General features: G+C 37.3%; 212 protein-coding genes, 1 tRNA gene, 4 pseudogenes and 3 other annotated features (1 of these 220 cut by a window edge). Of the genes and pseudogenes, 52 read left to right on the top strand and 165 right to left on the bottom strand.

Annotation, left to right across the window (positions count from 1 at the left end; all coding sequences use genetic code 11):
- The 5 genes and pseudogenes from IGJ90_RS02530 to ptcA form a co-directional block, all read right to left on the bottom strand.
- Positions 1-1379, bottom strand: a pseudogene (locus IGJ90_RS02530) (amidase family protein); it reaches 207 nt to the left of the window's first position.
- Between the two features lie 196 nt (positions 1380-1575).
- Complete coding sequence (gene arcC / locus IGJ90_RS02525) at positions 1576-2505, bottom strand: carbamate kinase (protein WP_002366182.1); 930 nt, start codon at positions 2503-2505, stop codon at positions 1576-1578.
- A gap of 11 nt (positions 2506-2516) precedes the next feature.
- The gene (aguA, locus tag IGJ90_RS02520; RefSeq protein WP_002364800.1) at positions 2517-3614 is read right to left on the bottom strand and encodes an agmatine deiminase; all 1098 of its coding nucleotides are present in this window, start codon (positions 3612-3614) and stop codon (positions 2517-2519) included.
- Positions 3607-4983 (bottom strand): APC family permease, encoded by a 1377-nt coding sequence (locus IGJ90_RS02515; protein WP_002355588.1) that lies wholly within the window; start codon positions 4981-4983, stop codon positions 3607-3609. Before IGJ90_RS02515 ends, aguA begins: the two co-directional genes overlap by 8 nt.
- Before the next feature lie 66 nt (positions 4984-5049).
- A complete protein-coding gene (gene ptcA, locus IGJ90_RS02510; RefSeq protein WP_002355587.1) occupies positions 5050-6069 on the bottom strand; it encodes a putrescine carbamoyltransferase in 1020 nt (339 codons plus the stop codon).
- A gap of 398 nt (positions 6070-6467) precedes the next feature.
- Here ptcA and IGJ90_RS02505 point away from each other — a divergent pair, with 398 nt between their 5' ends.
- Positions 6468-7313 carry a helix-turn-helix domain-containing protein gene (locus IGJ90_RS02505; protein ID WP_002392183.1) on the top strand — a complete coding sequence of 282 codons (846 nt, stop codon included), beginning with the start codon at positions 6468-6470 and terminating at the stop codon, positions 7311-7313.
- Between the two features lie 42 nt (positions 7314-7355).
- Here IGJ90_RS02505 and IGJ90_RS02500 read toward each other — a convergent pair whose 3' ends face one another.
- From IGJ90_RS02500 to IGJ90_RS02465, 8 genes are all read right to left on the bottom strand, one after another.
- Positions 7356-7673 carry a thioredoxin family protein gene (locus IGJ90_RS02500; protein ID WP_002355583.1) on the bottom strand — a complete coding sequence of 106 codons (318 nt, stop codon included), beginning with the start codon at positions 7671-7673 and terminating at the stop codon, positions 7356-7358.
- 139 nt (positions 7674-7812) lie between these two features.
- Positions 7813-7941: a hypothetical protein gene (locus tag IGJ90_RS02495; protein ID WP_002355577.1), complete on the bottom strand. Its 129-nt coding sequence runs from the start codon at positions 7939-7941 to the stop codon at positions 7813-7815.
- Positions 7942-9315 carry a 23S rRNA (uracil(1939)-C(5))-methyltransferase RlmD gene (gene rlmD, locus IGJ90_RS02490; protein WP_002366181.1) on the bottom strand — a complete coding sequence of 458 codons (1374 nt, stop codon included), beginning with the start codon at positions 9313-9315 and terminating at the stop codon, positions 7942-7944. It lies immediately after the preceding gene.
- 199 nt (positions 9316-9514) lie between these two features.
- Positions 9515-10603 carry a diacylglycerol kinase gene (locus IGJ90_RS02485; RefSeq protein WP_002355572.1) on the bottom strand — a complete coding sequence of 363 codons (1089 nt, stop codon included), beginning with the start codon at positions 10601-10603 and terminating at the stop codon, positions 9515-9517.
- 18 nt (positions 10604-10621) lie between these two features.
- On the bottom strand, positions 10622-12052 hold the full coding sequence (gene gatB / locus IGJ90_RS02480; protein WP_002358703.1) for an Asp-tRNA(Asn)/Glu-tRNA(Gln) amidotransferase subunit GatB: 1431 nt from the start codon (positions 12050-12052) through the stop codon (positions 10622-10624).
- On the bottom strand, positions 12052-13521 hold the full coding sequence (gatA, locus tag IGJ90_RS02475; RefSeq protein ID WP_002361259.1) for an Asp-tRNA(Asn)/Glu-tRNA(Gln) amidotransferase subunit GatA: 1470 nt from the start codon (positions 13519-13521) through the stop codon (positions 12052-12054). Before gatA ends, gatB begins: the two co-directional genes overlap by 1 nt.
- Positions 13521-13826 carry an Asp-tRNA(Asn)/Glu-tRNA(Gln) amidotransferase subunit GatC gene (gene gatC / locus IGJ90_RS02470; RefSeq protein WP_002355569.1) on the bottom strand — a complete coding sequence of 102 codons (306 nt, stop codon included), beginning with the start codon at positions 13824-13826 and terminating at the stop codon, positions 13521-13523. The genes gatA and gatC overlap by 1 nt, the downstream gene beginning before the upstream one ends.
- A 317-nt stretch (positions 13827-14143) precedes the next feature.
- Positions 14144-14236 (bottom strand): putative holin-like toxin, encoded by a 93-nt coding sequence (locus IGJ90_RS02465; protein ID WP_306297391.1) that lies wholly within the window; start codon positions 14234-14236, stop codon positions 14144-14146.
- On the opposite strand from IGJ90_RS02465, the gene IGJ90_RS02460 reads away from it, so the two are divergent.
- A complete protein-coding gene (locus IGJ90_RS02460) occupies positions 14196-14411 on the top strand; it encodes a hypothetical protein (RefSeq protein WP_002399765.1) in 216 nt (71 codons plus the stop codon). The two genes, IGJ90_RS02465 and IGJ90_RS02460, sit on opposite strands and share 41 nt — an antisense overlap.
- On the opposite strand, the gene ligA is transcribed toward IGJ90_RS02460, so the two are convergent.
- Together ligA and pcrA are read right to left on the bottom strand one after the other, a co-directional pair.
- A complete protein-coding gene (gene ligA, locus IGJ90_RS02455) occupies positions 14408-16438 on the bottom strand; it encodes an NAD-dependent DNA ligase LigA (protein WP_002361258.1) in 2031 nt (676 codons plus the stop codon). The two genes, IGJ90_RS02460 and ligA, sit on opposite strands and share 4 nt — an antisense overlap.
- A gap of 125 nt (positions 16439-16563) precedes the next feature.
- On the bottom strand, positions 16564-18822 hold the full coding sequence (pcrA, locus tag IGJ90_RS02450) for a DNA helicase PcrA (RefSeq protein WP_002363179.1): 2259 nt from the start codon (positions 18820-18822) through the stop codon (positions 16564-16566).
- A gap of 164 nt (positions 18823-18986) precedes the next feature.
- Between pcrA and IGJ90_RS02445 the strand changes: the two genes are divergently transcribed.
- From IGJ90_RS02445 to IGJ90_RS02430, 4 genes are all read left to right on the top strand, one after another.
- Entirely contained in the window at positions 18987-20546 is a 1560-nt protein-coding gene (locus IGJ90_RS02445; RefSeq protein WP_002366177.1) for a ClC family H(+)/Cl(-) exchange transporter, read from the top strand.
- Positions 20547-20684: 138 nt separating this feature from the next.
- Complete coding sequence (locus tag IGJ90_RS02440) at positions 20685-21437, top strand: DeoR/GlpR family DNA-binding transcription regulator (protein WP_010706705.1); 753 nt, start codon at positions 20685-20687, stop codon at positions 21435-21437.
- Positions 21434-22351 (top strand): 1-phosphofructokinase, encoded by a 918-nt coding sequence (gene pfkB, locus IGJ90_RS02435; protein ID WP_002355559.1) that lies wholly within the window; start codon positions 21434-21436, stop codon positions 22349-22351. Before IGJ90_RS02440 ends, pfkB (IGJ90_RS02435) begins: the two co-directional genes overlap by 4 nt.
- Before the next feature lie 23 nt (positions 22352-22374).
- Positions 22375-24297 carry a PTS fructose transporter subunit IIABC gene (locus tag IGJ90_RS02430; protein ID WP_002366176.1) on the top strand — a complete coding sequence of 641 codons (1923 nt, stop codon included), beginning with the start codon at positions 22375-22377 and terminating at the stop codon, positions 24295-24297.
- A 46-nt stretch (positions 24298-24343) separates the two neighbouring features.
- Here the strand turns inward: IGJ90_RS02430 and IGJ90_RS02425 are convergent, their stop codons facing one another.
- Entirely contained in the window at positions 24344-25006 is a 663-nt protein-coding gene (locus tag IGJ90_RS02425; protein WP_438767513.1) for a hypothetical protein, read from the bottom strand.
- Positions 25007-25117: 111 nt separating this feature from the next.
- Entirely contained in the window at positions 25118-26401 is a 1284-nt protein-coding gene (gene tig, locus IGJ90_RS02420) for a trigger factor (protein ID WP_002355556.1), read from the bottom strand.
- A gap of 263 nt (positions 26402-26664) precedes the next feature.
- Between tig and IGJ90_RS02415 the strand changes: the two genes are divergently transcribed.
- Genes IGJ90_RS02415 through IGJ90_RS02405 form a run of 3 tightly spaced genes read left to right on the top strand, consistent with a single transcriptional unit; the run spans position 26665 to position 30947 of the window.
- On the top strand, positions 26665-29040 hold the full coding sequence (locus IGJ90_RS02415; protein WP_163326382.1) for a hypothetical protein: 2376 nt from the start codon (positions 26665-26667) through the stop codon (positions 29038-29040).
- Between the two features lie 54 nt (positions 29041-29094).
- Positions 29095-29832, top strand: a complete 738-nt coding sequence (locus IGJ90_RS02410) for a WxL domain-containing protein (RefSeq protein ID WP_025186546.1) — start codon at positions 29095-29097, stop codon at positions 29830-29832.
- A gap of 35 nt (positions 29833-29867) precedes the next feature.
- Complete coding sequence (locus tag IGJ90_RS02405; protein WP_025186545.1) at positions 29868-30947, top strand: DUF916 and DUF3324 domain-containing protein; 1080 nt, start codon at positions 29868-29870, stop codon at positions 30945-30947.
- A 44-nt stretch (positions 30948-30991) separates the two neighbouring features.
- Here the strand turns inward: IGJ90_RS02405 and ptsP are convergent, their stop codons facing one another.
- The 3 genes from ptsP to IGJ90_RS02390 all read right to left on the bottom strand — a co-directional run bounded on the left by ptsP (position 30992) and on the right by IGJ90_RS02390 (position 33347).
- Positions 30992-32719 carry a phosphoenolpyruvate--protein phosphotransferase gene (gene ptsP, locus IGJ90_RS02400; RefSeq protein ID WP_002361251.1) on the bottom strand — a complete coding sequence of 576 codons (1728 nt, stop codon included), beginning with the start codon at positions 32717-32719 and terminating at the stop codon, positions 30992-30994.
- Positions 32719-32985, bottom strand: a complete 267-nt coding sequence (locus IGJ90_RS02395; protein WP_002355551.1) for a phosphocarrier protein HPr — start codon at positions 32983-32985, stop codon at positions 32719-32721. Before IGJ90_RS02395 ends, ptsP begins: the two co-directional genes overlap by 1 nt.
- A 170-nt stretch (positions 32986-33155) precedes the next feature.
- Positions 33156-33347 (bottom strand): hypothetical protein, encoded by a 192-nt coding sequence (locus IGJ90_RS02390; RefSeq protein WP_002366170.1) that lies wholly within the window; start codon positions 33345-33347, stop codon positions 33156-33158.
- 301 nt (positions 33348-33648) lie between these two features.
- Here IGJ90_RS02390 and IGJ90_RS02385 point away from each other — a divergent pair, with 301 nt between their 5' ends.
- Complete coding sequence (locus tag IGJ90_RS02385) at positions 33649-35889, top strand: ATP-dependent Clp protease ATP-binding subunit (RefSeq protein ID WP_010816332.1); 2241 nt, start codon at positions 33649-33651, stop codon at positions 35887-35889.
- A gap of 194 nt (positions 35890-36083) precedes the next feature.
- Complete coding sequence (locus IGJ90_RS02380; RefSeq protein ID WP_002355547.1) at positions 36084-36398, top strand: DUF1827 family protein; 315 nt, start codon at positions 36084-36086, stop codon at positions 36396-36398.
- 42 nt (positions 36399-36440) lie between these two features.
- On the opposite strand, the gene IGJ90_RS02375 is transcribed toward IGJ90_RS02380, so the two are convergent.
- The 6 genes from IGJ90_RS02375 to IGJ90_RS02350 form a co-directional block, all read right to left on the bottom strand.
- On the bottom strand, positions 36441-37511 hold the full coding sequence (locus tag IGJ90_RS02375) for a hypothetical protein (protein ID WP_002366168.1): 1071 nt from the start codon (positions 37509-37511) through the stop codon (positions 36441-36443).
- A gap of 66 nt (positions 37512-37577) precedes the next feature.
- A complete protein-coding gene (locus IGJ90_RS02370; protein WP_002355545.1) occupies positions 37578-38225 on the bottom strand; it encodes a DUF421 domain-containing protein in 648 nt (215 codons plus the stop codon).
- A 15-nt stretch (positions 38226-38240) separates the two neighbouring features.
- Positions 38241-38684: a DUF3290 domain-containing protein gene (locus IGJ90_RS02365; RefSeq protein WP_002355544.1), complete on the bottom strand. Its 444-nt coding sequence runs from the start codon at positions 38682-38684 to the stop codon at positions 38241-38243.
- 174 nt (positions 38685-38858) lie between these two features.
- Positions 38859-40433, bottom strand: a complete 1575-nt coding sequence (locus IGJ90_RS02360) for a peptide chain release factor 3 (protein ID WP_002355543.1) — start codon at positions 40431-40433, stop codon at positions 38859-38861.
- Between the two features lie 173 nt (positions 40434-40606).
- Positions 40607-41986, bottom strand: a complete 1380-nt coding sequence (locus tag IGJ90_RS02355; protein WP_002363168.1) for a hemolysin family protein — start codon at positions 41984-41986, stop codon at positions 40607-40609.
- 174 nt (positions 41987-42160) lie between these two features.
- Positions 42161-43375, bottom strand: a complete 1215-nt coding sequence (locus tag IGJ90_RS02350) for an AI-2E family transporter (protein ID WP_002384914.1) — start codon at positions 43373-43375, stop codon at positions 42161-42163.
- A 75-nt stretch (positions 43376-43450) separates the two neighbouring features.
- Here IGJ90_RS02350 and IGJ90_RS02345 point away from each other — a divergent pair, with 75 nt between their 5' ends.
- Entirely contained in the window at positions 43451-43882 is a 432-nt protein-coding gene (locus tag IGJ90_RS02345; protein ID WP_002358682.1) for a GNAT family N-acetyltransferase, read from the top strand.
- A gap of 87 nt (positions 43883-43969) precedes the next feature.
- On the opposite strand, the gene bph is transcribed toward IGJ90_RS02345, so the two are convergent.
- The 5 genes from bph to pfkB (IGJ90_RS02320) form a co-directional block, all read right to left on the bottom strand.
- Positions 43970-44503: a biofilm phosphatase Bph gene (gene bph, locus IGJ90_RS02340; protein ID WP_002355538.1), complete on the bottom strand. Its 534-nt coding sequence runs from the start codon at positions 44501-44503 to the stop codon at positions 43970-43972.
- A gap of 188 nt (positions 44504-44691) precedes the next feature.
- Complete coding sequence (lacD, locus tag IGJ90_RS02335; RefSeq protein WP_002366166.1) at positions 44692-45669, bottom strand: tagatose-bisphosphate aldolase; 978 nt, start codon at positions 45667-45669, stop codon at positions 44692-44694.
- A complete protein-coding gene (locus tag IGJ90_RS02330; RefSeq protein WP_002358680.1) occupies positions 45666-46127 on the bottom strand; it encodes a fructose PTS transporter subunit IIA in 462 nt (153 codons plus the stop codon). The genes lacD and IGJ90_RS02330 overlap by 4 nt, the downstream gene beginning before the upstream one ends.
- A gap of 26 nt (positions 46128-46153) precedes the next feature.
- Positions 46154-47572: a PTS fructose transporter subunit IIC gene (locus tag IGJ90_RS02325; protein WP_002355535.1), complete on the bottom strand. Its 1419-nt coding sequence runs from the start codon at positions 47570-47572 to the stop codon at positions 46154-46156.
- Between the two features lie 4 nt (positions 47573-47576).
- On the bottom strand, positions 47577-48503 hold the full coding sequence (gene pfkB, locus IGJ90_RS02320) for a 1-phosphofructokinase (protein ID WP_002366165.1): 927 nt from the start codon (positions 48501-48503) through the stop codon (positions 47577-47579).
- Between the two features lie 178 nt (positions 48504-48681).
- Between pfkB (IGJ90_RS02320) and IGJ90_RS02315 the strand changes: the two genes are divergently transcribed.
- Positions 48682-49428: a MurR/RpiR family transcriptional regulator gene (locus tag IGJ90_RS02315; RefSeq protein ID WP_002363162.1), complete on the top strand. Its 747-nt coding sequence runs from the start codon at positions 48682-48684 to the stop codon at positions 49426-49428.
- Between the two features lie 192 nt (positions 49429-49620).
- On the opposite strand, the gene trmB is transcribed toward IGJ90_RS02315, so the two are convergent.
- From trmB to IGJ90_RS02295, 4 genes are all read right to left on the bottom strand, one after another.
- Complete coding sequence (trmB, locus tag IGJ90_RS02310) at positions 49621-50265, bottom strand: tRNA (guanosine(46)-N7)-methyltransferase TrmB (protein WP_002355532.1); 645 nt, start codon at positions 50263-50265, stop codon at positions 49621-49623.
- 72 nt (positions 50266-50337) lie between these two features.
- On the bottom strand, positions 50338-51117 hold the full coding sequence (locus tag IGJ90_RS02305; RefSeq protein WP_002355531.1) for a phosphotransferase family protein: 780 nt from the start codon (positions 51115-51117) through the stop codon (positions 50338-50340).
- Between the two features lie 128 nt (positions 51118-51245).
- Positions 51246-52457, bottom strand: a complete 1212-nt coding sequence (locus IGJ90_RS02300; RefSeq protein WP_438767508.1) for an ABC transporter permease — start codon at positions 52455-52457, stop codon at positions 51246-51248.
- Between the two features lies 1 nt (position 52458).
- Complete coding sequence (locus tag IGJ90_RS02295) at positions 52459-53196, bottom strand: ABC transporter ATP-binding protein (protein WP_002363160.1); 738 nt, start codon at positions 53194-53196, stop codon at positions 52459-52461.
- A 215-nt stretch (positions 53197-53411) separates the two neighbouring features.
- Here IGJ90_RS02295 and IGJ90_RS02290 point away from each other — a divergent pair, with 215 nt between their 5' ends.
- The 3 genes from IGJ90_RS02290 to IGJ90_RS02280 all read left to right on the top strand — a co-directional run bounded on the left by IGJ90_RS02290 (position 53412) and on the right by IGJ90_RS02280 (position 55374).
- Positions 53412-53837, top strand: a complete 426-nt coding sequence (locus IGJ90_RS02290) for an HIT family protein (RefSeq protein WP_438767506.1) — start codon at positions 53412-53414, stop codon at positions 53835-53837.
- Positions 53838-54182: a YtxH domain-containing protein gene (locus tag IGJ90_RS02285; protein WP_002355526.1), complete on the top strand. Its 345-nt coding sequence runs from the start codon at positions 53838-53840 to the stop codon at positions 54180-54182. It begins immediately after the preceding gene.
- Positions 54183-54345: 163 nt separating this feature from the next.
- A complete protein-coding gene (locus IGJ90_RS02280; protein ID WP_002355524.1) occupies positions 54346-55374 on the top strand; it encodes a peptidylprolyl isomerase in 1029 nt (342 codons plus the stop codon).
- Between the two features lie 39 nt (positions 55375-55413).
- Here IGJ90_RS02280 and IGJ90_RS02275 read toward each other — a convergent pair whose 3' ends face one another.
- The 5 genes from IGJ90_RS02275 to IGJ90_RS02255 all read right to left on the bottom strand — a co-directional run bounded on the left by IGJ90_RS02275 (position 55414) and on the right by IGJ90_RS02255 (position 63046).
- On the bottom strand, positions 55414-56358 hold the full coding sequence (locus tag IGJ90_RS02275; RefSeq protein ID WP_002366162.1) for a 3'-5' exoribonuclease YhaM family protein: 945 nt from the start codon (positions 56356-56358) through the stop codon (positions 55414-55416).
- Positions 56355-59066 (bottom strand): ATP-binding protein, encoded by a 2712-nt coding sequence (locus IGJ90_RS02270; RefSeq protein ID WP_002366161.1) that lies wholly within the window; start codon positions 59064-59066, stop codon positions 56355-56357. Before IGJ90_RS02270 ends, IGJ90_RS02275 begins: the two co-directional genes overlap by 4 nt.
- On the bottom strand, positions 59063-60298 hold the full coding sequence (locus IGJ90_RS02265; RefSeq protein WP_002355519.1) for a DNA repair exonuclease: 1236 nt from the start codon (positions 60296-60298) through the stop codon (positions 59063-59065). Before IGJ90_RS02265 ends, IGJ90_RS02270 begins: the two co-directional genes overlap by 4 nt.
- A 157-nt stretch (positions 60299-60455) precedes the next feature.
- A complete protein-coding gene (locus IGJ90_RS02260) occupies positions 60456-60797 on the bottom strand; it encodes a YlbF family regulator (protein ID WP_002355518.1) in 342 nt (113 codons plus the stop codon).
- 62 nt (positions 60798-60859) lie between these two features.
- Positions 60860-63046 carry a PBP1A family penicillin-binding protein gene (locus tag IGJ90_RS02255; protein ID WP_002366159.1) on the bottom strand — a complete coding sequence of 729 codons (2187 nt, stop codon included), beginning with the start codon at positions 63044-63046 and terminating at the stop codon, positions 60860-60862.
- A 342-nt stretch (positions 63047-63388) separates the two neighbouring features.
- Here IGJ90_RS02255 and IGJ90_RS02250 point away from each other — a divergent pair, with 342 nt between their 5' ends.
- Complete coding sequence (locus tag IGJ90_RS02250; protein WP_002366158.1) at positions 63389-64252, top strand: RluA family pseudouridine synthase; 864 nt, start codon at positions 63389-63391, stop codon at positions 64250-64252.
- A gap of 122 nt (positions 64253-64374) precedes the next feature.
- Here IGJ90_RS02250 and IGJ90_RS02245 read toward each other — a convergent pair whose 3' ends face one another.
- The 5 genes from IGJ90_RS02245 to IGJ90_RS02225 form a co-directional block, all read right to left on the bottom strand.
- On the bottom strand, positions 64375-64929 hold the full coding sequence (locus tag IGJ90_RS02245; protein ID WP_002366157.1) for a GNAT family N-acetyltransferase: 555 nt from the start codon (positions 64927-64929) through the stop codon (positions 64375-64377).
- 22 nt (positions 64930-64951) lie between these two features.
- Positions 64952-66460 carry a phosphoglucomutase gene (locus IGJ90_RS02240; protein ID WP_002366156.1) on the bottom strand — a complete coding sequence of 503 codons (1509 nt, stop codon included), beginning with the start codon at positions 66458-66460 and terminating at the stop codon, positions 64952-64954.
- Positions 66461-66493: 33 nt separating this feature from the next.
- On the bottom strand, positions 66494-66949 hold the full coding sequence (argR, locus tag IGJ90_RS02235; protein ID WP_002355509.1) for an arginine repressor: 456 nt from the start codon (positions 66947-66949) through the stop codon (positions 66494-66496).
- 141 nt (positions 66950-67090) lie between these two features.
- Positions 67091-68608: an ABC transporter permease/substrate-binding protein gene (locus IGJ90_RS02230; protein ID WP_002366154.1), complete on the bottom strand. Its 1518-nt coding sequence runs from the start codon at positions 68606-68608 to the stop codon at positions 67091-67093.
- On the bottom strand, positions 68609-69562 hold the full coding sequence (locus IGJ90_RS02225) for an ABC transporter ATP-binding protein (RefSeq protein WP_002366153.1): 954 nt from the start codon (positions 69560-69562) through the stop codon (positions 68609-68611).
- Positions 69563-69797: 235 nt separating this feature from the next.
- Here IGJ90_RS02225 and IGJ90_RS02220 point away from each other — a divergent pair, with 235 nt between their 5' ends.
- Positions 69798-70817: an acyltransferase family protein gene (locus IGJ90_RS02220; protein ID WP_163326381.1), complete on the top strand. Its 1020-nt coding sequence runs from the start codon at positions 69798-69800 to the stop codon at positions 70815-70817.
- Between the two features lie 182 nt (positions 70818-70999).
- On the opposite strand, the gene IGJ90_RS02215 is transcribed toward IGJ90_RS02220, so the two are convergent.
- The 4 genes from IGJ90_RS02215 to IGJ90_RS02200 form a co-directional block, all read right to left on the bottom strand.
- Positions 71000-71233: a hypothetical protein gene (locus IGJ90_RS02215; protein ID WP_002355504.1), complete on the bottom strand. Its 234-nt coding sequence runs from the start codon at positions 71231-71233 to the stop codon at positions 71000-71002.
- A 143-nt stretch (positions 71234-71376) separates the two neighbouring features.
- The gene (gene pepV / locus IGJ90_RS02210) at positions 71377-72792 is read right to left on the bottom strand and encodes a dipeptidase PepV (protein WP_002366150.1); all 1416 of its coding nucleotides are present in this window, start codon (positions 72790-72792) and stop codon (positions 71377-71379) included.
- A 133-nt stretch (positions 72793-72925) separates the two neighbouring features.
- Positions 72926-73660, bottom strand: a complete 735-nt coding sequence (locus IGJ90_RS02205; RefSeq protein WP_002366148.1) for a pseudouridine synthase — start codon at positions 73658-73660, stop codon at positions 72926-72928.
- Between the two features lie 108 nt (positions 73661-73768).
- A complete protein-coding gene (locus IGJ90_RS02200; RefSeq protein WP_002364837.1) occupies positions 73769-75418 on the bottom strand; it encodes a putative polysaccharide biosynthesis protein in 1650 nt (549 codons plus the stop codon).
- A 203-nt stretch (positions 75419-75621) separates the two neighbouring features.
- Between IGJ90_RS02200 and IGJ90_RS02195 the strand changes: the two genes are divergently transcribed.
- A complete protein-coding gene (locus IGJ90_RS02195; protein ID WP_002366147.1) occupies positions 75622-77148 on the top strand; it encodes a UDP-N-acetylmuramoyl-L-alanyl-D-glutamate--L-lysine ligase in 1527 nt (508 codons plus the stop codon).
- Between the two features lie 66 nt (positions 77149-77214).
- Here the strand turns inward: IGJ90_RS02195 and IGJ90_RS02190 are convergent, their stop codons facing one another.
- Positions 77215-77787, bottom strand: coding sequence for an alpha/beta hydrolase (locus tag IGJ90_RS02190; protein WP_002358653.1), 573 nt, complete (start codon positions 77785-77787; stop codon positions 77215-77217).
- A gap of 30 nt (positions 77788-77817) precedes the next feature.
- Between IGJ90_RS02190 and IGJ90_RS02185 the strand changes: the two genes are divergently transcribed.
- Positions 77818-78792 carry a ring-cleaving dioxygenase gene (locus tag IGJ90_RS02185; RefSeq protein WP_104659700.1) on the top strand — a complete coding sequence of 325 codons (975 nt, stop codon included), beginning with the start codon at positions 77818-77820 and terminating at the stop codon, positions 78790-78792.
- Between the two features lie 112 nt (positions 78793-78904).
- On the top strand, positions 78905-79078 hold the full coding sequence (locus IGJ90_RS02180; RefSeq protein ID WP_002355495.1) for a hypothetical protein: 174 nt from the start codon (positions 78905-78907) through the stop codon (positions 79076-79078).
- A gap of 75 nt (positions 79079-79153) precedes the next feature.
- On the opposite strand, the gene IGJ90_RS02175 is transcribed toward IGJ90_RS02180, so the two are convergent.
- The 3 genes from IGJ90_RS02175 to IGJ90_RS02165 all read right to left on the bottom strand — a co-directional run bounded on the left by IGJ90_RS02175 (position 79154) and on the right by IGJ90_RS02165 (position 81045).
- The gene (locus IGJ90_RS02175; RefSeq protein WP_002384891.1) at positions 79154-79624 is read right to left on the bottom strand and encodes a C-GCAxxG-C-C family protein; all 471 of its coding nucleotides are present in this window, start codon (positions 79622-79624) and stop codon (positions 79154-79156) included.
- Between the two features lie 52 nt (positions 79625-79676).
- A complete protein-coding gene (locus IGJ90_RS02170; protein ID WP_002361233.1) occupies positions 79677-80405 on the bottom strand; it encodes a YebC/PmpR family DNA-binding transcriptional regulator in 729 nt (242 codons plus the stop codon).
- Between the two features lie 130 nt (positions 80406-80535).
- The gene (locus IGJ90_RS02165) at positions 80536-81045 is read right to left on the bottom strand and encodes a VanZ family protein (RefSeq protein WP_002366143.1); all 510 of its coding nucleotides are present in this window, start codon (positions 81043-81045) and stop codon (positions 80536-80538) included.
- Positions 81046-81172: 127 nt separating this feature from the next.
- On the opposite strand from IGJ90_RS02165, the gene IGJ90_RS02160 reads away from it, so the two are divergent.
- Positions 81173-82999 carry a M3 family oligoendopeptidase gene (locus tag IGJ90_RS02160; RefSeq protein ID WP_002382957.1) on the top strand — a complete coding sequence of 609 codons (1827 nt, stop codon included), beginning with the start codon at positions 81173-81175 and terminating at the stop codon, positions 82997-82999.
- Between the two features lie 24 nt (positions 83000-83023).
- Here the strand turns inward: IGJ90_RS02160 and IGJ90_RS02155 are convergent, their stop codons facing one another.
- From IGJ90_RS02155 to IGJ90_RS02120, 8 genes are all read right to left on the bottom strand, one after another.
- Positions 83024-84364: an MATE family efflux transporter gene (locus tag IGJ90_RS02155; RefSeq protein WP_002367982.1), complete on the bottom strand. Its 1341-nt coding sequence runs from the start codon at positions 84362-84364 to the stop codon at positions 83024-83026.
- Positions 84365-84538: 174 nt separating this feature from the next.
- The gene (locus IGJ90_RS02150; protein ID WP_002361229.1) at positions 84539-85189 is read right to left on the bottom strand and encodes a uracil-DNA glycosylase; all 651 of its coding nucleotides are present in this window, start codon (positions 85187-85189) and stop codon (positions 84539-84541) included.
- A gap of 86 nt (positions 85190-85275) precedes the next feature.
- Positions 85276-86676 carry a M24 family metallopeptidase gene (locus IGJ90_RS02145; protein ID WP_438767500.1) on the bottom strand — a complete coding sequence of 467 codons (1401 nt, stop codon included), beginning with the start codon at positions 86674-86676 and terminating at the stop codon, positions 85276-85278.
- A 12-nt stretch (positions 86677-86688) separates the two neighbouring features.
- Complete coding sequence (locus tag IGJ90_RS02140; protein ID WP_438767498.1) at positions 86689-87450, bottom strand: DeoR/GlpR family DNA-binding transcription regulator; 762 nt, start codon at positions 87448-87450, stop codon at positions 86689-86691.
- 130 nt (positions 87451-87580) lie between these two features.
- The gene (locus IGJ90_RS02135; RefSeq protein ID WP_002358647.1) at positions 87581-88426 is read right to left on the bottom strand and encodes a VOC family protein; all 846 of its coding nucleotides are present in this window, start codon (positions 88424-88426) and stop codon (positions 87581-87583) included.
- A 42-nt stretch (positions 88427-88468) separates the two neighbouring features.
- Positions 88469-89065, bottom strand: a complete 597-nt coding sequence (locus IGJ90_RS02130) for a nitroreductase family protein (protein WP_002355475.1) — start codon at positions 89063-89065, stop codon at positions 88469-88471.
- Positions 89066-89235: 170 nt separating this feature from the next.
- Entirely contained in the window at positions 89236-90171 is a 936-nt protein-coding gene (locus tag IGJ90_RS02125) for a LacI family DNA-binding transcriptional regulator (protein ID WP_002366137.1), read from the bottom strand.
- A gap of 4 nt (positions 90172-90175) precedes the next feature.
- Entirely contained in the window at positions 90176-90460 is a 285-nt protein-coding gene (locus IGJ90_RS02120; protein ID WP_002366136.1) for a hypothetical protein, read from the bottom strand.
- Positions 90461-90574: 114 nt separating this feature from the next.
- Here IGJ90_RS02120 and IGJ90_RS02115 point away from each other — a divergent pair, with 114 nt between their 5' ends.
- Both IGJ90_RS02115 and IGJ90_RS02110 read left to right on the top strand, forming a co-directional pair.
- Entirely contained in the window at positions 90575-90910 is a 336-nt protein-coding gene (locus IGJ90_RS02115) for a hypothetical protein (protein WP_002355470.1), read from the top strand.
- A 182-nt stretch (positions 90911-91092) separates the two neighbouring features.
- Positions 91093-91947 (top strand): M48 family metallopeptidase, encoded by an 855-nt coding sequence (locus IGJ90_RS02110; protein WP_002392656.1) that lies wholly within the window; start codon positions 91093-91095, stop codon positions 91945-91947.
- Between the two features lie 70 nt (positions 91948-92017).
- Here the strand turns inward: IGJ90_RS02110 and IGJ90_RS02105 are convergent, their stop codons facing one another.
- A complete protein-coding gene (locus IGJ90_RS02105; protein ID WP_002389569.1) occupies positions 92018-93031 on the bottom strand; it encodes a lipoate--protein ligase in 1014 nt (337 codons plus the stop codon).
- A gap of 187 nt (positions 93032-93218) precedes the next feature.
- Positions 93219-93836 (bottom strand): nitroreductase family protein, encoded by a 618-nt coding sequence (locus IGJ90_RS02100; protein ID WP_002419964.1) that lies wholly within the window; start codon positions 93834-93836, stop codon positions 93219-93221.
- Positions 93837-93947: 111 nt separating this feature from the next.
- On the opposite strand from IGJ90_RS02100, the pseudogene IGJ90_RS02095 reads away from it, so the two are divergent.
- Positions 93948-94295: pseudogene (locus IGJ90_RS02095) on the top strand (winged helix-turn-helix transcriptional regulator).
- 13 nt (positions 94296-94308) lie between these two features.
- Here IGJ90_RS02095 and IGJ90_RS02090 read toward each other — a convergent pair.
- Together IGJ90_RS02090 and IGJ90_RS02085 are read right to left on the bottom strand one after the other, a co-directional pair.
- Positions 94309-95268, bottom strand: a complete 960-nt coding sequence (locus IGJ90_RS02090; RefSeq protein ID WP_192444983.1) for a GDP-mannose 4,6-dehydratase — start codon at positions 95266-95268, stop codon at positions 94309-94311.
- Between the two features lie 22 nt (positions 95269-95290).
- Positions 95291-96259: a TDT family transporter gene (locus IGJ90_RS02085; RefSeq protein WP_002355462.1), complete on the bottom strand. Its 969-nt coding sequence runs from the start codon at positions 96257-96259 to the stop codon at positions 95291-95293.
- 141 nt (positions 96260-96400) lie between these two features.
- On the opposite strand from IGJ90_RS02085, the gene IGJ90_RS02080 reads away from it, so the two are divergent.
- Positions 96401-97228 (top strand): LysR family transcriptional regulator, encoded by an 828-nt coding sequence (locus IGJ90_RS02080; RefSeq protein ID WP_002355461.1) that lies wholly within the window; start codon positions 96401-96403, stop codon positions 97226-97228.
- A 46-nt stretch (positions 97229-97274) separates the two neighbouring features.
- Here the strand turns inward: IGJ90_RS02080 and IGJ90_RS02075 are convergent, their stop codons facing one another.
- A complete protein-coding gene (locus tag IGJ90_RS02075; protein WP_002358638.1) occupies positions 97275-97685 on the bottom strand; it encodes a DUF4809 family protein in 411 nt (136 codons plus the stop codon).
- A 15-nt stretch (positions 97686-97700) separates the two neighbouring features.
- Positions 97701-98063 (bottom strand): DUF4809 family protein, encoded by a 363-nt coding sequence (locus IGJ90_RS02070; RefSeq protein WP_002363122.1) that lies wholly within the window; start codon positions 98061-98063, stop codon positions 97701-97703.
- Between the two features lie 167 nt (positions 98064-98230).
- Here IGJ90_RS02070 and IGJ90_RS02065 point away from each other — a divergent pair, with 167 nt between their 5' ends.
- From IGJ90_RS02065 to IGJ90_RS02055, 3 genes are all read left to right on the top strand, one after another.
- Positions 98231-99184 carry an L-lactate dehydrogenase gene (locus tag IGJ90_RS02065; RefSeq protein WP_002358635.1) on the top strand — a complete coding sequence of 318 codons (954 nt, stop codon included), beginning with the start codon at positions 98231-98233 and terminating at the stop codon, positions 99182-99184.
- A 131-nt stretch (positions 99185-99315) separates the two neighbouring features.
- Entirely contained in the window at positions 99316-99822 is a 507-nt protein-coding gene (locus IGJ90_RS02060) for a phosphatidylglycerophosphatase A family protein (protein WP_002363120.1), read from the top strand.
- A 139-nt stretch (positions 99823-99961) separates the two neighbouring features.
- Entirely contained in the window at positions 99962-100411 is a 450-nt protein-coding gene (locus IGJ90_RS02055) for a YehR family lipoprotein (RefSeq protein ID WP_002355456.1), read from the top strand.
- Between the two features lie 51 nt (positions 100412-100462).
- Here IGJ90_RS02055 and IGJ90_RS02050 read toward each other — a convergent pair whose 3' ends face one another.
- From IGJ90_RS02050 to IGJ90_RS01910, 29 genes are all read right to left on the bottom strand, one after another.
- Positions 100463-101380, bottom strand: coding sequence for a hypothetical protein (locus tag IGJ90_RS02050; RefSeq protein WP_002363119.1), 918 nt, complete (start codon positions 101378-101380; stop codon positions 100463-100465).
- Positions 101381-101735: 355 nt separating this feature from the next.
- Positions 101736-103142: a Na+/H+ antiporter NhaC gene (gene nhaC, locus IGJ90_RS02045; protein WP_002363118.1), complete on the bottom strand. Its 1407-nt coding sequence runs from the start codon at positions 103140-103142 to the stop codon at positions 101736-101738.
- 124 nt (positions 103143-103266) lie between these two features.
- The gene (tyrP, locus tag IGJ90_RS02040; protein ID WP_002355453.1) at positions 103267-104685 is read right to left on the bottom strand and encodes a tyrosine-tyramine antiporter; all 1419 of its coding nucleotides are present in this window, start codon (positions 104683-104685) and stop codon (positions 103267-103269) included.
- Between the two features lie 202 nt (positions 104686-104887).
- Positions 104888-106750, bottom strand: a complete 1863-nt coding sequence (gene tdc, locus IGJ90_RS02035; RefSeq protein ID WP_002355450.1) for a tyrosine decarboxylase — start codon at positions 106748-106750, stop codon at positions 104888-104890.
- Between the two features lie 298 nt (positions 106751-107048).
- On the bottom strand, positions 107049-108305 hold the full coding sequence (gene tyrS, locus IGJ90_RS02030; RefSeq protein ID WP_002355444.1) for a tyrosine--tRNA ligase: 1257 nt from the start codon (positions 108303-108305) through the stop codon (positions 107049-107051).
- A gap of 191 nt (positions 108306-108496) precedes the next feature.
- Positions 108497-108711 (bottom strand) — a binding site (T-box leader).
- 291 nt (positions 108712-109002) lie between these two features.
- A complete protein-coding gene (cls, locus tag IGJ90_RS02025) occupies positions 109003-110448 on the bottom strand; it encodes a cardiolipin synthase (RefSeq protein ID WP_002361214.1) in 1446 nt (481 codons plus the stop codon).
- 166 nt (positions 110449-110614) lie between these two features.
- Positions 110615-111097 carry a VOC family protein gene (locus tag IGJ90_RS02020; protein WP_438767495.1) on the bottom strand — a complete coding sequence of 161 codons (483 nt, stop codon included), beginning with the start codon at positions 111095-111097 and terminating at the stop codon, positions 110615-110617.
- Between the two features lie 22 nt (positions 111098-111119).
- Entirely contained in the window at positions 111120-111995 is an 876-nt protein-coding gene (locus tag IGJ90_RS02015) for an aldo/keto reductase (protein ID WP_438768303.1), read from the bottom strand.
- A gap of 499 nt (positions 111996-112494) precedes the next feature.
- Positions 112495-113103 (bottom strand): response regulator transcription factor, encoded by a 609-nt coding sequence (locus IGJ90_RS02010; RefSeq protein WP_002366128.1) that lies wholly within the window; start codon positions 113101-113103, stop codon positions 112495-112497.
- The gene (locus tag IGJ90_RS02005; RefSeq protein WP_080001630.1) at positions 113084-115063 is read right to left on the bottom strand and encodes a sensor histidine kinase; all 1980 of its coding nucleotides are present in this window, start codon (positions 115061-115063) and stop codon (positions 113084-113086) included. Before IGJ90_RS02005 ends, IGJ90_RS02010 begins: the two co-directional genes overlap by 20 nt.
- Before the next feature lie 1190 nt (positions 115064-116253).
- Positions 116254-116589 (bottom strand): aspartate 1-decarboxylase, encoded by a 336-nt coding sequence (gene panD, locus IGJ90_RS02000; protein WP_438767492.1) that lies wholly within the window; start codon positions 116587-116589, stop codon positions 116254-116256.
- A 23-nt stretch (positions 116590-116612) separates the two neighbouring features.
- Entirely contained in the window at positions 116613-117395 is a 783-nt protein-coding gene (locus IGJ90_RS01995; RefSeq protein WP_438767490.1) for a carboxyl transferase domain-containing protein, read from the bottom strand.
- Entirely contained in the window at positions 117388-118002 is a 615-nt protein-coding gene (locus IGJ90_RS01990) for an acetyl-CoA carboxylase carboxyltransferase subunit beta (protein WP_438767488.1), read from the bottom strand. The genes IGJ90_RS01995 and IGJ90_RS01990 overlap by 8 nt, the downstream gene beginning before the upstream one ends.
- A 2-nt stretch (positions 118003-118004) precedes the next feature.
- The gene (locus IGJ90_RS01985) at positions 118005-118235 is read right to left on the bottom strand and encodes a hypothetical protein (RefSeq protein WP_438767486.1); all 231 of its coding nucleotides are present in this window, start codon (positions 118233-118235) and stop codon (positions 118005-118007) included.
- 101 nt (positions 118236-118336) lie between these two features.
- Positions 118337-119842: a condensation domain-containing protein gene (locus IGJ90_RS01980; protein ID WP_438768301.1), complete on the bottom strand. Its 1506-nt coding sequence runs from the start codon at positions 119840-119842 to the stop codon at positions 118337-118339.
- A complete protein-coding gene (locus IGJ90_RS01975) occupies positions 119833-121449 on the bottom strand; it encodes an amino acid adenylation domain-containing protein (protein ID WP_438767484.1) in 1617 nt (538 codons plus the stop codon). The genes IGJ90_RS01980 and IGJ90_RS01975 overlap by 10 nt, the downstream gene beginning before the upstream one ends.
- Positions 121439-122635, bottom strand: a complete 1197-nt coding sequence (locus tag IGJ90_RS01970) for a beta-ketoacyl-[acyl-carrier-protein] synthase family protein (RefSeq protein WP_241408333.1) — start codon at positions 122633-122635, stop codon at positions 121439-121441. The genes IGJ90_RS01975 and IGJ90_RS01970 overlap by 11 nt, the downstream gene beginning before the upstream one ends.
- Before the next feature lie 20 nt (positions 122636-122655).
- The gene (gene fabZ / locus IGJ90_RS01965) at positions 122656-123123 is read right to left on the bottom strand and encodes a 3-hydroxyacyl-ACP dehydratase FabZ (protein WP_195805054.1); all 468 of its coding nucleotides are present in this window, start codon (positions 123121-123123) and stop codon (positions 122656-122658) included.
- Between the two features lie 5 nt (positions 123124-123128).
- Entirely contained in the window at positions 123129-123854 is a 726-nt protein-coding gene (locus IGJ90_RS01960) for a flavodoxin family protein (RefSeq protein ID WP_016615374.1), read from the bottom strand.
- Between the two features lie 8 nt (positions 123855-123862).
- The gene (locus IGJ90_RS01955) at positions 123863-124909 is read right to left on the bottom strand and encodes a hypothetical protein (protein WP_438767481.1); all 1047 of its coding nucleotides are present in this window, start codon (positions 124907-124909) and stop codon (positions 123863-123865) included.
- Positions 124910-124929: 20 nt separating this feature from the next.
- The gene (gene fabG / locus IGJ90_RS01950) at positions 124930-125670 is read right to left on the bottom strand and encodes a 3-oxoacyl-ACP reductase FabG (RefSeq protein ID WP_126268213.1); all 741 of its coding nucleotides are present in this window, start codon (positions 125668-125670) and stop codon (positions 124930-124932) included.
- Positions 125671-125680: 10 nt separating this feature from the next.
- Positions 125681-126643: a hypothetical protein gene (locus tag IGJ90_RS01945; RefSeq protein WP_142957245.1), complete on the bottom strand. Its 963-nt coding sequence runs from the start codon at positions 126641-126643 to the stop codon at positions 125681-125683.
- Between the two features lie 66 nt (positions 126644-126709).
- Complete coding sequence (locus tag IGJ90_RS01940; RefSeq protein ID WP_016615378.1) at positions 126710-127168, bottom strand: acyl-CoA thioesterase; 459 nt, start codon at positions 127166-127168, stop codon at positions 126710-126712.
- Between the two features lie 3 nt (positions 127169-127171).
- Positions 127172-127465, bottom strand: a complete 294-nt coding sequence (locus tag IGJ90_RS01935) for a hypothetical protein (protein ID WP_241408280.1) — start codon at positions 127463-127465, stop codon at positions 127172-127174.
- A gap of 380 nt (positions 127466-127845) precedes the next feature.
- Positions 127846-128025, bottom strand: a complete 180-nt coding sequence (locus IGJ90_RS01930; RefSeq protein ID WP_016615380.1) for a hypothetical protein — start codon at positions 128023-128025, stop codon at positions 127846-127848.
- A gap of 63 nt (positions 128026-128088) precedes the next feature.
- Positions 128089-128754 (bottom strand): ABC transporter ATP-binding protein, encoded by a 666-nt coding sequence (locus IGJ90_RS01925; protein WP_010775565.1) that lies wholly within the window; start codon positions 128752-128754, stop codon positions 128089-128091.
- 24 nt (positions 128755-128778) lie between these two features.
- Positions 128779-130686 (bottom strand): FtsX-like permease family protein, encoded by a 1908-nt coding sequence (locus tag IGJ90_RS01920; protein WP_438767478.1) that lies wholly within the window; start codon positions 130684-130686, stop codon positions 128779-128781.
- Positions 130687-130693: 7 nt separating this feature from the next.
- Positions 130694-131881 (bottom strand): hypothetical protein, encoded by a 1188-nt coding sequence (locus IGJ90_RS01915; RefSeq protein ID WP_438767476.1) that lies wholly within the window; start codon positions 131879-131881, stop codon positions 130694-130696.
- Complete coding sequence (locus IGJ90_RS01910; protein WP_232620656.1) at positions 131862-133244, bottom strand: radical SAM/SPASM domain-containing protein; 1383 nt, start codon at positions 133242-133244, stop codon at positions 131862-131864. Before IGJ90_RS01910 ends, IGJ90_RS01915 begins: the two co-directional genes overlap by 20 nt.
- A gap of 301 nt (positions 133245-133545) precedes the next feature.
- Between IGJ90_RS01910 and IGJ90_RS01905 the strand changes: the two genes are divergently transcribed.
- Entirely contained in the window at positions 133546-134304 is a 759-nt protein-coding gene (locus tag IGJ90_RS01905; protein ID WP_126268220.1) for a 4'-phosphopantetheinyl transferase family protein, read from the top strand.
- Between the two features lie 173 nt (positions 134305-134477).
- Here the strand turns inward: IGJ90_RS01905 and tnpA are convergent.
- From tnpA to IGJ90_RS01880, 5 genes and pseudogenes are all read right to left on the bottom strand, one after another.
- A pseudogene (tnpA, locus tag IGJ90_RS01900) lies at positions 134478-134798 on the bottom strand (IS200/IS605 family transposase); the annotation flags it as partial.
- A 925-nt stretch (positions 134799-135723) separates the two neighbouring features.
- Positions 135724-135797: transfer RNA gene (locus tag IGJ90_RS01895), tRNA-Lys, on the bottom strand.
- A gap of 81 nt (positions 135798-135878) precedes the next feature.
- Entirely contained in the window at positions 135879-136016 is a 138-nt protein-coding gene (locus IGJ90_RS01890; RefSeq protein ID WP_002355364.1) for a hypothetical protein, read from the bottom strand.
- A gap of 6 nt (positions 136017-136022) precedes the next feature.
- Positions 136023-138173, bottom strand: a complete 2151-nt coding sequence (feoB, locus tag IGJ90_RS01885; RefSeq protein ID WP_002355363.1) for a ferrous iron transport protein B — start codon at positions 138171-138173, stop codon at positions 136023-136025.
- On the bottom strand, positions 138170-138643 hold the full coding sequence (locus IGJ90_RS01880) for a ferrous iron transport protein A (RefSeq protein WP_438767474.1): 474 nt from the start codon (positions 138641-138643) through the stop codon (positions 138170-138172). The genes feoB and IGJ90_RS01880 overlap by 4 nt, the downstream gene beginning before the upstream one ends.
- 513 nt (positions 138644-139156) lie before the next feature.
- Here IGJ90_RS01880 and IGJ90_RS01875 point away from each other — a divergent pair.
- The 4 genes from IGJ90_RS01875 to nrdF all read left to right on the top strand — a co-directional run bounded on the left by IGJ90_RS01875 (position 139157) and on the right by nrdF (position 143067).
- Positions 139157-139381, top strand: coding sequence for a redoxin NrdH (locus tag IGJ90_RS01875; protein ID WP_002355360.1), 225 nt, complete (start codon positions 139157-139159; stop codon positions 139379-139381).
- A gap of 1 nt (position 139382) precedes the next feature.
- On the top strand, positions 139383-139760 hold the full coding sequence (nrdI, locus tag IGJ90_RS01870; RefSeq protein ID WP_002355359.1) for a class Ib ribonucleoside-diphosphate reductase assembly flavoprotein NrdI: 378 nt from the start codon (positions 139383-139385) through the stop codon (positions 139758-139760).
- Positions 139741-141900 (top strand): class 1b ribonucleoside-diphosphate reductase subunit alpha, encoded by a 2160-nt coding sequence (nrdE, locus tag IGJ90_RS01865; RefSeq protein WP_438767472.1) that lies wholly within the window; start codon positions 139741-139743, stop codon positions 141898-141900. Before nrdI ends, nrdE begins: the two co-directional genes overlap by 20 nt.
- A 201-nt stretch (positions 141901-142101) precedes the next feature.
- Positions 142102-143067 (top strand): class 1b ribonucleoside-diphosphate reductase subunit beta, encoded by a 966-nt coding sequence (gene nrdF / locus IGJ90_RS01860; protein ID WP_002355357.1) that lies wholly within the window; start codon positions 142102-142104, stop codon positions 143065-143067.
- 39 nt (positions 143068-143106) lie between these two features.
- Here the strand turns inward: nrdF and IGJ90_RS01855 are convergent, their stop codons facing one another.
- From IGJ90_RS01855 to IGJ90_RS01825, 7 genes are all read right to left on the bottom strand, one after another.
- On the bottom strand, positions 143107-144393 hold the full coding sequence (locus IGJ90_RS01855; protein ID WP_025186539.1) for a TPM domain-containing protein: 1287 nt from the start codon (positions 144391-144393) through the stop codon (positions 143107-143109).
- Between the two features lie 45 nt (positions 144394-144438).
- Positions 144439-145008 carry a LemA family protein gene (locus tag IGJ90_RS01850; protein ID WP_002386098.1) on the bottom strand — a complete coding sequence of 190 codons (570 nt, stop codon included), beginning with the start codon at positions 145006-145008 and terminating at the stop codon, positions 144439-144441.
- Between the two features lie 158 nt (positions 145009-145166).
- Positions 145167-145868, bottom strand: a complete 702-nt coding sequence (locus IGJ90_RS01845) for an MgtC/SapB family protein (protein WP_002355354.1) — start codon at positions 145866-145868, stop codon at positions 145167-145169.
- 95 nt (positions 145869-145963) lie between these two features.
- Positions 145964-146665, bottom strand: coding sequence for a glucosamine-6-phosphate deaminase (gene nagB / locus IGJ90_RS01840; protein ID WP_002355352.1), 702 nt, complete (start codon positions 146663-146665; stop codon positions 145964-145966).
- A gap of 130 nt (positions 146666-146795) precedes the next feature.
- A complete protein-coding gene (locus tag IGJ90_RS01835; protein WP_002390468.1) occupies positions 146796-148004 on the bottom strand; it encodes an LCP family glycopolymer transferase in 1209 nt (402 codons plus the stop codon).
- Positions 148005-148153: 149 nt separating this feature from the next.
- Entirely contained in the window at positions 148154-149137 is a 984-nt protein-coding gene (dapF, locus tag IGJ90_RS01830) for a diaminopimelate epimerase (protein WP_438767470.1), read from the bottom strand.
- A 147-nt stretch (positions 149138-149284) separates the two neighbouring features.
- Entirely contained in the window at positions 149285-149893 is a 609-nt protein-coding gene (locus IGJ90_RS01825; RefSeq protein ID WP_002361201.1) for a superoxide dismutase, read from the bottom strand.
- 193 nt (positions 149894-150086) lie between these two features.
- Between IGJ90_RS01825 and IGJ90_RS01820 the strand changes: the two genes are divergently transcribed.
- Positions 150087-150896, top strand: coding sequence for a DUF1189 domain-containing protein (locus IGJ90_RS01820; protein ID WP_002355344.1), 810 nt, complete (start codon positions 150087-150089; stop codon positions 150894-150896).
- A 178-nt stretch (positions 150897-151074) separates the two neighbouring features.
- On the opposite strand, the gene IGJ90_RS01815 is transcribed toward IGJ90_RS01820, so the two are convergent.
- The 7 genes from IGJ90_RS01815 to IGJ90_RS01785 are packed head-to-tail and all read right to left on the bottom strand — an operon-like array spanning position 151075 to position 156400.
- Positions 151075-151494 (bottom strand): PTS sugar transporter subunit IIA, encoded by a 420-nt coding sequence (locus IGJ90_RS01815; protein WP_002363016.1) that lies wholly within the window; start codon positions 151492-151494, stop codon positions 151075-151077.
- A gap of 9 nt (positions 151495-151503) precedes the next feature.
- A complete protein-coding gene (locus IGJ90_RS01810) occupies positions 151504-152493 on the bottom strand; it encodes a serine hydrolase domain-containing protein (RefSeq protein WP_438767468.1) in 990 nt (329 codons plus the stop codon).
- Between the two features lie 12 nt (positions 152494-152505).
- Positions 152506-153396: an N-acetylmuramic acid 6-phosphate etherase gene (gene murQ / locus IGJ90_RS01805; RefSeq protein ID WP_438767466.1), complete on the bottom strand. Its 891-nt coding sequence runs from the start codon at positions 153394-153396 to the stop codon at positions 152506-152508.
- 14 nt (positions 153397-153410) lie between these two features.
- Complete coding sequence (locus tag IGJ90_RS01800) at positions 153411-154262, bottom strand: MurR/RpiR family transcriptional regulator (protein WP_002355339.1); 852 nt, start codon at positions 154260-154262, stop codon at positions 153411-153413.
- Positions 154263-154278: 16 nt separating this feature from the next.
- Entirely contained in the window at positions 154279-154755 is a 477-nt protein-coding gene (locus tag IGJ90_RS01795) for a PTS system mannose/fructose/N-acetylgalactosamine-transporter subunit IIB (protein WP_002355337.1), read from the bottom strand.
- Positions 154756-154785: 30 nt separating this feature from the next.
- A complete protein-coding gene (locus tag IGJ90_RS01790) occupies positions 154786-155604 on the bottom strand; it encodes a PTS system mannose/fructose/sorbose family transporter subunit IID (RefSeq protein ID WP_002355336.1) in 819 nt (272 codons plus the stop codon).
- Positions 155597-156400 (bottom strand): PTS mannose/fructose/sorbose/N-acetylgalactosamine transporter subunit IIC, encoded by an 804-nt coding sequence (locus IGJ90_RS01785; RefSeq protein WP_002358431.1) that lies wholly within the window; start codon positions 156398-156400, stop codon positions 155597-155599. The genes IGJ90_RS01790 and IGJ90_RS01785 overlap by 8 nt, the downstream gene beginning before the upstream one ends.
- Positions 156401-156569: 169 nt before the next feature.
- Here IGJ90_RS01785 and IGJ90_RS01780 point away from each other — a divergent pair, with 169 nt between their 5' ends.
- Positions 156570-157340, top strand: a complete 771-nt coding sequence (locus tag IGJ90_RS01780; protein ID WP_225581367.1) for a sulfite exporter TauE/SafE family protein — start codon at positions 156570-156572, stop codon at positions 157338-157340.
- Positions 157341-157383: 43 nt separating this feature from the next.
- Here the strand turns inward: IGJ90_RS01780 and IGJ90_RS01775 are convergent, their stop codons facing one another.
- Positions 157384-157785 (bottom strand): organic hydroperoxide resistance protein, encoded by a 402-nt coding sequence (locus IGJ90_RS01775; RefSeq protein ID WP_002355332.1) that lies wholly within the window; start codon positions 157783-157785, stop codon positions 157384-157386.
- 220 nt (positions 157786-158005) lie between these two features.
- Here IGJ90_RS01775 and IGJ90_RS01770 point away from each other — a divergent pair, with 220 nt between their 5' ends.
- Together IGJ90_RS01770 and IGJ90_RS01765 are read left to right on the top strand one after the other, a co-directional pair.
- Positions 158006-159532 (top strand): AMP-binding protein, encoded by a 1527-nt coding sequence (locus IGJ90_RS01770; protein ID WP_002366111.1) that lies wholly within the window; start codon positions 158006-158008, stop codon positions 159530-159532.
- A 251-nt stretch (positions 159533-159783) separates the two neighbouring features.
- Positions 159784-160482 carry a glucosamine-6-phosphate deaminase gene (locus tag IGJ90_RS01765; RefSeq protein ID WP_002366110.1) on the top strand — a complete coding sequence of 233 codons (699 nt, stop codon included), beginning with the start codon at positions 159784-159786 and terminating at the stop codon, positions 160480-160482.
- Positions 160483-160538: 56 nt separating this feature from the next.
- Here the strand turns inward: IGJ90_RS01765 and menC are convergent, their stop codons facing one another.
- The 6 genes from menC to menB are packed head-to-tail and all read right to left on the bottom strand — an operon-like array spanning position 160539 to position 167883.
- A complete protein-coding gene (gene menC, locus IGJ90_RS01760; RefSeq protein WP_002366109.1) occupies positions 160539-161642 on the bottom strand; it encodes an o-succinylbenzoate synthase in 1104 nt (367 codons plus the stop codon).
- Positions 161643-162467, bottom strand: coding sequence for a 2-succinyl-6-hydroxy-2,4-cyclohexadiene-1-carboxylate synthase (menH, locus tag IGJ90_RS01755; protein WP_002366108.1), 825 nt, complete (start codon positions 162465-162467; stop codon positions 161643-161645). It lies immediately after the preceding gene.
- The gene (menD, locus tag IGJ90_RS01750; RefSeq protein ID WP_002366107.1) at positions 162455-164188 is read right to left on the bottom strand and encodes a 2-succinyl-5-enolpyruvyl-6-hydroxy-3-cyclohexene-1-carboxylic-acid synthase; all 1734 of its coding nucleotides are present in this window, start codon (positions 164186-164188) and stop codon (positions 162455-162457) included. Before menD ends, menH begins: the two co-directional genes overlap by 13 nt.
- On the bottom strand, positions 164188-165555 hold the full coding sequence (locus IGJ90_RS01745; RefSeq protein ID WP_438767462.1) for an isochorismate synthase: 1368 nt from the start codon (positions 165553-165555) through the stop codon (positions 164188-164190). The genes menD and IGJ90_RS01745 overlap by 1 nt, the downstream gene beginning before the upstream one ends.
- Positions 165552-167009, bottom strand: a complete 1458-nt coding sequence (locus tag IGJ90_RS01740) for an o-succinylbenzoate--CoA ligase (protein WP_438767460.1) — start codon at positions 167007-167009, stop codon at positions 165552-165554. Before IGJ90_RS01740 ends, IGJ90_RS01745 begins: the two co-directional genes overlap by 4 nt.
- Positions 167010-167013: 4 nt before the next feature.
- Positions 167014-167883, bottom strand: a complete 870-nt coding sequence (menB, locus tag IGJ90_RS01735) for a 1,4-dihydroxy-2-naphthoyl-CoA synthase (protein WP_002391106.1) — start codon at positions 167881-167883, stop codon at positions 167014-167016.
- A gap of 110 nt (positions 167884-167993) precedes the next feature.
- Here menB and IGJ90_RS01730 point away from each other — a divergent pair, with 110 nt between their 5' ends.
- A complete protein-coding gene (locus IGJ90_RS01730; protein ID WP_002355318.1) occupies positions 167994-168374 on the top strand; it encodes a PaaI family thioesterase in 381 nt (126 codons plus the stop codon).
- 67 nt (positions 168375-168441) lie between these two features.
- Here the strand turns inward: IGJ90_RS01730 and IGJ90_RS01725 are convergent, their stop codons facing one another.
- Positions 168442-169041 (bottom strand): LysM peptidoglycan-binding domain-containing protein, encoded by a 600-nt coding sequence (locus IGJ90_RS01725; protein WP_002355317.1) that lies wholly within the window; start codon positions 169039-169041, stop codon positions 168442-168444.
- A gap of 817 nt (positions 169042-169858) precedes the next feature.
- On the opposite strand from IGJ90_RS01725, the gene IGJ90_RS01720 reads away from it, so the two are divergent.
- Together IGJ90_RS01720 and IGJ90_RS01715 are read left to right on the top strand one after the other, a co-directional pair.
- Positions 169859-171340: a peptide MFS transporter gene (locus tag IGJ90_RS01720; RefSeq protein ID WP_002355315.1), complete on the top strand. Its 1482-nt coding sequence runs from the start codon at positions 169859-169861 to the stop codon at positions 171338-171340.
- A 106-nt stretch (positions 171341-171446) separates the two neighbouring features.
- The gene (locus IGJ90_RS01715) at positions 171447-171647 is read left to right on the top strand and encodes a hypothetical protein (protein WP_002355314.1); all 201 of its coding nucleotides are present in this window, start codon (positions 171447-171449) and stop codon (positions 171645-171647) included.
- Positions 171648-171730: 83 nt separating this feature from the next.
- Here IGJ90_RS01715 and IGJ90_RS01710 read toward each other — a convergent pair.
- The 6 genes and pseudogenes from IGJ90_RS01710 to rhaB all read right to left on the bottom strand — a co-directional run bounded on the left by IGJ90_RS01710 (position 171731) and on the right by rhaB (position 177677).
- A pseudogene (locus tag IGJ90_RS01710) lies at positions 171731-172567 on the bottom strand (sugar phosphate isomerase/epimerase family protein).
- Position 172568: 1 nt separating this feature from the next.
- On the bottom strand, positions 172569-173447 hold the full coding sequence (locus tag IGJ90_RS01705; protein WP_002358417.1) for an AraC family transcriptional regulator: 879 nt from the start codon (positions 173445-173447) through the stop codon (positions 172569-172571).
- Positions 173448-173698: 251 nt separating this feature from the next.
- Positions 173699-174010: an L-rhamnose mutarotase gene (rhaM, locus tag IGJ90_RS01700; RefSeq protein WP_002361185.1), complete on the bottom strand. Its 312-nt coding sequence runs from the start codon at positions 174008-174010 to the stop codon at positions 173699-173701.
- Positions 174007-174855: a rhamnulose-1-phosphate aldolase gene (gene rhaD / locus IGJ90_RS01695; RefSeq protein ID WP_002363003.1), complete on the bottom strand. Its 849-nt coding sequence runs from the start codon at positions 174853-174855 to the stop codon at positions 174007-174009. Before rhaD ends, rhaM begins: the two co-directional genes overlap by 4 nt.
- Positions 174856-174882: 27 nt before the next feature.
- A complete protein-coding gene (rhaA, locus tag IGJ90_RS01690) occupies positions 174883-176169 on the bottom strand; it encodes an L-rhamnose isomerase (protein ID WP_002389636.1) in 1287 nt (428 codons plus the stop codon).
- Positions 176166-177677, bottom strand: coding sequence for a rhamnulokinase (rhaB, locus tag IGJ90_RS01685; RefSeq protein WP_002381192.1), 1512 nt, complete (start codon positions 177675-177677; stop codon positions 176166-176168). The genes rhaA and rhaB overlap by 4 nt, the downstream gene beginning before the upstream one ends.
- 119 nt (positions 177678-177796) lie before the next feature.
- Between rhaB and IGJ90_RS01680 the strand changes: the two genes are divergently transcribed.
- Positions 177797-178669 (top strand): helix-turn-helix domain-containing protein, encoded by an 873-nt coding sequence (locus IGJ90_RS01680; RefSeq protein WP_002386087.1) that lies wholly within the window; start codon positions 177797-177799, stop codon positions 178667-178669.
- 147 nt (positions 178670-178816) lie between these two features.
- Here the strand turns inward: IGJ90_RS01680 and IGJ90_RS01675 are convergent, their stop codons facing one another.
- The 10 genes from IGJ90_RS01675 to IGJ90_RS01630 form a co-directional block, all read right to left on the bottom strand.
- Positions 178817-180112 carry a TRAP transporter large permease gene (locus tag IGJ90_RS01675; protein WP_002355306.1) on the bottom strand — a complete coding sequence of 432 codons (1296 nt, stop codon included), beginning with the start codon at positions 180110-180112 and terminating at the stop codon, positions 178817-178819.
- A 35-nt stretch (positions 180113-180147) separates the two neighbouring features.
- Positions 180148-180624 (bottom strand): TRAP transporter small permease, encoded by a 477-nt coding sequence (locus IGJ90_RS01670; protein ID WP_002355305.1) that lies wholly within the window; start codon positions 180622-180624, stop codon positions 180148-180150.
- Positions 180625-180638: 14 nt separating this feature from the next.
- A complete protein-coding gene (locus IGJ90_RS01665; RefSeq protein ID WP_002355304.1) occupies positions 180639-181646 on the bottom strand; it encodes a TRAP transporter substrate-binding protein in 1008 nt (335 codons plus the stop codon).
- A gap of 20 nt (positions 181647-181666) precedes the next feature.
- Positions 181667-182773, bottom strand: coding sequence for a beta-galactosidase BglB (bglB, locus tag IGJ90_RS01660; RefSeq protein WP_002385348.1), 1107 nt, complete (start codon positions 182771-182773; stop codon positions 181667-181669).
- A 229-nt stretch (positions 182774-183002) separates the two neighbouring features.
- Positions 183003-183791: a gluconate 5-dehydrogenase gene (locus tag IGJ90_RS01655; protein WP_002355302.1), complete on the bottom strand. Its 789-nt coding sequence runs from the start codon at positions 183789-183791 to the stop codon at positions 183003-183005.
- Positions 183792-183812: 21 nt separating this feature from the next.
- Complete coding sequence (gene kduI, locus IGJ90_RS01650; protein ID WP_010821372.1) at positions 183813-184652, bottom strand: 5-dehydro-4-deoxy-D-glucuronate isomerase; 840 nt, start codon at positions 184650-184652, stop codon at positions 183813-183815.
- 12 nt (positions 184653-184664) lie between these two features.
- Positions 184665-185672, bottom strand: coding sequence for a sugar kinase (locus IGJ90_RS01645; protein WP_104845969.1), 1008 nt, complete (start codon positions 185670-185672; stop codon positions 184665-184667).
- A gap of 4 nt (positions 185673-185676) precedes the next feature.
- Positions 185677-186324, bottom strand: coding sequence for a bifunctional 4-hydroxy-2-oxoglutarate aldolase/2-dehydro-3-deoxy-phosphogluconate aldolase (locus IGJ90_RS01640; protein ID WP_002364953.1), 648 nt, complete (start codon positions 186322-186324; stop codon positions 185677-185679).
- A 160-nt stretch (positions 186325-186484) separates the two neighbouring features.
- On the bottom strand, positions 186485-187237 hold the full coding sequence (locus tag IGJ90_RS01635) for an IclR family transcriptional regulator (protein ID WP_002355294.1): 753 nt from the start codon (positions 187235-187237) through the stop codon (positions 186485-186487).
- A gap of 130 nt (positions 187238-187367) precedes the next feature.
- Positions 187368-187835 (bottom strand): MerR family transcriptional regulator, encoded by a 468-nt coding sequence (locus IGJ90_RS01630; protein WP_002383688.1) that lies wholly within the window; start codon positions 187833-187835, stop codon positions 187368-187370.
- A 100-nt stretch (positions 187836-187935) separates the two neighbouring features.
- Between IGJ90_RS01630 and IGJ90_RS01625 the strand changes: the two genes are divergently transcribed.
- Both IGJ90_RS01625 and IGJ90_RS01620 read left to right on the top strand, forming a co-directional pair.
- Positions 187936-189453: an MDR family MFS transporter gene (locus tag IGJ90_RS01625; protein ID WP_002385351.1), complete on the top strand. Its 1518-nt coding sequence runs from the start codon at positions 187936-187938 to the stop codon at positions 189451-189453.
- The gene (locus IGJ90_RS01620; RefSeq protein ID WP_002385352.1) at positions 189453-190157 is read left to right on the top strand and encodes a DUF4811 domain-containing protein; all 705 of its coding nucleotides are present in this window, start codon (positions 189453-189455) and stop codon (positions 190155-190157) included. Before IGJ90_RS01625 ends, IGJ90_RS01620 begins: the two co-directional genes overlap by 1 nt.
- A gap of 54 nt (positions 190158-190211) precedes the next feature.
- Here the strand turns inward: IGJ90_RS01620 and IGJ90_RS01615 are convergent, their stop codons facing one another.
- The 3 genes from IGJ90_RS01615 to IGJ90_RS01605 are packed head-to-tail and all read right to left on the bottom strand — an operon-like array spanning position 190212 to position 193336.
- The gene (locus tag IGJ90_RS01615) at positions 190212-191441 is read right to left on the bottom strand and encodes an ABC transporter permease (protein ID WP_002355288.1); all 1230 of its coding nucleotides are present in this window, start codon (positions 191439-191441) and stop codon (positions 190212-190214) included.
- Positions 191438-192148: an ABC transporter ATP-binding protein gene (locus IGJ90_RS01610; protein ID WP_002383683.1), complete on the bottom strand. Its 711-nt coding sequence runs from the start codon at positions 192146-192148 to the stop codon at positions 191438-191440. The genes IGJ90_RS01615 and IGJ90_RS01610 overlap by 4 nt, the downstream gene beginning before the upstream one ends.
- A 9-nt stretch (positions 192149-192157) precedes the next feature.
- Positions 192158-193336 (bottom strand): efflux RND transporter periplasmic adaptor subunit, encoded by a 1179-nt coding sequence (locus IGJ90_RS01605; protein ID WP_002366099.1) that lies wholly within the window; start codon positions 193334-193336, stop codon positions 192158-192160.
- A 320-nt stretch (positions 193337-193656) separates the two neighbouring features.
- On the opposite strand from IGJ90_RS01605, the gene IGJ90_RS01600 reads away from it, so the two are divergent.
- Together IGJ90_RS01600 and IGJ90_RS01595 are read left to right on the top strand one after the other, a co-directional pair.
- Entirely contained in the window at positions 193657-194295 is a 639-nt protein-coding gene (locus tag IGJ90_RS01600) for an NAD(P)H-binding protein (protein ID WP_002366098.1), read from the top strand.
- 78 nt (positions 194296-194373) lie between these two features.
- Entirely contained in the window at positions 194374-195489 is a 1116-nt protein-coding gene (locus IGJ90_RS01595; RefSeq protein WP_002366097.1) for an NAD(P)/FAD-dependent oxidoreductase, read from the top strand.
- A 67-nt stretch (positions 195490-195556) separates the two neighbouring features.
- On the opposite strand, the gene IGJ90_RS01590 is transcribed toward IGJ90_RS01595, so the two are convergent.
- Genes IGJ90_RS01590 through IGJ90_RS01580 form a run of 3 tightly spaced genes read right to left on the bottom strand, consistent with a single transcriptional unit; the run spans position 195557 to position 198950 of the window.
- Complete coding sequence (locus tag IGJ90_RS01590) at positions 195557-196711, bottom strand: mannitol-1-phosphate 5-dehydrogenase (protein ID WP_002355280.1); 1155 nt, start codon at positions 196709-196711, stop codon at positions 195557-195559.
- Between the two features lie 14 nt (positions 196712-196725).
- Positions 196726-197163, bottom strand: a complete 438-nt coding sequence (locus IGJ90_RS01585; protein ID WP_002355279.1) for a PTS sugar transporter subunit IIA — start codon at positions 197161-197163, stop codon at positions 196726-196728.
- A 14-nt stretch (positions 197164-197177) separates the two neighbouring features.
- Positions 197178-198950 carry a PTS mannitol-specific transporter subunit IIBC gene (locus IGJ90_RS01580; protein WP_002380023.1) on the bottom strand — a complete coding sequence of 591 codons (1773 nt, stop codon included), beginning with the start codon at positions 198948-198950 and terminating at the stop codon, positions 197178-197180.
- A gap of 245 nt (positions 198951-199195) precedes the next feature.
- On the opposite strand from IGJ90_RS01580, the gene IGJ90_RS01575 reads away from it, so the two are divergent.
- Positions 199196-199291, top strand: coding sequence for a type I toxin-antitoxin system Fst family toxin (locus IGJ90_RS01575; protein WP_015543884.1), 96 nt, complete (start codon positions 199196-199198; stop codon positions 199289-199291).
- 256 nt (positions 199292-199547) lie between these two features.
- On the opposite strand, the gene IGJ90_RS01570 is transcribed toward IGJ90_RS01575, so the two are convergent.
- Genes IGJ90_RS01570 through IGJ90_RS01560 form a run of 3 tightly spaced genes read right to left on the bottom strand, consistent with a single transcriptional unit; the run spans position 199548 to position 203765 of the window.
- Positions 199548-199982 (bottom strand): PTS sugar transporter subunit IIA, encoded by a 435-nt coding sequence (locus IGJ90_RS01570; RefSeq protein WP_438767456.1) that lies wholly within the window; start codon positions 199980-199982, stop codon positions 199548-199550.
- A 10-nt stretch (positions 199983-199992) separates the two neighbouring features.
- Complete coding sequence (locus IGJ90_RS01565) at positions 199993-202026, bottom strand: BglG family transcription antiterminator (RefSeq protein ID WP_002366094.1); 2034 nt, start codon at positions 202024-202026, stop codon at positions 199993-199995.
- Positions 202017-203765, bottom strand: a complete 1749-nt coding sequence (locus tag IGJ90_RS01560; RefSeq protein WP_010818670.1) for a PTS transporter subunit EIIC — start codon at positions 203763-203765, stop codon at positions 202017-202019. The genes IGJ90_RS01565 and IGJ90_RS01560 overlap by 10 nt, the downstream gene beginning before the upstream one ends.
- 183 nt (positions 203766-203948) lie before the next feature.
- Between IGJ90_RS01560 and IGJ90_RS01555 the strand changes: the two genes are divergently transcribed.
- Entirely contained in the window at positions 203949-204782 is an 834-nt protein-coding gene (locus tag IGJ90_RS01555; RefSeq protein ID WP_002366092.1) for a Cof-type HAD-IIB family hydrolase, read from the top strand.
- A 42-nt stretch (positions 204783-204824) separates the two neighbouring features.
- On the opposite strand, the gene IGJ90_RS01550 is transcribed toward IGJ90_RS01555, so the two are convergent.
- The 6 genes from IGJ90_RS01550 to IGJ90_RS01525 all read right to left on the bottom strand — a co-directional run bounded on the left by IGJ90_RS01550 (position 204825) and on the right by IGJ90_RS01525 (position 210182).
- A complete protein-coding gene (locus IGJ90_RS01550) occupies positions 204825-205460 on the bottom strand; it encodes a nitroreductase family protein (protein ID WP_002358386.1) in 636 nt (211 codons plus the stop codon).
- Positions 205461-205464: 4 nt separating this feature from the next.
- Complete coding sequence (locus IGJ90_RS01545; RefSeq protein ID WP_002362972.1) at positions 205465-205899, bottom strand: MarR family winged helix-turn-helix transcriptional regulator; 435 nt, start codon at positions 205897-205899, stop codon at positions 205465-205467.
- Between the two features lie 151 nt (positions 205900-206050).
- Positions 206051-207496, bottom strand: coding sequence for a Na+/H+ antiporter NhaC (nhaC, locus tag IGJ90_RS01540; RefSeq protein ID WP_002383673.1), 1446 nt, complete (start codon positions 207494-207496; stop codon positions 206051-206053).
- 89 nt (positions 207497-207585) lie between these two features.
- Positions 207586-207761 (bottom strand) — a binding site (T-box leader).
- Between the two features lie 136 nt (positions 207762-207897).
- Positions 207898-208539: a pyroglutamyl-peptidase I gene (pcp, locus tag IGJ90_RS01535; protein WP_153854057.1), complete on the bottom strand. Its 642-nt coding sequence runs from the start codon at positions 208537-208539 to the stop codon at positions 207898-207900.
- A gap of 15 nt (positions 208540-208554) precedes the next feature.
- Positions 208555-209499 (bottom strand): DUF979 domain-containing protein, encoded by a 945-nt coding sequence (locus tag IGJ90_RS01530; RefSeq protein WP_002355267.1) that lies wholly within the window; start codon positions 209497-209499, stop codon positions 208555-208557.
- Positions 209496-210182 carry a DUF969 domain-containing protein gene (locus IGJ90_RS01525; protein ID WP_002355265.1) on the bottom strand — a complete coding sequence of 229 codons (687 nt, stop codon included), beginning with the start codon at positions 210180-210182 and terminating at the stop codon, positions 209496-209498. Before IGJ90_RS01525 ends, IGJ90_RS01530 begins: the two co-directional genes overlap by 4 nt.
- 192 nt (positions 210183-210374) lie before the next feature.
- Here IGJ90_RS01525 and IGJ90_RS01520 point away from each other — a divergent pair, with 192 nt between their 5' ends.
- Positions 210375-210890 (top strand): HdeD family acid-resistance protein, encoded by a 516-nt coding sequence (locus tag IGJ90_RS01520; protein ID WP_025186535.1) that lies wholly within the window; start codon positions 210375-210377, stop codon positions 210888-210890.
- A 15-nt stretch (positions 210891-210905) separates the two neighbouring features.
- Positions 210906-212090, top strand: a complete 1185-nt coding sequence (locus IGJ90_RS01515) for an AI-2E family transporter (RefSeq protein ID WP_002355262.1) — start codon at positions 210906-210908, stop codon at positions 212088-212090.
- A gap of 51 nt (positions 212091-212141) precedes the next feature.
- Here IGJ90_RS01515 and IGJ90_RS01510 read toward each other — a convergent pair whose 3' ends face one another.
- A complete protein-coding gene (locus IGJ90_RS01510; protein ID WP_002373195.1) occupies positions 212142-213269 on the bottom strand; it encodes a 5-methyltetrahydropteroyltriglutamate--homocysteine S-methyltransferase in 1128 nt (375 codons plus the stop codon).
- Between the two features lie 60 nt (positions 213270-213329).
- Positions 213330-213559, bottom strand: a binding site (T-box leader).
- A gap of 117 nt (positions 213560-213676) precedes the next feature.
- Positions 213677-215077: a PcsB-like coiled-coil domain-containing protein gene (locus tag IGJ90_RS01505; RefSeq protein ID WP_077932738.1), complete on the bottom strand. Its 1401-nt coding sequence runs from the start codon at positions 215075-215077 to the stop codon at positions 213677-213679.
- A 185-nt stretch (positions 215078-215262) separates the two neighbouring features.
- Between IGJ90_RS01505 and IGJ90_RS01500 the strand changes: the two genes are divergently transcribed.
- Positions 215263-215442 carry a hypothetical protein gene (locus tag IGJ90_RS01500; protein ID WP_002367870.1) on the top strand — a complete coding sequence of 60 codons (180 nt, stop codon included), beginning with the start codon at positions 215263-215265 and terminating at the stop codon, positions 215440-215442.
- Positions 215443-215503: 61 nt separating this feature from the next.
- Here IGJ90_RS01500 and IGJ90_RS01495 read toward each other — a convergent pair whose 3' ends face one another.
- A complete protein-coding gene (locus IGJ90_RS01495; RefSeq protein WP_438768299.1) occupies positions 215504-217639 on the bottom strand; it encodes a vWA domain-containing protein in 2136 nt (711 codons plus the stop codon).
- A gap of 74 nt (positions 217640-217713) precedes the next feature.
- Between IGJ90_RS01495 and IGJ90_RS01490 the strand changes: the two genes are divergently transcribed.
- Complete coding sequence (locus IGJ90_RS01490) at positions 217714-219225, top strand: helix-turn-helix domain-containing protein (RefSeq protein ID WP_002366084.1); 1512 nt, start codon at positions 217714-217716, stop codon at positions 219223-219225.
- A 139-nt stretch (positions 219226-219364) separates the two neighbouring features.
- On the opposite strand, the gene IGJ90_RS01485 is transcribed toward IGJ90_RS01490, so the two are convergent.
- The 8 genes from IGJ90_RS01485 to fdrA form a co-directional block, all read right to left on the bottom strand.
- Positions 219365-220588 carry an amidohydrolase family protein gene (locus IGJ90_RS01485; RefSeq protein ID WP_002389547.1) on the bottom strand — a complete coding sequence of 408 codons (1224 nt, stop codon included), beginning with the start codon at positions 220586-220588 and terminating at the stop codon, positions 219365-219367.
- Positions 220589-220612: 24 nt separating this feature from the next.
- Positions 220613-222034, bottom strand: a complete 1422-nt coding sequence (locus IGJ90_RS01480; protein WP_002383665.1) for a hypothetical protein — start codon at positions 222032-222034, stop codon at positions 220613-220615.
- Positions 222034-223095 (bottom strand): ureidoglycolate dehydrogenase, encoded by a 1062-nt coding sequence (gene allD / locus IGJ90_RS01475; protein ID WP_002413499.1) that lies wholly within the window; start codon positions 223093-223095, stop codon positions 222034-222036. Before allD ends, IGJ90_RS01480 begins: the two co-directional genes overlap by 1 nt.
- A gap of 89 nt (positions 223096-223184) precedes the next feature.
- The gene (locus IGJ90_RS01470; RefSeq protein WP_202562424.1) at positions 223185-224405 is read right to left on the bottom strand and encodes a dicarboxylate/amino acid:cation symporter; all 1221 of its coding nucleotides are present in this window, start codon (positions 224403-224405) and stop codon (positions 223185-223187) included.
- A gap of 6 nt (positions 224406-224411) precedes the next feature.
- Positions 224412-225350 carry a carbamate kinase gene (gene arcC, locus IGJ90_RS01465; protein ID WP_002355252.1) on the bottom strand — a complete coding sequence of 313 codons (939 nt, stop codon included), beginning with the start codon at positions 225348-225350 and terminating at the stop codon, positions 224412-224414.
- A gap of 134 nt (positions 225351-225484) precedes the next feature.
- Complete coding sequence (locus tag IGJ90_RS01460) at positions 225485-226738, bottom strand: MFS transporter (protein ID WP_438767451.1); 1254 nt, start codon at positions 226736-226738, stop codon at positions 225485-225487.
- Between the two features lie 9 nt (positions 226739-226747).
- The gene (locus IGJ90_RS01455) at positions 226748-227581 is read right to left on the bottom strand and encodes a DUF2877 domain-containing protein (protein ID WP_002355250.1); all 834 of its coding nucleotides are present in this window, start codon (positions 227579-227581) and stop codon (positions 226748-226750) included.
- The gene (fdrA, locus tag IGJ90_RS01450) at positions 227574-230585 is read right to left on the bottom strand and encodes a DUF1116 domain-containing protein (protein ID WP_002355249.1); all 3012 of its coding nucleotides are present in this window, start codon (positions 230583-230585) and stop codon (positions 227574-227576) included. Before fdrA ends, IGJ90_RS01455 begins: the two co-directional genes overlap by 8 nt.
- Positions 230586-230686: the final 101 nt, after the last annotated feature.

The raw sequence follows: 230686 nt of genomic DNA, 5'->3' as shown, positions 1-230686 counted from the left end.
GCACTTAAACCCGTACCTTCAGAATCAATAAAGGCATATCCGTCTAATTGTTGTTTTTTTAGCAACGCATCAAACGTTTGCTGTGCTTTTTTAATGGTTGTTTGAATGATTTCTTTATCTGGTTGTTTCTTTTTAACATCTGCTTCTAATAAATCTTGCCCATACTTGGCACGAACCTTTTTATCTTGTTGATTATACGCAATTAGTTCCTCCAGTGTTTTAAATGGTAAGTCATAACGTTTCGCAAATTCTTCCAATGCAAACTTAAATTCATTGGAAATAACTTTCCCGCCATCAATCCCTTCCATGTCTGGTGTTAACGGAATCACTTCTGCTCCAGCTTTTTGGAGGGCCTTTTTAGCAGCCGTAAATTCTTCTTCAGCACTTGGCATTTCTAGCAACCCAATGCGTTGACCTTGTAAGTTATTTTTAGTAAATTTCGTTGAATCAATCCTCGGAACCGTGTCTTTCTTAAACGCATTATAGCCTTGCGCAGCGTCAACGACACTTCGGGCAATCGGGCCAACTGTATCTAATGATGGTGCCAATGGTAAAACACCTTCGCCACTTACTGAACTGTGGGTCGGTTTAAAACCAACCACTGATTGATGAGAAGCGGGGGAAACAATCGATCCCATCGTCTCAGTGCCTAAAGAGAAGGCGCCGATATTCATCGTCACACTAGCCGCACTCCCAGAACTTGAACCTGAAGGTGTTATTTTGAGTGGCCCATAAGGATTAAGTGTTTGTCCATGTTTGGAACTATAGCCACTTGGTGCTTTTATTGACATATAATTCGCTAGTTCAGATAAGTTTACTTTTCCTAAAATCAAAGCTTGCGCCTCTGTTAACTTCTTAACTACTTCCGCATCTTCCTTAGGCTTGAACGTGCGTAAGGCATACGCTCCTGCACTCGAAATCATGTTGGTCGTATTTATATTTTCTTTCAAAGTCACAGGAATACCATACAAAGGCTTCTTCGGTGTTTGAGAGGCTTGCTGGTCAAATGCCTTTGCTTCCTTAATTGCTTGCGGATTGATTTCAGAGATGCTGTTCATGCCATTATCTATTTGATCGAACTGTAAAATACGGTCCAAATAAAACGCCGTAAGTTCTTCATAGGTCAATGTTCCTTCGGCAATCGCTTGCTGTAATTCAGTGATATTTTTTTCAATAATCAACGGTGCTTTGGTCCGAGCTTTTTGTACATCTGTTTCTTTTAATTGGTCTTCAATCGTTTTAACAATTCTCTCTTGATTGTACATTGCTGGGGTTTCTGCCTCAGGAGTGAACTTTTTGAGTATAAACCAATACGCTGCACCGCCTATTATGACTAACAAAACAGCAATTATTCCGATTACTTTTAAAAATTTAGACATTTTTATCCTCCTATACCATTTAAAGATTATCTTACTATGTTTATTTTTGCATGACAACTAACAGTTTTGTTCGTTAAAAAGACAAAATAGAGAGTAGGACATCCGTCAAAACGACCGATGTCCTACTCTCTAACGATTAAGATAGCCCGCTAAATGCGTTTGTTTTAGTCTTTTGTGAAAGTTAAATACTGAGAATTTATTGTGTAATTCGTGTACCACTTTCTCCTTTGATTGCTTCCGAAGCTAATTCTAAAAGCCCGATAATCGCCTGGCGGTTTGGTTTACTTTCTGCAAAACTGATGGCCGCTTCCACCTTAGGTAACATACTACCTGGCGCAAATTGATCTTCTTCTATATATTGTTGCATTGCCGTAACCGTAACATCGGTCAAAGCTTGTTGATTTGCTTGACCAAAGTTAACAAAAACATGTTCTACTGCAGTTAATACCACAAAAACATCTGCTTCAATGAGTTCAGCCATTTTAGCTGCCGCAAAGTCTTTATCAATGACTGCATCTACACCATGATAGACTGGACCATCATAGGCAATAGGAACCCCGCCACCACCACAAGCAATTACGATCTGTCCTGCATCAACAAGTGTTCGCAAGCTAACTTTTTCGTAAATATCAACTGGTTTTGGTGAAGGAACTACCCGTCGCCAGCCTCGACCCGCATCTTCTTGATAGACGTTCCCAGTTTCCGCCATCAATTGTTTGGCTGTTTCTTCGTCATAATAACCACCAATTGGTTTTGTTGGTTTTGTAAACGCTGGGTCTTTTGGATCCACCACGACTTGTGTAATTAACGTAACAACTGGTTGTTCCCCTAAATTTCTGGCTACTAGTTCTTCATCAATTGCTTGTTGTAAATGATAGCCAATATAGCCTTGGCTCATTGCTGTGCATTCAGGAAACGGCACGACATCTTCTGGAGATTGACTCGTTTCCTCAAAAGCTAAGCGAATTTTGCCAACTTGTGGCCCGTTGCCATGAGCAATCACCACTTGATGGCCTTGTTCAATTAAATCAACAATCGATTTTGCAGCGGTTTGTGCTTTTGCCAATTGTTCTTTCGAAGAATTTCCTAACGCATTTCCACCTAATGCAATCACTATTTTTGACATCTTTTTCCCTCCTAGCGCTTTGGTTCTTGTTGTGTGATACAGTGAATATTGCCGCCCCCATAAACAACTTCTACCGTATTAACGCCGACAATTTTTTTATCTGGGAACATCGTTTGAACTTGCTCTAAAGCCAAACGATCATTTTCATCACCATACTGTGGCACAATCACGCCATCATTTGTAATTAAAAAGTTCATATAGGATGCGATACAAATATCGCCATCTTCTCGTGGCATGGTTCCTTCCACGAAATCAATTTTGAAGGAGCCTTTAATGGTCACGTTTTTGACAGGACAGCATAATTTGTGGACTTTTAATTGGCGTCCTTTAGCATCAGTCATTTTAAGCAAACGTTGATATGCATCTTGTGCCGCTTCATAAAATGGGCTATTTTGATCTTCGGTGTAAATACAAGCCACTTCACCAGGTGCAATAAAACAAGCTACATCATCCACGTGACCATTAGTTTCTTCTGGGTCAATTCCATCACCTAGCCAAAGAACTTTTTCAACATTTAAATAGTCGCATAATTTTTGTTCGATTGCTTCTTTTGAAAGTTGTGGATTTCGACCTTCACTTAATAAGCACATTTCTGTAGTCAAGACTGTTCCTTGTCCATCTACGTGGAATGAACCGCCTTCTAAAACAAAATCATCTGTACGATAAGAATCTACATGCTCAATTTCACAAATTTTTTGTGCAACCAAATCGTCTTGGTCCCAAGGGAAATATAAACCATCTACTAATCCCCCCCAAGCATTGAATGTCCAATCCACACCACGGATTTCTCCATGGTCGTTAATGACAAATGATGGTCCACAATCACGGACCCAGGCATCATTGTTTGACATTTCGTAAACCGTAATTTCTGGCGGCAATTGGCGACGGCAATTTTGAAATTGTTGTTGAGAAACCACCACATTCATCGGTGTAAACTGACTAATTGCTTTGGCCACATTAGTAAACGCTTCTTGGACAGGTTTACCACCATCACGCCAATTATCCGGTCTTTCTGGCCAAATCATCCAAACTTTCTCTTGTGGTTCAAATTCTCCTGGCATTCTAAAGCCATCTTGTTTAGGGGTACTTCCTACAATTCGTTTAGCCATTTTCTTTCGTTCCCTTCTTAATTTTTTTCACGTAAATAATTACTTCACCAAACAGAATAAAAATGATTGCCCCAATTGTGATTGGTAATTTTTCATTTAATGCTGCGGGACTAAAATCTAAAGGCACTGCTGTGAAAATCAGTGAAATAATAATCATAATCATTGGCAAAACCACTAAAACTTTTAAAAATCCTGGTTTTCCGTTAACTTTAAACGGACGTGGTGTATCGGGATCAATTTTTCTAAGCTTATAAAAAGCTGGGAAAACTGGGATATACGATAACAAGAATAGGACGACATTCAAGGAGAAAAAGGCCCAGAATAAATCTTGATTAGGTAAAATTGGTGCTAATACAATGACCACCGATGCCACAATGCCATTCATCAAAGCAGCCCCAATTGGCATGTCATTTTTCTTGCTACGTTTTTCAAAAAATTTAGGCATGTCACCATTTTCAGCAGCATAACAAGCTGTATTATTGACTCCTAATGACCAAGAAATCATGTTGCCGAACAACGTAAGAAGGAATAGGAAAGCCATCAACATAATGAACCAACCTTCTGTCGAGCCTGTCAATAGTTTAAAGCTATCCATCATACCACTGCCGGTACTAATTTGATCGGTGGGAATCGCTACCCCAATTCCAAAGGCTGAAAAAATATAAATGGCCGCAATGACTAACCCCGCTGCTACAATAGCTTGTGGAATTTGCTTCTTAGGATTTTCCATATCATCTGCAAACGTACAGATGACTTCAAACCCTAACAAATTAAAAATGATTACAGAAATAAAAGATAAACTCCTTAAGTCAAACGTTGGTAGCATTGATTTCAAGGTAAATTCGTTGGCAACACCTTTCGTCAAGGCTACATACAATCCTAGCCCACCAATTAAGACTGCTAAAACCATCTTGATTACGGCAGCTCCATTTAGAATCCAGATACTGTCGCTGACTGGATAAAAACTAATCCAAACCACAATCCAAGTAAAAATTAATTCAACAATAATCATCATCGGTGTTGAAAACTTAATACCTGTAATTGTCGTTAATAGTTCTGGCGTCATAACGGCTAATGAAGCTAGCCACAATGGATAATTAATCCAATAATACCAAGAAACTCTGGCACCCCAACGATGACCATATGCTTTGGTCACCCAATCATAGATGCCCCCTTCACCAATATAAGTTGTTCCTAATTCTGATGAAATTAACCCATATGGCAATAGGAATGCAATTAATAAGAAAATCCACCAAAAAAACTGAGAATTACCAATTGCAGCAACAGGCGCCGCTGCTTCAGCAACGAAAACCACACAGATGACTGATAAAATGGCACTCGTTAAACTAAATTTCTTTTTCCCCTCCATGAAGACTCTTCCTCTCTTTATAAACTGTCCACTGATTCATTTTTTCAATCAGTGGACAGTTGGCCGTTAAATGCTTTGAGTGTCTAAGAAAACTTCTAGTTCTTTTTTCGCTTCTGCTTGTTTGATTAAATCATAAGGATTTTTTGCTTCATAATCATTCATAAGATATACTAATAAGCCACGAATAGATGTTAAACGGTTTTCTGCTTCATCGAAACAAATAGAATTTTTACCGTCAATTACTTCATCAGTTACTTCTTCCCCACGTGTTGCTGGTAAACAGTGCATGAATTTACAATTGGCACCTGCCCGATCCATCATTTCTTGATTCACTTGATATTTTGGATAGAAAACCTTCATACGTTCTTCTTCAGATAATTCCGCTTCGTACAAGCCATACCAAACATCCGTGTACAAGAAATCAGCGCCTTCAACAGAACTTGCATCATCTGTGACCAAAAAGCTACCGCCTGAAACTTCACAATTTTTTGCTAATTTCGCTTGATGCTCTTCATTTAATTGGAAGCCTTCTGGACCGAAGTGAACAAAATTCATGCCCATTTTTGTTGTGATTAATCCTAAAGAAAAACAAACTTGTGTCGCATCTCCGACAAAGACAACTTTACAATCTTCTAATTTTTTGCCTTCTGGTAAATGCTCAACCATGGTACACAAATCACCTAATTCTTGGGTTGGATGATTGTAATCAGACATACCGTTAATGACTGGGATGGTAGCACAATTAGCTAAATCAACAATACTATGGTGACGTTCCACACGAGCCATCAAAATATCTACTAAACGTGACAATACACGGCTGGTATCTTCAATCGTTTCATGTCCCCCTAATTGAATTTGACCAGGTGCTAAATATTCGCCATGTCCACCTAATTGTTCCATTGCAGTTTCAAAAGATACTCGTGTTCGAGTTGAAGATTGTTGGAAAATCATTCCTAAAGATTTGTTTTTTAACAGTTGCGGATAATACCCATTTTTAATCGCTTCTTTAATTTTTAATGATAAATCGACTAAGTAGTGCATTTCCTCTTTCGTATATGTTTCTGTTGTAACGTAATCTCTTTTCATGATGTGTTCCTCCTAAAAGTTGTTTTTGTTTACACATTGACTTTACCAAGTTTAGCGAAGAGTTTACTATCCGCCAAAAGTCAGAAAACGCTTTCTTTTTTGGCGTGATTTTTCATTAAAAAAAGTTTATTTATGGTTATAAACCGTTGGTACACCAGGGGTTTATAAAAGTTTAGGCGGATTTCTCTTTAATTTCTGACCAATCATAGATTTGAAAATGGTATAATTATTTTGAAAAATCATTCACTTAAAATAAAAGATGAAAGGGGTTTCCAATCGTGACATTTGTTTTTATTTATAACATCTTGTTGATTATTTTATATTCGTTTACTTCAACCTTTACCTTAAATCTTTACTTGAAAAATAAACAACCGATTTTTTTATTGCTTCTCTTTTTAATGGTTATTTTTATTTGTGACAATGTGATTGTTTATATGACTGAGTTCATTAATTCGTTTGCAACCGAATATAATCAGACCTTTATGACCGCACCTTTTTTAAAGACCATCATTTTTATTTGTTGTAATTTTGCCTATCTGGCTATTATCAATACTATTAGTGGTCGTCCTTTTAAAAATTATCAATTTGTCTGGTTATTTTTAATTGGTTTATGGATGCTAGCTATTCCATTTTCACAAAATTCCGCCTTAAAAGTTTGGTTGTACTATTTACCCAATCAGCTATTTTTAATTTACCTTGGATGCTATGCGCTCTATCAACTACGAATAGATCCTTTATCAGCCCTTGCGAAAAAATATCTTCGTTTTATTGGTTGGCTAAGCATTGGTTTCGGTGTGGCGATTCTTTTGGAAGATACCTTCGTTATTTTTAACATTGACCAATATTCTGATATTGTCTTTAAAATTAACAACCGAAACGTTTCTGAAGATATTTATACAATCATTCTCTCGATCGCCATTATCTACTTCTGTAATCGTGATTTTCCTCTGTCGGTTCTTGAAAAAGACGCTGCTAAATTGGAAGAAAATCAATCAGATGAACCCGTACTTTTGGCGCCTTTTTGTGATGCCTATCAATTAACGCAGCGAGAACGAGAAGTGCTTTCGTTACTTTTAGAGTGCAAAACAAATCAAGATATAGCCAACGAACTATTCCTATCAATCGGGACAGTAAAAACACATATCCACAATATTTTCGTTAAATTAGAAGTAAACAAAAGAGCAGAAGTTTTTGTCAGTTATCAACTTTTTTCTCAACAACAAACTGAACATTTAGCGAGATAATTAAAAAGGAAGCCTCTCCGTGATCGGTGGCTTCCTTTTTGATTAACTATTTTCTTGTACTTGTCGAACTCTCTTTTCAATTTCTTGAAAGTTAATAATTTTAGCTTGGCGATGAATTTCTTTTCCTTCATAGTATAAGATAATGGTCGGTGCAGAAAAAGCATTTAATTGTCCAATTATTTCTGGACTTTTATCAGCTTCTGCAATGTATGTAGGAAATTCATATTTTGTTGCAATTTTTTCGACAATCGGTTTATCAACTGTACAAACACTACAATTTTTTGCTGTCAAAAAGACGGCTTGTAGACGATTGTCTGTAATTTTTTCTTCTAATTCTTCTAATGTTGTTACATATTCCACTGAATAGCCCTCCTTGTCTTTTGTCTAAAATAACAGATTTACTAGCAAAATAACAACTTATTTGTTTGGCTAGGAATGCTTTAACAAAAAAGTTGTCGCCCATTTCATTAATGGGCGACAACTTTTTACTGATAACCGCTTATTTATTAAAAATTTTAGGCCCTTTGCGCATGTTTTTACGATCATTTTTGGGAGTTTCCATTTTTTTAGAACGGCCACCACCTTGTTTCTTTTTAATTAATTCTAACATTTTTTCTTTTTCATTCATTTAATCCACCGCCTTTGTTAATAACGTGACAGATTCAATGTGGGTCGTTTGTGGGAAATTATCCACTGGTTGAATTTCTTTTGCTTCATAGCCACCTTCTGTTAATAATGCAATGTCGCGAGCGAGTGTGGCTGGATTACAGCTGACATAAACAATTCGTTCAGGTTGCGTTTCAATTAATGTGTTTACTAATTGACCGTCTAACCCTTTCCGTGGTGGATCCACCACCACAACATCTGGTTGCAAGCCATTTTCAACTAATTTTGGCAATAATTCTTCCGCTAAACCAGCCGTGAAAGTGGCATTCTCAATGTTGTTTAATTTAGCATTATTTTCTGCATCTTTGACCGCTTCTTCAATCACTTCAATACCGTAAACTTGCTTTGCATCTTGGGCTAAAGTTAAGCCAATCGTTCCAATCCCGCAATAGGCATCCACCACAATTTCATTGCCTGTTAAAGCCGCATACTCTTTAACTTTTTGATACATCACTTCTGTTTGTTGTGGATTTACTTGATAAAATGAACGCGCGGAAATTTCAAATTTCAAATCAAAAATAGTATCTGTAATTTTTTCAGACCCATGTAATAAGATGGTTTCGTCGCCAAAAATGACATTGGTTCGTTTTGGATTTACATTTTGTACAATGCTGACTACTTCCGGAATAGCTTCCAAAATGTCTGGCACAATTTTACTAATTGGGAATAATTTCGGTGTTCTCGTAATTAGAACAACCATCATCTCCCCAGTATGGTAGCCACGACGAACGACAATATGGCGTAAGTTCCCTGTATTATCAGATTCGTTATAAGGTTTTACGCTATATTTACGCATAATGTCACGGATTTTAACAATTGCTGCATCAATTTCTGGGTCTTGAATATAAAAATGTTCCATTGGAATTAAATCATGGCTATTTTTCCGGAAAAAACCTGTTTGTAGTTGGTTGTCAATTTTACGCACGGGAATTTGTGCTTTGTTCCGGTAATGCCACGGATCGTTCATCCCAATTGTTGGTAAAACAGGGACTTCTGGCAATTTAGCGACACGTTGCATAACATTTTCGACTTGTTGCGTTTTAAATGATAGTTGGGCGCCGTACGCTAAATGTTGCAACGGACTAATCCCGACTTTTGTAAAGTTTTCATCTTTCACGGGAACACGCTGTTCACTGCTTTTTAGGACAGTCAATACTTTCCCATAACCAAAACTTTTGCCTGTTTTTAAGACTTTGATTTCAAGTTTTTCACCTGGTAAGGCATTTTCAATAAACAATGGATAATGGTCCACTTTTGCCACGCCTAAACCATCATGCGTCAAGTCAATGATTTCTACTTCAATGACGTCATTTTTCTTTACTGGATAATTTTTCATAAGTCGCTCCTTCTTTTTATACACTTCACTCATTCTAATGAAAATACCTAAGAAAAGCAACAACGAATTTTCATGGCGATTTAGCAATTCCGTTTGAACTTTTTAGGTAAATAAAAGAATGAGACCCTTTCCCTTAGTCAAAAAATAGCCAATGAAAGATCTTATCAACTAAATCTTTCATTAGCTATTCACGGACTACCTAGTGCTTTTCTTTTTCGGCAATCTTTCCATCGCCATCAATATCTTCGTCTGTTAGTCGTTCAACTTCTTTGACAAATTCTTTGCTAGCTTCGTTATATGCTTCTTCCTCTTCGTCTTCTGATTCTACGACAATCTCATCGCTACCAGTTAAGACAGAACCCATAATTGCATTGGACGGCAGTGCATCACCATTTGCAAAAATTTCAATGTGTTGATGCATATTTTTAAAGGTCATTGGAGCATCGCCTCCATATTCACCATCTAAATTAATCATCATTTTATTGTTCTTTTCTAACGTTTCTGCATGTAAATAGCTGGTCTTTGTATAGATTAGTCGATGATCTTCAACATGCTTTCCACCATTTAACATTAACGCAACTAAATGAAGAATCTCAAAAATATTGGCTGTTTTTACAATGATTAATGAAAACTTACCATCGTCTAATTTAGCATCTGGTACGATTTGCTCAAAACCACCCACCGAGTTAGTCAGCCCTAGGAAAAACATTGATGCATTGCCTTCGTACACACCTTCATCATACGTCATGCGCATTTTAATCGGCTTCACTCGCGGCAACATTTCGGCTCCTTTGGCTAAGTACGCTAAGTAACCAAAAATACTTTTCAACTCTGACGGAACTTCATAAGTCAGTTCCGTTAAATGACCACCCGCCGCAATATTGATAAAGTAATTTTTGCCGGCTTGACCAATATCCATTTTGACAGTTTGATTTTTTTTAATCACTTCTGCTGCCTTAACGATATTATCACGAGGAATCTTCAAGGCCCGTGCATAGTCATTCGTCGTTCCAGCAGGAATAATGGCCATTTTAGGGCGCCGCTTCAACGGAGCAATCCCATTCACGACTTCATTAATGGTCCCATCTCCACCTGCTGCTACTAGTAAATCAAATCCTGCACGCGCAGCACGATGTGCTTCATTGCGTGCTGAATTTTCTTCTGGTGTGGTCGCAAATGCACTGGCTTCATAACCACATTCTTCTAAAATAGATAAAATATCGGCTAAGTTCTTTTTGATTAACTCTTTTCCTGACGTTGGATTATAAATCACTCTAGCTTTTTTCATGGTTTGCCTGCTACTTTCTTATCGTTTTGAAAGCTCTTCTTGCAATAACTTGTTAACCACACCTGGGTTTGCTTGTCCACGAGTTGCTTTCATAATTTGTCCAACAAGGAAACCAACTGCACGGTCTTTTCCGTTTTTAAAGTCATCAATTGATTGTTGGTTGTTGTCTAAAACTTCGTTAATCATTGGTAATAATTGCGCTGGATCAGATAATTGAACAAGGCCTTTTGCTTCGACAACTTCTTTAGCATCTCCACCGTTTTCAATTAACTCTTTGAACACTTTCTTCGCAATTTTCGAGCTGATTGTGCCATCGTTAATCAAAGTAATCATACCCGCTAGATTTTCTGGTGTCAGTTTAGTATCGGCTAATTCAACTTTTTCACTGTTTAAGTAAGCAGAAACTTCGCCCATTAACCAGTTTGATGCTTGTTTCGCATCTGCACCGTTTGCTAGAGTTGCTTCAAAGAAATCTGACATTTCTTTCGTTAAAGTCAAGACCATTGCGTCGTATTCAGGTAACCCTAATTCACTGATATAACGGGCACGACGTGAGGCTGGCATTTCTGGCAAACTAGCGCGAACTTTTTCAATCCATTCATCATCAATTGAAAAACGAGGAACATCTGGCTCTGGGAAGTAACGGTAGTCACTTGAGCCTTCTTTAACACGCATAAGCAACGTTGTACTAGTTGCTTCATCAAAGCGGCGTGTTTCTTGTTGAATTTCGCCACCAGATAATAGGACTTTGGCCTGGCGTTTTTCTTCATAAGCTAAACCTTTTTTTACAAAGTTCATAGAGTTCAAGTTCTTTAATTCCGCTTTAGTACCAAATTCTTCTTGACCATACGGACGTAAAGAAATATTGGCATCACAACGCATAGAACCTTCTTCCATTTTCACATCAGAAACTTCTGTAAATTGGATAATTGAACGCAACGCTTCTAAATAAGCATACGCTTCTTCTGGTGAACGCATGTCTGCTTCAGAAACGATTTCAATTAAAGGCGTGCCTTGACGATTCAAGTCTACATAAGAATAGCCATCTGTGCCGTGAATATTTTTCCCAGCATCTTCTTCTAAATGCACACGTTCAATGCGAATTTTTTTCTTTTTGCCTTCGACTTCAATTTCAATCCAACCATCATGTCCGATTGGTTGATCAAATTGAGAAATTTGGTATGCTTTCGGGTTATCTGGGTAAAAATAGTTTTTACGGTCAAAATGTGTTTCTTTTGAAATTTCACAGTTCAAGGCAAGTGCTGCTTTCATGCCAAATTCTAAAGCACCTTTATTCATCACAGGTAAAACACCTGGGTAACTCCAGTCAACCACGTTTGTGTTGCTGTTTGGTTCTGCTCCGAAATGCGCTGGCGCAGAGGAGAAAATTTTAGAGTTGGTTTTCAATTCTACGTGGACTTCTAATCCAATGACAGTTTCAAAGTTCATTAATCGTTCCCCCCTAAAATGACTGGTTTTTTCGTATGGAAATCTGTCGCTTGTTCAAAAGCATAGGCTGCTTTATACATTGTATGTTCGTCAAAATGTTTTCCAATAATTTGTAAACCAACTGGCAATCCTTCTGAGAAGCCTGCTGGAATTGACATGCCTGGTAACCCAGCTAAGTTAACAGGAACAGTTAAAATATCATACATATACATCGTGATTGGGTCATTGATATTTTCACCCAAACCAAAAGCAACAGTTGGTGTTGATGGGCCAATGATTAAGTCATAATCCGCAAAGACATTCTCAAAATCTTGTTTGATTAGTGTACGGACTTGACCAGCCTTTTTAAAGTGCGCATCATAATAACCAGCACTTAAAGAGAAGGTTCCTAACATAATCCGACGTTTGACTTCAGTACCAAAGCCTTCGGAACGCGAATTAACATAGACGTCTTCTAGATTTTGGACATTTTCGGAACGGTAACCATAACGAATGCCATCAAAGCGTTGTAAGTTTGAACTTGCTTCTGAAGAGGCAATAATATAGTAAGCGGCAATCCCATATTTAGAATGTGGTAAGCTAACTTCTTCCACTGTTGCGCCTAAAGCTTTGAACGTTTCTGCTGCTTTTAATACCGCTTCACGAACATCAGGTTGTACCCCTTCACCTAAGTATTCTTTTGGTAAAGCAATTTTCATGCCTTTGATGTCGCCAGTTAAATCTGCCGTAAAATCAGGAACAGAAACGCCTGCAGAAGTGCCGTCTTTTTCGTCATAACCACTAATTGCATTTAAAGCTAAGGCATTGTCTTTAACATTTCGTGTCAATGGACCAATTTGGTCTAAACTTGAAGCAAAAGCAATCAAACCAAAACGAGACACACGTCCATAAGTTGGTTTCAAGCCCACAATACCGTTGAATGCGGCTGGTTGGCGGATACTACCTCCTGTATCGCTCCCTAAAGAAACTGGGACTTGTCCGGCTGCGACAGCAGAAGCTGAACCACCAGAAGAACCGCCAGGAACTTTGGTTTGATCCCAAGCATTTTTTGTTTTCTTGAAGTAAGACGTTTCCGTACTTCCGCCCATGGCAAATTCATCCATGTTCAATTTTCCGACAGGAATCATATCTGCTTGATAGACTTTATCCATCACGGTCGCATCATAAATTGGGTCAAAATTGTGTAACATTTTTGAGCCAGCTGTTGTTAAAATATCTTTTGTGACAATGTTGTCTTTAATCCCAATAGGAATCCCAGCTAATGGATTACTTTCAGTGATGCCTTTTAAGTCAATCGCTTTGGCTAATGCCATTGCTTTTTCTTCACTAACTGTGATAAAAGAACCTAGTTGTTCTTCTGTATCTTGAATACGATTTAATGTTTCTTCGGTTAAATCAACTGCAGTGATTTCTTTTGAGACCAATAAATCATGTAACTCTGTTAACGATTTGTCGTATAATTTTTCCATTAGGCTCCTGCCTCCCCGTTATCCATAATTGCAGGCACTTTAATGTAACCATTCTCTGATTCCGGAACATTCCGCATTAATTCTTTACGGTCCATTCCTGGTGTCGCTACGTCTTCACGCATGACATTGATTGATTCATTCACATTTGAAGTAAAAGGAACCCCGGTTGTATCTACTTCTTCTAGTAATTCCACCATATCAATAATTTTATCTAGTTGATTGGTAAAGTCCGCTAATTCTTCTTCGGAGAAAGATAATTTTGATAATTTAGCGACATGTTTGACTTGTTCTTCTGTAATTGCCATAGATACCCTTCTTTCTATCATTTACTGAAATTTTCATTTTCAGATTAATCAATTGGATTGTATTTCTTTAAACAGCTTAGCACAGCTGTTCACTCTGTTCCTATTCTACCATAAAATGGTCGGATATTTTAGATGAAACCTTGAATTTCATTGATAATTTGTCGCTCGCAAAAATGACGGAAACATGTTATTATGAAAATGAAAAGAGAGATATGCAGGAACATACCTCTCTAGTAGCCACTACTAGTTATAAGAACTAGCGGCTTACTGAGTTATTGGTTTTATTTCAAACGCTTAACCGTTCAGCTCCTCAAAGCTTATGAACGGTTATTTTTGTTGTCTAAGACAAGCGCTAAGATAACGAAGATAATGGTCACAACAAGTGTTGCAAAACCAATCATCAGTCCCAATGCTGCTTCAACGGACAAAAACATTGCTCCTTTCATTAAGATAAGAAGAATTGCGCATAAGCATCAACCTCCTTTCTCAACTCAGAAAGTCCTCGTTCATATAACTTTTATGACTAAAATAAGCATACCATCAAATTACTACATAAAATCTGACAACGTTAATTTTTCTTCTTAAAAATGACTTGCATCTAACGCATCGACCATTTCTTGTTCATTCCAAACGGTCACGCCTAAGCTTTCAGCTTTGGTTAATTTACTGCCTGCATCTTCGCCAGCAACCACAATGTCAGTTTTTTTCGAAACACTCCCTGTAACTTTTCCACCAAGATTTTCAATTTTTTCTTTGGCTTCTTCGCGAGTGTACTGCGCTAATTTTCCTGTTAAAACAACTGTTTTGTCTTTGAAAGGTGACTCCACTTCTGCTAATTGTTCTGTCCGGAGACCTTTATATGTCAAGTTCACTTGGGCTTTTTCCAGTTCAGCCATTAATTCATGAACTTCCTCATTTTCAAAATACGTCACAACGCTGTCTGCGATTGTTTCGCCAATTGAATCCAAAGCCACAATTTCTTCCGCGGTTGCACGACTTAAGGTTGGTAAATCACCAAAATGCTCCGCTAAAATTTTCGCCGCTTTCGCCCCCACATGGCGAATCCCTAAGCCAAAAATCAAACGTTCGACAGAGTTTTCTTTACTCCCTTGAATGGCAGTATAAATGTTGTTTGCTGATTTTTCTTTGATTTTATCCAAAGTCATTAATTGTTCTTCTGTTAAGAAATACAGATCCGCTACGTCTTTCACTAATCCTTTGTCATACATTTGTGCTAACACTCGTGGCCCCAAGCCATCAATGTTCATTGCGTTTCGTGAGACAAAGTGATTCAGCCCTTCTTTAATTTGCGCAGGGCATTTTGGATTAATACAACGTAACGCCACTTCCTCATCTAAATGCACCAACTCACTATGACAAATTGGACAATGTGTCGGCATTTCATAAGGCTGACTATCGGCTGCACGTTTTTCAACTAGCACTTGCGCTACTTCTGGGATAATATCGCCGGCTTTGTAAATAATAACATGATCATTTAAACGGATATCTTTCATTTGAATAAAATCTGCATTATGCAAACTTGCCCGACTAACCGTGGTTCCCGCGACTCGTACAGGAGCCATGACCGCAGTAGGAGTGACCACCCCCGTGCGCCCAATTGTCCATTCAATATCTTCCACTACTGTTTCTGCTTCTTCTGGTGGAAATTTGTAGGCAATCGCCCAGCGAGGTGCTTTGACAGTGAAACCTAATTCATCTTGCAACGCAAATTCGTTCACTTTAATCACAATTCCATCGATTTCGTATGGCAAAGTGCTCCGCTTTTCATGGTATTCTTCAATGTAGGCCCAAACTTCATCAATTGACTGACATAATTGCCGTTCGGGATTGGTTCTAAAACCAATTGCAGAAAGCTCTTCTAATGCCTCAAACTGCGTCTTCGCTTTCATTGGTCCAAAGTCAGCAACTGTGTATAAAAACGTATTTAAGTTCCGTTTAGCCACAATTTTTGTATCTAGTTGGCGCAAGCTTCCCGCCGCTGCATTCCGAGGATTGGCAAAAATATCTTGGCCATTTTCTTCACGTTCTTCATTCAATGCGACAAAGGATTGTTTAGGCATGTAGCACTCGCCACGAACTTCCACTGAAATGGGCTCCGTTAAACGCATCGGTACAGAGCGAACCGTTCGTAAGTTCTCTGTAATGTTTTCACCAACCGTTCCATCGCCTCGTGTTGCTCCGCGTACAAACACCCCGTTTTCATAACGTAATGAAATTGCTAACCCATCAATTTTCAACTCGCAACAGTAAGCAACGGGTTTACCAATCGCCTTACGAACACGTTCATCAAAAGCAAAAATGTCTTCCTTGCTAAACCCATCATTTAAACTATACATTGGAATGTCATGCGGAGCTTTTTCAAAACCAGATAAAACTTTGCCACCTACACGTTGTGTCGGCGAATCTGGCGTGATTAAATCAGGAAACTCCGTTTCAATATCGACTAACTCTTTATACAAACGATCGTAAACATAATCTTCTACGGATGGTTGATCTTTGACATAATATTCATGGGAATATTGATTGAGTTGTTTTCTTAATTCTTGCGCACGAGTTGTCGCCGCCGTTAATGTTAATGGTTGTTGTTCCATCGTAGAACTCCTCCTCATAAGCGTAATGCTCCTATCGTCTTTTTAACACATTTACACTAAGATAGAAAATAAAAAGAATTTAACTAATGATGATTTCTCATTAAATCGCTGACCTATTTTGCATGTTAAATTTTTTCAATTGGTGCAAATGCCGCTAACAACCGTTTAATGCCTTTTTCTGGGAAAGCAATGTCCAACTCTAAGTCTTTGGCCGAACCGCCTACACGAACGACTGTACCAACGCCCCATGCTTTATGTTGGACCTTATCACCTGCTTGCCAAGAAACTTTTTCGCCACCACTTGCCACTTTGTTGCTAACTGATTTTGTAGCTGGTTGTGTATAAGCTGGTTTACTTGCGCTGGGCTTAAATACTTTAGGATCAAAGGTGCGCGCTGGAGCTTTCTGTAAATTGGCTGCCGCCCCTTGTTTCATTAAACGCTCCGCCTCAATTTCTTCTAAAAAGCGACTTGGTCGATTATATTGCGTGCGACCATATAATGTTCTCGAATAAGCATTCGTTAAGAACAAGGCTTCTTCCGCTCGTGTGATACCAACATAAGCCAAGCGCCGTTCTTCTTCCAGTTCACTTTCTTCTAGCATGGCACGTGATAATGGGAAAACCCCTTCTTCTAAGCCCATTAAAAAGACCACTGGAAATTCCAGCCCTTTGGCCGCATGCAACGTCATTAAGGTTACCTGCGAAGAGCTCTCTTCTAAATTATCTAAATCAGAAACCAAGGCTAAATCTGTTAAGAAATCCGCCAATTTTGTTTCTTCGCCATTTGGATCGTCGTTGTTTTGCGCTTCAAAACGTTTATCAAATTCTTGTGTCACAGATAAAAATTCGTCCAAGTTTTCTAAGCGAGCTTGAGACTCTAAATTATTTTGCGCCATCAAAGCTTCCCGATAACCACTACGTTGTAAAGTTTCTTTCACCAATTCTGTAATCGTTAAATAGGGCACTGTTTTCGTTAAGTCTTGAATCATCATGCCAAAATTACCAAGCTCTTTACCCGCTTTTCCTGAAATATTTGCCAAATCAACATTTTGGGCAGCTTCCAGCAAAGCCCAACCATGCGTATCCGCAAATAGCCGTAATTTTTCAATTGAACTTTTACCGATTCCTCGTTTTGGTTCATTGACAATTCGTTCAAAACTAATCGAATCATCTGGATTGGCAATCAAACTTAAATAAGCCAAAATATCTTTAATTTCTTTACGGTCGTAGAATTTATGTCCGCCCACCATGGTATACGGAATATTAGATTTCAAGAGCATTTCTTCCACTACACGGGATTGAGCATTGGTCCGATATAATACTGCAAAATCACCATAAATTCGGTCATTTTCCCGCATTTCTTTTTGGATTTGGCTCACAATAAATTGTGTTTCATCCCGTTCTGTGTCCCCGCGATAATAGACAATTTTTTCACCGTCTATATTTTCTGTCCACAGTTCTTTCTCGCGGCGGTTACGGTTATTTTTGATGACATCATTCGCAGCCGCCAAAATGTTTTTGGTGGATCGATAATTTTGTTCTAGCAAAATTACACTGGCATCTGGATAATCTTTTTCAAAATCCAAGATATTTTGCATATCCGCCCCGCGCCAACCATAGATACTTTGGTCGGCATCACCTACGACACACAGATTTTTGAAACGTGCAGCCAATAAATTGACTAAGGTATATTGTGCATGATTGGTATCTTGGTATTCATCCACATGAATATAGTGAAATTTATTTTGGTAGAAAGCCAACGTATCTGGTTGTTCATTAAATAAACGAATCGTATTCATAATCAAATCATCAAAATCCATACATTGGTTTTTGCGTAATTCTTTTTGATAGGCTTCATAGCATTTTGCGACAATTTCTTCATATAAGGAACCTTGCATTTCAGCAACTTTTTCAGGCGTTTGTAATTCATTTTTGGCATTGCTAATCGTACCTAAAATTGAGCGAGGATCATATTTTTTTGAATCAATATTTAAGTCGTTTAAGATGCGTTTCATTAATGTTTTTTGTTCCGATGGGTCAATAATTGTAAAATTACGGTTGTAACCAATCTGATCCACATCACGACGTAAAATTCTTACACACATGGAGTGAAAAGTGGAGACCCATACATCTTCGCCACCCGTTTCCAGTAATTTATTTACACGCTCTTTCATTTCTTTAGCAGCTTTATTGGTAAACGTAATCGCCAAAATATTCCATGGATTTACTTCTTTTTCCTCAATTAGATAGGCAATTCGGTGTGTTAAAACCCGCGTTTTTCCACTACCAGCACCAGCCATGACTAACAGTGGTCCTTCTGTATGCAAAACGGCTTCTTCTTGTCGAGGATTCATTCCCTGAACCAAGGCATGTTTTTGTGTCATATTAAACGTCCTCTCTCTTTTTTCAATCTTATACAGTATACCAAAAATCCCTTTGAAGTTCTTTAGAAAAGAACAAAAAATCTTTTTCTTTTTATATGAAATTTTCTTGTAAATCAAGTCAAACCGCAGTACATTAGTAAGTAGTGATGGAGGCTAAAAATGAAATGAATAATGATGTACATGAAATTAAACAATTAGATGGTACCCGAATCGGCTTTATCCTTAAAGGCATCGTCGTCGGAATCCTGGTCGGCTTTGTTGTCAGCTTATTTCGCTTAGGCATTGAAAAAATTGGCGAACAAGTCGTTCATCTGTATCAAACGTTTCACGAAAAACCCTTTTGGATGATTCCTTGGTTCTTATTTTCTCTCGTGCTTGCTTATTTATTAGGACGACTGATTAAGAGCGAACCAGCAATTAAAGGCAGTGGCATTCCCCAAGTGGAAGGACAACTTCAAGGTCAATTAGAAATTCATTGGTTTCCAGTGCTTTGGAAAAAATTTATCGGTGGGATCTTAGCGATTAGTCCTGGGCTATTTTTGGGACGTGAAGGTCCTTCAATTCAACTAGGTGCAGTGGTTGGACAAGGCTATAGTCAATGGCGGCAAAGCACCAAGTCTGAAGAAAAAATTTTAATCAGTAGTGGTGCCAGTGCTGGTTTAGCCGCCGCTTTTAATGCACCAATCGCAGGACTTTTATTTGTTCTAGAAGAGGTTCACCATTCCTTTTCACCTTTAGTTTGGTTAACCTCTTTTTCTGCGGCCATTTCCGCTAACTTTGTTTCTTTGCATTTCTTCGGATTGCAACCAGTTCTTTATATTGGTCCGGTTAAATCTTTGCCTTTAGAGTACTATTGGACATTAGTCCTGCTGGGCGTTTTGCTAGGATTATTAGGTTGGATATATCAAAAAACATTGTTGTCCTTACCAAAAGTATATGGAAAAATCAAAGGCCTTTCTTCTAATTATTATGGTTTTATTCCTTTTATTTTGATTTTACCGATTGGTTATTTCTTTCCACATTTACTTGGCGGTGGGAATCAAATTGTTTTAGCTTTAGGCAATCAACCGGCCACGATTTGGGCTTTAGTCGGCTTATTGGTTTTACGTTTTGTTTTTTCAATGGTTTCTTACGGTTCGAATCTCCCTGGTGGTATTTTCTTGCCTATTCTAACTTTAGGTGCCATTATCGGAACATTGTATGGCAGTCTACTTGTCCAATACGTAGGGATGGATCCAATTTTTGTGAAAAACTTTTTAATTTTTGCCATGGCTGGTTATTTTACTGCGATTGGTAAAGCACCGTTAACAGCAATTATTTTAGTAACAGAAATGGTCGGCAATTTTTCTCATTTAATGTCTTTAGGGGTTGTCGCTTTAGTTAGTTATATTACCATCGATAGTCTTGGCGGCAAGCCAATTTATGAAAGCTTATTAGAACGTTTGGTTCCTTCTAAAGTAAGTAATATTCGTGGCCACAAAACGATTATTGAATTCCCTATCACTGCAGAAAGTTCCTTAGATGATACGATGGTACGTGATTTTGTCTGGCCTAAACAAATGTTGCTCACTTCCATTCGCCGTGGCGAATCGGAAATTTTAACACATGGTGATACTGTTATGCATGTTGGCGATGTGCTCATTATTTTGACCGATGAAAAACTCGCTTACCAAGTCAAAAAAGAGATTTATCAAAAAACTTTACCGAATGATTTAGTGAATTAAAGAAAGCCGCTGAACCTGAGTTCAGCAGCTTTCTTTTTTTCTTATGACTGTTTTTTATTTTTTTTGAATGTTTTTGACCGTTTTAGATTGATTAGCGTTTTCATTTGTGCTATTATATCCATGAAATGAGGGATGAAAATGCTTACGGAAGAACGACATCAAAAAATTTTACAATTGTTAGATCAAAAATCAGTCGTCAAATCGCAAGAACTTGCTAGCTTGTTCAATGCTTCAGAATCCACAATCCGCCGCGATTTACAAGAATTAGAAGACGCCAATTTGTTAGAACGCATTCACGGCGGCGCTAAGCGTATTCTTAATTTAGGCTTTGAACAAAACATGACGGAAAAATCAATCAAAAACACGCACGAAAAGCAAAAGATTGCTTCTTTAGCCGTTAGTTGTGTACAAGATGGCGATATGATCTATTTAGATGCTGGTTCAACCACGTTAGAAATGATCCCTTTTTTAGTTGGGAAACAAATCCATGTAGTGACGAATTCCGTGCATCACGCTGCAAAACTTAGCGATATGGAAATTCCCACTATTATGCTTGGTGGTACTTTGAAGCTCTCCACTAAAGCAATCATTGGTGCCACTAGTATGGAACAGCTACAACATTTTCGTTTTAACAAAGCTTTTTTAGGAACTAACGGCGCACATTTAGAGTTTGGTTTAACGACGCCTGATCCCGAAGAAGCAGCGCTAAAAGCCTTGGCTATTCATCAAGCAGAAACAGCCTATGTTTTACTGGATCATACAAAATTTAATGAAGTAACGTTTACCAAAGTGGAAGAATTAGAGTCAGTTACTTTACTAACTGACTACTGCCCTGCTGAATCGCTTCAAGGATTCCAGCAAAAAACTATTTTAATGGAGGCAAACAAATGATTTACACAGTGACTTTAAACCCTTCTATCGACTTTATCGTTCATGTCGATCATCTACAAATTGGTGATTTAAATCGGATGACGAATGATTTTAAATTACCTGGCGGCAAAGGAATCAACGTTTCACGTATTTTAAAACGTATGGAGACAGAATCCACTGCCTTAGGTTTTTTAGGTGGTTTTACAGGCTCATTCATTGCCGATTGGTTGAAAAAAGAAGAAATCCAAACGAATTTCACTCCCGTGTCTGCTGATACACGAATCAACATTAAATTGAAATCAGATACTGAAACAGAAATTAACGGCTTAGGACCTGCTCTAACAAACGAAGAAATTCAAGAACTAAAACAAGCAGTTAGTCGTGTTCAGGCTGGTGATATTGTTGTTCTTTCAGGAAGTACACCTGCTTCTCTACGCAAAGGATTTTACGAAGAATTAATCCAAATTGTGAAGGAAAAAGGCGCAGAATTTGTTATTGATACGACAGGTGAAGATTTAATGAACGCTTTGTCACAAAAGCCTTTATTGGTCAAGCCAAATAATCATGAGTTGGCAGAATTATATCATACAACCTTTACAAGTGTTGAAGATATTTTACCTTATGGACATCGGTTACTAGAAGAAGGAGCGCAACACGTAATTATCTCAATGGCTGGTGATGGTGCATTACTTTTCACAACAGAAGGTGTTTATCGTTCCAACGTTTTAGAACGTCCACTGAAAAATTCTGTCGGCGCTGGCGACTCAATGATTGCTGGTTTTATTGGCAACTTTTCAAAAACACAAGATCCTTTAGAGGCTTTCAAATGGGGTGTCGCTTGCGGTAGCGCGACCGCATTTTCTGATGATTTAGCCTCAGAAGATTTTATCCAAGAACTTATTCACGAAGTAACAATTGAAAAAATTTCAGAATAAATCCACTAAGGGAGGAAAATAGAGTGAACATTAATGATTTATTAATAAAAGATGTCATGATTATGGATTTACAAGCTACTGATAAAAAAGGCGCGATTGATGAAATGGTCCAAAAATTATACGATGGTGGCCGCATCTCTGACATTGACACTTACAAAGAAGGAATTTTAAAACGCGAAGCACAAACATCGACTGGTTTAGGCGACGGCATCGCTATGCCTCACGCAAAAAATAGTGCCGTAAAAGAACCGACAGTTCTTTTTGCTAAAAGTAAAAAAGGTGTTGATTATGAAGCACTAGATGGACAACCTACTTATCTATTCTTCATGATTGCTGCTCCAGAAGGCGCCAATGATACACATCTCCAAGCGCTTGCGGCCCTTTCTCGATTACTTATCGATCCAGAATTTGTTGGCAAATTGAAAGAAGCGGAAACTCCAGAAGCTGTACAAGCACTTTTCCAAGCAGCGGAAGATCAAAAAGAAGCGGAAGAAAAAGCAGAACAAGAACAAACAACGCCAGCACCAGAAAGCAATCGTAAATATATTATTGCTGTGACTGCTTGTCCTACAGGAATTGCTCATACTTACATGGCCGAAGATGCGCTGAAGAAAAAAGCAAAAGAAATGGGCGTAGACATTAAAGTAGAAACAAACGGTTCAGAAGGAATTAAAAATCGTTTAACTGCTGAAGATATTGCTCGTGCTGATGGCGTGATTGTCGCAGCCGATAAAAAAGTAGAAATGAATCGATTTGATGGTAAAAAATTAGTCAATCGTCCCGTCAGTGATGGAATTCGTAAAACCGAAGAACTAATTAACTTAGCCATTAGTGGTGAAGCTCCTACTTTCCATGGCAGTGACTCGGCTGCAAGCGACCAAGAGGATTCAGCGGAAGGTTCAATCGGTTCTCGTATCTATAAAGATTTAATGAATGGTGTTTCTCATATGTTACCTTTCGTTATTGGTGGCGGAATTGCCATTGCTCTTTCCTTTATGATTGATCAATTTATCGGGGTTCCTCAAGATCAATTAGCCAATTTAGGGAATTACAATGACGTAGCTAGCTGGTTTAACCAAATTGGTGGCGCAGCATTTGGCTTTATGTTACCTGTCTTAGCTGGTTTTATTGCTTCTAGTATCGGGGATCGTCCAGGCTTAGTTGCTGGTTTCGCGGCAGGTGCATTAGCAAACGCCGGAGGAGCTGGGTTCCTTGGGGCCCTAATCGGTGGTTTCTTAGCTGGTTATGTAGTGGTTCTTTTACGTAAAGTTTTCAAAGGCTTGCCAAAATCATTAGATGGAATTAAAACCATTTTATTCTATCCAGTTTTTGGTTTGATTATTACAGGCTTATTAATGTTAGTCATTAACATCCCAATGAAAGCAATTAATGATGCGTTAAATCATTTCCTACTTGGCTTAGATGGCACAAATGCTGCTTTACTTGGTGCCTTATTAGCTGGTATGATGGCCATCGACTTAGGTGGACCAGTTAACAAAGCTGCTTATGTTTTCGGTACAGCTACGCTAGCAAGTACTGTTGCAGAAGGTGGCAGCGTGGTCATGGCTTCTGTAATGGCTGGCGGAATGGTTCCTCCATTAGCAATTTTCGTAGCAACTCGTTTATTTAAAAATAAATTTACAAAAGATCAACAAGATGCCGGCTTAACCAATATTGTAATGGGACTTTCTTTTGTCACTGAAGGGGCAATTCCTTTTGCAGCAGCTGACCCATTACGTGTGATTCCAAGTTTCGTGGTAGGTTCTGCCTTTACTGGTGCGTTGGTTGGTGCGTTTGGTATCAAATTATTGGCACCACATGGAGGAATCTTCGTCGTCTTCCTATTAAGTAATCCATTACTATATCTATTGTTCATCTTAATTGGGGCGATTATTTCAGGAATTGTCTACGGACTTTTGAAAAAACCTGTCGAAGTACCTGCTTAAAAAAACAGCAAAAAAGCGATTCAACCATGGTTGAATCGCTTTTTTATTATTTTCTCTTTATCGCATAATTTTCTAAATACTCAGGATTTCCTTTGCTTCTGATATACGTATACACGCCCATCACAAAGGCCCCAAGGGTATTGGTAAATAAATCCCCCATCGTATCCATTAAAGCAGCACGCCCAATAAACGGTTGGCCGTTGGACATATTATAGCGTTGTAAATTCATGTTCCCTAATGAATCGCAGATAAATTCCCAAAATTCCCAGAAAACGCCACAAAGCACTGCAAATGCAAACCCAAATAATAAAAATAACCACGGGGAAACATCGGCGTACTTCGTTTTCTTCAATAGGAAACCAGCAATACCATAACCAACAGCAGTTAACAGCATCGGACTAACAAAGTGTAAAATTTTATCCCAGAACGAAATGATTGAAATCATATGCAACGAGGTTCCTAGGAATACTGAAATAAATAAGAAAAACCAGTAAAAATAAACGATGGTCGGTGGCATAATAATTTTTAAAAATTTATTGACAAGATCCGGTAAAAAGATCAGCCCAATTCCAAGTAAACATTCGATAACAAACGTCACACCTTGTTTTGTTGAATACTTGGCCGTAAAAAATTCCCAGAGATTGTACGTCAAGCATAAGATGCCAAACACCACTAATCCATATTTAATTTTCGAATAATTTTTATCCATTTTGACACACCCTTTCAAAAGTTATTTTATATGAAAAAAACTGTAGATGAAAGACACCTTCCATCTACAGTTTTAGAAAACTCTATCGAATGAAGAGCTTATTAAAAATGTTTATTTTTCAACAGCTGTTTCAGTAATTGTTTCAACAGCACGTTTCATACGAATATCGTGTTCTAACATGTCGTTGTTTAATACTTTACGTACTTGCGCTTCAGGCATGTTGTATTGTTCTGCTAAATCTTTCACTTCAGCATCGATGTCTTCTTGTGTTACTTCGATGTTTTCAGCTTTGGCAACTGCTTCAATCACTAAGTTTGTTTTTGTGCGTGTTTCTGCTTCGCCTTCAAATTGTTTGTGTAAATCTTCTTCTGTAGAACCAGTTAATTGGTAGTACATTTCAGGAGAAATTCCTTGGCGTTGCATGTTGTTTAAGAATTCATCCATTGAACGGTGAACTTCGTCGTGAACCATTACGTGTGGTAATTCAACGATTTCAGCATTTTCAACAGCTAAACGAATTGCTTCTTCGTCTTTTGCTTCTTCAGCTGCTGCTTCTTTTGCTTCTGTCAATTCTTTACGGAATTTTTCTTTTAATTCGTCTAATGATTCTACTGAATCGTCAACGTCTTTTGCAAATTCATCATCCAATTCTGGTAATTCTTTTGCTTTTACTTCATGAACAGTTACTTTGAAGACTGCTTCTTTACCAGCTAAATCTTCTGCTTGATAATCTTCAGGGAAAGTAACATTTACTTCTACTTCTTCGCCAGCTTTTTTGCCAACTAATTGGTCTTCAAAGCCTGGAATAAATGAATTAGAACCTAATTCTAATGAGTAATTTTCGCCTTTGCCGCCTTCAAATGCTTCGTCGCCTAAGAAGCCTTCAAAGTCGATAACTACAGTGTCGCCATTTTCAGCAGCGGCATCTTCTTTGATTACTAATTCAGCTTGAGATTCTTGTTCGCGTTTCAAACGTGCTTCCACGTCTTCATCTGTTACTTCACGGTCTTGTTTAGACACTGTTAAGTTTTTGTATTCGCCTAATTTTACTTCAGGTTTTACAGTTACTTCAGCAGTGATAACCCAGTCTTCCCCTTTATTCATGCTTTCAACATCAATTTTTGGTTGTGCTACTGGTTCAATTCCTGCTTCTAATACAGCCGCTTCATATGCTTCTGGTAAAACAGCGTTTAACGCATCTTCGTATAACGCTTCTTCTCCATACATACGGTTAAAAACAGTACGTGATACTTTTCCTTTACGGAAACCAGGTACGTTTAAGTTTTTTTTCACTTTATTGAACGCTTGCGTTAATCCTTTTTCGATTACTGCTTGTTCGATTGAAAAAGTTAATACACCATCATTAGTGCCTTTTTTTTCCCATTTCGCAGACATTTGTTTCCCTCCGAATAACATTTAATTTTATACATCAAACTTTATTTATGCATACCTTTAAATAGTACACTATCCCTAGGAAAATGTAAATATTTTAAGTGCTAAGAAGTGAAAGAAAGACTCGATTTTTAGCAAACTATCAGTTTTTTAATTTTTTCGGATTAAAAAAGCATAGAATTTCGAGAAATTTCCTTCTTAAAATACTAAAAGATTGTGAACAAAATATCTTGTTCACCATCGGATGTAATCGCTTTACTTTATGAATGGCCCATTATAGAATGTATGTACTCAATATTTACTCATTATATATTTCCGTCATTATACATATAATATCAAAAAAGGAGAGGATGGTTTTGAATAAGTTTGTCTGGGGAATCTTTTCTTGCATCATATCATGGCTTTTTTTATCGCTGACTCAACCTTTGATAGCTCATTCTGAAACACTGAACCCTACAACTCACGCCTCTACTTTTAGTGAAACATTTACTTCAGTTTCAACAGAACAACAAACAACTCAAGCAACCGATATCGTGGAACAAGAAACCGAGCAAACCCATGCTTCCTCTGAAAACGATGAACCTATGGCACCTACGCCAGCTAGTGTTTCTGTTGGTAATAGCACCTTAAAAAGTACCTTAAGCACGGGAACGTATAACCAAGATATTATCACACTTTCGTATGAATACAGTGTGACACTTATCGGCTTAGCAATTAATGATCGACCGATTATTGCTATTCAACTTCCTACAGAAATTTCAAGCCAGTTAGATAACGACACTCTAAAGCAACAAGATTTTCTGACTCTTTTAACAGGGACTGTCAGTTATCCAGGAACAGCCACTCAAGATATTCACAGTTCAACTAACGGCGTCAGCCTCTCTTATAGTAGCACTTATCATTCTGTTTATCTGACTTTTCCAAGTAGCACCTTGGTGTTACTTCCCGGAACCAAATGGTCTGCCGCCATTTCGTTTGATGTCGGCGCACTTTATAAACGAGGAATTTCAATCCCTCCTGCTCTTAACGGCAAAGACTATCCGATTCGAGGAACCTTTACAGATGTCGGCACTGGATTAGGCGCAATTAATATTATTATTGGGAATAATACAAAAACAGGCATAATTAGCAAAGCTCAACTTAGTTTAGGTAATTATCCCGTTCCTCAAGTCACACCAGCCAAACTAACTCAACCAAATCATCTGGACACTACTGTAACAGGGACCATTCAACAAGTACAAGACCCAAACTATAACTACTCTGTTCAATTAACCTTGAACCGCCATGATGGAACCACTACCCCCATAGTGGTGAAGGGAATTTCTGTTGATGCAGCCGGAAATTTCTCGACATCGTTAGCTTCACCATTAGAATATGGCGACACGCTCTCTACAATTGTCTTTGCTCGTTCCAAAACGTCAACCGACTATATTCAAAGCAGCCCCTCAGCTGACCAAAGTGTCAATTGGTCAATCCAACCAGTCACAAACGTAGTCGCCAATGCTGGCTCAACTCAACTTTCAGGTAAAGCTTCTCAAGCATCTAACGGAACCTATCAAGTTAAAGTACAAATAAATGGTGGTTCTATTTTCACAACGTCCTTAGATTCCAATGGCCATTTTCAATTTGCTAATTTACCCACTTTCCAAGGGGGAGAAACGGTCAGCTTGTGGGTCCAAGGTCTCAGCAATCGCACTGGCCTGCCTTTGCTAACCAGTTCTACTGTTTCTCAAACAGTTGCTTATCCTGAGCCTCAACTAACGGTCACGCAAACCATTGAGCGGAAAAATGTACAAGGGCTCTGGGAAGCTGCAAACTCTGTCGTAAGTGGTCAAATCATTCGTTTTACGTTAACCACACGTTTAACCAATCAACCAGCAACGTGGATGAATCAGCAATTACGAGCAACGGTGCCTAAAGGACTGTCCCAACTTTCAGCTGCTACATTAACAAAACAATCAGCAGCAGGTTTAAGTACGCCAATAGCTGGGCTTCAACTTTTAACTGATAGTTCCACTGGTTTGCCGTATTGGAGTTATCACAATTCGCTGCCAGCAGATAATTTTACGGAAGCCAATACACAATTCACCTTACAATATACAGCAACGGTTACAGAAGAATGGATAAACCAATTTCTTTTATTTTCTAGCACGGTTACTGGCAATGATGGTGGCGGAACGCCAATTACGCCAATCACTAAGGAACAGTCTTTACCTATCAAAAACGGTACCCTCCGTTTTGTGCAGATGCCAACTACAGTTTCCTTTAAAAATTTACCTTTTCCCAGCAAACGAACCATATACTCACCATCGACCATCAGCGCTCCTTTCCTCATTGCCGATGGTCGTGTTGCAAAAACCCCATGGCATTTGTTGGTAAGAGAGAGTCAGCCCATGCATTCAACTTCTACAAATAAAACGATCCAGCAAGCTTTCATTTATCGAAAAAATGGCAGTGATTTCCCTATCTCCTCTTTAGCAACCGAAGTTTATCAATACACCGCAACGGACGATAACAATGTAGAAATTCCTTGGAACCAACAAAATGGACTTTTTTTAAGCGTTGCTCCTGACCTTAACTTAACGGTCAAAGAATCTTACACTGCCGAATTACAATGGATTCTTTCTGATACACCCCTCTAATTAGGATTTAGCTTTTTTAAAAGTTAAAAATAAACAAGAAAGAAGGAATAAAAAATGAAAAAGATCGTGCGCATTTCAAGCATTTTGTTCGTTGCTACGCCTCTTATGCTTTTAAATAGTCCAAAAGTTGAAGCAGCTCAAGTCGCTTCTATTCAATCCAACGCTGATATTACGTTTGCTCTTGATAATACTTTCACGCCACCTGTCAATCCGACGAACCCTTCTCAGCCTGTGACACCTAATCCTGCTGATCCTCATCAACCTGGTACAGCCGGACCCCTTAGTATTGACTATGTTTCAAATATCCATTTTGGATCAAAACAAATTCAAGCCGGAACAGCAATCTATTCGGCACAACTGGACCAAGTACAAAATAGTACTGGCGATTTAATTAGCGTGCCAAACTATGTTCAAGTAACTGACAAACGTGGTCTAAATCTTGGCTGGAAATTATCAGTTAAACAGAGTGCGCAATTTGCTACAAGTGATTCAACACCCGCTGTTTTGGATAATGCATCCTTGACCTTTTTAGCAGCAACACCCAATTCAACACAGTTACTTTCTTTGGCGCCATTAACGGTCCCAGTAACCTTGGATCCAACTGGTGCCGCCACTTCTCCTGTGGCGACTGCCGCTCTTTCAACAGGAATGGGCACTTGGACATTAGCTTTTGGTAGCGGAGCGACCGCTGCTCAAGGCATTCAATTAACTGTTCCTGCGACAACGAAAAAAGTTGCAGCTAAACAATATAAAACAACGCTTACTTGGATTTTGGATGATACACCACTTTAAAAGAAAACAAACAAGGTATTGCATGAAACAACTTCATGCAATACCTTCTTATAAAAAATTGTCAAAAAGGAGTGCGCACTATGAATCAGCAGCTTTTTAAATGGCTTCATGCTGTTAGCGTCATCATTTTTTTATTTTTTATTGGCTCTTATTCTGTAGAAGCAAGCGAAATGACTTTTTCTGTAAAAGCCATTTTACCCGACAATCAACGAACCAAAGAGACAAGTTATTTTGATCTACGTGTCGCTCCAAACCAAACACAAAAGCTACAAATCGAACTAACGAATCAAACAGCCAACGACATTACCGTGCTAGCTTCAGCCAATGCAGCGATTACTAATGATAATGGCTTAGCAGATTATTCTCATGCTGAAACAAAAAAAGATCCGTCTGCACCTTTTACCTTTAATGAGATTGCGCAATTACCAAAAGAAATCTACCTACCTAAACACTCAACCAAGACTGTTGAATGCCAACTTACTTTACCGGAAAAACCATTTAATGGGTATGTTTTAGGAGGACTCTACTTTGAACAAAAGTCAGATGAACAACCTGCTCACTCAGAAAACGGTGTGGCCATCAATAATCGTTTTTCTTATGTAGTCGGCGTCTTACTTAGTGAAACAGATGAACCTGTCCAGCCAGAATTATCTTTAAATGAAGTAAAAACCGATCAAGCTAACGGTCGTAACCGCGTATTAATGAATCTCCAAAACAAACAAGCGGCTATGATTAAAAAATTACAAGTCGATGCCTCTTTATATTATGAAAAAGAAGCTAAACCTCGCTACGAAAATCACCAAGAGTCGTTAACAATGGCCCCTAATACAAATTTTAATTATCGGATTGACTTAAAGGAACAACCTTTTGTTCCTGGAAATTATACTGTAAAAATCAAAGCAAACGATGGCTATCAAGACTATTCGTGGGAAAAACACTTAGTCATCCAAGAAAAAGAAGCTAAAAAATACAATGCTACTGCCGTCAACCTCCCACCTGAAAAACACACCAATTTCCCTTGGAAACTGGTGAGTAGCATCACGCTGGTTTTTCTATTCATTTTGGGAAGCACGATTTATTATTTCAAGAAAAAAATACGTGAAGCGCAACAATAAAAAAGCACATCGACAATTGTCGATGTGCTTTCATAATCGCTTAATTATTTTGTATATTCTTCAACTAATGCAACGACTTCTTCCATCGTGTCGCATTCTTTTAATGCGCGGTCAGCAAGTTCAGCCATTTTAGTTGTGTCTAGACGTTTCATCAAGCTACGTGTTTTAAGGATAGATGTAGCACTCATTGAGAACTCATCTAAGCCCATACCCAATAGTAATGGAACAGCTGTTTGATCGCCCGCCATTTCACCACACATACCAGCCCATTTACCTTCAGCGTGTGCTGCATCAATTACATTTTTAATTAAACGTAAGATTGATGGGTTGTATGGTTGGTATAAGTAAGAAACGCGTTCGTTCATACGGTCTGCAGCCATTGTGTATTGGATTAAGTCGTTGGTTCCAACACTAAAGAAGTCTACTTCTTTGGCAAATTTATCAGCTAATACGGCAGCTGCTGGAATTTCAATCATAATACCTACTTGGATATCGTTTGAAACTTCAACACCTTCGTTGACTAATTTTTGTTTTTCGTCTTCAAAGATTGCTTTCGCTGCTCTAAATTCTTTCAAAGTAGCAACCATTGGGAACATGATACGTAAGTTACCATGAACAGACGCACGTAATAATGCACGCATTTGTGTACGGAACATGCCGTCACCTAGTTCTGATAAGCTAATACGTAATGCACGGTAACCTAAGAATGGGTTCATTTCGTGTGGTAATGTTAGGTAAGGAAGCTCTTTGTCCCCACCAATATCCATTGTACGAACCACAACTGGTTTTCCTTCCATTCCTTCAAGAACTGCTTTATACGCTTGGTATTGGTCCTCTTCAGTTGGAAAGTCAGATGAATCCATGTATAAGAATTCTGTACGATATAAACCAACAGCTTCGCCGCCGTTTTTGTGTACGCCTTCTAAATCTTTTGGTGTACCAATGTTTGCAGCTAACTCAACATGTTTGCCGTCAGCTGTCACTGTTTCTGCATTTTTTAGTTTATCCCATTCTGCTTTTTGATCTGCATAAGCTTTTGCTTCTGCTTCAAATTCAGATTTTTCAGCATCTGTTGGGTCAATAATAACATCCCCAATGATTCCGTTCACTGCTAAAATATCGCCTGCTTTTACTTTGTCAGTAATTTCTTTTGTACCAACGATTGCAGGGATTTCTAACGAACGAGCCATGATTGCTGAGTGAGAAGTACGTCCGCCGATGTCTGTAACAAAGGCTTTAACATACGTACGGTCTAATTGTGCAGTATCACTAGGTGTTAAGTCATGGGCAACCACGATTACTTCTTCGTTAATCATTGAAGGATTTGGAAGAGTCACACCTAATAAATGTGCTAAGATACGTTTGGCAACGTCACGAATATCTGCTGCACGCTCTTGCATGTAAGCATTATCGTCCATTGCTTCAAACATACCAATATACATATCCGTAACTTCTTTCAAGGCAGCTTCTGCATTGACTTTGTTGTCTTGGATATTTTGTTTGATTTGACCAACCATTTCTGGGTCAGATAAAACCATTAAATGAGCATCGAAAACTTGCGCTTCTGCTTCACCAAGGCTTTGAGCTGCTTTGTCGCGAATTGCTTGCAACTCTTCAGTAGATTTTGCTAAAGCATCGTCTAAGCGAGTTGCTTCTGCATCAGTATCTTCTACGGAAGTTTTGTTGAAAGACAAGTCAGGTTGAACTAGCAGGTAAGCTTTAGCAACAGCAACGCCATCACTTGCGGCAATCCCTTTTAGCATCTCAGACATTATTCAGCCAATCCTTCTTTTTGTAATGTTTCAACGATTGCTGCCATTCCTTCAGCTTCGTCAGCACCATCAACAGTGATTGTTACGTCAGAACCTTGACCAACGCCTAAAGACATAACGCCCATGATTGATTTTAAGTTAACAGATTTACCTTTGTATTCTAAGTTAATATCTGAGTTAAATTTGCTTGCAGTTTGTACTAATAAAGTAGCTGGACGTGCGTGAATTCCTGTTTCTGCTACAATGTGAAATTCTTTCTTTTCCATATAAATCGGTCTCCTTCGTAAATAAAAAATTTTTATGTTAGGGTTTTCCTTTCTTGATACGCTAAAATCAAACGTCTACTCGAAAAAAGACCCTTTCAGTTTCTAAGATTACCATTTTTTTCTATCTTACACAACACTTTTTGCTTAAATTTCGTGATGTTTTGCACTGACTATTCTTCCTCTTTTTGGTAACGATAAATGATTCGTCCATTTAACCCCGCTTCTCCAACAATTTCCGCGCGGTCAGGCAAAGAGATCCAAGCATCACGAAATTGGAAAAATTCATTTTGCTCCACGATTAATTCAGAGATTTCTCCAGCTTTTAATGAAGCAATTTTTTCTACAAAAGGATTTTCAGCCATTGATTTCACCACTCTTTCTCTTAAATATCAACTCTTATAGTTTACTTGAAAATGGCGCAATTGTCTGTAAAAAAATCGAATCTTTGCCTTTTTTTAAACAAGGTCTTTTACTTGATTCTCTTACAAAAAATGCTATAATAACCTCAAAGGTCAAAAATGGTCAAGTGGTTTTATAGACAGAATTTATTCCTGCTATCTAGTACTTGGCTGGTTTGAAGAAAAATGGTCTGTTTACTAGAAATAATAGAACAAACAACTATTTTTCTGGCCTCAGTTATTTTGAAAGGATGTGTTTCATTCAATGATTTGTCAAAATTGTCAACAAAATGAAGCAACAATTCATTTATATGCAAATGTGAATGGTCAAAGAAAACAACTGGACTATTGCCAAAGCTGCTATCAAAAATTAAAAAATCAAGCAAATAATTCCCCTCAAAATATGGGACAAGACCCTTTTGGCTTTGGGAGTTTAGACGATTTATATCGCTCTCTTTCTCGCCAAATGCAACAAGGTAATCCTTATGAACAACAAACACCACCCACTCAATTTGGTGATGGTGGTAATGGCGGTCAACCCCCTCGCGGAGGCGCTGGCGCTGGTCAAGGTTTACTAGGCGAGTATGGGATTAACATCACCGAAGCGGCACGCCAAGGAGATATCGATCCTGTGGTAGGACGTGACCAAGAAATTAAGCGTGTCATTGAAATCTTAAATCGCCGTACAAAAAACAACCCCGTTTTAATCGGTGAACCAGGTGTTGGTAAAACAGCCGTTGTCGAAGGTTTAGCCCAAAAAATTGTCGATGGCGATGTGCCCCAAAAATTATTGGACAAAGAAGTCATTCGTTTAGATGTGGTTTCACTTGTTCAAGGAACTGGTATTCGCGGACAATTTGAAGAACGGATGCAAAAATTGATTGAAGAAATCACTGAAGCTGAAAATGTCATTTTATTTATTGATGAAGTCCATGAAATTGTGGGTGCCGGTGCTGCTGGTGATGGCAATATGGATGCTGGCAATATTTTAAAACCAGCCTTAGCACGTGGTGAATTACAATTAGTCGGTGCCACAACTTTAAATGAGTACCGTATTATTGAAAAAGACGCTGCCTTAGAACGTCGGATGCAACCAGTCCAAGTAGATGAGCCAACCGTTGCCGAAACCATAACGATTTTACATGGTCTGCAAAAACGTTATGAAGATTATCATCATGTCAAATATACAGATGAAGCGATTAACGCAGCAGCAAACTTATCCAACCGTTACATTCAAGATCGCTTTTTACCAGATAAAGCGATTGACTTGTTAGATGAATCTGGTTCAAAAATGAATCTAACTATTCAACTCGTCGATCCAAAAACAATTGATAAAAAATTAGCAGAAGCGGAACAACAAAAACAACAAGCTTCCGCAGAAGAAGATTTTGAAAAAGCGGCTTATTATCGTGATCAAATCAATAAATTACAAGCAATGAAAGAAAAACAAATCAGCGATGAAGAAACACCCGTCATCACTGAAAAAGATATTGAAGCCATTGTGGAACAAAAAACTGGCATTCCTGTCGGTGACTTAAAAGAAAAAGAACAAACCCAATTGAAAAATTTAGCTGTTGACTTAAAAGCTCACGTTGTCGGACAAGATGATGCTGTCGATAAAGTAGCTAAAGCGATTCGTCGCAATCGTGTAGGCCTAGGCAAACAAAACCGTCCAATTGGTTCCTTCTTATTTGTAGGGCCAACAGGCGTTGGTAAAACAGAATTAGCAAAACAATTAGCCTTTGAGCTATTCGGTTCAGAAGATTCGATGGTTCGTTTTGATATGAGTGAGTATATGGAAAAACACAGTGTTTCTAAACTGATTGGTTCTCCTCCAGGCTATGTTGGGTATGACGAAGCTGGACAACTCACAGAAAAAGTCCGTCGTAATCCTTATAGTTTAATTTTATTGGATGAAATTGAAAAAGCGCATCCTGATGTTTTACACATGTTTTTACAAATTCTCGACGATGGCCGTTTAACAGATGCACAAGGTCGTACAGTCAGCTTTAAAGACACCATCATTATCATGACAAGTAATGCTGGAACAGGAGCTGTGGAAGCCAACGTTGGCTTTGGCGCTGCCCGTGAAGGTGTGACTAAATCTGTTTTAGGTCAATTGAACAACTTCTTCACCCCCGAATTCCTTAACCGTTTCGATGGTATTATCGAATTCAAAGCATTAAGCAAAGAAAACCTGATGAACATTGTCAGCTTGATGTTAGAAGAAGTAAATGGCTTATTAGCTAAACAAAAATTACACATTGAGGTTCCAACAGAAGTCAAAGAGAAACTCGTTGATTTAGGTTATGATCCTGCAATGGGCGCTCGTCCTTTACGCCGAACGATTCAAGAACAAATTGAAGACGGCATTGCTGAATACTATCTAGATCATCCTGAAAATCATCAATTAGTCGCAACGTTAGATAACGAAGGTAAAATTATCGTAACTGGCGCACAAGAAGTGACTAAAACAGAAACTTCAACATCTGACCAAGCAGAATAATCAAAAATCCACACGCATTAATAACAATGCGTGCGGATTTTTTTATGCTTTTCACTTTTTATTTTCATCAAAAAAAACTATAATAGAAGAAAGATATTCGTATACTTGTTCCTCATAGAAAAAATTCAATCTGGAACTCCTGTACATAATTGGAAACGCTCTTTTGCAGCACACAACTATAATGAGGTGATAAAATGAAATTAGTGAATGTGACCAATAGCTACAAACAATTAGTAAATAAACAATTGGAAAACACGGATGCTTACTTTGTAAAAGTCTACTCAGCAGGAAACACGACCGCTGTCTATTCAGAAGCAGCTCACCATGTGGAAGTTCTGATTATGAATAAAAATCGTCGCATTCGTCCGACAGAAGTAAAAGAAATTTTAGCAAAACTGTTAAAACGATTACCTAAAGAGGCTTATGACCCAGATGAAATTTCTATCATTGAGTTAAACCATGTGACCGAAGTGTCTGTTCCATTAAAAGTTTCCCTCATGGAAAACTAAAAAAAACTGCCGAAGTTTCCCCACTTTGGCAGTTTTTTTAATTTATTGTGACGTTATTTTTTTTACAAGCCTTTGATAATTTTCCGACCAGGCTTCCTCATTTGTCGGACTGACTAATTTATTTTCCTCGATTGCTTTTTTTCTTAAGTCATCCACTTCTTTTTTGAAATTTTCCCCCGATTTTTGAGCATAATCTTTAGAAAAATATTTTGATTGGCGAGAATAAGCCTTCAGTTTTGCGTCTTTAATCTCTTCTTCTGTATCTGCAAAATATTCATCATAACGAAGATCGGTTATTTTCCCTGAATCTTTTAACGTAATAACAGTTAAACGTCCAGAAAGCCCCTCCCCAAAATCTTCTGTTAGACTTGTATAATGTTCTTTTGAAGGTTCTTTGATTTCCTTGGCTAAAGCCCTAGCAGCAGGAAGATAGCCATTATTAGCGCTATTGGATTGCCCTTTGGCTGTCTGGAATGCGCCATCTAGACGATTTTCAGTAACCATTTGATTTTCTAGAAAAGTCATCGTATTAACAATGGTCACTAACGATTGATCAGTTCGGGCGTTGTTCGCTTGAAAATTTGCATAGCCGGATAAACGTTTTGTCACTCCTGCCCATTCTTCAGAATAATAGTTTTTAGGTCCACGTTCATCAAATTCCACTAACTGAATTTGTTGATCCTTAACAACGACATCAATTAAAGCCGTATAGCCGCCATCAAACACGACTTCATGATGATAATAATCCCCTTGAACTTCTCCGATTTCTGGACGACCTGACCAATACATCTTCTGGGCTTTTTCTTCTGGACTAATTCCTGATTGTCCATTATTAGCTTCTACTGTAGCGCCAGAAACAGCATCAACTTCAAAGGTATGTCCATTACGCTCATAACTCACTTTGGCAGCACTCTCCTTCGGTTGATCATTCGTGTTTGTCTGCTCCTCCTGCTTTACAGAAGTGGCATTAGTGGCTGCCGAGGCACCACTCGTTACTTGGACTGCTTCTGCTTCAGTACTTTCTTTCATTTTTTCAGTTCGTTGATCTGGTTGGCACCCCATTAAAATAATCATTGAACAAAATAACCCGACAACTATCTTTTTAGTTTTCATTTTTCCTCCTTTTAAAACTCATTGAATTACCATTTAATTTTAATATAAGTAGAATGAAAAGTATAGCTAAGAAATCGTTTTTTCTTCATACGGCGATAAACTTAACTGTCCAGATAAATACTCACCTAAATAGATTTCCTGTAATCTTTGGAATCCTTGTTCTTGGATTTGCGTTAATAGCCAGTGCTCATCTTTTTTGATTAACTCTAGGACATCCATGTTGGCTTGACCGTCCACAATAATCGGATAACGAATACTTTCATCGCCATATTCGACGATTGTTAATTGACCATTTTGTTCTAAAACCGCCCGTTTAACAAGCTGGACTTCATAAATACCATTTGCTCGTAATTTAAACATTAGATCATTTGCAGAAATACCATTTTTCAAACATTCCTTCACCACAACCTGTCCATCCTTGATTAAAGTAATGGGTTTACCATCCACAATTTGCTTCACATAGCGATTGTGTTCTTTTGCAAATTTTAAAATTAAGACTAATAATGTCCACAAAATTAACACTAATACAAATTGGAGCACCGTAATTGAATCATTATAAATAACACCACCAATAATGCCCCCCAATACATAGTTTTGCACTTGGTCCATAGCCGATGTGGGCGCCAAGTTGCCTTTTCCCATCAAATTAATTTGGACAATTAAACAAATAATACCTAAAGCAAATTTAATAATAATTGGACTATAAAACTGCATTAATTTTCCCTCACTTTACTTTATGATTTCAATCGTTGGTGTTAATAAATACGTTTCTTGTAACGTATAAGACTGCTGATCCGTACTTAAACTCATTTTATAAAACACTTCGTCAATTTTAACTATGGTTCCGTCAGCCAATTGTGTACCATTGACATAAACTTTTTCTGGAGAAACCTTTTTTTCCTGTGCCACTTGTTCGACAAAATGTACCATTTGTGAAGATTGTGAATGCTGATTTTGGTTCAGTTGATAATTGGAATATTGAACCCCTAAAACAAATAATAATGATAAAAAAATAATAATACTTAATTCACGATATTTCGTTTGAATTTGATGTCGCACATAAAAACTAAACACAATGACTAGCCCGATTAACAAAGCAAAAATAAAAAAATACTTTAAGTAATCATTTAAATTAGATTGGCTTTTTAAATACTCGATGCCATAAAAATTCATGTTCTTGTCCACTCCTTGATAGGTTCGTTATAGTAAGTATTCTATCTCAAAAAAAACAATCACGCCTGCTTTAATACCTTATAACAAGAAAAGCTCAGCGCAATCATCTTGAGAATGACTGCGCCGAGCTTCAATCTTCTAAAGATTCAGCTACTGATTGATTACAAATTAATTTTACATCAAACTTTTCAGTTCAACATCTGGATATTTATCAGCAAACCAGCGTTCCGCAAATTGGTTTTCAAATAAGAACAAAGGTTGATCGAAACGGTCCCGTGCCAAAATGTTTCGGCTAGAGCTCATGCGTTCATCTAAATCTTCTGGATTAATCCAGCGGGCAATTTTAGAACCCATAGGCGTCATTACTACTTCAGCATTGTATTCATTAGACATTCGGTATTGGAAAACTTCAAACTGCAATTGACCTACGGCGCCAATGATATATTCTTCTGTTAAATATGTTTTGTATAATTGAATGGCTCCTTCTTGAACCAGTTGGTAAATTCCTTTATGGAAAGATTTTTGTTTCATTACGTTTTTGGCAGTCACTTTCATGAATAATTCAGGGGTAAATGACGGCAACTCTTCATATTGAACATTCATTTTCCCTTCATACAAAGTATCGCCAATTTGGTAATTTCCTGTGTCATACACGCCGATAATATCGCCTGCAACAGCTTCTGTGACGTTTTCGCGGGCATCCGCCATAAATTGTGTCACGTTGCTTAATTTGACTTTTTTACCTGTTCTACCTAAGGTCACGTCCATGCCTCTTTCAAAAACACCTGAACAAATTCGAACAAAGGCAATTCGATCACGATGGGCTGGGTTCATATTCGCTTGAATTTTAAAGACAAAGCCTGAAAATTCTTTTTCATAAGGACTTACTTCGCCACCCTCTTCTGTTTTATGCGCATGTGGCGCAGGCGCAAATTGTAAGAAGGTTTCTAAAAATGTTTGAACCCCAAAGTTTGTCAAAGCAGAACCGAAGAAGACTGGCGTTTGATCACCACGAGCGATTTTTTCCTCGCTAAATTCATCGCCTGCTTCTACCAATAACTCAACATCTTCCAACACTTGTTGATAAACGCTGTTATTGTGCAATGGTAAATCGCTTGGGATATCGCCATCTTTTAAAGGAATAAAACGCTCCCCGCCATTATTTTCTGGACGATATAATTCCACACGTTCATTATAAATATCGTATAGACCTTCTAGGCCTTTTCCCATACCAATTGGCCAGTTCATTGGATAAGATTCAATATCCAATAGTTCTTCCAATTCTTCTAAAAGTTCCAATGGTTCCCGTCCATCACGGTCCAATTTGTTAATAAAAGTAAAAATTGGAATACCACGTTTTTTAACAACTTGGAAAAGTTTTTTCGTTTGTGCTTCAATCCCTTTGGCACTATCAATAACCATCACAGCACTATCCACGGCCATTAAGGTCCGATACGTATCCTCTGAGAAATCCTCATGCCCTGGGGTGTCCAAGATATTAATCCGTTTGTCTTGATAGTCAAATTGCATCACAGAACTCGTTACCGAAATTCCCCGTTGTTTTTCAATTTCCATCCAGTCAGATTTGGCAAAGTTCCCTGTTTTTTTCCCTTTGACGGTTCCAGCTTGGCGGATGGCGCCCCCAAATAATAGTAATTGTTCAGTAATCGTTGTTTTCCCAGCATCCGGATGGGAAATAATCGCAAACGTACGGCGACTATCGACTGCTTCTTTTTGATTGATCGTCATAAAAATCTCCTTATCACTTGTGATGTTTATTTATTTATTTTCTTCAGCATAATTTTTGATTAACCTTTGCTAGTATATCATGTCAAGCCTTGAGAATAAAGAGCTGCTGTTGGCTGTTTTTTAAAAGGAAAACCTGCGACATTAGTCAAAACGACTGATGTCACAGGTTATTTTTAACGTCTTGGTTCGTCATCTTCCATTTCTTTACGGAAAAAACGACGATTTTCTTCTGGTTCTTCATCGACAGTTTCTTCATCGTAGAAATGAACGCGTAAGACTAGCAAACGTGTGCCTTCCATTTCTTCAGCAGTTAACTTAATATTGCCCACTTCAAAAGAAGGTTTTTCCCCTTCATCAGGAATGGTTCCTAATGCTGTAATTAAGTAACCTGCCATTGTATCAACATCGCTCATGTGTAAATCTGTTTCAAATACTTCATTAAATTCGTCAATTAACATGCGTCCTTGAACCAAATATTCATTGTCAGCCACTTGTGTATATAAATTTTCTACTTCATCTGTTTCATCGTCAATTTCACCAACGATTTCTTCTAGTAAATCTTCTAGTGTTGCTAAACCGACAACACCGCCATATTCATCTAGTAAAATCGCCATTTGGTTTTGTGTTCGTTTTAACTCATAAAGTAAATCATCAATAAAAATGGTTTCTGGGACAAATAATGGTTCTTGGATAATCGCGCCTAATTCAATGTTTTCAAAGCCTAAATTACGTGCAGCTTTTAGTAACGTTTTGGTATGTAAAATACCAACAATTTTATCTTTGTCTTCACTATAAACAGGAATCCGAGAATAATTTTCTCCTAAAATTAAATTGATGTTTTCTTGGACATCATCTTGGATATCAACCATGAATGCGTCTGTCCGAGGAACCATTACTTCTCGTGCCACTTTTGTATCTAATGAAAAGACACCTTGTAGCATTTCTAGTTCTTCGTTTTCCAAAACACCTTCTGTTTCAAGCATGTAGCGCATTTCATCTCGTGTCATCTTCGAATCGGCATCATCGAAAGTCATTGGTGTGATTTTGGATAATAAATCGGTCGAAGCCGATAGCAACCAAACGAAGGGACGCGCGATAACTCCTAAAAAGCGGACCGCACCAGAAGTCAATTGAGCGACTTCTTCTGATTTATTCATAGCAATTCGTTTAGGGTATAATTCACCAAATACAATAGAAACGTACGTTAACAATGCTAAGATAATGATACTGGCAAGACTCTTAGCTGCGGCGCCGCCACCTAATACAGGGGCCAAACGACTAGATAAAGTCTCTGCTAATGAAGCACCAGATAGGATATTAACCAAAGTAATCCCTACTTGGATTGTGGATAAAAAGTTATTGGGGTCTTGCAATACCTTAAGCAATTTTTGAGCTTTTGCGTCGCCGTCTTCCGCTTTTTGTTCCACACGATTCTTGTTAACAGATACGACTGCAATTTCCGCCGCTGCCAAAAAGGCATTGATAAACGTCAACACGACTAATAATAGAAGTTGCGCAATTAGCGACTGACTCTCAGGGTCAGCATTATTCATAATGTTCTCTCTCTCCTTAATTGTTGATAATTCCGAGGCTGTACTTTCGTACTCTTTTAACGTTCTTCCTCTTTTTATGGTTAGGTTTAGAAACAGACACAATCAGTATTATGACAGGTTATTTTCTATCCTAATCCATAAAATCATAGCACGAAAGATTAGCGGATTCAATCATTAACCGTTATTTTCTTTCGTATTTGTTTCATTCCCTAAAAGAACAGCATTGGTAACTTTTTCACTACGACCCGCTTTGACCATATCAATAACATAGTAGATAATGGTCCGGCAGATTGCGTAAAATGGGACACCGAGGAAAATACCTAGCAAACCTGCTAAATTTCCTGCTACCAATAAAATTAAAATAATCGTTAATGGATGGATTTTTAGAGATTTTCCGATAACGTTTGGATAAATAATATTTCCGTCCAATTGTTGAACCACTAGCACCACTAAACAACATAAGGCTGCTTTGACGGGTTCATTAAAGATGGTCACTAAGACAGCGGGCGCTAATCCTAGATAAGGGCCTAAATAGGGAATTAAATTCGTAAAGCCGGCAATGACACCAAATAAAAAGGCATAACGAACGCCAAGCAATGAATACCCAATAATCGTAAATGTACCGACAAATAAACATTCAATCGCTTGTCCACTAATATAACTGGATAAGGTTTGGTTCAATTGTCCTAAAAGATCCACGATATCATCTTTTCTTTTCTCAGGTAAAAAGCGTTGAATCGCTGGTACTAGCTTATCTCCATCTTTTAACATATAAAATAAAATAAATGGCGCAGTGACCAAAACAATGGTGGTTGACGCCACCGTTGATACGATTGAACCTAAGCTACTTGATAAACTACTTAAAAATTGTTGGATAATATTTGCATAAGAAATATCCATTTTTTCAATATAGCTTGTTAAATCAATTTGTTTAAAAATAGGTAACTCCGCAATCTCATAAATCCAGGTCTCCACTTGTTTAAAGAAATCTGGCATACTTGATGCTAAACTAGCTAGCTGATCTGCCAACTTAGGGATAATTGTTAATAAGATCAGAACTAATGCGATGATTAGTAATAAAAATACCAGTAAGACGGCATAAATTCGTTTCATTTTCGTCTTCATTAGTAGATTGACCACAGGATTTAGTAAATAATACAAAAAGCCTGCTACTAAGACTGGGGCAAACAACGTTGAAAAGAATGTCCCAATCGGTGCAAATAAGAAATTAATTTTCGAAGCAATAAATAATAGCATGGCCACGACAAGTAATTCAACTGACCAGAAAAATAATTTCGATTCTTTAAATCGATTAATCACAGCGGCTCCTCCTTTATTTTTGTTCAATTGTTGCTGTTTTATTTTATCACACCTTCCCCCCTCAGTCATTGAGAATACTTCATTGCTAGAACTTTTTCGTGGTATAATAAAATAGAAACAGATTCTGAACTTGGGGGTTTTTCTATGCATGTAGCTCAAACAAAAGATACCATGAGTGATCTTTATTTAGATGCTGTCCGGCTTCGTCAACGCGTATTCGTAGCGGAACAAGGGGTACCAGAAGAGATGGAAATCGATGAATATGAAGCACGTTGTATTCACTTTGTTTTGTACACGGATCATGTAGCTGTCGCAACTTGTCGCTTGCTTCCACTAGAAAATGGCGTTATGAAATTACAACGAATGGCCGTTGAAAAAGCTTACCGTGGCGCCGACTATGGACGAGTGATTATGGAAGCGGCGGAAAATTTTGCCAAAGAACAAGGCTACCACAAGATTACTCTAGGAGCACAAGTCACCGCTGTAGGCTTCTATGAACGTTTAGGTTATCAAAAAACAGGCGCACCTTTTATGGATGCTGGCATTGAACACTACGAAATGAATAAAGAACTATAACACCAATTAAATCGGAAAATTTAGAGCTTGGAGCATTAGCCATTTTGGCTAATGCTCCAAGCTCCTTTTGTGGGCTGTTTACATCGGCTATTTTTTTGATAGCTGTTGATAACGTTGATACCAGATATCTACATACTCGGGCGAGAAGGGGCCTTTTTCGTTATTAATCCAATCCACTAAAGTCTTGACATTTTCTTTTAAAATGAAGTCAATATCTTCTGGATAATCCATTAGTTTGCTATGAAATTCATATTCATCAACGTCTAGTAAACGTTTTTCACCATCTGGAAAAACCTTGATATCTAAATCATAATCAATATACTTCAACGCTTCGTCATCTAAAACATATGGCGAAGCCAGATTGCAGTAATACGAAACCCCCTTTTCTCTAATCATTGCTATTATATTGAACCAATATTTCTTGTGAAAATAAACAATGGCTGGTTCACGAGTCACCCACCGACGTCCGTCGGATTCCGTTACTAACGTGTGATCGTTCACACCAATTAAAGAATACTCGCTCGTTTTTAGTACCATCGTATCACGCCACGTTCGATGTAAATGTCCGTCATGTTTATAACTCTGAATGGTTACAAACTCGCCTTCTTTAGGAATTCCCATAATACCCCAACTTTCCCCAAATAAAGTAAAGCACTGTTACTTTTTGGGTGTTCATACATCGATATCAAAATAATTATATCATATCTTTTGAGTTTGCGTACATTGAGTTCACTTAAAGAAGACGATTTCTGAAAAAATTTAATTCAGATGACCAATTAGTTCAAATTCAGTATATATTTTCAGCTTAATTACTGTATTTTTTCAAAGACTGATACTGCGCTCTCTCTTAAAACCTGATTCAATTCTTCAGCATTTGTTTTACCAGTTGTTTCAAGCCACGCAACGGCTGCTTCAGAACCTTGTTGAACAAATGGAAGCACGCCGTCTGCCCATGTTGCGCGACCACATAAGACTCCATTAAATGAGGAACCTGCTTTTTTTGCAAATTTCAATGTTTCCTGAAACATCGTAGCACTAACCCCTGCACTCAAGAAAATAAATGGAAGTTGTGTTGCTTCACTTTGCATGTTGAAAAAAGCCTGCGCTTCATCTTGGCTATAAAGACTTTCAGTGCCAAAACCTTCTACAAAATTCATATTCACAGGGACTTCTACTTTTAAAACATCAACATTATAGCGATCCTTTGAAAATTCTTTCATCGCTTCAATTACTTTGTGCGGTTTTACTTTAGCGTATTCTTTTGAAGCACTATCCGAATTGTTTGCATCATAAGAGACAATTTCTAAAAAGAATGGAATTTCTTCGGCTAAACACTCTGAACCAATCCGTTCTATATAAGCTTTCTTTCGTTCATTGATTGCTTCACTTTCGTCAACATCGTAATAAAGTAAAAATTTACACGCGTCTGCGCCCGCTTCTTTTAAACGCTTAACCGACCAAACATCAAGACTATCGGGTAACCGTCCTGGTGTCGAAGCATCGTAGCCCGTTTTTTCATACGCAAGTAACAAACCTGAAGTCTGTGCTCGATTTTCAGCAGCAGCTAGGCCATATTCTGGATCCAACAAAATTGCTGAAGTCTCTGGTGTTAAGCAACGAGATACTAATACTTTAAAGTCACTGATTTCTTGCGCAGTCACCTCTTTGTATTTTCCCATCATGCGTTTTAAGGCCCCACGTTGATCAATGGCTAGTGCTCCAATAATCCCTTGATCATCTACCAGATTTTCTAAATGTTTACGTTTTTGTTCACTAATTTTTTTCATTCTGTTCCCTCTCCTAATTGATTATTTAGTAACGTAGCAATTTCAGCTGGCGAACTTGCTTGTTTCAGTCCAGAAGTAACTTCTTCTCTTAATAGGAGGCGCGCAACGGAAGAGAGTAATTTCAAATGTGTCGTGCCAGCTTCGGCATCTGGAATAAACAGCGCAATCACAAACTCCGTTAATTGGTTGTCAAGGCTCTGCCACTCAACACCTTGGTCCAAGGTAACGATGATAATGGCCGCTTGTTGAATCGTTGCTGCTTTTGCATGAGGTATCGCAAATCCATTCATCATCCCTGTTGTTCCTTCTTGTTCTCGCTCGTTCAGTTTATCGAAAACTTCCTGTGCGTCCTGAGCAACTTCCAATTCTGTTGATTTTTTTGCTAAAAAGTGAAAAACATCCTCTTGCGTTTGTAACTGTTGATTTAAAAAAATATGATTTTCTTTAATAAAAGCCATTCCATCCACTCCTAATTCCTGTTATTTCATTTTTTTGATAACGATTGCTCTTGTTTGGCGATTCTACTTTTTTGTACAAAACCTAGCAATAAACCGCCTACCAATGAACCAGCTAAAATTGCCAAAACCCATTGAACAGCGTGAGTAACAACCGGTAAAACAAGAAATCCTCCATGAGGTGCTGGCACTTGTACCCCAAACATATACGTTAGGACTGCCGCAATTGAAGATCCGAGCATCATAATTGGTAAAACCTTTAATGGGTCTTTTGCCGCAAACGGAATAGCGCCTTCTGTAATATGTGTGGAGCCTAAAATAAAGTTCACTAGCCCCGCATTGCGTTCATTTGTGTCAAAGTATTTTCCAAAGAATAATGTAGCAAAGCCTGTAATTAAAGGTGGCGCTATGCAGGCAGCAGAAACTCCTGCCATAAAAGAAGTATTTCCTTGAGCTAAGAGTGCCGTCCCAGTAACATAGGCCGCTTTATTAACTGGACCTCCCATATCAAAGGCACACATACAACCCACAATTATTCCTAAAACCAACGGACTGGAGTTTTGGAAACTAGCTAAAAAGCTCATCATTCCTTCGTTAACAGCTTTCATCGGATCTGCTAGTAAAGACATAGTGATACCAATAACTGCAACGCCAATGACTGGATAAAGGAAAATTGCTTTTAAACCATCTAATGATTTAGGCAAACCTTTAAATACTCTCTGTAATAAAAGAATGAAATACCCAGCAAGGAAACCAGATAATATCCCTCCTAAAAAGCCAGTACCACCAGTGTTAGCAATCAAACCACCGACAAAGCCCACAACCAAACCAGGTCGTTTGGCAATCCCCTCTGCGATATACGCAGATAAGATTGGCACCATCATGCCCATTGAGGCATCACCAATACTTTTTAACATAGCAGCGGTAGCATTATACTGACTACTTTCTGGATCAAATGAATAAATGCCCCAAATAGCAAAAGAAAGAGCAATTAAAACGCCGCCTGCTACTACAAACGGCAACATGTGAGAGACGCCATTCATTAAGTTTTTATAAATACTATGTCCAACATTTCCTGAAGAAATTTGTGTTTCCTGTTCAAGTTCGTCCACTGCTTGGTTTTCGGCCGCAATCGATCCTTTTCCTGCGAGCGCTTCTTCAATTAAGCGATCTGCTTCTTTAATTCCCACACTGACAGGGACATCAATGATTCGTTTCCCAGCAAAACGTTCTGCTTGAACGTCTTTGTCGGCGGCAATAATGACTGCCTCCGCTCCTTGGATTTCTGCAGGTGTTAACTCGTTTTCTATACCAATCTGACCATGTGTTTCAACCTTAATCGTAATACCTTTACGTTTCGCAGCTTGTTCCAATGCCTCCTGTGCCATATACGTGTGCGCTATTCCCGTCGGACAACCTGTAGCAGCTATTAATTGATACGTAGCCATCTGTTTATTCCTCCTCTTGAATCTTTATTTGTTGCTCTAACTCCTGAACATCTGAAAAATCTGTCAATCCTTTGCGAAATGCTGTTGAACTACCTGCTGCAATACTTCTTTTTAAATTTTTTTCCAATGAAAGTCCTTGATGCCAGCCAGCTAAAAAGGTACCTAACATTGCATCCCCTGAACAAGCTGTATTCACAACCATTCCAGTTGGTGAATTACCTGAAAGAACCTTTTCATTGTTCATAAATAAAGCCCCTTCACTACCTAAAGAAAGTAAAATATTTTTGGCTCCCCGCTTCAGTAATTCTTGTCCGTAAAAAATGTAATCGTCCTTAGTCTGCACTTCTGTATGAAACCACTCTTGAAGTTCTTCTTCATTTGGTTTCAATAAAAATGGTTGATAAGGCAAACAATCTAAAATTTCTTCATAACTACTGTCTAAAATTAAGAACACCTGCTTTTCAAAACAAATTCGGCTAATTTCAATCAAAATACTTGGCGAAACCCCTTGTGGTAAACTTCCTGATACGCACAAATAATCCCCTTTACGTAACTCTGAAATTTTTTTCAAAAAACGTTGTACATGTTCTTCAGATAATTTTGGTCCTTTATTGACTAATTTGTATTCCTTTTGATCTTGGGTAACTTTTGTAAACACATTGATTCGCGTTGTGCCAGTGACTTCGATAAAATCAGTGGTTATCTCTTTTTCTTTTAAATAATCTTCGACATAGTTCCCAGTGAAACCAGCTTTGACTCCCAAAGCGGTATTATCAATCCCTAACATCTTTAAAATTAGGGAAACATTGACTCCTTTCCCGTTTGCTTGAATATCATCTTCCTTCGTGCGATTCACGACAAAAGGAACTAGCTCTTCTGTTTCGATAAATAAATCAATGGCTAAATTTAATGTACATGTATAAATGGTCACTGTAGTTCCTCCTTTCTCCTCTTTATTATGTCTCAAAATGCCATGTAAAGGTTTTCATTCTTTCGCAAAAATATAGAAAACATTTACAATTTCATAATTCCTCTAGCTTTTTTATTTTTTTTCATTAAAAATAGGCTTATAAATGTTTTTTTAGTGAAAGAAAGAAGGGCTGGCCATTATGGAACAAAAATTGAGTGAGTCAGAGCAATATCTCTGGCATTTTATCGAAACACATATTTTAGAAATCCCTGATTATTCCATTGTAAAATTAAGCGAACGAGCCAACGTATCAACTGCGACGATTGTAAGAACCATGAAAAAGAAAGGCTATGAAGGTTTCACATCCTTCAAGCATCACTTGAAAGATAAAGAAAACCAAAATATAAATTTTTCAGCATTAGAAAAAGTAGACCGAGGAATTCGGACAGCCATTTTAAAGAATGAAGAAGAAGTAACTCGTACGATTAACATGATTGAAATTGGTAATATCGAAGATGCGATCCAAAAAATCAAGGCTTCTCGACGGATTATTATCTTTGCTAGAGGTTTTTCAGAATTAATTGCTCAGGAAATGATGGTTAAGTTTCAATTGGCTGGCAAATACTGTGAGCTGCATACGGACCCAGAAATTATTAAAAATATTAGTAAAAAGTTATCAAAAAAAGATGTGGCTCTTTTTGTTTCTTTAAACGGAGAAACTCAAGAATTAGTTGTCGCTGGTAAAAACTGTTACGACTCAGAAATTGGGACTATCCTTTTAACTGCAAGCAAACACTCTAGTTTAATGAAATATATTGAAATTCCGTTCGTGGGCTTCAAATCAGAAGGCTCCTTTTTCCCCGATTATGAAGTGCGTTCACGGTTACCACTATCCATTCTGGCAAGAATTTTATTGGATGCCTATGCTCTAAGAACGACAACTTAGGCTTTCTTAAATAATAAAAAAAGCGTGGGACAAAAATCACTTTGGATTTTTGCTCCACGCTCAAAAACTGATAAACGGCGGGAACAGAACCAACTCCTTCGGAAATAAGCCGAAATTCTCCAAAAATTAAAGAGCAATTTTTGGAAATTTCTTCTTATTTCTCGGAGCTAAACGGTTCTGTCCCGACCTCTTTTATTTTGCAACAAAACGTGCTTCTACTCGATAAATTCGTTGACCACGACTAGAAAATTTTTCTTCGTATTCTGTCATAATGTTGCCTTCAAACTCGCTATTATGCAAATCTAGCCATACACGTTCAATAATCATGCCATATTTAGAAAAGCTACTTAATGAGTATTCGAAGAGCCCTTGATTATCCGTTTTAAAATGAATTTCTCCATTTGGTTTTAAAATAATTTCATCTGTCGCTAAAAAGTTTTTATACGTTAAACGACGTTTTTCATGTTTTTTCTTTGGCCAAGGATCTGAAAAATTTAAATAGATTAAATCTACTTCATTTTCAGCAAAATATTCTGTTAATGCTTCGCCGTCTACTCGCAATAACTGTAGATTAGGTAACGGCTCGGCCACTAGCTTATCTAATGCAATCGATAAAATACTTAATTGCATATCGATACCAATATAATTAATTTCAGGATGTGCTTTAGCCATTTCATAAATAAAACGACCTTTACCTGAACCAATTTCAATGTGGATGGGATGATTATTGCCAAAACGTTCTTGCCATTTCCCTTGCCATTTTTCAGGACCTTCTACCACATATTGTGGATATTTTGCCATATATTCTGCTGCTCCGGGTCTATTTCTTACACGCATATTTAAAATTCCTTTCTTTTAAAAACAGACTGGTGAAATTCGCCAGCCTGTGTGGATGTTAAATGAATTAGTTTAACTACTAAACATTCGTTTTAATTGTAAAATTTCTGCAGTCATTGCTCTTCTTTCGCCCTCTTGGTGATGACGAACAATCTCTTGTAAAAAGCTAAATAAACCATACCAATAAATTCGTTGAACTGTACTTTCATTAGGAATTAAACCATAAGATAGTAACCATTGATTCCAACCGGAACGAGGCACATAATGACTCAAAATCATTCCTAAATCTACCGCTGGGTCCGCGACCATCACAGAATCCCAATCTACTAAATAGAGATAATTATTCGAGACTAACCAATTCCGATGATTCACATCGCCGTGGACAGCCACATAGCTAGTTTCTGGATATTCTGGTAAATGATTATATAAATAAGTGATTACTTCTTTTAAATAACTGTTTCGTTTTAATTCTTTAGGTAGTTGACGCTTATACTCTTTCAACATTGTTAGCGGGGTACAAACTTCGCCACCAATTTTTTTCAACATGTCTTTCAGCAAATTAGAATGATGCAATTGGTATAACACGTCAATCACGTCATTGCGTTTGCCAATTTCGTCCGCATGTAATAAACGTCCTTCCAGCCATTCTTGGGCTGTTAGTACGTCGCCATTCGCTGTCCGCTTTGTCCAAATCATCTTCGGGGCTAACCCTTCTTTAGACAATGCTGCAAGAAGTGGAGAAGTGTTTCGTTTAATGAACACTTTCTCTGTTTCTTTTATTCCCATGTATGTTTGACCAGTTGCGCCCTTTATCGGCTGCAGACGCCAGTCTTTATCCAACTGAAATTCCATGGAAATTATCTCCTATCTCAACACAATTTTATTGCAATTTTTACAGCAATTACCATTTTAGTCGCCAAACCTTGCTTCGTCAAGCTTCTATGTGGTTCTTTTGTAAATTTTGCTGGGTTTTCTCATCTTTATAACTTATTCAAGCGCATTGGAACATACATTTTAGTGAAAATCACAACTTCTACAATTAAGGCACCCAGAATGAGCAAGCTATTTTGCAAATTGCCTAAACGAAGGCAGACAATCCCACCAAAAATAATGGCCGCAACAGACAATGCGCCGCCAATTAACCGGCGAATTGCTGCTTGTTTTTTTTCTATTGAAATTGGATATAGCTGTGTCATCACCATATAATCAAATTGCGTGTACATGGGAATCAACTGGAACCCGATTAAATAGACAAACAATAAAGCAACTACCAACGCAATCCAGAATTCTTGTAAAAAGAAGAGTAGCACGCCACCAACCAAAATCAAGCGAAACAATAGGCCACTATATTCGCTACCTCGTAAAAAGCTCCGAATGAATAAGTAAGCATACGTGTTCTCAGATGTTTTTTTGACTACTCCGAGGAGAGGATCTAAGTATTTACGACGTTTTACTGTACTACTCACTTCAGGAATATCTGTAAACAACTGAATGAATTTATAAATTCTATGCATTCTGTTTTGTTCTTTTTGGATCATTTTTTCCCAATCCAAGAAACTCTGTTTCATCTTATTTTGCCAAATACTCGATAAACAAACGGCCAGAATGATGCTACCAATCACACCAACCCAAGGCGTCCAGTAAATGGCTCCCGTCATAATCAAGAGACTACTGATCAACCAAACGAACCACCAACTACGGTAAGTGGTTGACGAAAGATGATAGAGCCCGTAGCTTTGTAAACTAAGATGTGTATAAATCATACAAACTAGCATGACCAAAAATAAAAAGAAGGTTTGAAACGACCAACCCGTTGTGACTACAATCAACGGCATCAATAGGCCACTTCCTAGAAAGCTGACCACAATCGGTAAAATTAAAGAGTAGCGCAGCGCCCGTTTCAGATAAGCAGCGAATTGTTTTTCTTTTGGTAATAAAAACACCTTGTCGGGCTCTTCTGTCAAAGTAGCCAACTTACCAACTTGAATGAGTAGCAGCCAGCCCAACAGAATTAACGGTCTGCCCCAAACAAAATCACGAGGTAATTCTTTTAACAACTGGGAATAGTACAGACCTAATCCGCCTAATAAAAACATACAGACTAAAACAAAATGATCATTTAAAATATAGCGCAAGTACTTGGACATTTTTTTAAAATGCCGTGACAAACGTTGACTAAAAAATTCGCCCATGTTACCCCACCTTTTCTTCCTTCGTCAAGGCAAGATAAATATCATCTAAAGAAGACTCTGGTAAATTAAATTCTGCACGTAATTCAGCCATTGTACCGTTTGCCCGTAATTTCCCTTCGTGTAGCACCACAAAGCGATCACAATATTTTTCAGCTGTTGCTAAAATATGCGTGGACATTAAAATCGCTGCCCCTTGCTTACGCATCGTATCCATTAATTCTAATAAAGCATGAATTGCTAAAGGATCTAAGCCTAGAAAAGGTTCATCAATAATATATAAACTCGGTTCAATTAAGAATGCACAAAGTACCATGACTTTTTGTTTCATGCCTTTTGAAAAATTAGCAGGAAACCATTCCAATTTATTGTCTAAACGGAACGTTTTTAGTAATGGTTCTGCTCGTTTGAACGCTTCTTCTAATGGAATATCATAAGCCAAGGCCGTTACTTCGATATGCTCTTTCAATGTTAATTCTTCATATAAAGAAGGTGTTTCCGGAATATACCCGATTTTTTTACGATATTCTTCAGGGGCTTGTTGCAATGTTTCCCCGTCAATCATAATTTTGCCTTTTTGCGGCGTAAGTAACCCAATAATATTTTTGATGGTGGTACTTTTCCCCGCACCATTCAAGCCAATTAAACCAACCATTTCACCAGACTTGACGTCAAAATTAATATCTTTTAAGACAGGAATATGGCCGTAACCTCCTGTTAAATGTTCAATTGTTAAGCTCATTTCTTTTGCCTCCAACCTTTTCTCTCTACCATTATTAAACCCTAAGCGAACCAAGAATTCAAAAATTACTCCCTTAATTAAATGGATTTTTTTCTTTCTCTTATTATACACGAAATGAAACGAACTTTTTAGCGAACTCACGTACTTTTTCATCCACAGAGAAATCAACTTGTGGTAAAGTAAAGGAAAGAACCTAGAGAAAAGAGGAATTTTTCATGAATGATTGTATTTTTTGTAAAATTATCAACGGCGAAAGCCCAAGTTATAAAGTCTATGAAGACGAGAAAGTCTACGCGTTTTTAGACATTACACAAGTGACCAAAGGGCATACCTTAATGATTCCAAAACAACATGTTGCTGATATTTTTGAATATAATGACGTTTTAGCAAGCGACGTCTTTGCTCGTATTCCTAAAGTAGCACGAGCATTAGAAAAAGCTTTTCCAGAAATGGAAGGATTAAACATTTTAAATAACAATAAGGAAGTGGCTTATCAATCCGTTTTCCATTCCCACGTTCATTTGATTCCCCGTTATTCAAAAGAAGATGATTTCTCTATTCATTTTGGCAACCATCAAGAGGACTATTCCGCCGAAGCGATGCAAGAAATTGCTGAGACCATTGCAAAGCAGGTGAACTAAATGAAAAAATTTATTAAAGGTCTCTTTTTTGGCGCAGCTGCTGGTACCATTGGCGGCTTGTTGGCTGCTCCAAGAAGCGGGAAAGAAACACGCCAACATTTAATCAATGAGCTAGAGGACTATCGTTCACTGAAAAATCAAGTCACGAATGACTGGGATCAGGTGCAACGAAATTTGGCAGTTGTCGAAGAAAACGTTCCACTGGCAACTGAATTTTCAAAAGACCTGCAACAAGAAATCACTGATTTCAAATTCCAAGCGGAACCTCGGATTGCTCAAATTAAAGAACAAATTGCTAAAATCACGGCTGAATTACCTGACACACAAACCAACAAGCAAAAGTAAAGTCTTTTATGTTAATTATTTCTTTTGTTATTAAAAAAATAAAAAGTGTGACGTAAATACGAATTTTGTTTGAAACTATGCCTGAGACTCTTTCTTTTTCAAAATAAGGTATGGTATAGTTATAACAGAAATAAAACTAAAAAAAACAGGAGTGCATAAGAGAATGAAGAAAAAACTAATCTTAGCTGCAGCGGGCGCAATGGCCGTTTTTAGTTTAGCAGCGTGTTCAAGCGGTTCAAAAGATATCGCAACAATGAAAGGTTCAACAATTACTGTTGATGATTTTTATAACCAAATTAAAGAACAAAGCACGAGCCAACAAGCGTTTAGCCAAATGGTTATTTATAAAGTTTTTGAAGAAAAATATGGCGACAAAGTAACTGACAAAGATATTCAAAAAAACTTTGACGAAGCCAAAGAACAAGTAGAAGCACAAGGTGGAAAGTTCTCTGATGCATTAAAACAAGCTGGTTTAACTGAAAAAACATTCAAGAAACAGTTAAAACAAAGAGCAGCCTATGATGCAGGTCTAAAAGCCCACTTAAAAATTACAGATGAAGACTTAAAAACAGCTTGGGCAAGTTTCCATCCAGAAGTAGAAGCACAAATTATCCAAGTTGCTTCAGAAGATGATGCCAAAGCTGTCAAGAAAGAAATCACTGACGGCGGCGATTTCACAAAAATTGCTAAAGAAAAATCAACAGATGCTGCTACGAAAAAAGATGGCGGTAAAATTAAATTTGATTCACAAGCAACAACTGTTCCTGCCGAAGTTAAAGAAGCTGCCTTCAAATTAAAAGATGGCGAAGTGTCAGAACCAATTGCTGCAACAAATATGCAAACCTACCAAACAACCTACTATGTAGTGAAAATGACGAAAAACAAAGCAAAAGGCAATGACATGAAACCTTATGAAAAAGAGATCAAGAAAATTGCTGAAGAAACAAAATTAGCCGATCAAACATTTGTTTCGAAAGTCATTAGTGACGAATTAAAAGCGGCCAATGTGAAAATTAAAGATGATGCCTTCAAGAACGCTTTAGCAGGCTACATGCAAACTGAATCTTCAAGCGCTTCTTCAGAGAAAAAAGAATCAAAATCAAGTGATTCTAAAACAAGCGATACCAAAACAAGCGACTCTGAAAAAGCAACAGATTCTTCAAGCAAAACAACAGAATCTTCTTCTAAATAAGCATAAAAAAGGGAGTGGTCGATTGACCACTCCCTTTTTTTATTTATCTTTTGGAACATAGAAACTGCGGTTATCTAAACCAAAGATTCGTTCCGTATACTCCCCAGGCTGTGTTTGACGAATTGCCCCTAGCATCATTTGAATGGACGCATCCATGGTATCAATTTGATGTAAGATTTCCGCTTCCATAATTCTTGGTCGCACAGGTGAGCCATATTCCAACAATCCATGGTGGGCTAAGACCATGTGCCGAAGAACGACAACGTCTTCTTCTCGATCATCAATTTTCAAAGCTAAACACGCCTTGGTAATTTCCTCATCCACCAAAACTAAATGACCAATTAAGTTCCCTGCCACCGTATATTCTGTCGTAATAGCACCAGATAGTTCTAAAACTTTTCCTAAGTCATGTAAAATAATCCCCGCGTATAATAGTGACGTGTTAATTTCAGGATATTCCTTAGCAATTGCTTTGCCTAGGCGCAACATTGAGACAGTGTGGTAAGCTAAGCCATTCGCAAAAGCATGATGGTTCCGTTTGGCTGCAGGAAATTCATAAAATTCTTGTTGGTATTTCGTCATGAGATAGCGCACAATACGATTCCAATGAGCATTGGTAATCTCAAAAATCATTTGATTGATTTCCTCGACCATCTCTTCTTTTTTCAAAGGCGCTCGTTCCATATATAAACTTGGCTGGCTTGGTTCCTCTGCTGTCGCTAAACGCATGTGTAAAATTTTTACTTGGGGTTTATTTTGATAAACTTCTCGTTTCCCATTCAGTAAAACAACGTTTCCCGCAGTAAACCGTGTAATTTCATCCTCAGAGGCGTCCCAATATTTTCCGTCAATCGTGCCAGATGTGTCTTGAAAGGTAAAGGCAATAAACTTTTTCCCATTTTTAGCTACACGCACATCGGCATTTTTAATTAGAACAAATGATTCAAAAAGTTCTTCTACTGTTAATTCACGTAATTTTTTCACTTGACGCTTCCTCCTTCTAACGCAATTACTCTTTGTTGTAAGTCCTGATAATAGCTTACCATTTCTTGGTCAGAAGAAAAACAAATGACTTGCTGTTTTTGACCAAACTTAGTAAATAATTCAGCTAATTGGGCTTTTCTTTGATGATCATAGTGTAACCAGCCATCATCAATGATAATTGGACAAATCAGTTGCTCGCCTTGGACTGCTAAAAAGGCAAAACGAACAGCCATCATCAATTGATCTTTAGTGCCAGTTGATAATTCATGTAAATAAAACATTTCTTGTTCTTTCGTCACCGCAACTAGTTGACCTTCGGCTACTTGGATTGATTGATAACGCTGGCTTGTTAAAAGTGCAAAGTAGCTTGATGCATACTGTAATAAGCTGGGCAATTGTTGTTCCGAAAGCTCTGTTAATAGGTCCATTAACAGTTGCCCCGCCAGTTGATACCCAGACCAACGTTGAGCTAATTCTTTGATTTCCGCTTTTAAAATTGCTTGGCGTTGATACAACTCATCTAAGGTACCATCCGTCATTAATTGTTGTTTTTCATAAATCAGCGCTTGATACTGTTCTTGTATTTTATCTAACTGGCTTTCTTCCAATGCTTGTTGCTGCGCCAGTTGTAAAGAACGGTCTTTTAACGTTGCTTCTGTTACCGCTTCTGGAAACAGATTGCCTAATTGTGTCGCTAATTCTTGCCCACGACCAACTTGGGCTTGCTGAGTGGTCAGCTGTTGAATCCTCATTGGAACATCAGCGATTGATAGAATCCGATAACGAATTAGTAAAGGCTGAATTCGTGTTAATGCTTCTTGCTGTTTAGTTTTCAACTCTCGTAACTGCTGTTTGAGATAGCCATCTGCCTGATACTCCTGAGCAAAGCGAACCTTCTCCATTTCTTCAGCAAACCCTTCTAAAAAGTGTAACTTTTCGGAAAGGCTCTTTCCTTGCAAGGGTAAATGCGTCATCAATGGGAAGCTTTGTTCTTCAAATACTTGGCGTTTTTGTTGATTTTCCTTCAATTGACTCATGAGTTCTTCATTTGTTTGAACAAGCAATAAATAGCGCGTAATCAATTCCCGCTGATTCATTAAAGTATCAATTTGATTCATTTTTCCTAATTGATGGAGTTGGGCTTGCTCCGCTACTGCTTGTTCAAGTTGTTCCACTTGCAGTTGTGCCTCACGTTCTTGATTCAGCGCCTGTTGGAACTGTTCATTTAAATAATCTAGTTGCGAAAGTTTCGTCTGCCATTCTTCTTTCACTTCATCAGAGGAAGCTTCTTTTCTATTGGCGTAGCTAAGCACTTCTTTCGCGATAAAACTAACTCCCACGAGAACTAGGCCCCATTTTAAAGGGCTTGGCAAAAAGAAACCGAGTAATGCAAGGATACTTCCTAGCAATAACCAAAGTGGTTGACTTGTTTTCTGCGCTTTTTGGGCACGCGTCGCTTCACCAAAAAATGCAGCATGCTCTTTTTCAAAATCCGTTAACTGGTCTTCCAGATTTTCAATTTGAGAAGCCAAGAATGCTTTCTGTTCTTGTCCTTTTTGAAGAGCTTGCGTATACGCAACTTGTTGTTGGCGCCACTTTTGAACGGTTTCGTTGTCATAAAAAAGCTGTGGTGGTCGTTCAGGCGACCATGACCATTCGTTCTCTAAAAGGACCATTTCTTGACGATTTTGCTCAAAGGTTTGGGACATCCATTCCGATTCCGTCATCAATTGTTGCATATCATAGCGTTGATTCAACAATTGTTGAATTAATGATTCTTGTTCTAGGTAAAAAGCATAGCCTTCTGGAACATCGAGCGCTTCTGACTGAAGAGATAACTCTTTGGTCAAACGTTGTCGTTCTTTGTCTAGGTACATATATTCTTGAAAGGTTTCTTCTAATTGAACTTGGTCTTCTTTTACTAAAACAACGTTCTCTGTTTCTTCAGGTAGCGACTGCCATTCTTCGTACAAGGGAAAGTGACGTTGCTGTTCCGCAACCTGTAACAAGTCCTGTTGCGTTTCTTTTAATTGCTGTTGCAGTGTCACTCGCTGTTGTTCTGTTTCGCGAATCGTTTCTTCTAATTGTTGAAAAGTTTGTTGCTGCGCTTCTTTCTCTTGAATTTGCTCTTTTAGTTCTTGATAAGCCGCCAACTTCTGATTGAGTAATGGCTGCTGTCCTTTACCTTTAAAGATTTTTTGTGCTTCTTTAAAGTACGCATTTCGGTAAGTCAAAAGTTGTTGACTACCAGAAACACCAATGGCTAACAAGGATGTTTGCAGTTCCTCTTCTGTCAACTTGTCACTCGTAATTAATTGTTCTTGTTGGAAAGTAAAAACCTCTTGAAATAACTTTTTCGTTAGCGGATGTAACATTTGCTGTAAGGTTTTTTCATCCCCCATTTGTTGTTGATAATAAATGATTGCTTGCCCTTTATTTTTTTCTTTAAAACGCTCGACTTGAACTTCTCCAAACACAGGATGTGCCAACCACAAACGACCACCATACGAGCCACCATTTTTAGGTGCGTAATCGCGTTTTCTTTTGCCCTTTGTGGGAAAACCAAACAGCATTGCTTGAATGAATTGATACAATGTGGACTTGCCAACTTCATTTGCGCCGTACAGCAATTGATTACCAGATTCAAATGTAATTTTCTGTTGTTGCCATTTTCCAAAGCCCACAATTTCTACTGCGAGTAATTTCATAGTGGGTCCTCCTGAATAGTAAAGTCTTCATTAATTTGCTCATGTGCTAGGCGCAAGCTCTCTAATCGCCACTGCTCATCCATTGAAAAAATTCCAGCAAATTCTGGATAACGTAACAATTCCTTGGTGGTATCTTCAAAAATAACTGGATCTAAGTATGTTTTTTCTAATGCCGTTAATAAGTTGGGACTAGCGGCTAAATAGATTGGTTCTTTCGTTGGTTCCTCTGCTTGCAATATTAGGCGATAAACAAAAAAATCACCTTGCGTTTTTTGTAAAAGCTGCTGCTGTAAGTAGCTTAATAGTTCACCATTGACAATGGCTTGCACCACGGTCACATCCAAATGTTGCGTTTCTTTCAGTGTCAACGCCATCAATTGCTGTTGCTGATGCGCATGCCACTTCGTCAGCAAACTGGTTTCAAGATAAGACAAAACGCTTTGGGTGTCACGGCATTGCGCCAGAGATACTTCTTCATTCGTCCAATCTATTTCTGCGACTTTTTCAAATTGAACAGTCGCTTGATTTTGGGAAAGTGTGACCACTGCAACCCCTTGTAAAGACTGTTCTTTTTTCGTATGACCTTGAGGTGTTCCAGGATAAACAATTAGCGGTTGTTCACTAACAATTTGCGGCTGATGAATATGGCCCAATGCCCAATAATTATAGCCAGTGGCTTTTAAATCCTTCCATGTAAACGGAGCATAATTTTGTTGCGCTTTCCGACTGGTGTCTCCATGATAAATCCCAATATGAATGTCAGATTCTGCTTGTTTGATAGGAAATTCTAGTGCTTTATTTTCATCAATCCAGGGATGCTCATAACTAAACCCCGAAACAGCCACTTGTTCGCCCGCTTTCGTTTCAAAATACAGTGTCTCAACCATTTCTTTTTCAAATAAAAAAACATTGTCTGGAAAAGAAAACCAATAGCGGTCTTTTTTATAGTAATCATGATTCCCAAATGTTAGAATCACAGGAATTTCTGCTTGTTTCAACTGTTCTAATGCGGCCATCAATTGGGCTTGCATTGAAATAGAGGTCTGACTTTGATGAAACGTATCTCCTGCAAAAATAACCAAGTCCACCGCTTCTCGAATGGCAACTGTTACGATATTCATTAACAATTGTTGATTAGCTTCTCTTAAGCGCTTCGCTAAGGCTGTCGGGATCCCAGTTAACCCTTCAAAAGACCGATCCATGTGTAAATCAGCTGTATGCAATAGTTTCATCGTTTCCCCTCCTTTTCTCCTCCCTTTATCATATCATTTTCTGCCAGCTTGGTCAGTAAAAACATACGAAAATTTGTTCGTTTTTTTATTTTCAGTAAAAAAGAAAAACTCTGACAAATTGTCTTATAGACAACTTGTCAGAGTTCAATTACGTAAATTAATCGTTATACATATCACGCACAGGAGTCATGATAATTCGGTTTAAATCATTGACAACTAAGCTAAACGCTTGTTCTTTTTGCATTAATTCGTTGATAACTGCTGTTTCTTGCACTTTCGTTGCAATGCTTTGTGCTTTTTCAGCATCTTCATCCGTGAATTCTTCACCGCGCATTTGTTTTTCTTGAAGTCCTTGTTGGAATCCTTGGAATTCTTTAAACAATGTGTAAGCTGCTTCGTCTGCTTTTACTTCTTCATACGCTGCTTGTAATGCTTTAAATTCGTCTAACTCACGTAGTTCACGTTCAATCTGATTGGCTGTATCATAAATGTTACTCAATGGAATCCCTCTTTTCTCAATAGTTTCATCTTTATTGTACCATTTCTCTTAGGTTTTCCCAACTAATTTCCTAATAAGCCTCCGAAAATTCCTTCAATCTTGTCTTTGACTTTTTTCGCGCCGTCTTTAATTTGTCCCCCAACTTCATTCAATGTATCTCCGAAATTGCTAGCGCCATCTTGAACAGAGTTTCCAAAGTCTTTCAAGTTATCCCGCCAATTAGAATTGGCACCACCGGTTAAACTATCGTTGCTATCAACAACTTTCCCACCTGTGGCATAAGCATCCGCGACAGGAAATTGTGCTTGTTTGACTTGTGGCAAGATGCCACTGGCTTGACTGTTGAACACCTGAGAGGCATATGTGGCGCTACTACCTTCCAAATAATGGGTTTTACTGGTTTCTTGGAAGCCTAACCAAGTAGCAATGACAACTTCTGGTGTATAACCAATCACCCACTGATCGTTCGTTTTACTACTATCGAAGTTGGTTTCTGTCGTACCTGTTTTACCAGCCATTACATAGCCTGCCGGTTGTGCGTTGACCCCGCTCCCAGAACTAAAGACCCCTAGTAACATACTTGTAATCCCATCTGCAACATCTTTGGTAATAACTTGCTCTTTCTTGACTTTCGTATTATCAACTACAATTGCGCCAGTTGAGTCGACGATTTTTGTAATTAAATGCGTTTCAGTTTTATAGCCTTCATTGGCAAAGGCACTATAAGCTCCCGCCATGGTTAGTGGCGAAACACCCGTTTGTAATCCTCCAAGTGCTAAACCATAGTACCGATCTTTTTCTGATAACGGAATGCCAAATTTCTCTGTTTTTTCATAGCCTTTATCTAAACCAATTTGATGTAATAACCACACCGCTGGTAAATTTAAGCTTTCTCCTAAGGCTTGATACATAGGAACTTCTCCACTGTACGTGCGGCTATAGTTTTGCGCTGGATAATAATCTTGTGGTTTATCTTCTAAAACAGAGTCTGGTTTATAGCCAGCCTCTAAAGCTGGTGTATAGACAGAAATTGGTTTTAAGGACGAGCCTGGTGAACGTTTTGTTTGCGTTGCAAAGTTAAAGCCTCGATAAACATGTTCCCCTCGACCGCCCACCAGTGCTTGCACGCCGCCGGTTTTCGGATCAATGGCTACAGAACCACTCTGAACCATGGCACCATCTTCTGCATTGGGTGGAAATAGTGCATCATTTTTATAAGTTGCATCCATCGCATCTTGATACCCCTGATTTAAAGAAGTGTAAATCTTGTAGCCTTTATTTAAAATATCTTCTTCTTTAAATTTATAACGATTGACCGCTTCATCAATTACCGCATCAAAATAATATGGATATTTGTAACTATTTTCGTCGCCAACATAGGTGTCATTTAATAGACTCGCTAAGTTAACACTCGCTTCTTGATTGGCTTCTTCTTGAGATAGTTTTTTATTGTCGACCATTAGTTGTAAAACGGTATTCCGTCGCGCTGTGGCATTGTCAATGTAATCAATTGGGTTATAAATTCCTGGCCCTTTTAACATGCCCGCTAGCGTTGCGGCTTCCCCCACTGTAACTTGGGACGCATCCACGCCAAAGTATTTACGAGCTGCATCTTGCACGCCCCAGACACCATTACCAAAATAAGAATTATTTAAATACATTGCCAAGATATCTTTTTTCGAATATTTCTTTTCGATTTCAATCGCTAAGAATAATTCTCTGGCTTTCCTATCTAACGTTTGTTCTTGCGTTAAGTAAGCATTTTTGGCTAATTGCTGCGTAATTGTACTTCCGCCACCACCGCCACCGATTTTCCCGAAGGTCAATTTTCCAACAACCGCACGGGCAATACCTTTGATGGAATACCCTTTATGTTGATAAAACCCGCGATCTTCAGTTGAAATAACCGCATCTTGAATATAAGGAGAAATATTATCCAGTTCCACAAAAGTCCCTTTTTGCCCGAATAATTTTCCGACTTCTTTTCCTGATTCATCATAAACGCGTGTTGATTCACTTAGCCCCGATTTTAGGGTCTCAACGTTTGCGGACTTGGCTAAGTAAAATAAATAAATACTGGCACCTAAAGCGACTACCAAACCAATTAACAAGAAAATTTTATTGATTTGATACTTTTTCCAAATCCGCTTTCTGGCTTGATGGAATTGTATTAAATAAGGCTTTATCCACGTCCAAAAATGACGTAATCCGACACCGACTTTACTAAAAAATTGTTTAAGATTGTCCATAGTACTCCCTCTGTTTACGTTTCTTGGCTAAGTCTACCATATTCTTGCAGGTACGACCTAGGTCTAAAGCATGAAAAATTCTTGAAAAACAATTTCAATGGTCTTTTCGCTGTAGCAAAGGAAATATGGCCTTCACTAGAGGTAAATAATTGCTTACGCTTAGAAACGAGTCTTTATTTAGCCTCTATTCTATCATGCTTTTCTTCGTTTTTTATGTAAATTTGTTTAAGAATCTCTCAAGGAACTGCCTTTCTAACAAATTTCAGCTTTTTTTCCGTTCTGACTTGACCTTTTGAGTAGCTTTGTTACACTAAATAGCGAATCAGTGAAAGGTGGGATTTGGTGGAATATTCAATGAGATTACCTGAAAATTTTTCAACAATGACTGTAAAAGAACTATTAGAAAATGAGTGGCTAGTCCCTCGAAAAGTGCGCCATTTTTTACGCACGCGAAAAAATGTCAAAATCAATGGAGAAACAGCTGCTTTTCATTTTCCAGTCCAAGCTGGCGATTGTGTCACCTTAACGTTTGAAGAAACCGATTATGTGCGTCCCACTATTCATTTGGGGGAAGCAACGCGTGTGACGGTTTTATATGAAGACGAACATTTAATGATTGTAAATAAACCTTATGGCATTAAAACCCATCCAAATCAGCCACAGGAAACAGACACCTTGTTAAATCATGTTGCTGCCTATTTAGCCGAGAAAAATCAGGTCCCTTATGTCGTTCATCGATTAGATAAAGAAACCAGTGGTGCGATTGTCTTTGCTAAAAATCCTTTTGTCTTACCTATTTTAGGGCGTTTATTAGAAACAAAACAAATTTACCGCCAATATCAAGCGATTGCGGCTGGTCACTTTAACCAAAAAGAACAGACAATCAATCAGCCGATTGGTCGTGATCGGCATGATCGCCGGAAGCGACGGATTGATCCTCAAAAAGGGGATTCAGCGATTACACATGTCCAGGTGGTCAAAGCTCTTTCTAATAATCAAACCGCAGTTACCTGTGTTTTAGAAACAGGTCGGACGCACCAAATTCGGGTCCATTTAGCTAGCGAAGGGCATCCAATTATTGGTGATCCGTTATACAACCCAAAATCGCAGGCAGCTCGTTTAATGCTCCATGCTTCACAACTTCATTTACTCCATCCGTTTACAAAAAAACAAATCGTTGTGACTGCAGCGCCTGGTCTATGGTAAAAAACAGAAGAAATCGGACGGTAACCGCCGATTTCTTCTGTTTTTTTATTTTACCGCACATTCACTGCTGAGAACGGCATATCTGCGTTTGCTCAGTGTCTTGGTGTTAAACAGTTCCTGAGCTAACTCTCAGCCTTAATCATTTGTAGCCACTCTTTTTGTAAAATTCCGTAATTGTAGATATCCAGCCATTGACCATCTTGAAATAACGCTTCTCTATCAATTCCTTCTTTTTTGAAGCCTACTTTTTCATAAAGATGAATCGCTTTTTGATTGTTACTATTGACAGCTAATCTGATTTTGTGCAAGCCCAATTCATAAAAAGCAAATTTACAAATTAAAGACACCGCCTCAAAGCCATATCCTTGACCACGTTGCTCTTTTTGTAAAATAGCAATCCCTAAATTGGCCCCTCTATTTTTCAACTGTACATCAGACAACGAAACCCAACCAATAAATTCCTCTGTCGTATTTTCTAAAATAGCAAATAGAAATCGATCATCTTCTCCTTTATTAATCGTGAAATCTTTCCATTCTTCAAGCCCCCACGGATGTAAAGCATCCCAGCTCAAATGCCGAAGCAATTCATTATCCCATTGCTGTTTTGCAATATGTTCGATATATTCTTCTCTAAAATGAGAAAAGCCAACGTGTTTTCCTTTTAAGACATTTTCCATAAGAACACCTTTAATTCCTAGATTATTTTTCTATTTGCTGACTATCTATTTCCTCGTATTTTTGTAAAAAAGTGGCAATTTTTTCGATGACACATGCATTTTTATCGCTTTGGTCATTCTCTACCTGAAGAACAAGCAACGGTTCATGCAGACTTAAGCGTAGCAAAAACCACCCACTGCCATATTGACCAGACACGTTTCCCCGAACACCTTCTTGGTTTTCACGGTCCACAGCAAAGTCTGCTTGATTTTCTACAAACAATTCAAAGTCTCGCAAGACTTGTTGCCCATAACAAGTAACATCCTCCGCAGTAATTTTGAAGCGAAATTCGTTGGTTTCTGCCGGTTGCTTCAATGTAGCAATCAGATCACCTAACGTTTGATTGTTTTGTTTCAATTCTGGTAACAACATTAAAATTTTCGCCACGACATATGCACCATCATCCAGATTGTAGTTTTCTTGAAACGCTGCATGACCACTGGTTTCAATGGCTAACGGTGTCTGAAAGCCCCCATGATTCAATTCAATCATTTTATTAATGACATTTCGGTAACCAGAAATATAACGAATCTGTTGGCCGCCTTTTTCTTCAATAAATGTTTTTAAATGACTTGAGGTTGGCGAATTTGTCACAATATAACTACCAGGCGCTTCTTTTAAAACGATTGCCGCTAAAACAGCAATTAAATTATTTCGGTTTAGTACCTCACCTGATTGGTCCACCACGGCCGAACGATCTACATCTGTATCAAAAATAATGCCCAAATCTGCTTGATTAGCTAAAACAGCCGTTTGAATACTTTTCATTGCTTCAGAATTATCTGGATTAGGTACATGATTAGGAAAATGCCCATCTGGTTCTAAAAACTGTGATCCCGTCGTATCAGCGCCCAAAACTTGAAGAACCTGCTCCGCAAAGAAGCCCCCAGCCCCATTACCCGCATCAACGATAATTCGAAAGCCCTGTAAAGGATTCTCTTCTAGCGAATGAATTCCTTGGCGGATTTTTTCCACCAAATGCTCCGCATAAATTGGCAGTAACTCTTGCTTCATCAGTGTGCCATTTTCATTGGCTGTCAGCGGATCAGTATGAGATAAAATATACCGAATATCTTCTTTTTCTGCTCCACCTTCTGCTGTGAAGAACTTCAAGCCATTAAAATAGTAAGGCAAATGGCTAGCTGTAATCATAATCGCTGCATCACATTGAAGCGTTGGAAATTGAGTAGCCATAAACATAGCAGGCGTCGTAGCTAAACCAACGTCAATCACCTGAATACCTAATGAAAGAAACGTATCTACTAATGCTTGCTTAATCGGCTCCGCCGTTAGACGACTATCATGTCCGATTGCAATTGTCAGGCGCTGTTGTGCCTTTCGTGGCAGCTGTTTTTTATCCTGTAACCAACGAACCACGCCCACCGCAATCTCGGCTACTGCTGTTGCGGTTAATGTTGCAGTTTGCTCTTCCGTATCCAAAGCAATTCCCCGAATATCCGAACCATTTTGTAGCGCTTTCAATTCTACCAAGAAAAAAACTCCCTTCTATTGATACTTTCAATTTTAAAAAATCATATTTTCGATGCGTTCGATAAAGTGTTCCGCATCCTCTTCTGAACGTGTAATCACAATAATCGTATCCGCACCAGCCACTGTACCCGCCACTTCCGGATAAGCTACTTCATCTAAAAAGTTACTCACCACATCGGCATTTCCCATCTCTGTATGCAAGATGACAATAAATTGTACTCGCTCCATTCGAACAACTGAATCTTTCACTGATTCTCGTAATTTCTCTTCACTGCTTGTGCCTTGTGCTTGAGAAAAAATTGCATATTTGACACGACCATCTGCACCATGTGTTTTAACAATACTCATTTCACGGATATCTCTTGAAACAGTCGCTTGAGTGGCTCGGACGCCAAGTTCTTCCAAACGAGTGATTAATTCATCTTGTGTTTCAATTTCTTGTTGCATAATTAATTGTTTAATCAAACGTTGACGTTCTGCTTTTTTCATATAGACCACTCCTCTCCATTCATTTCTTTTATTATATCCAAAAATGAGTAAAAATACAGGTACTTTTCACATTAAACTCTTTATTTATCTGAAAAAGACTGAATAAATGTTTATATACCAGTCTTTTTCAGTAAAAAATACTTATTTAAGAAGATTCTTTTCTTTTAAATAGTCTTTCGCCACTATGCTAGGATCTTGCCCCTCCACATTGACTTGATAATTCATTTCACTCATTTCTTCTTCGCTAATTTTTCCTGCCAATTTATTCAATATTTCTGCTAATTCTGGATATTTTTCCAACGTTGCTGTTTTAATAAGTGGTGCTCCTTGATAAGGCGGAAATAGTGCTTGATCATCTTCTAACGTTACTAAATCGTATTGTTTCAATTCACTATCCGTTGAATAGGCATCAATCACATTTACCTCACCATTATTAATCGCTTGATAGCGTAATGCCGGTTCCATCGATTGGACATTCAGATTTAAATGATATTTTTCTTGTAATCCCTTATAACCATCTTGCCGATCAATAAATTCTAACGTAAAACCTGCTTTCAACTGATTGCTAATTTTCTGTAAATCACTAATCGTTTTTAATTGATGCGCTTTTGCAAATGAGCGCTTAACTGCGACGGCATACGTATTTTCATAGCGCATCGGTTTCAGCAAAGTAAGGTTTTCTTGTTTTTTCAAGCCAGCGCGTGCCGCTTCATAGACTACTTGAGGTTGATTGTCTAGCTGAGGAGGATTTTTTAAAAAGGTTTCGATCACTGTTCCTGTAAATTCCGGATAAAGATCGATTTCATCTGATTTCAAGGCATTATATAAAAAAGTAGTCTTGCCAAAGTTTGGCTTTAACGTCACCTGAATGTCGCTATTTTCTTCAATTAAGGCTTTATACATATTAATAATAATATCTGGTTCCGCTCCTAATTTGCCAGCAATTGTCAGCTGTTTTTCCTTTGAAGAAGTTTGTTGATTCCAGAAAAATGAACCACCTAACAAAAGGCCTAAAATAGTACCGCCAATGATTAGTCGCCGCCCATTCGCTTTTTCCAACCAATGAATTCCATAATTAAATAAGACTGCTAGTGCAGCTGATGAAAGAGCTCCAATAAAAATCAACGATAAATTATTTCGATCAATTCCTAATAAAATGAAGGTCCCTAAACCACCTGCTCCAATTAACGCCGCCAACGTGGCCGTACCAATAATTAAAACGGTAGCCGTTCGAATCCCAGAAATAATAAATGGTAACGCCAGTTGTAACTCAAACTTAAACAATTTTTCTTTTTTACTCATACCAAATGCTTCTGCGGCTTCTTCTAACGAAGGATCAATTTCCGTCAAACCAGTATAGGTGTTTTGTAAAATTGGGAATAAGGCATAAATCACTAGCGCAACAATTGCCGGTGGTCGACCAATACCAATTAACGGAATCAATAAGCCTAGCAAAGCTAAAGAAGGGATTGTTTGGAAAATCCCAGTCACTTGTAACAGACTTTCCGCTAACTTGCGATGACTCGTTAAATAAATGGCTAAAGGAATTGCAATCAACGCAGCGAATAATAACGAAATAAAGGACAATTGCATATGCTCGATTAACGCTTGCAGATATTCTTCTTTTCGAGCGAAAAAAGTTTCAATCAGTGCTTGCATCTACTGTTCCTCGCTTTCCAACAGCTGTTCCATAAAACGAGTAATCGTTTTTGAGGTGATACACCCTAAAACTTGTTGTTTTTCTACTAAATTTGCTTTCTCTTGCGCATTAATGAGTTGGACAATCTCTTTTAAATTGGTTTCCATGAAAACAGTCGGCACTGGCTCAATCGTCTCATCTGCGGCTTCTAAAAATGCAGTCAAGTCAGCGCCACAATAGTTCGCTAGTTCTGGCGAAGATTGTTTAAAAAATTGACCGACAAAATTATTTTTCGGATGTTTTTGAATGGCTTCTGGCGTATCAACTTGAATAATTTTACCAGCGTCCATAATACAGATGCGCTCTCCTAACAGTAAAGCTTCAGTCATATCATGGGTCACAAAAACAATGGTACTCGCTAATTCCTGATGAAGTTCTTTCACCAAACGTTGAAGATGATGTCTTGAAATCGGATCTAGCGCGCTAAAAGGTTCATCCATTAAAATCACTTCTGGTTCGGCTGCAATGGCGCGTAAAATCCCGATACGTTGTTGTTCGCCTCCTGAAAGCGCTGCTGGCTTACGATGCAGATATTCCTCAGGATCCAGCTGAACTTTTTTCAATAGTTCAATGGTTCGCTCTCTGCGTTGCTCTTTGGGCCATTTTTTCATTTCAGGAATCAACTCAATATTTTCCGCCACGGTTAAGTTAGGAAATAAGGCAATTTGCTGAAGAACATAGCCAATTTTTAGTCGTAATTCACGTAAAGGATAATTGGTTACCGCTTGTTCATTGAGAGCCACTTCACCTGTCGTTGGCTCAATGAGCCGATTAATCATTTTCAAAGTCGTCGTTTTTCCACTACCACTCGGCCCTACTAATACAAAAAATTCGCCTTGTTGGATTGTTAAATTCACATCAGACAAAACGGCATTTTCTTGATATACTTTTGAAACATTTTGAAATTTTATCATTTATTTTCACCGCATCTTTCACTTCTTAATAAACAAAATCTTTGGAGGATCGTCACTCTTTCAGTATAATTTAAGACTAACATCCTGCCTAATTTTTTGTTTTAAGCGCAAGTATGTGGGGCTCATTTAACGGCTGCCGGTTCGTATCTACAATTATCTACTCAATGAATGGAAAAATTGTCCTCTTCTGCCTTAAACAAAAGTGAACTGTTTTCTACTAAAAGGAGTGATCGTTATGGAAAACGACAAGCGAATTTATAAATGGGACAACGTGAAACTTTTTTTAATTTTCTTAGTGATTTTTGGGCATATTTTAGATCGTGAAGCTTCTCCTTCACGACTCATGGAAACAATCAACTTTTGGATCTATTCATTCCATATGCCAGCCTTTATTTTTGTCTCTGGACTCTTTAGTAAACATGCAATTAAACAACGAAAATATCTACGCTTACTTTCCTTTGTTTGGCTTTATCTCTTAGCGAAGTTGTTGATTACGCTTGCTAATTTCGCCTTTGCAAATAAAATGAATTTTGATTTACTGAACGAAACAGGCGTTCCTTGGTACTTACTTTCCTTAGCAAGTTTCTACTTAATTACCATCTTTCTTCAGCGCGTTCAGCCGAAAATCATGTTGCCCATCATCATTGTTATCGGCTGCGCCTCAGGCTATTTGCCTGTGGAAGGTTTCTTGTCTTTAGGACGGACTCTGGGCTTCTTCCCTTTCTTCTATTGTGGCTACTTAATGGATATTCAAAAGCTACAAACCTTTTTAGATCATCACAAAGTCAAATGGGCAGCGATAGGCGTAATTTTAAGCTCCTTTTTATTTGTAAATAGTCAATGGTCATTGGCAACGAAATTTTGGGGCTTCTTAACTGGTTGGGCTTCCTACGCTGAAATTAGTCCGGCCTTTGAATACAGTAGTTTCATTCAGCTGTTCTTTTACGTTGCTGCAGCATTGGTGTCTCTTTCTTGGTTTGCATTATTGCCGAAACGAAAGTTACCTTTAAGCGCCCTCGGAAAAGATACCCTCTACCCTTATCTCTTGCATATGCCCTTAATTATTCTGTTGGAAAGTGGTTTGCAATTAGACACACTCTTTAAAGAATGGTTTACTTTCCGAATCCTGGCACTTTTCTTCTTAGCCCTCTTCATTTTAGCTATTACGAATATGCCTGTGGTGAAATGGGGAGCGGATTATCTTTTTAATCCAATTGCATATGTGTTGCCAAAACAATGGTTAAAAGTTAAATAAAAAAAGAAGAGCGTGGGACAAAAATCACTTTGGATTTTTGCTCCACGCTCAAAAACTGTTAAACGGCGAGAGTTGCAATGTTTCACTGTGAAGCATGAACAGATGAAATCATCGTACCTACTTGGTTCTTGGAGCTAAACACTTTTGTCTCAGCCTCCACTTTTATCTCAGATTTTTTCCAACTATTGAAACAATCCTTTAATTTTATCAAACAAACCATCGGTCGTTGTATCAGCTAACATCGCTGTAATTTTATGATAGTGTTCGCCTAATTCATCTTTATGTTCTTCAATGAATTGTTGCGCATGTTCCACGTTGCCTTCTCCAATTAAATCTTTTGCTTTTTGAACTAATTCTTCTACGTTCATCTTCACACGTCCTTTGATTAAATAGTTAACAATAAGTGTTTCACTCATTGCGTTTTCTCCTATTTATCGTATCGTGGGATCCTTTGATTTGCAAGAAATTTTCAGTAAATTGACGGTTCTGATTTTGGGTTTTTAAAAGGCAAAAATTGCAAAAAAAGCTGTTTTCGAAAATCGAAAACAGCTTTTTTACTTTACTTCGCTAAACGATAAATCGCATCTGCATAAATAGCAGCTGCTCGGAATAAGTCATCTAATTCCATAAATTCGTTGGCTTGGTGCATTGTGTCTGTGTAGCCAGGGAACATTGCGCCATAGGCAACACCACGTTTTAATAAGCGGCCATAAGTACCGCCACCAATGATTTGTTCTTGGCCTTTTTCGCCTGTATGGTCTTCGTAAACTTGTAGTAACGTTGCCACCAATGGATCATCAACTGGTACATAATGCGGTTCTTGGTTGCGATCTCCTTGTGTTGCAGTGACCGTTTCACCGACTGTTGCTTGAACTTTTGTTTGTAATTCTTCTGCTGAAGTTCCTTTTGGATAGCGGAAGTTTAATGTTACTAAGCTATTTTCAGGATTTTCTGGATCAAAGTTAACAATCCCAGCGTTCATTGTCAATTTACCCATTTTTTCGTCTTCAAAAGCCACGCCTAATTTTTCGCCATAAAAATCTTCATGGATAAATTCAGCAATGGTATTAATAAAGCTGTATGCGCCTTCTGCAAAGCTGTAATCATTTAAGAAAGTTGCCAAGAAAGTCGCTGCGTTAATTCCAGATTGTGGGCTAGCACCGTGAGCACCTTTACCAACTACATGGAAAGTCACTGTTTTATCTGAAAGTTCTGCGTTACCTGAAATTTTTGCTTCTTGTTTGATGAATGTTTCAAAGCTAGCAGCTAGTGAAGCCGCTTCGTCTGCTGAAGCAGCCGTTACAACAGCATCTGCTGTTCCCGGAACCATGTTTTCACGTAAGCCAGATTTGAAGCTTTCTAATTTATAATCAGCGCCGTTACCGCCTCGGAAAGTTAAACGAATAGTCACATTTCCTTTTTCCCCATTAATAATTGGGAACTCAGCATCTGGTGAGAAACCAAAGTCTGGCGCTTCTTCATGTTGGAAATAGTAATCCATATCGCCCCAGCCGCTTTCTTCGTCACTTCCTACTACGAAACGAATTTTTTTAGACACGGGTAAGCCTAATTCTTTGATAATTTTCATTGCGTAATAAGCAGCCATACTTGGGCCTTTATCATCGCTCGCGCCACGTGCATAAATTTTGCCATCTTTAATGACTGGTTCATAAGGATCTGTTTCCCAACCATCACCAGCAGGAACAACGTCCATATGACCAAAAATTCCTAATGTTTCGTCGCCTTCGCCATATTCAATATGTCCAGCGTAATTGTCGACATTTTTCACCGTAAAGCCATCACGTTCACCATACGCTAACATGTGTTTTAAGCCAGCAACTGGTCCAGGTCCAAAGGGCGCTTCAGGTGTTGCTTGTGCATCATCACGTTCACTGTTGATCCGTAATAAGTTTTGTAAATCTTCTAATAAGTCGTCTTTACGTGCTTCGACTTCTTTTGTCCAATCAATTGTCATTTGTTGTCACTCCTATTCATAAAGTTCTACATAGTCAATCATACCATTTTATGCAGAAAAAGAAAGAAACCCGACACTATTTTTCGAGAAAATTTTTATCTTTTCCGCAGAAAGGGCTGGGTTTTTGTTTATTTTAATTGAGGTATGATTGTTTAGGTTGTAGTTGTTGTAATTCGGCTTCTGTTAAGGGCCGATATTCCCCTAGTTCTAACGTTTCATCTAACCATAGTTCGCCCATTCGTAATCGTTTTAAATACGTCACAGGTTTGCCTACAGTGGCTAACATCCGTTTGACTTGATGGAATTTTCCCTCTTGAATCACTAAACGGACTACGGAAGTCCCTTCTTCCTCATTGATCGTCTCAATGACTAAGCGACTTGGTTTAACCATTTCTCCATCTTTCAAGGCAAATCCTTGCGCAAACAGTTGACAATCTTCCGCTGTCACAAGTCCCTCAACTTCAGCTAAATATTCTTTATCCACATGCTTTTTGGGTGATAATAATTGATGCGCTAACTGGCCATCATTTGTTAACAGAAGCAAACCTTCGGTATCTTTATCCAAGCGACCAACTGGGAACAAGTCGACACGGTAATCCTGATCAGTTAACAAGTCAATTACCGTTTCATCTCGCTGATCTTCTGTCGCAGAAATGACACCTTGTGGTTTATGCAACATGTAATAAAAGAATTTCTGATACGTAAGAATTTCTCCCATCAAGGCAATTTGATCTGTTTCTTCGTTTACTTGTGTTTTGGCTTCTTTTACGACGTCACCATTCACCGTAACGACTTTTTTCTTTAACAATTGTTTGATTTCTTTACGACTACCGATACCAACATCGGCTAAAAATTTATCTAAACGCATCGTCATTCCTCTTTCCTTTAAAAAAATAGCTTGGGACATAAATCGAATCGATCGATGTCTCAAGCCTTGTCTCTTAAGAGAATCTGCTGAAAGGAGTTCAATCAGCTATTATTTAATATTGAATTTTGCACGTAATTTTGCGGCATTTTTCCCTAATAAACGATCAGCTAAGCGAATCTTCAAGACCGAATAGCCATAAAAAGCGCCTCCTGCAGCAGCCACAATTACAACGATAATGAAGGCTTGGAAACGTCTAGTTGGATCTAAAAATAGATACAAGAACTGACGGAAAATCAAAGCGATAATCATCATGATGACTGTAATACAGAACATTAACAATGTTCGCCGTAAGGTTAATTTGTAATTAAAACGTGTCACTTGACGAATTCTTCTTAGAATCAATACGCAAGAAACCGTAAAGCCAATCATCGTTGCTAATAACGGACCGTAAACTTCAAATAAACGGATTGCGGGGAATTGCACGATTAATTTCACAGCTAAACCAATTCCTAAATAACGCATTGCGTCACGATTTTCATACATCCCCATCAACATATTTGACACTAACATATACAAGCCCAAGAATAAACTAGCGTAACAAGCTTGCACTAATAAAGAAGTGCCTAAAGCATCTGGCATGTAAAAAACAGTGTATAGTGGTTGCGCTAAAACAATCATACCGAACGTTGCTGGCAACATTACAAACACAAAAAGTTGTAAATTATTACTAATCAAACGCGCTAACTCACGGTGATTTTTTAAGGTGACCGCTTCTGTAATCAACGGTAATCCAGTAGCCGAAATCGAAGTCGCTAAAGCCACGACAATCATGGTTAATTTGTCCGGATTGGCATTAAAAATACCGAAAAGCTCTCGTAATTGGGTATCTGAATAATCCGTAAACAAACGCATAAAGTTTGAGAAAGTAAACTGATCGACAAGTTTAAAGACCGTCACCCCTGAGCCAACTACGATAAAAGGAATCGCCTCTTTAAAAGTTTCAATCAATAACTCTTTTGGAGCAATTTCATGTTCATTGGCGCTGTGTTCTTCTAAATAATCAAATAATGGTTTTTGTTTGTACATGTAATAACCTAAAACCGCAAAACTTGCGAGCATCCCAATAAATGCCGCAAAAGTGGCTTGAGTCACCGCTGTAACGTAATTACCTTCAAAGACTTTCATGATAATAAAAGCGGTTAATAACATGTAAAAAACTCGTGCTACTTGTTCAACAATTTGTGATAAAGCAAAGGGCATCATTTCTTGATTTCCTTGGAAATAACCGCGAATGACACTCATGCTTGGGAAAACTAAAACGGCTAAACTTAATGAACGCATCGTTGGAACTAATTCAGGTCCTCCGCCAGACAAAGCTGCTAATGCCGGAGATGCCAAATACATCACAATAGCAAAAACCACACCTAAGCCACCCATTAGTTGTAAGGCACGATAAAAAAGCTGTCGACTAATTTTATATTCGTTCAATGAATTATAATGCGAGGTCTGCTTGGCAATCGCACCTGGAATTCCGGCGGTAGAGATCATTAGGAATAAGGCATAAATCGTATACCCCATTGAAAACAAACTGTTCGCTTCGTTTCCGTGCTCGCCCATCCAAGCGTACCAGGGGATGATGTAAATCGCCCCTAACATGCGGGAGATAATATTACTAGCTGTCATCCAAGCTGAGCCTTTGACCATTTTTTCTTGGTTCGTCAGGATTGGTTGATCAACTGAATTTGGTTGATTGATCATTTTGTCCTCCAATATTCTTTGAGTATGCTTTCTTTATTTTAATTGTTCATCTTGGGATATGCAACGACTTTCTCGAAGAATTATCCTATTTTAACATTTCTCATGGATTTTCTCACGCTAACGAGATGTTTTTTTTAAAAGAAAAATAATGCTATAATGACATCAGTTTTGAAATTTCGTTGAAACGTTTGGAGGCAAAAAAAGTGACGATTTCATTATTCGCAATTCGCGATTGCTTAGAAAAAGAAGATTTATTAAAAGAATTTATTTCACCAGAAGGCTGGCACTTGACTCTTTCCGACACGTTAGGTCAACGAGAAGTAACGGCTCTTTCTTACGATTCGAGAGACGTAACAGCAGAAACACTCTTTTTTTGTAAAGGATTAAACTTTAAAGAAATCTATTTAGAAAATGCTGTAAAAGACGGCCTAGAAATCTATGTTTCTGAGGTGCCTTATGAGGTTCCGGCGCAACTAGGAATTATCGTAACTGACATTAAAAAAGCAATGGCTGTGTTAAGCATGGCTTTTTATGATTATCCACAAAATAAATTAAAACTGATTGGCTTTACTGGAACCAAAGGTAAAACAACAGCGGCTTATTTCACCAAATATATTTTAGATGTTGCTACACAACAAAAAACAGCCTTGCTTTCTACCATGAATTCGACATTAGATGGCAAAACATTCTTTAAATCTGCATTGACTACACCCGAATCTTTGGACTTGTATCGAATGATGGCAACCGCTGTTGCTAACGGGATGACTCATTTTATTATGGAAGTTTCTTCCCAAGCCTACAAAACTAATCGTGTCTACAAGCTGTTTTTTGATGTCGGCATTTTTTTAAACATTACCCCCGACCATATCAGTCCAATTGAACATCCAACCTTTGACGATTACTTTTATTGCAAACGTCAATTGATTACACATTCTAAAGTCATTGTGTTGAATCACGAAGCTGATTATTTTCCATTACTTAAAGAAACTGCACAACAGCAAAAAGTCCCAGCCATTGTCTATGGCAGTCAGCCGGCTCCAGAAGTAGACTATTCATTCGCTGTTTCTTCAGAGGATTCCTTACGTTTTATCGTTGAAAGTCCTGCAGATGCGTTAGGATTGGCCGGCTCTTATCACCTTCGTTTAGGTGGTGATTTTAACAAAGGTAATGCGTTAAGTGCGGCGATTGCCAGTGTCCTTGTGGGAGCTTCAAAAGAAGAGTGTCAACAAGGGATCGCAGCAACCACCGTCCCTGGCCGGATGGAATCTTTAACGAATACCAACGGTGCAACCGTCTATGTTGATTACGCTCATAACTATGACAGTTTGAAGAATCTTTTAACCTTTGTCCGTGAAGAACATCCTGACGGCCGCTTAATTGTTCTTGTTGGTAGCACGGGAGACAAAGCGATTTCTCGCCGCAAAGACTTTGGTAGGGTTCTTTCTGAATTGGCTGATGTTGCAGTCCTAACAACCGATGACCCAGCCAGTGAAGATCCAGCAAAAATTTGCCAAGAAATTCAAGCCCATATTACCAAAGAAATGCCTGTTTACACCGTTTTAGATCGTGGCGAAGCAATTGCTCACGCATTGTCTTTAAGCACAACGGCTGATGATGCGATTGTCTTAGCTGGTAAAGGCGCCGACCTTTATCAAAAAGTAAACGGCATAGATGAACCTTACGCAGGAGACTTTGCCCTTGCGGAAGCTTTCATTAATAAAAAGAACTAAATCATTTAAACACACATGAAAAAAACAAGCTGCAACCACTTATCAACAAAGGTTGCAGCTTGTTTTTTAAAGAACTTCTTTTATTTTCGTTACTTCTTCTTCCGATAAGCCATGACCGCCATCCACTAGTAAAAAGTCGACTGGGAAATGTTTCTTTAATTGATTAGCTAAAGAAAGAACTTGTCCCGGAATACTCAACTCATCCTGAGCCCCTGTTGTGACAATCACTTTTGTCGCAAACTCACCAGATACATATTGATAGCCTAAATTGCTTGGATGCAGTAAAATAACAGTGTTAGCAATAGTCGGGTTCTTTTCTAACAGGCCTAAAATAAAATTGGCACCGTTAGAGTACCCTATAAAAATAACTTCATCGTATAACTTTTGCGGTTGCCAAACTTCTTCTAGAAACGCAGTCACTCGCTCATCAAAGTTAGCACGAGGTAAGGCTCCATTAACTAATGGCGCAAAAAAGCGTCGCTGTTCGCCTACACCTTCTGTCCCTAAGTAACTTAGAACACTCGCTTCTGGATAAAGGGTTGCGATGGTCGTTAATAATTGATATTCATTGCCACCAGTACCATGGAAAGCGACAACTAATTGATTAGGTTTCGACCCTTTTTGAAAAAATTGTTTCATTTAATAAACCTCCAAGAAAGGAATTTTACTATGTATGCACAAATTCATCACATCTCTATTTTAAATCGATTGATAAAGCCTACATTTGACTTCTATCATAATACACTGGGATTAAAATTACTAATGAAAACGATCAACCAAGATGACCACACCATGTATCACTTGTTTTTCTCAGATAATGAGCAACGAACAGGTACCGAATTAACTTTTTTTGAATTGAATGATGGCCAAGATCAATCCTTTGGGACAAATACAATTGAACGAACTATTTTAAAAGTACCAACGCGCGCCTCTTTGGATTTTTGGGCAGAACGTCTTGAGCAAGCGGGTATCTGCCACTATGGTGTGGAAACATTTAACCAACACCCAATTTTGCGTTTTGAAGCGCCCGATAATACGCAAATGGCGCTTGTTCCGTTACGTGAATTTGAAAATGCGGAAGATTATTTTCCAGCTGAGCATGCTGAAATTCCAGTAGAACATGCAATTTTAGGCATTGATGCAATTCAATTACGCGTCCAATATGCCGCAGCTACCAAACAACCTTTAGTGGATTATTTACATTGGCATGAAAAAGAAACAGTACCTTTTTTTGAAACTGCACATGAAGTAACCGTTCTGGAAAATCATCATCCACAGTTTTATCAAGAGGTTCATATCATTGATGACCGTACCAATCCGCTTGCCATTGAAGGAATTGGTGGCGTTCATCACGTCGCCTTTGGGGTGGAAGATACGCAAGAATTAACGCAAGTTGATAGCCTGTTAGAGGAAAAGAATTTTACAAACTCAGGAATTAAAGACCGCGAATTTTTCAAATCATTGTATTTTAGAGAACCGAACCACTTGTTATTTGAAGTAGCCACACAAAAAGGCCTGCTAGATGCCGAAGCCTATGAAAATCAAAGCTCAAACTTTGATGAAATCCCCCTTTATTTGCCTCACTTTTTGGCAGATCAAAGAGAACGAATCGAAGTGATTTTAGCACAACAACGCCATGAGTAAACAAAAATAGCGGTTAGGACCGCTATTTTTGTTTTTTAATATCCTATTATTGCCCTTTTTTGAAAAAAAGGAGTACACTAATAGTAGATGAACTGCGCAAGGAGGTGAGTACATGTTATCTAAGGAAGAAGTTCTACACTTATTGAACGAAGCAAAAAAAGAAGTCGATCGTTTAGAAACAAACCGCCAAGAAGATTTAGGTAATTCAATCAACTATATTGAAAATGAATTACAGCTCCAACGTGTCTTATCTCAAGTGGAAGCTTATGAAAAAGTACTTGGTTAATTGATTACGCATTAAATGAGAGAGGAGCAACCAGATTCAGGTGAATGAATCTGGTTGCTCCTCTCTCATTTTTTACTAGACTAATTCGTAAGCAAGTTCTCGTGCAATAATTTTTGCGGTTGTTTCAGCGATTTCTCCAGTAAAGCCAATGCATTGTTCCATATGCTCAGGTGAACCCATCGTCATTTTACTTGTCAAAATACTGCAGCAAACCACTCGATGCTTTTGTCGAAAACTTTGATGCAATTCGTTGGCTAAAGCCATCGTTTTATTTACTTGTTCTCCTTTGGCTTCTGTCCGACCAAAAAAGTAGCCCAGACACATAACCCCGCCTGAAAGAGCACCACAAATACACTTCGCTCCTCCAACACCTACAGGAAACCCAGAAGCCATGGCCACAGCTTCAATGGGAATCTCCGCATCGAAGTGTTGCCGAATGGTCGCCACAATCGCTTCCGAGCAATAAAAATCACCGTTACGATAATAGGCTTCCGCTTCTTCCCTGATTGCTTGTAAACAAATTCTCTTTTTCAAAATGCCCTCCATTCTGTATCCGCTTTCATTTTATGAATAAAAGGACGCCAAGCATCCCTTTATTTTATAGATTTTCTGCAGAGGTAAATACTTCTGACACATCATCATCGTCTTCTAACTTGTCAACCAAGCGCTCTAATTGCGCTTTTTGTTCATCGTTCAAGGTTAGTAAGGTTTGCGGAACCATTGTTAATTCAGCTTGTGCTAATGAATAACCTGCTTGTTCTAAAGCATCGCGAACCGCTGTAAAATCTTCTGGTGCTGTGTAAATTTCAAATACTTCTGGTGATGTTTCTAAATCCTCGCCGCCTGCTTCCAAAACGACTTCTAGCATGTCGTCTTCCTCAATTGCATGATCTTCTCGCTTAATGACAATATAGCCTTTACGATCAAACATATAATTAACCGAACCCGTTTCACCTAAAGAGCCACCATTTCGAGTAAACGCGACGCGAACATTGGTGGCCGTTCGGTTGCGGTTATCTGTTAGTGCATGAACTAAAACTGCCACGCCACCTGGCCCGTATCCTTCATAAGTTACCTCGTCATAATGTTCCCCTTCACCAGCACTACTGGCTTTTTTTATGGCGCGAGCAATATTATCATTGGGCATATTGGCTGACTTAGCTTTATCGACTGCTAAACGTAAAGCAGGATTCATTGCGGGGTCAGGGCCACCTGCTTTTGCCGCCATATAGATTTCCCTTGAAACTTTTTGGAAAATTTTCCCACGTTTGGCATCTTGCGCATTTTTACGCCCTTGAATGTTGCTCCATTTGCTGTGTCCTGACATCCTTGATTCCTCCTGACTTTTCGTTACTATTCTCCTTTATTCTACTCTTCTTTTCAGTTAGGAACAAGCGCTACCAAAAAAAGACCCTCGCTTACCCACCGTTCTGACGAATAAACGAAGCTCTTCTAAATTAGCGTCTTCTTTTTTTATTTTTCTTCAAACCATGAACCACCAAACAAATAACGATGGCTGTCAAAGCACCCATGGCATCCAACATAACATCTTGAAAAAGAGGGGTCCTTCCGCCTGTGATCATTTGATGAAATTCATCTAAACCTGCATAGCCAGTAGCAGCTAGCCAGGAAACAACAGCTGTTAAAAACAGGCCTTTGATTCTTGGCACTAATCCAATGAACCAACTACCACCTAATAGAAAATACGTACCAAAATGGGCTCCCTTACGAATAAAAAATTCAACAAATTTACTATAACCACTAGCTTGAATGCTCACTTCACTGCCAGCATATTGAAAAGAAATATTTTTTAATTGTTCTTCAAAAGGATGACTGCTCAGAAGTTTATCTAAAAGACCAACTTGTGATTGCTGTTCATACGTCTGTGATGAACTGAAAAATAAAATGGCCATAATAACAAACGCAATGACTAAATATAAATTACTATCTTTCAAATAATTTTTCATATAATCCTCTTTTCTTGGTTTCAAGTTGCCCCGTGCCTGCCACGGAAAATTCTTTTTTATTATAGTCGGTTTCGAGGGAAAAAGAAACAACTTCTCTTAGGTCTTATGATATACTGAAAAGAAAAAAATGAAAGAAGGATTGGATATGACCTATTCTATTACATGGGATTTAGACAGTATTTTCCCCAATGGGAGCGAGTCCAAAGAACTTAGCCAACGAATGACTCAATTAACCGAACAAACAAAAGAGTATCATCAATTAATCACAGAATGGACACCAGAAAGTGCCCAAGGCAAAGAACAATTTGCTGAAATCTTAACGTTACAAGGGAAAATCTCAAATGGCTTTTCACAATGTAATAGTTTTTTAACTGCTTTAATATCTGCTAATACTAATGATACCAAGGCCAAAATTTTATCAGGCGATTTATACAATCTGTTGCCAGCGATTCAATTAGCTGAAACCATTTTTACTAAAAAAATCACCGAGATTTCAGCAGAACATTGGCAAGCCCTGTTAGCCGAAGAACCGTTTAAAACAATGGCTTTTCGCTTAAATGAATTACGCCGTGATGGAAAAAAACTGCTTTCCGAACAAGAAGAAAATATCATCAATACGCTTTCTCTAGATGGTTTAAATGCTTGGAGTACACATTACGATACGATTGTTGCTTCCATTGTGATTCCTTTTGAAGAAAAAGATGGCTCTGTGACAGAACTATCTGCAGGCCAAGCCTTTAACCGCATGATGGGAGATCCTGACAAAGAGGTTCGTCAACGTTTGTTTACAGCCTGGGAGAAAGCTTGGAGTAGCAAAGCTTCAATTTTAGCAGACACCCTAAATCACTTAGATGGGTTCCGTTTATCTGATTACAAATTGCATGGCACTACAGATTATTTAGAAAATCCCTTAAACTATAATCGAATGAGTCAAGAAACATTAACGGTTATGTGGGAAACCATCCAAAAAAATAAACAACCATTCGTCGACTTTCTAACGCGCAAAGCGCAATTATTCGGCAAAGAAAAAATGGATTGGCAAGACCAAGATGCACCAATTATTTTAGGTGATTTAGAAGAAAAAACGTATTCCTTTGATCAAGCCGCTGCCTTTATTTTAGAAAATTTCCGTAAATTCAGTCCGAAAATGGCTGATTTTGCCCAAATGGCTTTTGAAAAAAGTTGGATTGAAGCTGAAGATCGTCCAGGCAAACGTCCTGGGGGTTATTGTACAGAATTACCTGAAACACAAGAATCGCGGATTTTCATGACCTTTGGCAATTCAATCAACGAAGTAGCTACTTTAGCCCATGAATTAGGTCACGCTTTCCATAGTAGCGTGATGTGGGATTTACCTTCATTGAATCGAGAGTATGCCATGAACGTAGCAGAAACGGCTAGTACCTTTGCAGAATTGATTGTTGCTGACGCCACCTTAAAAGAGGCCAAATCAAACGTTGAAAAGATTAACCTTTTAGACACAAAAATGCAAAATGCCATTGCTATGTTTATGAACATTCATGCGCGTTTTATCTTTGAAAATAATTTTTATCAAGCGCGCCAAAAAGGTTTAGTAGCGGAAGAAGATATTACTGAATTAATGTTAGCGGCGCAAAAAGAAAGCTACAAAGATAGTCTTGGCAGTTATCATCCTCATTTCTGGGCGAGCAAATTGCACTTCTTTATTGATGATGTGCCTTTCTATAATTTCCCATATACTTTTGGCTATCTATTCAGCATGGGTATCTATGCGTATGCCAATCAACAAGGCAGCTCTTTTGAAGACCAATACATTGCGTTATTAAGAGACACTGCTTCGATGACAAGCGAAGAATTAGCGAAAAAACATTTAAATGTTGACTTAACAAAACCTGATTTCTGGCAAGCCGGCATTGATCAAGTCCTAAAAGATGTGGAACAATTCATGACTTTAACTGAAAACTATGTAAACTAAGCAAAAAGGAAGCAGTAACCAACATCAGGTTACTGCTTCTCTTTTTTTCAAATAGTTTCGATACGCAAGGTAGCCCACAAGCATTAGTCCAAACGTAACAAATTCAACTACTGGCATGGCTAACCAAACACCAGTTAATCCTAGTAATTTCACCAAAATAAATAAAACTGGCACAATTAAAAAGAACCCACGCAAAGAGGAAATCATTAGCGCCATTTTCGGTTTACGAACTGCCGAAAAGTAATAAATCCCCATAAAATTCAATCCTGTAAACAAGAAGGAAATCGCATATAAGCGGATGGCTGTCCTAGCAATTTGCGCCAACTGGTCGTTCCCTTCGCTATTAAAGACCTCAATAATTTGTCCCGTAAACACTTGACTGATTAAAAAGAACAGGAAGCCGGCGACCAAGTACGTAATAAAGCTAAGTTTAACAAATTTACGCAACACCTTCGTTTCCCCTAAACCATAGTATCGGCTGAGTAATGGTTGCGCCCCTTGCCCAATCCCTGTAAAAATGGCAATCACAATAATATTGAGATTGGCAACAATCGCATAAGCTGAAATCGCCACATGACCAACTAAGTTTAACAAAACAATATTAAATAAAAACATGACAAAGGCCGAAGAAAATTCATTTAAAAAGGAAGAAAAACCAATCGACATAATTTCTCGAACATCCTGAAATTTCACTTTAAACTTTTCAAAACGTAAAACTCGTTGCGGCGACCACTTATGCAACGTAATCAGGATTAAGCTTGTTAACGGTGACATCACCGTTGCAATGGCCGCACCTGCCATGCCCCACCCAAATTGATAAATAAAGACATAATCCAAAATAATGTTGACAATTCCCCCACTGACAAAAGCAATCGTTGCCAAACGAGGATTATGGTCATTTCTTAAAAAAGTAATCAGGCAATTGTTTAAAATAAATAATAATGAACAGCTAAGGTAAATCATATAATATTCCTTTGCCAAACCAAACAAGACACCGGTCCCCTGAAGTCCCCGAATAATTTGATCGGAAAAAATCAAGCTCGCTAAAGTAAAGAGACTCCCTATAACGAAAACTAACCCAATCGTTAAACTAAAATACTGATTGGCTTTTTTGATTTCTTTTTGCGCAACCGTGGTCGAAAACAACGTAGCGCCGCCAACGCCAAACATCCAACCTAATCCATTAATAATATTAACGAGTGGTAAGACAATGTTAAGCCCCGCCAATGCCTCGGTGCCGATCCCATTTGCAATGAAAAATGTGTCCGCCAAAATAAAAATTGATTGCGCCGCCATACTTAAAATTCCTAACAGAACATTTTTATAAAACAACGCAGTAAAATGGTTTTGCTGTGTTTGCTCCATACCCAAATCTCCTTCTAACAAAAAAAGGACTCATTCTTTTTGCTTCAAGGCTTACGCAAAAATCAGAATCCTTCAATTATTCAACCCAGCGATTAAATAATCTGTCTATTTATTGATACTTCTAGGGTAGCATTCTCTCTTCGAAAAAACAACCATCCTTTTATTTTTCTCATTTTAAACTTTCTTAAGCAGTTGCAGTTGTTTTTGAACCACTTGCCAATCTTCTTTCACGACTTCTTTTAAACGATAATTATAAAAGACAGCCGCTGGATGGAAGAGTGGAATGATTTGATAGGTTTTCTGCGTCCAATGATAGTTTTGTGATTGCTCATCAAATGTTTGAATGGGCGACTGAATGACCGTTCCGTGCACTGCAGTGATTGTTGGCTTTGGTCCTAAAAGTCGTTGCAACCCAATATTCCCCAGTGTCAAAATTAGTTCAGGTTGGCAAACAGCGATTTCCCAATCAAGCAAAGGCGCAAAAATTTTGATTTCTTCTTTGGTTGGCGTTCGATTAGGAAATTTGGTTACTCTTTCTCCCGTTTTTGCAATCTGCTTCGTTTTTACAGAAAAAGGTCGACTCCTAACCGCACTGGTGATATACACCGTTTCACGACTTAAGCCAACTTGTTGTAATTGTTCCATCAACAATTGACCTGAACGCCCTATAAATGGTACGTTTTCTTTAATTTCTTCTTTTCCAGGGGCTTCCCCAATCAGCATCACTTTTGGCTGTTGCGGGCCTTGTCCTTCTACAAAACCTTCTAATGGTAAGTCTTTCGCTTTAGCTAAAACTGCTTGTTTCAGATGTTCAGGATAGTGCATTTACCATCACGCCTCTCTTCTGGTGTTCTTCCTTTGCTATATTGATTATAAATAAGGCCCAAAAGAAACTCAAAAAAGGAGCCTATTCATTTAAGCGCTGGTTTTTCTACACACAAAGCTTTGTCTTTAGCTAGATAAAAAGGCCGTAAGTAACCAACTAAATTAGACATTGGTAAAACCTCCGATGGTAAGTCAATCTTTAATGTCTCCTTTAAATAGGCTTTGCGTGTCGCAATCCGTTGCCACATGTCTGGATAAGTTTGCTGAATCTCTTTTTGCAGTGTTTCATCAGCCAAAGCCACACATTCTTCTGCACTCACCCCTGTATAACCAGGTACAGAAGGAATAATATCCACTTGAAAGAGCATGCCACTTTCCAAACGAATGGCTGAATCTGGATAAATAGGCGACGACATCCATTCATCATCCGAAACTAAATGCCCAGGATTCAAATGCCAGTGATAGATTTCTTTTGGTAACTGTTCTTCAATCGCTTGGTACATTTCTCGCCCTAACAGTCCGATTCGAATGGTTTCAAGCCAGTGAACGACAGCTTGAAAATAGGGTTTTGCTACGCGTTCTAAATAATCACGTTGCGCTTCTGGCAATTGCTGCTCGTTTTCAATAACAAAACCTGTTCGGCTAGACAAGCCGCCTTTGTAACCTGTAGTTAATGATAAGGCATCACCTAACTGAATTTCTTTGGCAGTCGGATACATGTTTGCATATTCAAAACGTTGACCAGTTGCCGCAATGGTTACTACCGTCGGCGTTTGACCTTCATCATTTAACAAAGCCCCAATGTCCGTTTCACGCTGTCCTATTTCAATTGCATTTAAGGCCTTTAACATACTGCGAGAAGCCAAATTCGCCCCATATTCATAGTGCGCCAATTCGTTAGCATTATTTGTTGTGCGGGCCCCCTTTGCTCCAATCAATAAGTGGGTCCCATTTAGTAAACGAGCTTCTTTCGGCAGCGCTTTTTTCAGTGCTTCGACAATAAAATATGGCACATCAAACATAGTAGCAGGTTCTTGCTGTTGTGTTGTAAACATTTTCCAACCAACGATACCTATTTTTTGAGCAGTTTCATCGAGAAGCGTTTCAAAAATCTGCGACAACTTTTGTTCTCCAGCCATTGGTTGATTCGGTAGCGAAAAAGCTGGATAATGAATTAAATCGGCTGAGATGCGTGCATGTTGGCACAGTTTTAAATTTTCATTACCTAAAATAAGTGTCGCCATACCATCCTTATTTAACACAAGGAGTCCTTCTTCAAACCTTGGAATAAAGCCAGTTAAGTATTCAAAATTACTGCCATGCTCTTTGTCTGCATAGAAAACTAATTGATCGAATTTTTCTGTTTCCATTCGTTGTAATACTTTCTGCTTGCGCGCCATCATCGTTTCATTCGTCAAATACGTTGGAAAAACATTCTCAAAAACAGTAGGTTCAGCAATATGTGTATAATTAATTTTTCGCTTCATTATTATCCTCCATTATTCATCTGCGACAATCAACGTTACGTCTGCTTGCGCTAACTGCTCACAGAATTTTTCATCAGGTCGTGTATCTGTCACTAAACAATCAATTTCTGTTAATTCGCAAATTTTAAATAAACCCGTTTTGTTTAATTTCGTTTGGTCTGCTAAGGCAATGACTTGTTTGCCTTGTTGAATCATTCGCCGTTTGACTTGACCTTCTTCTTCTGTGTGAATAAATAATCCTTGTTCAGATAACGCAAACACACCTAATAATGTATAGTCGGGGACAAATTCCCCAACCTTAGCGACTGTTTCTGCCCCAAACAAAAAGAGTTGTTGTTTATGCAGTTGCCCAGGTAATACTGTAATTTTTGTTTGATCCATTTGCGCTAGAAGTAGCGCATGACTGAGAGAGTTCGTGATCGCGTGAATCGGACTATTTTCCATCGCTCGAATAGCTGCTTCCACCGTGGTTGATGAATCAAAAAAAATGGACGCTTGTTTGGGAATATTTGCCCAAACTTTTTGGGCAATCGCTTGTTTTTTCTCTGGATGCTTCATTATTCGTTGAGCATAATCATAAATAGTTGCTTCAGACTGCACTGAGATAGCGCCACCATGCGTTCTCTTTAAATGTCCTTCCTTTTCTAAACGAATTAAATCTCGTCGAATAGTATCTTTTGAAACGGAGACTTGCTCCGCTAAAGCTTCCATGGAAATACTTTTTTGTTCATTCACTATTTTTTGAATCTTGGCTAAACGTTCTTCAATCAACATGCTTCCTCACCTCTTCTAAGTAAAGATAGCATCTTTTGCATTATTTTGCAAATAAATGCAAAACAATGCAAAAAAAAGACAAAAAAACTAGTCCTTCATTTTCTAACGAAGGGCTAGTTTGAGAGTGGTTTTAATAGGTAAATTGAATAATCATGCCGCTAGGATCTTCTAACGCAAGTAAATGATCTTTGGCAATAAAATGTAACTTTGCTTCTTCCGCATTGGCTTGGACTATCTCTAAATCTGCCGCAGTTGGTAAACGGAAGGTGTAATTTTCTAAGCCAAATTGATTTTCTTGAATCGTTGGCAGCTGTTTGCCGCTCCATGTATTTGTCCCAATATGATGATGGTACTGACCCGCTGCAAAAAACTTCGCTTGTTGACCAAAGTTAGACTTTAAGCCAAACCCTAAGTTTTTATAGAACGTTTCAGTGGCATCTAAATCGGCCACTTTCAAATGAATGTGCCCAATTTTAGAACCTTCGGAAATTCCTAGCCAGTGACCGTCAGCTTCTGCAGCTAAACTATCACCGTCTAATTCTTCTGTCACACCGATAATTTCACCATTTGGACGAATATCCCAGACTTCTTCTGGTTTATCCCAATAAATTTCGATGCCATTATTTTCTGGATCACTTAAGTAAAGGGCTTCACTATAGCCATGATCTGCTGCGCCAATTTGCACATTTTCCTGCAAAAGCCACAGCAACATATTGCCTAAATCTTTGCGGGTTGGTAGCAGGAAAGCAATATGGTACAAGCCAGTGGTACCCTGATTTTCTTCCCCAGCTGTTAGTTCTTTTAAGACAAGAATTGCATCGTTGGTGCCTTGTGGCGCTAGCCAAGCACGTCCCTCTCCTTGTTTTAAAAGTTTTAAGCCAATTGTTTTCGTATAAAAGTTTACCATTTTATCTAAATCAGCCACTTTCAAAGTGACTTGTTGAATCCCAATATTACTTGGTAATGCTTGAACCATTTGCTTTCACTCCTCTCCTCTTCATTTTACTAAAGCAATGATTTAGTTGAATTCTTTAAAACGAGCACTATCTTCCATGTATTCTTTTTCGCCAGCTGGCGCTTCAATGGAACCAATGACCATTTGTGCACGTAAATTCCAGTTTGCAGGAATTGACCATTCTGCAGCAACCGCTTCGTCAATGACTGGGTTGTAGTGTTGTAAGTTTGCGCCGATATTTTCTTGCGCTAAGGCAGTCCAAACGTTCGCTTGTGTTAAACCAGTTGCTTGTTCAGACCAAACAGGGAAGTTATCCGCATATAATGGAAAGCTATCTTGTAAGTTTTTCACGATATCTGTATCTTCAAAGAATAAAATTGTGCCCGCACCAGCTGCAAAACCTTGTAATTTAGCTTGTGTGTTTGGAAATGCTTCTGCTGGAGTTAATGGTTTTAAGGCATCTTCAGTCATTGCCCATAATTTTTTGTGAGCATCGCCGAATAAGAACACAACACGTTGTGTTTGAGAGTTAAAAGCTGTTGGACTTTCTCTAACAACTTCTTTTACTAAAGCAGTTACTTCTTCTTTTGAAATTGGTAAGTTTTCTCCTAAAGCATAGATTGAACGACGGTTTTTCATCATTTCAGTAAATTTTGACATAATATGTTCATCCTTTCGAATTTCCTCAGTAAATTCATTTAATTTTGTTTACATGCTTACTATACTACCTTACTAAAAGTAAGTAAAGCTTTTTGTCTTACTTTTTGTAAGTTTTTTTATTTTTTAGTGAAAAACCTTATTCTACCAAAGAAAAAACAACCAGCTTTTTTCTAAGAAAAAGAAAAATCTGGTTGTCGATTAATAAATGTAGAAGTCAATTGAATCGTTTTCGGCCGTTTTTCTTGAAATAAATGTGTGGCTTTTTCCCCTAACTCCATTAATGGATGACAGATTGTTGAAAAATTTAAAATTTCACTTAATAAAGTTTGCTCCTGTCCCACTAAAAAGAGTGGTCTTTCAATAACGGCTTGAATCCCTGCGGCAATTTCATCACCGTTGGTCACAACCGCTTGGAGCGTTGAATCTTGCCCACAGTGACGTCCTACTTCACACCCATCTTCATAGGTTAAACAGTCCTTAAATAACCGATTTTCAGGAATCGCTCCATAAATTTCCTGATATGCGTCAACTAAATAGCGTGCGCTTGTACTTTTTTCTGGTGCACGGTTAATCGTAATTGCCACTTCACTACATCCTTGTTGTTTCAACGCTTGGAAGACCCGCCGATAAACGGTTAAACGATCGATATAGATACTAGCATAACTAGGGTCTTCTATTTTTTCACAAAAAACAACTTGCTCTTTATACGGAGCAAACACACTTAAAGGATTTGCCTTTGACAAAACAATCATGCCATCAAACGCACCCGTGGCCATTTTTTCCAAGTAACTTTTTTCAACTTCTTTATCATAATCCGTTGGTAATAAACTGACCATCATCCCTTGTTGAAATGCTTGGTGGATAATCCCACTTAAAATAGCATCAAAATAAGGTTGATTCGTGTAAGGAACCATGACACCTAATGTATTACTTTTCCCAAAGCTAAGATTTCTCGCTAATATATTGGGCTTATAGCCCAACTCATCGATAATTGCTTGGATTTTCAGTCGTTTTTCTTCAGAAACATACGGATGATGATTAATCACACGCGAAACAGTCGTAACTGAAGATCCTGAAAGGCGCGCAATTTCTCGAATTGTTGTCATACTTTCACCTCATTACTTTACAAAATTGAGTTAAATAAGGCACAATCCCTGTTCCGTAATCAACAAAACGATAAAAGGTCTCCTGCCAAGCAAAAGAAATTTCCTGAATATCCTCCTGCTGTGTCAAGTGCCACTCCGTTATCTGATGGTACGGAATTTCTTGATGCCAAATCTTATAGTATTTTTTGGGACTATTTAACTGCAGACTTTTGGCCGTCGTAGTCACCGAGACAAAATAGTAATCCATACCAAGTCTATCGCTTATCTCCACTATAACATTCATTTTCATGCCCTCCAATATTTTGATACACATAGCTTACCTTATGAAACGCGTACCAGAGCAAGAGGAAAAATAAAAAAAGTGAGGCCATGTTATACTAGATGTATCATATAAAAGCAAAGGATGAGTGCAATGGAAACTGTTACAGTAGCAACAAAAAGCGACTTACTAACAAATTTGAACAAGCAAACAGATGAAATCATTATCTCGGGGGCACTTGCACAAGAAATTTACCACTTAAAAAAACAACAATTAACCGAAACGGAAGAAATGGGCTTTTTAGTGGGCAGCCAAGGTGCTGGCTCATTTTTAACCTATTTAATCGAGAAGTTATCCTATATAAATTCGGAGCTATCGCCAGAAGAACAAAAAATTGAACATGCGATTTTGCGTTTGTATGTTATTAAAAAATTAACTCCAGAAACTACTTTATTACGTCTAAAACAGTTAGATTATTAAAATTTTATTTAATCAAGATAGACCAATTCCCCGCGTACAACGAGTCCCTTTCATTAATCACTTGATATAATTACCTTTATTCAAGTTCCCACCATTGTCATTATCGATTAACCAATGGTATATTAGAAGTAACAGATAAGTCATTTTATTTGAAAAAGTGTTTGGGAAATGTTTGGGGAGGAATGTTTATGTGTCAACCGCAGGAAAAAAAGAAAGAAATTTCTGTTGCTAAGTTACGTTATCGTTTTGAAGTACCAATGATTATCATTGGTTTTGTTTTATTGTTTTTAGCATTGGGGTTAGTTGCCTTATTGATATTGAGTGATTTGCCGATTCCTGACTGGTTATTAATTGTCTTAATTGCACCAATTGCGCCAGTCATTGCTTTTTTTACCATTCGTTATATGTACATGGATACTGCTTCTAACGGAGTGGAAATTACAGAAAATCAGTTACCAGAAATTTATTCCTTGTATATTGATTTGGCAAAAGAAATGGGCTTTGGCACTAAAAAATTAAGGATGCCACGTCTTTATTTAATCAACGGGAATGGTGTCTTAAACGCTTTTGCGGCAAAATGCTCTTTACACAGACGCTATGTTGTCATTCACAGTGATTTGTTGGATATCGCGTACAATACAGGCGATTTTTCGCTGATTCGCTTTATTTTGGCACACGAGCTAGGACACCATAAATGTGGGCACACTAATTTATGGCGACTAATGTTATCCATTATTTTGAAACCAGTTGCGTTAGATAAAAGTTTTACAAGAACGCAAGAATATACCGCTGATCGCGCAGGTTTATACTACGCCGAAGAAGGTGCTTTAAGTATGATTTATTTATTTTCAGGAAAATACATGGGCAGTCGTGTGGATTTAGAAGAATACTTTCACAGTATTGATTTACATGATGATACCATCTGGCTTAAATTGAGTAACTTCTTATCCGATCATCCTGTTGGCTTCCGTCGAATGCAAACATTGAAAAAAGCCAAAGATACTGGCAATTGGGACGTTCATGGGAAATTTTTCTAGCAAGAGCCAACCATCATTAAATAAACGTGCTGGGACAAAAGATTCTTTAACTTTTGTCCCAGCACGTTTATTAATCCACCAATAAATGAACAAATTCTTCTTTGGTGATATTTACAAAGTAGTCTTCAAAGTTAAACGCTGCTAATGCTTGCCAAATTGATGAATACTGATAGTCCACACCTAATAAAGCCGCAACGATTTCCGCTGTTTCTTTTTTGGCAAAGTAATCACCATAAATCGTTAACTCAATTATTTTACCTTTTTCAACAGTCAAACGTGCATCCACAATGCCGCCTTTAAACTTTTCTTCTTTTTTGATCGTAAATTTAGGCGCTTCACCAAAAATCCAAGCTTCATTGCCATACACTTCAGCGACCAATTTCCTAATTTCCTGTTGATCTGCTTTGGTTAGGACATATTCTTTCTCCGCAATTTCAGTTAGAGATTCGACATCAAAGAGCTCCATCAGTAAACGATTGCGAAATTCCTCAATGGTTAATTGTTGATATTTTTCGTCTAAGTACGGCCGTAAATTGGTTACGCGTCCCCGAACAGATTTTGTCCCTTTTGATTCAATTTTTTTCTTAGAAACAGTTAAGACACGTTGAACTTCTGCCAAATCAACATCATACATCAAGGTACCATGAGTATACATCTTCCCCTTTTTTGTATACATGGCATTGCCAGAAAATTTTTTCCCATCAATTAATAAATCATTGCGACCGCTAATCTCGGCCCCCGTTGCGCCCATTTTATGTAATGCTTCAATAATTGGTTTAGTGAACGCTTTAAAATCCCCAAAAGCTTGATGTCCTTCCTGAACAACAAAACTAAAGCTGACATTCCCAAGATCATCATAAACAGCACCACCGCCCGATAAACGGCGAGTAATAACGATTCCCTTCTCTCTAGCATAAGCTAAGTCAATTTCTTCATAAGCATTTTGATTTCGGCCTAAAATAACACAGGGTTCCTGAATATAGAACAACACTAAGGGCTCTTCAAAAGAGAGAGTGTTTAATAGATAATCTTCCGTTGCTAAATTTTCACGAATATCTCGTGACTGCATTATGACATAACGCATAAGGTCGCCCCACTTCTTTTTCTTCTAGTGTATCACTTTCTTTCAAAATTGGTTCACTAAACGTCTTCTCTGGCCATTCTCAAAAGCGGATGATCAACAAAAAAACGAACGTGGGACAACAATCACTTTGGATGTTTGTTCCACGCTCAAAATCTAATAAACAGCAATTACAGAACTGTTTAGCTTTTTAGTCTAACCAAGTTACTACTTCTGAAACATCTCGTCGGACTGTTTCAAAGCCGGGTGTTTGAGCTTTGCCAATCGGAATAATCAGTCCGTTCACTAAATGATCCTCAATATTAAATAACTTGCGAACCGCTTCTGTTTCAAAACCAGACATCGCCACAGTATCATAGCCTCGATCTTTTACAGAAAGCATCAGCTGCATCGCAACTAAGCCTTGGTCTAACATTAGCCACTCTCTTTTTTGTTCTTCGCTAACATCATAGTACCAAGAAACATTTTCATTAATTCCTTGACGAATTTCTTCCGTCATCGTTCCTTGTGCGACAGCTTTAGCACTGATTTCATCTGCATTGGCCACTGTATAAGCAGTCAAATCACCTAATAAAATAATCACCGCCGCTGCCCCTTTAACTGCTGGTTGTTGCATCGAAACTTCGTAAAGGGCTTCTTTTTGTTCTTTTTCTGTGACAATTAAAAAACGCCATGAATTTAAATTGGTACTATTTGGCGCGAACATCGCTTCCTCAATTATGGCCATTAATTCCTCTTTAGGAATCTCAACATCTGGCATAAAATCCCGAACTGAACGGCGGCTGCGAACAACATCTTGATACATCATATTTCTTCTTCCTTCCTCTTACCTTACTTGACATAGTTATTATTACTCACTATGATGGAGAAAAAAAGTACGCACTTTTTATTCACCTAGGAAGAAAAAAGTAACCATTACGTGTCACAAGGAGAAACTATGACAACTGATAAACAAACCAGTATCAACTTAGCCCTTTCCACCATTAACGGCAAATGGAAATTATCATTAATGGATGAATTATTCCAAGGAACCAAGCGCAACGGTGAATTGATGCGTGCGCTCGACGGAATCACTCAACGCGTCCTGACAGATCGCTTGAGAGAAATGGAAAAAGATGGCCTAGTCCATCGAGAATCCTTTAACGAACTGCCCCCGCGTGTGGAATATACGCTCACTTAGGAAGGATATGCTCTTTACGATGCCCTCTCTTCACTTTGCCATTGGGGCGAAACATTTGCACAAAAAAAGGCGAGACTTAACAAATAAGTCTCGTCTTTTTTTATCTATTTTGGGTATTATGGGTAAACTTAAGATATTTTTGAAGTCCTTCTTGAATTGAATAAACGGGTGAAAAACCTAAGCCTTTCAAAGCAGAACTATCTGAAAGAGAATATTTTATATCGCCATCTCGTTCCTTTTGATAAGAAACTGGCAAAGAAAGTCCCACTAATTGGTTCATTTCTTCAATTAATTGATTAAGGGAAATGGCAACTTCGGTACCCACATTATAAACATGTCCCAACGCTTCACTTTTGGTTGCTACTAAATTTAATGCAGTTAGGACATCATCAATGTAGATAAAGTCACGTGTTTGCTGACCATCTCCAAATATTGGAAATTGGCTCGCTTGCCCTTGCTCTAATTGGATATAACGATCCATCAAAATGGACAGGACACCAGAATAGGGTGAAGCAGGATTTTGATTGGGACCATAGACGTTAAAGAAGCGAACTGCGCTTGTAGGTACCCCATGTAAATGGTATTCATTGAGAACATAACGTTCAGCAGCAAACTTATCAATAGCATAGGGACTCAAAGGGCAAATCACCGAAGTTTCTCTTTTAGGCAACGTTGGCTCTGCACCGTAAACGGCTGCTGACGAAGCAAAAACAAAACGTTTGAGCTTTTTTTGATATTTTTTTATTGATTCCAGTATTTTCAATACACTTAAAAAATTGACCTCATGTGTCTCTAGAGGCTGTGCCACAGAACTTGCCACGCTTGCCACGGCCGCAAGATGAAAGATATACTCAAACGAATGCTTTGAAAGTACTTCGTCCAATAATTGCTGATCCGTCACACTTCCTTTAATAAAAACCAACTGCTCAGTTTGTTGCAAATTTGACACTCGCCCCATGGACAAATCATCAATCACAAAAACTTGATACTGTTGACTATAAAAATTAGCCAAATTAGAACCAATAAAGCCAGCTCCTCCAGTAATTAATAGTTTCTTCACCTCTTTGCTTCCTCTCTTTTTTTTAATTTAATTCCACTTTTTTCGTGTTATTTTCTCTTTGGAATAAAAAAATGCAATATCGAATGAACACATAACTTACAATAGCCACAGCTAATAACAGTTCAAAAGTAGACAAAATATTTAACAGACTCGTTAGGCCTACCTTTTCTGCAAATAAAGGTTTAACTTTGACTAATGCTGTCGCAGAAATCACTAATGGGAATGTAAAGGCAGCATAACTTGGATAGAATGTCACTTGCATAATTTTATATAGATTCACAACTACAATCCCATAAATACATTGAGACAAAATTAGCAAGAAAACAACTAATGGCATATACAAATGACCACCCATTGAAATATAGCCAGCTAAACATAACGAACCTGGCGCTGTCATAATCGTCAATAAAGGAATGGTCGATTCAGGCATTTCTTTCGACTTCGTAATTCTCTTGATTAAAATTGGTAACAAGAGTAAATAAAAGAACAACGCTACCCAAAAAACAATTTTTCCCAACTCATTGATAAACAATTGAGAAGTATTAGGAATAACGCCAATGCCGACAAACGTAATAAACCAGCTTGGATAAATATGTTCCAGTTCGATTTTTGTTGGAAAAATATGCACCGCTACAAAATAAATCATTAAAATAAAATGTAAAATCACTGCGCCAATCCACAACACGTTAATCCAAGCAGCATTGGTAAATATCCGATCTAAGAAAACACAGATAACCATTAAAGCCATTGTAAATGTTGGTGATACCGAAGCAATAATTGGATCATCTAAGGTGCTTAATGCATGTTTCATTGTAAAAATAATTTTTAAAATAACTAAAATCATTAAGAGACTGCCAAGTACACAATAAATGGTCCCAATTGTTGCATATCCCAAGGAATAAAGTAAATTCCCCAAAGAAACCATCCCTAAAATTAGTCCACAAATGGGAATCGGGACTTTCCGCAAGAATTTTTTCGCACTTTCTACCATTATGTAGTCACACTCCGTCTTTATTTATTATTATTGATATTAATCAAAAGTATGTTATTATACTAAATGAAATATTTATATTTGTAAAATAAATATTTGCAATACCAACTATTAAGATAGTAAATAGAAAGAGGCGATTTTATGTTCGAATGGATCAAAACATTTATTGCTGTGTATGAAACCAAAAATTTTAGTGCGGCGGCCAAACAATTGTATATTTCTCAGCCAACTGTTTCTTTGCAAATCAAGAAATTAGAGCAACACTTTTCGATCAAGCTGTTCTATCGTAATGGAAAACAATCGGTTATTCCTACCAAAGAAGCTGATTTTTTATATCCAAAAATGCTCTCGATTATTGAAAGCTTAACTACTTCTTTTGCGCAAGCTGCAGAAAAAGAGAATTTTAAAGAAGACTGCATTATAGCCTCTTCAAATACAGTTGCTATTTATTTATTGCCAGATATTATGGAGAGTTTGGTTACCGCTTTTCCACTCATCAACTTTTCAATTCAACTGATGAATTCAAACGAAGTCGTGGATATGGTTCAAAATAATCATGCCCACATTGGACTAATTGAAAAACCCATTGAAACCAAAAATCTACACAAAGAAATTGTTTATGAAGACCAACTAGTTCTAGCAGGAGATGCCGCTTCAAAATTTTGGCTCTTAAGAGAAAAGAACTCTGGCTTACGTTTTTTCAATGAGCTTTATCTCAACGAACACAGCATCAACTTACCAATTATCGAATTAAACAACAACGAAGTCCTGTTACAATTACTAAAAAATAACATTGGGCAATCAATTGTTTCTCGATTATCTATTTCCGATGAGATCCCCTGGCAACCAATTGATCAGTCCTTTGCTTCTCGAAAAATTTTCATTGTCCAGACCGATCACCATGCCAATACTTCCTTCTCTGAAGTTTATAACCGAATCGTTGAAAAAATTCGTGAACGACAAGCCTAAAAAACAGGAGAACGACTTAGCTTTCGCTAAATCGTTTTCCTGTTTTTTATTCATCAGTTTCCTCTACCAATTCAAATTCAAAAGGTTCTAACTCAAATAGTTGGTGTAAAATTTGCTGGGTTTCTTGGAACACTTGTTGTGGCTCTTTACACAAAAGAGTGCTTTGAATGGTCTGTTTTTTTGATTGAAAAAGAATTCTCGTTTCCTCTTCCTTGAATACAACTTGATGAGTTTCCCTTTCAAACACCGTATATTCTTCGAACATTTCCATAACTAATTTTTGACGAAACCCTTCTTTGAGTGCTAATAAAGTTACTAAATCTGCAACGGTTAGTGTTTCTAACGCAATTGTTTCATCTTCTACATGAACAAGATAATTCGTACACTTCACATTCGGACAGGCATTGCAGCCGCCATTAATCAAATCTGAGGTAGTTGTTATTTTCACCTGTTTCATCTTAATCCTTCTTTCCTACTTTTCGAGAAAAACACAAGGGGTCTCCTCAAAAATATTCAATAAAATATGATTAACTTCTTGAAAGACTTCTTCGTGATTCCGGCATTGTTTTTCCATTACTAAACGCAGATCATTCACAACAAAAGTCAACGTCGTCGCTTGTTGGGAAACATGTATACAACGGTTGCCTTTAACAAAACATTCTGTTTGTTCTTCAATGAATGGTTCTTTTTGATAGCCATATGCTGAAGCGACACATTCCAGGATTTCGTAGATTTCTATTTTTGGAAGTTCATAGCTACAGCTACCGATAACTAGTTGAAAACGGTTCGGCTGTTTTTCATTATTGCTTGCATAATACACTGTTGTCGTTGTCATTTTGCCTCCTTATCTCCTCTATTTTCCTACTCTTATCATAACAAAAAAAGCACGCTTTCCTTATTTAAATTGTTAATAAAGACTATTACAGATTGGTATAACCACACCTAAAAAGTTCGTGATATAATTCACTAAGAAAGAAATATTACAGAAAGAAGAGATGAACGATGAAAGTATTTAACAAAAAAGTCGCAATTATTGGTACTGGTTTTGTTGGCACAAGTATTGCCTATTCCATGATCAACCAAGGGATTGCGAATGAATTAATCTTAGTTGATATTGACAAAGCCAAATCTGAAGGCGAAGCAATTGACTTATTAGATGGTGTGTCTTGGGGTCAAGAAAATGTAAACGTCTGGGCTGGCGACTATCAAGACTGCCAAGATGCCGATATCGTCGTGATTACAGCTGGCGCTAATCAAAAACCTGGGCAAAGTCGTCTAGATTTGGTTTCAATCAATGCAGAAATTATGAAAACAATTGTTAACAATATCATGAAATCTGGTTTTGATGGAATTTTAGTGATTGCCTCAAATCCTGTCGATGTACTGACTTATGTGGCTTGGCAAGCTTCTGGTTTACCTGTTTCAAGAGTAATTGGAACTGGTACAACTTTGGACACAACTCGTTTCCGCAAAGAACTGTCTCAACGTTTAGCGATTGATCCACGCAATGTTCACGGCTATATTATTGGCGAACACGGGGATTCTGAAGTGGCTGTCTGGTCTCATACCATGATTGGTACCAAACCTATTTTAGAAATTGTGGATACGACAGAGCGCTTAACTAGTGACGATTTACCAATCATTTCTGATAAAGTGAAAAATACAGCTTATGAAATTATCGATCGCAAACAAGCGACCTATTATGGGATTGGTATGAGTACTGCACGCATTGTTAAAGCCATTTTAAATAATGAACAAGCTATTTTACCTGTCTCAGCTTACTTAGATGGGCAATATGGGCAACAAGATGTATTTACAGGGATTCCTGCAGTCGTTGGCAATCAAGGTGTGACTGACATTATTGAATTGAATCTGAATGCCGCTGAAAAAGAACTCTTCCAAAAATCAGTGACACAATTAAAACAAGTGATGGCATCGTTACAACCGAACGCTTAGTAATTTTTAACTAAAAATAACACTTCAACTAAATTATTCTCTACCAAAATAGATTCTAATTCCCCTTTATCGTTCTTTTTGGTACCATGAAAGAAGAACTTCAACTAAAGCAGAAATTAGGAGGACAAAAAATGGTAATCCAAGGAGATACGTTAGAAAATAGCGCACGTCGTTTATTGCAAGAACGTGGCGTAACAATGAATGATTTAGCTGAACTTGTGTTATTTTTACAAAAAGATTATATTGATAATTTAACATTAGATACTTGTTTAGAAAGTGTTGATGCCGTGTTAACAAAGCGTGAAGTACACAACGCGATTATTACAGGTGTCCAACTGGATATTCTGGCAGAAGAAAACAAGCTACTCTCACCGTTACAAGAAATTTTAACGGAAGATGAAGGGCTTTATGGCATTGATGAAATTATGGCGCTCTCCATTGTAAATGTTTATGGATCTATCGGTTTTACGAACTATGGGTATATCGACAAGGTAAAACCAGGCATTTTAAAAGAGTTAAATGCGCATGATGGCGAACATATCCACACATTCTTGGATGATATCGTGGGCGCAATTGCGGCTGCGGCTGCCAGTCGATTGGCTCACTCACAACCAGATTTAAGTGATATTACTAAATAAAAAAACTTGCCTCTTCATTTTTATGAGAAGAGGCAATTTTTTTATTTGCTGGACTTCTCACAAGCTTTCTACTTAACAGTAATTATTTGCCATGTTATGTTACAGTCAAGAATAAACAGCTAAAGGAGGTTATCTAGAAATGAAAAAGTTTTTACGCGTATTTTTAATTTTTATTGGGGTATTCTTTCTTGCAAGTTGCGGTTCAAAAATAGAGACAAAAACCTTTGTAGGTTCGCCACAAGATGGGATTGATTCCACCTTAACCTATACGTACCAAGGAGATAAAGTCTTAACGCAAACGGCTAAAAACATTGTTTCTTATGACAAATTGGGGATTACAAAAGAAGAGGCAAAAACAGCGTTGGAACCCGTTTCTAAACAATATGAGGACATCAAAGGGCTTGATTACAAACTGACCTATGAGGACAAACAAGCCATCGAAAAATTGACGATTAATTATGAAAAACTTGATTATGATAAAGCCAAAAAAGTGGATGGTATCCAGATTGATGGAGATTCTTCTAAGGGAATCAGCATGAAGAAAAGCCAAGAATTGGTGGAGTCACAAGGTTATACAGAACAAAAATAATAAAAGAAAGCGTGCGACAATGGGCATTGTCGCACGCTTTCTTTTTATTAATTACATTGATGTTGCCATCTTCACTGCTTGAATTGGGTCAAAATGATGGACAGAGTAAACGACTGTACCGGCTTGCCAAACTACTGAGTTTCGATTATAGTCAGTGGTTCCTGCCACGTTCAGTGTGATTTGACCAACGGTATTCGGTGCTGGTAATGTTTCTTGTTCCAAAATGTTGACAACATTTTTCGCTAAATCATCAGGCGATTCACCATTGATATTTGAGGCCCGTACGACTAAACTCCAATTGCCTTCTTGCCAAGATAAGTAACTAGAACCTGCCGCCCCTTGTTTATACCCAGTAATATTGTAACCTAAATCTACTGGCTGACCGCCATTGTCAATGATTTGGTTCACTGCATTTTTTGCTTCGGCATCAGAGCCATATGTTTTTTTCTCAAAAGAACTAATTGGCGTTAACTGATTGACACGTGCATCATTCACTGGAATCGCTTCTTTTTCTGCATAATATAAAACACGGAAATTGTTTTGATCCGCTTGTGATGTTGTCGCTGCAGTTAAAAAGTTATTCGTTTGACTCGTTAAAATTGCCTGCGGTAAGCCTTGACCAGGAAACATGTTTGCTAGCTGGTTAAGCACTTGGTTGGCTTGGTCATCTGGATTCGCATTTTTCGCTGATGATTGCTTCTCTGCTGAGCCATTATTTGCCGCTTCCTTCGTAGAAGAAGCTGTTGCTTTCGAATCAGCTGTCGTTGTTCCTGACGGTTTCGCATCACTAGATTTCGTTGCTGCTTTGCTACTTGATTCTTTTGTAGCAGATGCTTTTGTACTCTCGACTGTGGTACTTTCCGCAGCACTGGAACGACTATCCGTATTTTCTGTACTTTTTCCGCCGCCACATGCTGCTAAAGCAAGGGTTAAAAGAAAAGCACTAGAAATAAGCCCTATCTTTTTCATAAGAATTCCTCCTTGTTTTCCCTACCCTTATTGTACCTTAATCATTTGTATCCGTCACTTGTTTGTGTTTCGTTCTAGTTGGTTTAAATAACAGAAAGTGGACGGTAGGATTCGAACCTACACCTCAACATTGAGCAAGAATAAACTACTGTTAGTCTCTATGAGTTTAACACCACGTTCATCCACCTATTTGATTGATCCTTTGTATCATAACTTAGAATAATTAAATTGCCTTTAAGGAGCTTCAAAGATTATATGAAGAATTGTAAAAAATCTGTGACGAAAAAACGATTGAACCAATCAGTAGATACACTGAGGTTCAATCGTAACCAATTGTTTAATTATCTGAAAAAACTCACAATTCAACGTTAGTCCCTGGTGCTTTTTTGTTTTCCCCTTGTTGTTTTTTTAAGAATATCCCCAAAATGACAGTGATAATAGGACAAAGCAATGGGAAAAAGGCATATGGTAAGTATTCTAGTGCACCAACTTTTAACGTTCCCATAATGAAGGTACCACTAACTCCCCAAGGAATTAACGAGTTGACTGCCGCCCCAGCATCTGCCAAAGTACGAGTTAAATATTTTTTATCAATACCTAAACGAGTAAATGAGGATTTAAATGTTTCCCCTGGTAAAATAATTGACAAATATTGTTCGCCAACTAGTAAGTTAATTCCCACAGAACTTAAAGCAGTTAAAGCGATTAATTTAGCTGGATTATTCACATAGCCTTTAATTTTATCAATTAAAGTAGCCACGATGTTAAACTTAATCAACAAGCCGCCCAAACCTAATGCCAAAATAATCAACGCAGCAGAACCTAACATGCTTTCAATCCCACCACGAGATAAAAGTGTATCAATACTTTGGTCCCCTGTATCTGCCACATAACCACTCATTAAGATGGTAGAAACTTTCGCTAAACTTAGGTGATGATCATTTATAAAAGCTAAGATGACCGCCACTGTAGAGCCGACTAGTAACGTTGGAATAGCCGGTACCTTTTTCCAGGCGAATAAGAATAAAACCGCTACTGGCAACAATGTAATCGGTGAAATCCAGAATCCTTGATGTAACGTTTGGACCATTGCATCAACCGATTGTAAATCCGCCGAGCCAGATTGATGCCCCAAGAAGATATAGCCGACAATCGAAATAATAAACGCCGGAATAACAGTGTACATCATGTTTAGTATATGTTCAAAAAGGTTCACGCCACCAATTCCAGCAGCTAAGTTTGTTGTATCAGATAACGGTGAAATGTTGTTCCCCAAAAAGGCACCTGAAACAACTGCACCAGCTGTCATCGCATTGTCGAATCCAAGAATATGTCCAATACCTAGAAAGGCAATCCCCATAGTTGAAACAGTCGTAAAGGAGCTCCCTACCGTCACACCAACTAGTGCACAGACCACAAAAACGGTTGGTAAGAAGAACTTCACTGAGATAATTTTAAAACCATAGACCATAATTGTTGGAATCGTCCCAGACAAGATCCAAGTAGCAACTAAGACACCTATCAGCAAGAAAATAATAATCGGAATGATTCCTGGTTTGATCCCTTCCACAATGCCCTCGTGGATCTCATCCCAAGAAAATCCTTTCCATTTGCCATAAAGCAACAACAACATGAATACAAAAAGAATCGGTATGTGAGGGGTTAATTTTTGACCAATAATTAAGTACCCGAGAATCGCTAACAAGGCAATCAAAATGCCTAAACTTTCAGCGAACGAAACAGTGGGTTTCGTTGATTTCATATGAAAACCTCCTTTTATGGAAAGCGAAAACTGAAGCAATAATCGAACTTGCTTCAGTTTCCAAACGACAATTTACTATAGTCATCAGGTGAAGAGGCACTCAGCAAAATAATTGCTAGCCTTTTTATTCACCTAAATCTTCTTTTACTTCCGTTGCCCAACTTGCTTTTTTAAAGCGATTAATGATTAACGGAATCACAAACATAACAATAGTGATTAATGCAACTAAGACTGCATCAGTCACGGTTGTTGTACCTAATGTGGCGAAAATAACAATGATAACACTAAAAATTAACATTGCTGCCACTAAATAAGCTAAGCCATTACCTTTTTTACCAATTCGGTAAGGACGTAGTGTATCTGGTTGAGATTTACGTAATTTAATTAGGGAAATCGCAATCAATACATACACAATACTATAAATAATTGTTGTTGCATTTGTTAAAGTTAAGAATACAGCGTTGACATCATCCATTACCCCATAAAGTAAAGCGAATAATGAGATAACCACAGATTGTGTTAACACAACATTACGAGAAACGCCATATTTATTTTCGCGATGGAAACCAAATTTTGGTGGCAATAAGCCATCACGAGCAACTTGAATAATTGTTTTTGATGGTCCAGTAACCCAAGCAGATAATTGTAATAACACACCTAAGAAGACCATGAAACTAAAGATATTACCAATAATTGTTGGTAAACCTAAAACGTCACAATAAAGCAAAATTGGTTGTGTAATGTTAGACAATTCCATTTTGCCATTTGGAACAATATTAGCAACAAACATTGCATTAATAACGTTTAATAAAACTAAACCAATTAATGAAATGAAAACGCCTTTTGTATAATTTTTTGTTGCATCTTTCAAACGAGGAATATAAACAGAAGACATTTCAATCCCAACAAAGATAAACGCAATCCCTGCTAGATATTTAAATGTGTCCATATTTTCTAAGTTTGGTAAAACTTTTGACCAAGAGAAGGCACCTAAATAGCCGCCAGGTGTTAAGCCTACTTTAATCATTGAAAGAAGACCTAAAACAAACATAACTAATACTGGGATGTAAACACCTAGCCAAACACCAATATTTCCGCCAACTTTCGCCATGTCAAATTTCAAGTTCAAGATTGTAATAATCCAGTAAATCACTAAGATACAACCTAATACGAACCAATGATTTTCACCTAAATGAACATTACCAAATGTATTACCTAGCAAAGGGCCTAATGTAGAAGCAACCATTACCATTCCTGGGAACATTTGCACCCATAGTAACCAAGCGACAACAAAACCCCATTTGCTACCTAAGGCAGTTTTAACCCAAAGTTGAGGGCCACCTTCTTGAGGAAGCATCGTAGATAATTCACCAGATATCAATGCGATTGGACCAGCAAAGAATAAGACCGCGAAAATTGTGTAAGAAATTAATGTCCAACCAACAGCAGCAAGTGTTGGGATACTACGTACAGTTGCACACAATGCCATTGTTAAACCGATAAAAGTACCTAATTCAATTTTTTTAACTTGTTGTTTATCCAATTTTGTACACTCCTTATAAGATTTTGGATAAGGAGCATGAATGACTGTTATACGCTGAGTAAAACAGTCATTCGACTGCCTCTTACCCAGACAAAGAATTGGTTAAGAGGTTAGCCGTCTGGTTGATTTATCTATTGAATAAATCAACCAGACGAACGTTCCCTCGTTCGGTTACCATTTCTTTTTTCCGTTTAAGATTCAATTATTTTACGTCGTAAATTTGTTCTAATTTTTCTTGTAAAGCAGCTTGAATCTTAGGAGCGTAAACATCAAATTCTTCTTTATCGTTCATGTATGGAGTCATTACAGCAGCACGTAACACAGTTACTTTACCTGCACGGTTCCATTCTTCGTCACTAAATCCTAAGCTGTTTACAAATTTTAATGGGCTGTTGCCATAATCTGGAATAGCAAAGTCAGTATGTGAAGTAATGAATTCGTTGTTGTAAATATTTCCTTTAACGTATGATGCATAGTCATATACATCATGGTTTAATTTGTTCATTGCTACTAAATCATCGTTGCCTTTTTCTTTAAACACATAGTCAACCATGTTGAAGTCTGGATGAGTTAATGTGTGGACTTCGATTTCTTTGTCGCCAACTTTGAATGTTAAATCATTCAAGAAGTTATAGAAATGATGTGAGCCTTCAATTGAAGCACCAATTAATTTACCATAACCTGCAACGTTTAAAGGTAAAACGTGATGTGCAGCCCATACAGAAGCAGCTGTTGCACCAGCTTTTGAACCTTCAAGGATATAAGCACCTAGTAACGCAGGAATATCGGCACCTTTTTCAAATACGTAAGTTGCGAAGTAAGAAATAACGTCGCGCATACGGATATCTTGGATAACGATACCACCAGCTGAATAAGGGATATAACCCATTTTATGAGGGTCAATTGTTACTGATTCTGCTAATTCGATTGCTTTATATGCATCATACACTTCTCTTGAAATGTGTTCTTTTTTCTCTTTGAAGACACCGTATTCTTCGTGAACATCTTGTAAATCTTCGTAAGGGATGAAGTTGTTGTCTTCGTCTAAGAAGATGGCACGTCCATAACCACCATAAGCAGCATCAACGTGTACATAATAGTAAATACCGTCTTTCATTAATTCATCGCGTAAAGCAATAATTTTATCGATTGAGTCAACGGCACCTTCTTCAGTAGAACCAACTACACCGACAACACCTAGCACTGGAATTTGTTCTTCTGCTAAGCCACGAACGATTTTTTCTAATTCGTTGATATCCATACGGTAGTTATGGTCAACTGGTACTGGGATAACTTGATCTAAACCGATACCGATAATATCAGCAGCTTTTAACCAAGAATAGTGTTTAGTTTGTGGGACTAACCATTTACCGATTGCTTGTAAATGTTTACCTGAACGAGCTGAATGAGCTTTGATTTCATCAATTTCATCTTCAGCTGATTCTAATAAGTCCATAATTTCTTTTGTTGGCATGTTCAATAGTTCCCAATCTGATTTGCCAGCCACTAATTCTGGTTTTACTTCTTTCATAGCAAATGGTAATGATTTAATGTTACGGGCATACCATAAGCCTTCTAAGTTAGCTAAAGAACCATCAGCAACGATGTGTCCCCAACCATTTTTGTAGCTCATTAAGTGAGCAAATTCATGTCCTACTTCTTCTTCCATTTGAGAAGTTGCTGGAGAAGATTCATAGGCAACGTTGTTCCCGTTCCATAGCATTGCAAAGTTGTAAGCTAATAGAGAAGGCATTAATGTTTCTGAGTTCATATGTCCCCAATATCTACCTGCTGTATGCCATGGAACTGAATGTGTACGCATGCGAGAAGAGATTTCATTCAATACATCTTTCATATGGTTGACAGTTTTTTCGTAGCTTTCAGATGTGCGTTCTTGAGAAGAGATAACTGGCATGTCTTGTGGCATGTAGTTTTGACGCCATCCTAAATGTTCATCTACTAAGTCGATCAACAAGTCTTTATATAATTGTCCGTTTTCGGCTTTGTCCCCAATGAATAGTGCATTAAGGTTCATTTCGCCTTTTGCTAATTTTTCGTTTTTCATACGAAAATTCCTCCTTACAAATTTTAATGAATTAGATTTTGCATTCACAACTTACACCCAAACGGCTAAAGTGTAAAGAAGAAAAATAACAATGGTTATCATAGCTCTTTAATTTTATAATTTTTTCACAAGGTGTCTTGTCAGAACCATTATATAAAAAAATAAGAGTGGGATTGTGTGTACAATCCCACTCTTATTAGGTGTATTAACGGTTTCACCACTACCTGTAAGGAGAAATAGAATTTTAACTTTGATCAAATAATCACACGTCTTCTCTTCGTGAAATTATTATCAATTTCTAATCCATTACTTTTGCTAAAAAGTAATTTTTCTTCCCTTTCCGTACAACAACGAATTTTCCATCGAAATGTTGTGTTGGATCGACTGCAAAATCTAAATCGGTAACTCGGTCACCGTTAATACTTATAGCTCCTCCGCTCACATCTTCGCGAGCTTGACGTTTTGATGGTTCGATTTCTGTGTCAACTAACCAATCTACGATGTTTTTAGCATCTTTGGTAATTTCAACAGTTGGCACATGTTCTAACCCTTGCTCGATTTCCTCAATCGTTAAGTCTTTAATATTGCCTGAGAAAAGAGCTTCTGAAATTTTTTGCGCTTCTTCTAATGCTGCATCATCGTGAACAAATCGTGTCACTTCTTCAGCTAAGCGTCTTTGTGCTTCACGTTTACCTGGTTCTTTTTCAACTTTTTCAGCTAACGCATCGATTTCTTCTTTATCTAAGAAAGTAAAGAATTTCAAGTATTTGATGACATCACGATCATCTTGGTTTAACCAGAATTGGTAGAATTCAAATGGTGAGGTTTTCTTAGGATCTAACCAGATAGCGCCACCCGCTGTTTTCCCAAATTTTGTACCATCTGCTTTTAGCATTAAAGGAATGGTTAACCCGAATACTTTGGCTTCTGGTCCTTCTTTTTTACGAATCAAATCTAATCCTGCAGTGATATTGCCCCATTGATCAGCGCCACCAATTTGCAATTGAATATTATGTTTTTTATGCAATGTGTAAAAGTCAATTGATTGAAGAATTTGGTATGTGAATTCTGTAAAGGAAATACCACTTTCTAAACGACTAGCGACAATGTCTTTTGCCAACATCGTGTTGACATTAAAGTTTTTCCCGTAATCTCTTAAAAAATCTAATAAAGATAGTTCTGATAACCAATCGTAGTTGTTCACCATTGTTACCTCAGCATCTTTACCAAATAATTTTTTCATTTGGTTTGAAAGACTGTCCACATTATGTTGCACAGCTTCCATCGTTTGTAAAACACGTTCAGTTGTTCGTCCACTTGGGTCACCAATTGTTCCAGTTCCGCCACCAATTAAAATGTATGGGTGATGACCTGCTAATTGGAATCGTTTCATCATCATAAAAGGAATTAAATGTCCAATATGCATGCTATCTCCAGTTGGATCGACACCGCAATATAGCGAAATGCTCGTATTTTCTGTAAGTTCTCTTAGTCCTTCTTCGTTTGTTTGTTGATTGATTGCATCACGCCATGCTAGCTCGTCAATGATATTCATGTTATCACCCTCCATATTTATAATTATCTCTTTATAGGAAATCGTTCATTTAACGAAATAAACGATTAACACACTTGTTTTTACACGATATCCCGTGTTTATTTCTATGTATACACGGGTTCACGAAATTTTCTTTGGTCTGCCACGTATTCAAAAAAAGAATACAAAAAATCCCTAAGTCGTCGAAACGACTTAGGGACGAATTTCTCGTGGTACCACCCAAATTTATACATAGTTTAGTTTATTTAAAATACTATATACCTCTTAACAAATAACGCTGTTACCCGTGCCCTGTAGGCAGAAGCTCAAGAATGTAATTCGATAAATAACGTGTACTAGTTTCCAGCGCCACTAGCTTTCTGTAACAGTGGTTATTTCTCTACTGCTTTTCTGTCATTGCTTTGTATTTAACTTGTACATGTAGCATATTCCTTTTCGTTTTTTTTGTCAACACTCTTTGCTTAATTTTTTTTACTTTTATAAAAGATGTCCCTTTTTCACAAAAATAAAATAACGAATTCAAAATAATATTTATTTGTTTTAACAGCAACTACAGATAAAAAAATAACGAAAAAATTAAAAAAATATTCTTTTAAATTTTTTTGACTTTTTTTGTGATTTTCTATACTTTTATAAAATTCCCGAAGAAAAATGACGAACTTCGGATCAGAAGTTCGTCATTTTGTGAAAAACAGTTTTAAAGAATTGGTGAAAATAATCGTGAAATTTGTTGTTTAAAAATCAACCATTTTGACATGTCGCGAACAACTTCTGGAGTCATTGTTGTACATTTTTTTCGATCTTCTAAGAAAATTGCTTCTAATTGATCAATGATTTTTTTATCATATAACACAGCATTTGCTTCAAAGTTTAATTTGTAACTTCGGATATCTTGATTGGCTGAACCAACTGTGCAGACTTCATCATCCATAATCATTGTTTTCGCATGTAAGAAACCACCGTTATAAATTAAAATTTCAATATTTTCTTTCATCAATAAGCGGCCGTAATACTGTGTTGCTCGATAAATAAACGGATGGTCGGGCTTATCTGGAATCATAATTTTAACATCTACTCCTGAAGCCGCAGCAACCTTTAAAGCAGCCAAGACACTGTCATCAGGAACTAAATACGGCGTTTGAATCCAGACTCTTTTCTTGGCAGAAGTAATCAATTTAATAAAGGCCAATTTAATTTGTTCACGGTCACTGTTAGGACCACTGGCAATCATCTGAATGGATGTATTTGCCTCTGGCACCAATGCTTCAAGTTTAAAGAAATAATCCAATTGATACGCCACACGATTTTTCTCGGGGGAAGAGACGTTCCAATCCATTAAAAAACGCATTTGCAGTAATGAGGCTGCTGGTCCTTGAATCCGTAAATGTGTATCCCGCCAATAGCCAAACTTTTTAGTCGTTCCGGCATATTGATCGGCAACATTAAAGCCGCCAATGTAGCCTACTTTTCCGTCAATAACAACAATTTTCCGGTGATCATGATAATTCAAACGAAACTTCAAAAGTGCTTTTTGAGAAGTAATAAACGTTTGGACAAAACCACCGTTTTTTTTCAATTCATTCAAATGATGAACCTTGGTGCCCTTTGAGCCAAAGGCATCGTAAAGCAACCGCACTTCAACCCCTTCAGCCGCCTTTTCTTCTAATAAGTTCAAAATTTTGGTGCCGATATGATCCGTTACAAAGGCATAATATTCAATATGAATGGAGTGCTGAGCTTTTTTTATGTCCGCCATCAACGCATTGAATTTTTCCGTACCATCCGTAAAAATTTCAACATCATTTTTCTTAGTCAGAGGCATCCTATTTAACGAGGAAAAAAAGTCTGTAAACTGTTGTTGCTCCTCCGTCGGCATCTTTTGACTATAAAGTTCAAAACTTTCTTCTTGGAAATTCTGAAAATTCTCTAATTCCCGCAAATCACTTTGTTGCAAATAAAATTTCTTTTTGTCGGTTAAACCGCGACCAAAGAATAAATATAAGAAAAAACCAAAAACGGGTAGAGCAATCAGTACGAGTAGCCATGCCCAAATTGCTGCTACATCTCGAGGTTTTAACAAAATGGTAATTCCCGCAATAATTGCATTAATAAAATAAATAACTGTTAAGACGCTAAGAATCAATTGTCTTCCTCCTTTATTTGTTACGTTTTAGTATACCATCAATTACGGATTTGGAATATCTTTTCTTTAGCTGCTTCTGTCTCAAAAAATAAAAAGACCCCCTCATTCTAGTACCAGTAACTAGAATGAGGGGGTCTTTTTGATGTTTGTTTGAAAGTCTTTTAACTTAATTTCGTGTAAATGGACCTTTAGGAGCAATCAATTCTAAATTTGTACCATCTGGATCGGTAAAGTAAGCAACCCCTGTACCAAAACCGCTCTTCAAGCCATCTTCTTCTTGGAATGTAATCGGCTCTCCATCAGGTTCTACGCCAATCGCTCTTAAACGTGCAATAGCTGCATCAATATCTTCCACTTCGAAACACATATGCATTGCACTAATTTGTTCGTTGGAATAAGAAGCTTTTTCTGATTTTGGTTTAACATATTCTAATAAATCAATATTGATGTTTTCTAGATGCACATTGGCATACTTGATTAATGTATCATCTAACCCTTGTGTTTGGGCCATCCGTTTTCCACCAATTTCATCACGATTTGCGATTTTTGTTCCTGTTAATGCTTCATAAAACTTCACTGATTCATCCAAATTACTGACTGTAATCCCCACGTGGTTGACTACTGAAAAACCTTTAACTGCTTCACTCATTGTATCTCCTCCTAGTTAATTTTTAGAAATCAAACGTGTCTGGATCTGGTCCCACACGTAACGATTCATTCAATTGGTTGATTTGTGCCATTTCTTCTGCACTTAGTTCAAAATCAAAGACCGCTGCATTGCTAATCATCCGTTCTTTGTGGACAGATTTCACGGCTAATAAGATATCTTGTTGAATATCCCAACGTAAAATCACTTGGGCTGCTGATTTATTATGGTTCTCAGCAATCGCCAAAATGGTTTCATTAGATAATAATTGGCCTTGCATCAATGGTGACCAAGCTTGGACTTTGATATCATGTTTTTCACAGAAATTACGCACTTCTTTTTGATCCAATTTTGGATGTAGTTCCACTTGGTTAATTACCGGAACAACTTTTGCATAAGAAAGTAAATCTTCTAAATGATGAACTTGGAAGTTGCTGACACCAATTGCTTTCACTTTTCCTTCGGCGTATAAAGTTTCTAAAGCTTGCCATGATTCTTTGTAAGAATTATTTCCTGGCCAATGAATTAAATACAAATCTAAATAATCTAAACCTAAACGTTCCAAACTATCATTGAAAGCTTGAATTGTTTCATCATAGGAAATATGCGCGTTCCAAACTTTCGAGGTAACAAATAAGTCCTCACGGTTCAAACCAGTTGCCGCTAAGCCTGCTTTAATTCCCGCTCCTGTGCCAGATTCATTACCATAGATTTGCGCTGTATCGATTAAACGATAACCATTGATAATCCCTTCTTCGACCACTTTTGCTGTCTCTTCATCTGGTATTTGGAATACCCCGAGACCCATTCCTGGAATTTTAGTGTCGTTGTTTAATGTTACTGTATCTGCTAGTGATGTAATCATTTGATTCGCTCCTTTAACGTTTTCTGATATCATCATATACCGTGCCGTACATGCTGTATAGTACGTACTTTTTCGTTTCATAGGAACCAAAAAGTGCGCTTTTTGGTAAATTCGCTTTTTTAGCCTGAAAAATTTTTAACTTTTTTTATTACCTGAACTGCCAGAAACAAAATATACTAGTTTTTTATTAGTTTTTCAGGTATCAGCAATAAAGTTACTAACTGATTTTGGTAGCTTCAATGAAGTTCCATTGATTAATTTTTCATATAGTTAAAATCTATCCCTACCTCGAGGAACTTTCCATAGGCTTCTTTTAATATCCAAAAAAGAAGAACCTTTCAGCTTCGCTAACTAGGGAGCTATAATTGCTAAAAATGACTTTGCTTTCAAAAATAAAAAAAGAAGTTACTACATTAGTACAATTTAAAGTTGTAATTCTCTGAATATCTACTTCTAACAGATAATCTGAAATTACAATAATAAATTTGTTATAAGAATATAACACACTAAATTCTATTTCTTCCGACAAAATTTATTATTGAAGGCGTACATTTATAATACCCAATTCAATTGCTTTAACAACTGAAGCAATTGCAGAATTTGTTCCTAATTTTTCATTGATGGAATAAACATAGTTACGAAGAGTTCGCTCAGTAATATTCATTTTGGAAGCTATTGCTGATTGTTTTACTCCTTGCGATAAAATTCTTAATACTTCTTTTTCTCTAGGAGTAATTAGGTTATGCTTTAAATCATGTCTACTTGTTTGAGGAAATATTTTTTTGTCTTCATAGCTGATTTTTTTCAAATTCTCAATCAAAGAGTCAACCGCTATATGTTTGTCTAAAAAGCCATTAGCTCCGATACCAATTGCTTTATCTCTATACTCTGCTAAATCAAATCCAGATAAAAAAACTAATTTTGTTTTTGTTTTTCTCAACACTTCTTCTCCCAATTCCAAGCCATTGAACATACCCATGTGAATATCCATCAAAATTATCGATGGTCGATATGTTTCAATCATTTCAAAAACCGTGATTGGATCTGAAATATATCTAAACTCTTTAACATCTGCATAGTTTTTTAAAGTCATCTCGAGACTTTTTCCAATCAATTTATGGTCATCAACTAGTAATATTTTCATATTGCTCTCCCTTCATACAAGGAATAGTGACCCAAACTTTCGTACCGCTATTTGGACCTGGTAAAGACAACATCTTAAATGAACCATTCAACCAATTAATGTCATTTTTTATCGAAAGTAGGCCGATGTGATCATTCGTCTGAATTAACGATTTTTCAAACTCTAAAATATTGCCAACCCCTACTCCGTCGTCTTCTACTATCAACTGAATCTCAGCGTTGTCTATTTCAACTGTTACTTTTCCTATTTCAGCATCTGCATGTTTTCCAATATTTTCATTTAACTCTTTCACGATCCGATATAGTGGAGCAATAACATGCTGTGGTATTATTTTCTCAATACTATAATCCAATATAAACTCTGTCTTCGGATATTTTTTGTTAAAATCATCAATTAATATTTGTAAGTTTTCTTTAAAAGTAAGATGGTAAAGCGTTGATGGATACGTGTTAAAGATTTCAGAACGTATGGAACTAACTAATTTTGAAAACTCCTCATTAATTAAATCCATAACCATGACATCTCCTGACAAATTTGATATTAAAGTATGAAGTCCAATAACAGACTGGAGTATGTTATCGTGAAGATAATTAGCGTAATTTTTCTTCTCAATCTCCATACTATTAAATAGCTTGATTCTTAACAATTGACAGACCTCTATTGGATCTTTCACATAACTTTTGCTATTTAAGTGAAGTAATCTTACGGTAATTATCAAGGTTCCATGTTGTTCTACAGTTTTATGTATAGATTTCAAATCAATATCATTGTCATTGTTTTCAAAGAAAATCCAAACTGTATATCCAGAGATTATTATGGGTATACAGGTATATTCTTTTTTTCGAAACTTAATTTTTTGTTTTTGTTTTTTTAGTAAATGAATCTCTTTTTTTAGTGAATTAAAAACTGCTTCGCCTTTTTGACATAGCAAATAACACCCTTCTTTTGATTCAACAAATACAGCTAGTCTTTGGCTCGCAGTTAATTCTTCTAATTTATCGAGCAATAATTCAGATACATTATTGAGAAATTGCGAGTATGTAACTTGATCTAGTACTTCTAACTTTTCGTTATTTAAATTCCTAAAATTATTTTTTAATTGTTTTACTTTATTTGAACGTATTGCATTTATTGATAGATGAGTCAAATAACATACTAGGGCGAAAAGAATAGTCAAAATGAAACTTTTCCAGAGAACAATACCAATTACTTCTAGAATTAAGAAGAAAAATGCACTATATACTAAGATACAAAACGCTAACAGAAATTTTTCAGATAATATAATCTCTCTTTCCTTAACGAGAATATAAACTACACCAGTTGGTAAAATAGTAACTAGTATGGTAGTTTTATCCCAATCATAAAAAGATAACTCTGGGAAAAGCAGGCATATAAAATAAAATAAGATAAGTAGTACAAAAGAAAGTAGTAATGAAGTAATCAAAACTTTATATTTTAGTGCACTAAAAAAAAATTTCTTTTCTTTAATAATTGTTAAAGAATTGACAGTAATTGACGAAATCATTAACAAGATCAAAGTAGGCCCTACATAAAAATCAAGTAACAGAGCCAAATAGCTGTATAGTGAAACACAACATAGAAGAATACGATTTTTATTAAGTTTTTTCTTATCATCTATATGTATAAAGGAATACAAAAACAGATAAAGGGTTAATGGATGGCAACATAAAAGAAATAGTCCTACTAGCTTTAGAACCCATATATCCGAGTAAACCAATAACACTGTCCAACCCAAATAGAAAGTTAATGAAAAAAAAGATAATGAATATAGTTTTTGGGGGAGCTTTATATAGACAAAACTTCCTAAAAAAATGATATATATACTGCATAGTAAACTTAGGAAGCTCATTTCTTTTTCCATAAATGCTGAGTAAATAACAATATATGATATGGTAACCAACCATTTCAAACCAATTCCAACTTTCTTTCGCTTATCCACCAAGTACTTTCTCCTCGTAATATATATTTTGAGAGAATGCTTATCCCTTCATTCTATCTTATGGGCTATCCCCCAATTTTTTAAATAAAAATAACGGTTTTTACTTAGATACTGTGTAACATTCCTGAATAACAAGTCTTAGAAAAAACTTACGAGAAGATGTTAGCTCTCCTTGTAGCTAGTCTGCGATAAAAAGTTTGCCTAGATCATTGGTATAGCCTCCAACAAATTAGCCGAGTCCACCTCTAGTAGAGATTAGGCGGCTATCCTAATGAGAGAAACTCAATGAATTCGAGCAAAGCTGTCGTTAAGCAACGCAATTTCGAGGTATCTTACAGTACCTATGCAAATTCCGAGTAAATAATGATAAGAGCCCTTCACAAGGGACTTTTTTTGGTTTAGATGTTAGGTTCCGAGAAATTAGATATTCACTTTATGACAGACAATCCAACGTTGTCAGAGCTAAAAGAAGTGTCATTTTAAAATAATCAAATTGGCGCAATTCAAATAAAAAAGTTGATTCTTTAACCGTTTTTCCGATAAAACCAAGTTAGCGAAATATGCTGATTTTTATTAACGACTAAATCAATTAAGTAACTCTGAATACGGAAACACACCTATAGTCAAACAAAGTACTCGTTATCTCCACCATTAATTAGTTAAGTCTAACCAAGTCCATGGAGAGATTTGATCCTAAACGCAATATGTATTGTAAGAAAAACTACAAGAAAATAATCGGATATAACATATTTTTTAAATACTTAGCATATTGACCAATCTTCTACACCAAAAAACGCTTACATCAAATTATAATAACATTCTCTACTTCAACTAAGATAATTATTCTTACTTGAAGTAGAGATCAGACCGAACTTATTCAAAAATCATCATCCTAATATCTAAGTGATAAAAGTAGTGAACCTAAAAAATGACCAGAATCTCACTAACGTTCTGCAAGCTAAATCATAAAACAGGAATACATAGTAAGCTAAGTTCTACTATTATTCTATTTCTAATTCATCTTAGCAATTCAATCTAAGTCTTATTTATACTATACATATTAACACACACTGAGGCTTATTACTAATTAATTTAATACTAATTAGTTGACAAATAATCTTTTTTAGTTTTATGTCTAAAAAATAGATAAAACTTTGAAAAGACTATTCGTCTATTATTTTTCTATAACTTCATTTTTTATTTAAAAAGACAATGTTAGGTGTATGAGTAATTATTTCGTTTTTTTCAAGCATGCAATATGATAAAATAATAATTTCATCTCCGATTTGAACCTTTCTCGCAGCTGCTCCATTCAGACAAATAACGCCAGAACCACTTCTCCCCTCAATCGTATATGTCTCAAATCGTTCACCATTATTATTATTTACAATCTGTACTTTTTCATTAATTTCAATGTTAGCTAATTCCATCAAATCTTTAGCGATTGTAATACTTCCAATATAAGATAAGTTTGCATCTGTCACAGTAGCTCTATGAATCTTCCCATTTAAGATTTCTTTGAACATTAAATATCCCCCCGTAATTGTATTTAAAATTTTCGATAACGCAAGTAGCGGTGATTTATAATTTCTTGCTCAGATAAAGAAAGATATTCATTAGCAAATAATATTAGTTTTTCTCTTAAGTAAGCAAAATTGGAAGAATTTCTCTCCCCATCTGAAAATATAGGAATAATTTTTTCAACTATTTCCAAATCATATAATTGTTTTGGAAATACTTCCATTATTTCACTTGCTTTTTTCTTTAGCTCGCTGTCTTTCCAAACGATAGAAGCAAAACCTTCTGGTGATATTACAGAATAATAAGCATCCTCTGCAATCCAAACTTCATTTGCTATTGCTAAAGCTAGCGCACCTCCACTATTTCCAGAACCAATAATTATTGACAATACTGGTACTCCCACAGAAGAAAGTTCAAATAAGTTACGTGCAATTGCTTCTGATATCCCTCTTTCCTCTGAATCACTATCACAGCTTGCACCAGGAGTATCAACTAAGCAAATTACTGGTCGTTTAAATTTCTCCGCTTGCCTAATCAAACGTAATGATTTTCTGTCCCCTTCTGGATGAGGCATTCCAAAATTGTAAGATACATTTTCCTTTATATTTTTTCCTCTACGAATTCCCACAATAGTGAAAAACTGCTCATTAATACGACCAATTCCACCTATAACAGCCTGGTCATCTCTATATGTTCGATCACCTTTCAATTCAGTAAAATAATCAAAACAATGACAAATGAAATCTTCCGCATTTGGACGATCAATTTCTCTCACCGCTTCAATCTTTTTCCAATTATTTTTGTTAATCATCTTCCGTCTCATCTACTTTGCTATTTGTATTTGCTAAACAGGAGCAAATCATTTCGTTTAAAAATCTCCTCAACTCTGTTCTCGGAATAATAGCATCTAAAAATCCTCTCTCCATTTGAAATTCTGCAGTCTGAAAGTTTGCAGGAAGCTCTTTTCTTATAGTTTGTTCAATTACTCTTCTTCCAGTAAACCCAATCATCGCACCTGGCTCTGCAATATTAATATCTCCGAGCATAGCAAAACTAGCAGCTACACCTCCTGCAGTCGGGTTAAGTAAAACAGAAATATACAATAAGCCCTTTTTATCATGTAAATTTAATAACATAGATACCTTCTCCATCTGCATCAAAGAAGTTATTCCTTCCTGAACTCTTGCACCTCCCGAACAGGAAAAAATAACCAAGGGCATATTGTATCTCGTCGCATATTCAGTTATCAACGCAAGCTTTTCTCCAACAACGTATCCTAGTGTACCCATTAAAAAATCAACATCCATTATTGCTAAGGCTAATTTCTTCCCATCTATTCTTGCAGTTCCAGTTACAACAGCTTCTTGGAATTCGGATTTTTCTCTTGCCTTATTCAATTTAATTTGATATTCAGCCATCTTTACTGATTTTTTTCTCGAACATCGTCAAACAATTCAACAAAGTTATTTAAATCTGTTAATAGCTTAATTCGTATATATGGATCAATTTTCAAATGCTTTCCACAATTAGCACAAATATAGTACTGCTCTAATAATATTCTTTTCAAAGATTTTTTTTTACATTCAAAACAGATAACTTCTTCTGGTACACTATTTTCTACACAATCATCCAAACAGATTTTTTTTACCATATTTGTCCCTCACTTTGTAATTCTTAAACTAAAAATTCTTTGTATAGTCAGAAAAACTTGTTACGTGGTCTATTCTTAAAAATTATGTTTGTCTTTGATTCTCACTCTCGCTGTAAATCAACTACCATTAAATTCCCATTGATCAATGTTTTCTTCAAAATAACGGCATAATCTGATACTAACTGTTCAATATACTGGGATGAATACATTTTATAGTTATATTTAATAGTAATAATTAGTTCATTATCATATTGTGAAATAACAAATACTAAGGGTAGACCCTCTGCTATCCCTGAATGGTCTCTAATTGTACATTCGTATTCATCAACTACGATTTTCTGATAAGACATGTAGTTGAATACTATATCAAACAGTGTACCTTTTACTAGTTCGTCAAAGGGCATACATTGAAAAATTTCTTGCATACTAATTTGTTGATGTGGATAGTGATTGAGTATATTTTCTTTCACCTCTTTGACAAATTCTTTAATTTGTTGCTGTTTGCTCAATTTGAATCGAATACCATGCATTTCAGTCATCAAACCAATAGAACGATAATGCTGTGTTCCCTTACGTCCCGGAAGAAATGTCCCCACAGAAAAATCTTTTCTCCCAGTGTACTGATAAATCAATAACGCAAACGCAGAAAACAATAGCATATATTCTGTACAGCTCATTCCTTTACAAGCTCTCTTGACTTTTGTCAAAAGTTCTTCTCCAAATGAAAATGAGTATTCTTTATAGAAGTGATTGCTATATACTTTTATTTTTTGATCTTCTAAATCACCAATCAAACGAACAGCTTTTTTTCTATTTTTGTAATATTCAAGCAAGTAATCAATACTTTGTTGATTTTTTTGATTTGAACGACTTTCTATATAATTTACGTAACCAGTATCCTCAGAAATAATTGTATTTTCCACGCTGTTAAAAAGCTCATATAAAAAAATATGCAAAGAATAATAATCAAAAATACAATGGTGAATATTCAATACAAGCATTTGCTGCTCATTCGTATCTTCAAACAACAAAAATTGATATAGACATGGGGTATTTAAATCAAAAAAAGCTTGTAGATAACTGAACAAATGTATATCCTTCAGACACTTACAGTCATGAATTTCTAAATAACCACTTGCTATCTGCTTACTTCGTAATAGCTTTACCTTGTTATTGACATTATCTTTTTCAAAATAGTAAGAAAATATAGCATGTCTTTGTAAAATCCTTTCAATGCCTCTTTTAAATATCGAAGGATCAATGTATTTGTTAAATCGAATACTGAATACCATATTATATGATGAAATATTTGGCAACTGATTTTTCTTCAATTCCTTTTTTTCAAGTTCTAACAAGAATTTTTGAAATGGAAGTGCTGTTACTTCCTCAGGTGCACCAGTTACTTTCAAAGAAATTTCTTTAGAACTTTTTTTATTGATTTGATCATCTATATCATTCAAAAATGATTTTACCGAATTGTATTCTGCTAAACATTCAAAAGGTATATCTATTTCATATACCGCTTGAAGATACATCAACAGTCGATACATATCTAAAGAATTAATCCCTTGGCTAGAGAAGTCTTCATCTACATATGCTAAATCAATTGAAAAGTTTGAAGATACTTCTTGTAATAATTTTTTTGTCTCCTTTCATGTAAAACGATTTCATCTTTATAATCTATCTTAATTTTATTGTAAAAATTAACAAGTTCTTTCTTTATAATTTTGCCATTTGTATTTAATGGAAACTCTTCAACAGATACATAATGATCCGGAATCATATAATCGGGTAACTTTTCTTTCAAGTACTTATGTATTCTATTTTCTGATATTCTTTGCTTAGATAAATAAAAAGCTATCAACTTGTCCTTTCCAATATCATTAATTTTTAAAACAACCGCTCTATCAATTCGGGGTACTTCCTCTAACTTTAATTCAATTTCTTTCAACTCTATCCTAAAACCTCGTATTTTTATTTGATCATCTTTTCTTCCTATATAATAAACCATGCCATCTTTTGTTTTATAACCTCTGTCTCCAGTTTTATACAAGAGACTATCAGGATACATTGGGTGAGTAACGAAATACTGTCCACTAAGTTCTTTTTCGACATATCCATTTGACATATTTTTCCCATAGATACATATTTCACCTTCAACTAAACAATCACATTCTTCTGCCTTCTCATTAAGAATAACTATATTAACACCACTTAAAGGGTATCCAATAGACATTTTTTCTATATTTTTAGCTTTTTTTTTGTCGATAGCCAATACTGTCGAATAAACAGAACACTCGCTTGGTCCATAAAAATTGAAAATTCTTGTATTCTTCATAGAATCAAAAGAATATAAGTTATCTACTAATTTAAGTGGTAAAGGTTCTCCACAACTAATAATTGTAGGTAAACAAAAAGATGAGTACGTGCTAAAACGTAAACTATCCAAAACCAACTGTAGATAGCATGGCGTTATATCAATGATGTCCACTTTGTTTATCTTTATAAATTCAAGTAAATTAAGTGGATTTTGTTTTAATTTTTCTTGAATAAATATCAGTTTGTTACTTGTTAATAGCGAAAAAAATATTTGTGCTATGGATGGATCAAATATCGTCGGTGCAAATACCCCTACCGTCTCAATATCTGTTTGATTTATTACTTTCCTCATTCCTTCAACAAGATTATGTAACCCAGCATGATTACCAATAATACCTTTAGGATATCCAGTTGTTCCAGAGGTATAAATAATATAAGCTGGATCCGCTTGCTCAATTTGTACCGTTGGCATAAGAATTGATTTATCTCGCAGTGCACAAAGCACTTCGCAACTATATATAAGGGAATCTATGTAATCATTGTTTAAAATTTTATTTGAAACAATCAATCTCACCTTTGAAACATTTACAATTTGCTTAATTCGATTAACTGGATGCGTAGCATCCAACGGTAAAAATACTAATCCGAGCTTTAAACAAGCCAAAAGAACAGCAGGATAGTAATCGCCTTTTTCAAGCATCACACCTACTACATCCCCTTTTTTTAATCCTTTAGCACACAATCCACTGGCAATCTGTTGGACATGTCCAGTTAACTCTTCATTTGTAATCCCATTACCACTATTTTGTATAACAACTTTTTTAGGAAATAACTTTGCTTGTTTTTCAAATTCTAAGAATAAATTGTAATTCTCCAAAACAGATTTAGTATTCATTTGACTGCTCCTGTTTTGTTGGAAGATTTTTTATCAAAATACTTGCGTTGCTACCACCGAAGGCAAAAGAATTTGACAATGTATATTTATAGTTGAAACCTTGGTCATTCATTGAAGACAATTCTGTTAAAAGTCTTTCATCAGAGTTTGCTGTTATCGGCTTAAGTTCACTCATTTGATAAATCAAAGAAAGTCCCAACTCTACTGCCCCAGCAGCTCCTAAACAATGACCTGTCATAGATTTTGTAGAAGATATATGACACTTTAATTCAGTTTCTGACAGAAAAGAAGCTATCGCCTTACTCTCCATCACGTCATTAGCTTTCGTTCCGGTGCCATGAGCATTAATATATAAACTATTGTCTTTCGAAATATTCTTGTTTTCAGTCGTTTGCATCATTGCAGATAAAGCCCCCGTTCCATCCGGTATCGGGCTTGTCATATGATAGGCATCATTAGATAATCCATAACCAACTACTTCTCCATAAGAGGTTGCTCCTCTATTCTGCGCATACGTTTGATTTTCTAAAATTAAAACACAACACCCTTCCCCTAAGTTAATCCCATCTCGTTCCTCACTAAAGGGCTTAGCAAGAGATAAGCTTAGAGCATCTAAGGATTTAAATCCATATATTGAAATAGCAGAAATATGATCTGTTCCACAACAAATAACGACATCTCGCTCACCTGATTCAATTAAGTCCACAGCAATCCCGAAGCCAGCTGTTCCAGAAGCACAGGCGGAGCTAGTTGTATACATTGGCGCACTAATTCCCATAGTTTGAATAACACGTCTAAGACAAGCCTTACTATTTAGAATCCAATATAAATTTTCTGTTTCTTTTACATAATTTTCTAAGTAATCAGATCCCATAATCGATGTTGCCAAAGATACAGCAAGACGTAGATTATTATCTAAGACTAAATTTGCATGCTCTAGAGCTTCTTTCATAGCATGAAGAGCCATTTTTTCAGATTTATCCATTGAGAAAATCGTCTTTACTTCTTCCTTTTCTACATTGTGATTGATACCACAATACATTTCCCCAAGGTCATCAAACTCAGCTAATGATGTCATCTTAAAATAATTTTCTTTTCTAAGCTCATCAATAATCATTTGCTTATTTTTTCCTAAACAGCAATTTATTCCTATACCAGTAATAACCACTTTATTCTTCAAATTCACTCCTCCATTCATTATTTTCTTTAAAGCACATCTAAAAAAGCATATCCAATTATTGCCTCAGCTACTTTTTTATCTTTAACTTTCGCTTGTACAAATACTTTTGCCAGATGCTTTTCTTTGCTGATTAGCTTCGCAATTATAATTATTTCATCATTAACAATTACCTTGCGCTTAAGTTTCAAATTATCTACTCGTGTAAGATAGGAGAATGTTGATCTCTTAGCAGTCTGCTGCTGTTTTCTTTCAAAAAATAAGAACCCACCAACCTGAGCCATTGTCTCTAAAATTAGTACTCCTGGAAATACTGGATTTCCTGGAAAATGTCCCTCAACCCAAAATTCGTCTTCCTTAATAGTTTTCTTACCAATAACTATCTTCTCATACTCTTGCTCAATTATTTCATCTACAAATAAAAACGGTCTTCGATGTGGTAAGACTTCTGTAATAAATTGATTCAAAGTTATCCTTCCCCCTAAACTTCCTTTCATTTGTATCACCGTTTAAAATAAATTTGACTATTCTTCTTACTGAAATTATTTGCACTTTCAACAAATATTTTTACTGTACAAATATCCTCTGATATCTTTTCAATAATTTCTGAACTAATCTTTCCTGTATCAACTAACTCACAGCCAGCTAGGCGTAGATTTTCTCTAAAGGCTAACAATTTTTGTGTTAAAATTTTAAAACTCAAATCAAAAGCCCGAGCTTGACTTTTATAAATCTCAGCTAATATATCAACTTCTAAATTTTTTGCTATTTTTTTCGCATAATCACTCACAATACTAAAGTGCTCTTTCTCTGGAAGATCACAAGATGCCATTATAATTAAATCAGGATTTTTTTCAATCACAGCATGTTTATATAATCCGTCAGAAGCAACAACAAGCTGTCCCTTATGTAAAGGTAACAGTCGTTCCAAAAATATTTTTAAAAGAGCTGAAACGTTGTCATAATACAATGGTGTTCCTAAAACTAGCACATCTGACTGACGAATCCTCTTCAAATATTCATTCATTGGATCCTTTAGTACACATTGGCCGTTATGCTGATTCCAACATCTAAAGCAACCCGTACACATTTTCAATTGATTCTTATTTAGGTTAATCGAATGACATATTCCTCCACGCTCAACAACACCTTCTTTAAAACTTCTAAGCATCATTCCTGTATGTCCCTTTTCTCCTCGTGGACTTCCGTTTATTATAGTAACAATCATATAGCCTCCTATTTCTTCATAAAAAGAGCATTAGTCTCTTTCATAACATCAACTTCAAGTAATGCTATTTTTTTCAAATAATCAATGATCATATCTATTACTTTTTCAGGTTGCTTCATAATAAAATTATAAGAAATATTATTTTGAAGTTTTCTGGCAAAATCTCTCCACAGAGCAGCAAGATTTATCCATTTATTTTTTATAATTGCAGAATCATCATTCTTTAAATAATATTTTTCTAGTATTGTTTTAAACTCATTCCGAAAAAAGGCATCCGTGCCTCCACAAATTAATTTTTGCATATGTAACATCTGTAAATATATATATTTTCTATAGTTATTTTTGTTCTTTGTTTTGTTATACTTACTAATATCCATTTTTAACTTTTTAAAGTAATCTATAATTTGTTCAAAAGTTTGAATACCTTCAACTCTAACTAACCTCTCTTCAGAAATATATTCAAATTCTGAAAAATAATTATTGAGACAAGTTAAAAGTAACTCTTCTTCTGCTATTTCTAATTTTTTTCTTAAAAGTAAATTTTCTTGTAATTTCCTTTTACATATTTTATATATATAAAATTCGCCATTAAGTAACCATACTTGTTTTTTTGCCACATCTTCAAGAATGCTCTTCATTAAAAATTCTTGCGTCCCTTGAAATTCAAAATAGATTTTTTGTTCGTCCATATCATCAATCATTAAATACGATTGCCCTGTAACTGAAATGTTTCTTGTGTCATATTTTTCTACACCCAGAAAATCCCCTAATAATGGCAATATATATAAATATTTCTCTCTATTTTGAAAATACTCAGAAAAAAAAGTTTGACTATCGATTGTTTCATATATAATTTCCAACTCATCAAAAATATAAGGAAAATTCATTTCTCCAGAGCCATTCAAGCCAATTAATTCATTCTTGCGAAAAGGAAATTTGTACAACGCAATTTTTATTCCTCCAAGAAAAAGAAAAGACTTTGTTAATTCAATTGTTGGATCTATCTCCTTAAATATACGATGTAAGGTCACTAGTCTACATTCTCTAAATTCCAATTAATTTTCTCCTCTCTTTTTCATGAAGTCAAACCACCATCCGCCACAATTGTAGTTCCAGTTATATAGCTAGAGCTATCACTCAGTAAAAACAAAACTATTTTTGCTATTTCTTCTGGCTCTCCAATACGACCAAGAGGAATCTGTCTTTCTAAATTTTTTTTATCTATAGATGCATTTAGCATATCTGTTTGAATATACCCAGGAGCAATACTATTTACACGAATATTTTTCCTTGCTACTTCTTTTGCGATTGCTTTCGTCATTCCAATCAATCCATGTTTTGAAGCACAATAATTACTTTGTCCTTCTGTTCCTATTAACCCAGAAACTGAGGAAATATTCACAATAGAGGATGGCTGTCCGGAACTATACATTCCAGGTAAAACTACTTTTGTCACTCTAAAAGGACCAGATAGATTTGTATCAATAACAGAATTCCATGAAAAATCATCCATGATCATTGAATACTTATCTTTTACAATCCCCGCATTGTTAACTAAGAATTTAATTTCCCCAAGTTCTTTTTCGATTTTATTTACTACAACTTTTATATCATCTAGTTTTGATATATCCATTTTATATCTAAAAAGCTGATTTTTCTCCTCGAAATCCTGTAACTCTTGATTAATTTTTGAAGAATAGAGATAGGTCATAACTACAATCATTCCATGATTACATAATTCTTTGACAATTGCCTGACCAATACCTCTGCTTCCTCCTGTAACTAATACAATCTGATTTTTTAATGATTCAAACATATTACTCACCCTACCTTTTACTGAGTAAAAACAAGTTACAATTTCCCGATAGATCATAATCGGCCACAATTACACAACAATTTGTCTTGTCTGACTTTAACAATTGAGTAATTCCAACATTACAAACCACACCTAAATTTCCTCCCAAAGCCTCAAAAATTTCTAAATTTGTATTTACATATTCTACTGACTCTTGAAAATACTCTTTAAGCCCGTCTTTTTCTTCTTGTCGCTCTGCATCGATACTATTGTTAGATATAAAAGAGAGAAGCGAATTATTTTGAAGATCATAACATTGACAAAGTTCTCCTAAAAAATTGAAAAGTAAGTGACTGAACTCACGATGCAAACCAGTAAAATAATTATGCTCACCTATATAATATTCGGTATATGAAACTAGTCTGATTGACTGACTTTTTTGTTCTGTCGATAAAAACATTGTTGAGGCATTTTCTAAAAACTGCCGACCGATTTGGGCAAAACTTCTTTTTAGAATCTCACTATGTGGTTCCAGTCCACAAGTAAATATGGAATCGACACGGCCATTTTTTATCATGCGAGCGGACATTGCGAGATAGTTACTATTCAATAACATTGTACTTGGTCCAGTATGTTGATAAACTTGACAAAAATGGCCCAACGCAGCATTATTTACAGTATGCGAAAATTGAATGGGGCTAACACCTACCACTCCTTTTTCCAAGTAACTTTTAATAAATTTTAGGTTTGTATCTACTGGCCCATAACTCGTATTGAATATAGTTCCAACTTTTCTACGATCAACCTCTCCCAAAATATTTCCTTGACCTGCAGCTATAGCTAACAAAGACATCCGATCAAGTCTTCGGTATTTCCTTATTTTTGCTAGTTCACCGACTTCAATTTGTTTAATGTTCATCAAGTAGTCATTCCATGATTCTTTTGGGGGCGAACTCATAACTATCGCTGCCTTATTGATAAAAATATTTGTCATACCTTCATTCCCCCTCTCTTTATTCCTACACTTTAATTGCGTATTATGTGTAGTTACCGTAATTAATCAGTCTTCAGCATCTTTAGTATTTTTTTGTGTAAAATCGATTTTTATTAACCGTTCAGAGATCACATCTGGAAGTTCTTTTACAAGATTTCCTTTATCATCTAATAAGACATGCGTAGTCATCCCCTTACAACAAAGTTGATTTTTATTATCGAATAATCTGTAAAAAAATTGAAACTTATTAGAAATTAAATCTCCTTTCAAATTGTAACGAATAGCTACTGTACATTCCGGCTTAAACGATTTAATATATTTTAAATATTGGTTTGTCAATGGAAATTTATACATATGGATGCTGTGCTCTTCATCTTCACCAAAATATTTTCTAATGAAATCAAAACGTGCTTCCTCTAACCAGTATAAATATTTTCCATGATGTGCAATACCATAGGAATCGAAATCAGAAAATCTTGGCTGAAGTGTGTAGAGTCCTTTTATTTCAATGACCGTCTTATCCATTAATTACTGTTCCTCAGTATTTTCTTGTATGTATTTAGCTAAACTACTTATACTGTAAAAAACACTGCTTTCATCAATATCAATAGATACACCGTACATTTCTTTGATCCCTGATACAACTTCCAATGCATCCACGGAGTCCAGATCCATTGTATTTTCTGTCATCTCTTGTTCTTCAATCATTCCACCAAAAAGTGGTGCGTCGTAATCATAATTTTCCTGATCAAGATCATAAATGTTACAACGACTGATAATCATTTTTGTTAACTCACTTTTCAAATTCCCCAACAGTTTCACCTTCTCTTCTCTATTTATAAAATAATTTATACGTCATTTAATTTTGAAAGGGCCAAGAAGAACACTCCTAAGCCCTCGCAAAAATTCAAATCTCTAGCAACAAGTTACTGAACCTTTATTTGGGGTAATAACTTCTTCGATTTCTTCTAAATCTTCAAAATCAATAATATTGAATTTTTCTTCCATCACCGTTCTCCTCCTTTACGATTTATTGCCATCTTGTAGCCAACAGCACTTTATTATTACACCTTAGAATTAGCAACACATTACGCTACCACTTCCGGGTGTAGTAACCTCTTCAATTTCTTCCAAATCTTCAAAATCAATAATACTGAATCTTTCTTTCATTATTTATCCCCTCTCATTAAATATCCGTTTTATTAGCAGCAAAAAGCACTTCCTGCCCCTGGAGTGATAACTTCTTCAATTTCTTCTAAATCTTCAAAATCAATAAATTTCATTCTCAGTTTCTCCTTTCTCTCTTTAACAACAGAAACATGGTCCGAATCCTGGTGTAATAACTTCTTCAATACTGTCCAAATCTTCGAAATCAAAATCATGTAAAAGCATTTTTTATCCCTACTTCCTTCTTTTTTTGGTATCTCATAAAAAATTAAAATATCCTAAGTTATGATTTGTCCTTCTTCCAATTTAAAAACTTGATCACAGAATCGCTCTACAGATTCATCATGTGTTACAATAATGAAAACCTTGTTTTCCATAAATGGAAGCGTTCGAATCAGTTTCAAGAATGCATCTGTATTTTTTTTATCTAAATTTCCAGTAGGTTCATCAGCCAAAATAATTTTAGGTTCCATTAGTAAACAACGGGCAATTGCCGTACGTTGTTGCTCACCACCAGAAATTTCATTTATATATTTTTCTTCAATCTTCTTAATTCCTAACCAATTGACTAGCTGTTCATAATTATCTGAATGATTTTCAATCTTTTCACCTTTTAAACGAAGCGAGAAAAGAATGTTTTCTTTTACATTTAAAAAGGGAATCAAATTAAAATCTTGGAAAATGAATCCAATATCATTAGTACGTAATTCAGCTAATTGATTACTATTAAATTCTGTGATGTTCTTGTCCCCTATTTTCACTTCCCCTTTAGTAGGATGAATTAACCCACCAATAATGTTCAGCAAAGTAGATTTACCTGAGCCAGACGGTCCCACTAAAGCATAAATATTACCTTTATCTAGAGTAATTGTTATACCATTTAGAACTTGCTGAGAGTGCCCATTTATTCCGTATTCCTTTTCGATAGACTTTAGTTCAATCATATTTTCACCTCCCTATTCAGATTCTTACTTACTATTTTTTTCTTTTAAAATAACTCTAGAAATTAAAATAATCCCCAAGACAAGTATCAAATAGATAACAACTAATACTGAACATACTTGCAAGTAAGGAATATTAATGGCAGGTTTGAATACAATGACTTCTTCCATCATCTTAATCCCACCTTCAGCAAAAATAATTCCGAAAAGCCAACCTAAAACGACACCTAAAATATAGATAATAGACATTTCTATTAACATGCTGATAAGCAAAGCTTTTCTTTTCATCCCTATAATTAATAATCCTTTGTATATTCTTTGTCTAGAACTAATTGAAAGAATAAACATATTTAATATGATTGCTCCACTGAAAAAGATCAGCGCATAAATAAATGCTTCAATCATTTCAGTTTGTTTAATTGCTTGATTTTTGTATTTCTCTTTCAGATCACCAATGTTCATTAAGTCATAATTTTTAACAGATAAATACTTTGTGAATTCTTTTATTTCCTCATCACTCAGCCGATTCAAATAGATTGTGTTATAAATTCCTTTAACACCTTTTCCAAATAAATACTCTGTTAAAGCCGATTTTGATGTAAACACTTGTTGTAAATCCAATGGCTGATAAAAATCTTTCGGACTAATTTTTATAGATTTGTCTTTATCAAAGGAATAATCTATGACTTGATTACGTTTAATCTTTGATTTTTCAGATAATTGTGACGGAAATAATACATTCAAAATATCATTATTTAAATCAAAATCTTTAATATTAAACTCTTTTTCCATTTCTAGCACTTGAATATTTTTGAATTTAGAAGAAACGCCTGTCAAAATCAAAGTGTCTTCATTATTTTCTTTTTCAATTTCCATACTTAAAGCAATCTCAAAAGCTGCATGTGGATATAAGTTCTGCAAATAAGCCTTAACTTTTTCTTCTTTGACCTCAGATAATTCATTCATCACAAGTATATGTTCAAATCTATAGGTCTCATCTACCTTTTGTACAACAGCTTCCTTGACAGAATGAAAAAAGGTCAACATTCCTACTAGAAGCATAACCGAAAAGGCCAATGTAGATATTAATGAGCTGATTCTTTTAATATTCCAGCAGTTTTCTTCCACAGCAACGAACAAAGAAAGTCTGTTAAAACGGAGAGACAAAAAACGAAGAGATACCAATGTTCCTGCTATTAATGGATCAAAAATCAAGATTAAACCTGTAAATAGTAAAATTATTGTCATAGTTGAGTATCCACTAACAATTGAAACAATCAACAGGATAATACCTAAAGTTAACTTGATTCTAGATAAAAATTTTTCTTTACTAGTAGGTTGAGACTTGATCGTGCTGGCTTCTTTCTGTTTACTTTCTACTTCGATATTCATACTTTTTAGATTTTTTGAACCGCACCACATGAAAAATAAAATTGCAAAAGCAATAACTATTAGATAAATATAACTTGGAATATGTTCGACCTTCATGTCTTGATAATTAGACAAAAATATTCTTGAAAACACTATGCCTGTGAAAAGTCCCATAACGGCTGTAACAGAACTTATCAGAAAGCTTTCAATACTTAAAACCTGCTGAATTTTTTTGTATTTCATACCTAACTTATATAGCAGTTGGAATTCTTTCTTTCTCCCTTGAATAACAATCGAGTACGTATTATAAATAATAAATAAAGAAAAACCTACAAGAACTCCCGTCCCTAATTGTAAAAATAATTTCATATTTTTAAAGTCTTTTTTTAATAAATAGTCTGCTAACTCATTTTCAATTCTGTAGTTTAGTGTATAAATAACTCCTAAAGAAAATGTCAATAGCAACATTGTTACAAAAAATATCAATATGATGAAAAGAAACTTACTACTATTTTTTTTAAAATTTTCTCGAATATATATCCACATATTTCTCACATCCTTCATAATGTCTTCAAAAAGATTTTAATGCTTTCTTAAAAGAAAGAAGTACTTGTATTAGACTTATAAATGCCATTACATAGACGAAAATGCTTATTACTGTTGAACTAAATCCAAATACATTTAGATAATTCAATGTTATACGTATAATAGAAAAAATCCCTGCAATACCAATAACATATGAAAGAATAAAATAAAGAAACAATCCAATCATTTTTTTGTTTTGAAATTTTTTTAAAATTGAGGTCTCTTTTTTTATTACTCCTGCAAGAAGCAATAATAACTGCCATCTTGTCCCTTCACTACCATATATGATTGTAAAAATATGGTATCCATCACTCGTTGATAGCGGTAATAAACTACTAAAAAGATACCCTATATTAAGAAGAGCTATATAACCAAACCACCAATTATTTGTAATGATAAATAAGCATAATGAGAAAAATATCAGTATACAGTTATTTATCATACCAAAACCTAATATCTTAACTCGTTTCCAACTATCGATCGTATACATATCTGAATAACGAATATATATCACTGGAGAAAATCCCCATTTCAAACGAATGTTTAAGCTTTTCCATCCAACATTATAGTAATTAGACGATAATAAATGACCTAATTCGTGAAAAACAAGTGATCCGCTTCCAGCAAATAAAATAACAATAATATCTACTTTAGTCACATTTAAAATTGAAAAATTTATCTGGCTTATGTAAGAATCTATTAGTTGAACTGGAAATTTAATAATAATAATTGGAAATCCAATTAACATTACAGCTATCAACAATAAATTTAAATAATATATGCCTTTAGTCACTCTCTCAATTCTTTTTTGAATAGCAAATAAAGGAATTTCAAATAGTTTCCGACTATTCAACTCAAACTCGATATTACTTTGACTATTTGTATTTGGGTACGTACACAAATTATGCTTACTTAATATGGTTCTCATTTTTTCGTAGCTAATCGTACTATTTTCATGTAAAAATTCTTTTACTTCTTCAATTTTTTCTTTCTTAAGCAAAGGAATCAAACCTTCAAAAAAAGTATATTGTTCCTTTGAAAGTTTTATATATTTACTTCTTTTTTCACTTATCAAAAAATATTTAGTATCTTTCATAGATTTATCTTTAATAAGAGTAACATCATCAACGACTAGCCCTTTTGATTTATCTAAGTCAAGTTTTTGTGTATCCAAAATTACCAGTCCTTTTTGAAACTTTTTTAAAACTATCCCAAAAAAGTTTATATTCAGCTGATGTTTTATCCATAGTAGCTAAAGTCTTAATAGATTCTTCAATGGTCGTTCTAGAAAAAGTACATCTTGGTGAACTAACTACGTACATATCTCCATGAGATTGAAATTGAATTCCCTTACAAAATACAGAGCAGATTTTTCTTGCAAAACATGCCTGGCATTCAGGTGCATCTTGTCTACTAACATTGGCGATGCCATGTGCTTTTTCATAATTCAATCCTTCTTCTATATTTCCCATATTAAATTTTTCTTCATTTACAAACATTTGACATGGATAGATATGCATATTTGTATCAAAAAACAGCGAGTGTCCTGCATTACAGTCCCTTAAAGAACGATCTTTAGCAATTTGAATGAGTGGAGCAATAATTCCAGAAGGGATTTGATCTGTTTCTCCTTTGTAGAGTTTTCCTATATAATACTGCGTGATTTCTCTAGTAAAGCTTTCTAGATTTGATAGCAAGCGTTCACCAGTAATAGCTAATGATTCTACACCTGTATCTACAGGTACTATAGCAAGATTTTCCCACCCTAACTCATCCATTGCTTTTGCCCACTTAACTCCATCACCTTGTTGATAATTCTCTAGATGATTTCTATTTATCGTTGCTTGTAAGACATATGAAACACCTTGCTCTTTCATTCTATTTATTCCTTTTACCACATTGTCATATACACTCAGCTTTCCATCTCCCTGATAAATCCTTGCAAGATCATTCAATTTTTTAGGTCCATCCAAGCTTGTAACAATAAATATGTTGTTATCTTTTAGAAATTCTATTGCTTTACTTGAAATTCCAACTAGATTAGTACAAATAGATGTTGGTGGAAATTCCATATCATTTTTTTTAAAGAAATCTTGTGCTTCCTTAACAAATGACTTGATTTCTCTAAAATTAATCATCGGCTCTCCACCAAAAAAGCACATACTTTTGATGCCATCTGAATAATTTTCAAGTGCAAATCTAACTGCATTCATATAGTTTTCTTTAGTAAAAAATGCAGGTTTATCCGATACAGACCCATACTCTCCCTCACCTGCAAAGCAATATGTACAACCGAGATTACATGTTCTAGCAGACATAAATGTCAACGCAACAGTCCCTCTACCTGGAACTTTTTCTACAGCTACATCTGAACTATTTTCCTTTTTAAATTGTTTAAGTAGTTCATCTATCTGTTCGTTAGTCATCTGATCTACGGACAGTTCTTTAGAAACTCTCATCATTCGAGAAGTTTCAGGATGGAAAAAAATATTAAATTGCTCTTGATCACTATTTATTAAATACACCTGATTCTGCATACTTTTCCTCCTCATATATTAGTACTCGCTTCATAAAATCATTTTAAATTTACAAATAATGAAATACCATGTATATAGTTTAAAGGAACAGGAATGTAAATTAAATAAGTAAAAGCGGAAAATTGTTATGAATCCATAGATAATTTTTTAGTAATGTTTACACTTTAAATGTTATAGAATAAAATGATAAGTAATATGAATGCCTACAATCTTTTTACATTATTTTGTCTAGAGATACACCTATTCATAAAATAGCAAGGAGAAAAAAGTATTGCTTAACTCACACATTCTTTTACTAAAATTGAAGTCCAACCCAGTTCCAAAAAAGCTTGTTATTTCTTATGGGAAATTTGAATCAAATGATTTTAAATTTCCTATCGCTTTTCTTAGCGAACGCGAACAACATATTTGTAATAGTTATCGTAATCTCAAAAGAAAAATGACCTATCAAATAGGTAGATATGCAGCAAAAACTGCTGTTTCTCTCTTGTTGAATGAATCAAATCTTCAAAAATTAGAAATTCTAGTTGGTTGTTTCTCTCAGCCTATTATTCAGTATGAAAAATTCAGCATGCAGGGAGTCTCGCTGTCCCATACAAAAAATGCAACAATCGCACTGGCATTTCCAGCATCAATTTGTGCCGGTGTAGATATAGAACTGGTTTCAAAGCAAAAAGAAAATACCCTTTACTCAAACATAGAAAATCATGAAAAAAATATTGTTGACCAATTAGATAAGCAAAACCAAAGATTACAATATAGTGTTTTATTATGGACAATAAAAGAAAGTCTGTCTAAAGCAGTACTAACTGGTTTAACACTGCCATTATCATTTTTTTCAGTAAAGTCCGTTACCTGTCATAAAAATATTTGGGTTTCTGAATTTGTTCATTTCAAAAACTTTAAATGTCTATCTTTTTTTTCTGATCAACATTGGATTTCACTTACTTTACCAGCTTATTTAATTGAGCAAATACAAGAAAGCACGCAGCATAAAGTAGAACTACTTGCCTTTTGGGATTTAGAAATTAACGGAACCGATAATGATATTCATAAATAATGACATAAGCCGTTTTGTTGGGATCATTCCATCTTTCAGGTTAAGTGCCTAATAACATAATAACCATAATCAAAACCACCCGTGTGAACGGGTGGTTTGTTCTGCGGCTGTAATCCACTATTACCGGTCTAAGCCTAAAAGGCTTACCGAAAAAGTTCCCTTCCGCACCACATTTACTTACAGCTCATTAATGGAGCTATTTCATTTTTTATAATTTTTTGTCCTGTGAACGGATCTACTTCTTCAAACACCGTTAGCTGAGCAGCTACGTAATCTTCACGAAGTTGATTACGAATATATTCTTCTATCTACTTTTTATTTATTCCTACTGTATCCACGTAGTAACCGCGACACCAGAATTTTCTATTTCCATAACGATATTTTACTATGCCTATCAAATATAATTAAGCTACCTTTTCCTTTTAAATCCCAATGAATTGAGAGACACTTAATTTCGGAGAAATGCATACTAGCATATGAATATGATCCATACATGTTAACAATTTGGAAGGCTTTTTAATCCCTCGCTAGAAGCTATCCTGAGAGCTTGGGACAAAAAGCATTTTGGATTTTTGTCCCAGGCTTAAAAATTGATAAACTGCGGGAGCAGAAGCAACACTACGCATTGCTTCGATCTCAACAACTTCTAAGGTGTTTTCTCGACATGCGTCTCGTCACAGTACAGCCTTCAAAAAAGCTACAGCTCTAAGAGTTGCGATGTTTCACTGTGAAGCATGAACAGATGAAATCATCGTACCTACTTGGTGAAGGTCCTTCGGAACTTACAAGGATAAAACTGTGACGAGCCTTTGGCGAGAAAACAATAAGCCGAAATTGACTTTCTCACACAAGCGTTCGGTGTATCTTAATCCTTCCAAGTGTTGAAAATCACGAAGAACGTAGTGTTTCGATGATGAATAATACCTACCTGGTCTCCAAACATTATAGAACACCGGGTCCTTCAATTCTAACATGTTCCATGCGTAGAAATTGATACGAACGAAACGTAATGTAGTGTATCATGCAACATCAACTCGTTCCTCGTTGTGTTGTATGACAATTTTCGGAAATTCCTTCTTATTGGCTTTCTCATGTGAGCATTCGTCGCAATTTAGCCTTCTTAAGTGCTGAGAAACACTATTTAGCAAATAAATGACATCTGCGATTACTCGATGTATTTGAGCCTTTAGGAGTGTTGAACAGTACCTACATGGTTCGCGGAGTTAAATACTTCTGTACCGACCTCTTTCAATCTATACAAAAAAATCCAGAGGATTTTCTCCTCTGGTCTCGACAGGATTCTACAATTTCTCTTTACCAACATTATTTGACAAAGCGCAAAAAAAGAGAACGCGTACTCCGTCTTCGAAACGTCCTAAGACGCCGACAGAATACCGTTCTCGTGGGTTTGGCACCCAATGGGGGCATAGGGATTCGAACCCTAGACCCTCTGATTAAGAGTCAGATGCTCTAACCAACTGAGCTATGCCCCCGTTGTATAAAATGGCTTTTCAGCTACCTCAATATTGTAGCACTCCGCTATTATTTATACAAGAGGGAATTTTTTTCAGTTGTTATTCTTGTGAAGATTGTTCTTTTTTTACAGGACAAGCTGTTTGACAATCTTCACAACTTTCCCCTTTTTTGATTCGTCGATAGGTGATGATTCCTGCTGTTCCAAAAATTAAAATGGATAAAATAATTGTTGCCATCCGTTATTACCCTCTTTCTAAAGAAGTGATTGCTTGGACACTTTCTTTGCCTGGCTTTGGTTTTCTTATAAGGAAATAAAATCCAGCTAAAACAACACCCATCGCTAAAAAAGTCCCCAGAGTTAGTGTGCCTTTTTCGACTAACACATGGCCCAATTGATAAATCACAAAACTAACCATATAAGCCAAACCGCATTGATAACCAATGGCTCCTAATGTCCATTTGAGGTCTCCCATTTCACGACGAATTGCGCCAATTGCAGCAAAACAAGGTGCACATAATAAGTTAAAAGTTAAGAACGAATAGGCCGCGACTGGCGTAAAGGTGTGTTGCAGTGCGCCCCAGACTTCTACCCCGTTTTCAGAAACATCTTTCACATTGCCAAATAAAATGCCTAAGGTACCAATAATATTTTCTTTCGCTATCAATCCTGTAATTGTGGCAACTGCCCCTTGCCAATTACCCCAACCTAATGGGATAAATAGCACCGCCAACCCTTTACCTAGAAATGCTAGAATACTTTGACTTTCTGGAACGGGTTGAAACGTCACAGAATAATGGGACATGAACCAAATGAGAATACTGGAAACAAAAATAATCGTACCTGCTTTTTTTACAAATGAGCGACATCGTTCATAGGCATGCCGAACCACACTTCTAAGCTGTGGCAAATGATAGGCGGGAAGTTCCATAATAAATGGTGCTGGATCTCCCGAAAAATGCTTGGTCTTTTTTAAAGCAATTCCTGATAACACAATGGAAGCAACCCCTAAGAAATAAGCAGAGGGCGAGACCCAACTTTGGTTAGGAAAAAATGCACCTGCAATCAGAGCGATAATAGGCAACTTCGCCGAACATGGCATAAAAGTCGTGACCATAATAGTCATTCGCCGATCGCGTTCGTTTTCAATCGTTCGACTAGCCATCACGCCTGGGACCCCACAACCTGTCGCAATTAACATCGGAATAAACGACTTACCAGATAGGCCGAATTTCCGAAACAAGCGATCCATGACAAAGGCAATCCGTGCCATATAGCCACAATCTTCTAAAAAACCTAAACATAAAAACAGGACGGCCAGTTGTGGTAAAAAGCCTAACACAGCCCCAACCCCTGCAATGATCCCATCTAAAATTAAACTTTGCATCCATGGCGCTACTTGCCATTGCGCCAACCAATTTCCTACAAATTGAGGAACCCATTCCCCAAAAAAGACATCATTTAACCAGTCTGTCCCCATTGTACCAACCGTTTGAATAGACAAGTAATAGACCAACCACATCACAAACGCAAAGATTGGCAACGCCAACCACCGATTGGTTACCACTCGGTCAATCTTATCACTGTGAGTAAATGTCATTTCTGTTTTTTTCGTCGCACACAAAGCAATTAATCGAGCAATAAAGGCATAGCGTTCATTGATGATAATCGCTTCACTTTCATCTTGAAAGATTTTTTCAGTAATTTGAATGACTTCTTCAATTTCTTTTTCTTGAAAAGAACTCAATAATAATTGCTCTTTGGTTCGAACATCTCGTTCAAAAAGTTTTAAACTATACCAACGCTGTTGCGTTTCAGGAACAGTATTCCCTAAAATATCAACAATTTCAGCAAGTGCTGCTTCTAAGCGATTATCATAAGAAGGATAAATAACCTCTGTCTCTATGGCATTCGCTCGCTGCTTACTTTGTTTTAAAGCATGATCCAACCCACGATTCTTCAAAGCACTAATCTCAACGACAGGCACGCCTAAGCCATAACTTAACTTTTCACTATTCAATGTTTGGCCGTTTTTTTCCAACAAATCCATCATGTTTAACGCACAAACAACCGGTAATCCGGTTTCAATTAATTGTGTTGTTAAATAAAGATTCCGTTCCAAATTGGTCACATCGAGAATATTCAAAATCACTGAAGGTTGGTCCTCCAAAAGATAATCTCGTGCCACAATTTCTTCAGGCGTATAAGGAGAAAGAGAGTAAATCCCTGGCAAATCTTGAATAATGAGTGTCTTATCTTTCTTTGCCACCCCCTCTTTGCGTTCCACAGTCACCCCTGGCCAGTTTCCAACATATTGGTTGGCTCCTGTTAACATATTGAACGTTGTCGTTTTACCGCTATTAGGGTTGCCGGCTAGTGCAATTTGCTGAGTCATTCGCTTTCCTCCTTTTCAACCAAGATTAGTTCCGCTTCACTTTTTCGTAACGTTAGTTCGTAACCACGTACATTGATTTCAATTGGATCGGCTAAAGGAGCCACTTTGCGAATAAAAATTACTGTTCCTTTTGTTAAGCCCATGTCCATCAACCGACGTTTCACCGCTCCTTGTCCGTGGATACCTACTATTGTAGCGCGTTCTCCAACTTTCAAGGTATCTAAGGAGACCCAAACTTTCTCATTCGCCGAGCGCTCCTTCACATGAATCGCTTGTAAAATCGTATCTGTCAGCGCAATTCGACTATTATGTAATAAAACAATACCATTTTGATTCTGATAATTGACAAGGACAACTGCTTGGCCTGCAACGACACCTAAATTGTTCAGATGTTTCTTTGTCTGAACATCTGCTTGGACGCTTTCGACTGTATAGACTTTCCCAACTTCTGCCTGCGCTAACGTAATCATTTACTTTCCTCCATGTGAAAAAGTTTCAAACGAAAATGAGAATCGTTCTCAATTAAAAGAATACGCTTGCTTACACGGAAAGTCAATGAATTTCTGGATGTATCTCCTGTTTTCTTCTATTTTCCTTCTATATAGAGACACTTTTTTCAGGTTACCATTTTTGAAAAAAAGTCAGCACTTGTTTTTTATGTTACTAGCTACTGTAAAATTCCACTCATTCAATAACAAATCCGCTTATTTTTTCTTCTTGTGCCTAACTCAAATGTCAACACAATATTTAGTGTTTTTTCACTAAATGTTCTCTTTCAAAATTTTAATTTTTTTGTTTGTCAAACACTGACCAATGTGTTTTTTCTCCCAAAAACGAGGATTCACGTGTTTTCATTTTTCTTTCAAAAACACAAAAACTAGTATTATGAGAAAAACGCACCACAATATATAGTGTTAAAGTGTTGACTTTTTTCTACATAGATTTATACTAGTCTATGTAGAAAAAAAGAGGAGGAACTTTCAATGAACGTAAAAATCTTTTCAAAAAATAACTGTATCCAATGTAAAATGGCGAAACGTTTCCTAAGTGAAAATAACATCGCTTTTGAAGAAATCAATATCGACGCACAACCAGATGCTATCGACTGGTTAAAAGAACAAGGGTTCCAAAGCGTACCGGTAATCACATCTGAAGCAACAACCGTTGTTGGCTTCCGTCCAGACCAATTAAAACAATTGGCTAGCTAAGATGAAACTTGTTTATTTTTCAGTCACCGGTCAAACAAGGCGCTTTATTAAAAAATTGGATTTGCCTGCTTATGAACTTGAGCCAGCGAATCCTTTTTTTGAAATAAATGAGCCTTTTATTCTTGTCATTCCTACCTATGATGCAGAAATTACAGAGGTAGTGAATGACTTTCTTGATTATAAAAGTAACCAAGAACTGTTAGTTGGTGTAGCTGGTGGGGGCAACCGTAATTTTGCTGAATTATTTGTCTATACCGCCAAAGATATTGCCCGCGATTACCACGTTCCGCTTCTATACTCCTTTGAGTTTAGCGGAACAGACGAAGACGTGGAGACCTTTAAGAAAGTAGTGGAAGAAATTGAGTCTAAAAGAAATTAAAGATGTCAGCTATTTCAAACTGAATAACGAGATTAACCGTCCTGTTGATGGTCAAATCCCTTTAAATAAAGATAAAGAAGCACTCGCAGCCTTCTTTAAAGAAAATGTAGAACCGAATACACGTAAATTCAGCTCTGCTGAAGAAAAAATCAACTTTTTAATGAAAGAAGATTTTATTGAAACTGAATTCATCGAAAAATATTCAATGGACTTTATTGAAAAATTATATGCTTTCTTAGATGAACAACATTTCCAATTCAAGTCTTTCATGGCGGCTTATAAATTTTATTCTCAATACGCTTTAAAGAACAACGCCGGAACAGAGTATTTAGAAACATATGAAGATCGGGTTGCCTTTAATGCCTTGTATTTTGCGGATGGCGATGAAGAGTTGGCTTTAACATTGGCGGATGAAATGATCCATCAACGGTATCAACCAGCCACGCCTTCTTTCTTAAACGCTGGGCGTAAACGTCGAGGTGAATTGGTTTCTTGTTTCTTAGTTCAAGTAACAGATGATATGAACAGCATTGGGCGTTCAATTAATTCTGCCCTTCAATTATCACGAATCGGCGGCGGCGTAGGAATTACTCTTTCCAACTTACGTGAAGCGGGCGCACCAATCAAAGGTTATGATGGCGCAGCAAGTGGTGTTGTCCCTGTTATGAAATTATTTGAAGATAGCTTTAGCTACTCTAACCAACTAGGTCAACGTCAAGGTGCTGGTGTGGTTTATCTAAACGTCTTCCATCCAGATATTGAAATGTTCTTATCTGCTAAAAAAGAAAACGCTGATGAAAAAATCCGTGTAAAAACGTTGTCTCTTGGTGTTATTGTTCCAGATAAATTTTACGAATTAACACGTAACAACGAAGATATGTATTTATTTAGTCCTTATAGTGTGGAACGCGAATATGGTGTGCCTTATTCCTATGTAGATATCACCAAAGAATATGATAACCTAGTGGCCAATCCAAACATACGTAAACGTAAAATTAAAGCCCGTGACTTAGAAAATGAAATTTCTAAATTACAACAAGAATCTGGCTATCCTTATATCATCAATATTGATACAGCTAACAAAAACAATCCGATTGATGGCAAGATTATCATGAGTAACTTATGTTCTGAAATTCTTCAAGTTCAAACGCCTTCTGTTATTAATGGGAAACAAGAATATGAAGTTTTAGGAACAGATATTAGTTGTAACTTAGGTTCAACTAACATTGTTAATTTAATGGAAAGTCCTGACTTTGGAAAATCTGTCCGCGCTATGACGCGTGCGTTAACTTTTGTAACAGATGCTTCTGAAATTGATGTCGTGCCAACTATCCAAAATGGAAATCGTTTAAGCCATACAATCGGACTAGGCGCAATGGGCTTACACACCTTCTTCGCTAAAAATCATATGGAATACGGCTCTGAAGAATCATTAGACTTTACAGACATTTATTTCATGTTATTAAATTACTGGACTTTAATGGAAAGTAATCAAATTGCGAAAGAACGTAACCAAGTCTTCCACAATTTTGAAAAATCAGATTATGCTTCTGGTGCTTACTTCGATAAGTATATTGAAGGCAACTTTACACCAAAATTTGATAAAGTGAAAGAAATTTTTAAAGACATTCAGATTCCAACGGCTGAAGATTGGGCTGCGTTACGCGATGCTGTGAAAAAAGATGGTCTTTATCATCAAAATCGTTTAGCCGTAGCGCCAAATGGTTCAATTTCATATATTAATGATACTAGTGCCAGCATTCATCCAATTACTCGCATGATTGAAGAACGTCAAGAGAAGAAAATTGGTAAGATTTACTATCCAGCGCCTTATTTAGCTAATGATAGAATCCCTTACTATACTTCTGCTTACGACATGGATATGCGCAAAGTGATTGATGTCTACGCAACAGCGCAACAACACGTTGATCAAGGAATGAGTTTAACCTTGTTTATGCGTTCAGAAATCCCTGAAGGCTTGTATGAATGGAAAGAAACACCAAAACAAACAACCCGTGACTTGAACATTTTACGTCATTATGCGTTCAACAAAGGGATTAAATCAATTTACTATATTCGTACATTTACAGATGATGCTGAAGAAATTGGCAGCAATCAATGTGAGTCTTGCGTGATTTAATGAAAAGCACTTAAATAAGGCGTTCTGCTTGAGCGTCTTATTTTTTAGGAATGTTCTCTTTTTAAACAGGACATTTTCAGATATACTGGACAAAGAAGAACGGCTGCACGCTCCTATTTGGACTCTGTAGAACGTTTTAAGCGAAGAAACGAGACAACTAGTCAAACAAGACTGCTGTCCCAGCATACAGGAGGAATAACCATGGCAACGTATTATGAAGCAATTAACTGGAACGCCATTGAAGACGTCATTGATAAATCCACTTGGGAAAAATTAACCGAACAATTTTGGTTAGATACACGGATTCCGTTATCCAATGACTTAGATGATTGGCGGACTCTTTCCGATTTAGAAAAAACTACTGTCGGCTACGTTTTCGGCGGTTTAACTTTATTAGATACTGTTCAATCAGAAAGCGGCATGGATCAACTGAGAAATGATGTGCGGACGCCCCATGAAGAAGCCGTCTTAAATAACATCCAATTCATGGAATCTGTCCATGCCAAAAGTTATTCTTCTATCTTCAGTACATTAAATACAAAAAAAGAGATTGATGATATTTTTGAGTGGACAAATACCAACAAACATCTGCAATATAAAGCAGAACGGATTAACGAAATTTATAAAAACGGTACTCCGTTAGAGAAAAAAATTGCTAGTGTATTTTTAGAAACGTTTTTATTCTATTCTGGGTTTTACACTCCTCTTTACTATTTAGGAAACAATAAACTAGCGAACGTCGCTGAAATTATTAAATTGATTATCCGTGATGAATCAGTGCACGGCACGTATATTGGCTATAAATTCCAATTAGGATTTAATGAATTACCAGAAGATGAGCAAGATAAACTAAAAGACTGGATGTATAATTTACTTTACGAATTGTACGAAAACGAAGAACGTTATACAGAAGAATTATATGATGACTTAGGTTGGACCGAAGAAGTAAAAACCTTTTTACGTTACAACGCCAACAAAGCTTTAATGAACTTAGGTATGGATCCCTTATTTGCGGATACAGCCAATGATGTGAACCCGATTGTAATGAATGGTATTTCGACAGGAACTAGCAACCATGACTTCTTCTCCCAAGTAGGAAATGGCTATTTACTAGGAACAGTTGAAGCCATGAAAGATGATGACTATCTTTACGGTTTAGATAAATAGTAAAAAGCTAGAAACGATTAACGTTTCTAGCTTTTTATTTTACCAACTTCCTGAGGCACCGCCACCGCCGAATGAGCCGCCACCGAATGAACCACCACTGCCGCTACCAGAACTACTATGATTAGACGGATTGTATTGTGAGTTTAAATAAGCATACGTCAAAACACTACCATCATAACTATATAAAGTATCTCCTACTAATAAACGCCCAAAAGATTGTTTTTTTGCATTTGGATATATACTTAGTAAAGAACCACGCTTAGTGGCACGTCTTATTTTCCCTTTTGTGGCAAATAACGTTGCTCCATTAAGATATAAACAATAAAAAGAAGTCTTTTTCATCTTATTTAATACTTTCTTTGTCTGTTCTGAGTTATTTAGGACAGCCTTTGTTGGTAAACAATTCAAATAATCTTGATACATTTTTTTAACAAGTTTTCTTGTTCTTAAAATTTGTAAAATATAAACAGCACAAATGAGCATCCCAGCAATACTTGCCATTAAAAGAACATTTCTTTTCGTTGTGTTAGTGTTTAACTCTGCTTGTATATTTGTTAATTCATTATCCACTTGTGCGGTTTTTGAATTGATTGAAGCCGATACTTGATCAATAATTTTATTGATACCTGTATTATAATCCTCGTCTCTAAAAGCCTCTTTTACTTCTTCATTATTAATAATATCATCCGCATAGCTATCCGTTAAAATACTCTCTAAGCCATATCCAACTTCCAAGCGAGACTCGCGATCCTCAATTGCCATTAGAAAAACCACACCATTATTTTTTTCACGATCCCCTACACCTAATTGATTAGCAATCTTATTGCTGTAAGATTCAACAGATTCCCCACTAGGTAACGCAGGAACGGTAATAAGCATAAATTGTGCGCCATTCGCATTTTCCAACAATTGTTGATTCAATTGAAACATTTTCTGTTTAAGTTGATTTGAGACAATACCTGCATTATCTGAAACATAGATATTAGCATCATTAATGTTCAACTGCCCATTCGTTCCAGTAATTGTCACTAATTCATTTTCACCAGTTATTTCTTGTTTAGAAAAGTTATTTATTGTTGTCTGGGTTGACGCTTCAGTCATTTTCCCTGCTAAGATATCGTCTCTCTTTTTTTGTAAGGCATGTTGCTTCTCTCTCAGTGCAGTTTGTTTTGCTTCATAGGAGATTCCCTTTCCTTCATACCAAGCAGCCATTCCTAATATTAAAATCATACTTAAACTAATTACCACAACAATCGTTGTATTCCGCTGATGCTTTTTATAAAACAAACGAACTTTTTCTTGAATTTTTTCGACTTTTTTATCCAACCTTCCTCACTTCTTTCTTTTTAACCCAAATTTTCTACAAATTTTTTATTTAAATTCCACTTGTGGTACTTCTTTTCCCTGCTCTGTCGCAACATAGTTAGTTTTCTTCTCAAATCCTAAAAGTTTTGCAATTATTTTATCAGGGAATTTTGAAATCTGTTGGTTATATGTTTCAACAGCTTGTATATAGTTACGGCGTTCAACAGAAATTCGATTTTCAGATCCTTCTAATTGAGTCATTAAGGTTTTGACATTTTCAGAAGAAGCTAACTTTGGGTAATCTTCATTCAATACTGTAACAAAATTACCTAATCCTTTTTCAATTTGCTCATTTGCTTGCCCTTTTTCAGAAGAAGATTTTGCTCCTGCGTATGCTTTACGTGCTTCCGTTATTTCTTTTAAAACTTCTTTTTCTTGAGTCATACTGCCTTGAACACTACTGACAAGATTAGGAATTAAATCAGCACGTCTTTGCATTACATTCTCTACTTGTGACCATTCTGCTTCGACTTTATTATCTAAAGTAATCAATTGATTATAAGCTTTCATCACAAATGCACCAATAATCACAACGACAACAACAATAATACTAAGAAATTTATTTTTTTTATTCATCTTACTTATCACCTTTCTTTCTAACTCGTAATACAATCATAACTCTTTTGTAATCTTTTTGAAATATTAAACTTAAAAAATCAGTCCTAGGTACTAGAAGAAAACCGCCATAAGCATTTTAACTTATAGCGGTTGTCATTAATTATAAATAGATGTTTCTACACATTAATCAATCGTAATTTTGTTACATTATTTGAAACAGATAGATCTTCGATAACATCGGCATACGTTAGGCCTTTAGGTAAATCAATAGTATAGATATTCGTATAGATTTTTGTATCATCTACCCAAGAAACATTGAAATTCACATCATAAATTTCAATATGTTTTTCTTCAAAATACTGATTAATAAATTCTTTGGTTTCTTGTTTATGTTGATAGCGAATTTCTAATTTTTTGATTGTTGGTACGTGAATAATTCGTTTGACAATGGTTAAGGCAAATAATACACCGATAAAACTTGTTAAGGCAATCGTATAGTAGCCCATGCCCACCGCGATCCCTAAACCAGCAACGGTCCATAGTGACGCTGCTGTCGTCAATCCTGTGACACTTTGTTTCGTTACAATGATGGTTCCAGCACCTAAAAAGCCGATTCCACTTACAACTTGTGCAATCAACCTTGCTTGATCTGAACGAATGACCCCCGTCAAAGCCGGATTAGCTAACGCATCTTTCAATGCATTGATTGCAATTTGCGACTGAATTAACGCAATAATAGCCGCGCCCATACAAACTAAAATGTGAGTGCGCATCCCTGCTGGGCGATTCTTATATTGTCTTTCAAAACCAATTGCGCCACCCATCACCATCGCTAGGACTAACCGTAAAATAATTTCTGGAATTGTTAGCTGTAACATCCTTTTCACCTCTTCTTCTATTACTTCCAGTATAACAAAAAAAGAACTTGAAACATAAGGAAATCCTTATGTTTCAAGTTCTTTTTCATCAACGATTATAATTTACTTGCAGCTGCATCATCAATGATTACAACAACATCTTGATGGTTTTGTAATGCACTTGCTGGCATGTCTGTTGTTACTGGTCCGTCAATCATTCCTTTAATGGCCTCTGCTTTTGCTTCGCCATAAGCCATTAAAATCATTTTTTTACCTTTCATGATTGAGCCAATCCCCATAGAAACAGCACGTGTTGGGACATCTTCTACTTTGTCAAAATAACGTTTGTTTGCGTTGATTGTTGATTCAGTCAACTCAACGACATGTGTTAAGCTATCTAGAGGTGTGCCTGGTTCGTTGAAACCAATGTGTCCATTTTGACCAATACCTAAGATTTGGATATCTACTGGATGTGCATCGATAATTTTTTCATATTCTGCGGAAGCAGCATCTAAATCTTCTGCTTTACCATTTGGTACAAATGTTTCTTTAAATGGTTTTTTGTCAAATAAGTGTTTGTTCATGAAATAACGGTAACTTTGCTCATCTTCGCCACCTAAACCAACATATTCATCTAAGTTTACAGAAGTCATTTCTGTAAAGTCAACATCACTTGCTGTCATTTCTTTATATAATGTTTCTGGTGTACTACCTGTTGCTAAGCCTAAAACTTTCGCACCATTGTTCATACCTTCTTTAATTAATTCAAACGCTTTTTTGCCGCCTTCTTCTGCATTTGCTACACGGATAATTTGCATTTTGACACGCTCCTTACGGTTTATTTTGGTATAGTCCAATTATAACACCTTCTGAAAAAAATTTCTAGAATAAAAGAAAAAAACTTCTATTTCCCATCAGAAATAGAAGTTTTTGAGTTTGTTTAACAGATTAATATTGTGGTGCGTTGGGATCCACATACGTATTTGGATCAGCATAAGCGTTTGGATCTGTGTACGCATTTGGGTCAACGTACGTATTCGGATCGTAGGCTCCTTCTGCTGCTTGTTGCGTATTGCCGTTGTATTCTGTTTGTCCGGCTGTGGTGTCCGCTGTGCTACTCGAACTAGTAGAGCTATTGGCACTTGAATCACCAGATTCACCAATCAGTGCAGTATCTGTAACAGCATAGCTAAACTGATTATAAAAGGCTAAATCTTTTTCACGTTCAGAAGCATGTTCTTTTAAACCAAGTTGTTTTCTAAGCGTTGTTTGTGTTTTGTATAAGCTATTTGGATCTAGGACTTGATAATAAATATCATCAATGGTTGCACTGTATCCTTGTAATTGTTCAGAGTCAATTGTTTTAAAGGCAGACAAATATTTTGATTGGATGTCCATCATGTCATCCCAAGTTAAGTCTGTTTTTACGTTGGCTTCAACAGCATCAAGAATTTTTCGATATTTTGAAACACCATCAAAACTCATGACTTTGCGCACAATTTTCTCAACAACTTCTCGTTGGCGGCGTTGACGACCCACATCTCCTTCAGGATCTTCGTGACGCATCCGCGCATAAGCCAAACCTGTCGTGCCATCTAACTTGATTTTACCTGCTGGAACAGTAATACCGTCCAACGTAAATTCACCAATCGTATTATCTACTTCAATACCGCCTACCGCATCAATCAGGTCTTTTAACCCTTTCATATTGATGGATACATAGTGATGGATGGGAATATCCAGTAATTCTTGGACTGTATTAATCGCCATTTCGGCGCCACCAAATGCATAGGCATGGTTCAATTTGTCTTGTGTGTCATTTCCAACAATATCTGTTAGAATATCTCTATCCAAACTGATCATTGTGGACTTGTTTTCTTTCGGGTTGATGGTTACAACCATTGTAGTATCTGAACGACCTTGCTCTGTTCGGCCTAAATCGCCTGTGTCAATCCCCATTAAAAGAACAGAGAATGGTTCTTGCGCATCAATATTGGCCGTAGCTCCTTTATTGGACTTACGGTTAACTGATTGATAGATCCCATTAATTGTTGAATTGGCATCTGAATACATCTTAATCCCGTAAGCACATACCCCAGCTACTACCACTAGCAAGACGCTCAAGAAGCCCAGTACTACTTTTTTCCATAGTTTCATAAGACACTTCCTCGTTTATCTAAGAATAATTCTTAATTCATGCCCTTTATTTTCTCATAGTTTGCTTATTCAAGCAATATTTTTTATTTTTTGGAACAAGAACTTAACACAATTGTAAAATAAAAGAGCGCTTTATCAAGGAACAATTGTTATTTTTGAGAAAGTGTTTGCAGAAATTCTTGATAATGTTTCTGTTCATTCGTTTCAGTGATAGTTATTTTCTCAAATGCACCATTTAGTAAATCAGTCAGTGATCCTTCAATCAAATGCGTAATCGTGGCATTCCCAATTAATTCCATCCAATAACTGCCATCTGACGTTTCGTGGACGACTGTTTTCACCATACCTCCAGCATTTTTGACGGTTATTTCTTCATAAAAAACACCATCTTTCAATAATGTATAAAGTAAACTACTTGCGCACATAGCTGTCCCACAAGCACTGGTAAAACCTACACCACGTTCATACGTTCGAACAAATAGTTGATTTTTGCCAAGAATTTCAACAAAACTCACATTTATCCCTTCTGGAAAATATGGATTTTCATTATTTACATAGGAAGCGATTCGTTCAAATTCTGGACCATTTAAGGTTTCGTGATCCACAAATGCTACAAGGTGCGGATTAGGCACTGCTACCGCTGTAAAGCGAATGGTGTTAGATAAGGCTGGTACGATTTCATCAATTAATGTTTGGACCCCTAAATGCATTGGGATAGTGACTGCTTCAAAACTTACTGGTGAAATTTCCACTTGGTAAGTCGCTACTTCTTCAGCTAAATTGGGGGCTTGACGTACTTTCAAATCTGCAAACATTGTTTCAACTGTAAATGATTTTTCTTGGTTTTTTTCAGCTAAATAACGGGCAACCGTACGCAAGCCGTTCCCGCACATGCTTGCTTCACTACCATCGCTGTTAATCACTCGCATTCTAGCATTGGACGTGCCATGAGTCCCTTCTCCTACCAAAAGTAACCCATCTGCTCCCGCCAATAATCCTGTTTCCCGCGAACATAACTGGATGCGCAATTGCTCAATTTCCTCAGCGGTTAAAGAACGCTCAAACTGTGTTTCATCCAATAATAAAAAGAAATCATTTTCTGACCCGTGTACTTTTTGCATCATAACATTCATTTTTTTAGCTCCTTCTTTATGTATCCGTTATCTTTCCCTACTTACTTTAGTATGCCATAAACGAACAACTATTTCGACCCTGGATTTGTAAAAGGAAAGAGTCAAATGACAGCCGTCATTTGACTCTTTCCTTCACAATTGGCAAACTTATTTTGCTGCAGCAAAAAGTTCGTTTACTTTATCCCAGTTAACAACGTTCCAGAATGCTTCAATGTAATCTGGACGAACGTTTTTATATTTTAAGTAATACGCATGTTCCCAAACGTCAAGACCTAAAACAGGTGTTTGGCCATCCATTAATGGTGAATCTTGGTTTGGTGTTGAAGTGATTTCTAATTTACCGTTATTCACAACTAACCAAGCCCAACCTGAACCAAAGCGGCCAGTTGCAGCTGTTTTGAAAGCAGCTTTCATTTCATCAAAGCTACCAAATGTTTCATCGATTGCTTCTTTAATAGCGCCAGTTGGTTGTCCACCAGCATTTGGTGCCATAATTTCCCAGAAGAATGTATGGTTTGCGTGACCGCCACCATTGTTACGAACGGCTGTGCGGATATCTTCAGGAATAGCATTCATATCTGAAATTAAGTCTTCTACAGATTTTTCGCCTAATTCTGGATGTTTTTCAATCGCTGCGTTTAAGTTAGTCACATAAGTGTTGTGGTGTTTATCATGGTGTAAGTGCATTGTTTCCACGTCAATGTAAGGTTCTAATGCATCATAAGCATATGGTAATTCTGGTAATGTGTAAGTCATTTTTTAAATCCCCCTATTTTTTAGTATGTAACATACGTCTTTCATACAACTATTATGATAACAGAGTGAACCGCTTTCTACAAAATAGTTTGCTTGCCAAAAGAAAAGTTTTACAAAAGAGGGAGATTACCTTGTGTTTCCCTCATAAATTCGCTAGAATGACCTGTAGAAGAATGATGTGAGGAGTAAATAAATGAATACATTGCAATTATTTAAGCAGGCCTTTTTTTCAGTTTCAGAATTACGGCATGCGAAAAAAATGGCGTTTTGGAAAGTAATTCTCTATGCTGTTTTTTTAAGCGCTATTTTAGCACTACCTATTACCAAACAAGTCTTTTCTGTGCTACAAGAGGTGCAACAAGATGGCCAAAAAATTGCAGAAAAGTTGCCTGACTTTTCTATTGAAAATGGTACGTTGCAAACAAAGGCCAAAGAATCTGGCTTTATTTATCAAACCGACTCGATTATTTTTACGTTTGATCCAGATGGAAAACGTACAGCCGCTGATGTCCAAAAGGATTTAATTGGTAATGCGTTTGGTTTGGCTTTTTTACAAGATGAATTTGTAGTCGCCTTACCGAATTCAGGAGCAACTGAATCAATTCTAGGCACCGACCAATTTATCTTCCCCTATAGTAAAGGAACCTTAGATGGCGTTAACGCTCAGAGTATCAAGACTGCGCTAAGTGAAGCAGCAATCCCTTGGTGGACAAAACTCATTGTCTTTTTAGTGGCTATCTACCCTGTTCTAATCGGTTTAGTTTTAGACTTACTGATTGCCGCTATCGGTGCATCTCTCTATTCAAAATTACGTTTTTATTCTTTACGTTTGATTGATTGTTTAAAAATTATTACGTATTGTGCTACCGTGCCAGTTATCTTAAGTGCTATTTTAAACTTCGTAAATCCGATGTTTAACGATGGCATCCTAGTTATTTTACTGAGTCTATTCTTTTTCTTTGTCACAACCAAAAACGAACCACGGAATATCCCTGGTTCTTAAAAAAAGAGCCTGGGACAAAAATCACTTTGGATTTTTGTTCCAGGCTCAAAACCTGATAAACGGCGGGAACAGAACCAACTCCTTCGGAAATAAGCCGAAATTCTCCAAAAATTAAAAAGCAATTTTCGGAAATTCCTTCTTATTTCTCGGAGCTAAACGGTTCCGTCCCGACCTCTTTCTATTCTTCAAATTCTTCTTCATCTGTTAATTCAGGTAAGTCAATCGTGGTCACCGCAGATTGGCCAATTTGCGTTAAATATGCAGCTAATTCATCCACATTTTCCACAGGTGAGACGGCTGCTTCAATTGCCATTGCTAAATTAAGTCCAGCGACTACTCGCAATTGCGGATAAGTGCCCATGGCCATCATAGCCACATTACAAGGTGTTCCTCCTTTTAAGTCAGCTAATACAAGCGTCGGGACATTGCCAGCTTCTTTTAAGATTGCTGCCAGTTTTGCTTGCGTGCCGCTCAAGCCATCTTCTGCGGTCATTGACACAATCGCAGCATCTGCTAATTCCCCGACAATCATTTGAGTAGAAGCTAAGGTTTCTTCTGCCATCCGTCCATGGCTCATTAAAATTAATTTTGGTTTCATCATATCCTCCTAAAAATACTGCTGATAAATTTTTGTTCGTGCTTTCAGAAAGCCACGTTCTTCACGAGTGGGATGAATCCGATTCGTCAGCAAAATTAGGGCTTCTTTGGCCTCTTTTTTCATACCAATCGCCGTTCCAGTAAAGCCAGTATGATACAAATAGCCTGCCCCTGCTTGCGTCTTTTTCACTTCCCAACCAAATGTACGTCCCCCTTGGTTCATAGACCAGAGAGCATCGAACATTTTTTCAGAAAATAATGGTTTGCCAGACGGGTAGCGATTGTTCATAAAACACTGAACAAAAGTGAGTAAATCTGGTAAAGTTGCAAATAACCCTGCACTGCCAATTGGCGCTTTCAGTTGATAGGCTTTCGAATCGTGGACCACCCCCTGAATAACGCTGCGTTGTTTTGTAATCTCTGTGGGCACTGCCTGGGCAAAATCGCTGACCGTAAAACTTGTATGCTGTAGGTTCATTGGTTGAAATACGTATGTTTGAAAGCTCTCTTCTAATGAGCAGCGATCCAATACTTGAATAATTTCTCCCAATAAGTAATACCCTAAATCAGAATAAGTGGTTTTCCCTCGTCCAGATAACGAATGCGTTAAAATGATTTCTTGCAAGCTTTTTTTTGTGACATTTTTCTTATCGACAACATCAGCTGGCAGTCCGCTCTGATGCAGTAGAAGCTCCCCAATCGAACAAGATAGTCCTTGATAATCAGGTAGGATTTCCCCCACAGTGGTTGAAAAAGTAAGCTGATTTGTATCGATTAATTGTAACATTCGATTTGTTGTCCCAATAACTTTCGTTAAGGACGCTAAATCATACAGGCTAGCTGATGAAACCTTTTGTCTTGCAAATGGACCAGTATTACCTAAAAAGCCCGTATACTGTTCTGATAAGCTACCTTCTGTAATCGTTCCCCAAGCGACACCCGGAACTACTTGCTGATTAATCAGTCTCTGAATTGTTTCTTGAATTGCGATTTGATTCATTGTTCACCACTTCTATGCTAAAACTTCTGAAATCCGTCCGTCATGTTCTGCTAATAGTTGTTTGGCTTTTTGAAAATCAACGTGGGCTTTCGCCATTACAATGGCTGGTGCCACTTCTAGCTGTGCTGCCTCCAAGTATTCTTTGGCTTGCGATTCCTCGATTTCTGCTGCTTCTTTAATGATATTCGTGGCACGTTGAATTAATTTTTCGTTCGTTGGTTGTACGTTGACCATCAAATTTTGATAGATATTCCCTACTTTAACCATAATCCCTGTTGAAAACATATTTAACACCATTTTCTGTGCTGAACCCGCTTTCATTCTAGTTGACCCTGTAATGACTTCCGGTCCTACAATTGGCGCAATCCCAATTTCCGCCAATTGATTCATCGGACTTTGATTATTACAGGTAACTGAAATGGTTAGAGCGCCCACTTTTTTTCCGTATTCAATTGCGGAAACGGCATATGGTGTCTGACCACTAGCAGCAATCGCAATTACGACATCTCGGGCGGTCAATTGATGTTGCGTTAAATCTTCGATAGCTAATTCTTTCGAGTCTTCAGCGCCTTCAATTGCTTGATACATTGCTTTTTCACCACCAGCTAAAATACCAAATGCGCGTTCTGGCGACACACTATATGTGGGTGTTAATTCAATCGCATCCAAAGCACCTAAACGTCCAGACGTTCCTGCACCACAATAGATTAAACGGCCCCCTTTTTTAAATCGTTCTGCCGCTGCATCAATTGCTGCAGCGATCTGCGGAAGCACCTTTTCAATTGCTTGTGCTACCTTTTGGTCTTCTTGATTTATTAAAGTTACCATTTCTAATGTTGACACTTGGTCAATCTTTTTAGTCGCTTCATTTCTGGCTTCTGTCGTTAATCCTTCTAAGTTCATTTGCTTGCACACCCCTACTTCTCTTTTAGACGGCTGACAAGTTGACTCGTTTCAATCATATTGCGTTCAATTTCTGTGTCTAAATCATCTTGAATTGAACCTAAATACAGAACATCGCCAATTGCCATTGACGAAGCAATCGATGAAATAGCCCCAACTCGAATGAGGTGCTCATTATTGGGGACTAAAAGAACTTCATCGCTCAATGATCGCACGTTTTCTCCATCGTTACTGGTAATAAAAATAACCGTTGCACCTCTATTTTTGGCAATTTCACAGGCGATTAAGGCTTCTTTTGTCAAACCACTATAGGAGACCGTGATCAAAATGTCTTGTGCCGTTGCATAATTTAAAAACTCCAACATCATGTGACTATCATAATTAAAAATCGCTTGGCGACCAGCGCGGTTAAACTTGTGATAAAGATTATAAGTCGTTAAAGAAGAGGCACCAATTCCAACCAAATGAATTTTTTCCGCTTTTTTAACATGCGCGATTGCTCGTTCCAAGGCTTGTTTATCCACTGTATAAAATAAATCCTCAATCGTAGCATTTAATAAAGATTCCACTTTCATACAAATAGTATCCACCGAATCATCCGCCGCTACAATTGGATCAATATCTTTTTTACCGTTACTGGCAGCTTGTACCGCTGCAATGGATAGTTTTAACTCTTCCCAGCTGTCAAACCCTAATTGTTTAGAAAAACGGGTAACTGATGCTGGAGAAGTTTCGCTATTGCTAGCAATTTCGTTTGCTGTTAATGAGAGAAGACGGGTCGGATCCTTCAGTATATAGTCTGCGATTCTCTTATTTACTTTGGAAAAGTCCTTATATTTTTGTCTGATTGAACGGATTGGCTCCATCTTCTCATCTCCATTTCTATTTTATGAAAGTTAAAATTGCTTCGTTTGGTTCAGAAGGGATCATCTGTGCGGTAATAGTCACCCCATTATCTGTTAAACGACGAACGGTTTGAATATCTTCATCGGTTAATGCAACAGATTTTTTAATTGCTCGACTGCCTTCTTTTTGAGAAATATTGCCGACATTGAAGCTCTGTAATGGGACACCGCCATCAATTAAAGCCGCCATGTCTGCAATGTCTTTCGTAATTAAAAAGACTTTTTCTTCATCATAATTGCCTGCTAAAATTTTTTCAATCGCTTTACGTTTCGATAAAATGGATAATTTAACTCCTGCAGGCTTAGCCATTTTTAAGGCACCAATTTGTAATTGATCTTTGACAGCGGCATCATTTACTACCATGATTCTTTGTGCGCCAACCGTATTCGTCCAAACGGTTGCAACTTGTCCGTGAATTAAACGCTCATCTACTCTTGCATGTACAATTGTCATAATAAATCTCTCCTATTATATACTATTTTTTTAAAATAAACCGCCAACCCAAGCCAACATTGGTTGTAAATTGCCTAAAACCATGCCAATTAAAATTAAAACAAAGATTAGCCGTGTTGAATTCATTTTCTTTTTCCCTAGTAACCAATAGGATAAAAGAACAATCCCTAAAGGAATTAATGCGGGTAAAATTTTATCCAACATTTCTTGAACAGATAATGTTACATCTCCCATTTTATAAGTTAAATCTAATTTGTAAGTAATTACCGAAGGAATCAAACCGCCGACCACCGTTAACCCTAAAATAGCTGCACCTTGCGTAAACAATTTCATTTTATCCGCAAATTCTGTCGCAATTTTTTTCCCTTGATGGTAACCAATCCAAGTGAATTTATAGCGAACCCATAGGACCACTGCTCCGGCAATTAACGGGATCAGTAACCCAACAACCTGTCCCCCTTGCGCCATGTAAGCTGCAATCGAAAAAACAATCGCACGATAAATCGCGATAAAAATGGTATCACCAACACCAGCAAACGGACCCATTAGACCTGTTTTCAAGCCAGTAATGGCCGTTTCATCTTCAATGCCGACTTCTTCTTCCAAAGCCATATCAGCTCCGACAATTAAATGCGACATGGCTGGCGTTGTATTCATAAAGCCAAGATGTGTCTTCAAGGCTTTCTTCATAGCTACTGGATCTTCACTATATAGTCGCTTTAATGCAGGCATCATCACCCAAGCGTAACCAAGTCCTTGCATTTTTTCATAGTTCCAGCCCCACTGATAGCCAAAAAGATTACGGACGTAAACTTTATTAATATCCTTTTTTGTTAATTTGTTAGTCATCAATCTCAACCTCCTCATCATCTTCGTAAATAACCGTGCCACTTGTTGTAGCTGCGCCGCCTTTGTTATGATTCATCACATAAATCGCTGCTAAAGCCAAGCCAACCAGTGCGACACCTAAAACTGAGAAGAATTGGGCCCCATAAGCAAGTAACACGAACCCAATAATAAAATAGGGCCAGTATGTTTTAATTGGTAAGTAACGCATTAAAATAGCAATCCCCATCGCTGGTAAAATAGCGCCTGCTGCTTTTAGCCCATTCATCACCCAAATAGGAATCCAATTATTGATAGCGTTTACAACTTGTTCACCAAAAGCTAGGCCAATAAAAACTGGGATGACACGAGAAATCGTCCAAGGAAAAATTCCTAAAACATTGCAGCGCTCGACCCCTTTATAATTGCCTTCTTCCGCATAGCGATCTGCTTTGTGTTGGAAAAACGTATTAGCCATTCTGCCTAAAATATCTAGTTGTGTTAATAATAACCCAATTGGAACCGCAACTCCGATACCATACTCTGCCCCTTTCCCTGAAATGATTGCATAAGCCGTTCCCATAATGGCCCCTGAAAGAAAGTCTGGGACTGTTGCTCCTCCATAAGTCGCTACGCCTAATGTCATCAATTGAAGCGTTGCCCCAATCATCAAACCTGTTTGAACATCTCCTAAGACTAGGCCAGTAAACGTTGCAGCAAACAATGGTGTATATGGACCAATCTGAATAGAAATTTGGTCAAGTACACCAACAACTGTGTAAAGACATAAAATCAAAATAATACCAATCGATACTGTCATGCTTTCTCATCCTCCTTGAATGCGTTTTCTTTTTTGTATTTGTAGAATACCATTAAAGAAATATCATTTCAAGTTCTTTTTAAAAATATTTTTAAATGAAATTACATTTCTTATATAATTTTTGTGCTATACTAAAAGAAAACGGTTTAGGAGTGATTATGTGCGGGTTTTGCTGATTTATTTCATAACTATTTTTCTATCCAATACAGTTGGGGCGCTCTCTGGGATGGGTGGAGGCGTCATTATTAAGCCTGTTTTGGATTTTCTTGGGTTCCATTCGTTAAATAGTATTGCGTTCTATTCAAGTGTCGCTGTTTTTGTCATGTCCATTTCTTCGACTTATAAACAGTATCAAAATGGTGTCCAAATTGAATGGAAAAAAGCCGCGAGTATTTCGTTTGGTTCCTTAGTCGGCGGCATGTTAGGTGATTTACTTCTTAATCAGGCGATTGCACTAGCGCCAAATGAAGAAAAAGTACAACTAATCCAATATATCATCATGTTGCTGACCTTGGTTTTGGTTCTTCTCTACAATCAATTTTCCAACTGGCACTTACACCTCAACGGATTGAGCATTTTTCTGATTGTCGGATTAGGCTTAGGGATTCTATCAACCTTTTTAGGCATCGGTGGCGGTCCCATTAATGTAGCTTGCCTTATTCTCTTTTTTGGAATGGATATCAAATCAGCAACTGTCTATTCCATCATTACTATTTTTTTCTCCCAACTCGCCAAACTTGGCAATATCGGCTTGACCACAGGGTTTGCGGTTTTTGATTTGACAATGCTTTGGGCTATTATTCCTGCCGCTTTATTCGGTGGTTATGTCGGCGGTCTTTTCAGTAAAAAATTATCTCAACAACGGGTCGCCCAAATTTATAGTTTAGTTGTTTTTTTAGTTATTTTGTTAAATATGTATAATTTGTGGACTGTTATCTAAAAAAGAAGCGCTTTGTCGTATAGACAAAACGCTTCTTTTTTAATTAAATCACTGTTAATTTAACATCTATATTATTTCTTGTTGCTTTAGAATATGGGCAAATTTCGTGGGCTTTTTTAACAAGTTCTTCTGCTTTAGCTTGATCTACCCCATCAATATGAACTTCTAATTCAGCACCAACGCTAAATCCATCTTCTCCTTGGAATAAGGAAACACGTGCAGTTACTGTACTTTTACCTTCGACTTTTTCTTGATCCATCACTAATTCTAATGCACCGTTAAAGCAAGCACTGTAAGCCGCTGCGAATAATTGTTCTGGATTTGTTGTATTTTCTTTCTTGACACCTGGCGAAGCAACTGCATAAGAAAATGATTTATCCGGTGAGTGAACTTCTCCTGCACGTCCACCCGTATTAATGATAGTTGTTTCATAGATTTTTTTCATGTAAATTCCTCTCCTTTGTAAAGTTTTACACTTCTGAGAACTTGTTACTTACATAATTATTGTAGGAAACTTTGCCAGATACAGCAAACGTTGTGCTTGTGAATAATAAAAAATAACATTTAACGTTGTATTTTTGACGTAGAAAAAGAACCCATTCTATGATAGGATAAAGTGAACTTGTACATTTGTACACAAACTATTTTACAAAGGAGACTTTCCCTTGACACACTTACTTGATTATCAACCATTAAACCTCTACACAAACTATCAAGAAGCCGCAGAAAAAACACCAACTGTTCCAATTATTTTTGATGAATCTTTGCCTGCTTTTCCTGCACTTGGCTTAGAAACAACTTATGGTGAAAGCCATCAAGAAATTTTGAAACGGGCATATCAATTAGCCGCTTTAGGTGTAAAAAAAGGCGACAAAATTATTATTTATAAAAGTCCTAAATTCGACACGTATTTACTAGCTGTTGCAGCCTCATATCTAGCCGCCGTTCCTGTAATGGTTTCATACCATTTACCTTTTGAAACAATTGAAGTATTCGTTGATCGTTTAGAAGATCCTTATATTTTATTTGATGATGTGACTGCTGAAAAAGTTCAAGCTGTTCGTAACAGCTCTGCCAATAAAAAACTTTCGGTTGCTTCTCTTTTAGAAGCTGATGCCACGGAAGTTCCTCAAGACGAACTGACTAAAGACGAAATTGCCTACATGACTCACACCTCTGGAACAACAGGTATTCCTAAACTTATCTGTCATTCCAATCACTCTATGGGTTGGCGTACAAAATGGCAAAAAACCATTTTCACAAAAATTGCTGAAAAGAAATTAGTTGGCTTTCATATTTCGCCAGTTCATTCTCGTTTTAACATTGGCGTGTCTTCTTTAATGGCCATGGGCTTCCCTATGATGCCTTTAGCAAATGCTTCGAGCGAAAAAGTCGCTGAAATGTTCAGCACCTATCAACCAATCGCTGTAGAAACACACCCCAATAACTTCGTTCAATGGGTTCGTTTGGCCAAAGAAAAACCTGAAGCCTTCGCTAGTGTCCATTATTATCATTCTACTTTTGATGCAATTAACAACGCTACAATGGTGGCTTTCTTAAAAGCATCTGCTGCCAATGAACCAATTTTCCTACAAGTTTATGGTCAAAGTGAATGCGGGCCAATGATCTTACGAGCGCATACTTTAGACTCCCTAAAAGATTCAGATGCTCGTGACATGGGTGTTGGTTTAGAGGATTTAACACAAGCTCGAATTACCGATGAAAAAGGACAAGTTTTACCTGCGATGACGGATGGCCATATCCAATTCTTATCAAAAGGACGGGCCTTAACGTATTACAAAGAAGATGCCCGCTTTGCAGAAAATGTCTACGGCGAATGGTGGGACAGCGGCGATTACGGAATGTTAGATGAACGCGGCCACTTATTCTTGAAAGATCGCCAAGTAGATCTAATTGAAAACATCGACAGTAATTTAGCTATTGAAGATCATTTATTGGATGCATTAGATTTCTTAGAAGAAGTGATTATTGTCCGTGGCAAAGAAAATGAACCTCAGCCAATTTTAGCGGTTGTCCCTGGGGAAGAAATGGATTGGGACGCTTGGTGGACACAAGTAGCCGATTTACCACATTTAAACGAACCTATCATTATGGCTTTTGACGAAATACCTCACACAGCTACTATGAAAGTGCAACGTTTACAACTAGAAAAATGGTTGAAAGAACAATAAAATAAAATTCTTTGTTAAACAGTGTTGGTCAAAAGAACGTTTAGACCAGCGTTGGAGCAAGTGGAGCAGAAAGCTAAAAAGTTAACTCGTTGTAGGTTATCTTAAGCTTTAAAAAGAGGGGTAGTCGTCGTTTTGACGGCTGCTCCTCTTTCTTTTGCATACCGTTAATTAAATCCTTTTTGTGAAGAGCTTGACATGGGATGGTTCCCACAAATTATACTTAGCTTATTCAAAGAATGGAGTGAGCAAGTATGAAAATTTTAATTAAACAAGATTTCGACACGATGAGCGAATGGGCAAAAATGTTACTTCTAAGCACGATGAGCCAAGATAAACGAGTGAATTTATCAATTACCGCTGGTAAAACGCCAGCACTTGTTTACCAAAAATTAGCCTCGATTGTGAAAAACTCATCTGACTTTGATAATGTTCATTATTATAACTTTGATGAAATCCCCGTTCCTCATCAAAAGGAAGGCATTACTCTGACAGATTTGCGGACGCTGTATTTGACACCTGCGGAAATATCCGAGCAAAACATCCATCCATTAACTGTCGAAAACTTTCAACAACAAGAACAACGGATTGCTGACGCAGGCGGCTTAGATTTGATGTTAATTGGCTTAGGAGCAGATGGTCATTTTTGTGGGAACATGCCCACTACCACTCATTTTAAAAATGAAACCTACCAAGTGACCGTCACTGGTTCAGAGCCTTGGTTTGTTCCTGAAATGATGCAGCCAGGCATGACCTTTGTTACGATGGGGCCAGCCAGCATCATGAAAGTTAAGCATCTTGTCCTAATTGTAAATGGGGCACAAAAAGCTCAGATGGTCAAACAAGTGCTCCAAGGACCTGTCACAGAAACGTATCCTGCTTCTATTCTTCAACTCCACCCAAATTTAACGGTTCTCTTGGATGAAGCCGCAGCGAGTCAATTAGAAAAATAAAAAATTGCGCCTAGATTATGCTTCTCTGCATAGTCATAGGCGCAATTTTGTTATCATTACATGATTTTTTGATACTGACTGTATTTTAGCAAATTCGTCTGGGAAAGTGTAACACCAATACCAAGTCCCTGAGGCACGGTCATTGTCCCTTGCTCTAAAATAAAAGGTTCCGTGATGATATCTTCATAAAAATAGCGTTCCGTTGCTGAAATATCACCTGGAAAGGAAAAGGTAGGCTGTGACGCAAATTGCAAATTCAATGCGCGACCAACACCAGACTCAAACATACCACCTAACCAAACCAATAAATCATTTTCTTGGCAAAATGCGGCAATCTTCAACGCCTCGTGAATCCCACCTACACGAGGAATCTTCAAATTGATACTACGGCAACTTCCCAATGCTAACGCCACTTGGCAGTCTTTGAGACTACGAATATTTTCATCCAAACAAATTCTTGTCTTCAGTTCTCTTTGTAATTGTGCGTGATCTAAAAAATCATCTGCAGCAAAAGGCTGTTCAATCATCGCTAATTGATAGTGATCTAAACGTTGTAATTGAGGCAAATCAGCCAATGTATACGCTGAATTGGCATCGACCATTAAAGGCAAGTTAGGAAAATGCTGACGAATCAAAGCAACGGCTTCCACATCATAACCGGGACGAATTTTCAGCTTCACTCGTTGATACCCTTTTCCTACAGCTAACTGAACTTGTTTAAGCAATTGAGGTAAGTCTTCTTGAATCCCTAAACTAATCCCTACAGGAATTTTCCTCCGCGTTGGTCCAAAAAATTCAGTTAAACTCTTCTGTTGCCGTTTGGCATATAAATCCCAGATGGCAGTTTCTAACGCAGCTTTTCCCATCCAATGCCCTTTAACTTCTTCAAAAATTGTTGAAACCTCTTGCGGCTGTTCAAGCGCTCCTGTTAAAAGTAACGGAATTAAATGCTGTTGGATGATGAAGCGTTCGGTTACCAACGTTTCTTGCACATAATCAGGCTGCTCAAAAGCCACTAATTCGCCAAGCCCTTGATTTCCTTGCTCATCCGTTATTACAAATAGATCAAACGCTTTTTCTTCCAAGCGACCATAGCTCGTGACAAACGGCGTTTTTAAAGGCAAACGAACCTGATAGGTTTCAATTGATTGAATGTTCATTCAGACGGCTCCTTCCAATAACGCTGTCACCTTTTCATAGAAAATCGTTGGTTGTTCTAAATGGATACAATGTCCTGCTTCAGGAAAAATTGTCAGCCTCAACAACGGTTGACGTGCCTGCATTTTTTTCGCAATTCCAATAAATTTTTGATCTTCGCCGCCTACCAATAAATCGGTAGGAATCGGCTGCAATTCTGCTAGACGTTCCCAGTAACTCTCTTGCGCTCCTGTCCCCATATACCACAAACTACTAGCCAATCCAAAGGCCGATTGGCTCAAACGTTCCTGCCGAATGGCCATTTGCTGTGCCACAGACAAGGCTTTTTGCGTTTGAAATAACGGTAATTCTTGCCAGAAATCAATAAAATCCACAAGCGGTTCCTCTAAGAGACGTTCCGCCAAACGATGATCTTGACAGATACGAGCCTGACGTTCTGCGGCGGTGGCCAAACCTGGTGATCCACTTTCCAATAAAAGATGCTGTACCTTTTGTGGATAATGTAATGCAAAACCTAAAGCTGTTCGAGCGCCCATTGAATAGCCTAATAAACAAAAGCAAGGCAAATTTAGCGATTCGGTTAGTTCAGCAAGATCATGGCAAACCTGTTTCATGGTATAACGCTCTGGTGCTACCAAACTAGCAGTCGCGCCATGCCCAGGTAAATCAATGCCTAAAACGTTATAAGGTGTTTGACTGGGAAAAACGGCTGCAAACGTGGCTAACGTTCCTGTGAAACCGTGTAAACAGACTACTGTCGTTCGCTTTGCATCAAAAGGTGTTAACCATTGATAATGGTACTGCATCCCCCGAATTAACCGTTCCATGAAATCCCCTGTCTTTCTACTCGTCTACCAATTTCAGCTAAAATTGATTCGTACAAATGAACATTCTCTTGGCGATTTCCTTTGACTTCTATCACTTGAAATTGTGGTTCTTCAGCCGCTGCTTGTAAAATTTGCTTGAGCTCCGCGATTGTTTTGACTTCTTGGTACGAAGCACCGTAAAGTTCAGCAACTAACGAAAAATCTAAATCAAGCGGTGTTCCAAATAAAGGCTCGAAATCGTCCTCACGTAAAGTTCGTTGAGATAGAAAAGAGAAAATCCCGCCACCATTGTTATTTAATAAAACAATTGTTAACGGCAACTGATAACGTTTAGCCAAAAATAAACCATTCATATCATGATATAGCGCTAAATCACCAATCAGTAGAACGTTTTGCTGTGTCGGTGCTACGGCACTCATTCCTAAAGCAGTTGAAACAATCCCATCAATCCCGTTGATGCCGCGATTTCCAAACATCCGATAAGGGCGACTATCCATAAATCGATCTAAGTAGCGGATAGCCATACTATTAGATACAAATAACTGACCGTTCTCTTTCATTGTTTGGTGAACAGCTAAGCTGGCTGTTGTTTCATTTAATTCTGTCGCGTTCAGCGTTTCTAGAAGAACTTCAGAGACCGTTTTTTCCAGCAAGAGCCATTGTGCTAACCAAGTCGCTTCTGTTGGTTTGACAACCGTTAGCAGTTGTTCTACAAACGTGGTTTCCTTTGCCTGAATAACTGTTTGTGATTTTTTCAATTGCTCTTGCCATTGCCCATTTTCGTCCACAAAATAAAAAGTAGTCTCTGTCGTTGCTAAGCGTTTCAACCATAACATGATGTTTTTAGAAATTGGCAGCGAACCAAAGCGCACTACCACTTCTGGTTCTTGTGGCAAGGTCGCCACATTTAGAAACAGATCACTATGTGCAATAACAACTTCACTATTTTGCCCATGTGTCACAATGTTTGCTAAAGGATCCGCTAGTAACGGCCATTGCAAAGCTTCGGCTAATTGAATAAATAACGCCGCTTCTTCCTCTGTATGACTGCCACCGACAACCAAAACGCCGTTTTTCTGGTACCATTGATCCGCTAGCTGTTGCACTTGTTCTGTAGAAAGGATTGATTGACCAGCGAATAAAGCCGTTTGTTGAGAACTCTTTGTTTTTCTCTCTAAGTCAGGTAATAATGGTTCCCGCAAAGGAAAATTCAAATGAACAGGTGCTGCAGGCGTTTGTTGCGCGAATGCTGCTCCTTTAGCGCCTTGCCAATAGGCGTAATTCAACATCTCTTCTGTTGCTTCTGGCAAAGCCATTTCAACAAATAATTTCACGTGATTTTGATACATTTGTAATTGGTCCATGGCTTGAGGAGCACCAACTTGACGTAACTCATGCGGCCGATCCGTTGTTAAAACAACTAAGGGTACATGGCTAATATTGGCTTCGCAAATTGCTGGATAATAGTTTGCAGCTGCTGTTCCAGAGGTACAAAGTAAGACCACTGGTTTTTGACTCGCTTTACTTAATCCTAAAGCAAAAAAAGCAGCGGAACGTTCATCGACATCGACAAATGTTTGGATTGCGGTTTCCCGATGAAGTAATAAAGCCAGTGGTGTGGAACGGGACCCTGGACTAATGACTGCTTGTTCAACCCCACTATTTTTTAAGCCTTCAATAAAGGCCGTTAAATAATCGGTCATTGTTTCTTGATGATTCATTAAACCTGCCCTCCAATTCCTCGTAACATCGGTTGAAATTTTATTTTCGTTTCTTCTCTTTCTAGCTCTGCTTGGGAATCCGCAACAATACCACAACCTGCATAAAGAACGCCTTGCTGACCAGCAAAGACACCTGAACGCAAGGCCACAGCAAACTCGCCACTATCATCATTCCCTGAAATCCAACCGATTGGCGCACCATATAACCCACGACTCCCTGGCTCATATTGTCGAATCCATTCGACTGCCAACTCTTTGGGCTCACCGCCTAAAGCTGGCGTTGGGTGTAGTTGCATCACACTTTCCAAGAACGAAATTCCCGGCTTACGTTGACCCGAGATTGGCACATAAAGATGTTGTACATCTCGATTTTCCAAAATAATGGGTGCTTGAATACTGTTTTCAGAAGTCGTCATCTTCACCAACTCTTTCGCTAAACGTTCCACCACAATTTGGTGTTCTCCGGTATTTTTGCGGTCTTGTAAAAGTTGTGCTCCTAAAGCTTTCGTTTCTTCTGGTGTTTGACCCGTTTTAATGGTTCCTGCAATACAAGCGGTCGCAAACGTTTCTTTAGTACCCAACAGAAGTCGTTCTGGTGTTGCACCAATGAAACTTGTGTCTTTGGCTTCTAAAGCAAACAAATACGTATTTTGTTGTTGTGCCATTAAATTAACGAGCACTTGGTTACTTCGAATTTTTTCAGGACTGCTCACAGCAAGTTGTCGAGCCAAAACCACTTTTTTTAAAGGGCCATCTTCTCTTAAGACTGCTACTGTTTCGTTGACAGCTTGTAGCCATTCAGTCACGGCAACTTCTTCCTTGTCAATCTTTGTTTCCGCTACAGCTGGCAACTCCTCACAGGTAGCTAACAAGCGATCAAACTGAGCCACCAAAGTCGACCAACGTTCCTCGACTTCTTGTTCACTAGAACCTGAAAAGTTCAGCGTTCCATAAATACGTGAACCTGAAAAAGTAAATAGAATACTTGGTAGATAAAACCAACCTTCCCCTAACTCTCCCCAGGCCTCAGTAGGCGTTTGTTCTGTATCAAAAGGCAAACCGCCAAACAGAAGAGCCCCCGTACCAGAAATAGACATATTTTGAAAACGAGTTGCCGCCTCTTTTTTTAAAAGGTTGTTCAATTGCTGCGTTTCTGTTTCTGCACCTTTTAAGATAGTTTCATATCCGAAGCCAACCAAAGCAAAATCTTTTTTCGGCGTTTGCCAAAAAAAACGTTCTCCTTGGTATGCCTTTTCACCAGCGGCAAAAATTGCCAAGGCTGTTTGTTCTGTTTCTAATGGAAAAACCCAACTGAACTGACGGGCATTCTTCTGATAGGCTTGTCGTAATTCATCAGGCAATTTCATCTGATTAAAAACGCCTCTCTTTCTTCTGTCATGAAACGATGTTTGGCAATCTTTCCACTCGCTGTTTGCGGGAAAGAATGACAAAAATAAATGCGTTTCGGTCGTTTATATTTTGCCAGTTTTCGTGAACACTGGTCTTGAATTTGCGCTAAGGTGAGTTCTTGGTCACTAATCACATAAGCAACTGGGACGGCTCCCCATTGCACATCTGGTTCTCCTACAACTGCCGCTGCTTTAATTCCTGTTATCGCCTGTAACACCTGTTCAACCTCAGTGGGGTAAATATTTTCACCACCAGAGATAATGAGTTCACTTAAACGACTAACCAAATACAGGTAACCTTGTGCATCTAAATAGCCCATGTCGCCTGTTTTAAACCAACCATCCGCTGTCCATTTTTCAGGTTGACGATGGTTAAGGTAACCTGAAACAACGTTTGTTCCCTTAAGTAAAATTTCTCCGACTTGCTTTTCTGGCTGTTCTTGTCCTAGTTCATCAACAATTTTGATCTGCATATCTTTTAACGGTTGCCCAGCAGAGCCGATTTTCAGTGCCGCATCTTCAAATTTCAAGGCAACAACTTGCGAACACGTTTCCGTCATCCCATAAGATTGAATGACTGGAATCCCTTTTTCCTCACACTGCGCTAATTTATCCGGTGCAATCGGTCCGCCACCCAATAGCATTCCTTTAAAGCTGGCGCTGTAGCCAGCCTCAGGATAGACAGACAATAATTGTTGTAACATTGTCGCAACCACTGAAATGACGGTTCCACGGCCTTCTTGTAAATCTTGTGTCACTTGCTGTTCATCAAATTTATCGTAAAGGCGAATACTACAACCTAAGACGAGTTGTCGAACAACAATCGACAATCCGCTAATATGAAATAATGGGACTGCACACAACCAACAATCTTCAGCAGTAATCCCCATATTTTCTTGAGTGCCTCTAGCACTGGCCAAATGATTTTTAAACCGTTGCAAGACCCCTTTAGGCTGTCCTGTAGTTCCTGATGTATACATAATAGAAGCCACCGACTCTAAGTCACTTGGCTGTTGAAACTCCTGATGTGAAAGACTATGCTGTTTTTTAATCATTGGCTGAACGTCGACAAAAGAAATTTCTTCTAACAAAGCCTGCGTTTCAGGCGCACCAATAATCGTTTTAACTTGCGCATCTTTTAACTGAAAAGTCAGTTCAGCAAGTGTCAAATGCGTATTTAAAAATAATAACTCTTTCCCCAATTCCCATAAGGCTAGAATTGAAAAATACAACTCTTTGCTGTTCTTACTGAATAAAGCCACACGTTTTTCTTCTGGTGCAAGCACCTGTTGATATGTGGTTACCCAATGGCTGACTTCTTGTTGCACTTCTAAAAACGTCCAAGATTCATCCTGAAAATAAAAAGCAGGATGATCGGGACGTTTTTGTACTTGTTTATTTAACCAAGTCATTGGTTTATGGGAATTTAGGGAATTGATCGAAATCTGGTGTCCGTTTTTCTTTAAATGCATCTCGGCCTTCTTGTGCTTCAGCCATTGTATAGTAAAGAAGTGTCGCATCACCAGCTAATTGTTGCACACCAGCCAAGCCATCTGTATCGGCATTTAAAGAGGCTTTAATCATCCGTAAAGCAATCGGGCTTTTGGTTAACATTTCTTCTGCCCACTCCATTGTCACATCTTCTACTTGATCCAATGGAACAACGGTATTAATCCAACCCATATCTAAAGCTTCTTGGGCAGAATATTGTTTACACATAAACCAAACTTCTTTTGCTTTTTTATGGCCGATAACACGCGCTAAGTAACCTGAGCCGTATCCACCATCAAAGCTACCGACATTTGGTCCTGTTTGCCCAAACTTAGCATTTTCCGCCGCAATTGTTAAATCACAGACTAATTGTAAAACATTGCCGCCACCAATGGACCAGCCTTTCACCATTGCGATGACTGGTTTGGGAATGACACGGATTAACCGTTGTAAATCTAATACATTTAAACGTGGAATATTGTCTTCGCCAACGTAACCACCATTACCTCGAACTTTTTGATCGCCACCAGAACAGAATGCTTGGTCACCTGCGCCTGTTAAAATAATAACCCCGACATCTTCTTTATCACGACTAATGTTGAATGCATCAATCATTTCCATGACTGTTTTTGGTGTGAATGCGTTGTGAACATGCGGGCGGTTGATAGTAATTTTTGCTACTTTGCCTGCTTGCTCAAATAAAATTTCATCATATTCTTTAATTGTTGTCCAGTTTCTCATTAGGAAACCTCCTTCATTAATCTCATCTTTTCTATTATACACAAGAATCGGCACTTTAGAGAAAAAGTCGCTTGAATTTTAAGAAAAAACATGGCTATTTCAAATTTTCTTCATTCCTGTATAATAAATAAAAAACCTTTTATTCTCTCTTTTATTAGAAAGGACTGATTACTATTCATCTTTTAGAGTATTTAGGCATCACGATTCAACAGGTTTCTGCTGAGAAATGTCAGCTTACTTTAACGGTAAAAGACGTGCATAAACAACCCTATGGCCTTGTCCACGGGGGCTTAAACGGCGTCTTAATTGAAACTGCCTGTAGTTTAGGTGCGAACGAAAACGTTCCTGAAAACACTTTTGCTGTCGGCATAGACTTACAAGTAAATCATCTTCGTAGTGTCCATGATGGTAGCCTTACCGTGATTGCGACACCCGATCACTCGGGAAAGACCCTTCAAGTTTGGGAAGCAAAAATATATAACGCAGACCACCAATTGACGAGCGTGGGGCGTTGTACCTTAACAAATCGACAAAAAAAACAGTAATCTTTACAGGTTACTGTTTTTTTTTATGGTTTTTAATAAGTAATTAGATTACTTCGTTTATTTAATTTTAGTACCAACCATTTGCTAACCAGAATGATTTAGCTGCATCCCATGAACCATAGCGACCTGCTACGTACTGATCTGCCACGCGTTCTTGGTTGGCAGGTGAATAGTCACCATTTAAATAAGAGGCAGATAATTGGTAACGACCGATATACTGACCGTTTGTTGCATCGTAAGAACCACTAGATTCACGTTGTGCGATCCACTCTTTTGCATCACTGCTTGCGGCAGGTGCTGCTGGTTGCGCTACTTCTTGAGCAACAGGTTGTTGTACTTCTTGTTGTACTGGTTGTGCAACAGGTTGTTCAACTACTTGTTGAACTGGTGCAACTTCTACAGCTGGTGCTGGAGTATTAGCAACTTCTTTTTCTGAACGAATAACTAATTGTTCTCCTTCAAAAATTAAATCAAGGTTTGGCAATTTGTTATCAGAAGCAATTTTTTGAATTAAGCTATTGTCTCCTGCAAATTGATGAGAAATTGTTGATAAAGTATCTCCTGCTTTAACTGTATATAAGCTCTCTGCGTTTGCGTCTGTTCCTAAGAATAATCCTAAACCTGCGGCCAAAGTTGTTCCAAGTAAAATCGTTTTGATTGATTTCATGTATGTTTCTCCTTTGTAATTAAAAATATTTGATTGTTGCTCTTAGCACTCGGCAACAACCACGTCTGCTTCGGTTTATCGAAACGACTTCACATACTTTATCATCGAATGGCCGGCCGTAGGTGAATATCTCGTGACAATTTATTACTAGAATGTCGGTTTTGTTACATTTTGTAATAAAAAGCTGCTGGAAGCTTGATATTATCCTGTTTATATTTTGCGAAAAAAAGTTAAAAAAACAGGATTTTATTTTCGAGAAACCGTTTTCTAACCCTTGATTAGCCCTTAAATGTCGGTTTTTTTACATTCGTTTCAGTCAAAAAGTAACAAAATGTTAAAGATACTAGACATGAGAATGTTTTTTTCAAAAACTCAGGCCTAAAAAGAACGGGTGTTTTCTTTGAATTTTTTTATCATTCACTATTTTTATTTTTCCTTCTATTATATAGATAAATTTTTTGTCGTATTCATTTTTCAATTCTGAAAAAACACTAAGCACTTCCTATTGAAACAAAAAGAGTTAAACAAAAAAATCTTATATTTTGCTTGTTATTTATTCATTTTAATCTTATTCAAAAAAGGAACAGCTAAAGCAACTATGAAAACAAAGTATTGAAAATAAAGCAGAATAAATATTCATTTTTATCATAATTCACGAATAAAAAACAAACAATCGCTCGAACGCTTGTTATTTAAAAACATAATCAGTTTTTTCTCTTTCTATTTTCCAATCTATGAGTAATAAAATATATGAATCTACATTTAAGTCATTTTATTATCAAATATTCTGAATATTATAAGAATTGGAGTTTTATCTATGAGTGACAAAGAACAACTTGAGAAATTAGACAAATCCTTTCTGGGACAACCGAAAGGACTAGCAACACTGTTCTTCACAGAAATGTGGGAACGTTTCAGTTACTACGGCATGCGTGCTATTCTAATGTATTACATTTACGATACCGTAGCCAATGGCGGTTTAGGTCTCCCCAAAGCAACTGCCTTAGCCATCATGTCCATTTATGGATCAATGGTTTTCATGTCCAGTATCATTGGCGGTTGGGTCTCTGACCGTGTCTTAGGTTCAAGGAAAACTGTTTTTATTGGTGGTTTGCTAATCATTGCTGGACATATTGTTCTCGCTACCCCATTTGGTGTCCCCGCCTTATTCGTTTCTATTATGTTGATTGTATTTGGGACTGGGATGTTAAAACCAAACGTTTCAGGGATGGTTGGCCATCTTTATTCAAAAACTGACTTACGTAGAGATGCAGGCTTCTCCATTTTTTACATGGGGATTAATATCGGAGCCTTAATCGCTCCCCTTGTTGTCGGAACTTTAGGACAAGAATATAATTATCATTTAGGCTTTTCCGTTGCCGCAGTAGGGATGTTCTTCGGGCTACTACAATATTATTTCCAAGGACGTAAATCTCTTGCTGGGATTGGTCAAGCCCCAACTAATCCAATGTCTAAAGAAGAGCAAAAGAAATTTGCTAAAGCATTTATGTTGGCAATTGTCGTTGCTTTACTTATTTTTGGTGGCGCCTATGTCACAGGACATTTAACAATTGATTTCTTTATTAATACCATCAGCGTGTTAGGAATCCTGTTACCAGTTTATTATTTCAGCAAAATGTTAACGTCTAAAGATGTCACTGCTGAAGAAAAACCAAAAGTTCTGGCTTATTTGCCATTATTCTTAGCAGCAATTGTTTTCTGGTCATTGGAAGAACAAGGTTCGTCTATTCTTGCTCTATTTGCAAATGAACGGACGCAAACGAGTTTGTTTGGCTTCCCGATTGCCGCTAGCTGGTTCCAATCATTAAATCCTGTATTCGTAGTTATTTTGACCCCTATTTTTGTTACATTATGGACAAAACTAGGTAAACGTCAACCATCAACAGTTGTGAAGTTTTCACTAGGGCTAGTCTTTGCTGGTCTTTCCTTTGTCTTATTAATGTTGCCAGGTCTACTTTATGGTACCGAAGGACGGGTGAGTCCACTTTGGTTATTCTTTAGTTTCTTCATTATGATTGTCGGAGAAATGTGTTTATCTCCCGTTGGCTTATCGATTACTACAAAATTAGCACCGAAAGCTTTCGAAGCTCAAACCGTTGCTATTTGGTTATTAGCAGATGCCGCTTCACAAGCCATTAACGCTCAAATTGCTCGTTTCTATACACCTGGAACAGAGTCAGCATATTTTGGGATTGTCGGACTTGTAGCTGTCGTTGCTGGGATTCTCTTATTCATTGTGAAAAAACCAATCCAAAACTTAATGGGTGACGTCCGTTAAACCGTCAAAAAAGTTGCCTTTCTCTTTTTTGAAAGGCAACTTTTTTATACAGCGTTTTGATAACGTTTTCATCAAGTGGTATACTAAATAGAAGGAGGACGAGGACATGCGTTACTTAATTGGCGGTATTTTTTTATTGATTAGTATCTGGCAATTCATTGTTACTGGACGAACATTTTCCTACTTAAAGAAAGAGGGCGGCAAAAGAACCTCACCATTTATTCTGTTAGGACTATGGAGTAGCTTAGTGTTTGCTATTATTTCATTTGCTGTGGCGATTGCTTCTTTCTTTTATGTGAGTTTTTAAGGCAAGTATATTTTATATTTTTTCTTATTAAGCAACGAAAAACATCTCAAAAAATCGAGATGTTTTTTGTTGCACATTTTTATCTAAATGGAATGATATTGCGAAACTTTTTGATAGGCACTTGCTATTTTTTCAAATGGTGTTTCCTCAAAAATAGTGAACAGTCCGGGCTTATGTTTATTCAAAAATTGAATGGTTTCTTTAAGAGGTACCTGCCCTTCGCCAATGGCTACCGGAAATATCTTCTGATTTCTTATAATGAAATCTTTCAAATGAAAAGCAACGATTTTTTCACCAAAACACTCAAACGCTTCTTCTACTATTTCCAAATACGTTTTATCTATATCTACTCGAATTAAGTTGGTAGGATCCAAAATAATGCCTAAATTAGTTGAAGCAACCTCGTCAATCAATCGTTGCATTTTTTCAATTGTATGAATTGGATGATTGATTCCTGGTTAAATCCCAACAATTATCCCATACTTTTCAGCTTCTCGACATAATCTTCTAACAGAAAATAAAACTTCTTCGTAGGCTTCTTCTGTATAATTATCTTCAGTGTAATAAATCGTTTCATATATACTGCCTGTTTCAGTTGCAACGATTTTTGCCCCAAACATTGAAGCGTAACGAATGTATGTTTCAAATTGATGAAGTCGTTTTTCTCGCTCTTCTAAATCTGGATGAATCAGATTAATATAACAACTTAGGACACTAATCGTAATCTTTTCATCTTCGAAAATATTCTTCAATTGGCTTCCTAGTCCTGGAGATAGAACAGCAGCACTTGCATATTCTGGATAAGAAATACCTAAGGCAAATTGAATTGAAGTTATGTTCGTTTCAGCAATTTTTTTAGCCAATTCCACAGGAGATATTTTGGTGCCAACATCATGGGCACGTACTGCAAGTGTCAACATTTTATTCAAGCCTCACTTTCTTGATAGATTCTTCGTAATGATCAAAATGAATGATCTGATTATTCTTATGTTGCACCAAAAATTCTTTCGGTGTCATATTAAACTCTTTTTTAAAAGATTTCAAAAAGTGTGGATATGATTTAAATCCACATTTCAGGTAAACATCACTAGCACTGCGATATTCTTTTAATAACTGTTTAGCGTAAAGTAGTTTCTTTTTCAGCACAAATTGATGGAAAGTAAATCCTGTATGTTTCTTAAATTCCCGCGTTACATAATACTTAGTCACAAAAAAATTTTTTTCCATCTGTTCTAAGGTTAATGGTTGATCCAAATTTTGAGAAATGTAGGTAATCATTGCTTCAATTCGTTCATTTTCAATCATTTGTTTTGGTTGGCTCTCATTCTCTTCTTTCAGAACTAATTGATTTAAGTAAATTAAAAAGTCTAACAGTTGTTGTTCATAACGAACATCCGCACCATATTCTTCTGGCAAAGGAGAATGATCTAACGGGGTCAAGTAGTTTGCTAATTTTGCTACATCCACTTTGATAACTTTACTACGACGCTGACCAAAATGTTGAAAACAAGCAGACAAGTTTGTCCGTTTACTAGATCGTTGTTGTAAAAAATCAGGTGTTAAAAAAATATACATCCGTTCAAAATCATCAGTACTCTGCTTAATAATTCGATGTAAATCATGATAATGAATGAGTAAAACGGTCCCTGCTTCAACATCAAATTGATGTCCATCTAAAAAGAACGTTGCTACCCCTTTTAACGTACAATGGACTTCATAAAAATCGTGGTAATGATAGATGGTTTTTTCTGGACTAACCATATCTTTTACATGAAAGATCTCATATTGATCTGAAATCATACTATTTACTTGTGATTTCCGGATTTCTTTTACACTCTTCAACAAGATTCACCTCTTTTTTTAGAAGTTAACTATTTTTTGAATAAACAGTTACAGCTAATGTTGGTACAATTTATTTCTTTCTGGAACAGCCGTTACCACAAAGGCTTTCTTTGTAAGTTCTAGAACAATCCCTTGAAATCAACTCTACTCAAGTAAGTTGTTTTGTGTACAATTATACGATTCACTATAACAAACTGTTCTATTTTAAATTATAGTTCAAAAACTTTTTTTAATTCAGCCGTCACCGGCGAGCAATCAGGATTTGTTTCCATAATATCTTCCATATAGTTCCACCATTTTTGATTGATTGGTGTCAGTGCTATTTGCTCCCAGCGAGCTTCATCTTCTATTTCTAAATAACCAAAAAGTGTACTGGTTTCAGGATTTAAAAAAATTTGATACTTAATTACCCCATGTTCTTTCAGCATTTGACGCATTTCTGGCCATAACTTCTCATGACGTCGTTGATATTCGGCATGTTGATCAGGATATACTTGCATACAAAAGGCTTTTTTTATCATAGCTTTCTCCGTTTTGATACTTTCTCTTCCAAATAGCCAACTTTCGGTGTCACACCAAACGCTTCTGCTAAGCGCCATAAATCTGCATCTGAAATTGTTTGGCGAACGCCTCCTTGCGCACAAACATAAGTGTACACTTCAGCGGCTTTTTCAGCAGTTTCAATTAAACCAAATACTTCATCCATATCACGGCCAGTACCATAAATACCATGTTGCGGCCATAAAACCAAACGAGATTCTTTCATTTTTTCAGCCGTTGCTACACCAATTTCATTCGTTCCAGGAACCAACCATGGAATAATACCAACACCGTCTGGAAATACTACTAAACATTCGGTACACATTTGCCATAATGTTCTAGTAAAGACTTTTTCATCTAATTCGTGGGTAAAACTCATTGCTAATAAATGACTCGCATGATTATGCATGACAATGCGATTTTCTGGATCAACAGCTAAACGAGCAATATGGCTCATAAAATGGCTAGGTAATTCACTCGTTGGCACAGCTTCATCTTCTAAGCCCCACAATAGTTCTAATTCCTGGCCATTTTCACTAACTCGTAAAATCCCTAAGTTTTCGCTTGGTGCATCACAGACATTTTTAAAATATTTTCCTGAGCCTGTCACGATAAAATATTTTCCTGCTAATTTCGTTGCATCAAATTTCATTGGAATCTTTCGGAGCACTTGTGTTGGATTTAGAAAAGGTAAAATCTCCTCCTCTTTTAATAAATACGAAATATTTCCGCCATTTCGTTCATCCCAACCTAAACGATATAAATTTTTGGTCGTTTTGACCATTTCTTCCACAAATGGTGCTTGTAACACGTTCATTTTTTTCATTTTAGAAGTTCCTCTCGTTTGTTAATTTTATGAAAAACGACAACTATCTTTACCTGTTGGCAATTGACGAGTTGGTAAAATCACTTTTTCGTATTCTTGAACATCCGTTAACCAATCTAAGCCGATAGGTACGTGATTTTCTTGACAGTAGTAGTTCCAGATATCGGCAAATGGAAAGTCTTTTAACTCTTCCGTTAAGGCTAAACGTGTGGTAAAATCTCCCATCAATTCAGTTTCTTTTAAGACGTTTGTTGGCTCAAGCATCGCTTTCATTAACGCTTTTTGTGTATTGCGGGTGCCAATCACCCAAGCGGCAACACGATTGATTGTGGCATCAAAGAAATCTAAGCCCACGTGTGTTTTTCCTAATAAATCATTGCGAACTAACTCCTTGGCAATTTCTTGCAATTCATCATCCATAATGACAACGTGGTCACTATCCCAGCGAACTGGACGACTGACATGTAATAGCATTCCTTCGCCAAATAAGGATAATGAAGATAACTTATTAGAAATCACTTCTGTTGGATGAAAATGACCAGCATCTAAACAAATTAATTTATTCCGCGTTAAACCGTAGCCCATATAAAATTCATGAGACCCAACTGTATAGGCTTCTGAACCAATCCCAAAGAGCTTGCTTTCCACCGCATCGACTGTATAAGCTGGATCAATTTCCTCTGAAAAAATTTCATCTAGCGAAGCCATTAGCCGCTTTCTCGGCGTTAAACGATCAACTGGGTTATCTTTAAAGCCATCTGGCACCCAAAAGTTATTGACAGCTACTTGTCCTAATTCTCTTCCAAAATATTCAGCAATTCTTCGTGAACGTTTCCCATGCTCAATCCAAAAGTCTCGAACTTGCGGATTCGGATGAGCTAAAGTAAAGCCATCGCGGTACATTGGATGCGAGAAAAAGGTTGGATTAAAGTCCAATCCTAAGCCATTTTCTTTTGCCCAAGTCACCCATGGTTCAAAATGCTTTGGTTCCAGTTCGTTTAAATCTACCCTTTCCTCTGTGTCTAAATAAATAGCATGCAAATTCAATTTGTGTTTTCCTGGAATTAAAGAAAACGCTTTTTCTAAATCTTGACGTAGTTGCTGGGGACTTCGAGCAACGCCTGGATAATTCCCTGTAACTGAAATACCGCCAGAAAGTTCATCCTCACTTAAGAAGCCTCTCACATCATCTCCTTGCCACACATGCATTGAAATTTTGACATCAGCCATTTTTTCCAATACAGCTTCGGTATCTACGCCAATACTGGCATATTTTTCTTTCGCTTCTTCATATTTTTGTGTAATGGTTGTCATAATGAGCTCCTTTTCATAAATGCTTGATAGCGATTTTTTATTGTTGAATCAATTGGATTTGCTTGATAGATTTCCGTGGGAAAAGATGTTTGGATACAAGTACGAGCTGCTGGAATATCTTTAAGTTCACCTGTTGCAATCATCTGCATCAAAAGATTACCTAAAGCAGTTGCTTCCCCAGGTCCCGCTTTCACTGTAACATTAGCAACATCAGCAGTTAGCTGGTTCAATAAACGATTATTGGAACCACCACCGACAACATGTAAAGTTGTAATTTTCCGTTCGATTCCTGTTAATTGAGCTAATTTTTCTAGTTCTACGCTGTAACACAATGCTAAATTATCATAAATACAACGAGCGAGTTCACCAGGGCTTTCAGGAACTGTTTGTTGTGTTTCACGGCAATAGGCTTGTAATTCAGTAATCATATTTCCCGGATTTAAAAAACGAGGATCATTTACATCAATAAATTGTTGAAATGCTGGTTCTTTTTCAGCTAAGGCGGCCAATTCAGCATAGCTATATTGGTAGTTTTGGTACCGTGCCACTTCTTGAATTAGCCACATACCCATAATATTTTTTAAGAAACGAATTGTGTTCTGGGCGCCCCATTCATTCGTGTAATTTTCTTGGAAAGCTTCAGCAGAAATTGTTGTAACAGTCGTTTCAATGCCTAATAAAGACCAAGTACCACTGCTAATGTACGCCCAGTCATCGCCAATGCCTGGCGTACCTAAAATTGCTGAAGCTGTATCATGACTAGCTATCGTAATCAACGTTGCATTTGGTAAATCATAGTCTGGAAAAGCCGCTGTTTGCAGGTCGCCTAAAATCGTGCCCGGCTCTACTAATGTTGGAAATAGTGTTTCATCAATTCCTAGGAAATCCAGTAATTCACTTTCCCATTGTTTCGTTCCAGCATTCAACAGTTGCGTGGTGGAAGCGTTGGTTGCTTCGATGACTGCTTTTCCAGTAAAGACATAACCTAAGTAATCAGGGATTAACAACAATTGACTGGCTGCAGCCAAACGTTCCTTTTCCTCTACAAATAACTGAAAAATGGTATTAAAAGGTTGAACTTGAATCCCCGTTTGTTGGTACAATTTTTCTAATGAATAGCCTTTTGAAAAATTTGTTACAGCTGCTTCTGTCCGTCCATCTCGATAAGCAATCGGTTCGTCCAAAAGTTGTCCAGATTGATCCAGCAGACAATAGTCAACACCCCAAGTATCAATTCCAATAAAACATTCCTTGATACCTAATTGTTTAACTTTTTGCAGACCAAGCAGTAACTCATGAACTAAACTAGCCATATCCCAACGCTGATACCCATCTTTTTGATGAAAACCATTTTTAAAACGATGAATTTCTTCTATTGTTATCTGACCATTCGCTAAGCGTTGACTTTTCATTATGCGACCGCTAGAAGCGCCAATATCAACCGCTAAATAGGTTCGTTTCTCAACTTGTTCTTTTTTCACTTTGTTGATAGTTGTCAATCCTTTCACTATTTTTATTTTTTGTACGTTAGACTAACTTTATGTATTCATCATAAACAAAAAATAGCGCTTTCACCTCTCACAATTTTGAGATATAATTGTACTATCTTGGTAATTAGGAGGTTCTTATGGATTATTGGGAAAAAGCCGACTACTCTTGGTCAGACGATTCTAAGAGACATATTTTGACACCTAGCAGCAAAAGTCGCACACTTTTTTATTACATACAGGAAATTGGACAGTTTAAAGCCTCGCGCCCTTATTATACGGAGCGGGCACATTTACCATCATACTTAATTAAATTCACGCTAAATGGTACTGGGGAATTACGCTATCGTTATCATACATACAGCTTACAGAGAGGTGATTTATTCTTTATTGACTGTCGGGATTATCAATACTATCAAGCAACCAGCGAAGAGCCTTGGGAAATGGACTGGATTCATTTTGAAGGAGGAAATTCTGGTGCTTTTTTCCAAGAATTTATGAAAAATGGTTCACCAGTTTTCTCCACTAATCAGCTTCCAGAAGATAATCCTATTCATTTAATCATTCAGCAGCTATTACAATTACAAGATTTACAACATGCGCAAACTGATTACCAATCTTCCGTTTTAATTCATCAATTACTGAACGAATTATTGTTGCAAAAGTATCGTCAAGACTTTACCTACGAAACGATTCCATCATTGGTTTTGGAAATGAAAGCTTACATTGATCAACATTTCAAAGAAACAATTTCTTTAGAAGACTTGGCTCAACTCTTTCATTTAAATAAATATCAATTGAACAAAGAGTTCTCCAAATACATTGGATTACCGCCAATTAAATATCAAATTAGTAAAAAAATTTCTTATTCAAAAGATTTACTACGCTATTCTAATCAAACAGTGAAAGAAATTGCTGTAGATGTTGGTTTAGAAAACTATGCCTACTTTAGTCGATTATTTAAAAAGCGAACTGGATTAACTCCTAGTCAATACCGTAAAAGTGGCTTCTAAAAAATCTCTCTATGACACATAATGTCATAGAGAGATTTTTTATTTCTATGCCTCCTAAACTCAATATTTTATAGTAAATTACCAAATCTAGTTGATTGAACAACTTATATTTCGCTCAATTGGGGTTGTTAGACAATTTGTATTGAATTAAGAAATTAGATTTGGTAACCACATGACAAGTTCAGGTACATATGTGATTAAAAGTAAGATTGCTAAGATTACCAGATAAAATGGAACTAGTGGTTTCAGCATTTGCTCAGCTTTAACACCCCCAACACTAGCACCAACATATAATCCCGTTCCAACAGGTGGTGTAATTGAACCAACACACAAGTTCATAATCGCAAATAAACCAAAATGAACTGGATCCACCCCAACATTCATAACAATTGGTAAAAAGATTGGCGTAAAAATCAAAATAGCTGGACCAACATCCATAAACATTCCCACAAACAATAGGACAACGTTTACTAATAGTAGAATTAAGTATTTATTGTCTGTGATTCCTAAAATAGCTGTACTGATTGCTTCTGGTATCCCTGTAAAAGCCATCGCAAAAGACATCATTGAAGAAGTTGCCAACAAGAACATAATGGTTCCACTCATCAAGACAGCCTCTTTTAACATTTTAGGTAAATCGTTTATTTTCACTGTTTTGTAGTAAAACATTGAAATCAATAATGAGTATGCAACAGCAATTGCTGATGCTTCAATCGCTGTAAATAACCCCGTCAAAATACCGCCAATAATAATGACAATTAACAATACACTGGGAACCGCTTCTCGCAGAACCTTGCTGACTTCTCCTTTTTTTGCTTTTGCCACAGTAGGATAATTATGACGTTTTGCAATAACATAGGCTACCACCATAATTCCTAACGCCCACAAAGAACCTACCAAATAACCTCCTAAAAATAAAGAAGAAATAGAGGCCCCACCAGCCACCAATGAATACATAATAAACGCTGTACTTGGTGGAATAACCATTCCTGTAGGAGCAGAGGCAATATTTACAGCCGTTGCAAATTTCCGATCATAGCCCTCATTTACTTGTTGCGGAATTAGCACGCCACCAATAGCAGTAGATGCTGCAATTGCAGAGCTAGAAATCGAACCAAATAATGCGTTCCCTAACACATTAGTATGTGCTAGCGCGCCGGGAACACGACCAACAAATAACATAGAAAAATTTACCAACTTTTGGGCAATTCCCCCATTATTCATAATCACACCAGAAAAAATAAAAAACGGAATTGCTACGAGAGAGAAACTATTTAAACTAGAGACCATTTTTTGAGCTGAGGTAAATGCAGCTGCTTCAAAAGGAATTACTAATAACAATGTTGCAATTGAAGATGCCGCAATGCTCATACCAATTGGCATACCAACTACCAATAAGACTGCAAAAACTACAAATAAGATAATGCCTGCTTCTAAAGCCATATTTTTACTCCTATTCTTTTTCTTCTATAAACGCATTAAGAATCTTTTGATTGCGTGAATAACTCTAGCAAATTCATCAAACTATAAATAAACATCAAAACACCTGCCACTGGAACGGCTAAATAGACATAACCCATAGGAATTGCCAAAGATGGTGAAATTTGTCCTAACGTAATTACTACACCATTCCAACCGCCAAATATCATAATCACTCCTGCAAAAAGTAGGAACAACAATTGAACAATAAATTCTAAAAAGCGTTTTTGTTTCCCTTGTAATTTTTCACTTAACAAAGTTACTGCTAAATGTCCCTTTTTTCCAACCACATAAGCAGAAGCTAACATCGCCAGCCAGACCAATGCAAAGCGAACAAATTCTTCTGTTAAGGTACTAGGATTTTTTAACACTGTCCGGGCAAACACTTGGTACAAAACGACCAAAACCATTGCAGCAAGAATGATTGATCCAAGTATTTCTAAAAGTCGATTTAAAAATTTTCTAAAACCTTTCATAATTACCTCCTTAATTAGTCCGCCAACTGGCGAATAGCCTGATACAGTTCGCCATGTTCTGAGCTATTTTTGAATGATTCATGCAACGGTTGAACAAGTTTTTGGAATGGTTCACTGTCTACTTGATTGAACACAACACCATATTCTGCTTGTGCTTTTTTCTTTTCTTCTTCAACCGCTTCTTTAAAGACCGTTTTTTCAAAAGCGGTCGATTCTTTTGCTGCTTCTTCAATCGCTTGTTCTTGTTTCGCTGTCAAACGTTCTTTTGTCCCCTCGTTCATAATCACAATATCTGGCACTCGAGTATGCTCATCATAAGAATAATACTTAGCCACACCACCATGACCAGCTGTATATAAAACGAACTCATTATTCTCTGCACCGTTGATTAGATTAGATTGTAGAGAAGTATATACTTCCGAACTACCCATAGGTACTGGCGAACCCCCTAAAAGTTCTACCATTTTGATGGCGGTTTCACTTTGCATGACCCGAATTTTTTTACCTTTCAAATCATCTGGAGATGTAACAGGCCCTTTGCTCATATAAAAACTTCGTTGACCAGAGTCATAATAAGTTAAACCAACAAATCCTAATTTTTTTGTAGAATCATACACTGGTTGCATTAGCGCTTGATTATCCATTACTTTAAAAAAATGTTTTTCATTATCAAAAATATACGGAATGGCAAATACAGAATAATCTTTAGAAAAACTTTCTAATGCTGATCCACTGACCTTTGCAAAATCAATTGCACCTGTTTGTGTTAATTCAATTAGTTCTGTTTCTCCTCCTAATTGACCATCTGGAAAGTATTCAATTTGAACTTTACCATCTGTTTTTTCCTCTACCAATTCACCGAATTTCTTCATAGAATCGATAACTGGTTGGCTATTACTAGCATACGCATAGCGCAAGACTACCGTATCACTTGCCGAAGCTTCTGTTTTGCCGCAACCACTTAGCAACTGTAATCCTGCCAATACCATAACTGCTGTAAATAAAACCTTTCTTTTTTTCATGAACTTTTCTCCTTACTTTTCTAGCAATAAGAAACAAGCAATTCAGTCAAACATAGGATTGTTAATGATTGACCATAAGGCATCGCTGTCATTCCAATTGTGCGATAAAAATCTAAATTATCACCCATTCCTGTACCAACTGACACATGTTGTACTTCTCCCGTTTCATCAATCTCATTTAGTAAGCCAGCAATTGCTTTGTTTGCCACTTCTTCATATTCAGAAGAAATATATTTTTTATGAACCGCTTTTAAAATCCCATAAGCGAATCCCGCTGTAGCAGAAGATTCTAAATACGAATTTGAATCATTAATTAATGTATGCCATAAACCAGATTCATCTTGGTATTTCGCTAAAGCTGCCACTTGCGCATTGAGGGTACTTAATAAAAATTCCCGTAAACTATCTCCTTTTGGCAACTCTAAGATTTCAATAATTTCTGGAATAGCAATCGTAATCCAGCAGTTCCCTCTTGCCCACAGTGCTTCCGCATAGTTATGATTTCCCTCAAAAGTCCAACCGTGATACCATAGACCACTTTTTTTATCTTGTAAATATTTAATATGGATTAAAAATTGATGCTTTGCTTCTTCCAAATAATCGAGTCGATTCAACAACTTACCAATTTTTGCCAAAGGTAAGACAGTCATCATTAACGTATCATCCCATAATTGATTTTTATTTTCTGGTCCATATGTCGCATGTTGCAAGCCCCCTTCATTCGTTCGGGGCATTTCTTCCATCACCCATTCCGCCCATTGCTCTAAGTAAGGTATATATTTAGAGTCTTTAGTGTCTTCATATAGATAAGCCATTGTTAAAAGCGGAGCCATCGTATTCACATTCTTAGGCGGCGCGCCTTCTTGCATCCGACCTTCAAACCAGTCGTTAACTACTTGTAAAGCTTTTTCACTTTTAGTATTTCGATAATTCTTATATATACCATACAACCCAACGCCTTGCGGCCAGTTCCAAATCGTCCAACTTTTGTCATCAACTTTTAAACCATCAAAATCTAACAGAAATTCACCTGTGTTATCTTTAATCGTTGTTAAATTTCTAATTAATAAGTCAATCGTTGTTTCTACTGTATCTTTTGGTATGAATTGTTCCTGTTTAATAATCATCGGCAATCAAAACTCCTTTTCCATCCCACCAGCGCAAATGAAACGCTTTCATTTTTTTGTAATTTTAGTTTAGCAAGGAATGTTAGCAAATTATATAGTTAATCTTGACGAATTACTGTCAAAAATTGACTTTTTTTAAAAATTAGATACGGTTTTTACCAATTCAATCAATGAGTAAATAACAAAAAACGGACATCCTTTTTAGGTATGTCCGCTTTTTGTTACTTATTTATGGTTGTTTTCCAATATAAGCTAAAATTCCACCATCGACATATAAGATATGTCCGTTAACAAAGTCAGAAGCGTTAGATGCTAAGAAAACTGCTGGGCCAGCTAAGTCTGCTGGTGTGCCCCAACGATTAGCAGGTGTTCGTCCCAAGATGAATTCGTTAAATGGATGCCCTGGTTCTCTTAATGGCGCCGTCTGTGGCGTTTCAATGTAGCCAGGTCCAATCCCATTACATTGAATATTATATTGTCCATATTCAGAAGCAATATTTTTCGTTAACATTTTTAGTCCGCCTTTTGCTGCCGCGTACGCACTAACTGTTTCACGACCTAGTTCACTCATCATTGAACAGATATTGATAATTTTGCCATGACCCTTTTCAATCATATCTGGAATAACCGCTTTTGCCATAATAAATGGCGCATTCAAGTCAACATCAATCACTTGACGGAACTCTTCTGCTGACATCTCCACCATTGGAATTCGTTTAATAATTCCCGCATTATTGACTAAAATATCAATAGAGCCGACTTCTTCTTTAATCTGAGCAACCATCGCTTGAACTTGCTCTTCATCAGTGACATCACACACATAACCACGTGCTTCAATCCCTGCAGCCCGATAATTTTCCAAACCTTGTTCAACTGATTCAGGAGATAAGTTATTAAAAACAATTGTTGCTCCTGCTTCAGCTAGGGATTTCGCAATCTCAAAGCCAATCCCATAAACAGCACCTGTAATTAACGCTACTTTTCCATCTAATTGAAAATCATTCATTTTAAATTCCATGTTTTCTCCTCTTTCTTTGGTTTATTTTAATTGATCCATTGCAACCATATCCATGTCTGTGTACGTAATATTTTCTCCGCACATGGCCCAAATAAAGGAATAATTACTTGTACCAACCCCAGAATGAATTGACCAGCTTGGTGAAATGGCTGCTTGTTCATTACTCATTACTAAATGTTTCGTTTCGTCTGGTTTACCCATCATGTGGAAAATCCGCGTATCTTCTTCCATATCAAAATAAACATACGCTTCCATACGACGTTCATGTGTATGACAAGGCATTGTATTCCAAGCGCTACCTGGTTCTAAAATGGTGTAGCCCATTTGTAACTGGCAACTTTCACAAACGTTCGGATGAATGTATTGGTAAATTTTACGTTGGTTCAATGTTAATGGATCACCCGTTTCCATTGGGGTAATTTCATCAATACTAATTTTTACGTTGGGATATTTATGATGTGCTGGCACACAACTAATGTAAAATTTCGCTGGATCATCAGGGTTTTCTGAAGAAAAACGAACATGTTTTGTTTCTTTCCCAATATAATAGCCATCTTGTTTTTTCATTGTTTCTTTGGCGCCATCAATTTCAATAAAGCCTGGTCCCCCAATATTAATAACCCCTAGTTCACGGCGTTCTAAGAAATAGTCAACCCCTAATTCTTTGTCCAAAATAATTTCTAATTCTTCTGTGGTCGGTGTCACACCACCAAAAATCATCCGATCATTATGTGTGTAGGTTAAGCTGATTGCACCTGGAATAAAAACTTTCTCTACTAAAAATTCATCTCTCAATTGTTCTGTTGAATAGTGACGGATATCCGCCGGACTATGTGTATAACGTGTTTCCATATTTTGCATAACTAAAATCTCCTATCTATTTATTTTTCCTGAGCCCGTTGCCAAAAAAGCAAGGACTTCTTTTTGACTAAATTGATTACAATCACCATGGACAGTATGTTTTAACGCACTAGCCGCTGTCGCAAAATCAATGCAGGTTTGTGGATCATAGGCAGCTAATATGCCATGTAAAACCCCACCAGCAAACGCATCACCGGCACCGACACGGTCAACAATCGGTTGTAATCGATGACATTTGGACGTATAATACGCACCTTTGTACCATAGCGTTCCGATTAATTCATTATCTGTCGCTGAATGAACTTGACGTTTGGTTGAATAAAATACTTGAATGTTGGGATAACGTTCTTGCATTTTTCGGTAGTACCACGTTAATGCGTCTTCAAGTTCTTCCTCTGGTTCTGGAATCTCCAATAAATAACGAGCATCTAATACCCCAGCTGAACAAATATCAACAAATGGAAGAATGGCCTTCAATGCCACGCTCGCTTCTTTCTGGGACCAAAGTTTCCCTCGATAATTAATGTCAAAACTTACTTGGCACCCTGCTTGCTTCGCTGCTTTAACTAGCGCAACCGTCATACTTTGCCACGTTTTTGATAACGCCGCTGTAATCCCTGAAATATGAAAGATCTCTACTCCTGAAAACAGCTCATGTAAGTCCCATTCCATTTCTTCGATTTGAGCAAAGCTTGAATAGGCGCGATCATAGACAACACTGGCTGCTCGTTCTCCTGTACCAGTTTCCAAGTAATATGTTCCTAGGCGTGTTCCGCCAGTTCGTACAAATTCCGTTGAAACCCCATAACGACTTAAATGCTTTTTGGCGGCTTCTCCTAATGAATTATCGGGCACTTTACTAGCAAAAGTCACTTGGTGGCCATAGTTCGCTAACGAAATCGCTACATTCGCTTCACCACCGCCGTAATGTACAGCGAAATTTTCTGTTTGTGCTACGCGTATTCCGACAAGCGTGGACAAACGCAACATGATTTCTCCCAATGTTACGACTTTCCCCATGTGCCTACACCCCTTTGATTGCTTGGAATTTTTCCATATAGGCTTGGGCAACCTCACGAACTTTTTCAAAATCCCCAGTTGCTGCTGGCGCTAACAGATTGCCACCAACACCGACGGCCGTCACACCTGCGTCAAACCACTCGGCCATATTTTCCAAACTGACACCACCCGTTGGCATAATATTTAACTGAGGCAATGGCGCTTTAAATGCCGAAATAACACTCGGTCCATAAACACTTCCCGGAAATAGTTTAATAATATCTGCTCCGCTTTTCAGTGCTTCTTTCATTTCTGTGATGGTCATACAGCCTGGCAAGTAAGGAACTTGATATAAATTGCAAATTTTAGCGGTTTCTTCATCGAAGCTTGGACTCACAATATATTCAGCCCCTGCTACAATAGCTAAACGAGCAGTCGTAGCATCCAAAACTGTCCCCGCACCAATGACTACGTCAGGATTCTCTTGGTATAACGCAACTAATTCCTGAATCACTTCTGTTGCTTGAGGAACAGTAAAGGTTAACTCAATCCCCCGCATACCGCCTGCTACAATGGCTTGACTAGCTTTTAGCGCTTCCTCTTTTGTCTTTCCGCGAACCACAGCAATCACGCCAGCATTTTCTAATTTTTGTAAAATTGATACTCGCTTCAACAGACTCCCTCATTTCTTATTTAGAAATATATATTTATTATAAAGAAATTCACAACTTCATTATACAGATAAAAAAAGAAAATGCAAACGTTTTTACAAAAATAAAAAAAGAAAGACAAACAAAAATCCCAATCGACTTTTGTTTGTCTTTCTTTTTCTACTATAATTTCGCTTCAATCGCTGCTTTTGTTGCCAAAAGGGCTTGATTAATCGTCGTTTTATTTTCCTCTGTCAAACGATATTTCGGCATGCTTACACTAAAAGCACCCGCAATTTCGCCATCTTTCATTAAAGATACTCCGCTACAGAAAATATCTTGTTCAATTTCTTCATCATCGTAAGCAACCCCCGTTTGTTGCACTTGTTTTAATTCTTTTTTCAAACGCAAGGGATTGGTAATCGTATTTTCGGTATAGGGAATTAATGTCTGCGTGTCTAAATATTGTTGCACTTGTTCTTCCGAAAATTCTGCTAAAACGGCTTTACCCATGGCCGAATTATACAACGGTCGAGTAATTCCCACTTTCGAGGACATGCGAATCGTTTGATTTTTCGGTTCTAATTTATTGATATACAGAATTTCATTATTATTTAAAATCCCTAAATGAATGGTTTCATCGACCGTATTTTGAAGGTTTTCTAAATAAGGTACCGCAATTTCAGCTAAATCGATTTGCTCCACACTTTGATTCGCATAGCGAATCAATTTTGTTCCTAAGCGGTACGTCTTGTTCGTGTCTTTTTGAACATAGCCAATTAATGTTAAGGTTTCTAAAATTTTGATTGCCGTTGATGCCGTCATTTCGGTATTCTTTGCAATTTCCTGTAAGGTTTGATCGGGTTGTAAACTTAGACAGTCCATGATTTTAGCCGCTTTTAACAAGACTGTTCCGTAAGGTTTTGTTTCTTTCATCGAAACCCTCCTTTTCCATATAAGAAATTATATAGAAAAATAAAGAAATTGCAAGAAAAAAAGAACTCGAAGATTCATTCAGTAACGTTTTACTTTCACTTCAGGTCTTTCTCCCAGTCCTATTTCATTCTTATTTTCTTTTCTTTAACTCATCAGAAACATCTGCATCCTTAGGAATTAAAAGATACTCACTGACTTCTGTGGTTTCATTAAATACAACATATAATTTTTGTTCTTCATCGAAATCGCCCAAATCAATCGCTACGTAATTGGGACAAACTTCTGAGATACCATGAAACATTTGACTAAAGATTTTTTTCGTCATCCCCACATTACGATGCTGCTCTTCTGCTTTTTCCACCGCACTTTGTAACGTATATCCTTCATCTAAAAAACGCTTGATCCAATGCACTTTGACGACTGTATGTAACCGATATTTCCGTGGACCGTTTGCGTCTTTCGCAATGGAAGAAATATACCCTTTTTCTTCCCAATAACGAAGTTGACGTGGCGAAACTTCAGCAATTTCACTTAGTTCACTAATTCCTATCAACAAATTTTCTTCATTTAACAAACGCTGAATCATTTTTGACCACATTAGTTTAACTTCCTTTCCCTTATCCTTTCCTTAATTGTAGTTTTTTTTACACCTTTGTCAAGTAAGTTGACAAAGATTCTAATTAGTTGTAAAGTAGTTAATGCAATTTAATTTGAAACTTACAGAAAAAGGAGCGATATATGTGACTTCACAACAACCTGTGGATATTCACGGAAAACCTTATAACCGGTCGTTACTAGTCGGTGTTTTACTAATCGGAACATTTTGTACGATTTTAAACCAAACGCTTTTAACGACGGCCTTACCTACATTAATGAAAGAATTTGATATCTCAGCTTCAAGTGTACAGTGGCTAACCACTGGATTCCTACTTGTGAACGGCATTATGATTCCCATCAGTGCTTGGTTGATTAACAAATTCAGTTCAAAAAAATTATACATAACAGCGATGTCAACGTTCTTAATCGGAACCATCATCTGTTTTGTAGCGCAAGACTTCGGCATGTTATTGACTGGACGTCTTGTTCAAGCCGCAGGGGTCGGTGTATCTATGCCTCTTTTACAAACAATTATGCTTTCAATTTTCCCGCCTGAAAAACGTGGCGCTGCCATGGGCACAACGGGAATTGTTATCGGATTAGCACCCGCTTTAGGTCCAACATTATCTGGTTGGATTATTGATTCTTATACATGGCGTGACCTTTTTGGGATGGTCATTCCAATTGTCGTTTTAGTCCTAATTTTAGCTTCATTTTTAATGAAAAATGTCATTCAATTATCTAATCCAAGTATCGATGTCTTATCGGTCATTCTTTCTACTCTCGGCTTTGGTAGCTTACTTTACGGCTTCTCAAGCGTTGGTGATAAAGGTTGGGGTAGCCCACAAGTCTATGGATTCTTAATTGTTGGTGCGATTGTTTTATGTCTTTTTACATATCGACAATTGCATTTAGAACAACCTTTCTTAGAACTACGCGTTTTTAAATCAAAAGTCTTTACTGTTGCGGCCATTTTATCTGGCGTAACCAACATGGCAATGATTGGTGCCGAAATGGTTTTACCTTTGTATATCCAAAATATTCGTGGCGAATCTGCCTTCCATTCAGGGTTAATGCTTTTACCAGGAGCGTTAGTCATGGGACTTATGATGCCAGTAACGGGTCGCATTTTTGATAAAATTGGTGCCCGTCGTCTTGCGATTACCGGGATGTTTATTTTAACAGCTGCAACGTTACCGTTTGCTTTCTTAACAAAAGCAACACCTATTATTTATATCATTGTCCTATATGCGATTCGGATGTTTGGTATTTCGATGGTCATGATGCCTGTGACAACTTCTGGCATGAATGCTTTACCAATGAATTTATTAAGTCACGGAACTGCTGTAAACAACACCTTCCGACAAGTAGCCAGCTCAATTGGAACAGCTGTTTTGATTAGTGTTTTAACAAATGTTACCAAAGATGGCTTACCTGCATCGGACTTATTAAAAACAGCCCCACTCACTTATCGCGACCAAGCAACAAACGCAACACTAAACGGTTATCACGCAGCCTTCTTCGTGGCAACAATCTTTGGCGTTCTCGGCTTGGCGATTACTTTCTTCTTAAATAAAAAAGAAGCGATGCCTGTTAAGGAAGTAGGTGCAATGAAATAATGATTATTTTCCTTTTAATCCTTTGCGTGTTAGGCTTTGCCTATACGAATGTATTTGGCCGAAAAGTTTGGCATAAATGCTGTATGGTTATTTTTGGTTTAGGGTTCTTAGCTTCGTTAAGTCTTATCGTTTTAAACGATAAAGATCATTTTGGTATGACCGAAGTTACTCAGGACAAAACGTTTGAACTAAAAAGCAGTAGTTCAAGCAAAGATGGCCCCAACATGTTATTGTACCAGCCGTTGGGCGATGGTTCCGAAAAAGTTTATTTATATAACACACCAGATAAAAAGAAACTACAAAAAACAGGAACGGAAAACGTCACAAACACAGTTCAAAAAGATGCTCAAAAATCCACATTAGTCCAAAAAACGACGAAATGGTCCTATCAAGAGTCCTGGGCCAAAACACTATTTGGCCTTGCTGACAACGATAACCAATTTGCAAAACAAGAAAACACCTTCAACGTTGCTAGTGACTGGCTAGTTTTAAGTGCTGATCAAGCAAAAAAATTAGGCGAATATATGGAACAACATGCCGCTGATATCAAAAAAGAAGGGACTGAAACAGTTGGCAAAAAAATGATGGCTGCTATGATGGCGAATCCATCAATGTCCCAAGAAGAACAAGCGAAACTCACCGAACAATATACCAAAGAGTTTCAACAAGAATTGATTCAGAAAATTCTTAGTGACATGAAATAAAAAAGCGAGCTTGATAGGATCATCAAAAAAGATGTGACTACCAAGCTCTTCTTTTTAATTATAAATCGCTTTAATCGGATCCATCCTCGAGGCACCAATTGCTGGAATAATCCCGAAAAAGATACCTGTGAAGACAGAAACCAATGTTGAAATAGCAAAGATGGACGGCGTAATAATTGGCGTAATCGAAATATACCCACCGACCACAGTTGCCAATAAATAGCCGCAGCCGACACCAATCAAACCACCAATCAATGTGATAAACGCTGCTTCCATTAAAAATTGGAATAAAATGACTCGTGGTTTAGCACCAATGGCCCGACGAATCCCGATTTCTCGTTTCCGTTCCGTGACAGACACATACATGATGTTCATGACGCCAATTCCCCCGACTAATAGGGAGATTGCAGTAATTGCCATCAGAAACATTGTCATACCCGTGACCATTTCTTCCATTTGTTGTTGGAGTTGTTGGTCTTGGTCATTTTCTTTAAACGTTCCTTTCACTTCAGGATGATTTTCACTTAAAATAGTGATTGCCTGTCCTAAAATTGCTTCACGGTCCGCTCCCTCACGAACCTTAATATTGATGCCACTAATTGCTTTTGTTTTCGCTAATTTATTGTATGATTCTCGAGAAACAAAACTACTCATAGCAGTTGCCCAATCATCGTTCATACCCAAACTATCTAAATCTTTTGGTGCTAAAATACCAATCACCTTGTACATATAACCACCAATTGAAACAGCTTTTCCAATGAGTTGGCTAGGATCATCAAGCCGAATTTGCGCTTCAAAGATATCATGATTTAAGACAATCGCATCTGTATTTGCATCGCTCGGTTGAAAATCACGACCATATAAAATATCATTCTGCCCTTTAGTCGACGTAATGGATAAATTCGCTTGTGCCCCAAAATAATCCATTGGTACAAACAAATTGTCTCCGCCCCCCATCATTGATTCACCATATTGAGGATAAATACTTTCAATTCCTTGAATGTCTTGTAATTTTTTCAAGTCCACTCGGCTAAACGTATAATCTGGCTCTTCATAGGACATAAAATTGTCACTGCTACCATCCGACATTGTATAATGAATCTTCAAAACATCCGCGTTCACTGCACTGGATGCCTTCACAACTTGACGCTTCATCCCTTCACCTAGCGCAGAAATCGTTACGACTGATGTAATCCCAATAATAATCCCGACCATCGTTAAAAATACCCGCAACTTATGCGCCTTTAAGCTTAAAAAAGTACTAACAAATAAATTAGCAATCATCTAATCACCTCTTCTTCCAAAAAGCGACCATCTTTCATATGAATCACTCGTGAGGCATATTTTTTCATATCTTCATCATGTGTCACCATGACAATTGTTTTGCCCTGTTCATTCAATTCTTTCAATAATTCCATGATTTCTGTACCCGTTTCACTATCCAATGCCCCAGTCGGTTCATCAGCCATAATCAATAATGGATCATTCACCAAGGAACGAGCAATGGCTACTCTTTGTTGCTGTCCTCCAGAAAGTTCAGTAACTTTTGATTTGGCTTTTGTTTCCAACCCGACAATTTTTAGGTATTTTTCAGCAATCGCTTTTTTCTCAGCGCGGCTTTTTTTCCCTTCATAAACACAGGGCAATTGAACATTTTGACTAACATTTAAGGAATTAATCAAGAAAAATTGTTGAAAAATAAACCCTAGATATTCATTGCGAAAGGCTGATTTTTTATTTTCAGACAATTTTGAAACATCTGTTCCTGAGAAATGATAGCTTCCGTCTGTTAAGCGATCCAAGAAACCGATAATGTTCATCAGTGTTGTCTTACCGCTGCCGGACTTCCCCATGATTAAAATGAACTCTCCTTGATGGATGGTCAAGTTCAATTCTTTTAAAACATGTAGTTTTTCCTTACCTACTGGATAGAACTTGTTAATGTCCCGCAATTCAATGAGGGGTTGATTTGTATTGTTTGCTTCCACCATCAAGCCCTCCTATTTCGACGCATCTGTCAGTGATTCGTTGGTTGCTGATTCATCAGAAGCAATCGCTGCATCTGATTCCACAATGTCACCGACTTTTACTGGTTTTTTTGAAGAAATAACCACTCGGTCGGCTGATTCTAAGCCAGATTCAATCGCCATTTTGTCGCCATTTTCTTGCCCGACTTGGACATCACGACGAATGATGGTTCCAAAATCATTCACTAAAACGTAGGCCTGTTCACCCTCTTTTTGAATCGCTTTTTTCGGTAACTCAATCGCCCCTAAATCGCCTAAATCAATGGTTGCTTGCATATGGTAACCATTTTTGACTTTGTCTAAATTGGCCAACGCAATTTTGACGCTATAACTAGACATCGTCGTGCCGCCCTCTGGATTGCCACTCGCGGCATCGCTGTTGCCTTCAGGAGGATTATCATCGATATAAGAAATTGAGCCATCCACAACCACATTGTTGGAAACAGAAGTTAGTTTAGCTTTTTGCCCAACACTAATTTTAGTCAAGTCCTTTTCATTCACTTTCCCAGCTAAATAAAGATCTTCTGAAGTTAACCGTAAAATCGGTGAATTGGCATCTTTTACTTCTGGAATTGATACGCGACCTTTGAAATTAGCCTTTGTGGAAATATATTGCTTCGCTCCTAAATCCGCTAAGGTTTCATTGGTAAAGGTAATCTCTTCATCTACCGCATCGACTTCTGTTTGATATTGTTCATTTAAATCATCACCAGACATCGTGCGGTCTTCTTCTTTAGTTTTATTAAATTTATCAATGGCCCGATTCCACTTATTATAGATATTCGCCCGCTTCGTTTCTAATTTGGCTAAGCTATTTTGTTGTGCCTCAATTTCTTTTGTGACCGCCTCATCTTCATAAGTAAATAATTCTGTGCCTGCATCTACGACATCGCCGTTTTTCACCTTAATCTCTGGATCCTTTGTTATTTTTTGATCACGCGCAAAGGCTTCCATTTGTTCCGGTTGGATGACACCGTTAATATAAATTTGTTGCAAGTCGGGAACGTCAAAATAGTCAATTCCCCAGTCATCTTTAGGCGCTTGCTTGACAGCTACTTGTTGTGCATTTTTATTTAACGCATTCACAGTTACGATGCCCCCAACCGCAATTACCGCAACTGCCCCCAATATAATTATCGTTTTCTTCTTCATTTTCTTCGTTTCATCTCCTCATTCTGTCTATTTTCCTCAACAAACTAAATTGCTCGGTCGTTCACTTATAACTATTTAACCATGCTTGAATTCAAGAAACAAGGGCATTTCTCTAGGCCTTTAGTCTGATTTATTTCATTTTTGTTCATTTTTTTATTTATTTCACGACAATAAATAACCATTGTTGGGTCTTTGTATTTCAACAATCTAAAAAGGTTATTTTTATGTTATTTATAACTAAACTATGCGCAATCGAGATTTTTTGCTTCTTTTTTTATTTAAGGTACACTAGAAGAAACAATTGAAAGTGAGGGCTTGCCATGAAAGTCATTATTTTTGGCGGTAGCGGTTTTTTAGGTCAACAAATCGCGAAAATTTTAGTCCAACGCCAACATCAAGTCATCAGTGTTTCACGTCATGGAAAGCCTGCCACGCTCTCCGCATCTTGGAGCCACCAAGTGCAGTGGGTATGCTCCGATGTTACTCGTGACACGAATTGGCAAGAACAGGTCCAACGTGCTGATTGGGTCATTGATACAGTAGGTATTTTATTTGAAAATCCACGAAAAAAGAAAACCTATCAACGGCTAATTCTGACGCCAGTGAAAAAAATCAGCTCTTTTTTAGCACAACAAAAAAAGCCAGCTAAGTTTTTATTTATTTCAGCCAATACTGTTCCTTTCCCTTTGAGAAAATATATGGATGCCAAATTGGCAGCGGAGGAACTAATCCACCAAGAAGTCGTCGAAGCAGTGATTTTTTATCCTAGTTTACTTGTAGGTCAAGAACGTACCGGCACCATACTTTTTAGTAAATGTATTTATTTTTTTAAGAAAATCCCCTTTTTAAAGAACTTATTTATTGGCTATGATCCTGTGCCTGTGGCAGAAATGGCACAAGAAATTGTTCACGTTTTAGAAGGCGGCAATTCTATTTACACACACAGAAGGACCCGTTAACAAGTTATCTCCCAATCGTCTCTGTCTAGAGGCGGTTTTTTTGTGTTACAATACAACTGTTCGAAGGAGAGAAGAAGCATGAAAAAAATTGCCATTATTGGCGGCGGCATTATCGGAATGACGTTAGCTAATTATTTAGATCCACAAAAATTTGACATTACCGTTTATGATGAAGGGCTCGGCCAAGCGACTAAAGCGAGCGCCGGGATTATTTCCCCTTGGCTATCCAAACGTCGGAATAAGAAATGGTACCAATTAGCGCGAGAGGGCGCTGCCCTATTTCCAAAACTAGTCAAAGATTTTCAGCTGACGGAGGATATTTATCGTCAATCAGGGACAGTCATTTTGCGCCCGGCAACTGCTTTGGCAGACTTAGCCCATTTGGCAGAAGAGCGTAAGCAAACTGCACCTGAAATTGGAGAAATCACGATGTTGTCAGCGGTTCAAACAGCGAAGTTCTTACCGCTACTTAAGGAAACTCCCTCACTTTTTATTTCTGGCGGCGGTCGCCTAGATGGACCAGCTTATCTAAACCATCTTCAGAAACGCGCCGAAGCCAAAGGGGTCACTTTTTGTTCACAACGGGCGCACTTTCGACAACTGAATCAAGGGTGGGAAATTGTCACAAATTCAGAAAAAAAGAGCGTTGATTTTCTCGCTTTAACACCTGGTCCTCATTTAAAGGAATTACTCGCTACTTTAAATTTATCTGTGGACATTCGTCCCCAAAAAGGACAATTGTTAGTTTTCGAGACCCCTTTTACAAATAGTCAGCAATGGCCTGTTGCTATGTTAGATGGCGAAGCCGATTTAATTCCTTTTAATAAAGGAAAAATTTTATTAGGTGCCACCCACGAAAATGAACAAGCCTGGGATTTAAAAGAGACTGCTAGCGCTTTTCAACAACTAACTTCTGGGACTGCGCCATTTCTAAAAGAAGCAAATCAGCTTTTTAAGCAACCCATGCATTACCGCGTCGGTACACGTGCTTATACATCCGATTTCGCTCCGTTTTTTGGCCCTTTGCCAGAAATGCCCCACCTTGTGGTTGCTAGCGGACTTGGTTCATCAGGACTCACTACTGGCCCATTCATTGGTTACCAATTAGCTGAATACTTCAATACAGGTGTCTTCAAAGGAGAGCTTTATCAAAAACCACTTAGTCAATATGTTAAAAACAACCCCTCACTTTAATCAGCGAGCGGTTGTTTTTTCCCTTTAATTAAGAAATGTGAAGTATCTTGGTAGAAGGATTTTGTTATTATGCTACTTGTGGTCGCGCATAGCGTTCTACGTTTTGTTTAATATTTTTAACCGTTTCTGGATCTTCAATGCCTGTTACTTCAGCGATCACTGTATCAACACTTTCTTGGTCAAGCATTTCCTGTAATTGACGGCTTTGTTCATCTTCTGGATCATGATAATTAAAGACAATACCAATCATTGCTAATAAATGCGGCGACACTAGATTGCGTTCCTGTAATTCACGGATTGGTCGAATAAACCGTTCTTGCGCACCTAATTTTCTGATTGGTGTCCGTGCTACACGTGTAATAGCATCTGAAATATATTTATTTTGGAAACGTTGAATAATTTTTTCAATATAGGCTGCATGTTCTTGTTCATCAAAATTCCATTTAGCCACTAAAAGTTTACCGGTTTCCTGCAAAACTGATTTGAGTTGCGCTACCACTAAGGCGTCCTGCATCGCTTCGTCAATGGTTTGATAGCCTAACAACGCCCCTGTATAGGCAACTGTAGCATGTCCAGTGTTTACACTAAATAATTTTCGTTCAATATACGGCTCTAAATCGGCAACGTAATGAACGCCTTCTAACTGAATCTCTTTGGCTTTTCGGTTGGTATCATCAATGACCCATTCACAAAAAGGCTCAACTTGAACAAAAAGTGGATCTTCATGTTTTTGTAATGGAACAATCCGATCAACTGCCGCATCAGGAAAACCAATCCATTGTTCAGCATAAGCTGGGTTTTTCAAATATTTGGCCACTTCTTCTGCTAAAAAGGTTGAACCACCAATCATATTTTCACAAGCGATAATATCCAGCGGCTTTTGACAATTTGCTTCGGCACGTGCATCAATTCCTTGAGCAATTAATTCAGCAATTCTTGGTAAAATATTAGGACCAATTGCCGTCGTGACTAAATCGGCTTCCGCAATTGCTTCTACTACTTTTTCTGGTTCTGTCATGTTATTTAACCCGGTCACATTTTCAACGTTAATTTGTTGATGTGAGGCATCGGCCAATTCAATTGTATAACTTTTACGTTCTTTTAACGCTTGAATGATGGTTTCATTAACATCCACAAACGTAATATGAAACCCGTTTTTAGCTAAAATTTCGCCGATAAAGCCGCGTCCAATATTTCCTGCTCCAAAATGTACTGCGTTCATTCTTATTCTCTCCTTTAAGCAATGGCTAAATTTTCTGTTATTTCTTCTTTACTTAATGCGTCAGCAAGTTGCACCACGTTATCCATATCACTACAATAAAGTGCAATTTGTTGGACTAATTGCAAATGTTCTTCACCGACTCCGGCAATCCCAAATAATACGGTAGCAATTTTTTCATCTTCTTCGGTGCCAAAATTAACGCCCTCTGGGACTTGCACTACACAGATTCCTGATTTTTTCACTAATTTTTTGGCTTCTTCTGTTCCATGAGGAATGGCAATAAAATTCCCCATATAAACAGATAGCAATTGGTCTCTTTCAATCATTGCTTCGATATAAGCGGGCTCAACACAGCCTGCCTCGACTAGTTTTTCGCCGCAAAAGCGAATAGCTTCTTCTTTTGTATTAAACTGTTGATTTAATTCAATTGAAATATTCGTAAGATTTTCCATTGTTTTCTTCCTCTCTAGGCACTTTCTTTTAAGAGCGAAACCACTGTTTCATATTTTTGGGGATTAACCATACTTTTTACTGATAAGTGTGTCGCTTTCGGTGCTTTTTTACGGGCTTGTTCCGTTAGTTCAGCTTTTGTGACAATTAAAGCCTGTGTTTGTTGAGTTAATTCATTAATATTAATTTTTCGAATCGGCATTGAAATTTTCTCTTTATCTAAAATTTCTTCTAAGACTTTCATTCCCATCGTTGCTGACCCGACACGGTCATCGTGAACCAAAAGAATTTCATTGACATTTGCTAAATCTCCCTCAATTTCAGAAGCAGGTGTTGCTTTGAAGGCTGTTGGTTGTGCGTCGTTTTTTTCTTTGGTACCTGATAGTTCAGCCACAATTTCATCATAACGTGGTGAGTTCAAGAAGTTTTCAACTGCTACAAAGGTTGCATTAGGTGCTTTCTGTTTGGCCCGTTCTTGCAATTCCGCTTGTGTGACAATCAATGTATTTCCCTCATCGGTCAAATTATTAATGGCCCGATTCGTCACAGTTTGTACTAAACCAGCCTCTTGGACCTTTTTCCGTAAGATAGACGCACCCATTGCACTAGAGCCCATCCCAGCATCACAAGCAAAAATAATTTGTTGAATTCCTGACAATGAAGCACTACCATTTGTGACAGTTAATCCTTTTGATGCTGCTTTAGCAGCTTGGGTTTCTTTCACTTTTTGGGCAAATTCATCACTTTCTTCTTTCGCATCTGCTTTTAAAATGACTGCGGATACTGCAAAGGAAACAGCAGTTGCTGCTAAAACACCTAAAATAACTGGTAAGTAAGAACCCATTGGTGTCATCGCTAAAATAGCTATAATTGAGCCTGGTGAAGCGGGCGCACGTAAACCAGCATCTAACGTTTGGAAAACCAAACTACCTGTCGCGCCACCTGCAATAACCGATAAGAATAATAACGGTTTCATCATTACATATGGGAAGTAAATTTCGTGGATACCACCAAGGAAATGAATAATTATTGCTCCCGGCGCAGAAGATTTTGCCGCACCTTTTCCAAAAAACATAAATGCTAATAAGACACCTAACCCAGGACCAGGGTTTGCTTCTAATAGGAAAAGAATTGATTTGCCAGCTGATAAGACTTGTTCTGTCCCTAAGGGTGTTAAGATGCCATGATTAATCGCATTGTTTAAAAAGAGCACTTTTGCCGGTTCAATAAAAATACTCGTTAATGGAATCAAATGAGCATTTAAAATGATTTCCACACCACGTGCCATTGCAGCAGTCAGCGCATCGACAATTGGGCCAATCGCTGAAAAACCAAGTAAAGCTAACGCAAAACCAATCAATCCAGCTGAAAAATTGTTTACTAACATTTCAAAACCAGCTTTAATCCGATGTTGGAAATACTGATCAAATTTCTTAATTGTAAAGCCACCAAGTGGACCCATAATCATGGCACCTAGCATCATCGGAATATCGGTTCCCACAATCACGCCCATTGTCGCAATTGCGCCAACTACGGCACCGCGATCACCTGCAATTACTTTCCCACCAGTATAGCCAATTAATAATGGAATTAAATAGGTCAACATTGGGCCAACCATCGTGGCAAAGGCTTTATTTGGCAGATATCCATCTGGGATAAATAGCGCTGTCAAAACGCCCCACGCAATCAACGCCCCGATATTGGGCATCACCATGCTAGATAAGGTACTGCCAAGTCTTTGGACTTTTGCTTTAATTGATACTTTATTTTTTTCTGGTACTTGTTCCATTTTTATTCCCCTTCTCTCAAGTAACTTTTCTTGTTGACTAAATTGTATCCGCTTTCCGAATCTGGAAAAAGTCGTACTTTGGCACAAACCATTGTGCCAAAAGTTGAAAGAAAAAAGCACGTGTTCTCTAGTTACGAAAACCAGAAAACACGTGCTTATTTCATTTATAATAATTTCATTAATAAATGAACAACTTTTTATGCTATACTCAAATTGGCGACTTGCCTCGAAAGGAGGTGCATCACATGTACGAGATTGTCACAAAAATTCTTGTGCCGATTTTTGTCGGGATTGTCCTGAAACTTGTAACCATTTGGTTGGAAAAACAGAACGAGGAATAAACAAGTTGCTTCCAACCGCTGCTGTCTAAACAGCAAAAAAAGACACCCTACCACAATAGGGTGTCTTTTTAGTGCATCCATGCACGACTTTGTCACAAGTTACCTTAAATTTATCATAGGTCCTATTTTTTGTCAAGGAATCTTCTTATCTTTTTTGTTTAACCTCTTAAATTAAAATATTTTATTTTTTTAATATAAAATTATTTCAATAATTATTGAATATTTCAGAATGAATTGATTTTTTCCAGACGTAACTTTAGGCTTGAGCCAGAATTTTTTGTGCTTCATCTATTGTTTGACAATCACTGAGCTGCTGAATGTTTTCGAGATCTGAACAGAAAAAAGCTAATTCTTGAAGCATGCTTAATTGCCTTTGACTTTTTAGAGCAACGACAAATAACAAAGTAGCTATTTTTCGATCTGCTTCCGTACCAAAGTTGACCCCATCAGGCACTTGAATAAAGCAAATCCCTTCTTTTAAAACTTGTTCATCTTGTCCTTCCGCATGAGGTAATGCCACGAAGTTACCGATATAAACACTGACTTTTTGTTGACGTTGATACATTGCTTTGACATAGTCAGGCGTGACCAACTGATTTTTTAGCAGTAATTCACCAGAAGCTGCAAGTGCTTCCTCCCAACTAGCATACGATTGATTCAACATTATTTGCTCCGCTGTAATTTCAAACATCTCTCAACACCTAGCCTTTCATTTCTTCAATTAATAATGACGAAAGCAACTGATAAACAATGGCTTCATTTCCTGAATGAAAAATTTCTGTATTTAAATCATTCATAATAATCGCACCACTGATTTTCCCTAAAATTTTCCCGATTGTTTCATCAATCGGCATCGGCGCTAGCATGAGTAACATACGTTGTAACTGCATCGGCTTTTTATCCATCCCTTCAATCATAAGTGGCTGGGCCAGATTAAAAATACAAAAAACAGGCTGTGTCACTGCTGTACTTGAGGTATGGAATAAGGCCATTTCCGTCTGAGGAATCCCAATAGGCGCTTGCTCGTAACGTTTCATCAATTGCTGACAGACGATTGCACTATCGGTGATTAAATCTGCGGAAAGTTGCGCGAGAGCTTGTTGAACGGTTTCTGCTAAATCCGCTTGATTATTTAAATCTGCTATGAAAAATGTTTCTAATAGTTTACTAATTTCTTCCATGAAAGCGACCACTGTTTCGTAGCTTTCTTCGCCACCTGTTTTTTTCACAGGCGCTTTCCTAAGCGAGCGTTTTTCGTGACTAATCCGCTTAAACTCTTCTTTCAATTGACGGATTTCATCGTCTAAAAGTAACGGTGAGATCAATTTATATTTGCCATTGTATCCTGGTAATAACGAAGTGGAAATCACTAAGTCATAGTTTTCCTCAACATTCACCTTACCTAAATCCGCAATCCGAAAAAAATGAATCTGATTGATAAAAGGAAAGTAGCGCCGTAATCGCATTTCCAGCATACTTGTCGAAGCCAAACCGCTAGGAGAAAAACCAGCAATATCAACTTCCATAATTTTGGGACTCCGTTCTAAAGAATTGGCAAAATGAAGTACCATGTAGGCAATTTCCTCTTCCGATAAATTCTTTTGCGGAAAAATTTGCGGCAACGCTTGGCGTAAAGCCGCAGCTATTTCTTGATATTGATTCATAATCCGTTCTAAAATGGGATTCGTTAAATCTTCTTCTTGTAAAACCGCCCGAGAAAAAACACCTGATAAATGCGTCAACAACATTTTATACAAATTGGTATCTTCGAAAAAATTAACTTCCGTTTCTTGACTTACTGCTTCAATCAGTTGTTTCACTTCATAAGCCAGCTGAGTGTCAAAATGTTCATCAAAAAAATCTTCATCAAAAGAATTAGAAAAATCACTTAATAAGCTAGCAAAAAAAACAATCTCACTGACAGCGTATAGTTGTTTCGTTTCAGCAGCGACTTTTGAAAAAAGTCGTTTAGAACAATTTAGAAAGGCCTTATTCATCTGCCCAGTATAGGTCTCATCAGCTAAATAAAAACCTGCAGTGACCCGATCCATCGCAATTGTTAACATTAAAATCAAATGTTGTAATTTACGATCACTTAATGCTGGAAATAAAGTTTCTACTTCTGGCTGAACAATTTTTTGTGCAAATGCTAAATGTTCTGCATGAATAAACTGAAAGAAAAAATGGTCGTTTGTCGTTAATTCGGTAAAATGAAAAAATTGGTACTCATTAATTTCCATACTTAGAATATTCGCCATTAGAAGACGGCGATATTTTTCAGAACCAGTCACTTCATAACCTTGATTCCGAGAAATCGTCAACGGAATCCGAGCAATCCGTGTTTCTAATTGTTTAATATCGGCATAAAAAGTCGTATTACTAATACAATACGTTTCCAGAAAATAATGCATAGAGACTGGCTCTTTTGTTTGAAGTAATGTCAATAAAATCGCATGTTGCCGCGCCAAAGTAGAAAGTTCCTGTGTCTCTTCTCCTAAAATAGCAGCCTGAATTTCCGTCATCGCTGCTTCATCTGCTTGAATCGAAAAGCGCCCACGAGCTACTTTTTCCAACGTCGCGCCCATCGATGCTAGCGAGGTTTCTAAATTTTCTAATTCACGATATACCGTCCGGCGGCTAACCTTTAACAAATTCATCATGCGGTTTACTGAAACGGGGGTAGGACTATTCACTAATTCCGTTAATAGAACAGTTTCTCTTGTCGTTAAAAACATCTATCAGCTCCTCCTTCCAGCCATTCTTGATACTCTTTCTTATTCAAAAAACTAGTAACTACGTATAAATTTTGTTGCGTTAGATCTAAATGATAGGCTTGCGCCAGTTCACGAGTCACTACGTAGGTTGTCTCCTTGGTAAAAAAGACTGTTTCCAGTGGTTCTTTAGATACTTCAATCGCGACTCCTTGTTTCGCCGCTTGTTGCCGCAATAATTCCATTCCCATTGTTTGCGATCCTCGAACATTCTCGGCATATAAAAAAACAAGCTTCTGTATTTGTTTTGTCGGGTTCGTTTCAGTAGACTCTGAACCAAGTGAAGATTGCTCTTGAGAAGAAGCAGTCAGTTTGGCTAAAACTTGCGGGTAATAGGATTTAATTTCTAAAAAATTTTGAACACTCACCATATCCTTTTCTGGGACGTACTTTTGTGCTAACTGTTTCAATTCTGCTTGAATGACCACTAATGTCTTAGGCTGCCACTTCATCTGATGAACGGACTGGTAAGTCACAGGTATCTCCAAGTCCACAGCTTTTAATTGTCGGCTCAGCAAACTAGCCCCCATGGCACTTGAGCCCATTCCTGCATCACAAACAAATAAAATTTGCTGATAGTTAGGTGTGACTGTTTCCACTTGGTCTTCCTCCTTCTCCTTCATCTTTATCATTGAAACTGGTTCAATTCCTCGTTGACGTTTTAATAACAAGCTTGCTATTGCAAAAGAGCACAGAAAGCTAACAAAAATTCCGCTAAAAACCGCCAGCCTCGCATCAGTCGGGGCATTGGCTAAAATCGCAACCAATGAACCTGGCGAAGCTGGAGCACTTAGCCCCACATTAAATATTTGAAAAACAAGCGTACCACTCATTCCTCCAGCAATTACTGCTAAAAATAAGCGCGGATCCATTAAAACAAACGGAAAATAAATTTCATGAATGCCCCCAATCAGTTGAATCATGGTGGCACCTCCTGCTGTTTTTCGTTGTCCTACAGGCCCAAACAGCAGAAAAGCAACCAAAACGCCCACGCCTGGTCCAGGATTTGTTTCCAATAGAAATAAAATGGACTGACCTGTTTGACTAGCACCTTCTAAACCTAGAGGCGTTAATAAGCCATGGTTAATCGCATTATTAAAAAATAACACTTTTAAGGGTTCTAAGAAAACGTGAACCAATGGCAAAAGATTGGCTTCAATTAACCAAGAAGAAAATTGATACAGCCAAAAACTAGCGCTTTCAACAGCCGGAGCTACAACCAGAATACCAAAACAGCACAGCAGTCCTCCCACAATTCCTGCTAAAAAGTTTTTAGTCAGCATCTCATAGCCTTCTTTAACTTTCGGTAAGAGAATTTGTTCAATTTTGGCGAAAGTATATCCTGCTAAAGGGCCAATAAACATAGCACCAAACAACTGTGGAACATCTGTGGAAACAATCACGCCCACTGTCGCAATAGCCGCAACGACGCCGCCACGTTGTTCCTCGAACATTTTTCCGCCTGTAAAACCAATTAGAATCGGTAAAACAACTCGAATCATTATCGTTTCGACTTCAGAAAGAGCTAGCCGTAGATTTCCAGTCGTATAGCCAGCCACCAAAGACAATAAGCTCCACGCAATAAAAATACTCAAATTTGGCATAATCATCCCACTCAAACGATGACCAAAACGACGTAAATAGGGAGTTACTTTCACAAACTTATGTTTAAAAAAGAGCGAATGCATTTCTTTTTCCTTCATATTCCTTGTCCCTCGCTCTCTATGTAGATAATTAGAATACTTCTATTATATGAAATTTCACAAAAAAATAGTATAGATTTTTGTAAAATAATTCTTTTATACACCTCACAAGAGAATCCGTTTACATTAATAGAAAAAACTTTTATACTAAAAGAAAGAAACTCTTCGGATTGGAGGCCAATTATGGCAATCAAAGCAATTGTAATGGATATTGATGGTACCTTGTTAACTTCAGAAAAAAAGATTTCACCAAAAACGCGACAAGCATTAGTAGCTGCACAAAAACAAGGCCTCTCACTGATTTTGGCTTCTGGCCGCCCGACTAACGGTATGCGGCCCTTAGCAGATGAATTGGAGATGGCTCATTATAATGGACACTTACTTTCCTATAACGGCGCTTGTGTCACCCATCACGGCAGTCAGCAACAACTATTTAATCAGACAGTTTCAAAGTCATTGAGTCAACAAATTTTAGAGCATTTGAAACAATTTGACGTAATTCCAATGATTAATGATGAAACATTTATGTATGTCAATGATGTTTTTCATAACACCTTACATTTAGAGACTGGTGATTTTAATATTATTGAATATGAATCACGGGGTGGCAACTTTCAATTATGTGAGTGGCGTGATTTAGCCGCCAGACTAAACTTTCCCTTGAACAAAATTTTAATTGCTGGTGAACCCGCCTATTTACAAAAATATCATGAGGCCATCTACGCGCCTTTCAAAGAAACCGTCACCGCTGCTTTTTCCGCTCCTTTCTATTTTGAATTTACCGCAAAAAATATTGATAAAGCGCGTTCTTTAGAAAAACTAACCCTACAGTTAGGCATAACTGCTGAAGAAGTAATTGCTTTTGGTGATGGTCACAACGATTATACAATGTTGGAATGGGCCGGCACGGGAATTGCTATGGAAAACGCCGTTGACGAGCTTAAAAGCATCGCAACGGAAGTCACTTTATCCAACGACAATGACGGCATCGCTGTTGCATTAGCCAACTTTCTTTAAGATCGTTGGTTGATGCAAGCGTACGCCGTCATTTTTTATTGCCTATTCAAATGTCGTGATTTTTTCTGGTGCTAAACGAACAGATTCATAACCAGTTTCCATGCCCTTACCCACAGATAAAATCATTACTGGGACATAGCGCTCTTGATCTAAACCAAATGTTTCGGCTAATTTTTCCGCTTCAAAACCACCGATTGGATTTGTTTCATATCCGTGAGCTCGGGCCACTAACATAAATTGCATAGCTGCTAAACTCGCATCAATTTTTACGATGTCATTCATTTGTTCTCTGCTTAAACTTTCATAATGGGGAATAATGGCTGCTAATTGTTGGTCCCGCACTTCCTTAGGCATTTTACCACTAGCATAGGCTTGATTGTAAATTTCCTCTCCTCGCTCATGGCAGTTTAGATCACCAAAAATTAAGAGCATTGCAGAAGATGTTTCATTTTGACGCGTATTAAAGCGAATTAAAGGTTTTAATTTTTCTTTGCCTGCTTCACTTTCCACTACGACAAAACGCCATGGCTGCATGTTAACAGAAGAAGGGGCGGTGGTCGCTTCTTGAATCATTGTTAACATTTCTTCATGAGAAATTTTATGGGTTTCATCGTACACCCGAACCGATTTGCGGCCAAAAACAATCTCTGAAAAATCATTCGTTGTATATGTTGTCATTCTATCATACCTCTTTCGTTGTAATGCTTTGATCTAGTTTTGTCAAAAGTTCTTTTAATTGGCGACAGTCGTCCTTTGTAAATGTACTGGGAATAATTTCTGTTACCGTTTGTTGCTTGGCTGTACATTGCTGCAGTTCTTGTTGTGCTTTTTCTGTTAAATGCACTAGCACTTCCCGATTATTTTCTGGATTTCGCTGTCGTGTCACATACTGTTTCTCTTCTAAAATTTTCAAATGGCGAGTGACCGCACCACTATCGATTTTTAAGTGTTCTTGAATCTCTGTTTGAAGACACGGCTGACGTTCTTTTAAAATCATCAGCAACTCATAACGAGTCAAACTCAAGCCAACTTGCTCTTCAAAAACTTTGGTAATTTTTTGATCTAATACCTTTAACTGACATAATAATTGGCTGACTTCCCGTAATGATAACGACATAGTTTCCTCCTTAAAAAGATGACTCGTCAACAATTGACTAGTCAACTATAACTGTTTCTTTCTAAAAATGCAACCTTTTTTACAAGAAAAATAGAACAATTGACAGAGAGAAACTACAGTATTCCCCATCAACTGTTCTATTTTAATCAATCTATTTTTCGGTAACAGGTTCTGCTGATAACCGCTTAATCCCTAAACCAGTAAATGCACTGACCATTGAGAAGACAGGCGATAATAAGCTAAAGAAAACAAATGGTAAGTAAGTCAACGTTGGTACGCCAAAGGTCCCCGCTACGAAGCTACCTGCAATCCCCCAAGGAATGAGGTAGTTAATAACCGTCCCACCATCCTCCAAGGTTCTGCCTAAAACAGTCGGATCCAAGCCTTCTTTTTTGTAAACTTCTTTAAAGGCATTCCCTGGTAAAATAACCGATAGGAATTGTTCACCAATAAAAATATTTACGCCAATTCCTGTTAATAACGTTGATAAAATCAATTTCGGTGTACTGCTCATTTTCTGCGAAACAACTTCCATGACCGCAGAAATCAATCCTAATTCCATTAATAAGCCACCTAGAGACAACGTTAGAATAATAAGTGCCACAGTCGGCATCATACTCATAATTCCGCCACGACTTAGTAATTGATCAATTTGTGCGTTCCCCGTTTGAGAAACAAACCCATTTTCCAACGTGTTTCCTAATGCCTGCAACGATACTTTCGGATTTTGAATAATAATCATAATTACTGCCACAATAATGTTTAACAAAATCGTGATAATCGCTGGAATTTTGCGCCAGGCACAGATTAACATTAAGGCTAATGGTAACAATGACCAAATGGAAATGGTAAAGTGGTCTTCCAATACTTGAATAACTTGAACTACTTCTGTCAGACTTGTATTCGCGTACGTTTGCCCTAAAATCATAAACAAGATTAAAGAGACGATAAATGCTGGTACAGTCGACCACATCAAGTTTTTTATATGTTTAAACAAATCCGCTTCAACAATCGCTGCGGCTAAGTTTGTTGATTCTGATAAAGGCGACATTTTATCACCAAAAACTGAACCAGAAACAATCGCCCCCACAACTAAAGCAGGATTTAACCCTAAGGTACTGCCAATACCGAAAAAGGCAATTCCAATTGTTGACATCACTGTAAAAGCACTACCTACTGCACTGCCGACAATCGCACAGACAATAAAAACTGACGGCACAAACCATTTAACACTAATCATTTTAAAACCAAAAACCATAATCGTTGGAATAATTCCAGCTTGAATCCAAACGGCAATCAATGCACCCACTAAAATGAAAATAAAAATTGGAATAATCCCTGGCTTCAAGCCATCAACAATCCCTTTATGCATTTGATCAAATGGTACTTTACGAAACATTGCGTAGCCTAAAATCAATGCAATCACAAACAAAATAGTAATATTTGGCGATATCTTTAAGCCAATTACTCCTGTCGCAATAGCTGCCACAATAATTAATAACACGATACTTGCTTCTCGAACACTCACGGTCTTCTTTTTCTGTTTTTCTTTCATTTCGTTACTCTCCTCTAATCTTTTTTCTGAATACTCTGACATTAAAGGATCTTATGATAACGAATAACCCCTCCACAACTCATTGAAAACGCCTCCTAAAGCTACATAAAAAGAGAGATTCATCCTTAAAGAATAAGGACGAATCTCTCCGCGGTACCACCTTAATTAGAAGCTTACTTGCTTCTCGCTTATGTATTATGTAATTGTTACTACTTATTAGTGTAATTCACAAATAGACTTGATCGATTCGCAGCAACCATCGACTTTCTGAACAAAACATCTATTTCCTACTGGGCTAATAATTTATGAATCTCAATATACCAAGAAGAAACCGACTTGTCAACGAAAATAGTATAAAAAATTTTTTCACACGCCAACAAAAATTACTTTTTCTTTTTGTAAAAATAGAAAAGCGCCTCCGTTCTCACGAAAGCGCCTGTTAATTAGTGGGTTGTGCCACCTTGTAGTTGAATATCTTCTTGCGTTTTTACCGCTGCTTCAATCATATAGAACAAAGATTCTGTGATTGCTTCTAATGACATAGAAGCAAACGTTGGTTTATCAATTGTTTGTTCTGGTAGGAACGGAACATGAATAAATCCGCCACGAATAGTTGGATATTTAGTGTTAATTAAGTGTAGTAAGTGATACATAATATCATTACATACAAAGGTTCCTGCTGTATAAGAAATCGCTGCAGGTAATTGATGGTCATGACAATTTTTTACCATCGCTTTAATCGGTAAATTTGTAAAATAGGCTGTTGCTCCATCTTCAACCAACGGTACATCGCTTGGTTGTTGTCCTGCATTATCCGGGATACGCGCTTCCGCTAAATTAATCGCCACTTTTTCAACAGTGACTGTTTGACGGCCGCCTGCTTGTCCAACACAAATCACCATATCTGGTTGATGGGTTTCAATTGCTTCAGCCACTTTTTCACCACTAGTGCCAAAAACAGTTGGCACCTCCACTTTAATAATTTCAGCTCCTGCAATTTCAGCAGGTAATTTTTTGACTGCTTCAAAGGCAGGATTGATTGCTTCTCCTCCAAATGGATCAAAGCCAGTAACGACAACTTTCATTTCGATCATCCTTTCTTATTTGAATAGAATCATATAAACAATTTGGAAAATTAACATGAAAAGTGCAATCGGCAATTGATTTTTAATGACGCCGTACTTATCTTTCATTTCCAACATGGCTACAGGTACGATATTAAAGTTCGCAGCCATCGGTGTTAACAGTGTACCACAAAAACCACATGTTAAGGCAACCATCCCAACTAATGCGGGATCTGCACCTAAAGAAAAGACAAACGGCACACCAATTCCGACTGTCATCACGGTTATTGCTGCAAAGGCATTGCCCATGATAGCCGTAAAAATAACCATTCCCACAGCATAAATAATAATCCCTACATTGACATTTCCTGCTGGCACTACGGCACTAACTCCTTTTGAAATAATCTCACCAACACCAGCGCTAGTAAAAACAGCACCTAAACAAGCTAATAGCATTGGCAACGTACTAAGAGGACCGACTGTTTCTAACATTTCCGCCGCATCATCAAAAAATACTTTCGGCGTATTATTTTTAGAAAAGAACATCATGATGAAAATCGCTACAAAGACACCAACACCGACACCGACTAAAGCTCCTAAAGTAGTCAATGTGGCAAAAAGAATTGCAAAAACCCCGATACTTAGTGCGGGAATAAAAATCTTCATTCCTAATTTTTGAGACATTTTTTCCATGTATTCTTTCGAAGGTAAGCGACTTTCTCCTTTTGTCACTTTTTGAAGAATTGCCGGAATTGTCATCACAAAAATAAGTACGCCACAGGCAACTGGTGGAATAAACCGACCAAAACCAATTAAGATCCCTAAAATCCCCCAGAATAAACTAGTCCCATACGCATGTTGATTGGTTTTATCACGAAAACTACGAAAACTTGTATATAACAAGATAATCCCCATAAAAATATAAAGGACTTCCAATAACTTTGCACTCAAATCAATACTTGGATCTGTGAAAAAACTCATTTCAGTCCCTCCTGTCCATAATATTTTTTACGTAATCTTTTTTCTTTTAAAGTAAAGTAAATACTTGCCGAAATTAAGGCAACTAAGGCGACTGGTACTTCCACTAAAGCCAATTTACCTAATGTCACTTCATAGCCTAAATCTTTCAATGTTGATTGAACAAGCAATGCCCCAGCCCCACCAACAAACAGAACTTGACCAAAGAACCAACAGATATTTTCCATGGCTGAAGCCATCCCTTTTAGTTCTTCTTCATACTCTGGCACCATTGGTAAATTTTTTGATTCAATTGTTCCTAACGCCATTGGCAAAATAATCGGACGCACAAAACCTGCTACCCCACCGAAACTTACGTTAAAAGCGGCGAAGATAATCCGAAAGACACCATAAATGTCAATAATCACACCAGCAGATACCTTTTTGAATCGTTTAATCAACGTAGCCGCTGACTCTTTCAAGCCATTTCTTTCTAACGTTCCTGTTGCTAACATAATAATAATAAAGATAGCCATGCCTCGATTATTCACAAAGGTTGTTCCTAGTGTTTCTAGCATTGATGTCAAACCAAGCCCGCCAGTAAAAGCCGTCACTATTAAAGCAACCATCACAATCAAGATAGCATCAAATTTCAATGCGAAGCCGACAATGACGATCAATACGCCTAATAAAGGTAATAAATCCATCAAATCTCTCCTTCTTAAAATAAAATTTCACTTTCCATTATATGCCAATTTTCGCTCATTTGTAAGACTTTTTTAATTTTTAATGTTATTTTTTCTAAAGACACAGTTTCCAACACTTTTTAGAGCTACCACTCGCACTTTTTTCTTTTTTCCGCTAGAATAAAAGAAACAATAACATTGAGGAGGATTTTTATGTTCCAAACTTTTAGAGAAAATTTTCGGCGCCATACCCTATTGCGCGACGCCGTCTTTATCGTTATCGGAAGTGCCATTGTCTTTAATCCCGGTGCTTTCTTCCAGTTCGTCGGTTATTTAATTGCTGGTTATTTGATGCTTTTAGGGTTAATTAATATTTATGATGACTACAAAATAAAAAAACAAACGGGCAGCTGGGGGCTTGGTTTCGTAACAGGTTTAATCTTTGTCGTCTTAGCAGTAGCCTTTTTATTTTTTGCACCAGTGATCGTTTCGATTCTGCCGTTTTTATTAGGGATTAGCATTGTTATAAACGGCCTCGTTCAATTGACTTTTGCTTTAAATACTCGTCAAACAGGCGCGCTTATCTACAGTATTCTGGTTTTAATCGCTGGAGCCGTTTTAGTTTTCAACCCCTTCAAAAGTCTCTTAGTTTTGATGCAAGTCTTTGGATTTACCCTGATTTTCATGGGTGTCATTGAAATTATTGGTCATTTTAGAAATAAAGCTTAACGAAAGGAGCAACTTATGGATAAAGAAAGTACCAAGTGGATCCGCTTTTTAGGTGGGAAAAATCTACTTTACACATTAACTATCCTTTGTCTAATTGCTGTAACTATCTTTTTATTCAACACTGTTTCATTTATCTTTAAACCAATTTTTGTTATTTTTAGTGCCGTCTTAGGCCCGGTACTTTTTGGTATTATTCTATTTTATTTGCTTAATCCAATGGTGAAACGCCTTGAGAAAAAAATTCCCCGTGTTTGGGCGATTGCGATTCTCTATGTCTTAATTATTGCATTACTAGTGTTAGCTGGACTGCAACTTTTCCCAATTATCCAAGACCAAACGGAAGAATTAATCAAACAATTCCCAAGTTTTTGGAAAAGCACGCTCCAAACAGTACAAGAATTTATGGCTAAAACACCTTTTGCAAAAGATTTAGAATCTGCTAATGAGTCGATTAATCAGCTCTGGGGCAAACTTGCAAACTCCTTTAAAGACTTTGCAGGGGATTACCTACAAACAGGCGCACAAGGTCTGGGAAGCGTCTTTTCTGCAGTCTCTTCTACTTTCCTAACCTTGTTTACAGGACCTATCATCGCCTTTTTCCTTTTAAAAGACAAAGAAAAGTTTTATCGCTTTGTAAAAGGCATCATTCCCCCAGCTTTTCGTCCTGATTTTGATGAATATAGCCAAATTGCCAACATTCAAATTGGCGATTATCTAAAAGGTCAAGTCATTGCTTCGTTGGTTTTAGGGATTATGTATTGGCCAGCTTTTCTATTAATTGGTTTACAATTTGGTAGCATTTTAGCTTTAGCTGCGGGTATTTTATGTATTATTCCTTATATTGGGCCATTTATTGCCTTTATTCCTGGATTGATTATTGCCTTTCAGGATTCCACATTTATGGTAGTAAAATTCGTTATCGTCTGGTTTGCCATCCAATTGATTCATGGTGATTTTGTTATTCCTCGTGTGATGGGCGATAAATTAAAAGTCCATCCGATTACTATTTTACTTGTCTTGTTAGTTATGGGCGAACTGTTTGGTTTAATGGGCGTTATCTTCGGGATTCCAATGTATTGCCTAGTTAAAGTGACAGTCATTTATTTATTCCGCAAATTCAAACAACGCTATAACCGCTTTTATGGTGACAACGGCGAGTATGAACACACGAATTTTACTAAAGATCAATATTTAAAATAATACAATGAAAAAACTGGGACATAAGCCGTTTAGACTTATGTCCCAGTTTTTTTACCATACTTCTCTAGCAATTTCTTGAAGTAATTGAACTTTGCGCCATTGTTCTTTCTCCGTCAAACGATTTCCTTCTTCCGTTGAAGCAAAACCGCATTGCGGACTAATACTTAAGTTTTCTAAAGGAACAAACTGTTGGGCTTCTTCAATTCGTGCTTTCACTTGTTCAGTCTCTTCTAATTCAGGAAACTTAGAAGTAACTAAACCTAAAACGACTTTGCTGCCATTATTTTGCCAATGTCTTAATGGTGAAAAGTCCCCTGCACGATCTGAGTCATATTCCAAGAAGAAACCATCATAATTCGTAGCAAATAATTCTTTTGCTATCGGTTCATAACCACCTGAAAATAACCAAGACGAAGCATGGTTCCCACGGCAAATGTGTGTGGTTACAGTTAAATCTTCTGGCTTGCCAGCTAAGGCTTCATTAATAATCGTGGTACACACTTGTGCAATTTCTTCTGGCTGTATTCCTTTTGCTCGTAATTCTTCTTGTTTTGTCTGATCCGCTAGAAACGCCCAATTTGTATCATCAAATTGCAAATAACGGCAACCTCTCTCGTAAAAGGCCGCAATTGCATCTTTATATGTTTGTGCTAAATCCTTATAAAAAGCACCAATCTCTGGATAAATTGTTTGAATGCGCGAGGTTCCGTCGTTGGATAAAATTTCTTGGCGTAAAATCATGGTCGGACTAGGGATCGTTGCTTTGGCTACCGTGCCATCACCAACTTCCACCACCTCTTTTAAAAATGAAAAGTCCTCTAAAAATGGATGTTGCGTAGGAAAAGATATTTTATCCACTACGCGGATATTATAGGCCGGAGCTGCTTTCCCATGAAAGGTTTGGTTATACCCCGTTTCTGGGATATAGCCTGTCACACCATTTAATCCTTCTAAGAAATCAATATGCCAAAAACCGCGACGAAATTCACCATCTGTGATTCCCCGTAAGCCGCCAGCTTTTTGTTTTGCTACTAATGCTTTGATTTCTTCATCTTCAATAAGACGTAGCTCTGCTTGAGATAACGCACCTGCTTGGACCTTTTTCCGTGCTTTCTTAATTGTTTCTGGACGTAAAAAACTTCCCACATGATCAACTGTAAAAGGAATCTGACTACTCATTTGCCTCACTCTTTCCTATTTTTATTTATAAAAAAACGCCCTTTTACTAGCCGTAACTAGTAAAAGGGCGATTATTATCGCGGTACCACCTTTTTTCGGAAAGATGACTCTTTCCCTTCAACTGACAATCATAATCAGCGGTCTTGTTAACGAAAGACATTACGTTTTTGCCTACGTTTCGACAAAAATTCCTCCTAGGCCATTTTTCGATACAGACATCTAACTTTTTTCACCAACCAAAGTCTCTCTACCAGCTGTCTTGTATTTACTTTCCTATTCAACGGAAATTATTAGATTATAATTAGAATACCACGTTTAGCAAATTTGTCAACGGAGACGGATGAAATAGTAATGAAAAAAGCAGCTTCTTTTCAGAAGCTGCTTACGTCTATTTTTATCATTGCTGATTAGGCTGAGTGTCCTACGATTGTGCTACCTGAGTAACCAAAACCGACACGTGTAATACCTGGGTTAATTTCCCAATCACGGTGACCGCTACCTGAAGCTGTTACCATGTTTGTTTCATTGTACCACGCCATGATTACTGAGTTACCTGGCGCCCACATAATTGCGATAACTTCATCTCCACGAGACCAGTGATCATTTGGAATACCGCCTGCTTCAACTTGTGCTGCACGAGCAGTTGCAGAAGCTGCTAAACCTGCATCCCATACTACTGGACGTAAACCTAATGATTGACGTAGAACGTTCAATGCATTGATTGTTGGGTCAGCCGCAACAGGAGGAGGTGTTTGTCCACCGTTACCATTACCGTTGCCGTTGCCACCGCCATTACCAGGAGTTGGAGTTACTGGATCTGGTGTTTCTTGTCCACCACCATTATTTCCATTATCACTTGGTGTTGTAGGTTGTACTGGTTGTTCTGATGAAGAAGAGCCAGTATTTTCTGTTGCACTATTATCTGTACTTGGTGTAGTTGTTTCAGTTGTTTGTTGCGTGCTTGATTCAGTTGCTGAGCTTGAGCTTGCTGGTGCTTGCGCTTCTGTTGTTGAAGAAGAGGCAACTGGTGCTTCTGCTTTTACTTCAGCTTTAGCTTGAACTGGTTTTGCAGCAGCTTGTTTAGCTTTTTCAGCTGCAGCTTTTTGTTCAGCAGCTAAGCGTGCTTGCTCTGCTTCAGCAGCTGCTTTTTGTTTTTCTAAGCCAGCTTTAGAACTTTCAGCTGATGATTGTTCTAATGCTAATGAAGCTTTCATTACATTTAATTCAGATTGTTTAGAAAGTAAATCTTGACGTTTTGTTTCTAATTCAGCTTCTGTTGCTTCAAGTTGTTTCACTTTTTTCTCGTTTTCAGCTTTTTTATCAACAACCGCTTGTTTGTCTTCTTTTTGTTGTTGCATTAAGTCGTTGTTGGCACTTACGATTGTTGAAACAGCTTGAACACGGCTGATTGCATCTGCAACTGAGTCCGCATCTAAAACTGCATCTAGCATTGTTGTGCTTTGTCCATTAACTTGAACATCACGTGCTTGATTTTTGATTGCTTCGTTACGTTTTTCAATACGTTGATTCAAGTTTGTAATTTCTTGTTGTAATTGTTCTGATTTTGCTTTTAGTGTTTGCTTTTGTTCACGTAAAGCCATGCTTTCATCAAATACTGAAGATACTTCTGCTTCTAAAGAAGATACTTGTGAAGCTAAATCCCCTTGTTTTGCTTTTAATGATGAAATTTCTTGATTTTTTTCTTCAATTTTTTTATCAACATTGTCCGCCAAAGCGATGCTTGGGGTAGCAATTGCTGATAGCGTTAATGAACATAGTAATACTGATGCAAATAGACGTTTCTTCACTTGTCATTCCTCCGAATTAATTTCTAAAGTTTATTTAAAATATCTTAATCTTTTCTTACGACAAAAACATTCTACCACACCCATATTTCAATTAAGCAATAGAAATGTTACAAAAACATTTCAGATCACTCCTTCTTTCTCCATAATAGGTAAACTTACCTTTTGTAAGGCTTTTATACCTTGCCATTACTGGTTTTCACGTGTTTTCAATTGTTAAACAATTCTTCGATTTTTTTTCATATTTTTTCTTTTTTTATTCAAATTTTGCTTCTTTTTTGTCGATATATGCTTTTTTTCGTAAAATTAATCATTTTTCCTTCTTTTTAGCAAACGTTTTTGTTACAAAATTCGTTATATTTTGGTAACGAATCAAGAAAAAGGCCGCTTCGTTGAGCCGCCTTTTATTGCTTTATTTAAAGAATTATTTTAGTTTCTCTGCTTAAGTAAATAGAATCCAGATAAACCTACCAACAAACCACCTAATAGTAAGAATACTCTTTGAAATTTCTGGATTTCGTTTGTTTTTGGCAAATGTCTGTCATTGGGTGTAGCCTTCGTTATTTTTTTTGCTGTTGTGTTCGTCTCTGCTGAGAAATTATTATTCTTGAGTTCTGAGGTTGTTGTGGTAGTTTCTACAACAATTGTTTTTTCAGCACTCGAATTTGTCGTAGCAGTCTCAGAACTTAAAGACTCATTCGTACTTGTATCTGTTGTGCTGGAAACAACTTCTTTACGACGATTTGTAAGGATAAATTCATCCTTTGTCTTTGTCATTATACTGTCAAATTCAGCTGGCACGTTCACTTCTTCTATCTGATATACAAAGTCTTCACCCCTGTTATTAAACTTTGGTAATGCTACTTCTGCCCCATTAACCGTTACTTGATTAATCAGCTTTTGATAGCCTTCTTTTTGGGTTAATTGCATGACTTCTGAAGTGGACCAAGCAGTTTCATCTGTTGTCGCTTTTCGAGTTACTTGATATTGAATTGCTTCTGGAATTTCTTTTTCTGTAATATTTTCCCAGTTCTTAATCAATTTTAATTGTACAGTAGGTGCTTTAATTGCTGGAATCGGAAAATCAACTGTTTCTTCTTCTGGAGTTGGTTGTAACGTAGTACGATCATTACATAAAAACCATGTATCTCCTTTAAAATCATTTGTTTCTGTGTTCAATCTAATCTGATAAGTTAATGTTAAACGTTCGTTCTTTCCTAATGAAATAGTAGAAATATGGAGCACTTGATTTTCTTCTGTAACTACGACATCAGTCAATAAGTCACTAGCCTCTAACCATTCACCCGTTGGCATTTTTCGCCAACCTTTTAGTTGGTAGTTATCTTCTGTGAAATTCCCAGCACCTTGTAAAAGAATATTTTCTCCCATTGGATCGATAATGAGCCCCTCATGGATAGTATTATTGATACTCCCAGCTAATTCTTTCAGTGCAGTGCCCAAACCAGATAAATTTTCATCAATAATCAAATAATTTTTAGGATCAGAAGCTATATTCCTACTAATATACTCTCCTCTTAACGAAGGATTAGCTGCAATTGAATAATAAGTATCTCCTGATTTTTTTAGAGAAACAATGGTTCCTAACGTATTATCTGTCACTGTTGTACTGTTTGTTTGGATAGCGTTAGCATCAGTAGAAGCACTGTTACTTGTATAGTACTGATTGGATTCTGTTTGAAACTCTTCCATGTATGACGATGTATGGTAACCGTTGTAATCGATAATTTCACCATTATTGGGATAGCTTTGAGCATTTTCTCTAGGTAAAAAACTAGCATTTGCACTACCATCACCAATATGAACCAACATCTTTTTTGCATTTGGACGACTTTTTTCAGCCAATAAACGTTGCCCTTCTAGCAATCCTTTTTGCATAAATGTACCTGAATGTGGTTCGGCTGTATTTCTTAAAAAGTCTTCTAAGTCATTCATGTCTGTAGAAAAATCCGCGGTGGAGTAAGTTAGTCGATTATAGGCAACAATACCAATTCGAACATGACCATCTGTTAATGAATCTGATAGTTCTTCGCCGAATTGTTGCAAGCCTTTCAAAGCGTTGTTTAATTTTTCACCTTTCATTGATGAAGAATAGTCAATCACTAACACTAGATCAATAGGGCTTTCTGTCTGATTTCCTTTTACATCTAAAGTCACATTAAAAAGCCCTTGCTGGCCTGTTACAGCCGCCACACTTTTCTTCAAATAAGCTTCATCTCCATAATTCACATATTTTTCTTCGTCAAATGTCGCTTCAGGGGCATGACCATAATCATAATTGTTTGTGTCTCCCTCACTAATTCCGTTCGTTAAATAATGACCTTGTTCGTCATTTTTATAGTTAAAATTGTATGTTTCTGCGGAAACGTCTATACTAAAAATAGTCATTAGGAAAAAGAACATAAATAAAAATAAGGTTGTTTTTTTCAATTTTTTTAACTCCTTTGTGGTAAGTAATTTCTCATTCAAATGAAATTTGAGCGATATATGTAACTTACTACAGAAATAACTTTTAAGGAGACAAAAAAATGTACTTGTTAAGTACATTTTTTTAAACAATCGAATAAAAAACAAGTTATACTTATTTTAACAAAAAGAATCGAACCAATTGGAGAAGAATAATGGAAATATTAGACACTTTTTTCGGCTCAGAAGTTAAAAAGGAATTGGATTTACTGCGTTTGTTGTACCATAAAAAAAACTTTATTCGTATTGAAACACTTAGTCAATTGTTACAAATGGATCGACGTTCAATCAATAAATACTACGAATCCTTAATTAGTAAACCTTATGTATTGGCTAATAATTGTTCACATATTTTCTCTGCCGAGCGAGGTAAAGGCTATTGTTTCATGGGATCAAAAAAAGAATATAAAATTTTGACGAAGCAAATTTTGCAAAGTAGTCCGTATTTTACATTGCTCGAAAAACTATTCTTTGAAAGCAATGTTCATTTAACAAAATTTAGTATGGACCAATTCTTATCCGAATCAACTGTTCGGCATAAGGTTGCTGAGTTAGATACCATTTTAAAAACCTTTGATTTTTCGATCCAGAGAACCAAAGGCGAGATTCGTTTAGTTGGTGCTGAACCACGCATTCGTTTTTTCATGATTGCTTTCTTTTGGCGCGTTTTTTCTGGTCTCGATTGGCCATTTGCTGACGTCTCGCAAACAAAATGTGAAACCCTTGCGAAAGAGCTGATTGCTTTAGGCTATTTCCCAGCCAATCAATTGAATATGAAACTTATTTGTTATATTTTAGCGGTAAATATTATTCGTTATCGAAAGGGATTCCAGACAAATTTCCTGCTTTCTGAATCTATTTCTTCTTTATCTGATGAAGATCAAGAAGTACTGCTTCAATTTGTTGATACTCATCATCTACTAAAAGAACATTTAGAAAATCAATTAACGAACGCCTTTCTGTTACCCAAGAGTGAAAGTCATCTGATTTTTTTATTTCTATTAACAAATACAACCGTACAACTCTCGAACAAACACTTTACAGATTTAATCGAACCTAACCAATCATTTTCAGAGACGAATTCTTTTATTAAAAAGATTCTTCACTCCCTTGAAACAGAAAACCCTCATGCCTTTGAAACGACAAAAAACAGGGGCTTATTCACAAAACAATTAGTGGCTGGTCTTCTTTTCGTAGAGTTATTTGAACAAATGGATTTTACACTTACTGGCTACAATATTAAGAAGTATTTATTACAAAATTTTGCTCATTTATTTGAGCATGCACAAAAGATAGTCGACGAGCAAGACATCTATGTTTCGAACCCAGCTAAACAAACTGGCTTAGGCCTTCAATTATCGATGGCCTACACGTTAATTACTGCTCCAACAGCTTTCAATCAAACAATTCACATAAAAATAGAAACAGACTTACCTACACCGATTGAAGCGATTATCATTCAACGAATTCGTGAAACGTTTGCAAGTTTCTATCACCTTGCAATTAATCAATTGTCTGAAGAAGATAGGTACGACCTTTATTTAAGCACTACGCCTTTGCTGCAAGTAAAACAAGCTGCACCATTTTTATTAATTAATGCGCAAGTTTCTTTAACTGACTTACTAGCGATTCAAGAACAATTAGTTCGGTTGGTAGCAAAGAAATGATTTAATTCTGTTAATAAATAGAACTCGTGGAACAAAAAAATAACTAAAACAGGATCAATCAAACACATCTTCACCTTTATCAAAAAAGCTCAAAATGTTAGTTTTGACAACTAACATTTTGAGCTTTTTGTTTTTTTTCTTAACGAATGATTTCGACTTTTTTGTCTGTCTTGACTGTAACACGGCCGTTTTTAATAACATATAACCGTTCTGGAATATCAATAATCGCATGTTCAACCACTTTTGTGTCTAATAAGACTAAATCTGCTTTATTCCCAACTGCGACACCGTATCCTTCTAGTCCCATCGCACGAGCAGGACTTGTTGTTACCATTGGTAGCACTGTTTTTAAGTCATCCGCTCCACCTAGGTGCCCAACAGGAATGGCTAACATCGCTGTTTGAACAATATCCCCTGTGCCATATGGTGTAAAAGCATTGCGAATATTATTCGTAGCAATACAGACATTCACGCCACCATCGCGTAATTTACGAATTGGCGTAACCGCACGTCGAACATTGTACTGATCACCACGAGCCCCTAAATGTAAATCCGTTGCTGGTAAAGCCATCACGCTAATATTTGCTTCCGCCATTTTTGCAATAATAGGCGCCAATTCTGCTTCAGGTAAGGCATGCAATGCCGTTAAGTGGCCCACTGAAACACGGCCTTGGTAGCCTTCAGCGATGGTTTTTTCACATAAATATTCAATACTCATATCATCAGCTTCATCGGCAAAATCTTGGTGTAAATCTACATCTTTATCATATTTTTTAGCAATTTCAAACACTAAATCAATATGTTCTTTCGCTGGTGCATCATTATAAGGAATACCGCCGACAACGTCTGCGCCCATATCCATTGCTTCATACATCATTTGTTCTGTTCCAGGGGCTTTAAAAATTCCTTCTTGCGGAAACGCAACTACTTGCATGTCAATTAACTCTTTGTATTCTTCTTTCAAACGCATAATTGTTTTGAAGCCAGTAAAACCTTGCGCTGGGTCAAATTCTGCATGCGTTCTTAACGCCGTGGTTCCATGAACGATTAACATTTCTAAAGCACGTTTGGCACGGTCGTAAATGTCTTCTTCGGTAAATGTTGGTTTTAATTCTGCGGTTACTTCAATTGCTTCTTTCAACGTACCTGATTTATTTGGTTTACGATCAGCGATTAATGCCTTGTCCAAATGTAAATGGCTTTCTACAAAACCTGGGATTAAAACACGACCATCTGCTTCGATGACTTCTTTGGCATCGCCAGTAATAACTGGGGCGATTTCAATGATTTTACCTTCTTTAATAGCTACATCTTGTAATGCTTCACCGTCTTGAAGACGAACTTGTTTAATTAATAAATCCATGTTTTCCACTCCCTAAATTGTTTTTTATCCAAAGATTAAACCGATAACTAATAATAGTACAGAGGCAATACTTAACCATTTCACGTTTCCTTTAACAACATCCAAAATTGGAATTTGGAAGCCTGAAGATAAAGCTTGCATAGTAATATTAACGAAACTCATTTGACTACCTAAACCAACACCCATTGCTACAAAACCTAATGCTAACGGCGGGAAGTTCAACGATACAGCAACTGGTAGCACTAAAGTTAAAACAGAACCTACGTAGGCCCCAGCTGGAATCCCAATTAAAATCCCTGTTAAAATGGCAACTGGCACGACAATAAAGGCTGGTGCATTTTCAGCAACACCTGCGATTACAGCAAACGTTCCTGTTTGTGCAATAACATTAATAAAGGCTAAGAAAATCCCTACTTGGAATAAACGAGTCAAAATATATGTAGACCCATCTACCATCGCTTCGACAGATTTGTTCATTGAGAAATCTGTACATAAGAAAATTAAAACTAATGTTAAAATCATGTATACAAGTGGCGTAAAGAAGGCAAAACCAATTAAATCATTCACAATTGGTCCAAAAATTACAGCAAACAATAAGAAAATGGCTGGCAAGGTAATTTTAAATAATTCACCATTGCTCTTTTTATCAAATTCATCATCTGCCGACTCTTTAAAGCCAACATTTCTATGTTTCGTTCCCCAAAAGGCTAGAACAATCGCTAATGCTACGAAGAATAACCAGTAAGGTCGCATGGTTGAAACATATGAACCGACACTGATATCGCCTAATTTTGAAACAATACTTGATTCTAATGAAGCGGGTGATGTTGTAAATGATACCGCAGCAGCTAAAGACATTGCTGCAATTAATTCAGGAACAACGCCAACTGCGGCAAAGGCCAATGGCGCAATAACCATCGCACTTCCGCCACCAATTCCTGACATATATGTGGCTGCGGCTAATAAGATAACAATAAAAGCTGAAACATACTCGACTTTTCCTTTTGTGCCTCGTTTGGCTAAAGTTAATGCAGCTGAATAACTACCTGCTTTAAAGACCGCCATCGCAACAGCTGAATTAATGATGGGAACGGTAATTCCTAACATCATTGGGATAGCTTCCAACATCTGTTTATTCGCTTCTTCTAGTCCAATGCCACCAATCAGCATCGCTAAGACGCCGCCAATTAAACCAGCGATAATCATATCGACTTTCATAAACAATAGAACCAAAACAACAATCAATGGAATAATCACAACTAATGCCATGATTCCTGTCGGGGCAACTACATCCCCAATCTCATCAGCAAAGGCCGCAACTGGCACAAAAATACTAACTAAGAATGCAAAAATAAGTGCTACTTTTGACGATTTTTTCATTTTACTTTCCTCCAATAGAAAGAAGGCGAGAGCAACGCAGCAGCGAATACTCTCTGCGCTCCTCATTATTTGGCAAAGGCACCTTGCCCGCCATATTTATCGTAATGTACAATCTCACTAACTAAATAATCATAAATACTTTGTGGAATTTCAATGCCTTCTGACATGGCTTTTTGATAGTTTAGCTGACCAATTTCTCCTGGATAGTAAACTTGTTGAAACCCTTCTGCTGTAGGCACACTATGAAGTTCTTCCACCATTTGATTAATATTTTCTTTAAATCGTTCAGAATCTGTAAAGCGGCTTGGATCAATGACTAAAAACATCTGACCCAGATTCCGTTTCTCCGTTAAATCCGCATACATGGAGCTGACATGTTTGCCAAAAGGTAAGCCTAACAACGAACCAGCTAAGACATCGACCATCATCATTAGTCCATATCCTTTTGGTCCTGAAATCGGCAATAAACCTCGTACTTCATAAGGATCAGTCGTTGGCTGGCCTTTTTCGTCTACTGCCCATGTGTCGGGAATTTCAACATCTCTTGAACGTGCATCTAAAATTTTCCCCCAAGCCTGTACTGTCGTAGCCATATCAAACACGACTGGTTCATGACCTGCTCTAGGTGCTGCAAAAGCGATTGGATTTGTTCCAAAATAATTGCTTGTACCACCAAACGGTACCACCATTGGATCAGATTGACACATCGAAAGAGCAACCATGCCTTGTTCCGCTGCTTTTTTAACATAATACGATAACGTCCCGCTATGACTCGTTTGAGAAACGCCAACATATGCTAACCCTGATTCTTTGGCTAGGTCAACTGCAGCAGCTAATGCTTCGTTACAAACAAATTGACCCACGCCATTATCGCCATGAAAAATGGCAGTGGACGGTCCAGTTTTTTCAAATGATAATTCGGGATCAATCGTGATCCCGCCTTTTGCAATCCGTTCCGCATAATAATCCATACGAACCGCACCATGTGAATGAATACCGCTAGCATCTGCAAAAGTTAAATGTCGAGCAACTTCTTCGGCATGTTCAGAATGTAAACCAGCAGCTTCTAATTTTTGTTTCATCAGCTTTTCTAATTTCTCCGGTGTAACGACAACCATTTCTTCCATTGCGCTTGCTCCTTTATCATTAATCTTAAAAAAGGGAAAGAAAACAAGTGATTTTCTTCTTCGTCCTTGCATTTCCTCCCCTTTTTTCACTACTTATTGCTACTGTTAAAGACAGTATAGTCAATTTCATCCACTGATTTTGCAACTAGAATAGCAGAGTAAACATCTGAATTGACATTTAAAATTGTTCGTAACATGCCAACAAACCATTCGACGCCTGCAAAAATTGCAATACTCTCAATGGGTAAACCCATTTGCGGAACAATCACTGCCAGTGAGACTAAGCCCGCACCGGGAACAACTGCGTTTGCTAGTGAGACAAACGTTGCTGTAATTGCTAAGTAAATCATTTTCGTAATATCAAACTCTAGCTGATACATCTGAGCGATAGTTATTACAGTAAAAGCCATATGCATCGCTGAACCGTTACTGTTTAACGACATACCTAACGGCAACACTAAGTTAGTAATTCGCTTACTTAAACCTAATTTTGTTTCTGTTTCTTCCAAAGCTACTGGTAAAGTAATTGCTGAAGAAGTTGTCGCCAAGGCCATCACAGACATATTTTTCATGTTTGTAATTAAACGTAGTGGACTTACTTTACAGTACAATGTGATAACCAAAATCCAGATGCCCAAAAATAAAATAGTTCCTAATCCATAGACCAATAGATACTTCACTAACGGTAAAATAATTTGAAGGCCTAAGTGACTAATTGTTGAAGCAATTAAAGCAAAAATCCCCAGAGGTGCTAGATACATGACGTATCGAATGACTGTAATGATAACTTCATTAAAGTCCACAATTATTTGGAAGAGTTGTGTCTCTGGATGGCTTTGTAAGTATTTATTCAGTGCTAAACCAAAAAATAATGCAAAGACAATAATTTGAATAATCGATCCTTGAGTCAGTGAATCAAAAATATTTTTCGGAACGAAATTTAAAATCGTATCAGTGATTGAGATTTCTTGCGCTTTAATAGAAGCATCTTGGAAGCCAGTCATTTTAACACCGTATCCTGGATTAAAAATGACTGCCATTAGTACGCCCCATAAAGCGGCAGCTAAGGAGGAAATCCCGAAAACAGCGATTGTTCTACCCCCAAGGCTCGTTAATTCTTTTGGATTAATACTGCCAACTGCTTGGACAATTTGCCCTAAGATCAAGATAGGAATAGCCATTTGCATCAGTCGCAAAAAGACATCTCCAACTATTTTCAAGTAATTGCCGCTAGCAGGAATCAAGAGTCCTACGAGGATTCCTACGACAACAGCAATTGCAATTTGGGTGATCATGGACGGTTTTTTCATGGTAAACTACCCCTTTTGACTGATCACAGTTCCTGCTTCTTTATCGATGTTTTCTAAGTTTTCGATAGAAGTAATGATTGCTTTCCGTTTGTCATCACCTTTTACGAAGTCTAAGGCAGCTTCGATTTTTGGTAGCATACTACCAGCAGCAAAGTGACCTTCTTTAATGTATTCTTCTGCTTCGGCTACACTGATTTGTTCTAATGCTTTTTGATCTGGTTGATTGTAATTAATGTAGATGTTATCAACGCCTGTCAAAATAATCAAACGGTCTGCATCAACGTTTTCAGCTAAAACACGTGCAGAGAAATCTTTGTCGTTAACCGCTTCCACACCTACGTATTGTCCGTCTTCTGCTACGACCGGAATGCCCCCACCACCAGAACAGATAGTTAAAACGTCCGCTTCTACTAAAGCACGAACCGCCTCTTTTTCAACAATTTCTTTAGGCATTGGTGATGGAACAACTTTTCGGTAGCCACGGCCAGCATCTTCCACATACGTAGAGCCATCTTTGGCTGCTTCCGCGTCAGCTTCTTCTTTTGTATAGAATGGACCAATTGGTTTGGATGGTTTTTTAAACGAAGGATCTTCTTTGTCCACACGCACTTGTGTAACTACAGAGATAACTGGTTTAGCAATGTTACGTTTTTCAAACTCATTAGTTAAAGCATTTTGTAACCAGTAACCGATACTTCCTTGTGTCATCGCAACACAAGTATCCAATTTCAACGCTGGATTTTTTTCACTTTCGCCTGCTTTTTGTTGTAAAAGCAAATTCCCTACTTGTGGTCCGTTTCCGTGACAGACAATGACTTGTTCCCCTTTGGCAACAAATTCTGCAATATATTTGGCCGCGTGATTAACGACGGCTTTTTGGCCTTCATCTGTTGGATCCGTATCTAAAATAGCATTCCCACCTAGGGCAATTACGTTTAAACTCATTGATTGATTCGCTCCTTTTTAGTAAAGCAAAGACAAAATCTTTTCAGTATCGACGGATAAGAAATAATTTGTTTACGAAATGAAAGATTTTGTCTTGCTCATTTTGATTGTTTCAGTCATTATCGAAGGGATAATTAACCTAATTTCGGTTTACTTTCATCTTTAGCTAAGAAAGCAAAAGCTAGTAAACCAATAACTAATAGTACACAAGAAAGATAGAAGCCAACTTGCATTGAGCCTGCTGTATCTGCTAAATATCCTGTGACATACGGTGCTAGGATTGACCCTGACATCCCGATAAAATTATAGGCACTTAACGTTGTTCCTAAGGCCGCTTTTGGTGCATGTTTGGTAACAAAAGTCACCATAATTGGATCTAACGCTAATTTCCCTGTTAACCCATAAAGAATTAAAACAGAAATTAACAATGTCCGATTTGTTACAAAAGCAATCGCAAAGACAGATAGGATTGCTAAAGGTACTAATGTAAAGACTAATTTTTTCGTCGCACCTGTTTTATCATTCAAACGAGCGAAGATTAAGGCGCCTGGAATAGAGGCCCATGGTACAAGTGATGAAATGAAACCAACGCTCGCTCCTGTAAAGCCACGTTCAGCAATTAAAAATTGTGGCAACCAAGTAATAATGACAAAGTTTGCATAAATACTTGTGAAACATAAAATAAATGCGGCTAATAAATTACGATTTGAGAAAATTTCTTTTAATGAGATCTTTTCTTGCGGTCCTTCTTCAGCAGCTGCTCGTGCGGCTTCTTCACCAGGACGAATCACTTTTTCTTTCAAAATTGTATAGAAAAGAATTCCTACGATAAACGTTGGAATCGCCATGATAAAGAATGGTTTGCTCCAATGTTCACCATTTTCTAAAACCAACTTACTTGAAAGTAGGTACCCACCTGATGTACCGAAGGCCATCCCACTATTGATGATGGCATTACCGATGGTCCGTTTACTTGCTGGAATCGCTTCTGTCGATAGCGCATATTGTGGCCCATAGTAAGCTCCTTGACCAATACCAGCAATTGCACGAATGACTAAAAACATAACAAAGGTTGTCGCTAATCCACTAAAATAAGTAGAAATAGCAAGAACGATAAACCCAACAGCAATGACTAATTTCCGCCCAATTTTATCGCCAATCATCCCAAAAGGAATCTGTGCAACAGCATAGGTTAGAAAGAAGATACTATTGGCTAAACCAAGTTGTGTGTTACTTAGACCAAATTGTTCTCCAATGACCCCCATCACTGGATTAAAAATAGTTCGTATTGCGTACATTAAAATCCAGCCTACGAAGAAAATGGCTACGACTTTAATCCAGTAACTATTGCTCACTTGCACTGCTTGATTTTTTTTACTATTCTCCATGTCTTCTCCTCACTTCTCATCTAACTCTACAGATTGTAAAGCTAGTAACATTCCAAATGACATATCTTTACCAGAGGAATGTCCGATTTGTATAATTCTGTCAATATTTTCGTCAACTCTATTATCCCGATGGTTCTCCAAATCCAAGAGTAACTGATACAACAATGAATTTACATATCCTTTAGCCGAGCTTGCAATATAGCCTTTACTAACATCTGTTGTGGATAAATTTGCTGCCGAAAGAGTAGCGGCTAACGCCGCAGCTCTTTCATCAGCAAGTATGAACAGAATTGTTTGATACGCCACTAAAATGTCATCACCACTCGGGGTTAACCCTTTGCCCCGACCAATCAGATAATTCGTTACTTCTTGCCATTCCGATAGTGTCCAAACTTTTTGTTTTTGGCTCATTTTTTTGAAAATATGCTTTGCTCGTTCGTCTAAAGGCAGGCCAATTCTACGTTCTAAGTTTCTCGCTAATAAGCGGTCTCGCAACAAGCGTAATTGGTCTTTTTCTAACTTGAAATGAGTAATGTTTAAAGAAACGACCTCGGCAGGTGTGAGTTGGATCGTTTTCACGCCGACTGTACTGTAAAAGGTCAACTGATTTTCTGTGATTTTGACTTTATTACCTTGTTGTACATACGGAAAGATTTCTTGAAACAATTGATCTGGCAAAAACATACCAAAGCTTGATAAATAATTATGGAAGTTTGCAACATTGATTAATTGATCCTGGACTTTCAGATTAAATGAACGTTCAAAAACACTGTGAATGGTTCCCATCTTGCCATATTGGTGGATAGGAAAAATGTAGTCACTAATGACTAGTTGGTTATTCAACCGTAATGCCTAGTTTCTCAGCATACGCTTCTAGGGCTTTTTCAAAACAGCCTAGAGGTGCTCTAACTGTCCCTGCACCAATTTGACCAACACCGGCATTTTTGTGTGCAATCCCTGTATTGATGATTGGTGTAATTCCTAATTCCACCACTTTACGGATATCAATTCCTAAACAAGTTCCTTGGAAATCCCAAGTTGGAATTGAGAATGTTGGGTTGTGTCCTTCACAGATTTTTGCCATTTCATTTGAGGTTGCTAACGCATCTTCAAAGCCACCTGCACCAACAAACCGTGTTACGCCAGGTGCAGCTACCATAGCCATTGCTCCAACGCCTACTGTTTCAGTAATTGCACTATCCCCGACATCAGGATTTCCGTCTTCTTCGCTGAAACCAGTGAAGTAAAGACCTTTTGGTGTATTTACTGGTGCGGTATGCCATTGATCGCCTGTTTCTGCAATCCGGACCCCAAAGTTCACGCCGTTACGAGTCATCGTTGTGACAATCGTTCCGTTGGTATCTTTACGGGCACCATCAACAATTGCTTTTCCAGTTGCCATCATGACATTTAAGAAGAATTGATCTGTGTCAGCTAAGAATTTGATTACTTCGTATTTTTGATCTTCTGGAATATCTGTTTTGATAATTAATGGAGACAATTCTTTTAAGAAGTTCAAAGATGCGGCAATATTTCTTTGGTGGAACTCGTCACCCATTGTAATAGAGCGCGCAATCAATACGTTTAAGTTCAAGCCTTCTTCAGAAAGTTTCAAGGCTTTCGCAATAGTTGGTCCTAAAACATCTTTAATCCAATCTAAACGATCAACTACTTCTTGTGAATAAGCACCAAAACGCAATACTTTACCGATACCTTCATTCAAGATACAGTATGCTTCGTTACCTTCTAAGCGATTTTCTACAACAAAGACTGGCATATTACCAGAAGTAATACCGCCCATTGGTCCTACTGCTTTTACATGGTGACAAGGAATGAAACGTACTTCGCCAGCTTCAAAAATCTTCAAAGCATCTTCTTCATTGTCTGCCCAACGTTCGAATAATGCAGCTCCGATACAAGCACCTTTCATTGGTCCAGTCATTTCAGACCATTGGATTGGTGGTCCAGCATGAAGTAATGTTTTTTGTGCATCATCATTTAATTCTGGAATCACTGATTTTGCAGGTACCACATCTACTAAGAATGGTTGTGCATTTTTAATTTTGTCTGTTACTTTGTGATTTTCAGCTTCGATTTGTTCACTGTAATCTTCCAAAGCATCCAAAATTTTAATCATTTTTTTATTGCCGTTGGCACGCGGACGCCAGTTAAATTGAACAGTTTCGCCACCGTAATCAACGATTGATTCTGTAAAGCTTTGCAACCCAACGTTAATGATTCTTGGTTTGGTTGTTAATAGTTCCATTACTTTTTCGCCTGGTTTTGGTACATCGACAGTTGGTCCGTTGTAAGCAACCACTTCTTTATCGTCTTCTGAAATTTCGATTCCTTTTAGTAATAAGGCTAATTGAACAGCTTTAGCATTGCTTTCTGCAACTAAAACGCCGCCTTCTTTCAAACGATCAACCGACGATTGGTAATTTTGCGGATCTTTCGTCGTCCCACAAACAGTTGCAACAAAGTAAAGATCACGTCCGGCTTCTTTGGCTGTGGCACGCGCTTCTTCAATTGCTGGTAATAATGCACCAACCATGTCTTCATGAGCACCGTAGCCTAACACCACATCGAATAAGATAATCCCAGTTTTTTCATCTTGTGCATATTCACGAATTTTTTCGATACGAACATCTGGGTCAATCATTGGGTGTGGACGACCTTGTGTATACATATCATCGCCTAAGTCAATGACTTCATAACCATGAGATTTCAAGACATAACCTTCTGCTTTCACTAAACCGCCAAGGTCTAAAGCTTCAGAAATTAACATACCTGCTTCAGAAGCTAATGTACCACCTGAATATAAGCCTTTTACAACTTTATCTTCTGGTAATGTTGGTACAGCTGGTTTTGCTAATGCTTCAAAGTAATTTTTCTTCACGGCCACATCATTTGCTAAATCAACAGCAATTTTAGCTGTTTCTTCTAATGTATGAGCTAGATAAACTTTGCCTTCGTGACTTGTTGGTTTTTCTCCTAAGAAAATCGCAACGACTGGTTTTGAAATGCTTTGTAATAATTCAACCACTTCATCACGAACTTCTTTTGCAGGTGGTTTAGAGATGACTGTAATCACATCGGTTGGTTCGTGATTTTCTAAGGCCACAATAGCATCTTTCACTGTGATAGCGCCTACTTTGTCGCTTAGGTCACGACCACCAGTACCAATGGCGTGAACAACTCCGCCACCTAAGCGGTCAATAATCGTTGTAACTTCTTGAATCCCTGTTCCTGAAGCACCAACAACGCCAATGTTTCCTGGAGAAACAACATTTGTAAAGGCGATTGGAATACTTGAGATAATACCAGTTCCACAGTCAGGCCCCATCATTAGTAAGCCTTTTTCATGCGCTAATTTTTTCAAACGTACTTCATCTTCAATTGACACATTATCCGTGAAAGAGAACACGTGTAAATCATTTTTTAAGGCACGTTCCATTTCTGGCGCACCATATTCACCAGGAATACTGAATAGCGCTACATTCGCCTCTGGTAAAAGATCAAACGCTTCTGACCAAGAAGTTGCTGCTTGTGCTTCTTCACTAGTTCCCTTTGCTGATAAATCATCTAAGAATTCATCAATCGCTGGCATAACTTCTTCCATGATGTTTTCTTTTTCACTGTCAACCACAATCATCATGTCGTTTGCAGATGCACTATTGGCCTCATCCGTTAACAAGTTCGTGTTGTTAAGGATGTCTTTGTTGGCATCTGTTCCCATCATGATTTGACTCATGGTTACACCATCTAATGCATTGATTTTATTGGTCAATAACATTAAATTGATGGAGTCTTGGTAATTGTTTTTCAAAATTACTGTGTGTAACATTGTTCATCCTCCTATCTATTCCTTACAATGCTATTGTATCGAAACGAGAAAGTGTTTTCATCGGACATAATTCTAAAAAAATGGTATAATTTTTATCCATA

Origin of the sequence: Enterococcus sp. AZ129, from assembly GCF_051714505.1 — a bacterium.
Taxonomy (GTDB): domain Bacteria; phylum Bacillota; class Bacilli; order Lactobacillales; family Enterococcaceae; genus Enterococcus; species Enterococcus faecalis.
The sequence above is the reverse complement of the archived record's forward strand: the minus strand, read 5'-3'. Positions and strand labels throughout refer to the sequence as shown.

Bases quoted from the DNA above. Each gene is read 5' to 3' on its own strand.
- IGJ90_RS01985 (WP_438767486.1), bottom strand. From the start codon at position 118,235: ATGGTAAAAAAAATCTGTTTGGATGATTGTGTAGAAAATAGTGTACCA.
- aguA (WP_002364800.1), bottom strand. From the start codon at position 3,614: ATGGCTAAACGAATTGTAGGAAGTACCCCTAAACAAGATGGCTTTAGA.
- nrdF (WP_002355357.1), top strand. From the start codon at position 142,102: ATGGCAACGTATTATGAAGCAATTAACTGGAACGCCATTGAAGACGTC.
- IGJ90_RS02255 (WP_002366159.1), bottom strand. From the start codon at position 63,046: ATGGACAATCTTAAACAATTTTTTAGTAAAGTCGGTGTCGGATTACGT.
- IGJ90_RS02015 (WP_438768303.1), bottom strand. From the start codon at position 111,995: ATGATGATATCAGAAAACGTTAAAGGAGCGAATCAAATGATTACATCA.
- menH (WP_002366108.1), bottom strand. From the start codon at position 162,467: ATGGAACGGTTAATTCGGGGGATGCAGTACCATTATCAATGGTTAACA.
- IGJ90_RS02280 (WP_002355524.1), top strand. From the start codon at position 54,346: ATGAAGAAAAAACTAATCTTAGCTGCAGCGGGCGCAATGGCCGTTTTT.
- rlmD (WP_002366181.1), bottom strand. From the start codon at position 9,315: ATGAAAAATTATCCAGTAAAGAAAAATGACGTCATTGAAGTAGAAATC.
- tyrS (WP_002355444.1), bottom strand. From the start codon at position 108,305: ATGAATATCATTGACGAGCTAGCATGGCGTGATGCAATCAATCAACAA.
- trmB (WP_002355532.1), bottom strand. From the start codon at position 50,265: ATGCGTGTAAGAAATAGACCCGGAGCAGCAGAATATATGGCAAAATAT.
- IGJ90_RS02515 (WP_002355588.1), bottom strand. From the start codon at position 4,983: ATGGAGGGGAAAAAGAAATTTAGTTTAACGAGTGCCATTTTATCAGTC.
- IGJ90_RS01705 (WP_002358417.1), bottom strand. From the start codon at position 173,447: ATGATTTCAGATCAATATGAGATCTTTCATGTAAAAGATATGGTTAGT.
- nrdI (WP_002355359.1), top strand. From the start codon at position 139,383: ATGAAACTTGTTTATTTTTCAGTCACCGGTCAAACAAGGCGCTTTATT.
- pcrA (WP_002363179.1), bottom strand. From the start codon at position 18,822: ATGACACAAAAACATGCCTTGGTTCAGGGAATGAATCCTCGACAAGAA.
- IGJ90_RS02190 (WP_002358653.1), bottom strand. From the start codon at position 77,787: ATGAAACAATTTTTTCAAAAAGGGTCGAAACCTAATCAATTAGTTGTC.
- IGJ90_RS02355 (WP_002363168.1), bottom strand. From the start codon at position 41,986: ATGAATAATGCTGACCCTGAGAGTCAGTCGCTAATTGCGCAACTTCTA.
- IGJ90_RS02375 (WP_002366168.1), bottom strand. From the start codon at position 37,511: ATGAAAACTAAAAAGATAGTTGTCGGGTTATTTTGTTCAATGATTATT.
- IGJ90_RS02080 (WP_002355461.1), top strand. From the start codon at position 96,401: ATGTTCGAATGGATCAAAACATTTATTGCTGTGTATGAAACCAAAAAT.
- IGJ90_RS01615 (WP_002355288.1), bottom strand. From the start codon at position 191,441: ATGATTGCTAATTTATTTGTTAGTACTTTTTTAAGCTTAAAGGCGCAT.
- lacD (WP_002366166.1), bottom strand. From the start codon at position 45,669: ATGAAAAAAATTAGTGAACAAAAACGTAAACATTTAGAAAATCTGGTA.
- IGJ90_RS02140 (WP_438767498.1), bottom strand. From the start codon at position 87,450: ATGTTGATTGAAGAACGTTTAGCCAAGATTCAAAAAATAGTGAATGAA.
- IGJ90_RS02120 (WP_002366136.1), bottom strand. From the start codon at position 90,460: ATGAAAATGAATGTTATAGTGGAGATAAGCGATAGACTTGGTATGGAT.
- IGJ90_RS01880 (WP_438767474.1), bottom strand. From the start codon at position 138,643: ATGATTACGTTAGCGCAGGCAGAAGTTGGGAAAGTCTATACAGTCGAA.
- IGJ90_RS01645 (WP_104845969.1), bottom strand. From the start codon at position 185,672: ATGGGGAAAGTCGTAACATTGGGAGAAATCATGTTGCGTTTGTCCACG.
- IGJ90_RS02180 (WP_002355495.1), top strand. From the start codon at position 78,905: ATGTTATCTAAGGAAGAAGTTCTACACTTATTGAACGAAGCAAAAAAA.
- IGJ90_RS01835 (WP_002390468.1), bottom strand. From the start codon at position 148,004: ATGAAACTATGGAAAAAAGTAGTACTGGGCTTCTTGAGCGTCTTGCTA.
- IGJ90_RS01975 (WP_438767484.1), bottom strand. From the start codon at position 121,449: ATGAATACTAAATCTGTTTTGGAGAATTACAATTTATTCTTAGAATTT.
- IGJ90_RS01585 (WP_002355279.1), bottom strand. From the start codon at position 197,163: ATGGAAAATCTTACGAATATTTCAATTGAATTAAATCAACAGTTTAAT.
- IGJ90_RS02075 (WP_002358638.1), bottom strand. From the start codon at position 97,685: ATGAAACAGGTGAAAATAACAACTACCTCAGATTTGATTAATGGCGGC.
- IGJ90_RS02230 (WP_002366154.1), bottom strand. From the start codon at position 68,608: ATGCAAGCACTGATTGAAACTTTTTTCGCTCGAAAAGAAGAATATCTG.
- IGJ90_RS02145 (WP_438767500.1), bottom strand. From the start codon at position 86,676: ATGAAGCGAAAAATTAATTATACACATATTGCTGAACCTACTGTTTTT.
- IGJ90_RS02350 (WP_002384914.1), bottom strand. From the start codon at position 43,375: ATGACTGAGGGGGGAAGGTGTGATAAAATAAAACAGCAACAATTGAAC.
- IGJ90_RS02365 (WP_002355544.1), bottom strand. From the start codon at position 38,684: ATGAATTTTTATGGCATCGAGTATTTAAAAAGCCAATCTAATTTAAAT.
- IGJ90_RS01925 (WP_010775565.1), bottom strand. From the start codon at position 128,754: ATGATTGAACTAAAGTCTATCGAAAAGGAATACGGAATAAATGGGCAC.
- IGJ90_RS02330 (WP_002358680.1), bottom strand. From the start codon at position 46,127: ATGGCTTTTATTAAAGAAAATCATATTTTTTTAAATCAACAGTTACAA.
- IGJ90_RS02245 (WP_002366157.1), bottom strand. From the start codon at position 64,929: ATGGAAAATGTCTTAAAAGGAAAACACGTTGGCTTTTCTCATTTTAGA.
- kduI (WP_010821372.1), bottom strand. From the start codon at position 184,652: ATGCAAAATATGGAAACACGTTATACACATAGTCCGGCGGATATCCGT.
- IGJ90_RS01810 (WP_438767468.1), bottom strand. From the start codon at position 152,493: ATGAATCAAATCGCAATTCAAGAAACAATTCAGAGACTGATTAATCAG.
- IGJ90_RS01525 (WP_002355265.1), bottom strand. From the start codon at position 210,182: ATGGATTTATTACCTTTATTAGGCGTATTGATCGTCATTGTCGGCTTC.
- IGJ90_RS01930 (WP_016615380.1), bottom strand. From the start codon at position 128,025: ATGATTTTGATTTCGAAGATTTGGACAGTATTGAAGAAGTTATTACAC.
- IGJ90_RS01825 (WP_002361201.1), bottom strand. From the start codon at position 149,893: ATGACTTACACATTACCAGAATTACCATATGCTTATGATGCATTAGAA.
- IGJ90_RS02445 (WP_002366177.1), top strand. From the start codon at position 18,987: ATGAATAATGATGTACATGAAATTAAACAATTAGATGGTACCCGAATC.
- rhaA (WP_002389636.1), bottom strand. From the start codon at position 176,169: ATGACAACCATTACACAAAAATATGAAGAAGCGAAAGAAAAATATGCC.
- IGJ90_RS01520 (WP_025186535.1), top strand. From the start codon at position 210,375: ATGTTCCAAACTTTTAGAGAAAATTTTCGGCGCCATACCCTATTGCGC.
- IGJ90_RS01545 (WP_002362972.1), bottom strand. From the start codon at position 205,899: ATGTCGTTATCATTACGGGAAGTCAGCCAATTATTATGTCAGTTAAAG.
- IGJ90_RS01595 (WP_002366097.1), top strand. From the start codon at position 194,374: ATGAAAAAAATTGCCATTATTGGCGGCGGCATTATCGGAATGACGTTA.
- IGJ90_RS01785 (WP_002358431.1), bottom strand. From the start codon at position 156,400: ATGACAGTATCGATTGGTATTATTTTGATTTTATGTCTTTACACAGTT.
- IGJ90_RS02065 (WP_002358635.1), top strand. From the start codon at position 98,231: ATGAAAGTATTTAACAAAAAAGTCGCAATTATTGGTACTGGTTTTGTT.
- nagB (WP_002355352.1), bottom strand. From the start codon at position 146,665: ATGCAAATTATCCGTGTAGCAAATGCAGAAGAAGGCGGCAAAAAAGCG.
- IGJ90_RS01470 (WP_202562424.1), bottom strand. From the start codon at position 224,405: ATGAAAAAACCGTCCATGATCACCCAAATTGCAATTGCTGTTGTCGTA.
- IGJ90_RS02370 (WP_002355545.1), bottom strand. From the start codon at position 38,225: ATGCAGTTTTATAGTCCAATTATTATTAAATTTGCTTTAGGTATTATT.
- ligA (WP_002361258.1), bottom strand. From the start codon at position 16,438: ATGGAACAACAACCATTAACATTAACGGCGGCGACAACTCGTGCGCAA.
- IGJ90_RS01945 (WP_142957245.1), bottom strand. From the start codon at position 126,643: ATGACAAATATTTTTATCAATAAGGCAGCGATAGTTATGAGTTCGCCC.
- IGJ90_RS01515 (WP_002355262.1), top strand. From the start codon at position 210,906: ATGGATAAAGAAAGTACCAAGTGGATCCGCTTTTTAGGTGGGAAAAAT.
- IGJ90_RS01485 (WP_002389547.1), bottom strand. From the start codon at position 220,588: ATGGATTTATTAATTAAACAAGTTCGTCTTCAAGACGGTGAAGCATTA.
- arcC (WP_002366182.1), bottom strand. From the start codon at position 2,505: ATGTCAAAAATAGTGATTGCATTAGGTGGAAATGCGTTAGGAAATTCT.
- IGJ90_RS02395 (WP_002355551.1), bottom strand. From the start codon at position 32,985: ATGGAAAAGAAAGAATTTCACATTGTAGCAGAAACAGGAATTCACGCA.
- IGJ90_RS02295 (WP_002363160.1), bottom strand. From the start codon at position 53,196: ATGAGCTTAACAATTGAACATTTAACAGGAGGTTACGGCCATATTCCT.
- IGJ90_RS01850 (WP_002386098.1), bottom strand. From the start codon at position 145,008: ATGAATAAAAAAAATAAATTTCTTAGTATTATTGTTGTTGTCGTTGTG.
- IGJ90_RS01560 (WP_010818670.1), bottom strand. From the start codon at position 203,765: ATGAAGGAAAAAGAAATGCATTCGCTCTTTTTTAAACATAAGTTTGTG.
- bglB (WP_002385348.1), bottom strand. From the start codon at position 182,773: ATGATTATTAAACAGGAACAATTCATACCAAAAGATACAGTAGAAACA.
- IGJ90_RS02185 (WP_104659700.1), top strand. From the start codon at position 77,818: ATGTATGCACAAATTCATCACATCTCTATTTTAAATCGATTGATAAAG.
- IGJ90_RS01680 (WP_002386087.1), top strand. From the start codon at position 177,797: ATGGATTATTGGGAAAAAGCCGACTACTCTTGGTCAGACGATTCTAAG.
- IGJ90_RS02175 (WP_002384891.1), bottom strand. From the start codon at position 79,624: ATGGAGGGCATTTTGAAAAAGAGAATTTGTTTACAAGCAATCAGGGAA.
- dapF (WP_438767470.1), bottom strand. From the start codon at position 149,137: ATGAATGTTATGATGCAAAAAGTACACGGGTCAGAAAATGATTTCTTT.
- nhaC (WP_002363118.1), bottom strand. From the start codon at position 103,142: ATGAAATCAACGAAACCCACTGTTTCGTTCGCTGAAAGTTTAGGCATT.
- IGJ90_RS01765 (WP_002366110.1), top strand. From the start codon at position 159,784: ATGAAAATTTTAATTAAACAAGATTTCGACACGATGAGCGAATGGGCA.
- IGJ90_RS01790 (WP_002355336.1), bottom strand. From the start codon at position 155,604: ATGACTAACAAATTAACAAAAAAGGATATTAATAAAGTTTACGTCCGT.
- IGJ90_RS01630 (WP_002383688.1), bottom strand. From the start codon at position 187,835: ATGTGGTCAAAAATGATTCAGCGTTTGTTAAATGAAGAAAATTTGTTG.
- IGJ90_RS01620 (WP_002385352.1), top strand. From the start codon at position 189,453: ATGATTATTTTCCTTTTAATCCTTTGCGTGTTAGGCTTTGCCTATACG.
- IGJ90_RS02460 (WP_002399765.1), top strand. From the start codon at position 14,196: ATGGTCACAACAAGTGTTGCAAAACCAATCATCAGTCCCAATGCTGCT.
- IGJ90_RS01460 (WP_438767451.1), bottom strand. From the start codon at position 226,738: ATGGAGAATAGTAAAAAAAATCAAGCAGTGCAAGTGAGCAATAGTTAC.
- rhaM (WP_002361185.1), bottom strand. From the start codon at position 174,010: ATGATAAAAAAAGCCTTTTGTATGCAAGTATATCCTGATCAACATGCC.
- IGJ90_RS01530 (WP_002355267.1), bottom strand. From the start codon at position 209,499: ATGAGTTTTTTCACAGATCCAAGTATTGATTTGAGTGCAAAGTTATTG.
- IGJ90_RS02150 (WP_002361229.1), bottom strand. From the start codon at position 85,189: ATGCACTATCCTGAACATCTGAAACAAGCAGTTTTAGCTAAAGCGAAA.
- IGJ90_RS01815 (WP_002363016.1), bottom strand. From the start codon at position 151,494: ATGAAACCAAAATTAATTTTAATGAGCCATGGACGGATGGCAGAAGAA.
- panD (WP_438767492.1), bottom strand. From the start codon at position 116,589: ATGTTCAAAGAAATCTTAAATGGGAAGATTCATAGAGCTACTGTGACA.
- IGJ90_RS01590 (WP_002355280.1), bottom strand. From the start codon at position 196,711: ATGAACGCAGTACATTTTGGAGCAGGAAATATTGGACGCGGCTTTATC.
- IGJ90_RS02285 (WP_002355526.1), top strand. From the start codon at position 53,838: ATGAAAAAATTTATTAAAGGTCTCTTTTTTGGCGCAGCTGCTGGTACC.
- IGJ90_RS02290 (WP_438767506.1), top strand. From the start codon at position 53,412: ATGAATGATTGTATTTTTTGTAAAATTATCAACGGCGAAAGCCCAAGT.
- IGJ90_RS01795 (WP_002355337.1), bottom strand. From the start codon at position 154,755: ATGACAATTGTACATGCAAGAGTAGATGAGCGTTTAATTCACGGACAA.
- IGJ90_RS02085 (WP_002355462.1), bottom strand. From the start codon at position 96,259: ATGGTAGAAAGTGCGAAAAAATTCTTGCGGAAAGTCCCGATTCCCATT.
- IGJ90_RS02485 (WP_002355572.1), bottom strand. From the start codon at position 10,603: ATGAAAAAAGCTAGAGTGATTTATAATCCAACGTCAGGAAAAGAGTTA.
- IGJ90_RS01720 (WP_002355315.1), top strand. From the start codon at position 169,859: ATGAGTGACAAAGAACAACTTGAGAAATTAGACAAATCCTTTCTGGGA.
- IGJ90_RS02380 (WP_002355547.1), top strand. From the start codon at position 36,084: ATGAAATTAGTGAATGTGACCAATAGCTACAAACAATTAGTAAATAAA.
- IGJ90_RS02170 (WP_002361233.1), bottom strand. From the start codon at position 80,405: ATGTCAGGACACAGCAAATGGAGCAACATTCAAGGGCGTAAAAATGCG.
- rhaD (WP_002363003.1), bottom strand. From the start codon at position 174,855: ATGAAAAAAATGAACGTGTTACAAGCACCATTTGTGGAAGAAATGGTC.
- argR (WP_002355509.1), bottom strand. From the start codon at position 66,949: ATGAAAAAAGCAGAACGTCAACGTTTGATTAAACAATTAATTATGCAA.
- allD (WP_002413499.1), bottom strand. From the start codon at position 223,095: ATGGAAGAAATGGTTGTCGTTACACCGGAGAAATTAGAAAAGCTGATG.
- IGJ90_RS01670 (WP_002355305.1), bottom strand. From the start codon at position 180,624: ATGAAAGGTTTTAGAAAATTTTTAAATCGACTTTTAGAAATACTTGGA.
- IGJ90_RS02360 (WP_002355543.1), bottom strand. From the start codon at position 40,433: ATGACGATCAATCAAAAAGAAGCAGTCGATAGTCGCCGTACGTTTGCG.
- IGJ90_RS01495 (WP_438768299.1), bottom strand. From the start codon at position 217,639: ATGTACTTAACAAGTACATTTTTTTGTCTCCTTAAAAGTTATTTCTGT.
- IGJ90_RS02225 (WP_002366153.1), bottom strand. From the start codon at position 69,562: ATGATAAAATTTCAAAATGTTTCAAAAGTATATCAAGAAAATGCCGTT.
- fabZ (WP_195805054.1), bottom strand. From the start codon at position 123,123: ATGAAAGGAAGTTTAGGGGGAAGGATAACTTTGAATCAATTTATTACA.
- IGJ90_RS01655 (WP_002355302.1), bottom strand. From the start codon at position 183,791: ATGGAATTTAAAATGAATGATTTTCAATTAGATGGAAAAGTAGCGTTA.
- IGJ90_RS02115 (WP_002355470.1), top strand. From the start codon at position 90,575: ATGAGTGCAATGGAAACTGTTACAGTAGCAACAAAAAGCGACTTACTA.
- gatB (WP_002358703.1), bottom strand. From the start codon at position 12,052: ATGAACTTTGAAACTGTCATTGGATTAGAAGTCCACGTAGAATTGAAA.
- IGJ90_RS01610 (WP_002383683.1), bottom strand. From the start codon at position 192,148: ATGGTGGAAGCAAACAATACAAATCAACCCCTCATTGAATTGCGGGAC.
- IGJ90_RS01605 (WP_002366099.1), bottom strand. From the start codon at position 193,336: ATGAAGAAGAAAACGATAATTATATTGGGGGCAGTTGCGGTAATTGCG.
- IGJ90_RS02155 (WP_002367982.1), bottom strand. From the start codon at position 84,364: ATGGAGCAAACACAGCAAAACCATTTTACTGCGTTGTTTTATAAAAAT.
- IGJ90_RS02405 (WP_025186545.1), top strand. From the start codon at position 29,868: ATGCAATACCTTCTTATAAAAAATTGTCAAAAAGGAGTGCGCACTATG.
- IGJ90_RS01725 (WP_002355317.1), bottom strand. From the start codon at position 169,041: ATGAAATCAATCAAAACGATTTTACTTGGAACAACTTTGGCCGCAGGT.
- IGJ90_RS01715 (WP_002355314.1), top strand. From the start codon at position 171,447: ATGCGTTACTTAATTGGCGGTATTTTTTTATTGATTAGTATCTGGCAA.
- IGJ90_RS02215 (WP_002355504.1), bottom strand. From the start codon at position 71,233: ATGAGTGAAACACTTATTGTTAACTATTTAATCAAAGGACGTGTGAAG.
- IGJ90_RS02100 (WP_002419964.1), bottom strand. From the start codon at position 93,836: ATGATGTATCAAGATGTTGTTCGCAGCCGCCGTTCAGTTCGGGATTTT.
- IGJ90_RS02495 (WP_002355577.1), bottom strand. From the start codon at position 7,941: ATGAATGAAAAAGAAAAAATGTTAGAATTAATTAAAAAGAAACAAGGT.
- IGJ90_RS02110 (WP_002392656.1), top strand. From the start codon at position 91,093: ATGTTTATGTGTCAACCGCAGGAAAAAAAGAAAGAAATTTCTGTTGCT.
- IGJ90_RS01580 (WP_002380023.1), bottom strand. From the start codon at position 198,950: ATGGAACAAGTACCAGAAAAAAATAAAGTATCAATTAAAGCAAAAGTC.
- IGJ90_RS01800 (WP_002355339.1), bottom strand. From the start codon at position 154,262: ATGGAGCCAATCCGTTCAATCAGACAAAAATATAAGGACTTTTCCAAA.
- IGJ90_RS01875 (WP_002355360.1), top strand. From the start codon at position 139,157: ATGAACGTAAAAATCTTTTCAAAAAATAACTGTATCCAATGTAAAATG.
- IGJ90_RS02270 (WP_002366161.1), bottom strand. From the start codon at position 59,066: ATGAAATTACTCGCAGTAGAAATTGTGGGCTTTGGAAAATGGCAACAA.
- IGJ90_RS01600 (WP_002366098.1), top strand. From the start codon at position 193,657: ATGAAAGTCATTATTTTTGGCGGTAGCGGTTTTTTAGGTCAACAAATC.
- IGJ90_RS02200 (WP_002364837.1), bottom strand. From the start codon at position 75,418: ATGATCAATCAACCAAATTCAGTTGATCAACCAATCCTGACGAACCAA.
- IGJ90_RS02415 (WP_163326382.1), top strand. From the start codon at position 26,665: ATGGCCCATTATAGAATGTATGTACTCAATATTTACTCATTATATATT.
- IGJ90_RS01490 (WP_002366084.1), top strand. From the start codon at position 217,714: ATGGAAATATTAGACACTTTTTTCGGCTCAGAAGTTAAAAAGGAATTG.
- IGJ90_RS01480 (WP_002383665.1), bottom strand. From the start codon at position 222,034: ATGAGGAGCGCAGAGAGTATTCGCTGCTGCGTTGCTCTCGCCTTCTTT.
- IGJ90_RS02345 (WP_002358682.1), top strand. From the start codon at position 43,451: ATGCATGTAGCTCAAACAAAAGATACCATGAGTGATCTTTATTTAGAT.
- fdrA (WP_002355249.1), bottom strand. From the start codon at position 230,585: ATGTTACACACAGTAATTTTGAAAAACAATTACCAAGACTCCATCAAT.
- IGJ90_RS02385 (WP_010816332.1), top strand. From the start codon at position 33,649: ATGATTTGTCAAAATTGTCAACAAAATGAAGCAACAATTCATTTATAT.
- IGJ90_RS01820 (WP_002355344.1), top strand. From the start codon at position 150,087: ATGAATACATTGCAATTATTTAAGCAGGCCTTTTTTTCAGTTTCAGAA.
- IGJ90_RS02105 (WP_002389569.1), bottom strand. From the start codon at position 93,031: ATGCGTTATGTCATAATGCAGTCACGAGATATTCGTGAAAATTTAGCA.
- IGJ90_RS02125 (WP_002366137.1), bottom strand. From the start codon at position 90,171: ATGACAACAATTCGAGAAATTGCGCGCCTTTCAGGATCTTCAGTTACG.
- IGJ90_RS02390 (WP_002366170.1), bottom strand. From the start codon at position 33,347: ATGGCTGAAAATCCTTTTGTAGAAAAAATTGCTTCATTAAAAGCTGGA.
- IGJ90_RS02130 (WP_002355475.1), bottom strand. From the start codon at position 89,065: ATGTCAAAATTTACTGAAATGATGAAAAACCGTCGTTCAATCTATGCT.
- menC (WP_002366109.1), bottom strand. From the start codon at position 161,642: ATGAACATTCAATCAATTGAAACCTATCAGGTTCGTTTGCCTTTAAAA.
- nhaC (WP_002383673.1), bottom strand. From the start codon at position 207,496: ATGTCAGAGTATTCAGAAAAAAGATTAGAGGAGAGTAACGAAATGAAA.
- ptsP (WP_002361251.1), bottom strand. From the start codon at position 32,719: ATGTCTGAGATGCTAAAAGGGATTGCCGCAAGTGATGGCGTTGCTGTT.
- IGJ90_RS02020 (WP_438767495.1), bottom strand. From the start codon at position 111,097: ATGAGTGAAGCAGTTAAAGGTTTTTCAGTAGTCAACCACGTGGGGATT.
- pepV (WP_002366150.1), bottom strand. From the start codon at position 72,792: ATGACAATTGATTGGACAAAAGAAGTCGAAGCACGTAAAGACGACTTA.
- IGJ90_RS01920 (WP_438767478.1), bottom strand. From the start codon at position 130,686: ATGAAGGATGTGAGAAATATGTGGATATATATTCGAGAAAATTTTAAA.
- gatC (WP_002355569.1), bottom strand. From the start codon at position 13,826: ATGGCAATTACAGAAGAACAAGTCAAACATGTCGCTAAATTATCAAAA.
- IGJ90_RS02440 (WP_010706705.1), top strand. From the start codon at position 20,685: ATGCTTACGGAAGAACGACATCAAAAAATTTTACAATTGTTAGATCAA.
- IGJ90_RS02165 (WP_002366143.1), bottom strand. From the start codon at position 81,045: ATGAAAAATTATTTGAAAGATAGTAATTTATATTTAGTCATTGCGTTT.
- IGJ90_RS01635 (WP_002355294.1), bottom strand. From the start codon at position 187,237: ATGAAAGAAACAAAACCTTACGGAACAGTCTTGTTAAAAGCGGCTAAA.
- IGJ90_RS01960 (WP_016615374.1), bottom strand. From the start codon at position 123,854: ATGATTGTTACTATAATAAACGGAAGTCCACGAGGAGAAAAGGGACAT.
- IGJ90_RS01665 (WP_002355304.1), bottom strand. From the start codon at position 181,646: ATGAAAAAAAGAAAGGTTTTATTTACAGCAGTTATGGTATTGGCAGGA.
- IGJ90_RS01570 (WP_438767456.1), bottom strand. From the start codon at position 199,982: ATGTTTGAAATTACAGCGGAGCAAATAATGTTGAATCAATCGTATGCT.
- pfkB (WP_002355559.1), top strand. From the start codon at position 21,434: ATGATTTACACAGTGACTTTAAACCCTTCTATCGACTTTATCGTTCAT.
- feoB (WP_002355363.1), bottom strand. From the start codon at position 138,173: ATGACTCAGCAAATTGCACTAGCCGGCAACCCTAATAGCGGTAAAACG.
- IGJ90_RS02135 (WP_002358647.1), bottom strand. From the start codon at position 88,426: ATGGTTCAAGCATTACCAAGTAATATTGGGATTCAACAAGTCACTTTG.
- gatA (WP_002361259.1), bottom strand. From the start codon at position 13,521: ATGGAAAAATTATACGACAAATCGTTAACAGAGTTACATGATTTATTG.
- IGJ90_RS01555 (WP_002366092.1), top strand. From the start codon at position 203,949: ATGGCAATCAAAGCAATTGTAATGGATATTGATGGTACCTTGTTAACT.
- IGJ90_RS02265 (WP_002355519.1), bottom strand. From the start codon at position 60,298: ATGAAACTATTGCATACAGCTGATTTACACATGGATCGGTCTTTTGAA.
- IGJ90_RS01625 (WP_002385351.1), top strand. From the start codon at position 187,936: ATGCAATTTAATTTGAAACTTACAGAAAAAGGAGCGATATATGTGACT.
- IGJ90_RS01940 (WP_016615378.1), bottom strand. From the start codon at position 127,168: ATGGATAAGACGGTCATTGAAATAAAAGGACTCTACACACTTCAGCCA.
- IGJ90_RS01550 (WP_002358386.1), bottom strand. From the start codon at position 205,460: ATGACAACATATACAACGAATGATTTTTCAGAGATTGTTTTTGGCCGC.
- IGJ90_RS01890 (WP_002355364.1), bottom strand. From the start codon at position 136,016: ATGGCAACAATTATTTTATCCATTTTAATTTTTGGAACAGCAGGAATC.
- IGJ90_RS02300 (WP_438767508.1), bottom strand. From the start codon at position 52,457: ATGGGCGAATTTTTTAGTCAACGTTTGTCACGGCATTTTAAAAAAATG.
- IGJ90_RS02505 (WP_002392183.1), top strand. From the start codon at position 6,468: ATGGTTATTTTTATTTGTGACAATGTGATTGTTTATATGACTGAGTTC.
- arcC (WP_002355252.1), bottom strand. From the start codon at position 225,350: ATGAGTTTAAACGTAATTGCCCTAGGTGGGAATGCTATTTTAGATACG.
- IGJ90_RS02425 (WP_438767513.1), bottom strand. From the start codon at position 25,006: ATGGATAAAAATTATTCGAAAATTAAATATGGATTAGTGGTGTTTGGC.
- IGJ90_RS02220 (WP_163326381.1), top strand. From the start codon at position 69,798: ATGGAAAACGACAAGCGAATTTATAAATGGGACAACGTGAAACTTTTT.
- pcp (WP_153854057.1), bottom strand. From the start codon at position 208,539: ATGAAAGTTGTCGTTACTGGCTTTGATCCATTTGGAGGAGAAGCAATC.
- IGJ90_RS02205 (WP_002366148.1), bottom strand. From the start codon at position 73,660: ATGCGTTTAGATAAATTTTTAGCCGATGTTGGTATCGGTAGTCGTAAA.
- IGJ90_RS02305 (WP_002355531.1), bottom strand. From the start codon at position 51,117: ATGGAATTTCAGTTGGATAAAGACTGGCGTCTGCAGCCGATAAAGGGC.
- IGJ90_RS02060 (WP_002363120.1), top strand. From the start codon at position 99,316: ATGGTAATCCAAGGAGATACGTTAGAAAATAGCGCACGTCGTTTATTG.
- IGJ90_RS02070 (WP_002363122.1), bottom strand. From the start codon at position 98,063: ATGACAACGACAACAGTGTATTATGCAAGCAATAATGAAAAACAGCCG.
- IGJ90_RS02325 (WP_002355535.1), bottom strand. From the start codon at position 47,572: ATGGCTACGTATCAATTAATAGCTGCTACAGGTTGTCCGACGGGAATA.
- IGJ90_RS02160 (WP_002382957.1), top strand. From the start codon at position 81,173: ATGAAAGAAGGATTGGATATGACCTATTCTATTACATGGGATTTAGAC.
- IGJ90_RS01510 (WP_002373195.1), bottom strand. From the start codon at position 213,269: ATGAGTAGTCAGATTCCTTTTACAGTTGATCATGTGGGAAGTTTTTTA.
- IGJ90_RS01565 (WP_002366094.1), bottom strand. From the start codon at position 202,026: ATGTTTTTAACGACAAGAGAAACTGTTCTATTAACGGAATTAGTGAAT.
- IGJ90_RS02010 (WP_002366128.1), bottom strand. From the start codon at position 113,103: ATGAAAATATTACTAGTTGATGACCATAAATTGATTGGAAAAAGTCTC.
- murQ (WP_438767466.1), bottom strand. From the start codon at position 153,396: ATGAACTTAGAAGGATTAACGACAGAAGCCAGAAATGAAGCGACTAAA.
- IGJ90_RS02050 (WP_002363119.1), bottom strand. From the start codon at position 101,380: ATGAAAAAGATAGGGCTTATTTCTAGTGCTTTTCTTTTAACCCTTGCT.
- IGJ90_RS01575 (WP_015543884.1), top strand. From the start codon at position 199,196: ATGTACGAGATTGTCACAAAAATTCTTGTGCCGATTTTTGTCGGGATT.
- IGJ90_RS01745 (WP_438767462.1), bottom strand. From the start codon at position 165,555: ATGAAATTGCCTGATGAATTACGACAAGCCTATCAGAAGAATGCCCGT.
- IGJ90_RS01990 (WP_438767488.1), bottom strand. From the start codon at position 118,002: ATGGCTGAATATCAAATTAAATTGAATAAGGCAAGAGAAAAATCCGAA.
- fabG (WP_126268213.1), bottom strand. From the start codon at position 125,670: ATGTTTGAATCATTAAAAAATCAGATTGTATTAGTTACAGGAGGAAGC.
- IGJ90_RS01995 (WP_438767490.1), bottom strand. From the start codon at position 117,395: ATGATTAACAAAAATAATTGGAAAAAGATTGAAGCGGTGAGAGAAATT.
- IGJ90_RS01845 (WP_002355354.1), bottom strand. From the start codon at position 145,868: ATGTTACAGCTAACAATTCCAGAAATTATTTTACGGTTAGTCCTAGCG.
- IGJ90_RS01675 (WP_002355306.1), bottom strand. From the start codon at position 180,112: ATGGCTTTAGAAGCAGGCATTATCTTATTTGTAGTTTTTGCAGTCTTA.
- IGJ90_RS01910 (WP_232620656.1), bottom strand. From the start codon at position 133,244: ATGCAGAATCAGGTGTATTTAATAAATAGTGATCAAGAGCAATTTAAT.
- menD (WP_002366107.1), bottom strand. From the start codon at position 164,188: ATGAATCATCAAGAAACAATGACCGATTATTTAACGGCCTTTATTGAA.
- IGJ90_RS02410 (WP_025186546.1), top strand. From the start codon at position 29,095: ATGAAAAAGATCGTGCGCATTTCAAGCATTTTGTTCGTTGCTACGCCT.
- IGJ90_RS02055 (WP_002355456.1), top strand. From the start codon at position 99,962: ATGAAAAAGTTTTTACGCGTATTTTTAATTTTTATTGGGGTATTCTTT.
- IGJ90_RS01775 (WP_002355332.1), bottom strand. From the start codon at position 157,785: ATGAAAAAAATCTATGAAACAACTATCATTAATACGGGTGGACGTGCA.
- IGJ90_RS02315 (WP_002363162.1), top strand. From the start codon at position 48,682: ATGGAACAAAAATTGAGTGAGTCAGAGCAATATCTCTGGCATTTTATC.
- tdc (WP_002355450.1), bottom strand. From the start codon at position 106,750: ATGAAAAACGAAAAATTAGCAAAAGGCGAAATGAACCTTAATGCACTA.
- IGJ90_RS01740 (WP_438767460.1), bottom strand. From the start codon at position 167,009: ATGACTTGGTTAAATAAACAAGTACAAAAACGTCCCGATCATCCTGCT.
- ptcA (WP_002355587.1), bottom strand. From the start codon at position 6,069: ATGAAAAGAGATTACGTTACAACAGAAACATATACGAAAGAGGAAATG.
- bph (WP_002355538.1), bottom strand. From the start codon at position 44,503: ATGGGAATTCCTAAAGAAGGCGAGTTTGTAACCATTCAGAGTTATAAA.
- tig (WP_002355556.1), bottom strand. From the start codon at position 26,401: ATGTCTGCGAAATGGGAAAAAAAAGGCACTAATGATGGTGTATTAACT.